The following is a 230686-nucleotide window of genomic DNA, read 5'->3' as shown; positions in this document are numbered from 1 at the left end:
CAGAACTCACCAGAACAACGTGCCGCCGATGCCGGTGTCATTAAAGAGCTGTGGAACATGATGCGCCCATACCGCACTCTGAGTTACGTTGCTATTGCACTTGCCATTGTTTCCGCTGGTCTGCAAATACTACCGGCAGCCGTCGCCGGGCTGATTACCCAATCTATTTATGATGGACAATATGACACGCTATTAAATTACGGTGTCATGTTATTGAGCTTCACTTTTGCCGCTATGTTGACTTTCAGTGGTTCAACGTTTGTTTCTCATTTGATCGCCGCCGACGTTCAAGCCGATGTCCGTCGTAACATCAGCAGTAAGTTGAAGTCCGTTCCTTTAGGCTTCTTCACACGGACCGACAGCACCGAAATAAAGAAGATGATGTTAGATGACGTCGAACAACTTGAGGATGGTATTGCCCATATCATTCCAGAGATGTCAGCAACTTTGTTTGGTCCACTCATCGCACTGAGTGTCATGCTAGCCATTGACTGGCGGTTAGCATTAGCGGCATTTGCGCCAACTTTGGGTGCCTGTTTATTATTCATCTATATTCAGATAAAAGTACAAACCACTACTCAGCGCTTTTATGCAGCCCAAAATCGTATTGCTTCGACAATGGGTGAAGTTATTAACGCAATTCCCGTAGTAAAAACTTATTCAGGTGGTAATGTTGCCCTCCAGCGCGCTGAAGGGGCATTTACCGCTCTAACACGTATTATCGATGTTTGGGTTGAGAAAGTGCAGGTTAAATCCAGCCGGTTTTTCGTGTTATCCAGCGCTAATCTGTTATTTGTCCTCCCTTTAGCAGTTTGGCTATTCAACCGACAAGAAATATCTTTATTTGAATTTACTTTCTTTATTCTGGCGGCGATGGCATTCGGCAATATTGCTTCATCCATGTTCGCTGTGATGACACGTTTGCAACAACAAGAGGCGTTGATCACACGCTATCGCTGGTTAATGAATCAGCCTGAACTGGTGCCGTGTACTCAGAGTCAAACACCTGCCGATCATAGTGTTACTTTGCATAATGTCAGTTTTTCTTATCAAGATGAACAGGATAACGCGTTAAATAACATTTCGTTTTCCATACCTGCCGGAAATTCATTAGCTTTAGTAGGTGCCAGTGGTTCGGGTAAATCCACGGTAGCAAACCTGATTGCTCGTCTTTGGGACCCTCAACAAGGCCAAATTACGGTTGGTGGGGTTGATATCCGCAATATGGATGAACCCACTCTGCGTAATAACATCTCTTTTGTTTTCCAACGGGTATTTCTGTTCAACGATACAATAGCCAATAACATACGGCTTGCCCGTCCTGATGCTTCACAAGCTGAAGTTGAAACAGCGGCTGTCGCAGCACAAGCACATCAATTTATCCAACAATTACCACAAGGCTACAACACTGTGCTTAACCACGGTATCAGCTTGTCTGTAGGAGAAAAACAGCGTATCGCCGTTGCCGCAGCCATCCTGAAAAACGCCCCCATTCTGGTATTGGATGAAGCCACCGCCTATGCCGATCCAGAATGTGAAAAAGAGATGCAACAAGCACTCAATGCCTTATGTCGCAACAAGACAGTGATTGTTATTGCCCATCGCCTGCCGACTATCCGTCATTTTGATCAAATACTGGTCCTGGATAAAGGACAAATCATTGAACAAGGAACTCATGATGAACTAGTCGCACAGCAAGGCGCATACGCCAGCCAGTGGTCTGCCTGGCGGAGAGAAAATACCGGGACAGGAGCAAATTATCATGGGGCTATTTAATCGTCTCCAGCAACATCTGTCACCAAAACTGCAACGGGTTTGGTTCAGTGGATTGTTATATAAGCAGCTTGATACCGTGGCAATTATTGCTCAACTTGCTATTGCTGCTTGGGCTTTCGCTCATCTGGAGGAAAGTGGCAACAACAGGCTGCCGCTTATCATTCTGGCATTATTAGTTATTTTACTGTTGCTCCGGTTCGCTTTTATGACCCGCGCATTGCGTAAACTCACCATTGCCGCTTATGGGTTAGGTATCGAAATCCGTCGTTCTTTATTACAACGCTTGGTCAGTATGTCGGTAGCCACGATTCGGGGATTAAGTGCCGGAAAAATAGCGCTAACGTTATCTGAAGATGTGCAATGGCAGGAAAATCAGTCAGCCTATACCACACCACAAATCGCCTGTCAGGTTATGATGCTGACTCTCATCTATCTGGCTTTATTCTGGTTCGATTGGGTCGTTGCCGGTAGCGCATTACTGGTACTGATGGTTGGAATGCTCATCTTAGGGGCCATCCGCAAAAAACTGAATGAAATATTGCGCCTGCGCGCCGTTATGATGGCTGATGCATCTGAAGCAATTGTAGAGTACGCCCAAGGTATGTCCTTTATTCGTGCTGCGGCAGCGACCACGACGGTAGAACAACGTTTTAACCGCAAAATCGACCAATTACGTGTCGCATTCCGCCACGGGGTATTCAGAAGTATTCCGCTGTTGAGCCTGTTTTACATCATTATTGATACCAGCGTGGTCGTTGGCATTCTGGCGGGCGCCCTACGCTTCAATTCACCAGAAGCATTAACCCTTTCGGAAATGCTTATCACTATTCTGCTGCTGTTTGCCACTATTACCCCTTTACGCGGGATCATTCCTCTGCTCAATATCACTGCATTGACGCAAGTAGGCGAAACACACATTGCAGAGATAGAAGCCGTTACTACACAAGTCTCTGGACCATTAGCAGCGCCAACCAAATATGATGTTGAAGTTAATAACATCTCATTTAGCTACCCAGGTACTTGTCAACCCGCCATCCAAACCGTTTCGTTTTATGCACCACAAGGCAGCATGACCGCCATTGTGGGACCCAGCGGCAGTGGCAAATCCACGCTGGCCTATTTATTGCTCTCTTTCTATCAACTGGATAAAGGTGAAATCCGTTTGGGCGGGAATCATATCCATCATTACCAGACTCAGGCACTGTATGACACCGTCACCATGGTGTTTCAGGAAACCGCACTCTTTCAGGATACCGTCGCTAATAATCTCCGTTTGGGTGATCCCAACGCCACTCAGTTGCAACTGGAACAGGCCGCCCGCCTTGCCAATATTCACGATACAATTATGGCCTTACCGCAAGGGTACAATACACCTTTGGGGGTAGATGGCGGTACGCTGTCTGGTGGTGAACGCCAACGGCTTGCTATTGCTCGCGCTATTCTAAAACAGTCTCCTGTTTTATTTCTGGACGAAGCAACAGCTTCATTGGACCCTGAGAATGAACAGTTGATACAAGAAGCATTTGATTCTCTTACCCAGAATAAAACCGTCTTTGTCATCGCTCATCGGCTAAGCACGATAACTCGCGCTGATCAAATATTAGTGATGGATCATGGAACCCTTTGTGATAGCGGTACCCATGATGAACTACTACAGCGGTGTCCGCTTTACCAATCCCTTTGGAAAAATCACCTTGGCTCAGAAGAGCATTGGCATTTACACCCGCATAAGGTGTAACCCACCTGGTATCCGACTTATTACGTAATCGCCATTTTTATAGGATTTCTTCATGCACACGGACCTTCACTCCCCAGATTCGCTGCGTCAGCTCATATCTGACCTGTTTAATCAAAAAAATATTTTGGTGGACGATAACGATGATTTAATTCGCAATGGACTGGATTCAATGCAAATCATGGCATTGTTAAACCAGTTTAGACGTCAGGGACATCGCGTCACTCTGCGCGAACTTTACCAAAAGCCAACATTGCACGCCTGGAGCCAGCTTCTACAACGTCATGCACCTGTCGCTCACACCGCGCCCAAAGATACAACGCCACAACCACTGATTGTAGATGCGCGCCCATTCCCATTGACGGCAGTACAACATGCTTACTTTGTTGGACGTTCACCAGAACAAACGTTGGGGGGAGTTGGTTGCCATTTGTATCAAGAGTTCGATGGCGTGGGTCTGGAACCTGAACAACTGGAAGCTGCGATTCATGTGCTGATTCAGCGGCATCCGATGTTGCGCGTGCGGTTTTTGTCAGATGGTCGCCAGCAAGGTATGACCCGTGTTGACTTGAAAAAATTAACTGTTCATGACCTGCGCAATCTGACAACTAATGAGCAACAACAAGCGTTGAACAACCTACGTGAACAACTGAGCCACCGAGTATTACAGGTTGAAGAAGGGGAAACTTTCGATATTCAGCTTAGCCTGTTTGGTGATAATCAACACCGGCTGCATGCCAATATTGATCTACTGATCATGGATGCCGCCAGTTTCAGTCTATTTTTCACCGAACTGGCAGCATTAATTGCCAAACGCAACCTGCCCGCTATTTGTTCCGACTATGATTTTTGCAGTTATCTAACACAGTATCAGGCCCAATTTAAACAGGCTCGGCAAGAAGCAGAGGTGTTTTGGCGCAACCGGTTAGACACTTTGCCGCTTGCCCCTCAGCTGCCTTTGGCTCGGGACCCTTCCCTAATAAAAAATGTTCATATTCAGCGCAGATGTTTCCGTTTAGCGCCTGAACATTGGGAACGATTTAAACAACTCGCGCAGCAAAATGGTGTTACGCCAACTATGGCACTCGCGACCGCATTTGCCGCTTTATTATGTCGCTGGAATAATGCAACGCGCTTGTTGTTCAACCTGACGCTATTTGACAGAGCGCCACTACATACCGCGGTTGACAACATGCTAGCCGATTTTACCAACATTCTGCTGTTAGACATTCCTGGTGATAATTTACCGTTCTGCCAACTGGCTCAGGATGCGCAAGCTACCTTTGCCGAAGCTTACGAACATCGTCACTGGTCTGGTGTAGAAGTTTTACGTGAACTCAAGAAACGAGGTAGCCACCCACACGGCGCGCCAATTGTATTTACCAGCAATTTAGGTCGACCTTTATATGGTGAAAATACCCGTGATGTACTGGGAAAACCAAGTTGGGGAATATCACAAACCCCTCAGGTATGGCTGGATTTCGTTTCCTTTGAACATGAAAACTCGCTGAATATTCAGTGGGATAGTAATGATGAACTCTTCCCTGACGGCTTAATGGATACCTTATTCACGGCCTATCAGGGGCTGATTGAGAACCTGACGGAAAACGCCGCGCAGTGGAACGAAAAGCTACCGGATCTGATGCCTGAGTCGCAGTATCATCTGCGACGCCAAATCAATAACACGGTTGAACCCCTACCAAATGCTCTGCTGCATGAGGGCGTGTTCATACAAGCAGAACGTACACCAAATGCTGTGGCTTTGGTGACTCATCATAAAAAAATGAGTTATGGCGAATTAAGTCTGGCCGCCCGCCAGTTAGCTGCCGTACTGCAAAAAATGCCAGTGATGCCGGGAGACCGGGTTGCTATTAGCATGGAAAAAGGTATCGGACAAATTGTCGCCGTATTAGCCATACTTTACGCCGGCGGTGTCTACGTTCCAGTTCCCGTTGATCAACCATTAAACCGACGACGTACTATCTGTGAAAGTGCCGGGATCAATGTCGTTATCATTGATCCTGAACAACAGAATGATGACTGGTCACAAGATATACATTGCATTTCCTGGCATCAGGATGCTCAATTACCTCCTTTAGCAAACATGTCCAAACGCGCGGTTACTGATCCGGCGTATATTATCTATACCTCTGGTTCAACGGGGATGCCAAAAGGTGTGGTTATCAGCCACCAAAGCGCACTCAATACCTGTCTGGACATCAATCGCCGTCATCAGGTTCAAAGTCATGACCGGTTACTGGCACTCTCAGCCCTGCATTTCGACCTCTCTGTTTATGACATTTTTGGCATTCTCAGTGCTGGAGGTGCACTGGTATTAATTAACGAAGCCCAACGCCGCGACCCATCAACTTGGGAAATGCTGATCGCGCAACATAACGTTACATTGTGGAACAGCGTACCGGCGCTGTTTGATATGTTGCTGACCTATTGTGAAGGAATGGAAGTAGATGCGCCGAAAGCGCTTCGTACCGTGATGCTATCTGGGGACTGGATCGGCTTATCACTGCCTGAGCGTTACCGTGCATTCAATCCTGATGGTGTATTAAGTGCTATGGGCGGCGCAACGGAGGCTGCTATCTGGTCAAATGAATATATCGTCAAACAAGTTGACGCACAGTGGCGCTCTATTCCTTATGGTTATCCTTTGGCTAACCAGCGTTACCGTGTCGTTGGTGAAGATGGTCGTGATTGCCCTGACTGGGTTGTCGGTGAACTTTGGATTGGTGGTGCCGGTGTAGCATTAGGCTATTTTAATGATGAAGAGCGCACTTCTGCCCAATTCGTCGTCGATCAAGGAGAACGCTGGTACCGTACTGGTGATCTAGGCTGTTACCATCCCGCAGGCTGGCTTGAGTTTATGGGACGTCGCGATAGCCAGGTAAAAATCGGTGGATACCGAATTGAGTTAGGAGAGATTGATGCTGCCCTGAATCAGGTAACCGGAATCAGTAAAGGGGTTGCCTTAGCCAGTGGCGAAAAAGAGAAATCGCTGGTGGCATTCCTTGAATTGGAAGGCGATACTTTATGCCAACGCGTCAATCGTGCACCACAATTACCCATAAGCTACCGTGATCTGTTTCCCACCGCTCAGGCAATAACCGATAACAGCCATGACCCTCAGGTTGCCATATTTCTGTTAGAACATTTGTCTCGTCACGGTATGACGTTTACTGCACCTCAATCGCTCACCGATTGTCTGAAACACTATCAGCCTCAACCGGAATATCATGACTGGTTTGGCCGTATGCTGGCATACCTTTGTCAATGCAAGCTATTAGCTGAATCTACACATCATGTCTATCAGGCCGTATCGCCAGCCACGACATTCAATAATGAAGCAGGATGCATCCCAGAACGCTGGCACTCTATGCTACGTAGCATTCTTACCGGGCAACAGGCCGCAGTTACATTACTTGATGATCCGCAATTCGCGCCAGAACAGCAGCTCTTCGTACTACCAGAAACCCAGCAATGGTTAGCAGGACTAAAACAGGTAATCATTGCCCTTTCCCAACGGTTACAACGCCCTATTACGTTGATGGAGTTTGACGCCCGTAGCGGCCTCTGTGCTCAGTGGCTAGCAGAACATATCACTGACCAACATCTGTCTTACCTCGGGTTTGAACGTTCCCAAGCCCTGATCAATCAGGCGCAAACACGGTTAAGCGGTTATGCCCACGCATCAGTACATCATTGGCTTGAACAAATTCCAGAGTCGCTACAGCATCAGGCCGATATCATCCTGCTAAACAATGTCTTACACCGCGAGGGAGATCCTGCAAATTGCATCAAAGCGTTAATGCCTCTGGCACAACCCGGTGCGCTGGTGTTGGCAATGGAGTTGCAACAAGCCTCATCTCTCTCCCTGATTACGACTGAGTTGTTATCACCTCACGGTATTCAGCTACGTTCTGCGTCACAGTGGTTGCCTCTTTTACCACTACAGGCGGAAACACCCATTACCATCGGTAATCTTAGTGTGTTGTTGATGCAGGCAAGTGACAACGTCACCCTTCCTGATCGGGAAAAAATTAAATCCGTATTGGCGCAACATTTGCCGGGATATATGATCCCACAGCGTTTACATGTTATTCCGCGTCTGCCTCTGACACCTAACGGCAAAATTGATCGGAAGGTGCTGTCACAAGCCCTGCAATCCACGACAAAAACAGACGTGTCACACCAGAATGAAATGACCTCGTTGAATCCGGTAGAACAAACCGTTGCCAACCTCTGGCAACGCCTGCTAAATACAGAGCAATTAGGCCGTCATAGTGACTTTTTCCAACTTGGCGGTGATAGTCTTCTGGCTACACGTCTGATTGGTGAATTGACACAACAAGGCTTCAAAGGCGAACTTGGACATCTTTTCCGTAACCCGCAATTGGCAGAGTTTGCTGCTACACTGGCGCCTCTGTCTGAAACTGCATCAGAAACCTATTCAATACCAAAAGAGCAAGATGAATATCAGCCTTTCCCATTAACCGAAGTTCAGCAAGCTTATTTGGTTGGACGCCATCCCGGTTTTGCCCTCAGTGGTGTTGGTGCTCATTTCTTTATCGAATACCGGCTAGAACAGTTAGATGTTCAACGACTGAACCGGGTATTAAATCGCCTGATCCAGCGCCATCCTGTGCTTAGAACTATTGTGATTAATGGACAGCAGCAGGTATTGAAAGATGTCCCGATGTTCTCCGTTAAACAACACCAATTCACGGATATTACGCAGGCAGACACACTACGCGAACGTCTGTCACATCAGGTATTAGACGCCAGTCACTGGCCGGTGTTCGATTTCCAACTTGCTCAAGACAACAGCCTTGTCTCCCGATTATTTGTCAGCCTGGATAATTTGCTATTGGACGGGTTGAGCATGCAGATATTGCTGGCTGAATTAGAACAGCTATATCTCAACGAACAGTACGAATTGCCGCCACTGAAAGTCACATTCCGGGATTGTGTGTTACGCCAGCAACAAACGCCGGCACATCAGAACTCACTGCAATATTGGCAGGAGCAAGTGAAAACATTACCACTGGCCCCGCAATTACCATTACGTATTGCACCGGAAGATGTTCAATCTCCGCGTTTTGTGCGCTACAGCGATCGGTTATCTGCACATGAATGGAATCAGTTAAAGCAACATGCTGCCTCCCATCAGATAACCCCTTCGGCGCTCTTAATTGCGGCTTATGCGGCTGTTTTGTCCGCATTCAGCGCCAGACCGGAGTTAACCCTTAATCTTACCCTTTTCGATCGTCCGCATTGGCATGAGGACATTAATCACATTCTGGGTGATTTCACTTCACTGTCATTACTGGCCTGGCATCCAGAGAAAAATTGGTTATTAAGCGCCCGACGACTGCAACAACAATTATGGCAGGATCTGGATCACCGCCATATTTCAGCTATCAGAGTGATGCGTGAACTGGCACAGAGCCGTGGTCCCGATGCAGCTATTATGCCAGTCGTTTTCACCAGTGCATTGGGAACACATGAAGGACGATTCCTTTCACGTTCATCATGGATGAAACCGGTTTGGGGTATCTCACAAACGCCACAAATCTGGTTGGATCATCAGGTTTACGAATCTGACAATGAGCTTTGCCTAAACTGGGATGCTGTCGAAGAGTTATTTGAACCGCATCAGTTACAAAACATGTTCAATAGCTATATGGCACTCTTGCGTACCCTTGCTGCACAACCAGAAAGCTGGCATTCAGCATTGGAACAACTGATGCCACGCCAGCAATGCACCATAGTTGGAGATAACGCCGCTGTTGTTATTGCGTCATCACCACGTTCGGAAGGACTCGATCCACAAATATGCAATGAAATTCAACGCCTGTTTTTATCGGTAACAAATCATCCTATTAATGCACAACAAAACTTTTTTGAGGCAGGAGCCAACTCGCTACAGTTAATTCAACTGCATAGCAAATTACAACATGCGGGTTTCCATCATCTTGCCGTTACTGATTTATTCGCTTATCCAACACCAGAGACGCTCAGCTTGCGCTGCCGAAAGGATGCCCACGACGGAAATCGCCAGTCGATTACCCCTCGTCAGCGCCAACAACAAAAGCGTCTGCAACAACGGGAAAAACGTCATAAAGGAGCTGCACAATGACAGATTTAACGCCTCACTACGATAATTGTGATCCCATCGCAGTGATTGGCCTTGCCTGCCGCTTTCCGCAGGCATCAGATAGCAATGCGTTCTGGCATAACCTGCAACATGGGGTTGAGTGTACTGCCACACTCTCCCGTCAAACATTATTAGATGCAGGTATTCCTCCTGAAGTCATTGATAGTGAAAACTTTGTCAGTCAGGCAGCGATACTGGAGAATGCGGAACAATTTGACGCTACCCTGTTTGGCTATTCACGTCAGGAAGCAGAGATGCTCGATCCTCAACAGCGCCTATTCCTGCAAACCGCCTGGCACGCTCTTGAACATGCGGGTTATGCACCGCGTAATGTACACCTGAAAACAGGCGTTTTCGGTAGTAGCCGGGTTAGCACCTGGCCTTCATGGTCACAATTCACGATGACCGATGTCGGCAAAGTTAAAGGACTTCAGGCGCTAATCAGTAACGACAAAGATTATCTTGCGACGCGTACGGCCTATAAATTAAACCTGAAAGGTCCTGCACTCACGGTACAAACCGCGTGCTCAAGTTCACTGGTTGCCGTGCATATGGCTTGTGAGAACCTACGCGCCGGTGAGTGTGACATGGCACTGGCTGGTGGTGTGGCAGTTTCTTTCCCACAAGAAAGCGGTTATTTGTATCAACCCGGGATGATCTTCTCGCCTGATGGACATTGTCGCCCCTTTGATAGTCAGGCAAATGGCACCTACGGCGGCAATGGTGTTGGTGTTGTCACGCTGAAACGTCTGAGTGATGCTTTACGCGATGGCGATCCCATCATGGCGGTATTGCGTGGCAGTGCAATTAATAACGATGGCAACGAAAAAGTCGGCTTCACTGCACCTTCGGTTAATGGTCAGCTCAGCGTTATTACCGAAGCATTACAACTGGCAGATGTCAGTATTGATGATGTCGGCATGATTGAAGCGCACGGTACAGGAACACCACTTGGCGATCCCATCGAAGTTGACGCGTTACGCAACATATTCGCTGAGCGTAGTGTGGCAGTACCACCCTGCTACCTTGGCTCAGTGAAAAGCAACATAGGCCATCTTGATACTGCCGCAGGTATTGCCAGCTTGATTAAAGCGGTTTTGTCTGTCTGGCATGGTTACATTCCGCCAACTATCAATGTGGAGCAACCTAATCCGGCATTACGGCTGGAACAAAGTCCGTTCAAACTAGCAACACAAGGACAGCGCTGGACGCAAAAATTGCGTACCGCAGGCGTCTCTTCATTCGGTATTGGCGGTACTAACTGTCATATTGTGGTGCAATCATTGCCAGAAGAATTACATCGTCGCCGTGCCCATAATCCACAAGCTTCGCCGTTACTACTCTCTGCTGCTTCTGAATCCTCATTGCGACAATTAGCACAACGTTACGCGACGGCACTCCATGATGCACCAGAGCATCATGCAGATCTGGCCTGGACCGCTTTGCAAGGACGCGACCTTTCACTCCCTTGGCGTTTAGCACTGACCTTGACACCACAAAGTGCCGAGAGCTTATCTGCCTTTGCAAATACCCCCTTTGCAAACAATAGCCCAACACCAAATATTTTCAGCGGGCAAGTTAATAGCGAAAGCAAGCAGCTTTGGCAATTCAGCGGGCAGGGTTGTCAATGGCCTGGTATGGGAGAAGCCATGTATGCCAGCTCTCCGGTTTTCGCCGCTATGTTGGATCGTTGCTGTGCTGCCTGTACATCCGAATTGGCATTGCCATTAAAAGCCGTGATGTTCGGAGAGCATGATGCGGCATTAGCCACCACCGAATACGCACAACCCGCCATTGTGGCACATCAAATTGCATTGGCAGCACATTGGCAAGCACTTGGATTAAAGCCTGATTACGTACTGGGGCACTCCGTCGGAGAATTTGCCGCAGCCGTGGTTGCCGGGATTTTCACGCCTGAACAAGTGATGCCGTTAGTCGCGGTACGGGGCAAACTGATGCAAAAATGCTCCCAGGGGGGAGCGATGCTGGCAATCTTCGCCAACGAAGAAGATATTCTTCCCTTTACCCATTCACTGGCATTGGATCTGGCGGTTTGCAATGGCCCGCAACACTGGGTTTGGGCTGGTACAGAGGCAGAAATTGATATTCTGGCACAACGTCTGGAGCAACAGCAGATTCACTGCCAGCGTCTTAACGTTGCCTGTGCAGCACATTCAGCCATGCTTGATTCAGTTCTGGATACATTTTCCCAGCGCTGTAACGGCTTACAGCCTACATTGGGAGAAATTCCGCTGATTTCTACCCTGACCGCGAATATTGCAACTTCTGAGCAACTAGGCTCACCAGACTACTGGCGTAATCATATGCGTCAAACTGTACGCTATTATCAGGCAGTTGAATTTGCCCGCCAGCAAGGTGTTGCATTATTCGTTGAGTTTGGGGCTGATGCACAGTTAACCGGGATTGGGCGACGTTTCCGTCTGCCACAAGAAACTTGGATTGCTGGTGCACAGCGTCAAAGCTCCCCAGAAACCGCTCAGCAAACGGCCCTCATGCAACTTTACTGTGCCGGTGTACATCTCGATTGGCAGCACCTTTTCCCGATCACCGGAGTAAAATGCCATGCTCCACTCTATCCATTTGATGAGCAGCATTACAGCTTCCCTGCGGCTAAGTCTGTGCCGCACTCAGCCAATGTCAATACCGGGCTTGATGTCAATTTCCTGCTCGACCCTGCCATTGAGCAAAACTCTGATGCCACTATCCTACGAGCGCTGTATACCGATGCATTGGTTTATCAATGTCATGGGCGAGATGCTGAACAAGGTTTTAGTGCCATCGACACTATTCGAGCAGGTCGCCTACAACCTTGCTGGCACCCTCTGCTGGAACAGTTATTGACTTACTGTGTCCAGCAAGGTTATTACCGGGAAGCTTCCGGGCCAACGGCAAGTAAAATGTATCGCCCTGATAGCGCCTTACCCTATGCCAAACGCCGGTCACTGGAAGCCCGTTTACTCGCTGCTTTCCCTGCCTTGATCTATGCTGGCGAACGCTTATTCGCGCTGTTAAGTGATCGTGCCGATCTTCCGCGCCAAACTGTAGCAGCACGATCTATGACAAAACACGCTATGACCAAATCATGGCTTCCGGTGCCACAGCCATGCCCTGAGACTCACTATGTCCTGCATTGGCGTACAATCAATACCGCGGATAAACCAAGATCTTCAACGGCGTATACCCTCCGTTCTTCAACTGCCAATGATGAGATGATTCATCATTGGCGTCAGGCGGGGATTAATTTACAGCCTGAAAGCGGAAATACGTTATTACTGCTTGAAGGCCATGATGTTGTTAAATTATGTGATCAGGTTATTAGCGCATTAAAATGTGACGAAACAGCACCGTTAACCGTTATAACCTGCTGCGCTCAGCCGGAAACCACCTTATCAAAAGAAGATATCAATCCGGCTCAATATGCTGTTTGGGCATTGCTGCGTGTCGCAGTTGAAGAATATCCCCATCGTCATATTCAGGCGATTGATATTGCTGATATCAACGATGCAGACTCTTTGTCATTGGCACTTGGCTATTTGAATAAACACAATCATGAACACCAGCGCTGGCTGAAAGTCCGTGGGAATCAAATCTCTGTACCGGTTTTACAACGTCAACCATTACCATTATCGCAACAGCCGATGTCGATTCCTCGTGAGGGTTGGCACATTGTTACCGGTGGTATGGGCGGTATCGGTCAGATTTCCATCCGTTGGTTACTGGCACAAGGCGCGCGTAAGATTGCCGTGTTTGCCCGCCGCCAAAATGCGGACTGGGCTGCTTTTGTACAAGAGTTGTCACTGAGTACTGAATGTGAAATACGTTGGATTAACGTTGATGTCACTGATACGTCAGCCCTATTAAAAGCAATACAAACGCTGGCACAAGAAGATCGTATTGCTGGTGTGATTCATGCCGCAGGTGTGGCTGATCATACCCGGCTGGCAGAACTTGAGCCCCCACGACTGTCACAGATGTTATCTGTAAAAGCCCAAAGTGCATCAACGTTGCAAACGGCGCTTGTGCAACATAACGCCCAATATCTACTGCTTCACGCTTCTGCTGCATCAATGTTAGGCGCTCAGGGACAAGGTGCTTATGCAATCGCCAATGCTTGTTTGGAATCTTTAGCACTGACAGCACCAAATCAATTGATAGTGAAAACGTTAGTTTGGGGCGTTTGGGGTGGTATTGGTATGGCCCGCGACCGGCGATTAGTAGAAAAACTGGCGCAAGATGGCATGTTACCATTCAGCATAAATGAAGGTATCTGGCATTTTAATCAATCTCTGCGTACTGCATCTCCTTGCTATCTGGCAATGCGATTAGATGAACATCATCCCGATATTTTGCGCCGTTTACAGGCTGGTATTACAACGACAACGCCTACCCTTTCGCACTCTGCCGATAATACGTTGTATCAGGATAAAGAAGAACGGCTCAATTGGTTGCGCCAACGTGTCGCAACATTATTGCGATTAGAACAGCCTGAACATTTAGCACCGCAACAGGATTTATTGCAATTCGGTTTGGATTCCCTGTTGTTCCTGGAGCTGAATGCAGTCATCCACCAGCAATTTGGCTTTAGATTAACCGCTGGATTGGCTTATCAGAACATGACGCTGGCGGGACTCAATGCACTAATTGGCGACGCATTGCCTGAACAGCCAATCGTCTCTGTTCAACCTGAAATCATGATTGACAATTCCCAGCGTCATGCACCATTCCCTCTGACGCCAATTCAACATGCTTACTGGATTGGTCGTACTCAGGCCATTGATTTTGGTGGTGTAGCTTGCCATGTCTTATTTGAATGGGATCTGGCACTGGATAGTTTTGATATCCCGCGTTTCGAGAAGGCATGGAATGCTTTAATTCAGCGTCATGGCATGTTACGCATGGTAGTGGATGAAGATGGACAACAAAGAATTCTGCCTGAAACGCCTTGGTATGCTTTATCACAGGATGACTTGCGAACGCTAGACGATACAGCCTGCGAACAAGCTTTGGCTCAGCGTCGTCATACCCTTTCCTATCACGTACCACCTGCGGAACAGTGGCCACTGTTTGAAGTCTCTATTTCGTTGCTACCAAATGAACGTTGTCGCTTACATATGAACCTGGACCTGTTGCAGTTTGACGTACAGAGTTTCCGGATCATGATGGATGATCTACAACTTGCTTATCGCCAGCAACCACTAGCTCCACAAGCATTTACTTTCCGCGACTATGTGATGGCAGAACAAGCGCAACGTGAAAGTAAAGAGTGGCGGGCGTCATGGGCATACTGGCAGGAACAATTACTTTCACTGCCCCCTGCGCCAAGATTACCGTTGAACCCACAACTGCCTCAGCGTGGTCAGCCACAATTTACGACTTATGAAGGTCGATTGGTTGAATCTGACTGGCAGAGACTTAAACAAAGCTGGAAAAAATGGGGCGTGACGCCTTCTGCTGGCCTGCTGACACTATTTGCTCATACTCTTGAATGGTACAGCCGTCATCCGTTGTTTACCCTCAACCTGACCTTCTTTAACCGACAGCCTTTCCATCCAGAGGTGCAAGATCTGATTGGTGATTTTACCTCAGTCATGTTGATGGATTTCGATTTACGCAAGACAACCTCCCTACGTGTCAGCATGGAAAAAACCCAAGCCTTGCTCTGGCAACGGCTGAGCCACAATCATGTCAATGGTGTTGAAGTATTGCGGGAACTCGGTCGCCAACAAAATGGCGAAGCTCAAAGCAGACAACCACTAACACCAGTGGTTTTCACTAGTATGTTGGGGATGGCACAAGAAGGTGTCGCCATCAAACAATCTATCACGCAATTACTCGGTGACCCGGTGTTTGTTCTGAGCCAAACGCCACAAGTCTGGCTGGATCATCAAGTTATGGAAGTCGATGGTGATCTGCTATTTAACTGGTATTGCATGGATGATGTGTTAGAGCCAGGTGTCATTGAAGCGCTGTTTGCTGCTTACAATGCGCTATTAGTGCAAATTTGCCGCCAGCCTGAACGCATAGAGCATTATGATCTTCGCACACCACCTTCTGGTCACCTGCGTTATGACTTCTGGCCACAACATCCTGAATTGCGTCAGGCTGAACAAAATCTACGTGCTAAGCCTGAAATACGGTTGGCAGAAATTCAGCCACGTCAGGACGAAACACAAGGTTATAATTTATGGCTGGTTGCAGAAGATAATTTGTCATTATCACTGCCAGAACCACGGGTTATCAACACCGATGTGTTACCGTTGCCTGCGTTAACAGAGCAACAAGCGTTTGAACGTTCCTGGCAACACATTGAACAACAAGCATTATTGGGTCTGGGCCAGACTTTACTACGCCATAACCTATTCACTTCTCCACAACAAAGCCACTCTCGTGAAGAGATTGAACAACGTTTACAACTGGCGCCACAGTATCAACGCCTGCTTACCCAATGGCTGACGTTATTAAACAAGCAAGGATTTATTGAAAAAACCGCTGACGGATACCGTTGTTTGCAACCGCTTAGTCATATTCCTGCTCCTACAACAAAACTGGATGATGCAGTATGGTGCCAAACTATCAGTCGTTATGTAGCAACTTGTATCGGACAACATGACACCCTGCTTGCCGGAAAAGGCAATGCATTGGAATTGCTGTTTGCCGATAAACAAACCACAGCCAGCCTCTACAGTGAGAACCCGGCGTTACGTTGCCTGAACCAAACTGCCGCTGAAATTGTCCGCCAATTGAGCCAAACATCCGAACATTTCACAGTACTGGAAGTCGGTGCAGGAACTGGGGCAACCTCAGCGAAAGTACTGGCGCACAATGCACAAGTCATTGAAAATTACCACTTTACTGATGTTTCACCGCTATTTCTGGATGATGCACGCCAGTTACTCAATCACTATGGCGAAACTGTAAAATTTGCCCTGTTCGACATTAACCAACGTATTGATTTTAGTCAGCATCCTGAATCGGGTTATGACCTGATTATGGCGGTTAACGTATTACATGATGCAGTCCACCTGAAAAATACCCTGCAACGTCTGTCTCGGTTACTGAAACCCGGCGGATGGTTGCTGATCATTGAATCAACCAAGCGTGAAAGTGCTATGCAACTCGCCAGTGTTGGATTTATTGAAGGTATTAACGCCTGGACCGACGATCGCGGTGACAGTGCATTGCTGGAACTTGCTGACTGGCGTCAATGTCTGGAGAAGTCTGGTTATCGGGTTTCATTGGAATGGCCGGGACAAGACGGACCTGAACTGCATCAACAACTGATTCTGGCGCGGACTGAACAGCAAGCGCGGCTTAATGTCCGTGAAATAGCAGCACAATTTTCTACCTTGCCTTACTCATTGCATATTCAACAGCAAGAACAATTGCCGCTGCCAGTGACAACGAAAGAGAGCATGGTACAAACGTTAACCACGGAAACTGGGCAACCGGAAACAGAAGATGAACAACTCCATGATATTGAACAGCAAGTGATTGCGCTCTGGAGTTCACTGCTTCCTCAGCCAATAAAACGCCAAAGTGACTTTTTCCAAAGTGGTGGTGATAGCTTAATTGCGACCAGAATGGTGGTGCAACTACGCCGCCAAGGGTACGAACAGGCTAATCTGCAACAGCTATTCGAACATCCTAAATTGAATGAATTTTGCCGTACCCTGCGGGTAGTTGAGACAAATTCAGCTCCGCGTGCTACACCCGATCAGGCTAAAGAACCCGCATCAGAACAGACTCTGCCACTCACCGCATTGCAATACGCTTATTGGTTAGGAGAAAGTCAACTGTTCCAATTTGGTAACGGTATCGCCCACTTCTACGCTGAACTGGCTATCAACGGACTTGATCTACCTCGTTTCACCACCGCCTGGAACCGTGTGATAAACCATCATGGGCAATTACGCGGTTATGTGAAAGATGGGCAATATCATATTCTGCCGGACATTCCCTGCTATACACCGACGGTCATTGATTGCCGTAACATGATGCCAAATGAGCGCGAGACCCAGTTGGATGATGCCCGTGACACACTGCGTACTCAAGGGGTTCCCAGCGACAACTGGCCGCTGTTTGACTTAACGCTCTACCATACTGATGATCGGACACACCTATTGCATTTGACCATCGACCTGCTGGTAGCTGATGGTAAAAGTCTAACGTTAATCTTGCGTGATTTACACCATTGGTATCAGGAGCCTAACTGGCAGCCAGAGCCGCCAGTGGCGACTATCGGTGACTATATTCAAGCACTGGAGAATGAGAAAACCGGAGAAGCCTGGCAACAAAGCCGGCAATACTGGCTTGATCGCTTACCTTCACTTCCTGATGCACCAGTGTTACCACTGAAAGATCATCAGTCACAACAACTCGATCAACAGTGCCTAACAGGATATATCAGTCCACAACAGTGGCAACGTTTGCAACAACGTGCGGCAGAACACCGGGTATCACCTTCACAAGTTATGCTCACATTATTTGCCCATATTCTGTCAGTATGGAGTAACAGCGAACATTTCACTATTAATGTCCTGCATGGCAACCGCCTGTTAATGCCACAGCATTGCGATACATTAGTCGGCAATCTGTCTACCACATCATTATTAGAAGTGGATTTACGCAATATTACAGGCTTCGGTGATGCAGTAAGCCGGATACAAAGACAGTGGTTAGCCGATCTGCAACATGCGCTGTTTGACGGGCAATTGGTACTCAGAGAGAAAAATCAGCATCGCCACAACCTGAATGCTGGAATGCCAATCGTATTCAACGATACCACCGGTACGGCGGGCAAAGGGCCATCAGGGTTAGGAATGCTGAATCTTTTTGGTGCGCAAACACCCCATGTTTATCTTGACTGTATGCTAATTTCCAGCGCAGACGGTGGTGTCACCCTACAATGGGCAATTTTGCCGCAACTGTTCCAACCACAAGTTGCAGAAAACATGTTTGCCCATTATCAAGCCAGTATCGTTGCACTGCTCGAACCAGATTACCCATGGAACGCCCCACTTCCTGACTGGCTCCCGGCCAGTGATCGCACTTTATGTCAGAACAGTAATGCGACGAAAAACGTTTTTCCGCCTCATACACTTTGCTCATTACTTGAACAGGCAGTAAATCGTTATCCACAACACACTGCTGTTGTCGATACCTCTCGTCAGTTAGACTATCGCACTTTGTGGTCACAAAGCCTGACACTGGCGGCTCATCTGCAAGCGCAGGAAAATCAGACTTCATCTCTGATTGGTGTAGTAATGGAAAAAGGCTGGGAACAAGTTGTCGCGGTTATTGCGATTTTATTAGCAGGACGGGCTTATCTGCCTATTGATGCTAGTTATCCGCAACAGCGCATCCATCAGCTATTAGCCTCAGGAGAAGTCGATACCGTACTGACTCAACCTAAATTTGCTCAACAGATGAGCTGGCCTGACAATGTGCAAGTCATCTCTCTGGATGAAACATTACTTAACCGCTTACCTGTCAATCCCGGTGTGCAGAGTTTATCCGCACGCCCTGAGGATTTAGCTTATGTCATCTTCACCTCCGGCTCTACCGGAAAACCAAAAGGCGTGATGATAGATCATCAGGGCGCGGTCAACACCATCCTTGATATTAACCAACGCATTGCACTCAATGAACACGATAGCGTACTGGCAATATCAGAATTAACATTTGACCTCTCAGTTTATGATCTATTCGGTACTTTGAGCTGTGGGGCAAAATTGGTTATTCCTTCTCCTGGTGACAGCCGTCAACCTGACAAATTATTGACATGGTTACAGCAAGAATCGGTCACAGTTTGGAACTCTGTTCCGGCATTTGTACAACTGCTTGAAGAATATGCCCGAAGCTACCCACATTCTCTGGATAGTCTGCGCTGGATATTGATGAGTGGTGACTGGATACCAACCCATTTGCCAGCAAAATTATATGCTCTCCACCCTGAGCTAAATCTTCTCAGTTTGGGAGGTGCTACCGAAGCATCAATATGGTCTATCGCCTATCCTATCGCACACATTGATCCCAACTGGCGTAGCATTCCCTATGGTAAGCCTTTGGCTAATCAGACCTTCTATGTACTTAATTCAGCACTTTCACCTTGTCCGGTCTGGGTAACCGGTGAGCTTTATATTGGCGGACAAGGGCTGGCGCTGGGTTATTGGGCCGATTCAGAAAAAACTGAACACGCATTTATCACTCATCCTCAAACCGGTGAGCGACTTTACCGCACCGGTGACTTAGGACGCTGGCGGCCAGACGGTAATATCGAATTTCTGGGACGCAATGATCACCAGATTAAAATTCGTGGTTATCGAATTGAGCTGGGCGAAATTGAGCACCGTTTATGTGAGCACCCTGAGATACAACAAGCATTAGTGTTTGCACACACCACATCAACCGGCGCATTGCAACTCGTCGCGGGCTTACGTTTAACTGACAACGCCCCCGTATCTACAGAACTTTTACCGGTACTGCCTCACTGGTTGCAGCAAACCTTGCCGGTTTGGATGTGTCCACAGCGATTTATCACGCTTGATACGATACCTGTATCAGACAACGGTAAAATCGACAGACGTACACTGGTTACTCTGATTGAAACAGCGCAAGAAGTTAACTCAACGCCATCGGCGGTGACCCTCAACGCGACAGGACAAGCGGTATTAAGCCTTTGGGAATCGGTATTAGAGCAACAAGGTATCAACGTGCACGAGAGTTTCTTTACTCTTGGCGGAGATTCTCTTGCGGCAGTGAGGCTAATGGTGAAAATCAACCAGACGTTCAATCGTCAATATCCACTCAGCCTGTTACAAACTTACGATACCGTACATTCATTGGCTGAATTTATTGAACATCAACCGGAAAACGCTTGCCAGAGTGTGATACTGAACAAAGGAAATGTTGAGCAACCAGCCTTATTTATCGTACATCCTATTGGTGGACATCTACTGGGGTATCGCCATTTGGCAGCTAATTTCAGCACCCAACGTATGATTGGATTGGCATTTGCGCCAGATAGCTTAAATACCGATAAGCCTTCCGTTGCTGCGCTGGCTGCTGACTATATCAATCAAATCCGTAGCTTCCAGCCTAAAGGACCTTATACACTGGCCGGCTGGTCTTTCGGTGGACTCGTGGCCTATGAAATGGCACATCAGTTACGCGCGGCGGGTGAAAGCGTTTCTCATTGCATCCTGATTGATAGTTTTGCGCCAAACGTGCGCACTGATCTGACTCTGGATGATGCATTCTGTCATCGTCATTTCCTGCTCGATTTACAGGGACAATTCCCCGGTTTGGTGCTGGATAACCGTGTTATCGCGGCTAATACTGAGACATTCCTTCAGGCGCTGCACGAAGCCTTACCACAATCGGCACAGATTGACAGCTCGCTGACTGCACTTTACTCGGTATGGCGCCACAATCTGAGTGCATTGCTTGATTACTGTCCACCGCGGACTTCGCAGCCTTTCTGTCTTATCCGGGCAGTACAAGCATTGCCTGATTTTATGGATTACCTTGATCCAACCACAATCACTTCAAGGGATCTTGGCTGGCAGACTTTCGGGCCAGTTAATGTGACACCACTTGATGGTGATCATTACAGTCTATTCCAACACAAACATGTCGGCTCTCTGGTTAGTTGTCTGAAAGACATCCTGAATTCAGTCCCAACTATTGAGCCTGTTAAGGAGAACATATGATAAAGCCACGGCGGGTTCTGATTGTCGGTTCAAAATTTGGCGAACTGTACCTTAATGCGTTTCTACAACCTCGGCCAGGTCTGGAACTGGCTGGGATTCTGGCGCAAGGAAGTACGCGTTCGCAACAACTTGCTCGTGATTTCAACGTGCCACTATTTCACTCATTGGATGAACTGCCAGACGACATCGATATTGCCTGTGTGGTCATCCGTGCAGAGATTATTGGTGGCAAAGGCGACCAATTAACTCAGGCATTATTGGCGCGGGGTATTTCTGTCATTCAGGAACACCCGCTTGATGCAGAAGCCATCAAAAGACACCAATCAACAGCTAACAAACATGATGCTATGTTTTGGGTAAATAGCTTTTACAGCCAATGCCATGCTGGTAGAAGCTGGTTACATGCGGCACAACAAATCAACCAATTATCACAGCAACGTCCGGTAAGTGGCTACCTGACAACCAGCCGTCAGTTACTATTTTCCGCACTTGACCTGTTATTACAGGCATGTCATTGCCCGGAACACATGGAGATAGTTTATGTCGGTCAACGGAGCAATGCATTTCATTGCTTTGAACTCAGCTTTGCGGATACAACGATAACGTTAAACGTTCAATCTTATCTGGACCCCAGAGATCCAGACATGCATAACCTGGTTATGCATAAAATGACGCTGATTTGGCCTGCCGGTTATCTTACGCAGGAAGCCAGTTATGGGCCGGTTATCTGGACACCGGTTCTTCATGCACCAAATCATCTAAATAATGAGCAAAGCCTTTACCTAAACGCCAGTCAGCCAGATGGGGCTTATTTGCACCAGACAACATCACAAATTCTTTGTCCGGCAACCAAAAACTGGATGACAGCATTTGAATGTGATGGTGCTGAAGGTGTGGCATTTCTACTCAATACCTTAAGTTCTGTATTAACTGGCGCTCTCCGCCCTACTGCTTTTGCCTACGACTACCAACTACGGCTGGCAGACTTATGGCAACAAATTTTACGCATTATGGGAGAGCCTGTTACCCAGGATTTATCGCCTCCAGTCTGGATTGATCCAGCTCAATTGATGCTAACTAAGGAAAAATAGTGATGACGTGGGTACTTCCTACACACCCGATGATTCGCCCATGCCTGACGACTCACGGCAAGCCCAAATACACATTGCTAATCTGCCCCTTTGCTGGGGGCAGTTCCAGTGCATTCCGCCAATGGTCCACATTAGAAAATTCAGATATAGCGGCTTCACTGGTGATTTACCCCGGACATGACAGCCGTATGAATGAACGCGCGACCACCCGGATTGAGCCATTAGCACAATCACTTGCCGATCTGATCGTATCATTCACTCCTGCACAGAGAGAAAACCTGATATTAGTTGGTCATAGCATGGGAGCTCAGGTTGCTTTTGAAACTTGCCAACGCCTTGAACAACATAACTGTTCCCTCAAGGCACTGGTACTTTCGGGGTGTCATGCCCCCCATCTTCAACCTCGCCGCCAACTGAGCGGACTGCCTGATCATGAATTCATTGAGCAATTGATTGATATCGGCGGTTGCAGCCCGATGTTACGAGAAGATCCAGGATTGCTTGCATTGTTCTTACCAATGCTACGTGCTGATTTTTTTGCTACAGAGCACTATCACCATGTTATTCAACCTGATTCAGTAAAACTGCAAACACCAACGCTATTGCTTTATGGCAACGAAGACAAAGAAGCTTCTGCTATGGAAGTTCAGCAATGGCATCATTGGCTTGCAGGTAACACGCAAAACCTTTCTTATTGTTGCCAGGAAGTTACCGGCGACCATTTTTATATTACTCAAGATCCTCAGAGCTTTATTCGTCACGTTACACAATTTATACAATATGTCTATTTACAGGAGTTCGCATAATGGCACCTTTTTCTATCCCAGGGAAAACATTGACTATGACGCCAGACTATCTTTGGAATGGTAAAACGCTGGACCAACAACTTGCTGGTTGGTCTGGTATTTGGGGTAATAAAACAGCGCTGATCTATCAAGAACAACAGCTAACTTACCGTGAATTGCACCAATCCGCAGAAAGATTGGCCAGTGGGTTATTTCACCGGGGAGTACGTCGTGGTGATAACGTCATGGTACAACTGCCTAACCGAATCTCTTTTGTCGTCACCTGTTTTGCTTTATTTAGACTGGGTGCTCACCCAGTGTTATTAATGCCGACTCAACGGGCACATGATATTCACGCGCTTTGCCAGATTGCGCGCCCAGTGGCTTACATTATCCCTGATTGTATTCATGGTTTTGATTACCGGGAAATGGCGCGGGAAGTTGCGGCATCTTGTCCCGATCTGAAACACATTATCGTTGATGGAGAAGCGGAAGAATTTACCGCATTAGCATCCATTGATGATAAACCGCTCAATATTACTGGACCAACCTATGGTGATATTGCCGTTTTGTTACTCTCAGGAGGAACGACGGGAACACCGAAATTAATTCCGCGTACTCACGACGCCTATACCTATGATTTTGTCCTCTCTGCCCGTCTGTGTGCAGTAAATACGGAAAGTGTGTATTTAGCCGTATTGCCTGTTGCCCATAACTTCACCTTAGGCAGCCCCGGTATTCTGGGTACCCTTTCTCAAGGGGGATGTGTACTCCTGAGTGATACCGCCAGCTGTGATGAAGCCATGCCATTGATCGAACAGCACAAGGTGACACATTTAGCATTAGTGCCGGCTCTGGCGCGTCTCTGGGAGCAAGCCCGCGACTGGGAACAAAGCGACCTTTCATCCCTGCGCTGCTTACAAGTCGGTGGTGGCAGACTCACACCGGAACTGGCAGAACTGGTCATGACACGCCTTGGTCCTTTGCAGCAGGTATTTGGTACCGCGGAAGGATTACTCTGCTATACCCGACTAGACGATCCCTACGAGGTCATCATTAATACCCAAGGGCGCCCATTGTCAGAAGAAGATGAGATCAAAATTGTTGATGCCAATTTGCAACCTGTCGCCCTTGGTGAAGTCGGTGAACTGATTACACGCGGCCCCTACACCATCACCGGATATTATCGCGCCGGACAGCATAACGCCGTCGCTTTTACCACAGATGGATTCTACCGTACCGGCGATCTGGTTCGCATGAATTCAGATGGCAACCTGATCGTTGAGGGGAGAATTAAAGAGCAGATTAACCGCAGTGGTGAGAAAATTTCGACCCAAGAAGTAGAAACATTATTGCTGCAACATCCTGATATTGATGATGTGGTTGTCATTGCTGTCCCTGATGAACTATTAGGTGAACGAATCTGCGCCTGCCTGCTTAAAAGTGGCAATCAACCAGAATCCGCACAGATGCAAGCATTTTTGCATCAGAAAGGCGTTCAACGCCATAAAATCCCTGATCAATGGTTGTCTGTGGCGTATTGGCCATTAACCACTGTGGGAAAAATCGACAAACGCCAATTAGTACAGATAGCCCAAACAGAACATGGCAATTCAATGCAACAATATCATGAACGCACGATTGCTATTACCAGTACTCCGTTAGATCTCATCACTCATTTGCTCTCAGATGATAATGATTCACAACCTTGTACACTTTATGAAACAAAAGGTGAATGGTCATTAGGGATGGGCTGTGCAGCGACTATAAGTGCCGATGCATCGGGACAATTAATTGATTCACAAGGTAATCATCATCCATACAATATTAATACATTAAGCCAAAAGCTTGAGCAGGCGCTTAATGCTCTCCCTATCAAAGACTGGCGTGCTTATGGCAGAACACTATTTGAGTTTTCCCATATGACATATGGACTACCATTAGCACAACAAAATGAAGCACTAATCAAAATCACTGTTCCCCAGCATGAATTACGCATAACTCAAGGGCAGGTTCTGATACGGACACTTGAAGAAGATCAGATTGCTACATTGAGCGAAAAAATCAGGCAAGCTGATCAATCAGGCACACCGGCTTTCCCATATACCAAAGAGATAGAAATTATCAACCCGGTAACCGCCGCAAAAAATTATCAAGACAACGTAGCAAATGCGGTTAAAGATATTGCCGCTGGTCACTACCAAAAAGTGATCCTGTCACGCAAAGTTGAGCTTGGGTCCAATATTGATATGACGCATAGTTACTGGCTTGGCCGTCAGGCTAACACACCGGCCCGCTCCTTCTTCCTGCGTGATGAAGATTTCTCAGCTTATGGTTTCAGCCCAGAAACCGTCGTTGAGGCAGATGGTTCAGGTTGGGTCAGCACCCAACCATTGGCAGGTACCAGAGCATTGACCCATGACAAAGAGCAGGATCAACGGCTGCGGGCAGATTTACTTTCTGACCCAAAAGAAATCTCCGAACATGCAGTTTCTGCCAAACTGGCATTAGAAGAGTTGGCGCCGATTTGCCAGATTGAAACACTTTGTGTGTCAGAATTTATGGCTATTCGTGAACGTGGTTCAGTACAACATTTGGCATCACGGGTAAAAGGATTACTCCAAACAGACAAAAATCGTTGGGATGCGTTCATCGCTTTATTCCCGGCAGTCACTGCTTCGGGGATACCGAAGAAACCTTCTTTACAGGCAATTTCACGTTATGAAGGTGAACCACGTCAGCTTTATAGCGGTTGCGTCATGTTATTAGATAGCGCAGGTAAACTGGATGCCGCGCTGGTATTACGCTCTCTCTATCAGCATAAAGGACGCTGTTGGCTCCAGGCTGGCGCTGGGCTGGTCAGAGATTCCAAACCAGAGAGAGAATGGCTGGAAACCTGCGAAAAACTTGACTGTATTATTAAATACGTTCGTCCTTATTCCGACAAACAAGATTAATCATACTACGGAAAAAATCTGAGACAGCGCTGATTTTCCCAGGTTAATCAGTCAGTAGTAAAATAGTCGCTCATCCAATGAAACTTTGCTCCTTTCGAGAAAGTAATACAGATGGGCGTACTATTCCTGTATCTTTTCGGCAAATAAATGCCTCCGCTAATCCTAAAATAAAAATAAACATTTTTTCCTCATTGCAAAATTCATCTTTTTACTATGATTAGTAAGTCACCTCTGATTTTTCCTTTCAGTGACAATGATTAGCTAAGAAAAACAAACGAATATATATCAGCTTACAACCACGCTTACGGGTTCCATTTTGGAGGCAAAAATATGTTCTCACGTCGTGATATCTTGAAAGCATCTGCAATTGGTGCAGCAGCCAGCATAGGTAGTATGATTAAATCCGCTGTTGCTGACGAACAACACAATACTGTTACAACGGGTAATAATAAACCACCTCCGGCAGCTAAAAGTTTGTATAAATATAAATTTACAGACAGCGAAAAACGTATATTTGAATACGGATGGGCACGGGAAGCTACCGTAGAACAATTTCCTATCTCTGAAGGGATTGCTGGTGTTGATATGACACTCGAACCGGGTGGTGTGCGTGAACTCCATTGGCATGCCATTGCCGCTGAATGGGCATATATGCTTGAAGGACATGCACGTATTACCATTATCGATCCAGAGGGCAAAAGTGAAGTCGCCGATTTTGGCCCCGGCGATGTATGGTATTTTCCCAAAGGTCATGGTCATTCTATTCAAGCGCTTGAAGGTGGCGCGCATTTCATTCTAACTTTTGATGATGGGCACTTCTCAGAATTTGGCACATTCAGCATCACTGATTGGATAACGCATACGCCGAAAGAAGTACTAGAGAAAAGTGTTAACATGCCAGCAAAGGTTTTTTCTAAAATCAAACCCGGTGAAGCTTACATCGTCGGTGGTGCCATACCGCCAAAACTTCCCCTACCGGTAGACGACGGAGGATTGAACGATGCCCCACTCACCCACCGTTATCAACTCTTGAAAAACAAACCCTTCTTTGAGAACGACGCAGGGATTATTTATCGGGCATCATCGAAGGAATTTCCCATTTCTACCACTATCACCGGTCTCATCGAAATCGTTAAACCGGGTGCAATACGTGAACTCCATTGGCATCCGAATGCTAACGAATGGCAATATTACATTTCAGGCAAAGGACGTATGACCGTGTTTAGTTCCCACGGACATGCCCAAACCTCGAAATTTGGGCCAACCGACGTTGGTTACGTGCCACAGGGATTTGGTCACTATATCGAAAATATTGGCAAGGATGATCTTAAAGTGCTGGTTGTGCTAGATAACGGCATCTACCAGGATATCTCACTCTCTGATTGGTTCGCTAAAACTCCGTCTTATTTGCTGGCAGATAACTTCAGCAATCAGATCTCCGATTGGGCGGACCGTCCGAAGGATAAACTCGTTATATCACGCCGTAGAACTTGAGATATTACACCGTGGTGTATTGGAAAAACCTGTATATCAAAAATAGCCTCGTTAACACGGGGCTTTATTTATCAGCATTAAAAATGATTAGAGAAACGGACGTTGATTTTAATACCATTATCATACTTGTTGTTATCCGCTCTGGTTTTAAATCTAAAAAACAAATACAGAAAAACGAGAAAACCCGTTTAATGAAAATGGGGAAGTTAAATACGGGTCTGAAAACGGGAAAAACCATTAGATTAAAAAAAATTTCAATGAAAATCATTTGCTATATTAATGTTTAATTAAACAATAAAAAACCCTGCTAAATGATAATCGTTTTACAGGTTAATCATTTTTTAACATAGTTCATGACTGGGGTAAGTGAAAACAGCCAATAAAGCAGCAAATTGAAAGATGAAGGGTATATACCCAATAGATTTCGAGTTGCAGCGCGGCGGCAAGTGAACGCATCCCCAGGAGCATAGATAACTATGTGACTGGGGTGCGTGAAAGCAGCCAACAAAGCAGCAACTTGAAAGATGAAGGGTATAAGTGTTAAAAAAACAAGTCCCCCATTAATACCAGATTTTAAAAAGGTACTGAGTGACTAAAAACGACCTATTCCCTGCCATGTTTAATTCATTTATCAACATTATTATCCTTCGCTTATTTTATATTTATTTAACCTACCATAACCATTTGAAAACGCGAACACAGAAAGATTAAAGTTGTATATAAAAAGTGGATTTAACTCAGTAAATACTCTATTAAAAGGGATACACTCAGGTATTTTTTACCATTATTTTACTAAATAACCCATAAAAACAACGCAATAAAAAAGGGATAAAACGGTTAATATGATAGAATTTAACCCCTGAACAAAAAAATTAACTAGCTGATAAAACATAAAAGGGTATTTTTACATAATAAGATTATTTACTGGCTGAAAACACAATATCCCATGATGATTAAACTCAATAAAAAACAGATGTTAAAAGTGGTAAAAAAAACCGTTTAGACTTTATACCGATTAAAATCAGAAGTTAAAAAAAGTCATGATTCCCAATTAATCTTCCTGACCTTCACAATAGCGTTTCTTAATTTATTTTAAATTAAATACAAGATAATAATAGACTGGAAAATACCACAGCCACAGCGGCATATCCAATTTTCACCGCCTGCACTAACCTGATAACTGAACGTGAAATACCTATTGGTATTTTAGTGATTTTATACTCCTTGATTGTATTAACCCTTATATCCCTATAAGGGGTTTAATTTAAAACGCTTTTTATCGTGAATCGAAAGCACCCGGCCTTTTACGAAAAGTGCTCGTTACCGCATCCCAAAATGCTATTAATTCGTTTTCACTGTACGGCGTCGCGGATATCCGGTCATTTTTCAGATCAATATTCACAAAGGGATTCTTGTAATCTCCAGCGGTTTCATTGGCAATTAAGCTAAATGCATATCCAGGCATCTTAGTTCCCGGCTCCAGGTTTGTTTCCACCGGGGCAGTTGTTAAAACTTCCTCCGTATAAGTGCCATTAATTTCCCGCTTTCCTTTCCTTATCACCTTGGCATGCATGGCCAGTAATATACCTTCCATTCCCTTCAAACGATCTAAAAGATGGTCTTTCTCTTGCAAATCATTCAATATCTCAATACTGAAATTAAAATGGTCATCCTTATTTCGTTGATAGACAAAGGTAATATCCTCTTTTTCATTATCACTACCGGCAATAAAACCATCAGGAATACAGGTACCGGCTACCTTAGGAATTTCCGTTTCCTTTCTGCCACTGATTCTGGATAACAAATCCCTCATTTTCATCATTGTTCTATCTTTTGTATTTAAATCTCTTTCAGAAAAACCTGCTTTGATAAAACCCTCTCTTTGATAGGAATATTTATCATCAATCAGCTCCATAAATTTCATTGTTATGGTAAAAGCAACCCCATTATTATAGAAATGCGCTTCCAATACTCGGGCATAACCAGGCACACTCGTGTCCTGATTCCTGTCGAAAATCACGCCATTCAGATCCCCCTGAAGACGATAAACCTTCTTTAAAAAAGGCATATTTTTAGGATTAACATATTGCATCGTCTTTAATTCCTGCTCTCTTAACCGTATCCGATGTTCAAATTCAGGGGGATACAGACGCTCAGTTTCTATTCTCGCATCACCAATCGATATCCCGTCATGGACAATATTGTCAAACCCGGCAGGGAGATCAATTAAATAACGGCCCACACAACGGGTCTGCATATTCGCTAACATTTCAGTTGTCACTTTCTTTTCCTTTTCAGTTAATACAGGATGATCATAAACCGGGAAATACCACCGCCACAGGGCATAAATCGCCACTATCGCGAATAAAATCAGTAAACACTTTTTTTTATCCAATTTTCACCGCCTGCACCATCTTGACAATTGAGCGTAAGGTAAATAACCGAGCGGGAGTCTCTTTCGTTCCATTATTCTCTTTATAAGCCCCTTCATGGTCGACTTCCGTTGCCAGCAAGCCACGTAAACCGTTATAGGTAATCCGACCAGCTTGTATCGGTACCGTACCATCTCCCTGTTCCCTGGGAGGAGCCAGCTTAAAAGTTTTATCATGAATATCCCGAAACAGCGGCCCAACGGAAAAACGAACTATACGTGTTGAACCGGTTTTCAGATCGATAGGATCATAAACTGGCTGATTAAAGGTCATACCGGAATAATCTTCCGTTTTGTCATAATTACCATTATCTTGCTCTTGCCAAGAGATAACGCCATACGATAAGTGTTTCTCACTGGCACCATAAAAGGCATAAGTATTCGAATGATAGTTACCGGTTAGCTCTTCAATAAATTGCTGAACTTCGTTTTGTATAATTGCTGAATATTTTTCCCAACTTTCATTATCCTTCCATTTATCCTGTTTATCCGGGTTTAAAAACCGGGTTTCACATAATCCCCACCACCGCTCTTTTTCCAGATAGATTTCCTTATAAGGATCTGATTCCGGCAGTTTGTGCATGATTTTACCATCCGCGATATGTAGCCAACGTTTACCATACTTCATTCCCGGCAACAGCTGTAACGGTCCGGGAGACTGGGCCATCACCGCCGTCATCTCCGCACCATTACTGCCGATAACCAATCCAGTTATGCCATCTTCACCGGTTTTCATCCTTTTATAAGTGGTTGGCGCACCGGTATCAGGCATCACGCCATGCACAATACCTAAAATTTTATCTCTACCATTTAGCTGCTCAGAGTAATGACGGGCCACTAACCCGCCCATCGAGTGAGTGACTAAAATCACCTTGTTAGTTGCACAGCGCCTGCCATAGAAAGCTAAAACCTTATCCACATATTTCGCCAGCCTCTTGGCAGAATCCACATTGGATTGCAGCCAGTTATAACCCATCACATGAACCGGGTAGACAAAGTTATAGCTGTGGTCAACCTCGGGCCGTGTCAGCGGCTCTTCACCCCACTCCGCATTCAGGTTCATATCTACCATGCGTTGCCGGAGGGTTTGTTGTCCCTGCCCTGCCAAACAGTACTCAAATGCCAAACGTTCATCATCCAGCACCGACTGAAGCCAGGGCAGGAAAGTGCCATAGCTAATATGGGCTATCTCTCCCCAGCCACGCTGACTGCAAGTCTGGAATTTATTCTTTTCCGTGTGGTCAGGTGTGATAGCCCCGGAATCATCAACCTCTGTTTTATTCGGGTCTAAGGTTTTTTTTCTGTAAGACGCTCCTCTACAGGTCCAGGCTAAAACATCAAAACTCAATATCCTGTTTAGCAGCCAGACTGATTCCCCTTGTTTCGATTTTAAATTACTCCCCATCACCCCCGGCAGAAAAATCACCGGGATCACTTTAGTCGCATATTTCAAACAGGTTGCTATCAGATTCTCTTCCGTTCTGGCATTGGGGACGTTGTAATAAGGGGAGCCTAATTCATCATATTCCGGATGAATATAAATCTCATTTTCCTTCGGTTCGCTCACAATCTACTCCTCATCTTTTATTTTCAATTTACTGATTTCCACACCAATCTGCTTTTGCAGGGCGCTTTTCCCATCCTGTGCAGTTGATAACTCCTGCACGCCACCATCTCCGGTATGGAATTGCATATTCTGACGAGCTAACGGAGAAATGTTATAAGCCTGTGCAACCTTTGGCGTCACAGAATAACTGGTGGTCTGCCATTGCTGGACCAACTGGCTGGTCCGTTGTCCACCAAACTTCTGCCATTCCCCTGCCCGCTGGATAATGTGAGCCGGAGCACCGCATTCCACCTGCCCGTTGCCAATCCGAATATATCCCCCGCCACAGGCCAGCAAAATCTCCTGTTTTGCACTGATGATCACTTTGCCTTCATGACTGCTTACCGTGATGTCTTTCAACGCCTCAAGTCCCATCGCATCACCCTGCGCCTGAATCTCTACCCGACCTCGACTGGCAAACAATTTGATCCCCAGCTTTTCAGCAAACAGGCTGATCATCCCACCGGCAGCCACCGTGAATTTTTTCAGTACGCTGAAATCAGTATTTTTACCACTGGTGGCAATGACATTGTCCCCCGCAGACAATTGCAGACTTTTCGCCGTCGTTTGGGCAATCCCCTCCGGCGCGGAAAGTAACAGCGCCGATTTTTTCAGCTCCGTTAAGGTGTCATTTAATAACGCTTTCTGGTGCTGCAAATCCGCCAGTTCAGCTTGGGCGGTTTCTGCCGCACCGCGTAAGGCTTCCGTTAACGCCTGCGCCTGCTGTAATTGACTAATTGCCACCTGCATCTCCAGCACCGGTCCCCCGGCAGCCGCCTGTTTATCCGCACTGATAAACAACCCCTTACCCGCCCGGATTGCCCCCCAGTCATCGGTACGCAGCTCAAAGCCTTCCCCCCGTTTATTCGGGTGCGGACGCTGACTGTCCACCAGATGCCCCAGATTGAGCTGGCTCTTGCCGCCATATTCGGTACTGAGTTTGATGTGCTCCTTCCCGCGCTCGTCATCCATCCGTAATTTGTTATTCGCCGGCGTGCGCAAGACGTTACGTTTGTAGTTGTACAGCGTGACGGGGTCCGGGTGTTTCGAGTCATGCAGCGCGTGGGCGATATAAGGCCGATCCGGGTCGCCCCCTTCAAATGCTATCGCCACTTCCGTGCCTATCAGCAACGGCCAGTGAAAACCGTAGGTGTCACCCGCATAGGGTCTAGCCAATCGTACCCACAGGCTTTCTCCCCCCTGCGGCCACGTCGCCCGGTCAAAGTCAAACGACACCCGATACAATCCGTCTTTGTCGATATCCCCGTAGGCGTCATTCACGGTGGTACTGCTTACCCGCGCCGGCAGCGTCCCCGCCATCACCGGTTTCGGAATGAATGCCGGGCGGAAGCACACCGTTTCTGAATAGGGGATGGCGGTAAACGCCATGACAAAACTTTCATCCCGGCGGGCGCTGCTGGTTATCTCGGTGATAATCACCCCTCGACGAAACACGTCGGGCGCCTCACCCTGCACTTTCAATTCCTGCCCCGGTACCAGCGTCGGCGAACTGGTTAACCCCCGCAGCCGCGTCTGTTGATTCAGATAGCGCTCATGGTGCAGCCGGGCATAAAACACCCCACTTTCCGCTTCCGGCTCAAGGGCATAACGGTTTCCCAGTGCCTGGTAGTTATTGATGTAGTGATACGCTTCCCCGTAAACCGTCGGGTCCCCCCGCGTCACATCCGCCTCGACATCCATCCCGTATTGCGGCAAAGCATCGCGGTAGTTGTAATCCCGGGTCTGGATTTTCCCCTCCACCACCTGATGCGCAGTTTCCATACCCCACACCGCATCTGTGTCCCGGCCATGCATGCCCGACGGGTCCAGAGCCGGCAGGTACACGTTAAACTGGTAGTGACGCTGTTTGTCGTAAAACTCCACCACGTCAATTTTCAGCCGTTCGTCCGCCGTCAGTTTGTACCAGATACCCACTTCCGCCAGCAGCCGTTGCACAAATCGCAGGTCATCCTCGCCGTACTGCATCACCTGTTCCCGCTTCGGGTAGGTGCGCGCCAGCGTGAACAGAAAATCCTGGCCCCGGAAGCCGTGCCGCTCCCGCAGGATTTTTTCCACGATTTCCGGCACCGACATATTCTGGTAAATCGCCGACTGATGACTGTTCGCCAACAGCGCCAGCCGGGGCACCAGTGTCACTTCATACCGGCTTTCGTCATGCGAGGTAGACAGCAATCTGAAACGGCTAATCACGCCGTAAAGGGTGCGCAGCGGCATGGGCGGGATTATCGGCATGCCCCGGATACCGGGATTCACCCGCGGCGAGTGCAGGGTAAACGCCGCTTTATGCATCAGCATCTGCCCCGGCTCAATCGTTTTCACCGGGCTGGTGAATTCAATGGTGTAACAAAAAGGCTGGCTTAATGCTTCCCGCCCGGTAAAGGCCAGGATATCCAGCGGCGCGGTGTTCTTCCGTACGTCGAGTTTGTAGCGATTGTGCTCAAAGATAAGCGCCGGGGTTGAAACAGTCATGGCGGGCTCTCCGTTATTTCAGTAAAAGATAAAAGCGATATTCGAGAAATACTCTCAGCGGCCATGCCACTTTTCTTTGTCTATTACGGGTATGCCAATCCCATTTATCCCCTTCATCTTTCAAGTTGCTGCTTTGTTGGCTGCTTTCACTTACCCCAGTCACAGAGTTATCTATGCTCCTGGGGATGCGTTCATTTGCCGCCGCGCTGCAAATTGAAATCTATTGGGTATAATATTAAGATGGGATTGGGATATTTCGGCTTGAAAACGTGGTACCACCAACCCCGCCTCAGTCATAAAACAAAACGCAAAATATCCTGGTGATGTCATCACGCATTGCAGCAATGAAAAACCGAATCCCGCTATTTCCAAGCAGACCTTTAGCCGGCAGAAAATAAGAGCAAAGCGATCATGTCCGTCAAAATAAATATTCACACTGACCCAATCAGTTATTTCTTAACCCCGGCGATTTTCTAAACAGATTAGTATAAAATCAAGATAATTTTTGTCAGAAAGCACTTTTTGTTTAAATCAGGTCAGCCGTAAAGACTGAACATCACCATATTAAACACACAATATATCAATCAAACCTAAACGACATACCTTTTGTTGAATAAAAAGATGGCATGTATCTTCGTAAGATAGCAGGGCGGAAAAATTCGATTATTGCCGAACAATGCCATGATAATGAAAATCGCATAATTTATTTCTTTCAATAAATGACATCACACCCGCGAACAAGGTCTATTATTTTTCAGGCCAGCAATAGATACAATAAAATCAGCGTGAGAAAAAGAATGATTATCAATTAATTTATGCGAATGAAAATAAACGATGTCGGTTGAAACTGGGCAACAAAAATAATTTTGTTGCCAGTCTATCCATCCACGAATAAAGCACGATACATTAATCAGAATATTATTATCCTATCGACTCAATTTATCCCTATTTTACCGGTGACCGCCCGCTGTCATTATTTTCACTGCGTCATGGTGATAAATCAGTGCGGTAATGAACAACATACGGATAATTTCCAAACCAGAGCTATCTGCCTTATTCCGCCGCCCAGTCCTCATCAGTCGTCTCGGCTGGCCTCTCTTGACCCGGTGCCACCTCAAAAATCGCCTTCGGCAACTGAAAGCCCCGCAGTTTCAGCAACGCCAGCGGGCCACTCCCCATTTCCGTGCGTAAAATCCACCTCAGCGGCAAACCATCCGGGGCCATAAACGTTAACTGATAACGACTCTCATCCAGCCTCTCCACTTTCGCCTGCGCCAGCCAGCGAATTAGCCCCCAGTTCCCCTGATAATCCCCAAATAAACGGGACCCCGCATTCACACTCGTCCAGCTCAGCATCACCCCCGGTCGGTAAGTCTCCCCCGGCCAGCGAAAACGCTGCCAGCTTTCCATCTGGTTAAAGTAACGCAGCGGCTGGCCGTCTATCGTCAGGTCAGTTTCCGCCACATCCCGCACCGCTCTCGCCCGCAGCTCAAACCGTAACCCCTGACTGCCATCCGCAAACAGCACATCCGATAACTGACTCAGCTGATTCACCGCCTGCAAAAACCGCGGGTTAATCCGCAACCCCTGACTGTTCACCTCATCCACCCTCCAACGGTTGCCCGCTTTATGCAGTATCCCGCCTAGCTGACGGTTCAGAAACTGCTCTATCCGCCCCGAATCCGACCGGATAAACTGCCCCAGCATCGGTAACGACACTTCACTCTCCCCCCCAGCAAACGGATAACGCCCCGCAAACGCCCTGTTCCAGCTGTCCACTATCGCCGTCTGCCACTGCGTATTCAGATTCGCCGCCGCCGGGTTCAGTACCCCCTGCCACGCCTGCGTTAACGGCTGCACGAACAGCGTCTGACCCAACCCCTGCCATTGTTCCCCCAGACTGGCCGCTATCAGACGCCCATAACCCTGCGTCTCTGTCAACGCCGTGCTTTTCCCGGTAAATACCGCCCGGGCCAGCGTATTCGCCATGGCCGGCGGGTCATCACTGGTGTTCATCTGTTGCAGTGTCAGTCGCACCTGTGTGACCCGCGTCAGAAAGGTCTGTAAATTCAGGCTGCTATCCGCCTTCATTCCCCCGTCCGTCTGACTGTCTCCCATCAATGCCCGCAGTGGCCCAAAGGTCGCCTCCATTGGTCCCGGCGTGCCTGCCGCCTGCGGGACAATCCCCGGGGGCGTTTTTTTATTCCACAGCGCTTTCGCCGATTTCACCAGTGAATCCGATAACGTGGCGCCTTGCTGACCCGTCTGCCCCTGATACGCCACCGTGTTCATCAACGCTATCAGCGGGGACTGACGCGCATCCGCCATCAGGGTTAACTGGTCGACCACCGCCGACAGACTCTGGGCTGTATTCCAGCGCAGGCTGTTCAGAAACGTCTGCCACGCCCCGGCAAAATCCGTAAAGTAACGTTCGGTCAGCCGGGCTTTCAGCTCCGCCGGTGACACCGCCGCCGGGACGGTCTGATGGCGGTCACTCAGCACCCAGTCAATCGCTTCACGCCGGGAAGCCACCGCCTTATCAATCGCTGTCTGTATCTGCCCTTCCCATGCCTGACGGGTAAACATCCCCGGCACCACTTTATCCGTGGTAAACAACCGCGCCGCTTCCGTGTCGCCGGTCATCTGCCTCAGCGTCAAGTCCGCATAATCCTTCGCCACCGATTGCAGCATCTGCTGGTAGAGCGTGGCATCCGCATTGTGACGGCTTAACTGGGTCAACAGTTTCTGACGCACCTGCCGGATTAAGTCCGTATCCGGGGTGATTTTCCATGCCGGATGGGCCGCCAGATTGTGCGCGTAAAAATCCCATAAATCCGGCACCGCACTCAGCCAGATACCCGACGCAATCCCGGCCCGGGCCGGTTCATTTTCACTGAGTATCCGGGTTAAAAATGCCCCCTCCGCTTTCTCCGGGCGGGCCATCATCAGGTAGGCTTTCAACAGGTCATGACCGGCTGTCGCCCGATTCGCCCACAGCGGACTGTTCGGCGGTAAATTCACCAGCGCTCTCAGTTTCGCCTGCAACACCGCCGCGGCTTTATCCCGTATCAGCCGGTTATTCACTTCGGTGTAATCCGGCATCACCCTCGCCAGCAGCGTCTCATTCTGATTCAGACCAAAACGCTGATACCAGGGCGCCCCGTGTTCCACCCGGGACTGCAACCGGCCCACTTCATTGCGCAGCGTGTTTAACGCCATCAGTTCAGCCCCGGATGCGGCCGGGTGCGTTTTCAGGTCCGCCACCGCCGCCTGGACGACCATTATCTGGTCGCGGTTGCTGAAAAATGACAGCACCATACCCGCCCCCCACAACAACGCCAACGCCATCAGGCCGTGATAAACCTGCCGTTTCTGAACCCATCCCAGCCGTCTGCCGGGGGCCTGCCGGCAGTCACTGAGTACCCCCTGCCATACCGGGTCCGGCAGCCAGCTCTGGGGCGCGCCATCTTGATTGACTCTGACCGGCAGACTGAACATCAGCCCCCGCAACAACACGACATCCGCATATTCCTGCAATACCGGCGTCAGCACATCACGCCAGTGAGCCATTCCCTGCTTTTCCAAAGTAGACGACAGGCGATACAGAAAATCATGGGCATTTTTTGCCAACAGTTGCTGCATGCCCTGCCGGCGCATCGGGTCAATCAGTCGCTGTAATTGTGCCGCCACCGCTTCCGGTGTCGTGCGTTCCGGGAAAAAGCAGCCCACCGGCTGAGTGACACGGTCTTCCTGCGACCAGACACTGTGACACACCTGCCACAAATAAACCGGTGCCTGCCAGCGTAACTGCTGGGCCTGTTTCTGTAACATCCGCAGCGCCTTGTCCATCAAAACCGGCTGGGCACTCTGGGTTTCGGTCAGCGCCCAAACCACCCCATTCAGTGGCCGGAAACGGCGCAACCGACGCAGGGCCGCCAACTGGGCAGCATCCGGCTCACTCTGCACACTGCCGCCGTACACCAACAGCGTGCGATGGCCCTCCAGCCAGTGTCCGGCAGTCAGCCCCGGCGCAATCGCCTCCACCTGTTCCCCCTCCCCCATCACCAGCAAAATACGCACTTTGAACCACCAGAACCGACCGTAACGGCGGTGCAGGCGGGCACCTAATTCACTCAGTATTAACGCAGACTGACTGGGGATAATCTTGGCCTGTTGAGTCTCTGGCCGGAATTTTTGTTGTGCTTTATTTTGCCATATATGCTCCCAGATCTTGCTGCCCAATAAACCGGTCAGTATGACCAGAGAAACCACAGCACCGGCATACCACGCGAGTTCAAGCAGCCCTTTTTCCGCCAGCAACGTTTGATTAAGATAAATCAGCAAAAAAAATACTCCGGCCAGACTCAGAGTAATAAAAACATATCCCCAAAGGCCATGGTGGTAGTGATTCGCTTTCATAAATGTAATTCCTTCGTCATTAAATAAAGTATCGCGTTACCCTCAGGTAATTGATTGATAATAATATGGTCACTGTTTGTCAGGCCAACGGCCTCCGTCAGCATGGCTGAGGCCAGAAACACCGACAGCGGCCCCGGCGGACCAAAAGTACGGTCAATTAAATGCACAGGATTTTCCGGGGCAAAATGGAATGGGCTATCATGACCCTCCATCATTAGTTCAGTCAGCGCGTCTTGAGAAACTCCTGTGACCCAGAGATGCCGCATATTGCTTTTATCAATGCGGTTATATTCAAATAACATCTTGAAATCTTTCTTTATTTCCTGCGGAACTGAAGGTAATTCCCTTCCCATGCCAGCCAGAATGTTTAACTTTTTCTGGGCGGCAAATGCCGTCGAGGAAAACAACTGCGCAGACAAAAATTCGCTGTACGCTTTTTTACCCCCTGTAACAGGCCAGCACTGGCAGGCGATAACCATTATCAGCCCCTCAAAAGCAGCCTTATCGTATAACGAGGTTATTGCCTCCCGGTGTTCTATTTGCGTGGGCGCCATCCCCCACAGTTGTTGCACACACTCGCTATCATGGAACAAATCCGTCGAAGGAACGTCAGCGAGATAAATGGTGTGCAAAAGCTGGCGATACCCCGGACACTGTTGCTCAAAATCCTGATCCACTTGCGCCAGTAACTGCCGGAAATCCATTGATGGCACAGACAGCGCCCGTCCGGTATCGGGAAAGGCTGGTATATTTTTCTGCTCCCCCAATAGAGGAGCAATGCCCTGCGGTTCTGGCGTCAGAATCACATTGCCAACCACCGCCAGTTGCTTTCTGCTCCATTGCTGCCACTGAAAATGAGTTTCCTCACTGGCCGCTTCCCAGGCTTGCGATGCGGTACAAAATCGTTCATAGCGATTCAATGCCGCACCAAATAACATCAGCCAGCCGAAAAAGGCCGGCAGACTGCCATGCAATACAACCTGCAAGAAATCGGGGGGTTCTATCAGCATCAGTGCTATGCCGGTGCCTATCGTTAGCATCAACAGTAAAATAATCCCCCACACCCCATAACGCACAGGTGCCACAACGCGAAGTGAGGGGATTTCAGGAATCGGCCAGCTCATGATAATAACTCGACATAGTGATAAGACATTGAACTCAATACACAACTCCTCCACTGGCAACAACAATATTGCACTACTACAGAACGGCCTTTACGGTTGAAATATATTGTTGAAGAAGCGGTGATCACTTTGTCATTTCGAACGGTGGCATCACCTAAATAAACAATAGCAGACATGGGGATATCCTCTCTTGGTTATCAAAATAATTGAATGAATCTTCAAGTATCGGGAAATAATATGTTATACCGAGATACCCCGTTATTGACTGTAATCTTAATAGAGCCATATCTTTAGCCATTGAATGAAAAAATAAATAAGCGGCCCACTCAGTAACGCCGCAACCGGAATTAAAAACAGGAGACGTTTGTATTTCTTTTGCTTAATGCCTTGCACAGTCCGATAAATGACATAACCATCAATAATCATGATGATCGGCCATGCATAATAGAAAGCAAGAAAAATACAGATTAATACTGTCTCCCAAAAATCGAATTTAATCACATTGAACCTCTCATTAATTCATTATTAAAAAAACGGCCTCCCACAGAGAGAATAGCCACAATCGTCAATAAATTTAGTCAAATATTCTTTATTCAATCTTCACCATTAAACGAAAAGTGAATAATCAGGCTTTATCATCCTGATTCACCCTCATTCCCGTTATCTAGATATTCCTATCAGGATTTTAATTTGAAGCATATTTTTATCGCTATTTAAAAGCGCCCGGCCTGACTCTGAGAGTCTGGCTAATTGCATCCCAAAATGCCACTATTTCATTCTGGGTATAGGCTGTCGGTATCTTTTCATCATTAACCACCGTCAAATCAAATACCGGTGTTTTTTTTCCACCCGTTTTCTCATTAGCCAATAATGTAAACTGATAACGCGGATCATCACTAATCTGCTGCAACCCCACCGCCAATAATTCCTCGGTATCCAGCCCATTAACTTTTCGCACACCTTTACGGAAAATATGCCCCCGGTACAGGGCCGCTTTAATTACATCAATGCGCTCCAGCATACTGTCTTTCTCCCGGATATAGTTATTCGTCTGAATTCTCACATTCAAATAATTATCCGGGTTCGTTTTATACAATAAGCCTATATCTTCTTTATCACTTTGGTTATCAGCAATAAATGCATTGGAGATACAACTTCCCGCCGTCGTCGGGATTTCCGTTTCTGCACGTCCCTGTATACGGGATAATAAGTCCCTCAGTTCAGCCAGTTTAGTTGGTACATCATTATTATAAATATCAGGATGAATCTGCCGATCTTTATCATAACGTGCAGCGGAAGCATTTGTCGCTTTCATTTCCACTTTAATCGCCACGCCATTGCTATATATATGGGCTTCTAATACTCTGACCGCATCTGGGACACTTTGATTTTGCATACGCTCAAAAATAATCCCTTTCATCCCCTGAGGGACAGAATAAGTATTTTTTAAATAGGGCATATCAATGGGATATGACGTCTCCATCTGCCGTAATGCCTGTTCCCGTAATTGGATACGTTGTTCAAAAGCAGGCAAATAGAGCCGTTGAGTTTCTATCCAATTATCATTCACCCGCGCTGCATTCACGGTATCGCTATAATTTGCGGGCAGATCAACCAAGTACCGACCGATGCAACGGGTTTGTAAGTTTGCTAATAATTTATCCACAGCTAATTGTTCCTTCTGATTTAATACAGTATGTGGGGAATAAGGCTGTAACCGGTGCCACACCCCGTAAAACACCAGCATAAGCAGGCTGGCCATCGCAATAACAAGTACAAATACTTTTTTTCTATTCATTGAAATAAACCAGAAAAGCTTGGTTAACAAATTGCACTATTTGATAATTGCCCGCAGAATAAACCGGAAGGCAATGTTCTTAATGAGCAAATTAAAAAGCGCCCGGCCTGACTCTGAGAGTCTGGCTAATTGCATCCCAAAATGCCACTATTTCATTCTGGGTATAGGCTGTCGGTATCTTTTCATCATTAACCACTGTTAAATCAAATACCGGTGTTTTTTTTCCACCCGTTTTCTCATTAGCCAATAATGTAAACTGATAACGCGGATCATCACTAATCTGCTGCAACCCCACCGCCAATAATTCCTCGGTATCCAGCCCATTAATTTTTCGCACGCCTTTACGGAAAATATGCCCCCGGTACAGGGCTGCTTTAATTACACCAATGCGCTCCAGCATACTGTCTTTCTCCCGGATATAGTTATTCGTCTGAATTCTCACATTCAAATAATTATCCGGGTTCGTTTTATACAATAAGCCTATATCTTCTTTATCACTTTGGTTATCAGCAATAAATGCATTGGAGATACAACTTCCTGCCGTCGTCGGGATTTCCGTTTCTGCACGTCCCTGTATACGGGATAATAAGTCCCTCAATGTAGCTAAATCTTTCTGAGTTGTATTGGCATATACAGCAGGGTAGGATGTCCTGTCTTTATCATAGCGAGCGGCTGAACCATTTGTCGTCTCCATTTCTACTTTAATTGCTACCCCATTACTGTACAAGTAAGCCTCCAGCACTCTGAATGCATCATCAACGCTTACATTTTCTATGCGTTCAAAAATAATCCCTTTCATCCCCTGAGGAACAGAATAAATATTCTTTAAATAGGGCATATTAATATCCTTCGTTGTTCTTGTCTGCCGTAATGCCTGCTCCCGCAATTGGATACGTTGTTCAAAAGCAGGCAAATAGAGCCGTTGAGTTTCTATCCAATTATCATTCACCCGCGCTGCATTCACGGTATCGCTATAATTTGCGGGCAGATCAACCAAGTACCGACCGATGCAACGGGTTTGTAAGTTTGCTAATAATTTATCCACAGCTAATTGTTCCTTCTGATTTAATACAGTATGTGGGGGATAAGGCTGTAACCGGTGCCACACCCCGTAAGACACCAGCACAAGCAGGCTGGTCATCGCAATAACAAGTACAAGTACTTTTTTTCTATTCATTGAAATAAACCAGAAAAGTTTGGTCAACAAATTGCACTATTTGATAATTGCCCGCAGAATAAACCGGAAGGCAATGTTCTTAATGAGCAAATTAAAAAGCGCCCGGCCTGACTCTGAGGGTCTGGCTAATTGCATCCCAAAATGCCACTATTTCATTCTGGGTATAGGCTGTCGGTATCTTTTCATCATTAACCACCGTCAAATCAAATACCGGTGTTTTTTTTCCACCCGTTTTCTCATTAGCCAATAATGTAAACTGATAACGCGGATCATCACTAATCTGCTGCAACCCCACCGCCAATAATTCCTCGGTATCCAGCCCATTAATTTTTCGCACGCCTTTACGGAAAATATGCCCCCGGTACAGGGCTGCTTTAATTACACCAATGCGCTCCAGCATACTGTCTTTCTCCCGGATATAGTTATTGGTATTAATTCTGACATTCAAATAATTATCCGGGTTCGTTTTATACAATAAATCTATATCTTCTTTGTCCCTCTGGTTATCAGCAATAAACGCATTGGAGATACAACTTCCCGCCGTCGTCGGGATTTCCGTTTCTGCACGTCCCTGTATACGGGATAATAAATCTTTAAGTTCTTCCAGTTTCTTTGGTACGGTATTGGTATAGACATTAGGATGCATTTCCCGATCCTTATCATAACGTGCCGCAGAGCCATCCTTCGCTTCCATTTCCACTTTTATTGCCACCCCGTTACTATATAGATGAGCTTCCAATACCCGGACGACATCCGGGACACTTTGATTTTGCATACGCTCAAAAATAATCCCCTGCATCCCCTGAGGTAAACGGTAAGTATTTTTTAAATAGGGCATATCAATGGGATATGACGTCACCATCTGCCGTAATGCCTGCTCCCGCAATTGGATACGTTGTTCAAAAGCAGGCAAATAGAGCCGTTGAGTTTCTATCCAATTATCATTCACCCGCGCTGCATTCACGGTATCGCTATAATTTGCGGGCAGATCAACCAAGTACCGACCGATGCAACGGGTTTGTAAGTTTGCTAATAATTTATCCACAGCTAATTGTTCCTTCTGATTTAATACAGTATGTGGGGGATAAGGCTGTAACCGGTGCCACACCCCGTAAGACACCAGCACAAGCAGGCTGGTCATCGCAATAACAAGTACTTTTTTTCTATTCATCAGGGTAGGCCAGAGAAGTTTGTTTAATAGACTGCGCTATCTTGACAATCGCTCGCAGGGTAAAAAAACGCGTTTTGTCGGTATCATAAGCATTTTCATGCTCAACCTCCGCCCCCAATATTGAACGCAAGCCAATAGTGGTAAACTTCCCGCCCTGAACGGGTACCGTGCCATCACCCGGCTCCTGCGGGTCCGCTATCGCAAAAGTCTGTATCAGAGAATAGTCATTGCCCGGTTTCATCGGATATCTGACACTGCGCGTATCTGAAAACTCCGCACCAGCCGGGTCAAATATCGGGCTATTAAATGCCCGTTCAGGATTACTTGGCCGATTAAAATAATCTTTACGGGCTACCCAGCGGACGGTGCCATAAGAGCGATATTTCGTACTGTTACCATAAAAAGCATAGGTATTGCTGTGGTAACAGCCAGTTAACTTTTCGATAAAAGGCCGAACTTGCGTCAACAATAAATCATGATATTTATCCCAATCTGCCTGCATTACCGCCCGGTTTTTTGTCTTATTTTCCGGGTTAATGAAACGTTCTTCGCATAATCCCCACCACTTATCGCGCTGTAAGTAAATTTCTTCATAAGGATCACGCTCCGGTAAGCTATGGCGTGTATTTCCATCATCAATCTTCAACCACCACTTGCCGTATCCCAGACCGGGCAACAACTGGAGTGGTCCCGGTGACTGCGCCATCACAGCAGTAAACTGTGCACCATCTTTACCTATCACTAATCCCGCTAAGCTAGCTTCACCCGTTTTCATCCGCTTATAGGCTGTCGGCGCACCAAATGTCGGCATCACGCCATGCACAATTCCCAGAATCTTGGTACATCGCCCCAATATTTCTGAATAGTGACGCGCTACCAGCCCCCCCATTGAATGCGTGACCAGTATCACCTTTTCACAAGGCTGACCCCGCCGTTTATAGCCCGTAACTACCTGGTGAATATAGCTCACCAACTGGTTTGCTGACTCCGCATTAGATTGAAGCCAGTTATACCCCATCACATGAACCGGAAACTGATACTGATAACTCAGCTTAATTTCATCCGGTGTCAGTCTGGCTTCCCCTGTCTCAGCCTGTAAATCCATAAACTCCAGTTGCTGACGCAGTGTCTTTTCACCATTATTTTCCAGCCGGTTTTTCAATAAATCATCTTGATCATCCAGCGCCGCCTGAAGCCAGGGCAAAAACTTGCCGTAACTCATATAGGCTACCTGCCCCCAGCCCCGTTCTTCCCGCGAAGGAAATTTAGGACCTTCTTTATCATTGTCATCCACCCTTCCCCGTGAATCGACAAAGGTATTCTCTGGATCAAGTAACTTTTTTCGATCTTCTGCGCCCTTGAAAAGCCAGTCCATCAAGGCACCCACTTTGCTGTTTAAACGCCAAACTGACGTTCCCTTTTGATCCTGCAAATTACTTCCCATTACCCCGGGCAGAAAAATCACCGGGATCACCCGGTTTGGCACCTTATAACAGATGGCTTTCAGATTTTTTTCACTGGCCGCGTTAACCAACGGGTAATACAGCCTGCCATGTTCGTCATAGACCGGGGTAACAATCACTTTTTCTGATGAATCTGTCATCAATCACTCCTTATCTTCTGTTAAATAGAATTTCATTTTTTCCACACCTAATTGCTGCTGTTTAGCGGTTTCACCGTCAGAACCTGTTGTTAATGGTTGCTGACTATTGTCTTGGTTATGCAAAAGTCCGTTTTGGTTATTCACTGGTGAATCATCAAAAGCCCAGAGGACCTGCGGTGTTATAGAAAAATCCGTGGTCTCACGTTGGGAAGCCATCTGATTAAAACTCTGTCCGCCGAACTTCTGCCATTCCCCTGCCCGCTGGATAATGTGAGCCGGAGCACCGCATTCCACCTGCCCGTTGCCAATCCGAATATATCCCCCGCCACAGGCCAGCAAAATCTCCTGTTTTGCACTGATGATCACTTTGCCCTCATGACTGCTTACCGTGATGTCTTTCAACGCCTCGAGTCCCATCGCATCACCCTGCGCCTGAATCTCTACCCGACCTCGACTGGCAAACAGTTTGATCCCCAGCTTTTCAGCAAACAGGCTAATCATCCCACCGGCAGCCACCGTGAATTTTTTCAGTACGCTGAAATCAGTATTTTTACCACTGGTGACAATGACATTGTCCCCCGCAGACAATTGCAGACTTTTCGCCGTCGTTTGGGCAATCCCCTCCGGCGCGGAAAGTAACAGCGCTGATTTTTTCAGTTCCGTTAAGGTGTCACTCAATAACGCTTTCTGATGCTGCAAATCTGCTAATTCAGCTTGAGCGGTTTCTGCCGCACCGCGTAAGGCTTCCGTTAACGCCTGTGCTTGCTGTAATTGACTAATTGCCGCCTGCATCTCCAGCACCGGTCCCCCGGCAGTGGCTTGTTTATCCGCACTGATAAACAACCCCTTACCCGCGCGGATTGCGCCCCAGTCATCGGTACGCAGCTCGAAGCCTTCGCCCCGTTTATTCGGGTGCGGACGCTGGCTGTCCACCAGATGCCCCAGATTGAGCTGGCTCTTGCCACCGTATTCAGTACTGAGTTTGATGTGCTCCTTCCCGCGCTCGTCATCCATCCGCAATTTGTTATTCGCCGGCGTGCGCAGGACGTTACGTTTGTAGTTGTACAGCGTGACGGGGTCGGGGTGTTTCGAGTCATGCAGTGCGTGAGCGATATAAGGCCGGTCCGGGTCGCCCCCTTCAAACGCAATCGCCACTTCCGTGCCAATCAGCAACGGCCAGTGAAAACCGTAGGTGTCACCCGCGTAGGGCCGGGCTAATCGCACCCACAGGCTTTCTCCCCCCTGCGGCCAAGTCGCCCGGTCAAAGTCAAATGACACCCGATACAACCCGTCTTTGTCGATATCCCCGTACCGGTCATTCACGGTGGTACTGCTTACCCGCGCCGGCAGCGTGCCCGCCATCACCGGCTTCGGAATTAATGCCGGACGAAAACACACGGTTTCTGAATAGGGGATGGCAGTAAACGCCATGACAAAACTTGCATCCCGGCGGGCGCTGCTGGTTATCTCGGTGATAATCACCCCTTGACGAAACACTTCAGGGGCCTCACCCTGCACTTTCAACTCCTGCCCCGGTACCAGCGTGGCCGAGGTGGTTAATCCCCGCAGCCGGGTCTGTTGATTCAGGTAGCGCTCATGGTGCAGCCGGGCATAAAACACCCCGCTTTCCGCTTCCGGTTCAATGGCGTAACGGTTTCCCAGCACCCGGTAGTGATTGATGTAATGGTACGCTTCTCCGTAAACCGTCGGGTCTCCCCGCGTCACATCCGCCTCCACATCCATCCCGTATTGCGGCTGTGCATCGCGGTAGTTGTAATCCCGGGTCAAGATTTTCCCTTCCACCACCTGATGCGCGGTTTCCATACCCCACACCGCATCTGTGTCCCGGCCATGCATGCCCGACGGGTCCAGGGCCGGCAGGTAGACGTTAAACTGGTAGTGACGCTGTTTGTCGTAAAACTCCACCACGTCAATTTTCAGCCGTTCGTCCGCCGTCAGTTTGTACCAGATACCCACTTCCGCCAGCAGCCGTTGCACAAATCGCAGGTCATCCTCGCCGTACTGCATCACCTGCTCCCGCTTCGGGTAAGTGCGCGCCAGCGTGAACAGAAAATCCTGGCCCCGGAAGCCGTGCCGCTCCCGCAGGATTTTTTCCACGATTTCTGGCACCGACATATTCTGGTAAATCGCCGACTGATGACTGTTCGCCAACAGCGCCAGCCGGGGCACCAGTGTCACTTCATACCGGCTTTCGTCATGCGAGGTAGACAGCAATCTGAAACGGCTAATCACGCCGTAAAGGGTGCGCAGCGGCATGGGCGGGATTATCGGCATGCCCCGGATACCGGGATTCACCCGCGGCGAGTGCAGGGTAAACGCCGCTTTATGCATCAGCATCTGCCCCGGCTCAATCGTTTTCACCGGGCTGGTGAATTCAATGGTGTAACAAAAAGGCTGGCTTAATGCTTCCCGCCCGGTAAAGGCCAGGATATCCAGCGGCGCGGTGTTCTTCCGTACGTCGAGTTTGTAGCGACTGTGCTCAAAGATAAGCGCCGGGGTTGAAACAGTCATGGCGGGTTCTCCGTTATTTCAGTAAAAGATAAAAACGATATTCGAGAAATACTCTCAGCGGCCATGCCACTTTTCTTTGTCTATTACGGGTATGCCAATCCCATTTAATATTAAGACGGGATTGGGATATTTCGGCTTGAAAACGTGGTACCACCAACCCCGCCTCAGTCATAAAACAAAACGCAAAATATCCTGGTGATGTCATCACGCATTGCAGCAATGAAAAACCGAATCCCGCTATTTCCAAGCAGACCTTTAGCCGGCAGAAAATAAGAGCAAAGCGATCATGTCCGTCAAAATAAATATGCACACTGACCCAATCAGTTATTTCTTAACCCCGGCGATTTTCTAAACAGATTAGTATAAAATCAAGATAATTTTTGTCAGAAAGCACTTTTTGTTTAAATCAGGTCAGCCGTAAAGACTGAACATAACCATATTAAACACATAATATATAAACCTAACTTAAACGACACGATATTTATTTAAACAAAAGGGTTGCATTTGTTTTTGGAAAATGGAAGGGATAGAAAACTCTATTATGTCAGGACAGATCAATGATGATGTAAATATAATTACCTTTATTTTACAATGAGTTACTCTATAACAAAGAATAAGACAACTAACAATATATACCCTTCATCCTTCAAGTTGCTGCTTTGTTGGCTGCACTCACTCACCCCGGTCACAGAGTTATCTATGCTCCCGGGGATGCGTTCACTTGTCGCCGCGTTGCAACTCGAAATCTATTGGGTATATCATAAAACGGGAGTAAGAAAAGAATGATTATCAATTAGGTTAAGAAAATAAGAATAAATTCGGTTATACAAGTCAAAACAGGACATGAATAGTTTTATTATCAGTAGATCATATGTTATTTTAAACAGCCAACATAAATTGCTGGCTGTTTAAACTGACTCATCCAAGTTTATTTAAATGAGTGGTATTAGGACAAAATACTTCCTTTTATAAAGGCAAACTTTTAATTGCAAATATCCCAGTATAGGCCGGTGTCTACAATATCCATTCTATACCCGTCATCTTTCAAGCTGCCTCTTTGTTGGCTGCACTCACTCACCCCGGTCACATAGTTCGCTATGCTCCCGGGGATTCGCTCCCTTGCCGTCGCGATGCATCTTGAAATCCATAGGGTATATACTCTTCATCTTTCAAGCTGCTGCTTTGTTGGCTGCTTTCACTTACCCCAGTCACAGAGTTATCTATGCTTCTGGGGATGCGTTCACTTGCCGCCGCGCTGCAACTCGAAATCTATTGAGTATAGGTACTAAGTTGAGGTTTCGGTAACTTACTGGATATAAGCCATCAATACTGTTGATGTAAATACCGATCGTCTCATCGACATTGTTAAGTCTGACTTTAGAAAAACCACGAACGATTGAACCATTTACTATTCACGTTCTTTCTGCCTTTCAAACTCCAGGTTATCCTTTCTTAACCGCGATAACCTTTTCTCCAAGTTCATGGTACATAGTAAAGTGAAAGCTGATATTCTGCCCCGTCACGATTTGCGTTTCCAGTTCCTCTCGAATTATGTTCAATATTGGGAATGTACTCAGCCAGTCTGCATCACTTTGTACCAGTTCACCTTTCCAAATAGCTTGTAAGTTGAAGTCGTCTTCACACGCCGATACACAGCACATTTTACAGAAACGCCATAAGGGAAAGTTGTTACGATTCAATTTCCAAACCAAAAACATCTTCCCATTATCTATCCCTACGAGTTCTCTTTAATGAATAATTGCTTACCTGGAAAATCGATTAATACTGCGTATTTATTAAAGAAATTATTCCCGATTAGTCCATCAGTATTTAACTGATTAAATCCCCCATCAACCAATACCGAATTCAGCTTGATTCCCTTAGCGCCTATTTCGTCAAGTTGAAACGTCGATGCAACGCACCCTTTATTGTCCATATCTTGAACCACAGCCTGACAAGAAATATTAGTTGAGGGAGATTTCAACCTTTCTTTCCAAAACATCGAAACTGATGCGCCAGTATCTAATACCATGTTATAGTTCTTAAAGTTTTGTGAAACTTTAACAGCAATGCCTTCTTTAGTCAGTCTCAGCGGCAATTTTATCCAGCCATTATCCACATTGACTCCCAATTCTTGTAAATGATCAGAAACCGATAATTTCCGGCTTTTATAATCAATAAGAACAGCCTTCCCCTTGAATAAATCAAGACCAATTACCATTGAGGAAGGAAGATTATTATCTCCAATTAATTTCATCCCCCATGGTGTTAATGAAACCCCTGTAACATTCTTAAACATCATCCCATTTATCGAAAGCTGTGGAATGTTAAATTTGTCATTTAAAAAAATCTTACCCGTAAGATCAGTGGAGCGTGCTTTTTCCGGTTCGATAACTAAGCCGGAAATTTTCGACATAAGATTTTTAGATAAATGGAGACCTATAGTTGAACCCGTATCAATCATAAGATTTTGAGTTTTCCCATCAATTTCAAGATTTGCTATCGGTAGAGCAAATTCATCAAATTGAAAATTTATATGCATGACTTTTTCAGAGGCCATAGAGTCTGTGGCAAACAATGACATCATGGAAGAAAAAGCAACAAATGCAGTCACTTTGATATGTTTACTTAGAGAAAAATACATGGGGATTCTCCACTTCTGCGTTCATACTTAAGTCAAAAACCCTATCCGCCATTGCGATCATTGTCGGACGGTGGGCTACAAATACCCTGGTAATCTTTAATTCTCGTATTGAGTCATTAATTTTTGCTTCGTTATCGATATCCAGATCACTCGTTGCTTCATCAAGAAATAATATCTTTGGACGTTTGTACAATGCCCTGGCAAGAGAAATACGCTGTCGCTGTCCACCTGACAGAGCACTGCCCATGTCTCCAACCATTGTTTCATATTTCATCGGCATCTCTTCTATTTCAATACAAAATGATAAAGCCAATACTTGAACTAAAGCCCGAGATAATCCAGATACGTTTTTAAACATATCCAGCAATCGAATTGTTTTCTTTTCAGTACGTTTCTGAAAGTCTTTATTTGGCCAAAGCTCAAGTGCAATACCCGTAAATTTTTTAGATAACTCATCAACAGAAATTCTTCTCTCACCTTTTGCCGGATCATGAATAATGACTCCACGGCGGGAAAATTTCTTTAATACAACAAAGTGATTAAAAGACCAATGCAAAATACAAGGCGTTTTTACCTGACTTAAAGAATCAAGATCAGCTCGAATTGGACGAGAAGCTAATGAGAGACGATCAGCTAATACTATAATATCGCGCAGGTTCATACCTTTTAAAGACACCTGATAGTATTTGCGGAGTGCTTGCAGATCCATGTTAAGTCCATAATAACCTGCAATCATAGCGACACAAGCGAGCCCACATTCTGTAGCCTCTGTTTGCATCACCACGGGAAGACGGTGCCGGAATGCTTCAAAGTAGCCTTTCATTGTGACATTCATACATCATCTCCAGGTTTACCTTGAGTCGCGACATGAATTCTTTTTAGAGGTAATAAAATCCATTCGTAGATTGGCCTTTTCCTTATAAAAATATCTGTTTCGACCCCCATTCCGGGCCGTAAAGGATGTATATTTCCCGCTAAGAGTACACCGTCGCTTTTGGGGCGGATATGAACTTGAAAATACCGTTTCTGTTGCCGATTATTCTCATCCCTTGTTCCTAAACTCCCTTCAACTAATGTGGTGGAAATTGCAGTAACAATACCATCATGCTGCCCAAACCACTGATATGGGTAGGCATCAAACCGTAATTTTACAGATTGTCCCTCTCGTAACTCGCCAATCACTTCAGAGGTGGAAAAGATTTCTACTTTAGGGCGGCCCGAAGTAGGTACAACACTCGCCAATTCTTGGGACGAGCGAATTCTTTTGCCAACTAATCCAGTAATTCCCGTTAACTTACCGTCAATCGGAGACGTTATATAGAGTTCCCTTCGTTCTTCCGTAGAGACTAAGTCTTGATCTAGCCGCGCAATATCTCGACGTAATGTTTCACGTGAAGTTTCAAGTCCAATGTGAATTGTCGCCAACCTCGCCCTGATATCAATAGATTCACCCTGCAACTTAACCTTTTCTCGTTTGTAAGCCGCCAGTTGAACAGAAGCGGTATAATAATCAGAACGACGTTCTATATGATCCGTTTCAAGTGCTATTCCTTTCCCGACTAATTTATTGAAAAGCTGAGCTTTGTCAAATAGCCATGCGACTTGTTCAGTTGATTTTGTGATCAAGTTGTCTAATTCTAGAATCTCCGCTTCCTTATTCTTAAGAAGCTGGGTAAGAAAATCACTTTCCTTATCAGACGCCTCTGATTTCAGCATGATCTCTCGTTTAATTGCCGTCTTCTGTGACTTTAAGGCAGAAGTAATTTCATGACTTGTACGCCCATATTCGGTTTGAGTTTCCATGTTAACGATAAAAATAACATCTCCAGCGCGAACTTCTTTCCCTTCAACAGCAAAACTACGAACAATGGTTCCATTACCCGCTGCTTCTATTCTCGCAAAACTGGCTGCTCTTGATAGAGTCCGTCACCAGCCACGGGCCAGCCGATGGAAAGCACCATGCCAAGCTTGCCAGGCTGTTTGCCGGTTCAAATATACAACAGAGTAACTGAGCATATTATTAATCGTCTGGGTTTAACAACAAAAGCCTCTATTTCACCGTAGAGGCTTTTCTAATTAATTTAAACTTTAGGTAGTGTCCCGCATTTTTACCTATTCCCCCCTACCTGCGGTTAATTGTTTTTTAACTGATGGTGATTATTTGCATACCAGGAAATATAATCATTACTCGATATCGGCGTTTCAATGCCAATCTTATCCACGCCAAAATTGGTAATATAATCGTTTATTCTGTCTGCATGCTTACGTATATATTCAATGCGTCTCTCATCTATTTTTTGAGATTCCTGTAGATTGATCACTTCACTCTTCAGGAGGTTACTCATGGTACGATAAATCCAGTCGAGAAGATAACCTTCGATAATCATATAAAAATCATCATCATTATTATCGTGGTATGCATCAATAGTTGTCGTCACCACGGATAAAACGGCATAGGTTTGGCTTAGTTCTAGAAAATCTTTACTATGCTTATTAAACATATCGAGATTTATTTTCTTATTGTTACCCACTACTAGTCGGTTTAGTTTTTTATATAAAAAGTTCATATAACCATTCAAAATGGAAAATAAGTCATGCTGGACGGATGTCTTATGTATCTTCGTCATCTTATTGAGAATAATCATCCCGCCAGCTTTTAATGATAATACCAAGTTATCACCTTCCGACGTAATTGCACCAAAATTAGATATCAAATAACTGGATATTTTGTTAATCGTAAATAATCCCTGTGCCCCACAACGTTCACGGCAATTAAGTAATATTTCTTGTGTACGCCATGTACACAGCGACTTAGTCGTCGTGATTTCAATAAGTAGTTCATCTGAAAATTTAAAGTTTTTGACTGATTCTGATAATATAACCGAAACCTTTCTGGTTAACTCTCTTAAGTATAACGTGTGAGTGATCGTGCTCAGAGTATCCCAGGCAATCCCCTCTTTGAAATGAGAATGATTAATTATTGGCATAATACCTGAGTAGCCAAACGTTTGTCGTTTATTTCCATATGCGTTGGTTATATGAAGAGCTGATTTGGCCGCTGTCACTGAACTCATTGCCATGCATAACTTCCCTGAATGTATTCTATTTATAATTAACGAGAATCTTTCTATTAATTTTTTAGTATGCAATGATACGTTTCCATCTCTGGTCAGGGTTATCATATTACCCGCGAGGAGTCCTTCAAAAGGAATTTCGACATGATCAAATGAAGTTATTGCATTATCTAAATAAAATCCCGGCTTATCACCAAGTGGAGTAATGTTAACTCCAGGCGTTAATTTGCCATTTACCGACAGAGGGAGAATGAATGGGAAAATACCATATTTCTTTCCTGATACATATAACTGCGCTAAAACTACAGCTATTTTTGGTAGTTCACAAGGTGTCGTATTAGGCATAAATTTATAGGCATTTTGGCTTGGTGAATTCAACATGAATACACCTTTTTCCGGAAGATAATTAGCCTGTGTTTCGATTGCGATAAGATCATTCCCGTGAGCCAGCTCAGTCGCTAGATATACACCAATAGCACGACCTGAACAAAGTTTTTGGTAAAGAGTTTCGACATAGGGAGTTTGCGATCCTAAGTTAGCGATAGTACCTATGGCTAAATTAAAATGAATTGACAGCATAGAAACTACAGCACAATCATGTGGAGCTACCAGTTCATGAAGGGCAACTAATTCATTAAATGATTTCGTATGAATATTATTATTTCGAATATATTTAAGCAGTTCTATAAACTTTTTTACTGACGATTGATAACTATCACAATTGCTTTTAAGTAATTCTAAAAGACTATCAGATACTTCTGCATTTCCTATACCTAAATAAGACTTTAATTTTGATGCTGAATCACACAATGATCTATTCATATCGATGAAACCTTTACCAGAATAACAATATAAAAGCTACAACCTGAAAGATGAAGGATATATTAGCTATTTAATAGTGTAATAGAAATAACCTGTTAAAAACTTTCTTTCTTATAGTCCAGTAGATAAATCCATATTAAACATGTTCATCAAGTAAATAACTCGTCGTCGTTATTCCCTTCGAATAGGTGATTAATCATTTCATCATCAAAATTATCTTGATATGAATAGTTTCCTATGGGAATATATTTTTATTGTTTTAATATAACCAGTTGGTTAATTGATTATGAATCTTAGTTTTTGATGATTATGGTACCAGATAGAGGTAATCAATTCGTTAAAGAAATAACTAATAAATTAGCTAAAGCAGAGAATAAATCTGCAACAAAACATTTAATTTAATGATGAAAATATTTATTTTTAGTGGAAATTTTTTCATTATTTTAAACAATGTTGACGTTATTTTTATCAATTACTTATTTTTAATGGAAAAACTTCTGGCATTATTTATCAGGACAGTCACCTATTATATTAATATGAAGTTGATGAAAAGATTATTTTCATAATCTACACTGCAAAACGTCAGACCTTCTTTATATTATTAACCAGGAGTAAACTATGAAAAAATTGATATCTATGCTATTCATTTTAATTGGTATGATTAGCGCCCCTGCATTCTCATCGGAAACCAATAGCGGCGTTGTTAAAGTTGTAGAAATTAAAGCAGATTGGGAAAATCCCTCACATTATCTTTATACATTTAGTGGAATTTTGGCTAGTAACTGTGGAAAACCAGGTTATATTTGGTCAGGATCAAGCGCTGAAAACGTCAATGATATATTAAAACAAGCTTATGCACAGGATTTAAATATTAAAGTTGGCATAGATAATGTGAGTTGTAATATAACTACGGTTTATGTTATTAAACAACGGTAATTAATTCTCACATTATTATTAATGGGATAAAAAGATAGATAAGCATTAATCCCCCTAACTCTATAATAAAACCCTCTATTGCAAAGTAGAGGGTTTTAAATTTATTTAAATCACAATAATCATATTATTATTGTTATCTTATTCTCTATACAAAGCTAATTTCCATGAAAATAACACATTGAGTTTAATAAATAAAAATTCAGGTATTATTTATCAGACAAATCACTTTTTATATTAACAAAAAACTAATGAAAATATTATCTTCATCATCTACACTCCAAACTTACCAAAGTACCTTTATTATTAACCAGGAGTAGATTGTGAAAAAATTTATATCTATGTTGTTTATTTTCATTGGCATGATTAGCACCTCAGCATTTTCAGCTCAACCCAACAGTGGGATTGTTCGTGTTTACGAACTTAAAGCTGATTGGAAAACTGAAACAAATAGTACTACACTTTATCTTTATACATTTAAAGGAAATTTAGCCAGTAACTGTGGGAAACCTGGTCATCTGTGGTCAAAATCAAGCGATGAAAACATTAATAATCTATTGCATTCAGCTTATACACAGAGATTAGATATTAAAGTTGGAATAGAAAGCACAAACTGTATTATAACTACTGTTGAGATAGCTTTAAATTAAATAATTATGTTTAGTCAGATATAAGTACCTACGATAAAATCCTCTACTGCACCGTAGAGGATTTTTTAAATCAATTCAAACAACATTTTCTCTTTAAAATTATCTCAGCATAACATTTACTTATTCACAATATATTTCAGTAGCAAAACTTGGTGCATTCTCGATAGTATCATGAACTGGGCAGGTTTTATTAATAAAGTCGACAAAGGCATGAATTTCTTCTTCACTATTATCCGCTTTAATATAAAATTTTGTTACTATTTTAGAGAAACCTAATTTCGCTTGTTTATTTCTACCAGTGAAACCATCAGTATCAAGTTCACCTTCCAGATCAACATGAATATCAATTAAATTAATTTTATGCAGTTTAGCAAAAGCCTTTGCTACGATACATTTACAGGCCCCCAGAGAACAGAGTAGAGCTTCAACTGGATTCATCCCATGATCAGTGCCACCTAAATTACGCGGCTCATCCAAATAAAAGGAGAAATCTCTTGATGTACATTCAACTTTCAATCCAGCTACAGATTTTACTTTGGCAGTAAATAATTCTTTCGCCATGATCTCACTCCTTATAATTAAATATTAGTTTTTCACCGGGTCAAATAGAGACAGTTATTATAACTTTTAATTTTTCTCCATTTTGTTTTTAAAGTGCTTATCTTTCAATTATTCTTTCCCAATTTGCTCCTTTATCGGCTGAATGAGTACTTCCGTGGATTCTCTATTGGGTATATATGACCATCTGTCAGAGAATGCGCTTTAGGTCAAAAATAAATTTATCTTCAAAATCAAGTGGTCATCCTACTTCGGGCAACATTCCACTCACTATCCCAATCTGAATGGCGATTATTGCAATACCACAGGCAAATACCAGCAATAATGCTGGTTTACCGCCAAATACCCGATAGCGGCGTTCATTTTGCTGACGGGATTTATATGCCAAGAGACTAGGCAATAATAACGCCAAGATTGACAACGCCACGGCGGCATATCCCAACGCCATCACAAAGCCTTTTGGGTAAAATAGCGCAAAAATCAATGGCGGAACGAAAGTTAATAAACCGGTCTGCATACGCCCGGTTACATTATCTTTGCGTTTAAATAGATCACCCAAAAAATCAAACAAGCCAAGTGCAACACCGAGGAATGAGGTTGCGAGCGCCAAGTTAGCAAACATTTGTACGGCAAGCTCAGTTTTCGGTGAAGCAACAACTTCACGGATGCTGTGCAATAAACCATTCAACCCTGAGTTTTCAGCTAAGATATTAACGAATGTAGGGGAATTAATACTGCCAAGAGTCGCCAATTGCCAGAAAATATAAGCCAGTAGCGGAATTGCGCTGCCGATGATAAATACCCAACGCAGCCGACGTATATCTCCATTCATATATTTCACCATACTGGGAACACTGCCGTGAAAACCAAACGAGGTGAATATCACAGGAATGGAAGATAATATTAATCCTTGCTCTAATGGCATGGTCAGTAGATTAATACTCTGAACATGCGGCATCATCATCCCCAACATTAATATCAGGAAAATAATTTTTGCACTAAAGATAACCCGGTTAACCATATCTACTGAACTGGTGCCAATGCAAACAACGCCTCCAGCAATTACCGTAAATAGGACAACACCGACTGAAGCAGGAAAGGATGAATTAAACCATTTATTAAGGCTAATCGTCAGTAAATCCCCCGCCCCACTGATATATGCCGCAGTCAGTGCATACATCAGAAACATCATACTGAAACCCGCTAATATTTTACCGCCGTTGCCAAGATAACGCTGAGCAAGTGTCCCCAGCCCCGTATCCGGCGACTCATATTGATAAGCTTCAACCAGCAATAATGCGGTGTAACTCATCACAATCCACAAACCCACCAGCATGATCAAACTGACACCAAATCCCACACCAGCGGTTGCTAATGGCATAGCTAACATGCCAGCACCGATCGTTGTTCCTGCTATGATAAAAGTACTGCCAAAAGTACGGTTTTTCACGTTTTTTTCCCTTCGAATCAACTGCAAATATTTAATAACAGAAAATCAAACCACTTTCTTTTTTTCTTCTTCATCAACAACTTGAGTTAGTTTGTGAATAAAAATTTTCTGAAGCCTTTCCCAATATTCGTCAAAATCGTCAGTACTACGTAAACAATGTGTCATGACTGCCGCCCGTAAAACATACAGACTACGAACTTTATTCCACTCTTCCCGGCGGAAACCACAGCTTGCAACATAATGCCAAGGTGTATCGCCATATTCGCTATAGCCAAGTGAAGTGGAAGAAGTCAGAAAATCATTGGTATAAGTTCGGCCTGTCGCATATGAGCAAAGCTCATACATACGTTTATTAAGACGGTTGTGATGCCCCAAATCGTCATTACCCCGCTCTTTAAAGGTAAAATTGACCATATGGAAATCAGGATGTGGCATGACATGAATTTCAAAACAACGTTTGCCAACAACAAGCGGCTCTGTAGCTAACAGCTTTTTAACCATCCAATTGGCTGTCACAATACCCGCAGCAATCACTTTTCCGTAACTATTGATATTAAGTGGCACCAATCTGTGCGCTGCCCAAATCGCTGCCGCGGTAGCCCCAGCTTTAGAACCCTCCATAATAGAGGAACCAAGTACCACACGCCGATTAACCGGTTGCTCAGGTTGATCATTAACATCTTCAAAAACATAAGCGGCACGGTAGGAAATCAAGTCAACAATACGCTTATCTTTCATGCAGACAGCCCCAGCCGCATACTGAATAAATCCAACTTTATGAGGATCTACGGTAATCGAATCAGCATGACACATTGCCCTGAAACTCTGATAAATTTCAGGTTTAGGCCAGATTACCCCCTCTGGAATAATTTCCAATTCACGATAACGGCGGATAAGTTCATCATATTCCATAAACTCACCCTGTTCATTAAGGAACATTGCGCTGGCATAACCTGCATAAGCAGCATCAATATGCACATAAAATGAAGCGCCATAACGTTCTTCGCACTCTTGACGCAATGCAATGACTTCATCAACTCTATCGACAGCTCCGACTTCCGTAGTTCCAACCACAGTCACCATTGCCAAAATCGGTTCGCCCTGTTCTATCAGGCTGAACGTAATTTCACGCATTTTTGCAACATCAGTGCGATAATATTCATCTACCGGCAATGGAACGATATGTTCTTGACCAATCCCAAAAACGTCCATTGCTTTCATCCAGGAATAATGCTTCGACTGTGGAACTAAAACCTTACCAAACATTCCCTGCTTTATTCCGACACCACGACAAGAAAGTTCTCGAACTTCTTCGAAAATACCACGTCTTTTTAATTCATCAGTCAGATCCAAAATATCTGACGATGACATATTTAACAGTTGTTGTTCCGATTTATCCTCAACTAAATCACAGGATTGTGGGTGTTGCGCAATAGCAAGTGGCATAGTTTTTAAATTACGAGCAACCCATAGCCCTTCATAATTGGCGACGGTTCCGCCTGATGTGATATGTCCCCAAGCCCGTCGGGGGTCATAACCAAACATCCGGCACAGATCCAATCCGGCTTCAATTTCCAGTTCTGTTGTTGTCGGGGATGATTCGTGAGCACAATTGTTCGGGTTGTACATCATCGCCATCACATACGCGAGATTGGAAACCATCAGAGTGTCAGCATTCATATGCCCCATATAACGAGGCGAAAACCAAGGCACAGACGTGTTTTTCAGTTTGGCAGAGAGTTGATTCAGAATCCCCTCAGTTCGATAAAGGGTTTCTCTATAATCAGGTGCATAACGATCAACGGAAGTTACTAAGGCGGGATCTTCAGGATGAAAATCAGAGCGCCAGTGCATATGCTCACTTACGGCATACTCCATCATTTCTCTAAAAAAAACTGCATTTTCTGATTTAGGGCCTAAAAACAACGCATCGATATTTAAGTGCGAAGTAAACTGCTTAGTCATAATCACATACCCTTTTCCAACTGACATAAACTACCGTTAGTAACAGAGAGATTCGTATCTGCTTTATTTATTAATAAAATCACTATCATTCTCCAATAAGCAGACAGAAACTTTTATGCCACCTGACTTACTAAATCTGATAATTACTTGATATAACAAACAGTTATAAAAAACCATCAGGTGAAGCAAATTGATCATTAATATATCTACAACCAATCACTTGTTAATAGATATAGACCACATTTGTTAAAATATTAACAATAATGTTAAATATAAATTCCGATTTTGTGCGCAAGGACAAATAACAGATAAAAAATCACTTAAAAAACTAGCCGAAATAATGACCATTTAGTCATTAAGCTTATTAATTATAAGGATTTTTTTAACACGAACCGGTTAAATCGATGGGATACAGGGCTACATAAGGACAATAGCCCTGATCATAAGAAGTGATTTCAAGACGATACATTTACCAACATAACTTTACCAATAACATCACCCGCTTCCATCATTCGATGTGCATCAGCGGCATCTTTCAGATCAAATACCTTACAAATTAACGGACTCACCTTTCCTGACTTCAATAATGGCCAAACATATTTTTCCAATTCCCTGGCTATTTCTGCTTTCTCCTCCACATTACGCGAGCGCATTGTAGAACCTGTATGAGTCAGACGTTTTAACATTAAAGGCATTAAATTAAGATTTTCAGGATTTCCTTTCATCATACCAATCTGAATAATTCTCCCGAACTTAGCTGCAACTTTATAGTTTTTATCAACATAATCGCCACCGATTAAATCAACAACCATATCAACGCCCTGCTTATCAGTCAGTTGCAATACTCGCTCAACAAAATCTTCTTTCCGATAATTAATCACAAAGTCAGCACCTAAACTGTGTGCAACTTTAGCTTTTTCATCGGAGCCAACGGTGGTAATTACTCTGGCACCAAAGGCTTTCGCTAACATAATAGTGACACTGCCTATTCCAGAAGTGCCACCATGAATTAGCACGCTTTCTCCTTGCGTTAACTTACCCGTCTGGAAAACATTAGCCCAGACGGTAAAAAAGTTTTCGGGTAATGCAGCCGCTTGAACAAAATCCAATCCATATATCGGTAAAGCAATGGTGTCATGTACCAGACAATATTCAGCATAACCCCCACCAGCAACCAACGCACAAACCTTATCGCCAATATTCCAGCGTTCACAATCTTCACCTTTGGCAACAACTTCGCCTGCAATTTCCAATCCAAGTAATGGAGATGCGTCAGGTGGTGGTGGATAAGACCCCATTCTCTGAAATATATCCGGTCGATTAACACCTGCCGCCGCCACTTTAACCAACAGATAACCTTTTTCTGGTCGCGGTAACGGAACCTGAACCAGATGCAATTTCTCTGGACCTCCAGGCTTAATGATACTGATAGCTAGCATATATTGGGGTAATGAATTAATTTTGCTATGCATACATACCTCTTATTTCTTTTGACGATCCTTTTTATGGACTCTGTTTAATATGATAAGTGGGATTTAAAATGCCGTAGAACGAAAAAACCGTTAAACAATGACCATAACAGAAAACTATTACATGACAAATACGTAGGTAGCTCAGATACGCTATTACAAGCATCATTGCTGACTTTCTATTCGTTTTTTCTCACTAACCATTTAATCGATGACTTTAAAGTAGCAGCAAGAAAATCTTGCTGCGTTAGAAGAAGCTGAATCGTATCACTGACCAATACGGCTTTTTAAAAAGAGATTGGTGAAAAAATTTTCCTATCCTACAATTCCATGTAAGCGAATTTTTCGAAATTGCAAAATATCATTGAGGTGCTAATGGAGACAACCACAAAAGAATCCCATAATCCGGTAACAAAACGGACAAGTGGATTCGAGCAGTCTGAACTTATCAAAGCACGCATCACCAATCTTGCTGATTATTTTATTGAGGTACTTAAAAAGAGAGATCCGGATAGCCTTTCCCTATTGCTAACGCTACCCGATGATGAATTTTGGGCAGAAGTTAAAGGACGAGCCAACTATATTGAAATAGTAGAAAGCGTTACACCGGAAAAGAAAAAGCATGAAGAATTTATCGAAAGCAGGAATGCTTTTCTTACTTACCTTGGGGAATATGGCGGCGTCTACAAGTCCAGCAAAGTTGCTGACATATTAGGAGTGACTCGTCCAACAGTAAATAAATATGGTGAAAGTCATAAACTCATCGTATTAAATTGGGGGGTGGAAAATTTATATCCTGTTTTCCAGTTTTCAGTAAGTAAAAAAACCAGTAATAAAGGATACTTAAAAGGCATTCCAGAAATATTGGCTAATCTGGGTCCGGTCAGTGGTGTAAAAAAGTGCAATTTTTTCATCCGTAAGATAAATACATTTGATCTTGATATAAATCTGGATGCATCCACGACAGTACTGGACATCCTTCGAAATGGTGCCTCCAATGATGAAATTGCTCAATTGGTAAAACTCGCGAAGATTTTTGGCACTTCTGATTCCATATAAAGATTCCTTAATACAAACTTAAAAAGTAGCTATTTTACCCTATTCCCTCCAAATACACGCAAATCTCCCTATACTAAATAGTTAACCTATCTAGACCTCCAGCTACCATCAAAAAATGCCGGAGGTCCATTTTTTCACAACGCGTTTATACCCTATGGATTTCAAGATGCATCGCGACGGCAAGGGAGCGAATCCCCGGGAGCATAGATAACTATGTGACCGGGGTGAGTGAGTGCAACCAACAAAGAGGCAACTTGAAAGATGACGGGTATATTCAGGATTTATCGGTTTATTCCGCTAATATCAAATCGCCTGTTTGATAAATAACATAAACTTTCGTCCCCATTCTAACTTCGACGGTACAATGATCCCCTTCTGTTAAAGTCATGTTAGTCGACCAGACTTTATTAGATAAAGACGAATACGCTGGCTTACCCTTATTGACTTCTGATTGATAAGCACCATTCTTAATAGAAACATATTTATTATCCCGGAAATTTTCGTTAGCAAATGTTACTATAAATTTATTTTTTGCCAATTCAACTTGGGCTATGGTTTGTTTTAAGAACATCAATTGTGCATCATCTACTTGTGAAAGATAAATATCCTTCTTTTTATACGATATTCCGCTATCATTTATATCTTTAATCAGTTTAGATAAAGTGCTTTGAGTAACATTATCATTTATTTTAGATTGGGATGCATCCGTATATAAACCCGCAATTCTTTGCTTTATATTTTCTTCTGCAAAAGTTGTTTCGAATATTACATAATCCCCATTAGATAATCGTGCTTGAATAGCTAATTCATTAGCATCATTTAAATTTTTATTTGTTACCCACTTTGATGGCGGAATAAAGCTAGAATAATAAGCTTTTCCTTTATTTATTTCTGATATATATTTGTTATCTTTCGTTGCAACATATTTATAATTTTTAAATAATTCATCCTTGAAATTCACTGTTAGACGATCGGAATCGATATTTATACTTATGACGGTATTTATCAAGAGTATCTCCTGTGCACGATGAAATACAGATGACATTTTTTCACTGTCATTGGCGTGCTTGATAGCCTCAAATATATCATCCAACTCGTTCTGGGTCACATTATCAGCAATCTCTGTATGATCTTGATCTTTGAATAAATTATTCAATCTTTCCCATAATTTAAAATCATAAACTGTCATGTTATAAATAGCATATTTACCTCCATCAAATCTTACTTCAATTTCAATTGAATCATCTAAGGCAAAATCATGTGAGACTTTCACATTCAAACCATTTTCATCTAATTTTGCACTACAATAAAATGGCTTGCCCTCTCTTATTTCTGCAAGATATTGGTTATTCTTTTTAATAACATATTGATATGGAGTATGCCAATCAAGATCGATAGTAAATTCAAACTTATTTTCACTTAATAATGTTTTGTTTATACTTTTCATAAAGTAAGCCAACTCAGGAACATATTTCTGCTGTGGCATCTCTATTGTAATCGAATTTTTATCATCATTTTCCCAGATATTTTTCTCTAATGGCGGTAATGTTTTTAATATTTCTAATGTTTTCTCATTAGGTGTAATTCCCCATTTATCAAAAAAAGCAGCTAAATTAATATTGGTCAATTGAGATGATGATATTATAAGCTGTTGTTTTTTATCATCATTGCTGACAGGCAATGAATCCATTAACCTGTAAGCTTGATGAAGTTGAGGATAAAATCCATTACCGAATGTTAGTCTTAACTGCCATAGCATTCCTAACTTTATATTAATATCTTGAGCGTCAAAATTCTTTTCTTCGGTCACTAAATATTCTTTGATTTTAGGATAGTATTTATCAATGAAGCTTGCTCTATCATGAAAACCTTCTTGTACAGCTAAAGAATACAAGTTTACTGTAACCTCGGTCATTCCTGTTCCACCACTCCAGGTATAAGGAGATTGTTGCCTTTGATGACCACTTTCATGCCAAATTCCCCAGCCATTATTGGTAGTTAATAATCGTTGCAGGGCAGCATCACCATTAAAACCCATATGCCCATTAGTCGCGAACATATATAAACGGTCTGCTTCTACATATAAGAATTTATTTGAATCGACTCTGTAGTCTGCTTTTCCATCTTCTAATATTCCCGATATGTTATCCTGGAAGCGAATAAAATCATCATAATATTTCATTAATGCATTTGGATCAGTCAGGTATTTCTTAGCGCTATTATATCTTACAACAATTATTGCCCGTTCACTGCTAAGTTGAACGACGGGTGCATCAGAGTATGATGCCATCATATTTTCCCAATCTGTATTATTGGTTTCATTCAATTTGAATGATGGGATTTTCTGTAACTCTGATTGAATAATAATTTTCACATAACCATGATTATTATTGTTGGTAAAACTGAGTAAACCTTCATTCTTTGAGGTAAATTTATTTAATCCCGTCGTTAACAGATACTTTTCCGGTTTATTCAGCTCAGGAACCCCAATCACTGCATTTACAGAACCATCAGTTTCCCCTTCGACATTTACCATAATTTCCTGTCCGGAAATAACGTAAAATCCTGTTGGTTGCAGTTCACTGTGAGCAAGAGATCTTCGCTGCATTTTTTTATATTCATTAGCAGAACCATTACCATGTAAGATTATCTCTTTCCTATTCTCAGTCATGTTATTACTACCTTCTAATTTAGGTTGGGAACATTGTAAAAATGCAGATTAATTGCATCACTAACTAATAATTACGTTTGAAATAGTATCACCATAAAAAAATTCCCCAACACCTATAAAAGTAAAGTCATCCATCAAGAAATGATTCAATAACCTCCCCAAATTTCCTATTTCAGATTGTGCCTCACACATTCCATACCGATAGCGGGCACAAATAGGATATTAGGTTGAACAATGATTACTTACCGGCGCATATTCTATAAATTCACTCACACTTTATTCACCTCAACCAGTAATGTTTGATGAGCGTTTCCATGCGCAAGCGGGGTTTTACGAGATGATGTCAACACATTGACACAACCGCCCCGATCAACCCCGTTTTTATCCGGCTGCCACCATGCACCGGTCGGCATCGCCACCACGCCGGGAATAATACGTTGAGTCACCTCAGCAGGGATAATAGAAACACCGCGATCATTAAATATACGCACTAAATCTCCTTGTTTAATTTTGCGTTTCTGCGCATCCAACGGATTAATCCATAATTTCTGGATTTGAACTTCCTGTAACCAAGGATTTGAATATTGCGTTGAGTTGGAGCGATTTTTCCCTTTCCAAGTAATTAATTGCAACGGGTATTTTTCAATTAATTTATCCTCCGGCCCTTCAAATGCAGGAACATAATGTGACAACGCGGGGATCTCAGGATGTTGCATATCATACAAACGCTTAGAAAATATCTCTATTTTTCCTGACGGTGTTGGGAATGGATGATTTTCTGGGTCACGAATATTTTCTTCAAAAGCAATATAGGGTGGTATTTTGAAAAGATGTTTGCGTGTCTGTTTTAATGCTTCAAAAGTTGGCAAATTTTCTTTTGGCAGAGCCTGACGGTTAGATTCCATAATATGAGCTATCCACTCTTGCTCATCACGACCTTCGCTGAATTCCTGTTCAACGCCCAGTTTTGCGGCAACTTCACGTATCCATTCATAATCAGAACGCCGCTCAAATTCAGGTTCGATCAATTTTGATGACAGAATGAAGTAACTACCAGTGCTCCAGGGATAAGCAATATTCCAACGTTCCATAAAACTGGTTTCTGGTAATAAAATATCGGCATATCGGGCACTTGGCGTCAGATAAAGGTCACTAGATACAATGAACTCAATTTTAGATTCATCTGCCAATATTTTTGCTGCTTGGTTAATATCCGGGTTTTGATTTGCAAGATAATTACCCGCCAGCGAGAATAGCACTCGGATATTACTATTCAGCTTATCTGCATTAACTAAACCTTCTGCCGGGGTCACTTTACTGGCATCATCGGCTGCCTGAACCCAATTCATCACAGAAATTTTTTCTTTTACCGGATTATTACCAAGATCAAGCCCATTGAGATATTTATTACCAGCAACCCCACCAAAACCGGCTGCCCAGCCCCCCTTTTTCCCCACATTACCAGTTATTGTGGCTAAAATTGTTGAGCCACGCGCAACACGTTCACCACAGATATGACGTTGCGGCCCCCATCCCTGCATCAGGGCAGCGGGTTTAGTCGTAGCATATTCACGAGCAAGCTGACGAATGACATTCGCCGGCACTTTGGTAATTTTTTCCGCCCATTCTGGCGTCTTGACAATGCCATCTTTAGCGCCTGTCAGATAAGCAACCAGAGATTCATTAGCAGGAACGCCATCCGGCATATTATTTTCATCAAAACCAATCGTATAACGATCAATAAATGCTTTATCGTGTAAATCTTCACTGACAATCACATACATCATTGCATCCATTAATGCGTTATCGGTTGTGGGAAGCAAAGGAATCCATTGATCAGCCAGGGAAGACGCCGTATCGGAATAACGGGGATCGACCACAATAAATTTGGTACCGTTCTTCTTCATTTTTTGGAAATAATGATTAGTGTGTCCAAAAATAGTTTCAGTCGGATTATGACCCCAAAGAATAACTAACGGCGTATCTGCTAGCGTATCCAATGTACTGCCTGAAGTAGCCACACCATAGGTATAAGGTGTCGCTGCTGCTGTATTGCCCATACTAACGGAATGGTAATACTGCAAATGTCCGCCGGTAATATTTAATAAACGACGCAGCATCTTATCGCCTGATGACACGCCCCCAATTACCGCGGTATTAACGCTAACATAGCGGCAGGCCGGGCCATATTTCTCCGTAATACTGGTAAGCTTATTCGCGATAATGGTTGTCGCTTCATCCCAGGAAATTCGTTCAAATTTCCCCTCTCCTCGCGGGCCAATTCGTTTCATTGGATATTTTAAGCGATCAGGATTATAAACAAATTTGCGATAGCCCTTGCCGCGGACGCAAGCTTGCATAATTGGCATTTCTTCATTGAATTCATGATCAGGTCTGGTAGTTATGCGAGTGACAACTCCATCTTTGACATGCGCCCGGATATCACATCTTCCTCCGCAATCAAACGTGCTACAGGTTGGTACGACTTTTGTTTCTCCAGTGTCGATAACGTTAATTGGTATAGGAGTTTGATCTTTTTTTTCGTCTGCGATTGACGCGCGGGCAGCGGCAAAAGGGACAGATATCAGTGCAGCACTAGCCTGAATAAAACGACGACGGCTGACCGTTAAAACATCATTTTGTTCATGGGCGTTATAACTTATTTTTTTATTTTTCATCTTTGCCTCCATATTACATCCCATTAGCATAATAAATGTTAGGTAAGAAAAACGGGATTAATGTTGATAGCGATCAGGAGTCAACAGGATTTAGCTCCCCTTTCCTTGAAAAAATCAGCTAAATTACAATTAATACATTGACAACAAAACAGATATATTAAAACCCGTCGAAATGTAATTCATTTTTAACTTATATACCTGTTATCTTTCAAGTTGCCTCTTTGTTGGCTGCACTCACTCACCCCGGTCACATAGTTATCTATGCTCCCGGGGATTCGCTCCTTTGCCGTCGCGATGCATCTTGAAATCTATTGGGTATAAACCAGAACCTTTAGAACAAAATACATAATTAAAAATAAATCAAACGCATCATTTAAATTCCGTGATATTGATGAGGCTTCGCTATACATTTCCTACTAATACTTCATTCTAGTTATATCTATCACATTTAAAATAGGATATTCAATAGAATAATATAACTTTAATCTAACTTATCAACCAATTGATTTTCCTGAAATAAATACCTAAAAATGAGAGCCTCTTGGAGAACAAACGATGGTGAAAACAATAAAGAATATATACTTACTCACAGGCATTATAGTTAGCAACTTAACATTATCTCACGCAGCGATTATTCCACCGGGTACACAACTGGCTGTTAAGCAGGATATCGTGCGTAATAATGGTTCAGAGCCTGCATCTCTTGACGTCCATAAAGTCGAAAATGATGTTGAGTTTAATATTATTAACGATTTCTTTAGTGGATTAGTCAGTATCGATCGTGATGGCAAGTTAACCCCTGATTTAGCGGCTCGTTGGGAAAACAAAGATAATAAAGTATGGCTATTCCATCTAAGAGAAGGAATAAAGTGGTCTGATGGTTCACCGATCACTGCGCATGATGTGGTATTTAGTTGGCGACGTTTAGCTGACCCGGAAATGGCATCTCCGTATGGTAGCTATATTGGAAATATGCATATAGTCAACGCCAAAGATATTCTCTCTGGCAAGAAAAAACCCCATGAATTAGGGGTAAAAGCACTGAACAATCTGACAGTAGAAGTGACGTTAGAACAACCAGTATCCTATTTTTTACAGATGTTAGCATATCCTATTATGGTACCAATTAGCCAAAAAGCGGTTGAAAAATATGGCGAGAAATGGACTCATCCCGATGTATTTGTCAGTAGTGGCCCATTTAAACTGGCTGAATGGGTGGTCAATGAAAAGGTAGTCGGCGTCAGAAATCAGCAATATTGGGACAATACCCATACCGTCATTAATAAAGTCACCTATCTTCCCATAGCATCAGAAACATCAGATATTAATCGTTATCTGGCAGGAGAAATCGATATAACAAAGAGTATCCCTTCAGTTTTATTTAAATCTTTAAAAGAAAAATTAGGCGATCAGGTTCACATTACACCCGGATTAGGTGTTTACTATTACGATCTTAATAATAAAAAAGCGCCTTTTAATGATGTTAGAGTCAGACAAGCATTAAATCTAGCTTTAGATAAAACCATCATAGCGAATAAAGTTTTAGGGCAAGGTCAAGAACCTGCTTATAACCATACCCCACCTAATACCGGCGGAATGAATTTAGCGCCGCCTGATTATGCATCATGGACACAACAAGCAAGGGTTGAAAAAGCCAGACAATTATTGAATGAAGCCGGGTATAATAGCAACAATCCATTGAAATTTAACCTGCTTTATAATACCTCAGAAGAGCATAAAAGAATTGCCATTGCAGCAACGTCAATGTGGAAGAAAAATCTGGGTATAGATATTGTTTTACAGAATCAAGAACGAAAAACAATGTTAGATGTAATACGTCAAGGTAGTTTCGATATGGTGAGATATGCACGGATTGCTGATTACAACAATCCAGCATCATTTCTCAATAATTTTGTTACTAATAGTTCCAATAATACATTTTTATACAGCAATGAAATTTATGATGATTTGATACAAAAAGCCAAAGCAACAAATGATCAGAAATATTTCCAGCAAGCAGAAAATATTCTGGCAAAAGACGTCCCTGCTATTCCTGTTTTTTATTATGTTGGTGCCCGACTGGTGAAACCTTATATTGGCGGGTATTATCTGAGTCCACTCGGCTTTATGTCATCGAAAGATCTTTATGTTATTAAGCACTAGTGTGATATTGCCGTAGTATTTTAATAATCATTAGCAATAAAAGGGAAGTCAGTGATCGACTTCCCTTTTAAATAACGATTTATTAATCAAATACAAATTCAAACTCTGCAATAGTATTATCAAAAGAACACATATCTTCTTTAATTACTTTATTTAGTTGATCGACATTTCCACCATTAAAAGGGATTATAATTTCTTGCCCTCTATAATCAACCTGACTCCAATCTACACCCCAATTTACTCCAGATTTCTTTCCCCACTTCTCCATCCATGCCCGAATCATTATCGGACTTGAAGCATATCTTATCGGAATTTTCACACGCGGCATAATCTTACCCTATAGTATTCATGTGGAATACAGTTGTTTATACCCGTCATCTTTCAAGTTGCCTCTTTGTTGGCTGCACTCACTCACCCCAGTCACATAGTTATCTATGCTCCCGGGGATTCGCTCCCTTGTCGCCGCGATGCATCTTGAAATCCATAGGGTATATTACTCATTATTATTAATTTTTTGATGACATAACAAATTAATGACATAGAAAAATACATTAATTTGCAGTTGGTTGATGTAATCTCTATATTTGCAGAAAACAAACCTATCCTGCTAATTAAACAATAGTATAATTATGTAATAAATCAATCATCGATATAAATCTTGATAACTGTTTTATTATTCCATTTTATTATTAATAATGTCTCCGCCATAGATTAAATAGGGAGGCATCTAAGTGTGGATATTATTTTACAGAATCAAGAAAAAGATAACATTAATTACAATATATCGAGGTCATTTTGATATCGATTGAGATTATATATACCAATCTTATTTTACATCGTCGAAAAATCTACTGATGTTATTAAACACAATCACTATACCCTTCATCCTTCAAGTTGCTGCTTTGTTGGCTGCTTTCACTCACCCCAGTCACATAGTTATCTATGCTCCTGGGGATTCGTTCACTTGCCGCCGCGCTGCAACTTGAAATCTATTGGGTATATATCTTTTCCCCCTTTCACGCAGGGTTGTAGTCAATGTAAATTCAGGTTGTCATTACACCACCTAAGGCGGGTTAAGTCTCATATTTCACTTTATTGATCAAAACATGTACCTCTCCCTCTTGTGCGATTTTTTGTCTGTAATACACTCTGGTAGTAACCAGGCCGAAGGCAGCTGATAGCTGAAACAGGTAGGAATAAAGGAGTGTTCAATGGTAACAAAATCTGGTGAACAGCCCGATTCGGTAATAAAGAAGATCAATACACTCACCATCGATAAAATCACGCAAAGCATCATCATCATTTCAGCCGGCACGGTTTTTTACCGACTGCAAGAGGGTGAACATGGAGGCAGTGGCGTGTTCTTTAATCACAATGGAGAACACTCCCGATACGGGTTAACAAACGGTTCCAATGGCAGCTTGTATTTAGCCAACTCACCGAGAACATCGATGAAGGAGGTATTTCAAAACCTGCCGGCTATTACAGACCGAGAACTAGACGAATATCATATGGCTACACTGGTGACAGAAAAGGACTTGCGCGTTGTGGACATTACCCGGCTTGCGCCAAAAATGCACGTAACCGCCCATCAACTAACCGGAGTAGACTACCGGGATACCCAGAAGCTTGCCGCACAGCTGTTACCACATGCAAACGGGCTATCTTACATGTCTAATGTCACTCTCGAACCTTGCATAGTACTTTGGCATAACGATCCGTCAGGTAAAGGCGTGATACGCACCGCAGAGTTAAAAGTGCTTAGAGATTTTGAATACGAAGGGGAAATAGCCGAAGACATTCTAGTGAACGACCTAGATATTCCAGTAATATGACAGATAGGGTAGCTATAAGTTGCTACTTTGTCAGTTGCTTTCACGCATCCCAGTCACATCGTTATCTATGCTTCTGGGGATGCGTTTACTTGCCGCCGCGCTGCAATTTGAATCTATTGGGTATAAACAACAAATTACCCTTCCTTTTATTATGCTGCGTCTTGAGTACCAAATAGCTTAGCTAAGCGAATAATTGCCTGAAGTTTATCATCCGCAATACCTTCTCGCAGTATGTCGATAATAGTAAATTCTTGATCCGCTGGCAGGCGATAATCCAACACGTTACGTTTCTGCGCGAAAAAGCCGTACTGCATCACGCCGCTGAAACGGCTAAGGTGAGGCAGAATCTCCGCCATTCCTTTCAGCACACCTTTTTCACTCTTACTTTCATCATCTGAGAACTGAAAAGCGGGATAGATGAACTCACCATCATGTTCAAGGGCCAATAATTTACCGGTGTCCTTTTTCTTTTTAACCGTTACCTTGCTGACACCCAACAGCTTTGCTACTTCAGCAGAACTTAACACTCCACCATTATCACGTACATTGTCAAAAAAGCGCGCGCGACTACGTACACGGTTGAGTAGCCTTCTCTTTTCTGGCGTCAGCTCAGACAGCGCCCACGCCGGCATAGCCTGAAACAACATGCTAACGAGAAACTGGTTATCCGGCAGCGCTAACTGACGCTTGATACCAGCATTACCCTTACTACGGATATTATTTGCCAATTCTTTAACGATATTCTCAAGGCGATCAGCCGCTGCATCAGCATCATCATACTCGTGATGAGAAACCGCCGCGTTATTATCAAGCCTAGTTCTCCTGTGTAAAACTTGCATAATGCACCTCATGTTAACGACTGACGATACAAAAAATATACATACAATCGTTAACCAATGCAAATCTTATCTACCTGTAACTTTGAGGTCACCACTTCGAAACGTGCCGCACGCCAAGCACGATAAATCACATCTGGTACACCATGTGGTGAAATCAAGGCACTGAACAAAATATTAGTATCAAGAACAACTTTCATCAGCGTCTACGCGCCCAGTCTAAAGCCTCATCGACCATTGAAGTTAGATACATTTCGCTTATATCAGCGTTAGAAACTTTAACCTGTTCTGCGGTCAGTTCCAATATGTGTGACCGCACCGCCTCTTCTATAAAACGGGATAAATCCCCCTTTTTACCTCCCCCTTGGCTAGCCAAAAACATACGAAGTAATTGATCAGTATCGGCAGAGACAGCAACATTCCAACGAACGCTATTCATAATATCTTCCTTTTTCTTATCTATGTGTTTATACGCCAGTAATAGATGAAACGCAAAATCTTACCTATTAACTAATCGATAGCACTCACTTATAAATTCCCCTTTACACGAGTAAATATTCTTTAATACTTAACAACAGCAGGAAAATAACATCTGAAATAAAAATAAATATTGCAGATTGCGATAGCAAAAAAGACAAAATCCTTAATTATCAAACAATTAACTTATCACTTAAAAATACAAAAAATCGTTCTTAAACATTTATCTATAATTATTCCTGTTCACTTACCTAGACAGAGTCATTTACAGAAAAGCGAATATCAGGTATTGCTCAATTTGCAATATCAATTCTAAAAAATGTGAGCTTATTGGAGAAATCATGATGAAAAAGGCGATAAGAAATATATCTTTATTCACCGGAATAATAATTGGGAGTTTGACATTATCTCATGCAGCAATTATTCCACCAGGTACACAACTGGCAATTAATCAAGAAATTGTCCGTAATAATGGTTCAGAACCCGCTTCTCTTGATGTCCATAAAGTCGAAAGTGATGTTGAGTTTGATATCATTAATGATTTTTTTAGTGGATTAATTAGTATAGATCGTGATGGAAAATTAAGTCCTAATTTAGCCGCCAGTTGGGAAACTAAAGATAATAAAATATGGTTATTTCATCTCAAAGAAGGAATAAAGTGGTCTGATGGTTCACCGATTACTGCGCATGATGTGGTTTTTAGTTGGCGGAGATTAATTGATCCACAAATGACATCTCCATATGGCAGTTATATTGAAAATATGCATATAGTCAATGCTAAAGATATTCTTGCAGGAAAGAGAAAAACCGAAGAATTAGGTGTAAAAGCATTGGATAACTTAACTGTAGAAGTGACCTTAGAACAACCGTTATCCTATTTCTTACAGATGTTGTCCCATCCGGTTATGGTGCCAATTAACCAAAAAGCTGTTGAAAAATATGGTGAGAAATGGACTCAACCAAACGTATTTGTCGGCAGCGGACCATTTAAATTATCGGAATGGATTGTCAATGAAAAAATAGTTGGCATCAGGAATCAACAATATTGGGATAATGAACATACCGTTATTAATAAAGTCACTTATCTTGCAATAACATCAACAACAGCAGCCGTAAGTCGCTATTTATCTGGGGAAGTAGATATAACAAAAAGCATTCCATCAGTTTTATTTGAATCCTTAAAAACCAAATTAGGTAATCAGGTTCATATTTCACCTACATTAGGTGTTTACTATTATGGGTTTAATACCCAGAAAGCGCCTTTTAATGATATTAGAGTCAGACAAGCATTAAATTTAGCTTTAGATAAAGATATCATAGCAAATAAGGTATTAGGGCAAGGTCAAAAAGCGGCTTATAATCATACCCCGCCAAATACAAGTGGGATAAATTTAAAACAACCTGATTACGCATCATGGACACTACCGAAAAAAATTAAACAAGCCCGGCAGCTATTGAACGAAGCCGGTTATAATAGAAATAACCCATTGAAATTTAATCTTCTTTATAATACATCCGAAGATCATAAGAGAATTGCTATTGCAGTGTCTTCAATGTGGAAAAAAAATCTAGGGGTGGATGCCATTTTACTAAATCAAGAATGGAAAACCATGTTAGATACAATGCATCAAGGTAATTTTGATGTGGTAAGACATGCATGGATGGCTGATTATGATCATCCAGCATCGTTTCTAAATAATTTTGTTACCAATAGCTCTAATAATACCTCATTATATAGTAATGATATTTACGATGACCTGATTCAGAAAGCCAAGGCAACCAATGATCCAACATATATTCAGCAAGCAGAAGACATTTTGGCAAGAGATGTTCCCGCAATTCCTATTTACCACTATGTTAGTGCCAGACTGGTAAAACCTTATATTGGTGGATATTATATCAGCCCACTTGGTTTTGTATCATCGAAAGATCTTTATGTTATTAAACACTAATCGAGCAATACTGAAACTGCTATAGCATTTAAATAAACATTACGGTTTGGAAAAATTTAACTAGTTTCAAACCGTAATAAATTATCCGATAGTTTAAATTAAAAACCACTCTGATAATTCATTCAGAATATTAATTATAGTGATAAGTTATTTTATGAAATGAAAACGATAAAGAATATCAGATTAAATATAAATTTCTCATCTACACTTAATATTGTTAGTCCAAAACAGCATCCTAATAAGTCAAATCTTAATAAAATCAGATTGAAATAGTGAGGGGTTGTAATATGGGCATTATTCACGTTACCAACAATATGAAAGATGACACAATTGAAGTTTCAATTAACTACTGGAGTACTGATAACGCGCGATTCACAGTGTCTGACGATTATTTTAATATCACGCCTGAACATTTTAGAGCTTCTTGGTTTGTTGACGATTGGCGCGGTTATATTATGTCAGTCAAAAGGCTAGGAATTACATTTTCATATTTCATTTTACCTGACACCAAAATTATTGTTGGAGAAAATCGAGTTACAGAAAATGGGTATGTGATAAGTCCTTTACTTGTAAGCTAATTCATTTCTATTTAATGTTATTAGTCCGAGACGGCATCTTAACAAATCAAATCTTAATGAAGGGAGTTGTAATATGGGCATGATTCACGTTACCAACAATACGAAATGTGACACGATCGAAGTTGCAATTAACTACTGGAGTACTGATTACGCACGGCTCCCCGTGTCCGATGATTATTTTACTATTGTTTCAGGAGGTTATAAAGATTCTTGGGTTCTCGAAGATTCGCGGGGTTATATCATGTCAGTCAGAAGGATAAAAATCATATATTCATATTTCATTTTACCTGACACTCAGATTATTGTCGGAGAAAATCGAGTGACAGAAAATGGGTTTGTGATAAAACCTTTACTTGTAAGATAGTTCATCTCCTTGATTGAGTATAGTAAGATTATAAATGATCCCATGTGTCTATTATCGGTGACCATCTAAACGGTCACCGAATTTAATAATAAAACCACTCATGCATATCTATCAAACTAAACTTTCCGCAAGCCTGAATCCCATGATATACAAAGGAGAATGATATCTTCCATGTCGTCTTCTTGTTCTACATAGATCACGAAATCGGGTAAAACTGCCTCCTCGGGCAACTTTATAGTGCCTACCTTCAGTAAGCATCAAATCATCACATACGGCAGTACCTGACTGATAAGGTAGATAACTATCAGAAGTATACTCTTCAACATTTCCAGCTAAATCTAAATGACCGAAAGGCCCCATTCCTGAAGGAAATATACCTACTGGAGTGGCATCAACAATACCACTTTCAATACTATTACAATGGTCTGGCAGAAACTCATTTCCCCACGGAAACTCTCGGCCATCTCCTCCTGTAGCTGCATATTCCCATTGAGCTTCACTAGGAATATGAAAATTCCTACCTGTCTTTTTACTTAGCCAAAGTGCATAAGACATCGCAGCTTCATAAGATACAGAATAAACTGGATAATTAGAACGTTGATGAGGATACATGCCCCATGCCCAACTATCAGGAATCTCTTGATAGCCAGTTTCACATAAAAATAGATAATATTCATAGTTGGTTACGCAATATCTGGCCAAACCAAAAGAACTAAGAGTAATTTCATAAGAAGGTATTTCCTTTAAAATCCATTCTTTTAATACTCCATATTGAGAATACATTGAAACAGTTTTGTCCACATTATCAGGAGATAAACCCAGACATACTTTTCCGCCAGGAATAACGATGATATCAGGTTCAAATGTAGAAATTCTAGAATCTCCTCTAATAGCAAGTAAATTACCAGCCACATATCTATGAGAAAAAAATTCATTAAAATCTCTAACGATGGATTGTAAAGTACAACTATCTAGTTTTGAATACTCATCATATACTTTAAATAACTCCCCCATTAAAGTTTGGTTTGTTTTATCAGGCAAACCCATCGCTTCTTTCATGGTTAAAGAATTAATATCTTTACCCTCAATATTTATATGTTGAGTTTTAATACCAGTTAGGCTTAATTCCTTTTTAATCATATTTTAACCCATCATTAAAAACAAATTCACTCATTCCATCATATGTTGAGTAAATAAAATTTCCCTTTATGTGTTTTATACTTGATATACCAGAAAATGAACGTTTTTCCCACAGAATCCATTTTTTTTCATTTAAATCATATACACCAATCCATCCAGTATAATTCCCTATAGATATATGATTATTTTTAGCATCAAACGCTACACATTTTATTGAATGAGAACTTGGTGTTTTTATTATTTCATAATTTTCATTTCTCCAAATTCTGAGGGTTAAATCTCGACTAACACTTACAAACAACCCTTCTTTACTGCCATCACATCCATTGACAATCTTTTCATGAGCTTTAGGAATATATGCGTAACATGAAAAATCCTCAATGTTATGTAATGCAGCTGCTGCATTGGCACATACAGAAAAAACAAATTTCTCAGATATAAAAACTCCTTTTATTGCATTTTTATGTAATGAAATTATATTATCAACAACAATATCACCCGCTATTTTTCTTAAAACAATACCTTCTCCAGTGTATGTACCAATAAGACAAAACTGATTATCTTCCCATGAAACAGCAGCACAATTTAGAGGGGAATGGTGTTCATATATAATATCACCAGTACGAGCATTAAATATTTTTCCCATTTGCCCACCGGTAATAAGTACGTTTTCAAATTCAATAATAAAGTTACACAGACTTCCCATTTCGGCAAATGGCCTATTATTACAGAAAACTATACCAGCATCACCAACACTCCAAATATCTCTACCTGAAACGTATACAGCATTGAAACCATATGTCGGTCTAACATGATCTTGATGCCATAATTGAGTAGAAATAGTATATTGAACATAACTATCACCAAATGACGCAAAAACTAAATTATCACTATCAAGAAATGCACAAGATCTTGGCCAAACAATTGGAGGAAGTTCGGCTATATGATAACTTTCAAGATTATTATCTTTTTCTTTCCAAAGTTTCATTTTTCTATCATAACTCAAGCTTACCATAATTTTTTGAGAGGAGTCATAAACCAGACGCTTAATACCTGCTTCATGTGCAGGTGTTATTTTTAATTTACCATTAATTATAGTTATGATTTCTCCATTGTCATTTCCAGCATAAATAACCCCATCAGGGGTGATAGAAATAGTATCAGTTTCTATATTATCAAGATCTATACATTCTATTTCTTTCTGATAATCTACATCCCAAATCCGGATTGTACCATCATCGCTGGAGCTTATTAAGTTTCCAGATGAATTCCATTCCACAGAGATTATGTCCTCTACATGCCCTTTTAAATGAGCTATGATATTCCCTTTATAATCAGAAACAATAATCGTTTTATCTCTAGAACATGTTGCAACAATATCTTTATTTGGATGAAATGATACTGATTCCACATCATCAGTATGCGAATTGATAATTCCATATAATGTCATATCTGGTAATAGCCAAATACGACAAGTATAATCACTACTTACGGTTGCCATATAATTACCACATGGGCTGCAAGTGCACTGATTTACTAAATGGTCATGATATACTCGTCTAATTGGTTTCTTATTATAAGCATCCCATAAAATGACTTTATTATCATACCCTGCACTTAAAACAAATTTATTACCATAAGTGGTAACACCACTAATAGGAGAGGCATGTTTATACATAGAATATATCCTTTATAGTTCAAGAGCATGAGAGGTTTTTATTTTTTTAGCGGTCAAATAGTTTTTATTTTTTTCATTTAAGAATGTCTTAGTATTAATAACTTCATATATTTCAATTCCATTCTGAGTAAGTTGATGTATTTTATCTGGATTATTCGTTATCAAACGAATTTTTGAAATATTCATGGCTAGTAACATTTTAGCCGCGAGAGAAAAATCACGATAGTCATCTAAAAAACCAAGGGCTTGATTAGCTTGGTATGTATCTAATCCATTGTGCTGTAACTTATATGCATCTATCTTATTATATAATCCAATTCCGCGCCCTTCCTGACGTAAATAAATTAAAATTCCTCCATGAATATCAATTTCTTTTAGAGATTCATTTAACTGCTCACCACAGTCACATAAAAGAGAATGAAATATATCCCCTGTCATACACTCAGAATGAATCCTAACCAAAGGTATGTGTTTCTCTGACCATTTTCCTATACGTATAGCTAAATGCTCTTTATCCAGGATAAATCCATTAAACGATATAAATTCAGATTCATTGTTAATAAACTTCAACGGTATAAAAGTACTATTTCTAACTGATATATTATTCATATTAAAATATTTATATTGACATTACAGAAAGTACATATAAATCTATTAGGACATGCCATATTTAAAACAACGTAAATTTATAGGATATTTATCTCTAAACTCTTTTAGATAATAAGCATATCCATGCAATACCTTTATACAATATTCCATTCTGTTTGATAATTGTGAAGGTATATTTATATCGTCTTCTTTTTCTATATTACGCAACACCAAATGTTCAGGTATAAAACAGATTTTATTATTTTTATACCCAGATGATCTTAATTCAGAAATACAAAAAGCACCTCCATTTCCAGATGATATTGACACTAGCAATGCTGGCTTATGCGCTAATTCATCATTACTGCATAATAAAAGTAAATTTTTTAGTTTTGGTGGAACCATCCCTCCCCATTCAGGAACTACAATAATAAACGCATCAGCATTCATCAAAGACTGTGATATTAAACTCCATTCATGCCATTTAGGATCTTTTACTTCATTCCAAATCGACTCATCCCATATTGGTATATCTAAATTTCCCAGATGGAAATGCTCAGTATGTTTAAATGTTTTTTTAGTTATTTCAAGTGAATCTAATAAATCACCAACTTTCCCTGAATTAGAATACGCTCTATGGCTTCCTGAAATAATTCCCAATTTCATTATGTTTCCTCACGTTATATATTTTGAATACCTTTTAACACCAATATCAAAAACCAATTTCGCTATAAAAATTAAAATCAGTGTGACCAGAGTTTGAATAAAAAACCATTTCACACTCATTATTCCACTCGCTACTGAAGCTGGAACACCAGTTATAAACAAACACGGAAGTATGAACATTAAAATGAAACGAATTACACCATGAAAAGATTGTTCAGGTCTCACCAATACTTTAAAACAAGGATTTGAGTTCTTAATACTCACTAATGAAGCTGTCCAAAATATTGTTGTTCTTATGATCCATGTAATTGAAGTAAGTATTAAGACTCCTTCTAATGCCATTATAAAATGTAAAAAAACCAACAAAATATTAGTACCAAAGTAAATATGTACAGCAAAAAATAATACTAAAGATAAGAATGACAACAAACAATGCTCAAATGCAATATTTGTAGTCACATATAAAAATTGAGTATTTATAGGTAACGTTAAATGAGGCTCTAACTTTAATGACTTGACTTTTTTAACCAGCAAGAAGCTTCCTCTGCCAAATAAAAAAAGATAAAAATTATCGACCAAACATACCGTAGTAAAAAATATAATAATGAAATTATCAGATAAAATATAACCTGAAGATTGTGAATTTAAAATAGCATACCAAAAAAAGGCTTGTGCTATATAGTAACTAAAATTAACAAGAGCGGATAACCAAAAATTTAATGGGCTTTTTTTTGCTTCTGACAATCCATTCTTAAAACCAATAAATATAATTCTAAACATTACTATTATACCCTTGATTGTATTTTAACATATAATTCCAAGTAAAGTTAAAAATCATCATTAAACACACCATGACTAAGAATCCATTAAATATAAAATAAATAGATATTGAATTTGTTGCAATTTTAACTGGAACATAGGTAATATATTGAAATGGAATATAATTAAATATTGATTTTAAAGAATCACCAAACACATCTAATGGTATTAACGCACCTGAAAGGACCCATGACAAAGTATCCTTAATAATTATAAAAGAGTACGAACCTCTAAATTTGAATGCCATACATGACAATGTCATTGTTAAGTACAAGTTGATAAACAATCCTATACATAACTAAATAAATAGATATATAAAATTAGGAATATCCTTTTGGTATATAATTATAAATAGAATTAATGGAGACATTATAAACAATCTAGCTAACATTTGCCCAAAAGCATATTCTGAATAATATAATAGTATTGATTTTGGCATTATAATTAGTTTATCTATACTTCCATCTTCAATATGGAATGATAAATTTTCTGGAAATCCAGTAATACTTGTTAATTGAAATATAATAACAGACCACAATATATAAACTATTATCTCATCATGCGTATAGTTAACAAAACCATTTGATTTTGTCATGGTATCCCAAAAAGACAGCTCAACCGCATATAATGTTACAATTATAAATAAGTAACCAAATATTATATTCTTCGCCCTAATGGTTTCAATAAAAGAAAATTTAACTATCACAGAAAAGCCCCTCTAGATATAGTGCATTCTTTTCTTTCGAATTATTTTTATTTAGATTTATTTTTGATATTTCACTATCCTTCAAGAAAATAATATCTTTGCAAATATCCGCAATATCTATCATATTATGTGAGGTAATTAGTATTTTACTTTCATTATTTTCTGCATAATCTTTTAAGATATTGCGTAATAGAATTTGCGATTCTATATCTAATCCAATTGTTGGTTCATCCAATATCAGTAATTTTGGTCTATTAAGAAAGTGTATTAATAGGTTAGATTTTACAGATTGACCTAAAGAACATGTTTTTGCAGGTTTTTTTGCTACACTTCTAAGGTTCAACATTTCTATCATATTCTCAATGCTATTCTTATCATAATTACGTTTATATATCTTAGAAAAAAGCTCAATATTTTCATAGAGAGATAACTCCTCCCAGAGCATTGATTTATTACCAAAAACGATACCAAGATTAGATAAAAAATTAAGAGATCTTCCATTCGAATCAATACCAAAAACAGTAATATTTCCAGAATTTGGAGTTAAAATACCCGAAATTAGTTTTATTAAAGTTGTTTTTCCAGCGCCATTCTTCCCCAGTAATCCGATAATCTTGCTATCGTCAAATATTTCAATATTTGTATTTTCAAATAAAACCACTTCGATTTCATTTAATGAAAATATATTTTTGAAAATATTTTTTTTTATTTCTCTACTTTTATAACTAAAACATAAATCAGTGATTTTTATCATTTTAATTCACTATTTTTGTAAGTAATATGTCATTATCATGCATGATATATTCTTTTATTTTACTATTCCTACCATAAACAATAAAATTTTCTTTATCTATATTCATTATTCCTTTCGCATAATCTTGATCCCAAAATAACTTACCTAATATTTCACCCGTTTCTAAGTGCCAACTTAAAATATAGCGACTGTAACTTATTCCTATAATAATGCTATCATTATAAGTAATGAAATCTTCAATGGTATTTAAACCACCTTTATAAAACTCGGATACATGCTCCCATGACTTATCTTTTGCATCATATGTAATTAAGTCTATATTACTGGAGTTAACTACTGCTAATTTATTTTTATCAATCCACTTCATTCTTTTAGGGATTCTACTGTCTGTATATGCTACTGCATGATATCCATTTAAACTATCAAGTATTTTTACACTTCCAATTCTCTCTCCAATGGCTAACATACATAAATCAAAATTAAATGATATAGACCATACTGGCTCAGACTTGCTTTTATATACAACCCTAACATTATCTCCTTCTATTTTGTATACACATCCTGATTCCGAAGCAACATATATACTATTAAAACCAAAACATAAATCACGAACAGGAGATTCAATATTAATTATTTTAAAATCATCATCATGATTTTTAATCATGACCTTACCATTAGTTCCACCTAACACTAATAAATTTTCGTCCGAAATAGCTCGTTTTATATAATATCCCTCGTATTCCTTTTTTACCCTATAGTCAAATAGCTCTTTTTTGTTATCAGATGTAAATGAATAACCACCATCCTCCCCAAAGAATAGATCCTTACCCAAATAATTTACATATGTCCAAAAAGCGGATGGCGTTTCTTTCCTTAATTTTTCAACCTTTTTTGTTGATAAATTGAATTTAACTATACTTCCATCTCTAATCTGCAATATCAAATATGGAATATTATCTTTATATATTATATCTGACCACCTTATTTTAAATCTAGCCTCGTAAACTACTTCAATTTTCTCTAGACTTTCAACATCAATTCTATATACTTTCCTATCAAACGATGTCCCATAAGCAACTTTATTTATATAATCATATGTTACATGTTCAAAATCATCATTGGCAAACTTCGGCCCAATTTTATAATCTAAATTATGCTCATCTAATCGCACAACACATCTAGCATCTGTTGCTACAATATATTCGGAATCATTCACTTTTTCAAACCAGTGTACAGATTCGTTGATATTATCTAATTTAATAGTTCTTGTAGAACCATCTTTAATATTTATTTTCCCAACAATCCCATTACCAAAACCAACCAGAATATTATCATTCTCTGTCCAACATAACGTAACAATATCATATAATACGTCAAATCTGAAATTTGATATTATGTTTTTTTTGTCTGATAAATCAGCTATCATACATGTTGAATTAGGAGATCTGAAAGCAACCTTTGTTCCATCAGAATTAAGGGATATCCCTTGGCTTTCACCTCTAGAAACCTCATATCCATCTTCAACTATATTATTCAGACCATTGAATACACCATTTATTTTTATCTTTTCAGATAAAACTTCACCTATAATTACATCATAATTTTGTGATAAAGCCGCAAAAACTCCATTCTTTATATCTATTGCCACAATAGTTCCATTAGATACTTTTTTTTCATCTAAACAATCTAAATCGCTAAAATTAAAAAGTACTATTTCTCCAGTTTTTGTTCCTGCGAGTATTTTGTCACAAAATACCTTTGTTGCATGATAATGTTTCATTTTTCATATCCATATCATTTTTATTATTTTAATGCGAAGGCTATAACAGCCTTCACATTTCTAAATATTACTTATCGCTGTGCGATTTTAAAGGACGAGGAACAGTATTACGTACTTGCTTTTGCATTTTCATATTTCATCTCCAATTTAGATAAGTTTATTTATAAAGCACGGGATAACATAACATTATTATCCGTTACATAATTTATATTAAAAATAATATTTGTTGTCAATTTGTTTTTTAATACTCAATACATGCCACACAATATAGAAAAAATCAGACACCACCATCTAAATTAATCTTAATATCAAACTAACCAATTGATTTATATTAAAAATAATTGCAAAGCAAAGAATTATTCGATGATAATATTTACATAGGAAACTAAATTTTATATCTAAAATCAACAATAAAAATAATATTTATATTGTTAATTTTATAATTAAAGAATTTTATCCCTAAAATACAACTAAATTGTGCAAAGTTGATAACTAAAATTAGTTATAAAATATGTTTGTTAAATGAAGAAAAACAAAAAATTTGAACTGCATCACAGATAAGGGCATCTTAATAAAATGTCGTTGAAGTAAATAAAGTATCGGTGACTACCAAAATAGTCACCGAATTCGATAATAAAACAACTATCACCCGTCAATTACCATTACTTATTCTTTTAAAACGAACCTGTCATTGAATTAGCCAGTAATTTCCGTAAATTCCGCATTTCTCTTCCTTGATTAATGGCAACAGCACCGACTAATATTTCATTTTCGGTACCAATCAAAATGGCTTTATCTGACTGCAAATCCCCTTTGATATGCCACTTTTCAGCCTGCATATTACCAATCATCTGGATGTTAATGCCCCACTGATCGGTCCAGAACCACGGAGCGCCTGGTTGTGGGGGTTCCAGTTCCATCATGGCATGCGCGGCAATCGTCGCCTGGCGGTTAGCATTTTCCCAGGTTTCGCGACGCTGAAGCTCACCTGTCAGTGGTTCTCGCTGAAGGCAAACATCTCCGGCGGCAAAAATATCCGGCTCAGAGGTCCGGCAATGCTCATCAATGACGATACCACCATGGGTAGCCAAACCAGCATCAACCGCGAGTTTATCCCTGAATTCAGCGCCAATACCATAAATAATGATATCCCCAATCACCGTTTCTCCCGTGCTCAACTTCAGAACCAATTCATCACCCCGCTTTTGTGCAGAAACAATTTTGGTATCCAGGAAGAATTGAACCCCTTTTTCTTGATGACGATTCAAAAGGTAATTCTGCAATAACGGAGGGGCACAACGTCCCATGACGTTATCAGCCTGCTCGATAACGGTCACGCTGGCACCCAGTTCACAGGAAGTCGCCGCCAGTTCCAAACCAATAACACCACCACCAACAATCAAAACCCGTTTACCTTCTTTCACCGCCTGGCGTAAACGTTGCGCATCATCCAGTGTTCTCAGGGTATAAACATTCTTACCGAGCTGATCAAGTAACGGAAACCGTCTGGCCCTCGCACCCATGGTAAGCAGGAGTTTGTCATATCTGAGTTTGTCGCCATTTTCCATAACCACACAATATTCCGATGGAATAATACGACTGACCGGCTGACCCATACGCAAATCTATCCGGTTATTTAGATAAAATTCTTCAGAGAACAGATACTTAGGTTCCGTTTCCGATTGCGTCAAATACTCTTTTGATAAGGTAGGCCGTTCATAAGGTGCATGATATTCTTTACCAATTAAAATAATATCGCCATCAAACTGTTGCTGTCGCAAGGTTGCGGCAGCCATCGCCCCCGCTTGCCCTGCCCCGACAATAATAAAAGTCTGACTTCGCATATTACGCTCCTATTTAAGCCACAGGTTGAGCGCTGACCATTGCCATTCCTGCCAACCACTCCCGAATAGGTTGGTAATAATGCCGTTGTGCTCGATATTCGCCATAAACAGAAAGTGCGGCAAAAGCCGCAATCCAACAACGAATCTCCTGTCCTCCTTTACCGCCCTGAATGGCAATTGCTTCATCCGTTAATGAAGCAAGACGCTGTATATCTCCACGACAAAAAATATTTAGCAATTCGTCATCCCATTGAGGATTCAATGGAACAGCAACATTTTCGCCACGAACCAACGCTTCTCCAACGGCAATCACTCGATTTTGCCGTTTCTGACGCGCCTCTTTTGTTGGATTTCTGCCTGCTATCAAGAATTCCTCAATTTGCGGTGAGGCAGCCTGTCCAATTTGTTGTATCGGTGGATCATGTGATAAACCACCAGAACCCAACAACAATACCCGCTGATCTGTAGTAGATAAAAATTGACCAACTGCACGGCCTAATGCAACCGCACGATGACACCCAGGTAATGGCTTGGCTGCACAGTTAATAAATATTGGGATGGTTGGATAACGCTGTAAATCCTGACAAAGCAGCATCAATGGCTGGGTAAAACCGTGATCCACCTGCATCCGCCAGGATTGAGCAACATCAATTCCTGCGTTATATAAAGCAGAAATTAATTCTTTCGCGGTGTTCTCAGGAACGTTTAGCGGTCCTTTACCAATATCCCAATCTCCCACCGCGTTCGCCCTCACCCCAACACAAAATGCCGGCATAAGATCATAGAAGAAGCCATTAAAATGGTCAGGCGCAAAAATCACAATCAACTGTGGATCATATTCTTTCACCTGTTCAGCCAGTTGCTGGAAAACCTGCCGAACATGCTTTTCTGTCTTTTCAGCAGGAGAACAAAAATCCATCAAAGGTGTGTGTGAGGCACAAATTAATTTAACAGTCATCTGAATTCCTCTTCTTATTTGGTGGCATCACTCCCGCTGTGACCTGGCGAATCCCACGGATACTTAACCCTGCATCAGCGGTTATCATGACACCGGTTAAGGTGCGATTGTTTGCACGAGAAGCAAGCATGACATATGGGCCGGTGAAATCTTCCGGCTGAGGTGTGAATTGCAAAGGTAAAATCGTACCGATGATTTCCGGTGGCAAGCTGTCTATAACAGATTGATCTTGTTGGGATAATGCTGCAGGGCCTCGGAGATCACTTGGCATACCACAAGGCGCAACACCATTAACTCTGATAACCGGTGCCAGTTCGTAAGCTAGCTGGCGGATCATCCCGACTGCACCATGCTTGCTGGCGGTATACAGCACTCCACCTCCACCAGAAAACCATGATGAACCTGACAGCGTAAAAATCATGCTGCCTTCTGATGCGGTCAGGGCCGGCAATGCAGCTTTAGCACCTAAAATGTACCCTTTCAAATTAACAGCCATCAGCTCATCAAACCCTTTATCAATCTGTTCTGCTGATGCATCAAGCAAGTTAATTTTGTGATCCCAAATACCAGCATTACCAACAAAGCAATCTAGCTTGCCAAAACATCGGACAGTTTCAGTTACTGCCCGCTCGTTATCTGCAAAAGAGACGACATTACCTTGAATAACGCAAACATCTTTACCAAAGCAATGAACCAAGGCAGCCGCTTTCTCCACAGATAATTCCAGTATGCCAACTTTGGCACCTTCAGCGATAAAACGCTCCACCAAAGCCAATCCCAAACCGGAACCGCCGCCAGTTAGTAAAATGACCTGATCTTCAAGCCAACTCATTATTACCCCTCCGGTACTGTGATATAGATTTTTCCATCCTCAACAACAACAGGATACGTTTTCAATGGTTCTGTAGCGGGAAGGCAAAGCGCCTTCCCAGTTTTGAGACAAAAGCTGGCCGTATGCAGTGGACACTCAACTGTCGCATTGTCTTCCAAATATCCTTCGGATATAGAGGCATTACCATGACTGCACCGATCATCAACAGCATAGAACTCACCGTCACAGTGAAAAAGTGCAATATCGGGTGTGTATTCAACCTTACGCGCTTCTCTATTAGGCAGTTCTTCAATAGTACATACAAATAACTGGCTCATCAGAATAAGACACTCAAGTTATGGAAAGTTAAAACCGCCTGGTCCAAGGTAATTTCACGCTGGCAAATCAACCAGTTACCGGTTTCCAAATTACGGCGAACACAATCCAGCCGCTTACCGACATAAAAAGCTTCGTCTCTCTCTTTTTGCGAACGGTACAGCAGATAATTGGACTGAACATGAAATTGGTCAGGCGAATCAGTTTCAGTAATCACCAGATTTGTTATTAAATGGCGAGTGCGGGACGGCGGTTCTTCGGCCCATGCCATACCGGTTTCCAACCGGGCAATTCGACGTTCAAGCTGAAATTTATTGTCGTTAAATAACCAAGTCGTTGGTGGTTGGATGCTTTTGCGGCGATCACGGGTTTGTGCATTAACAATAGTGCGCATGGTATAGCTGAGATCTTCCGATAACAGCTCAAGCCAGTCACGAAATTGCCATTCATCCAGTAAAGCTGCTTCGTAATACAGAAACTGGCTTATTTCATAATGCAGCTCTGACGTTACCCGCTTTTCTTTATTGATGATAAGTTCTTTCATTTAACCAACTCCCGCCGATAAACTTGACTCTTTTGTTCTATCTCATCCCAGGTTTCACTGGTGAGTAAGTCAGCCCAACGTTGATACATGCCGCGGGCTACAGTTTCAGAAAAAACATCGTTGGTCACACCTGGAATTCCATCACCCCGTACTCTTTCTCGTCCCAGTCCCATTTCCAGACACAACGAGCTGTTACGCGCTTTGTAGCCTCTGAGTACCTTCTGGATTTCCACCCAATTTTCTGAATCATCTTGTTCCAGAAAACCTGACGGACCAAATGCACGAGTCGTACTGTTTTCAAACGCCTGTTTTACCTCCGGAGAAGCTGCTTTATCTGCAATGCAAAATGCCCAGACCTCCACTTGGTCTGGCCCACGTGGATGCCAAACCCGCATAGTCGCAGTACCGTTTAGCCAGGAAAGTGTCGGGAAAATATTGTTATGACCCGCAAGACGCAATGCCCGGACTTTCCCCAAACGTTGCTCTACTTCGGTATAGGTTTCACGGTAATAATGGGCAACAGCACCATCAACCCAAACGTTGGCATCCGGTTTTTCTGTCAAGAAAAATCCACAACCGTGTCCATTTTGAGCAAATTGCACCGCATCTTTTGCCGTTTCCCAAACTGGCCGGGCAGTCTGACCCGCACCCAATGCTTTTTCATCGTCACTATCTTTTACCCCTAAAACCTGTACAGCAGAGGCATGACTATATAAAGCATGGTACTGATCACCTGCAAACTGCTCAGCCGGGAATTTCCAGTTACAGTTGATGAGCCATTTTTGTACACCGCCAATAACTTCTGTTCCTCCCTCTCGGCGATCCAGTACACCATCAAGATACCAAGCCATATCACCGAGATAATCAATCAAGGACGGTGCAGTGGTATCCCAATTACCGAAAATTAACCCTTTATAACTTTCCACACATGGCACTTCCTGAAGGCTCCATTTCTCTTTACAAAGCCCATGAGGATAAGCACGTGTTTCCAACGGAACATCAACTAATCGCCCATCAACACCGTAAGCCCAGCCATGATAAGGACAAGTAAACGCGCGAGTATTACCACTATCTGCGTAACAAACCCGCATAGAACGGTGACGACATTGATTTAGAAAAGCTTTAACAGAACCATCTTTCTGGCGGACAACGACAACACTGTCCTCTCCCATATAAGTATTAAAAAAGTCGCCCGGACGCGGGATTTGACTCTGGTGAGCCAAAAATAGCCAACAACGACCAAATATTCTTTCAAGTTCTAATTGATAGAGTTCAGGATCGATATAAATCTGAGGAGTTACACGACCAGCTCGGGCATCAATCAGGCGGTAGATATCTGAATTTTTGCTCAATGTCATATTATTTTATCCTCATGTAAAAGAAAGGTTGACTTTTTGCCAACTTGCAAAATGAATGCTATTAATAGATTAATAATTTGTGAAATACATTGTTTGTTTAATTTAAGACTTTTTTTCGATATATGAGGAAACGGCAATGGAATTAAGGCACTTACGCTACTTTATTGCAGTGGCAGAAGAATTAAACTTTACTAAAGCTGCGAAAAAATTACATACTGCTCAGCCTTCGTTAAGTCAGCAAATAAAAGATTTAGAAGATTATATTGGATCTACCTTATTAGAAAGGAACAAACGCCGAGTTTCTTTAACCAAATCTGGAGAAGTTTTCCTACAACAAGCCAGAATCATTCTTGATAACGCAGAGAAAGCTAAAAAAATGGCACGCAAAGCCGCCGAAGAACAAATTGTGCTAACTATTGGATTTGTACCATCAGCCGAAGTTAAAGTATTACCTGAAGTTATTCCAACATTTCGTTTTTCTCATCCTGGATCAAAAGTAGAGCTCATTAGTTTATTTCATCCAGGGCAAGAAGAAAAATTATTACAAGGTGATATTGATGTCGCTTTTATGCGTCCACCAATAGAGAGTGATTATATTGATTTTAAAGTTATTCTTAATGAACCCCTGGTTGTTCTGATGCCAGCTAATCATAGACTCAGATACTGTGAAAAAATTTCAGTCAATGACTTACATGGTGAAAACTTTATTGCCACTGATCCGATACATTCCGGTATATTACAACAGATTATAGAAAGTTATTTCGCTGAACATAATGTTGTCCCTAATACTATTCAAACAGCTAATAATCTATTACTCATTTTAAATATGGTCAGTATGAATTTAGGATGTGCAATAGTACCATTCTATATCACGAGTATTATGACGGATGCTGTTGTCTGTCGGCCATTATCAGGATCTTCACCCACAATAGAGCTAATAATGGCATGGCGAAAAGACAACAAGTCAGAATTATTAGCACATTTAATAAATGTTGTTGAGAGTAAATATTTATAAATATAAGAGTTATCGTTTTCACATTTCATGCCAGACATATTAAGTATTAGTGAATATCCCTATCCACCGTTATATTAATAATGAATTAACCCAAAGAAAGTAAAGGAGATATCACGTGTCAATATCGACTAATCTTCAACATAAACCAGTACAACCTGAGTTTCGTTCTCTTTGGTCTGCAATTGCTAGCGGTGAAGTTCATCTGCACTATATTGATGTAAAAGGGATAAGAACTCGTGTTCTTGAAGCTGGCAATGGTCCTACTCTGATTTTCCTGCATGGTATTGCCGGCCATCTTGAAGCCTATATGCGCAATATCTTGCCCCATGCCACCCACTTCCGTGTACTGGCAATTGATATGTTGGGGCATGGTTTCACGGATAAACCCGCCCGTGCCTATGAAATTGACGATTATATAGAACACTTGCGGGATCTTATCGAAACATTAAATCTGAAGAAAATTCATCTTTCTGGTGAGTCTCTAGGGGGATGGATTGCAGCCCGATTCGCGGCAAAATATCCGCAATATATTCACCGTCTGGTGTTGAACACCGCGGGCGGTATGATTGCTGATCCAAATGTGATGGAGCGCTTGCGTACTCTGAGCTTGAATGCAGTTAAAAACCCAGATCGGGAAGCTACCCGCAAGCGCCTTGAGTTCCTGATGGAAGATCCTGATATCGTGACAGAGGACCTGGTTGAATCCCGTTTTGCTATTTATCGTCAGCCAGATATGTTGTCCGCAATGGAAAGCATCATGTGCCTGCAAGATATGGATACTCGTTTACGTAATCTCCTGACCGAAAATGAGCTGATGCAGATTCAAGCTGAAACGCTGGTATTATGGACAACCCATGATCCAACAGCATCAGTTTCTGTAGGGCAACGGCTTGCCAGACTGATCAAAAACAGCCGTTTTGTTGTCATGGAGCAGTGCGGTCATTGGCCCCAATATGAAGATCCAGACACATTCAACCAAATTCATATTAATTTTCTGCTAAACGGCAATAAATAACGTCCCTTGCAAACGAGTGATATTCCAAGCGGAATGTCACTTCTATTGCCTGACCTGGAGCAACAACCAATGAATAATGTGATAAACCACCTCAGCGCAAAACTGTTTCAATCATGGCGGAATAATCAAGCTATCGCTCCCATTTCTGATAATTATCCAGAATTGACATTACACGATGCTTATCTTATCCAGCAAAAATTTATTGCCCATCGTCTGGAAACAACAGGTGAGCGAATTATTGGTAAAAAAATCGGTATCACTAGTCAGGCGGTTATGGATTTATTGGGAGTAGACCAGCCAGATTTTGGTATTCTCACCTCAGATATGTATTGCGAAAATAATTCCACTGTATCCGTGCAACAACTAATTGCCCCCAAAGCTGAAGGTGAAATTGGTTTTATCCTGAAACGTAATTTGCGTGGCCCGGGTATCACGGTTGCAGATGTGCTGCAAGCGACAGATTATGTCGTACCTTGCATCGAAATTGTCGATTCCCGAATCCGTGACTGGAAAATAAAAATCACAGACACCGTTGCTGATAATGCTTCATCAGGCTTATTTATCATTGGCGATGGAACCCGTCTGCCATCAGAAATTGATTTAGCTACCATTACAATGACGCTGGAAAAAAACGGTAAATTGATTGACACCGGTATTGGTGCTTCTGCACTGGGGCATCCAGCCAACGCCGTTGCCTGGCTAGCGAATATGCTAGGAACGTTGGATATGACCTTGCTCCGTGGAGAAATCATTCTCTCTGGTTCTCTCGCTACGATGGTGCCAATTAATGCTGGTGATCAGTTGAAAATCAATTTATCAGGCTTGGGATCTGCTAGAGTCAATTTCGTCTGACAAGGCGAGTCACCCAACACCCACTGAAAATATGTTTGTTCCTGACAAACATTTATCGGGATAAACCGTTTATCCCCCCAAGTTCAGTGCCTTAACCGCCAACTGTGGACTATTAAAAACTCAAATTACCTACCCCAAAAAGAGGCGGTAGGTTCAGTGACTGCGATATTTTAAGACCGACATCCATTTTCATAACAGGTGTGGGCTACCGCCAACTTTCCAGCAACTTCCGCGATATTAATTAATACCGCCATATTTGCTTTCGCAGAGACCCCATCGGTTTCTCGGTCAATCATTCTCATCAGATACTTTGTCAACGAATTACCAACAATATTATTCCTTTTAGCCTCTAATACCGCTTCTCGTATAATCATATCAATCTTTTGACTATCTATCGCATCCTCAGGCTTAGTTGGCGTCGTAATTAATATCCCTTTTCCTCCCGGCAACATCCAATTTATTTCAATAGCTTTGGCAATTACAGCGAGTTCATCAAGACGTTGTGGACTTTTGAATCCGCTGGAACGACAGTAAAATGCAGGAAAATCATCCGATTGATAGGAGATAATTGGCACATTCCACGTTTCCAAAAACTCCAATGTTAATCCAATATCGAGGATATTTTTTGCGCCAGCACATACTACAGCAACACGGGAACGCGTTAACTGAGTCAAATCTGCTGATATATCCATACTCGTCTCCGCGCCCCGATGTACGCCACCAATACCCGCAGAACAGAAGAACTTAATACCCGCTATTTCTGCTGCAAGCATCGACGATGCCACCGTTGTAGCCCCCATGCCACCACTCGCTAACACAACCGGAAGATCTCGACTCGTGACTTTTGGAACGTAAGATGCTGTCGCAAATTTCTCAATTTGCTCAGCTGACATCCCAATTAAAAATTCACCATTATCTATTCCTATCGTTGCGGGTATTGCCCCACTTTTACGCACAGCCTGTTCAACACGCTTAGCTGTTGTAACATTATCAGGATAATCCAGGCCATGTGTAATTACATTGGATTCCAGAGCAACAACCGGTTTTCCTGATTCAAGTGCTTCTTTTACCTCAAGGCTGAATTTAAGTGGAACGCTATAACTGATACTCATGCTATATACCTTTTAATTTTCTTGATATTATCCCCGTTTATGTTTCAAGTTGCCTCTTTGTTGGCTGTACTCACCCCGGTCACAGAGTTATCTATGCTCCCGGGGATTCGTTCCCTTGCCGTCGCGCTGCAACTCGAAATCTATTGGGTATATATTTATTATTTAATCTTACGGATTGTATTTTTATATTACCGGCAATTTAAAAGTTAGATTATTTTCCCAATCTCAGCAACACCTTCATTTTCCAACAGTTGATAGTGATCCGATATTAATTCAATTATTTTAGGAGATATTAATGAAACCACGTCCGACTTTTCAATAAATGAATCATTATCTTTATTCGCCTTGAAAATAGTGATAGGCGCCTTTAGATGTCGGCAATCAAGCTCATCAACACTGTATTTGAAATCATAAGTTAAAGTCACAATCCTAACGATACGCTTTATTAATGATGGAGCCAAGTTTTTAAAACGACTACATATAAAGTTAATGAATGTCGTTTCACTATTCACCTGTTCCAAACAAGTTTTAACCATTGGACTATTAATCGAACGGGCAAACACAGAAAAAAGTATTTGAACAAAAACCGGATTAGTAAATTCAGCGCCTTTATCATGATATTCCTCTCGCGTCATATGAAGATGAGGAGATCCCGGTGCTAACAGGTTCAACACTTTAACTTCTTCTCCAGCTTGTTCAAGCTGGTACGCAGCCTCAAATGCTACCCTGGCACCAAATGAATATCCCCATAATGTATATGGCCCTTCTGGCTGTATTTTCTTTATCTCTTTAATATCCTCTTGTGCCATTTTCTGGATAGATGAAAATGGTATTTCACTCTCATTTATCCCATATGCCTGTATTCCATAAAATGCCCTGCCACGGGCAACTTTATTGGCAAGCAACCTCAAACTCATAGGATATCCACCCAAACCTGGCCAGCAGTAAATGGGGTCCTCACTTGCTTGATTCAATAAAATTAATCTTGATATTGTTTTAGAATCTGCTTGTTCAATCCATTTAGCCAATGCTGCTATATTAGGAGATTGAAAAAGTATCTGTAGCGGAAAACAAATATTAAAGGCCACATTGATCTTATTAACCATAGCAACCGCCATCAAAGAATTACCACCACTTTCGAAAAAATCATCGTGGGCAGACACTGAATCCCATTTCATCACTTCCATCCAAATTTTTCCAAGCCTCAATTCAATATCTGTACGTAATGGCACTAATGGTCTCTGTGTTGAAATATCCTCTATAACTTTAGATTCCGACAAAGACTGGTAATCTACTTTTCCATTAGCCGTCAAAGGTAATTTATCGAAAACTAATACCTTATTTGGAATCATATATTGAGGAAGTTGTTGATGCAGATCATCTTTAATCATCTCAACGGGCCCTTTCATATGAACAATATCCTCTTTCATGCCTTCACTCGTATATTGCTCTTGGCTAATCCCTCCACCTATGCAGAAATAAAATGCCGCCATGGGTCTATCAAGTGCATTGAGAATAGATCGCATCCTTTTCGCCGAAGGTAAATCATTATTACTCTTAGAGCTGTAACCTGATGACATTAATCCAATACACAATTGATTACTTTGTAACGCATGTAGTCGACGACCCAGTGTAATATAATAATGCCATTCAGGGACACAACGTGGAATAATTGACACACCAAAACTGGAACGATCATAAACTTGCTGGTTAATCGCGATAACATCCTTTTTCCGAACAATATCATTACTTATTCGTACAAATTCTCCATTAGAAAAGTGATATAAACCACACGGCATCTCAGATATTTTATTATCATGTGTTTGTAAATAAATATCAGTATCAAATGGTCGCAATCTATTTTCATAGCTACATATTTCAAATGCACCGAGGTAATTATCCTGAATATCACCATCATACCAATCAGGGCATTCAGTTTGATACTCACCTTCACCAATACCTAAGCCGATTTCCGGCAATACATCGTCAAAGAGACCAATCATATGACCCGCTTCCATTTCCAGAACTTCTTGTATATTGTTCTTATAAACGGGTTCAATGGCTTCATGCTTTCCAATAAAATGTACTTTTATCGTTGGTTTTTGCCGACAATTCAATGTCGAAATTTTTATTAACTTATGTGTCACTGGATGATAATAGTAAATTCCCGCATCCAAACCGAGAACATTATGCAATTCAAAATACATTTGCGTTGCATAGAGAGCACCTGGTGAAGCATAGGCATATTTGGGCAATAAACGTTGATTACTGGTAAATTGACCAAAATAACGCAACACATAGCCGAAATCTTTGAGGGTTAAATCACTCAGTGGCAAAGAGAAAATTTCATTCGATTTAGTGGCTGTCAGCCATGTTTTTAATTTCTCCACCGTTATTTCTGTTCCTTCAAAATAACGATATGTCTTGCGACCAAATGCAGATTCTCTTTGTTTTTTCTCCCCTTCTTTAAAAGGAAGTAAGATTTCAGTACGATTTTTACATAATTCCTCACTGCGACAACCCGAATTAGAAAGTTGGGCTTTCACCTGTAGTTTATTGGCTTTTGATTTGTGATGAGAACTACTATTACCTTGATCCATCAGCGCAGCCTCTTTCTCATCCAATTCCACACAGGCGATGAGATTTTGGAAACCCGTTCTGGCATCTTTCTTAATTAACATTGCCGCCGTTTTTATCCAGCTATGCTCTTCAATCGCATGACGTATTTCGTCAAGCTCAATACGGTAACCTCGTAACTTGACCTGGCTATCAACCCGACCAGCAAAATATGTATTACCATCAGCCCCTCTGGTCACCAGATCTCCCGTTCTATATAACTGCTGATGTTTAATTCCGGATACAAGGTGATTAAAAATAAACTTATCTTTTGTCATTTCTGGTTTGTGCAAATAGCCACGTGCTAACTGAGCACCTGAAATATAAAGCTCACCAACTTCTCCAACAGCCACAGGCAATCTGTCCTCATCAAGAACATAGTATTCTGTATTATCTACAGGTGTACCAATTGAAATAGACGTTTGATAATGTGGCAAAGTCTCATTTGTCACCCGGAAATACGATGAATTAATCGTACATTCTGTTGGACCATATAAATTAATTAATTCACAATGAGTAAAACTATTCAGAAATTGGGCGGCTAATTTGGTTGTCAGCGCTTCTCCCCCACTGAATACTTGAGTTAATGATAAGCAATCCAAAAAATTAGGATTATCGAGTAATGCTTGCAGTAAAGTAGGAACACATTGCAAAGTCGTCACTTGATGCTGAAGAATGGTTTTAATAATTGCATCCGGATCACGATAGCATCCTAAAGGACCAATAATCACTTGGCAACCGATTGCAGGTGCTAAAATTTCCCATTGCGCAGCATCAAAACTCATTGGCGTTTTCTGCAAAATCCGCGAGTGAGCTCCTAGCCTAAACGTTTTTGCAAGAAACCTCATTTGATTCACAATACTGTGATGTTCAATCATGACGCCCTTTGGTTTACCCGTACTACCAGAGGTATAAATAATATAAGCCAGACTGGTAGATTCGGGAACTTGAGTCGTGTTTAGAATATTATCTATTGTTCGTGTTTTCATCGTCATGGCGACATCTTCCGGTGTCACAATTAATACTGATTTTGGTGCAATGTCTTGTAGCTGCTCTTTTAAATGCGATTGCGCAAAAATCACATCAATGCCAGAATCTTCTATCATATATTTAAGGCGTTCAGCTGGATAATCAGGCGATAATGGCAAATAAGCTTTATCCGCTGATAAAATACCCCACGCACCACAAATTAAATCTATAGAAGGGTCACAAAAAAGCCCAACACCCACCGAATTCTTTGAGCTAACTTCTGACAAACAATACCCTATTTCTTTCACTTTCAAATAGAAGTCAACATAGCTGAGCGATTCTTCTTTATCAATAACAACATACTCATCTGCCTGGCGCTTAAGTTGATTCTCAAGCATATCCATCAACGTTATTTCTTTTTCTTTAAGATCAACATCAGTAGTTAAATCACATTGTTTAATATTATTTTCTAACATTTTCAGTAACTTTATATAATAATAAAATAAATGTCTCCGTAGTTAAAAATGACATTTTATCTACGAAATTATAATTGTCTTTTTACTCATGATTTATGACTTATATTTCATTAAAATCATTTAATCAAATGACGTCAAATAAAGACATATTCTTTGAGTTAAAGATTATCTAAAAAAATTAATTTATTAGATGATGAGATTAATAAATTTAAATTTTGATTATTCAATACTCTCCGTAAATAAAACGGTTATGACTTTCCTTGGTGATATATTAAAATATTTATTCGTAATTTCGTGATCAGATTTATTTATCTGAATGCATCTGATCACAATATGAAGTTATTAATCAATTAATTTATTATTCTTTAAATATTTCAATATTAGTTGAGATACTGTAGAACACTTTTCCCTATCGTCATAGTTCATCCATGCTATTTTCTCAATCTCTGATGATGCTCGTATTTCTCCTTTAAATTCAGATTGATAACAAATCACTTTCACAATAATACCTTCGGAAGCTTTATCTGCTTGCGCATCAAATGTTTTTACATAGCTAATTGTGTCAGCGAGGATTGAAATAGAAAGTTCTTCTTTTATTTCTCTCACCAAAGCATCTTTATCTTCTTCACCAATTTCTCTCTTACCACCTGGGATATAATATAATTCTTTTCCTCTAGATTTTGTCATTAGTAATTTTCTGTCTTTAATACAAATCCAAGCCAACTTATCTATTATACAATTCATTATTATCTCCATTAAATAAAGGCTTAAGGGCCAATCTATTATTCAATCGGTAATTCTTCGAAAGAGGGAGGAAGCAAAGGCGTACTTGTAAATTGATTTGCTGCTGCCCGATAAATAGTTAAACCGTATTCTTTCCACAATTGATGCATAACATAAACAAGTTTCGGATTATGTTCTTCTTCTTCCTCTAATGCCCTGGCAATAATATGCGCCCACTCCTGCTCCCAGAGAGAATAAGTCATTTCGTCTTTCTTGAAAGAATAAACCTGATTAAGCGCAAAAAATTTAGCCGACTTCGATAAGTCAGTTGTTGAGAACAGAATACATAACAGACCAACCCAATAACATTTAATAATATTTTTACTTTCATTAGCTGGCAAACGTGAAGCGATCTTTTTCATTGCAAACAGCGAAGTAACTAAATGAAGAAGCAAAAAATCACCGGGTTTAGCGAGATAAATCAATGTCACGACATAGCACAATTGAGCCCAACTTTCTTCTACATTTTGTGTCTCTATCCAAACCGGCAAACGGTATATTTCTGGATGACCTTGCATCAAGAGACGAGCAATACGATATTGAAGGCCGGATCTTTTTAATTCAGGATGGATTAAATCAGTATCGGCTAAATCTTCATTATCAATCAATGAATTCACCCAATCAGTTAATTCTACTTTTCTCTTTTCCCACAATGTTGAAATTCTCAATATAGAATCAAAAACATTCTTATCGTTTAGAGAGCTATCAGTAAAAGCGTTCTCCAAATGGCAAGGAACATACGAGAATGCCATATAAGCAAGCCCTTCAATAATCATCCAAGGATGATCGATATCCAATGCCCAACCTAAATGGATTGTACCGTGGGTTAATGCACCAGCCCATCCAGGTAAAAGAGTCGGCATATGTTCTTGTAATACCTGTTCAAGCCCTTTGTTTTTAATTTCTTCTTCAAAATAATCACAGTAAGAAGAATAACTTGTTCTTTTACCCAAGAAATGTTGCCAGTTCGTACTATCTATCACATGTTTTGATGTTTTAGGTAATTCAAGCCCCATACCATAGGGCGTCAATTTAGTATAATTATCATAATAGTCTTTAATTCTGCCAGCATTGATCCCTAAACCATGCAGCGCTATAACAGCATGTTTAATGTGATTAGTAAGATGGCCGTTAAATTCAATATGATATGAACGATCATTAAGTAATTTATCAATCATTTTTTTACCCTACGTTAATGATTATATTCTTATTTTGACTCAGTCGTTTTTCTAGTGAGATAAATCCCGACTAATACAAACAGTACTCCAACAATCCTCACTAACCCGGGAGTAATACCCTGATATAGCCAATCAAGCAGTACCGCTGATAACATTTGCCCTGCAATAACAAGCACAGCGGCATTCATCGCACCTAATTTAGGGAAAATATAGCTACTTACTGCCACAAACAGAGCACCAAACACTCCACCCATATAAGCCGCTATTGGGATAGCATTAAAATCCCATTCATTCCACTGCCAGCTCGATAAAAGCGTCAACATCACTGTTAGTAGAAAAAAACCACCTATATGATTCCAAAGCGAAGCACCAAAAGCACCAATCGAGACACTCAACTGTCCATTAATCGTTCTTGTCGCCGCAATAAATATGCCATTTAATAAGGCAATAAAAATCAAACTCAACATTAGTTGCTTCCCCCGAATAGAATTAACATACTGCCAAATAGAACGAAGCAAATAACATATAAATCTTGTATCACTATCTTTCTTTTTCTTGTTCCTAAAAGTCCAAAATGATCAGCAACCAGACCAAAAAATATTTGCCCAACTAATCCTAATGAAATTGTACTAGACAACGGTAGTCCACCATTAATAACAACCGCCGCTAACACAACAGTAAATGCACCAGGAATACCACCGAGATAAAACCATATAGGAATATTCGATTTCGTTTGTTTCTTTTCGTTCGTTTCTGTTTTAGAAAAGAGCGTAGATACAATAATATACAATATCAATGCAACAATCGCGCCAATACCATGAGCGACCCATGATGCAAAAAAGGGTGTCGTACTTTCCGACAAAATGCTATTGGTGTAAATCATCAACGTCAGTAGACTTCCACCAATAATTGCCAGTAAAATATTTCTTATCGTATTAATCACTTAAGCATATTCTCCTCAATAATACGGAGTACATCATCAAAACAATTAGCCATCCAAGTTGGCTTAGCTTCTTCCAACGTACAGACATTATGTATACCATATGTCACCGCGATTGATCGCATACCAACTGAATTCGCCATATAAATATCGTGAGTTGTATCACCTACCATGACCGCCATCTCTGGCATAGCATCATAGTATTCCAAGATTTTCCTACCTGATTCTGGATCAGGTTTAGGTTTTGAAACATGATCAGCACCAATTACCCTATCAAACACAGCGTCTATACCCGCAGCCTGAAGTAATGCTGTTGCACTTGCTGTAAATTTGCTGGTCGCTACTGATAGCTTTATTCCCCATTTATTTAAAGTCATTAATCCATCTGCAACACCAGGAAATAACAATTCCTTTGCTTTCGGCAGAATACATAAACGATACTGCAATTGATATTGTTCAACAGCTTTAGAGATTAACGCCTCTTCAGGAGATATATTTAAAAGAGTTGCAAATGCTTTCTCTAAAGGTAGCCCAATCGTAGTGCGAATGTTTTCATCTCCCGATAATGGAATATTTAACACGTTAAAAACAACATTGAACGTTTCCACTATTGCTCGAGAGGTATCAAACAATGTACCGTCCAAATCGAAGATAAGTATTTTTCTCATTAAAACACCTTTAAAAGATCATCAATTATAAAAATGAAAAAATACTCACTTAGTAATTTGGAGATTTAATCAAAAAATTTTTTTTAAACTTAATTTCAGGGGAATAAACCTTTTCATTCCATTTGTCTTTTTCGATTGGCTCTAATGAAATGGAAATAACATCCTCTTTGCAATTAAACATTTTTTTTACCACCTTAATCAATTCTAAAGATAAGGTATCTTTATCTTCTTGTGAAAGATAGACAGGAAAATGTTTTATACTAATATGTGGCATAGGTAATCCTCAAAGATATATACCCTTCATCCTTCAAGTTGCTGCTTTATTGGCTGCGTTCATTCACCCCAGTCACATAGTTATCTATGCTCCTGGGGATTCGTTCACTTGCCGCCGCGCTGCAACTTGAAATCTATTGGGTATAATTAATCTACTTCTGTTATATCGTATTCACGATGGTTGATAGGTTCCAAAATAGCGATCACCAAAATCACCGATACCTGGATTCATAAAAGCATCTTTATTAAGCCCATTCTCAATTGAAGAAGTAACAAGTTGAATTTTAGGGTATGATGCCATGATCCTTTGAAGACCAACAGGAGAAGCAAGAAAATTAACAATAATAATATTATTTTCAGACACCCCTTTTTCCTTTAATAAATCTATAGCCTTAGCTAATGATCCTCCCGTAGCCAGCATAGGCTCAAAAAGTAAAATAGTTCTCTGCGCAATATCATCAGGTAAGTTGGAATAATAATAGTGAGGAAGTTTTGTTAATTTATCTCTTTGAATAAGAATTTTCCCCGTTGGAAAATCAGGATACATTCTTCGGTATTCACCTTCTATACTTTCTCCCGCACGTATTATCGAAACACCACAAATTTTAGTGTTTAAAATAGTTCCGTTATAAATATCCCCAATTGGGGTTTGAATATTATGAGAGGTATAGGGTAGCAATTCAGATGCCGCCTCTAATAATAAACGAATGATACGATCAGAATAAAACACAAACTCCGATTGTTCGGCTTTACGATTACGCGCTTTTGTATGCAACGAAGTCAAATACTGACTTTTCGGCAAAACATGTACGTTCTTATAATTATCCATGATAACTCCAAATTAATGTTTATACCCTTTATCCTTCAAGTTGCTACTTTGTTGGCTGCGTTCACTCACCCCAGTCACATCGTTATCTATGCTCCCGGGGTGTTTTCTGTAGTTACAGGCGCAATCAGGTAACATAAGACAGATATTTTGGTATATTTTGACGTTTCAACAGTGTACTTTAAAAACCGAACCTATTTCTGGGTGAATATCTAGTGTCGATTTTATAGAGAGAGTGTTTAGCAGAATTTATTCATTGTGCTTTTACCTCATTCTACCACTACACATTTAGAACATCATATATCGATTGAAAGATAAACTCTCATATCTATTTTTTTAATGCAATAGCCAGAATCTACGGTATTCGTGTTATATATTGCTATTCTATTATTTAAATAGTTGTATTTAACAATAAAATCAAAAATAATGTGTTTAAATTTAAACCCTATTTTCTGATTTGTCTTATTTCTCTATAATCCTTTATAGGATTCATCATCTGATTTATCAGAAAAATAAAAAAATAGATAGACGCTAAAAGATAACTGCTATCCGCTTTTTCCTCACTGACTGAGAGATAGGCTGGATATTGTCGATAATATTACAAACATTAATGAACGAATTGCAACATTTTAATCAATACCACAACGCCTTGCTTTCCTTCAGCGTCGAGAAGTTTGTCCTACCCTACTTAACCCCTTACCAAATTCAAGCCGCTGATATTGAATACCGTTTTGTTATGACAACGACCAAACATCAACTCTACGCCACGTAATAATTTAATGTGATAATTTCTTATCGCTAAGATAAAGGGTAATACATTTTCTCAAATAAATTGCAGAAAACTATTATAGCTCTTACCAGAATCATAAAGAGATGCTAAAGTTGAGCCATATCAATATTTCTAACGAGCATGCCATATGATCCAGGAAAAACGTGTTATTCGACGAATCCAGTCCGGTGGTTGTGCGATCCACTGCCAGGATTGCAGCATTAACCAGCTGTGCATCCCTTTCACCCTGAATGAGCACGAGCTTGATCAGCTCGATAATATCATTGAGCGTAAAAAACCCATCCAGAAAGGACAAACCCTGTTTAAAGCAGGCGACGAGTTGAAATCTCTTTATGCTATCCGTTCTGGAACAATTAAAAGCTACACCATCACTGAAGAAGGTGATGAACAAATTACCGGCTTCCATCTCGCTGGGGATTTAGTGGGTTTTGATGCCATCCTGAATACTCAGCATCCAAGTTTTGCACAAGCCCTGGAAACATCAATGGTTTGTGAAATCCCATTCGAAACATTGGATGATCTGTCGGGTAAAATGCCTAATCTCCGCCAACAAATGATGCGCCTGATGAGTGGGGAAATTAAAGGCGATCAAGAAATGATACTGTTGTTGTCCAAGAAAAATGCTGAAGAACGATTGGCGGCATTTATCTATAACCTTTCCCGCCGTTTCGCTCAGCGCGGTTTTTCACCTAGAGAATTCCGTTTAACCATGACCCGCAGTGATATTGGTAATTATCTCGGTTTAACCGTTGAAACAATCAGTCGTCTGCTTGGACGTTTCCAAAAAAATGGTACTCTTGGCGTAAAAGGTAAATACATCACTATTGAAAATATGGATGCATTATCTGATTTAGCTGGAAAAAAATCTGTCTCAATTTCCTGATCTTTAAGCCAGATCATCTTATTTTGTTGATCTGGTTCACCACTGACCTGTCCGGTTTGCTTATCTTGGTTTATCTTTAGTATTGAAGATTGAAGAATATTTTGTCTAGCCTCTGTGAGGAACCATTATGGCAAACTATCAAAACCTCTTAGTTGCAATTGACCCAAGGCAGGACGATCAACCGGCATTAAGACGTGCAGTTTATATCGTGCAACGTAACGGTGGCCGGATTAAAGCCTTCTTGCCTGTTTATGATCTATCCTATGAAATGACCACTTTGCTTTCCCCTGAAGAAGCTAGTGCTATGCGTCAAGGTGTGACCAACCAGCACATAGCCTGGCTTAAACAGCAAGCTCACTACTATCTGGAAGCCGGCATTGATATTGAAATAAAAGTGGTATGGCACAATCGGCCCTACGAAGCGATCATTCAGGAAGTCATTGCTGATAAACATGATTTGCTTCTGAAGATGACACTCAAACATGACAAGCTGGGATCTTTGATTTTCACCCCACTTGACTGGCAGTTATTACGCAAATGCCCATGTCCGGTATGGATGGTAAAGGACCAGGTATGGCCAGATCAAGGCTCTGTTCTGGTCGCGGTTAACCTATCTGATGAAGAGTCATACCATCATGAATTGAACTTGAAACTCGTCAGGGAAACCCAGGACCTGGCAAATCAGATAGTGAAAAACCCAGAAATTCATTTAGTCAGCGCTTATCCTGTAGCACCGCTGAATATTAGTGTTGAACTGCCGGATTTCGATCCAAGCGTTTATAACAATGCACTACGTGGTCAGCACCTTATCGCCATGAAAGAACTTCGCCAGAAATTCTGCATTGATGAAAAATATACTCACGTTCATGAAGGGCTACCGGAACGGGTTATTCCTGGAATGTGTGATGAAATGAGTGCTGGTATCGTTGTTCTCGGTATTCTTGGCAGAACAGGACTGTCAGCGGCTTTTCTGGGAAATACCGCAGAACATGTGATCGACCATCTAAAATGTGACCTTCTGGCCATCAAACCAGATGGTTTTGAATGTCCAATTAAAGCAGCCAAAGAATAAATAGTACTAAAATGATAGCAATCTAAACGCGTAAGGTGCTTATCTGTCTGTTCTGGTTACTGCCAATTCCTCGACCAGACAGACGCACCGCAAACGTCATCCTAATCAACAATTGGGGGAGGATAATTCGAGCATACCTTACAGGAGAACATCAGACTGGAAGAGGAAAGTTCTATCTTAGGTCAACAATTCGTAAAGTTAGATCGGCGTTAGCTTCAGGTGAAGTAAGTAAGGCTTTAGCCGTTGAAAAAACTAGGGGATTTTTATAACCAATTGATAAATAAAAATTTTAATGGGGGAAATTAAATTAATGAATAATTTAGAAGATACAGAAAGATATTATGATAATTTAGCAAATAATTATGATTATTTTTACAATGACAACATAAGCTTGGCGGAAGATGAAATTATTAAAGATATTATTTCTAAATTAGTCATTCCATTTAGCAGTGTACTAGACTGTGGTTGTGGTACTGGATTGGCAAGATATCTTATGAAAGATATTCCTTGTCAATATACAGGCATCGATATTTCAAAAAACATGTTAGAAATAGCAAAGAATAAATATCCAGAATGCCATTTTATTCATGGTGATTGCTCAAAAATGCCCTATATAAAGGACAATTCCGTTGATAACATCATTTCGCTAAACGGTGTCTTTTCTCACATTATTAATTACAATGATGCCATACAGGAAATGTGGAGAACACTCAAACCCGGTGGTAATCTATTTATTATGGTATACAGTCGCTTTGCTATAAAAAGGTTACTTTCCGGCAAATCTTTCAATATATACCCAATAGATTTCAAGTTGCAGCGCGGCGGCAAGTGAACGAATCCCCAGGAGCATAGATAACTATGTGACTGGGGTGAGTGAAAGCAGCCAACAAAGCAGCAACTTGAAGGATGAAGGGTATAAAAAGCGGGTATGATATACGGAACAATATAAAAAAAAGAAAGTCTTGCTCACCTGCCGTTTTTTGGTCTTTAAAATCGTTAAAGAAAGAATTTAATTGCTTTAATGAAATTGAGATTTTTGGGTTAAATATACTCGCTAGCATTTTAAAAAAACAAAACTCAATTGAGGATATAATTTCTTTTTTGAGGAAAGAAAGGCATCTTCCTCTGTTTGTACAGCAGTTTTCCCATGCATTAATTTTAAAGGCTAAAAAATGAAAGAAATCATAATGTTTTTGAATTTTTTTTAATATGTGCCATATTTTATACCCAATAGATTTCGAGTTGCAGCGCGGCGGCAAGTGAATGAATCCCCAGGAGCATAGATAACTATGTGACTGGGGTGAGTGAACGCAGCCAACAAAGAGGCAACTTGAAAGATAACAGGTATAGTGTCATTTTTCTCTTCTAATCTTATTATCATGGGACTAATAATATTTCAAAAAATAAGATTTTTAGAGAAAAGAGGAAACAATAAAATTTTCTAAATTTCCCCTCATTAAACAAAAAATTTTTATGGCCTTGTTATTTAGCGATGAAACCCAAAACCAGATTTTTGTCCTGGATTTCATCGCCAAATAAATGGCTCAGGCAGTGTAACACCAAGGATCTCCTCCCGTGCTATACGCCAGAAAAGACGGATACTGGCTTTAACTTGATGAGTTTCTTTCCCCAGCGCCTTAAAAATCAGGCCACATTGATTAGGTAAGCGGCTAACACCGCTGGCTATACCCATTTCAGCATCATACTGCGGTGTGATGCGCATCAGAATACGATCGTGATGAATTTGAGGTGTCAACAGGATTACGTTACCAAACACATGAAATGGCCCCATCACCCCTACGTTGTTCAGCGGTTGTTTTTTGGGTTGCAGTACATAACGCTCTGCAAATAATATCTTGTCATCGGAATCAGTTGCCGTAATACGTGATGAGTAAACATCAAATTTAAATCCCTGATCCGCTAGGTGATATTTACGGCCTGACATAATTATCTCAGAATAAATCAGCGTTGCCGTTGGATGGATAACTATCTGAGTATCAGTGATAAACCGAGAACCGCTGTGAGGTATCACCGGATCAGGCACCATTTCCAGATAGCCTCCCCGCTCTATCTGAATGGTTTGTGCCTGCGCCGCGTAGTTATTTACCATCGAATGGATTTTGGTCGCCGATTGGGTGGTGACATGACCAAATGCATCCTGAGCAACATGAATATCCAGCGCCAACCGATCTCCTTGCAATATACATCCCGATGTGGAGATCATAAATACACATGGCATTTGTGGTAGTGCTTCATCCCAATATAACGCCCGCTGTACCAGATAAGGAACCTGACGTTCCATCTGAGCCAAAATACTACGTTCCCCACGCTGGGCAAACCCCAATCGTAAATAACCACTTTTACCCACATCACCACTTGCCATCTGCGGAGGTTCATCCTGAAACAATGCAAATTCCGGGGCATTGACACCAAGATCATGAACGCGTTGACGTGCTTCACTGGCATTTTGCTGCAAGCCGGTAGACGTCATTGTGTCGCCTGTAGTGCATGAGTAAACAGAAAATCACGCATAATCATATTTACCAACGCTTCAACACCTTCACCGGTTTTGCAATTCGTGAGGATATAGGGACGCTGACCGCGTACTACCTGAGTGTCACTCTCCATTACCGCCAGGCTAGCACCGACATAAGGTGCCAAATCGATTTTATTGATCACCAAAATATCGGCCTGAACCAAACCAGGGCCATTCTTACGTGGGATTTTCTCCCCTTCAGCCACATCAATCACATAAATATAAAAGTCGGCCAATGCAGGACTAAAAGTCAGGGTTAGATTATCACCACCACTTTCAATCAACACGACATCGCTGTCAGGAAAACGCGCTTCCATTTCCTCCACCGCAGCAATATTCATACTGGGATCTTCGCGTACTGCGGTGTGAGGACAAGCACCGGTTTCTACACCCAGTATTTTCTCCTCATCCAAAATGCCTTTCAGTGTCCGCTTGACCTGTTTGGCATCCTCAGTCGTGACAATATCGTTGGTAATAATCAGCGGTTTTATTCCGTGCTGGATCAAAATAGGTGTGATAACTTCAATAATGGCAGTCTTACCTGAACCGACAGGACCACCAATACCAATACGGGTAATTTTTTTCACAGGAATTTCCTCACACGATTAAGACGTAGTTTAAAACGATATCGGGATCAGGTTAGTTACTGAATAACCGGGTAAAAGCGCTAACATGTAATGCTGCCAGTACATCAGTCACAGGCGCATAAGATGTCATCTGCTCAATTCCCCCTTTTTCCGCCTCGTCACAAAACTGCTCAATATCCTGATTCAATAAGAACAAAATACGTTGAATCTCAATATGGGTAACACGCATTAGACGTATGGCCGCACTGAGTATTGTCATTGCAACACCATATTGATGCATCACGATCACTTCACGCGGAGTAGCACCCAATGCACTCATGACTACCGCCAAGGTAATCGGATAGGTACCGGCAGTAATATCGCTCTTTATTTGTGCCAGCCACCATGCAATCAACGACTCACCCGTTACCTCAACAGCCATTTCTGCTAACTTTTTCCCCATCCGCGTTACCATAGTGCGACTTTCTTCATTCAATTTGCGGTTAAGCACTGCCCAATCATGAGAGATAACGGCATCATGCTGTCCACTATTCAATGCCTGACAAGCAGCAGCAACCGCACGACCATCACAGCTAATGGCCTGTAACAGCGCTGTCCGGGTAAATTCGCTGAGCGTCGCCACGTCATATACGATTTTACTTTGAATAGCGGATTCCAAACCGTTTGAGAAAGAAAACGCACCAACAGGCAACACTGAATCCGCAAATTGCATGATTCTGATTAAGCGGAGAGCATTCATTTCAGTTTAATCACATGCTGGTTGAGAAATGTGTTATCGACATGAACGTGTGTTGCGGAATCCTCAGCACCACCAAATAATAAGCGAGCTTCGGAGTTGTTAAGAGAAGGCAAGATTTCTTCGCCTTTGACAAAAGAATAAGGTAATGCATGAAAACCATGAGTTTTCATGACTGAATCCATTACCTTAGTTGATACGGTCAGCGGAATATAAATCTGGTTATTTTTAATCACTGATTTCCAATGTTGGTTACCTAAGGCGTGACCCAGTTCAAAACTGGTTTTCATTATCGTTTCTGAATCCACTGACAATAATGACTTCAGATGAATAACCATCACATCACGTAAACTCATCTGCACAATAACCGCTAATCCTTTGGCTTCATCCCACAACAAAATATCGCCATCAGACAATACCTGATTACGATCAAGGGAAATACCCAAATCCAATCCATTAAGCGTGGATTTACGGCAACGGCTCTTTTGCGCTTCCCATTGCGAAAGTACTAAGATATCCGGTGAAATCCCTTGCAAGCGATCTCGCCAGAAAACATCTTTTTTGGCATTACCAAGAATATGCTCAATAATAATCATCAGATAATCCTCTGAACATGTATGCCCTTCATCTTTCAAGCAAAAAATATATTAACTAAAGAAATAGCGCTGATTTAGCGCAACTGTCCTGACCGGTTTCACGGTGGCATATTCACCATTCACCTTGACGGCAAAGGTTTCAGCATCCACTTCAATGGTTGGCGTTTCGGCATTACGTACCATATCTTGCTTAGAGATAGCCCGACAATTGCGCACTGCCATAACCTGGCGCTCTAAACCAAGCTGCTCTTTTACCCCTTGTTCCATTGCCGCCTGGGATACAAAAGTGACACAAGTTTCCTGAAGCGTTTTGCCTAATGCGCCAAACATCGGGCGATAAAATGTCGGCTGGGGTGTCGGCAATGAAGCATTCGGGTCACCCATTACTGCCCAGTTAATCATACCGCCTTTGATAACCAACTTAGGTTTTGCGCCGAAGAAACGCGGTTCCCACAACACAAGATCAGCCATCTTTCCTACTTCGACTGAACCAAGTACGTGGCTTATCCCCTGCGCGATCGCCGGATTAATCGTAATTTTGGCAACGTAACGTAATACGCGGAAATTATCGTTACCCGCAGCATCTTCCGGCAGCTTACCACGTGCGGCTTTCATGGCATGGGCAGTTTGCATCACTCGCAGCCAATTCTCTCCTACTCGCCCCATTGCCTGAGAGTCACTGGAGAACATCGACAATACCCCCATGTCATGTAAGACATTTTCCGCGGCAATAGTTTCCGAACGCACTCGGCTCTCAGAAAAGGCAACATCCGCCGGCACATTGGGATTAAGATTATGGCAAACCATAATCATATCAAACAGTTCTGCTTGACTATTGATACCGTAAGGCAACGTGGGATTGGTGGAACTGGGTAACACATTCATCTGGCTGGCAACTTTAATAATATCTGGTGCATGCCCGCCGCCAGCGCCTTCCGTGTGAAAAGTATGAATGGTGCGTCCTTCAAAAGCATCAATCGTGTCCTCAACATAACCACCTTCATTCAAACTGTCGGTATGTACTGCCACCTGAATATCCATTTCATCCGCCACTCGCAAGGCATGACGCAATGCAGAATTGGTTGCTCCCCAATCTTCATGCACTTTTAGCCCGGCAACGCCGGCCTTAATCTGCTCCACCAATGGCATAGCCACCGCAGCATGGCCTTTTCCCAAAATGCCTACGTTAACCGGCAAACTTTCAAAAGCACGTAACATACGGTGAATATGCCACGGACCCGCTGTGATAGTCGTTCCGTTAGTCCCATCAGTGGGGCCAACGCCACCACCAAAGAAAGTTGTCACACCATTGGACAAAGCATGTTCAGCTTGTTGGGGAGAAATAAAATGAATATGGGTATCAATGCCTGCTGCCGTGAGGATCAGATGCTCGCCGGATATTGCATCAGTACTGACCCCCACCACCATACCGGGTGTCACCCCATTCATCATACTGGGATTACCACTTTTACCTATCCCGACAATGCGGCCATCTTTTATACCGACATCGGCTTTAATGACACCTTGGCGCGCATCCAAAATAGTGACGTTGGTAATCACCAAATCCAGTACATTCGCACTAGTCATACGGTTATCTGCACCCATGCCATCACGCAGCGATTTACCCCCGCCGTAGACCGACTCATCACCATAACCACGCAGATCTTTTTCAATTTCAACAAACAGATTGGTATCACCCAAGCGAATCTTGTCGCCGATAGTCGGACCAAAAAGACCCACATATTCCTGCCGGGAAATGGTTGGCATAGTTTTATTCCTTTGTTCGAAAAATTTTCGACCTATCTTGAAGTTATTCAATAATTTTATAACTTCGTTCTATTCTATTACCCGGCATGTAGCCATGTTTCCTCTATATGCTCATCAGTAGCAACAAGGCGTTTACCTGCCCAACCATCGACTAAGTTATTAAATCCATAAACATTTTGTTTCCCACCAATCGGGATCAGAGACACTTCGATTTCATCGCCGGGTTCAAAACGAATTGCCGTTGTGGCGGTGATATTGAGTCGTTTACCAAACGCCGCTGCGCGATTGAATTGCAGGGCTTTGTTCACCTCAAAAAAATGAAAATGAGATCCTACCTGAATAGGACGATCACCTGAATTACGAACTCTTAATTGAATAGCCGAGCAATCCTCATTAAAGGAGATTGGGTCTTTAGCAAGAATATATCCCCCTAATGGAATAATATCTTCTTTATTATTTTTCATCGGAAAATCTCTACGTTATAGACGTGAGTCAAGACCATAAATTAATATTCTGTCTGGATAACTTTTCCTGCTATTCCAAAAATCATTGAATAGGATCATGTACCGTCACCAGGCGGCTACCATCAGTAAATATTGCTTCAACCTGCACATGTGGAATGAGATCAGCCACACCATCCATAACATCTTCTTTAGTTAGGACGTGCCTTGAATCATTCATGACTTCTTCTAACGTTTTTCCCTCTCTAGCCCCTTCCAAGGCAGCCGCGGTAATAATAGCGACAGCTTCAGGGTAATTGAGTTTTAAGCCACGAGACTTACGCTTTAATGCAACATCAGCCAATGTATATACCATGAGTTTCTCAATTTCTCTTGGCGTTAATTGCATAAAACCCCCTAATAATTGGTTATTCCATACAGTTACAATATTATGTCAAAACAATTCTGAATACTGGCTCATATATCCTTTAGAAAAAAAGTTTTGACATAAGAATCATATTATGTCAATTAAGATATTCTCCTTAAAACAAGTTAGTCCTCTTACCTCTTATTTAAGTTTATCCAAGGTAATATTACAAGTTGACTATTATTATGGTTTAGCAGAAGACCGTACATTATTGCGTACAGAGGATACTGGCTGTTTTTGTCTCTTAGAAATCACCCGCAAGCGGGTTTAATATTGATAGGTCTCTTATATGCATAAAAAACGCGCGCTTTCTCTTCTTGTTGTTCTGGTTGCTGCCAACATACTTGCTTGGATTTGGGCATTTATTGCTTTCCGTCATCATGCCGTAATGATGGGAGCCGCTCTGTTGGCTTACGGTTATGGTCTACGCCATGCAGTGGATGCCGATCATATTGCAGCGATTGATAACGTCACCCGCAAACTGATGCAGCAAGGCAAATCATCTATTGCGGTCGGCGCTTTCTTTTCCCTGGGACACTCTACCATTGTCATTTTGGCCTGCCTTGCCATCGTCCTGACCTCAATGGCTTTTAAAGATCAGATAGGTTGGGTCCATGACTACGGCGGTATTATTGGTACCGCAGTTTCTGCCTGTTTTCTGCTGGTAATTGCGCTGATTAATTTACTGATACTAAAAAGCGTCTATCAGAAGTTTCAGGAGATCAAACGCGGAAGAGATCTGGCTAAAAGTGATTTAACCGGATTAGAAGCAACACCAGGAGGAATAATGACCCGCCTATTCCATTCAGTATTCCGACTGGTAAACAAAAGCTGGCATATGTATTTGGTTGGTTTTCTGTTTGGATTGGGTTTCGACACCGCTACCGAAGTTGGGCTGTTAAGTATATCCGCTGCTGGCTCTCTCAGTGGACTTCCGCTGTGGTCAATAATGGTCTTTCCTGCCCTATTTGCCAGCGGGATGGCGCTCATCGACTCACTGGATAATTTCATCATGGTGGGGGCTTATGGCTGGGCTTTTTCCCAGCCAACGCGCAAGATCTACTACAACATGACGATTACTGCTGCTTCCGTCGCCGTAGCCTTGTTCATCGGCGGACTGGAAGCGCTCGGACTGATCGCCGAACAGTGGGATTTACATGGCATTTTCTGGGACACCATTGGCGCATTAAATGACAATATGGGTAACGTTGGTTTTTGGGTCGTTGGAATTTTCATTTTGTTCTGGACATTATCAGTGATGAATTATCACTGGAAGGGATACGACACGCTGGAGATTAAGTAACCAATACAAAATTCTTTACATGTGTGTGGTGTATACCCGTCATCTTTCAAGTTGCCTCTTTGTTGGCTGCACTCACTCACCCCGGTCACAGAGTTATCTATGCTCCCGGGGATCCGCTCCTTGGCCGTCGCGATGCATCTTGAAATCCATTGGGTATATACCCTTCATCTTTCAAATTGCTGCTTTGTTAGCTGCTTTCACTCACCAGTCACATAGTTATCTATGCGCCTGGGGATGCGTTCACTTGCCGCCGCGCTGCAACTCGAAATCTATTGGGTGTATTACCACCCAGAAATATTGTTATACTCGCGACATAATGATAGCATTTGTATTACTGATGATATCATTGTGAGAAAGGCTATAATAAAAAAATGAAACAGACAATAACCTTTCGCTTAGATGAAGGACTCAAAGCACGTATTAAAGCATTGGCTGACACACAAGGCATTTCTGCCCATTCACTCATGGTACGTTCAATCGAAAATGAAGTTGATATACTGGAAGCCAGACAACAATTTTTACGTTATGCCGAAAGCGCCTGGTTAGAATATGAAGCTACCGGCTTGCATTTGACTGGCGATGAGCTTTCTGACTGGTTGGATGCTATCACACGTGGCGAGGATAATAAGGAATTACCTGAATGCCATCTGTAATAATCACTCTAGCAGCTGTAAGGGATATAAATCGTCTTGGCTTAACTGAAGTCGTTGCAATATGCATTGAGCATCTAATCCCTCAAAATGCTCAAACACCGGTTTTATTTCTCCCCCCAAACGTAACTCTCCATTACAATAAATTTTATTTTCGAAACTACCAGACAAATTAAGCTCCTTAATAGAACGAGTAATAAAATATACATTAGAACTTTCATACTCAGAAAAATAATGTGATAGTGAAATTGCACCTTCTAGCGGACTGGGCGAGTTATGAAAACAATTACGCAGGATAGAGACTTCTTTCAGCCCTAAAGAATGCTGATGATTAAAAGCTTCGTTTCTAAGCGAACCAGCCGCAGCCTTACTCGGATCAAAAAAACCAATCAATTCGTCTGCTAAAACAGAAAACCGGGTATTAGTTGAACAGGATAACGCTAACATTACAGAACCACTTTGATACAAATGTTCTAATTGGAACGGATGGAACGCATTGATAATTTCAAATTTAACTCCCTCATAAATCATTGACGTTTGATATATGCCATTACTTAATTTTTTCGTACCTTGTTGATGGGCAATGACTTCTAATCTCTTTGCATCAAAGTCTGGAAATAGATGTAGAAATTCAAAAGCGCCAATAGTTCGATTTATCTCTTCTAAGCTGAGCTTGCTTAACACACTTTTTGGTAACTGAGATAGCCCATTATGAGCAGCACTGTTTAGCACATGGTATTGTTTTTCTACTATCTTATGCTTTTGGGCATATATTGAATTGAACACATTAATGCCGTGCAATTCCACCTTAAATAATGCTAGCTTGCTTGCAATTAGTGAAAAAATAGCCTGTAAATTGCTGCCTTCCTCGACCGCTTCAGGCTTTATCAATATCAAAAAATCATTTTTTCCTCTTTTGATTTCCCCTGAGGAATATACAACTTCAGAAAATGCAGCACTATTCGTCCTCGCAGCCATCACTAAATCCATTACCATGCTATTTTTGATTAAATTCATTTATCCCCTAACCTCAATATACCCTTCATCCTTCAAGTTGCTGCTTTGTTGGCTGCACTCACTCACCCCGGTCACATAGTTATCTATGCTCCCAGGGATTCGCTCCCTTGCCGTCGCGATGCAACTTGAAATCCATAGGGTATATACCCTTAATCACAAATTTAGTTTTTGGAAATGTTTGATAAATTCTCTCAATCTGCTTAACCATACTTCTATGCCCGAAAAGGGTATACCATAACATGCCATTATATTTGAATAATGTTCTAAAAGACTCGACGTTGCCATTCCAAAGTGATTTTTTCTTTACAATACGCATTAGAGATCTAAAGAGGACTCGATAAAATGTCTTATAAAGTGGTGTCTTTATCCATATTAATAGATCAGAATCGTTTATTAGCGACTCTTCTAATTCATAATAATTTCCATCGCAAACCCAATTCTCGTTTTTGGATGTGAGTATATTATATAAGTGCAAAATTTCATCGGGCGAGCGGCGACGCCATCCACTACCCCAAACCAATCCATCGAGTTCAATGTGCATAAAATTATTACTAAAACAAATTTCTCCTGCAAAAGATGATTTCCCGGAACCTGGTGTTCCTACAACCCAAATTTTCATAAGACTACCATTTTCTTAACTATTCAATGACTAATGTGCAGTATACCCACCATCAACGAATATCTCTGTCCCAGTGACAAATGATGACAAATCGGAAAGAAGAAATGCGAATATCTCTGCAACTTCATTTGGATCACCACAACGATTTAACAAATGCCTACCTCCAATGTCTGGGTGTTTATCAGCACCACGCCTATCCAATCCTAAATCTCGCTTAATAAAAAAGGCATTGTTTTCAGTCCAGATAGTACCTGGGCATACTGCATTTACTCTAATATTTTTCCCAGCTAGTTCTTTTGCCATGCACCGAGTTAAGGCGCTAATCGCCGCTTTAGATGCAGAGTAGGTACCAAAATTCTGTTGAGCAATATGTGCTGAAATAGATGACATATTAACAATAGAACCACCAGTATGATTAAACATCGACAAAAAATAATTAGAAAGTACAGAATAAGCGGCAACTGACTCTTTCATTATTTTTAGCCAACCATCGAATTTTTCGGAAAGAGTTTCAAAAGCAACACCTGCACCAATATTAGCAATACCATCAATATGAGAGAATTTCTGCTTGGCAAACGCTAAGAGTCGATTAATATCCCTTAACTCACTTATATCAGCGACGAAAAATTGTATATTTTGTTCAGAATTGGCCAGTTCTTTATGGGTACGTATAACCGACGCTAAATCTTTATCAACACAAAGCAAATTTGCTCCATAGCTTTGGAGTAAAATAGTAAGTGCCTTTCCTATTCCATTTCCAGCACCAACAACAACAATATTTTTACCTGCTAATCCACGCATGCTAATATTACCTCAAAAAATTCAGGTTAGTTAAATAATCTAGTCAACTTCAATAGGGAAATTCTGATTGTCACCATAGATAATTTTTTGTATTTCTTGACCAATATTAGGAGGACGAAAATCCTCACTTGAATTTAACAGTGCTTGCAAACTCCACCAATTCATATCCTTTAAAGTGCGTATCTCCTTTTCGGTCATACAATTATTTTCTTTATCACAGTGGTCCTCATATACCAAAAAATATCGTTCATGACTGAGAAACTTTTCACCTTTCCATTCTAAAACTACATTTCTAACCCAAACCCATTCAGGTGTAGACCTTAGGATAAGGCCAACCTCCTCACGTAACTCTCTATTTAATGCTTGCTCAAAAGACTCACCCTCTTTCAGACCTCCACCAGGAGTAACCCAGAATTCAATCAAATCCGCATTAATGCTGTCTTTAATTTCTTCAAAACTGAATTTAAAGAGCAGGACTTCTTGTTTACTATTAATCAATAATGCCCTGGCGGAATTTCTTATTTTCATTTAATTTCTCCGTTTAAAATACGATCTAACACTGTATTCAAATCCAACATACGATCAAAGTCCTGAACTACTTCATACCCTTCAACAGAAGAAACTAATTTATCGATAACCTGTCTACTCCAGTTATCATCATGATGAATCTGATCCGAAAGAAAATCGCTATATTTATTGAATTCTGACTCAAAATTATATGTAAGATTTTCAAAAAACTGCGCCTTGGTTAATCGTTTAGTTTTGACTTCATTAACATTATTCACAAAACTAGGAAAAATAACTACGTTAACTTTATAAATCGGCTCTAATTCTGAACTAAAAGCATCAGAAATTTCCTTGGGATAAAAAAAAGTGTAAAACGGATTGCTCATTACTGAATTAGCAGGATGACTTAATTCTTGCTGTTTATGAGCTAAGTACTGATAAATATGTGGTAAATTCAACGTATCCTTACGAACAGAAACAGCTCTTGGCCAGCCATAACCTAAAACTCCATCTTTACTAATCCTAATTCCCAAATCGTCGTTGGTAACAAATTCAGACTGCGAATTACCCAATGTAGTCAAAATAGAAGTCGTTTTTCCACTCCTTTTTCCCCCCATAAAGACAATACCATGAGAACCATATTTCACAAATCCACCATGAAAGAAACGCATTCCCTCATTATAAAAGTGTATCCTTGATAAGACTCGTATCAATCTATATGCATGTTGTACCTGCCAAATATCCTCGATAGGCGATTCGATTAGGATAATCTTATTATTTTTAGAGATTATATAACGCCGTTCAGGCTCTCCTTGTGGCTTTGCTACATCAACGATTAATGAGTCCTCCATTACATCAGACTTTGCCTGTTGCCCGATATATATGGTCCAACCCGAGAGATCAACATGCTGAAAACTGGACTCATAGTAAGGCACCAAATTCTTACTAATGATATCCAGTAGTGTTTTATTCAGCGATATTAAAGTGACCTTAAATGTTGCTTTAGAAATAACCAGCTTATTCATTTTGATAATTATTAATAATTTGGTGGAGTTGACATTTCAATTGATACGCCGCTTTAATGCCCCAAGGTAAATACCAATTCAATCCACTTGGATTAAGCCTATAAAATTTATCAAACAAATATGGTGAAGGTACGAAGTAAAGAAAACTAAGCGAGGGCAATAAATTTAGCTCTTTTTGATTCAAATTAAAGCTTCGTATAACTGAAACAACTAGTGATCTATTTAATTTGAATCCCCCTCTCTCAATTCTACAGAAATAAGCAACCGTTGTTAAAACATCAACAATCCTAGATCGTAAATGAAGATTATCCCAATCTACTGGATTCCAACTTCCTCGATATTCAAGTATATTCTGGATTTGATATTCACCATGCGAAATGAATAAATCAAGACTGTTATATGCTGCCAAAGTTCCTGCAAAATCGATATTTTTTAAGGCGGAAATAAACTCACACTTGTAAACAGAAGACCGAATAAAATATTCATCATCCAATGAACTATAGAAATGAATTAGGTTTTGCCCATTTTGTAACACAGTGCGCAGATCATTTCTTCCTATTTCAAGCGATAAATAATCAGAATAGTTGCTGATATTAATAGCTTGCATATTCTTCAAATAGGTAGTGGCCTTCTGAACAGTTTCAGCACAATTTAAACTTGGTGAGGTCGCATTCTCTAAATATTTTGACAAAGTCCAATAAACTCCGTCACCTCCGATAAAATATCCTAATTCACTACATTCAAGTAAATTTTCCAATCCATAACGCTTAAGTTCTGGGATAAGTTTATTTACAAGCGCTAACCAATCGTCCGTATAATCGTTATTACATTGTTTTAATAACCAACAGCCTTCTACATGGCTTATTTTCCAACATCTGTTTATGCTCGACAATTCAATCTCACCAACGGTCAGATCCTGAAAAGAATAATCAGTTAAGAAATGTCGAATATACTTATATAAATTCATTTTTTACATGAATCCTCCAAATAAAGATCGAATATTCATACTAAACCAATCTCTATATTTAGGGTCGTTGGTATATAAAGCGGGAAACCTAATAGAATTATTGACATATTCCTCACTATTAGGAAAAGAAAAATCAGAATTTCTTGAAAACCGTTCATTAAAACCATGTTCTTGCACAAACGCCAAGCTTTCATTAGAAAAGATCGCAGCACGGTGTAATGGAATCGTAGTCGTCTTTTCAATCGGCAGACCGTACCGTTTTCCCACTTTAACCAACTCGTTAATGTCACATCTACTACTATCGATCAAATATTTTATGCTGTATTGGGACTTAACTATATTCTTTCCTGACTCTATAGGATAAACAAAGTTAAAAGGCTGCAACAGCTCATCCAACCATTTTTCAAATTTTCTTCTGTTCTCTAAGTGCTTCTTAAAAGAATCAAATTGTACACACGCCATAGCAGCAGCAAATGGATGCATCCTAAAATTAAAACCTAACCCGGTGTAACAGAATTTTGAAAGTTCAGGCGAAGCCACATCTTCAAATGATCTTTTCTGAAGATAGCCAAGTAAAATAACTTTCTCATAAATAGTATCATCATCGGTAAGTAAAATACCGCCCTCACCACCTACGACGATCTTCTTATCTGTAATAGAAAATATTGAAATATCTCCCATGGTACCCACCAAAGATCCATCTCTAGAAGCACCTAATGCCTGCGCGCAATCTTCAATTATTATCAGATTATATTTCTCCGCAAAAGCCTTTATCTCATCCATTTGCGCGGGTATACCGTCCATATGAGTAATCACAATCGCTTTAGTTTTCAAACTTAGTCTTTCCTGAAATTCAGCTACAGTAGGATATGATTTACCTGGCGCATTATCGACTAATAACGGTGTACAATTGATATGAAGTAACGGCATAACAGTCGCAGGGAATGTATAACTTTGAACCAGTATTTCATCTTCTCTTGAAAGTCCACAACACAAAAAGGCCAGATATAATGCAGAAGTCCCTGAATTCAAAGCCACTGCGTATTTACGGCCTAGAAAATGTTTAAATTTATTTTCTAATTCATGAATCTTTTTTCCAGATGCATAATAAGAAATCTCACCTGAAGTCAAGCATCTCAATATCTCCTCTTTTTCAGGTTCAGATATAATAGGCCATGGGTTCATATTTGAAAAATCGTCTCTAATAGTTCGCAATGATTTAAAGATATTACTTACCATAATTGAACCTTTTCCGAAATCAAATCGGAGATAACGGTATTGATTTTCCCCAATTTTTCTCGAACAATTTTCTCAACTTCTATCATCTCATCTCCATTCAGATAATCACTCGATATTAAAACTTTATCAGGATCAACCAAATAGGACTCTTTCAGGGTATAAATATGTATTTCAAAGTATTTGTTATACTTTTCATATAAATATTGCGCTAGTTGATTGGCAAATAAGCCATAAATTTTACCGGTATGATCCATAGGGTTCTTACCCGCAGGGGCTTCAATACTCATCGGTCTCATCGGTGTAATAAGTCCGTTTAACCGATTACCTCGGCCAACCACACCCACATCACCCGTATCCGCAGCACTCCCAATAGCCGTAATATAGGGTTTTCCTCGACGATCTTGTGGATTTAATTCCAGACAGAGATCGATGCTTCCAAAAATATCTGCTATGAACGATTCAACTGACAATCTTGCCAATTCAATCTTGACCTTATAGTCAGCAACCGAGCTACAAAACTTACCTAAAATAGGCATATTAACAATGATCGAGTACTGCTCATTTTCTCTGGTGCCAAATACCTTAATATCCCAACCGGTATAAGGATGAATAGATTTAAAATCAACTGAATTGATAAACCTCTCAATTTTCAGCACCATATTTTCTAATGTAGTCAATGGGGCATAGCCTGAAACTAAATTACAGTCATTAGAGGTAAATTTATAATAATCTTCCAAAGATGGCAATTGATCTACACTGTCAGGCCGGTATCTTGATTCTGAACGGCCAGCGCCTTGATAATCAACTAACTTATTTTCAATAACAACATGTCGCTCAATATCGAAACCCGTCAAGCAATTATCCAGCACATCTTTGACGGCGCTTTTTAAAATACTGTCAACTGGTATCTGGTGTTTGCCGACACAATAACTCACCTTACCAGCAAATATTAATATATAAGGTTTAATGACCTCACCGACACCAAAACAAATATTAGACTCCCCACCAATTAACATTGTTTTATCAAACCAGTGGTGAGCCACCTTGCCAAATTTATTAAGACAATAATTTGCATACATTGCTGATGCTTTTTCCGCAATAGCATCACACATTGTATCTGGATGACCTGCTCCTTTTCGTTCTACATGTTCGAATTGTAGATTAGAATTTTTTTGTTCAAAAAAAATTTCCATTAATCAATCCTCTAATTTCGATTTCCATTGATTGAAAAGTCTCAAATATTCTGTATGCGCACTTGTGGCTATGTATTTTCTCCTTGATCGTTCGGCAAACATCCCAAATTGGATAAATCTGTCAACACCTTCAACAGTATTCAAATTAAAATGTCTTCTCAAAAATGGCATTCGGCAAAGCAACGAGATCATTTCTCTAGAAGCACCTGCATCATAGAAGCGCTGAGCAATCTTATGGCTATTTGCTGCCCCCAATATCTCACAATGCTCTCTAGCTAACGGACGGCTCTCAGTATAATGTCGATTGAGATCGAGTTTAATGCGTGTGCCATCCATATATAGCACGTTAATACCTTTTCTGAGCGCAAAGTTAATAGCTTGCTCAACGGTTTCAATTATCGGCTCTCCTTTATCATTAAGGGACGTATTTCCAACCATTGGGATTCCTGTTGCTTGCTTAAACATATGCAATACTTGATAAAGCAGATGGTTCTGTTGTTCACTAATTGTTTGCACTCTAGCAGTATCATTCAAATGCTTGATCACCGGGATTAAATCACGCTTTTCTTCTTTAACCTTAAATGCGTGCAACATATATGGAGATGGATATGCATCATCAAACCAATCACAAATATCTTCCTGCAAAACGATCGGCGCAACAGGTCTCCACCATTCTCGTTGCTTAATATCATTTAAAATATATTTTCCATGCATAAAACGAGGGTCTACCAAAATACTTCGATGACCAAGTGCTCTAGGTCCAATTTCAGATCTACCTTGTAGCCAAACAATAGGCCCAGATTTAATATCACTGACTACTTGTGAAAAATCTAAATTTGATTCATCCACAACAAAACTTTTAAATAATTCACTATTCCTTGCCTGAGTTACATTCAAAATAGGACCATGATAAGAACTATTTAGAGAAAAACGGATCTTTTTCCTACGGCTATAAAATTCCATTAGTGCCGCACCAAAACTAATACCAGAATCATTAACACAGGGAGGAGAACAAAATTCCTTGAAGTTATATTTCTTCATTAAGTAACTATTTGTTGGACAATTTAGTGCAAAACCACCCGTGATTGAGAGAATCGATTTACGTGGATCAATAGCAGCAGTTTGTAATAATTTTCTGATAATTGAATTCATCATCATGGTACAAACCTCGTCAAGAAGTTTGATACACATACTGATCTTCACTTCTTGCTCACTGAAATCCTTAAAGAGATCACCATTTATTCGTGCAACTGTAATGTTATCTGATGCAAATATTTTGTCCCAAGATTCGTTTAAAAAAGATATAGCCGATTCATAAACATCATGAGAGCCTTCAAATAATATTTCTGGTACTTTGATAGTCGACCTAACATCCATCGCAGTCTGCAAGGCCATTAATGATCCCTCTCTTAGACCAAACTTTTCCCGGGCATTGAACCAAAGTCGTCCCGGAGAAAATCTTAACGGCATTACACCTTTAACTTCCCCTTTTTCAAAATAACAAGCTAAATATTCATACTCAAATGGAATTTCATTATCTACCACACGATCAGGACCGCCATCTAAAACCAAAGCAACTATATTTTCATTATTAAACTTATCTGAATCTAAAAATAACCCAGAAAATAGATGACATAAAGTATGGTAAGGAATATTTTTAATGAAATTATTTTCATAAGTCCAATTACCAAGCCCCGGACAACCGATTACTTCAATTATATCATCGAGACAAAGATTATAAGTTGCTAATAGCTTCGAAATAAATTCTTTGGCAGCGTTTACGGAAGCGAAGGATTGATAGTGCTGTTTCTGGCCTGTAAGCCGTTCTAACTCCCAATATTCAACAAGTTTGACACTTTCACCTTCCAATTCCCATAGAGAAATGTTTTGGTCATGCCTATGCCACCATCTTATCTCATTGGATAAACTATCAATATGAATATATGCAGATAAATAAAAACCATCCGGTAACATATAGATCTATAACCTCAATATATTTCTATACCCGTTATCTTTCAAGTAGCATGGCTATGACTATAAAATTACAATTTATTTAACCAGTCTTTGAATTCTCTATAATCATAACTACTTATTGAAAAATTATTTAAATTATGAATTAATCCAATCATAGTAAAGAAATCAAGTCGTTCGAATTCTTTATTAAAATTATATTTTACTATACCTTTATCAACACTTTTTATATTAGGCACGTTAAAAAGATTATAAGATTTATCTATTACTTCATTTTCAATGAGAAGTTTATCACTCAAGACAGAATTAAAATTTACATTTAATACAGCATTCTTATTGTCAAATTTATCAGATAGTATTTTTTCTAAAATCAAAGTTGCACTATCTAATATTCTTCGGTTAAGCTTTGAATTCGTTTCATTTGCAGAAAAAGATACCGCAAGAATTCCTTGCCGTGATGATTCGCGTGCTGCGGCATAGGTACCGCTGTAAATAACGCAGGGTCCGTAGTTCATTCCCCTGTTGATTCCACTCACAAGTAAATCAGGTTTACCCCAAAAATAATTAGCTAGTCCAATCCCAATTAGGGCACAATCAACAGATGTACCATCAACTTTATACATTTGTGATTCATATTCTGTAAACTGTACATAATTTCGTATATTAATAGCTGAAGCAAACCCAGACATATTTTTACTAGGTGTAACCGAGATCACATCAAAAGCAAGTTTTTTTAAATGGTCGACAAAATCATGATGAAATGGTTCTTCGTATCCGTCGTCATTAACAATAACTATTTTCATATCCAATCTTAATTACGTAAATCAATAAAGTTAATGATATTTTCAGAGGCAATCTATTTATTATAGCTGTAACAAATTATTCGGTGTCTCTAAAATATAAGCAAACTCCAATCCGATTTTACTAAATAACTTGGACTCTAGTTAATCCCTCACTAATTTAATTAGCCTCATGAATGAGTTCTGAACGTAACCATTTTTCCATTGTATTTAAAATTTCATTTTCATGATATTTCTTCGGAGGATACTTAAATAAGAATGCAGACGGCTCCAAAACTGCACCATAAATTTTTTTGTCCCGCGCAAATCCCGCAGCTCGAATTGCGTCAATCGCCACTCCAGCAGAATTTGGGCTATCCTCAACATCCAATCTTGTTTCGACAGAGAAGTTCATTCCTAAACAAGAGGTACCTTCAATTCTTATATATGCAACTTTTCGATCATTTAACATGGAGATGTGATCTGATGGACCAACATTGATTTCCACGTTATCACCTAGCACATCTCTAATTGCATCCGTTTTTGTGAACTTTTTAGTTTTTGATCTGGTACGATCTACCATGTTTTCAAAATCAGTATTACCACCAACATTTAGCTGATATGTTTTAGTAATTACAGCTCCCCGATCAACTAATGTTTGACATATTGAACGATGTAACATTGTTGCACCAAGTTGACTCTTAATATCGTCGCCCAATAACGGTACTCCTGCTTCCTCGAATTGTTTAGCCCATTCTTCCCTCGTAGCCACTAATTCAGGGTTGCAATTTACAAATGCACATTTAGCATCTAACGCGGCTTTTACATATGCTTCTGTGTCTTTGGCAGAGCCCACAGGCAAATAATTAATAAGAACTTCTGTTTTAGATTCGACCAGAACTTTAGAAATGTCCTCGTATGTACGTGTCTTACAATCTGGTTCAATCTCAATCTTCCCAAGTAAGTTTTCTCCTATTCCATCACGGAAAACACCTTGAGAAACCTTAACATTCATCTGAGGAACTTCCTGATAAACTGTTGTCATATTCGGGTATGTTACAATAGCCTCAGCTAAGTCCTTACCAATTTTCAATTTATTCACGTCAAATGCCGCCACAAATTCTATATCTTCGACAGCATAACCACCAATTAGTTTGTTCATTACCCCATTGACTTTATCACGCTTTCCATAGCTCTGAATGACTAATTGAACTAAACTTGAAGCACAATTTCCTACTCCAGCAATAGCTACCCGTATCTTCTTTTGGCTTTTCACACTAACCTCTTTGCTTCACTCATTGTTTTGCTAGATAGATATACCCGTCATCTTTCAAGTTGCCTCTTTGTTGGCTGCACTCACTCACCACGGTCACATAGTTCGCTATGCTCCCGGGGATTCGCTCCCTTGCCGTCGCGATGCATCTTGAAATCCATAGGGTATATTGGGTATATATGACATTGGGGAATTATATAAAAAAGTACGCTACCGCCATTAGGTTATCGGCAACCTAAAACCAAAATAAACAAACCAAATTAATACCAATATTATTAAAAATCCGAATTTAATATATAAGCCATAAATAAGCCTAAATGCGCTCTGACTGAATATATTGGTTAATTCCTTTATACCTGTTATCTTTCAAGTTGCCTCTTTGTTGGCTACACTCACTCACCCCGGTCACAGAGTTATCTATGCTCCCGGGGATTCGCTCCCCTGCCGTCGCGATGCATCTTGAAATCTATTGGGTATAACTTATTATCATCCAAGTACTTCTATTGCCATTCATTAAATTATGATGAAATAAAAATATTTTCCACATGCTGTCATCATTTATGTGACATATATTTTACTTTCTTATGAAATATTGGGTAATAACTATGGTGTTTTCGACCATGCATGTGGAAATTTATTATTTTGCTAAATTAAAACCCCACAAAATATTTACGTGGGGTTTATAAGCTATTAATGATAAGAAATCACAATGCACGCAAGATTGCTTCTACACTTGCCTTCGCATCACCGAACAACATCTGGCTATTGTCTTTAAAGAACAATGGGTTTTGCACACCGGCGTAACCTGTGTTCATAGAGCGTTTGAACACAACAACATTTTGTGCTTTCCAGACTTCCAGAACGGGCATACCAGCAATTGGGCTGTTCGGATCTTCTTGTGCCGCTGGGTTAACGGTGTCGTTGGCTCCAATGACCAGTACGATATCGGTATCAGAGAAATCATCATTGATTTCATCCATTTCCAGAACAACGTCGTAAGGAACTTTTGCTTCAGCCAACAGCACATTCATATGTCCCGGCAGACGTCCCGCAACGGGATGGATACCAAAACGGACCTTAATCCCCTTTTCACGTAGTTTGGCGGTAATGTCATGTACCGGGTACTGTGCCTGCGCAACAGCCATACCATACCCCGGTGTGATAATGACAGAAGTTGAATTTTTCAGTAGCTCAGCAACTTCTTCAGCCGTGGTTTCGCGGTATTCTCCCATCTCCTGATCATCACCGGTTGAAGAACCATCAGTACCAAACCCACCGGCGATAACACTGACAAAAGAGCGATTCATTGCCTTACACATGATGTAAGACAGAATCGCCCCCGAAGAACCTACCAACGCACCGGTGACAATCAGTAAATCATTGCTCAGCATGAAACCGGCTGCTGCCGCTGCCCAACCTGAATAAGAGTTCAACATTGAAACTACCACCGGCATATCTGCACCACCGATAGAAGCCACCAAATGCCAACCAAATGCCAGGGCAATTGCCGTCATGATCAACAGTGTGAACACTTGTAAACCGGTACTTTCCGTTTTCACAAAGGTAATTAGCAATACAAAAGAGATAACTAACGCCGCAAGGTTCAATTTATGACGATTTGGCAACATCAACGGCTTAGAAGAAATTTTTCCACACAACTTACCAAATGCGACAACAGAACCGGTGAAGGTGACTGCACCGATGAAAACCCCCAGGAATACTTCTGTCAAATGGATATTTTCCATCACCGGTTCAACAAAACTATCGTGAGCAATAAAGCTATTAAAACCGACTAATACGGCGGCTAAACCAACAAAGCTGTGCAAGATTGCGACTAACTCTGGCATTTCAGTCATTTCAACTTTATTTGCCAAGCGAATACCAATAACCGCACCGACCACCATCGCTAGAATAACCCAAACAACACTTCCGGTATCTGGCCCGAAGATAGTCGCAATCAATGCAATTGCCATCCCGGTAATACCAAAAATATTCCCACGCTTGGAGCTTTCATGACGAGACAAGCCTGCAAGACTAAAAATAAATAAGATAGCGGCAACAATATATGCCGCTGTAACTACTCCACTCGACATAAATTACCCCTTAGTCCTTACGAAACATTTTCAGCATGCGTTGAGTAACAGTGAAACCACCGAAGATATTAATGCTGGCAATTAAAATAGCGATAAATGAAAAGAAACTGACCCATCCTCCATCACCAATTTGTAATAGCGCTCCAACGACAATAATCCCCGAAATCGCATTAGTTACCGACATTAGCGGTGTATGCAAAGCATGGCTGACATTCCAGACCACGTAATAGCCCACCACACAGGCCAGCGCAAATACAGTAAAGTGAGACAAAAACTCTTTTGGCGCAACATTCGCTAACCAACCAAACAAAATAATAGCCAGTGCCAGCAAACCATATTTTAACCAAGGTGAAGTAGGTTGAGGTTTTGGTTTTTCTGCTTTAACAGGAGCCGGTTTTTCCTTCGACTGGGCAGAAACCTGAATTGGTGGCGCAGGCCAGGTAATTACCCCTTCTTTTACTACCGTCACACCGCGAATAACAACATCGTCAAAATCAATATTGATTTCGCCATTTTTCTCTTTACACAGTAACTTGAGCAGATTAACCAGATTTGTACCGTATAGCTGTGAGGATTGCGTCGGCAAACGGCTTGGTAAATCTGTATAACCGATGATTTTCACTCCATTTGCTGTAACAACCAATTTGTCTGCTTGTGTTAATTCACAGTTACCGCCCGTTTGAGCTGCCAGGTCAACAATCACGCTACCCGGCTTCATAGATTCAACCATCTCTTTAGTGATAAGACGTGGGGCCGGTTTTCCTGGGATAAGAGCTGTGGTTACAAGAATATCAACTTCTTTTGCCTGTGCAGCAAAAAGCGTCATTTCAGCTTTAATAAAAGCGTCGGACATAACTTTTGCGTATCCATCACCACTACCAGCTTCTTCTTCAAAATCCAGTTCTAGAAACTCTGCACCCATGCTCTGAACTTGTTCTTTTACCTCGGGGCGGGTATCAAACGCACGAACAATAGCCCCCAAACTACCCGCTGCACCAATAGCCGCTAAACCAGCAACACCAGCACCAATAATCATCACCTTGGCTGGCGGGACTTTTCCTGCGGCAGTGATCTGCCCGGTAAAGAAACGACCAAATTCATGAGCAGCTTCTACTATTGCCCGGTAACCTGCAATATTCGCCATAGAACTTAGCGCGTCCAGTGACTGCGCTCTGGAAATCCGCGGCACTGAATCCATAGCCAAAACCGTGACTTTGCGATCAGACAATTTTTGTATTAACTCAGGGTTTTGTGCCGGCCAAACAAAGCTGACCAACACACTCCCTTCTTTCATCAATGCAATTTCGTCATCTTCAGGAGCATTAACCTTCAGAATGATATCTGAGTGCCAAATATCATGGCGATCAGTAACTTCAGCACCTACTTGCTGGTAAGCACTATCCTCAAAGCTGGCTAAATGCCCGGCTCCACTCTCAACAACGACATTGAATCCCAATTTCAGCAGTTGTTCCACAGTACCTGGCGTGGCTGCAACACGTGCTTCATTAGTCAGTCGCTCTTTCGGTACACCAATACGCATAATGTCCCCTTTTTAAGGCTTAAGATTAATGACGATTATTGCTTGTTGAGGTCAATTTATCGACTAAATTAACTTTATTACTGCCATTAGCAAAATCTATCAACGAATATTTTAATAACCAACTGAAAATACTATCGATGACTTATCACTAATGAGTAAGAAAAATAGCTAAATAGTATTACTAAAATAAATCGAAATTTTAACCAGGTCATTCGCTATGTTGATGAAAACTTATGGCTCCATATTCTATAAGTTTGTATTTATTCATACTGATAGCATAAATTCGTGGGACATTGGCTATTATTACATGTAATAATTGTGAACTATGCGATACACAACTATGTTCAGCAAGTTATAAATATTTAATGCGCAAGGCGAAAGGATTTTTTTATGAAGCTGAAAACAACGATCATCGCAGTCGCGGTGCTCTCATTAACTAGTATTACCACTGCTCAAGCAGCTCAGGAATTATCCCCGGAGAAAGCAGCAGAACTGAAACCGTTTAAACGTATTACAGTGACAGGTCCCTTTAATGCTATTTATGAAGCTGCCGATGCCGTTTCCCGTCGAGCAGATAAAATGGGAGCAGATGGGTTCTATATCCAGAGCCTTGACGATCTGAATAATAGCGGCAACCTACGCGTTGTAGCCGACTTGTATCACAAAGATGCAGAGAAATCTGACAACTTAACTAAATATCGCCTATTCCGTGGTATTAAAGAATTACCCAAAACAGAAGCCGTTACACTGGAACCATTCGATACTGTGACCGTCAGTGGCTTTTATTCCAGTGAACCAGATTTGAATGAAGCTATTGCAAAAGCAGCAAAGAAAAAAAGTGCTGATTCTTTCTTTATTGTGCGTCAGTTTTCAACCAATGACGGTGGCAATCAAACAGTGACAGCTTATGTTTACAAAGCAGATGCCCCCAAACGCCAAATTCAGGCTGATGAAGCAGTTATCCCGGCTGATTCAGACTCAGGACGTGCTGCACTGGCTGCTGGCGGCGACGTGGCTAAAAAGGTGGAAATTCCAGGTTTAGCCTCTTCAACATCAACCAGTAATTCTGTTGGTCGTTTCTTTGAAACTCAATATTCTAAAGGTGAGCGTTACACCGTCACTCTTCCCGATGGTACGAAAATCCAGGAATTAAATAAAATCAGTGCTGCTCAGATGGTACCTTTCGATTCCATCACTTTTTCAGGTTACTACAACAGCATGACTGATGTTTCCTATGAAGTTGCCAAACGTGCGGCAGCTAAAGGCGCTAAGTATTATCACATCACTCGTGAATGGCAATCTAGTGGTGGAACTTCTACTATTAGTGCAGATCTATTCAAATAACCCATTCAACCTGAGAAAAAGGCACACATGGTAATTATATGTGCCTTTTTTACTGAAGGATAATCAAATTCTTAGCTAGCAGATTCTAGCTTCATACGAATACAATCAATGGCGTTTTGTATCGTCACCATTTCTTCCGCTTCTGAATCATCAATAGTTATCCCGAAACGCTCTTCCAGAGCCATGATCAGCTCAACATTGTCTAACGAATCGGCTCCCAATTCCTCAAATGTCTGTGTGGTAAGAATCTGGGCTTCGGGTATTCCAAGTTGTTCTGCAACAACGCTTTTAACATGATTCTCTAAATTTTCCACGCTATATTTTCCTAATGTACTAATACACGGGGAAACTTATTGTTTCCCCATTTATACCCGTTATCTTTCAAGTTGCCTCTTTGTTGGCTGCACTTACTCACCCCAGTCACATAGTCATCTATGCTCCTGGGGATTCGCTCCCTTGCCGTCGCGATGCATCTTGAAATCCATGGGGTATATACCCGTTATCTTTCAAGTTGCCTCTTTGTTGGCTGCACTCACTCACCCCGGTTACAGAGTTATTTATGCTCCCGGGGATTCGCTCCCTTGCCGTCGCGATGCACCTTGAAATCCATTTAGTATGTCATTGATAATATTATATATTTACACAACAGTTAGGTGCATGAACGCCCCGGAGAATCGGGCACTTTCAGGGATATAACATAAAAGACGCTGATCTTTTTTCAGTTTACCCGAATTAATAAGTTCATCCAGCATGATATAAATAGAAACCGATCCAGTATTCCCTTTAGTCGTTAAGTTAGTAAACCAACGGTCCTGATCAATACTGAAATTAATATCATCAAGACCTGCTGACATTTTCATGCGGAAATATTCAGATGATATATGAGGTAAGAACCAATCAATGGAATCTGCTGATAAATTACGCTTCTCTACACTTCTTCTCAAAGGTTCACTAAGCGTATATTTAACAACCCGCTCATTTAAGTGTCTAACATCTTGTTTGATACAGAAAACAGAATAGGCAAGCCAATCAGCCGGATTCATTTGTGCCCAACCTTTTAAACTGCCATCCGCTAATTTTTCTGCACCAGCATACATACATGTATCTAGCTCATTTGCAAAAGAGTACGTGTCTATCCAATCAATTCGTAACGAAATACCATCAGCCCGTGGTTTATTTTCAAGCAAAACAGCACCAGCGCCATCAGAAAGCATCCAACGCAGAAAATCTTTCTCAAAAGCAATTTCAGGACGCAGTTCCAATTCTGCAACCCGAGTTTCACTTTCATTTTGGAAGTTACGCGCATGCAGTACAGATGAACTTATTTCCGATGCTGCGGCCACCGCATTACTTGTCGTTCCCGAGAGAACAGACAAATAAGCATATTTCATCGCTGTCATGCCCACAAGACAAGAGCCTGAAGTTGAAACAATTTCACAAGGTTCATTCTTCAGTTCACCATGAACCATAACGGCATGACCCGGTATGATCTGATCTGGGATAGCAGAACCTGCTGCCAGACTTTGCATATCATCTAAAGAAAAGTGTTCATCAACCAAACCTTTTACTGCTTCAGCCGCTAATTGGGCACTTGAGTAGGTTGCCTCACCCGTTTCCGGGTCCAGTGCATAATGGCGATACTTGATACCATTATTACGCAGTACTATATGACGAGATCTTGATGGTTTGTTATTAACAAAACCAAGGACAGATTCCATTGTATCATTATCTATTGGGTTTCCCGGCATAAAAGCGGAAACTTTAGTGATATAAACGTTATTACTCATTTACTTATCTATCTCCTTTATTATCATAGCGGGCAGAACCAGATGGTTGTTCATAGTATTTTTGTAATTCATTAAGACGTTTTTTAAGCAATACTGTAAGTAAACGGCGAATAACCATTGAAATGGGCAAAACAACCAACACCATTAATACCAAATAGATCACAAACAAAGTCAATAAAGAACGCCTTACCCATTTTCCCCTCTTGCCTACACGGTAAATAAACCCGGACCAAAATCCAAATCCCCGATGTATAGCATGTTCACCGAAAATCAAAGATTGGTCGACAGACACCGCCCCTAAGCCTTTCAACATTGGGGCATCAACTTTCTCTTTATCCTCTTTAAGTGCTATTAGCAACGCATCCCCAAAACGTTTAGCTCCTTGAATATCTTCCTTTGACACTCCTGCTGGCGGCAAACTAGAAATCGGTTGTTTTTTTCCTGTCATTAACCACATAGGGGTTGTGAACAATGTGATAAAAAAATTCACTTTATCAATAAAGGCCACGTTGTCGCGTAAATACGCGCCATTTTCATGCAAGAGTTTTTTGACCGTTTCTTGAGCCATCAACCACAGGTTTCGGCAAGCAACAACCGTTACTACCGGTTTGCCATTAAGTAGCCGTTTTCCCTCTTTACTCTTAAGGAACGCGACTATTGGAGGAGATGGAGATGAAAACCAAACCTGATAGCCTAATATCACTAAGTCAAAAGGTTCTTCGTCTTCCAGATGTAAAGGAGCTATTTCAGGTGAATGCAACTGCACTGTTTCTGGAAAAGCATCAACAAATTCAGAAAACGACCAGGGAAATGGGAATTCTGGAATCGGTTTCACAATAACTTCACGAATGTATATTTCATCCGATTCATGCAGAGGTGCAATTAAGTTTTTTATCACCTCGTTCAATTGACCACTTTGAGAATATGACACCACCAGAACACGTTTCATATGTTCTAACCTTTATGGGTATTTAATACTGAGCCACTTATCGGCACCTAAAAGACAATCATTTTAATAGCAAATATCCCCTAACTACCCGGAATTTTTTTTTGGCATATGTACATATAATCATTCCTGAAAATTAAAAACATATACAAGAAAATGGGATAATAAATGACAGATTAATATTTTCACAAACAATATAAATCAAAGTGGTCGTTGTCAACATGATTTTTTTATTTTTATATAATAATAGTTTTATGTCACATTGACGAAAATTAATTTGTCACCTCTAAAAATAGTTGATAAAAATATATTAACTTCAGTCTAAAATTAACAAAATCAATTAAAATCAAAAAAAACTCACCAATAAAATCAACAAGATAATAAATAAAATTGTTTTTTATTTAATCAAAATTAAAATATTATTACCTGGCAATGTTCAATGAATTAATTTGACAAATTGATATATAAACTTGAAATTATTATTTCTCAATAGAAATATTACATAACAAAATAAAAATCAAAGAGGAAAACTATGTCCGCCTCAATCATTTTCATTAAACTTTGATATCGATTGAAAAATTAAAATAAAAAATACTTTATTAGTAATAATAATCAATATTCTTTACACTTATCATTTATTTCTCTTGACACAATAATCAACATTACAAAAATTATTCATATAAGTTTATATCCCCTTCATCCTTCAAGTTTGAGGATGCGTTCACTTGCCGCCGCACTGCAACTCAAAATCTATTGGGTATAAGAGTAAATTATCTAGATAGCATTGCTCTTTAACCATCATCAATCAGTGCATAAATTTTATGGTAATTTGCATAGAAAACCATTGCATCTAACCCACACCCTCCGTAGAATCGCCCTCTATTCTAGGTTTAACCAGTCTGTTTTTCCGTTCTGTACAGCTTGGACGCGATGAAAACCCAATACCCAATTCATCTGTTTGATCAGGGTAATGAACTGGCTAACAATGCAGTTTGTGTCATTTTAGGAACATATCTTTGGAAAAAAAACTAGGTCTCACAGCGCTTACTGCCCTGGTACTCAGCTCTATGGTCGGTGCTGGTGTTTTCAGCCTACCGCAGAATATGGCCGAAGTTGCCAGCCCAGCAGCGTTAATAATCGGTTGGGGAATAACAGGTGTCGGTATCCTATTTCTGGCTACCACATTGTTACTTCTCTCCCGCCTTCGCCCAGATCTTGATGGCGGAATTTTCACTTATGCCAAAGAAGGCTTTGGTGAATTAATAGGTTTCTGTTCTGCCTGGGGATATTGGCTATGTGCCGTAGTTGCCAATGTTTCCTATCTGGTCATCGTTTTTGCCGCACTGAGCTTTTTTACTGATAAAGAGGGGGTAGTCGTTTTTGGTGACGGTAATACCTGGCAGTCCCTGTTAGGAGAATCTATTCTACTCTGGTTTGTACACTGGCTGGTACTTCGTGGTGTTCAAACCGCAGCAGGAATCAATAAACTAGCAACAATGGCAAAATTACTCCCTTTAGGTGCTTTCATCATTCTTGCTGCGATAGCATTTAAGATGGATGTCTTTAATCTTGACTTTAAAGGTATTGATCTGGGTGTTCCTGTCTGGCAACAAGTAAAAGACACTATGTTAATCACCCTTTGGGTGTTTATTGGGATCGAAGGTGCAGTTGTAGTTTCAGCCAGAGCGAAAAAACGCGCCGATGTTGGTATTGCCACCATGCTAGCCGTCATCACTGCATTGGGAATATACATATTAGTTACCCTACTCTCTCTTGGGTTAATGCCACGGCCTGAGCTGGCAGAAATACGTAATCCATCAATGGCGAATCTGATGGTAGGACTTGTTGGTCCTTTAGGCGAAATAATTATTGCTGCTGGATTAATTATTTCCGTTTGCGGCGCTTATTTGAGTTGGACAATCATGGCGGCTGAAGTTCCATTTATCGCTTCCCAACATGGCTCTTTTCCAAAAGTTTTTGGTCAGCAAAACAGCAATAACGCACCATCATCTTCCCTGTGGTTGACGAATGGTGCAGTACAACTCTCCCTCATTTTTATCTGGTTAAACGGAAGCAACTACAATTCATTACTGGCAATTGCATCAGAGATGATTTTAGTGCCCTATTTCCTAGTTGGTGCATTTTTATTAAAGATCGCTTTTCGTCGTGGTAATAAAGGATTATTACTGGTTGCCGTTGGTGCCTGTATTTATGGCATATGGCTGCTCTATGCATCTGGTTTAATGAATTTACTATTATCCGTCGTTCTCTATGCCCCAGGTTTTATTGTTTTCTTGTATGCACGCAGTCAAAATTCGCAGAAAAACAACCTTTATCTGGTTGAAAAGCTCGCTATTGTCACATTGCTGATAACATCAATCCCTGCAATCTGGCTGTTAATTAAGTAATCCCATCAAATTCAGGCCATTACTTTCCTGTAATGGCTTGCTATGTTTTCATATAGCAATTTGTTTCGTTTTTGAGCTGTTCTGACATATTTTTTGGTAGTGTATTTAAATGTATGTTGTAACTAATATTGTTAGAGTCACCGGGTCGAATGGTTCTTAACCTCAGTTCTGCTTAAGAACAGAGATTTCAGAAGCACGTAGATTCAGACTCGGTCTTATCGCTTGGAATGTAAATGTGCCGCTTCTATGCGTTTCGTGCATTGACTCAATCATCGGCCTTCTTGCAATCCTTCCTAACGTCCCTCCTGGCATCCTTTCTGCTCCAATTTCTGCGCTATTATCATCAGTACCTCCTCATACTTCGGGGGCTGTTCTGCCCGTCGCCGTAAGATCCTCTTTTAACACGAATCGTTGAATGCTGATTAAGAACTCTCAATACAAGTTAGTGGCGTATTTGCTCAAGTTCTTTCTGGCTCAACCCAGTAGTTTTCATTATTGTTTCACGATCGATACCCATGTCGATCATCGCCCACGCGACTTTCATAATCCCCCGTTTTTCGCCTTCCTGCAATCCTTCCTGACGTCCTTTCTGCTCCAATTTCTGCGCTATAGTCATCAATACCTCCTCATACTTCGGGGACTGTTCTGCCAGCCGCCGGATAAAACCCTCTGGATCGGCGGTATCTCCCGCCTGTAATAAGTAGTTTAGCACGCTTTTTAGCTGTTCATCCGTATAGTAATCATACGCCAGCAGTATAACCAGCTCTTGTAGTAATTCCGCCATATCACGCTGTCGGATATGTTTTTGCACTATTTCCAGTAGCGCGACCCGTTTGTGCGTCAAGATTTCATCATCCGGGATTATCGTCACATCTACCAGCGGGAATGCGCCGGAATAGATTTCCTTCGCCAGGGCCGAAGCATCGAAACAGTCGAGCCAATTGGTACTCCAGGGATACGGCTGTATTTTCCCGTGATAGAACAACACCGGAATGACCAACGGCAATTTTTCATGTCCCTGCTCCAGATGCCGTTGCATTGCTGAAATACTGTAGCGCATTAATCGGAATGCTATCATTTTGTCCGGGGAACTTTGGTGCTCGATCACGCAATACACATAACCTTCACCCTGCGCTGTTTTCAATGAATACAAAATGTCGGAATAATGCGCACGCAGATTGTCTTCAATAAACGACCCTGATTCCAACCGTAATGTATCCAGATCACAAACTGCCCGTAATGTCGCAGGCAAATGAATCTCCAGGAAGTCTCTGGCAGTATCAATATGACTTAAAAACTGTTTAAAAACAGCGTCATGTGGCGTTGGTGTATTTTTTCTCTTCATCGGTGAATGGTAGCATACTTTCTTTTATATTGAAGGAATATTAAGCAAGAAACCAAGCGGACTGAGATGTCTTGAATTTTCTTTGACAAAAACTTTGATCGTATTTCAGATACTTTAATTTCCTTCTTAAGAGAAGTTCAGGTTTCTTAAGTCTTCTACTCGAATCCGATGTAGGAGAAACAAGGCTGCCAGCTCTTAAGGCTGGTAATTAGCGCCGTCCCTGCCAAGAAAATTCGCACCAAAGCAAGCTCGGTTCGAATGCCCTGACAGAGACTGGATTACACTTAGTTATTTGTTCAGTTTGTCGGCCCAATCTGCAATTGCATCTGCTGTCTCGATCGGCTTCTCGGCAGGCAACGCATGGCTAGCCCCTTTGATCACTACAACAGTAACGCGGTTGCCAAACTCGTCCTTTGCCTCCATACGCGACTTTTCAGGTCGAAACGGGTCAGACCCCGCCTGAAGATCGAAGATAGGCGCCGTTCCACCCGCCCACCAATCCTGACTATCGGTCAGCTTATGCGCCGCGGACTGGCTTTTTATGACATCGGCATGCCAACCCTCAAGCCAAGGCGTCGGATCATGGCCTTCTGCGAAAAAGGCAAGCCGAAGCCCCGCTAATCGCGCTTCACGGGTAGATTTCGGATCGCTAATCACAGTAATCGCATCCGAGAGTTCTGCGGGCCAAGATTTCGCGGCTCCTGCCAGAAGCACTATGCCACGCGTCATTTCGGGATAATCCGAAGCGATTGTCTTGGCGATCCAGTGACCATAAGCGTGACCCACCACAATTGCCTTGCCACCTTCCGCCGTAACCACCGCCGCAAAATCGTCGGCAAAATCGTGGAAGGTCACGTTCTCCATCGGACCGGTCGACCCTAGGATTCCGCGCGGCTCGGGCAGAGCAACTCGATAACCGCGCGCCGCTAGTCGATCCGCAAGCGGCGCGAATTCCGCCGTTCCCCGCCCGGTTGAAGCGATCATCATAATCAGAGGTCCCTTACCGCGCACTGAATATTCGATTGATGCCGCGCCATTAGTGACGGTTTTCTGCTCTGCTTCCATGGCCGAAACGGGCTGTGCAACCGCAAACGCACTGGCCAATAAGCCCAATGCAAAGACGAACTGTTTCATTTTTCCTCCCTTACTGCGTTGACGTATACGTTAAAGATTATCCGGACACGCGCTATAGATCCGCCCAAGCCCGATGTTCGCGGCTAAGCCTTATCCTCCCCATTCATGAGGTAGTTTTTCAGCTAATTCGATAATTCTTGAATCCGGTTCTGACATAATTCTCTTAGCAGGAGAATACAACCATAGGACTCCAATATTATACATACTGCTGGAAAGATAATGCTGAAAATCCTGCTTGTATTGAATAGAACACGTTCGAAAGATATTGCAGTTCAAAGCTTATATCTGCAAAAAATTATTAGTCTAGTGAGAAGTAAACAGAAGATCAGATGAGAAATATAAACTTGATTAAGCTATATTTAATACAATCTAAAGAACTTACTTTATCATGTATACACATTCCCAAAAGAAAAAATAACCACATGAAACAATAAGGCCAAGCTAATAAAACAGACAAAAAAAGAATAAACTTTTCAGACCAATACATTAATTGTGATGAAAATCACAATTGATTTTATAACTAATTATTAATTAATAAATATTCTGATTAGCTAGCACAATAGTTTATTCCATATGATAAATTACAATAAACCATGAAAAAAATCCTGTTTAGTCTTTAATTATAGATAAAAATCTCAAATACAGAATATTATCGAGTCATTCTTTGGATTCTTACGAATAAATCGCTATTATCAGCCAAATCTTATCCTAAATAAGAAACTCCAAAGCAAACACTGTCTGGGATATGATTCTTATTATCGGATAAGAACTTTAGATCTTTATATACTGTATTGACATTTATACCCAATAGATTTCAAGTTGCAGCGCGGCGACAAGTAAACGCATCCCCAGAAACATAGATAACTCTGTAACTGGGGTAAGTGAAATCAGCCAACAAAGCAGCAACTTGAAGGATAAAGGGGATATACAGTTTCGATTAAATCAACATTTCTATTTTCCTGACGTAATACTCGTCAGGGTTGGGATCTATTTAAAATGAAAGCTAAACTGATTATTTCATCCTTACTTGCATCTTCTGTATTTATTTCCGTAGCAAATGCAGCTGATGGAAAAATCAACTTTACAGGTAATATCATCGCTAATGCTTGTAAAATCGATACCAATTCTGCAAACCAAAACGTGAATATGGGCACAATTAGCTCAAGTGCATTTAATGGTGTAGACAGCACCGCTGCCGCAACACCTTTCAGCATTAAACTGAGTGATTGCCCACCAGAATACAGTAATGCACAAGTTAAATTTGATGGACAAACAGATGGTAAAAATAGCAATCTTCTAGCCCTATCCAACGATAAAGGTCAAGCCGTCGCTGATGGTGTTGCTATTGGCATTTATGAAGAAGATAGCTCAACATTGATTCCTTTAATCAAGGCATCCAAATTCCAAGCGTTTACTGATCAAAAAACGGCAGAATTGAAGTTTATTGCCAAGTATATTGCAACAGCTCAAACAATTAGTCCTGGCTCTGGTGACGCAGTTGCCAACTTTACTATTGTTTATAATTAAGACAACCAAACTGAGTAACTAAGAAATATGGGCACGGATGCCCACTCATCCCACAAAATAACGTATAAAAATACGATAAAACGGAGAACTTACCGTGCAATACCAACGCTTATTGGCAATGATATTTCTATATATGATCAGCATAAATTTTGCTATCGCAGGCGTCGTCATTGGCGGAACCCGCGTTATCTATGTCAGTGATAAAAAAGAAGCCTCCATTTCTATACATAACCCAGAAAAAGATGCACCTTATCTGATCCAGTCCTGGATTCAGGATGAAAACGATAATACCAAAACGCCCTTTATTGTTACCCCACCGATTTTTAAGCTCACAGCCGGTAATGAAAATATCGTACGCATTGTGAAAACAGGAACTAACCTGCCTGACGATCGGGAGTCACTTTTTTGGCTCAATGTGAAGTCTATTCCCGCCTCGGTAAAATCAGATCAAAATCAATTACAAATTACAGTTAAATCAAAGTTTAAATTATTTTACCGGCCTGTAAATTTAGCAGAAAAATCCAGTGTCGCCTATAAGCAGCTCAAATTCCGAGCAGAAAATAATGTATTAGTTGCTGAAAATCCCACCCCTTACTTTATTTCACTTTCATATTTAAAGGCTGATCAACATGAAATAAAACCAGCAGGAATGATTAAACCTTTTAGTCAACTGAGTTGGTCCCTACCGGTAAAAAACATAAAACAAGTTAGTTGGAAAGCGATTAATGATTTTGGTGGTGTGACTGCCGAAGAAAAAACAATTATTTAACAAAAAAGTTACATTAATGTGTTCTATGTTAGAAAATTAATTATGGAAAAGTACTCACGGCATAAAATTAATAAAAATCCATATCATATTGAATACCCGTGGCGCTTATTACCGCTATTTATAACAATCGGAGTACTCTTTTGTTCTACTCTCGCTTATTCTGAAGATTATTTCAACATTCATGCCTTAGAAACAGGTACTGATTCACCCGAAGATATTGATCTCTCTATTTTCACACAAGATGACTACCCCCCTGGTGTTTACTGGGTAGATATTTATCTTAACAAAGATAAGGTCAATACTAGAAACGTAACCTTTGTTATGATAAACAATAAATTACTCCCTAAACTGACAATTCAACAATTACAGGACATGGGAGTAAAAATTGATACATTTCCAGAATTAGTCAGTTTACCACCAGAAACAGAACTGTCTGATTTAGGCCAATATATCCCATCAGCAAATACAACCTTTAATTTTAGTCAGCAAAGGCTGGATATCAGCATTCCACAAGCGGCATTAAACAACCAGGCAAGAGGTTATGTTTCACCTGAACTATGGCAGCAAGGATTAACTTCATTGTTAATTAATTACAGTTATAGTGGATCAAACAGTTGGCAAGACAATAAATCTGGCTCTAAACAAACCAATTATCTGAATCTGCGAACAGGTGCTAATTGGCAAGCATGGCGCTTGCGTAATTATTCCACCTATACCAGCCGTAATAAGAGTTGGAAAAGTATTAACACCTATTTACAACGGGATATTCATTCATTGAAAGGACAATTAACCTTAGGTGATAGCTTTACATCCTCTCATATTTTCGATGGTAATCAATTTCGTGGCCTACAGTTAACTTCTGACGATAATATGTTACCAGACAGCTTAAAAGGGTTTGCTCCTACTATCCGCGGAATTGCTCAAAGTCATGCGCAAGTTACGATCAGGCAAAATGGCTATATCATTTATCAGACTTATGTCGCACCTGGTCCATTTGTCATTAATGACCTTTTTTCAACCACATCAAGCGGAAATCTGGAAGTTATTATTAAAGAGGCAGATGGTCAGGAGCGCCAATCTATTCAATCATTTTCGACTGTTCCCATCATGCTACGGGAAGGTCGGATTCAATATTCGATGGCACTGGGTCAATATCAATCATCAAATAATCGAGGAAGAGAACCTAATTTTGTCCAAAGTACATTAATCTATGGCCTTTCTAATAATATCACCATCTATGGCGGTACTATTTTATCAAAAGATTATCAATCAATGGCTTTAGGATCAGGCTATAATTTAGGTACATTAGGCTCTCTCTCCTTTGATATAACCCACGCAAATACTGATTTACAATCAAATACAAGTGCCGAAGGGCAATCTTACCGTTTTCAATATGCAAAAGATCTTTCATTAACAGGGACTAATTTTACTCTGGCAGGTTATCGTTATTCAACACGTGGCTTTTATGACTTTAAAGAAGCCAATGATATAGATAATTCTAATAATAGTGACTGGCGTTATCGCACCAATAAGAGAAGTAAGCTACAATTGCATATTAATCAGTCTCTGGGAAATTGGGGCAGTTTATATCTATCTGCTTTTCAGCAAAACTATTGGCAACAAAATGGCTATGAGCGCAGTATCAATGCCGGTTATAGCACCAGTTATAACAACATTAATTACAATCTTAATTACACTTATAACCAACTCCCCAATACGAATAAAAACGAGCAACTTTTTTCATTTAGCATACAAGTTCCATTAGATCGCTGGTTGAAAAATAACTGGGCCTACTATAACCTGAACACAAATAAAAATAAGGATATTTCTCACCAAACAGGTTTAAGTGGTACGGCACTTGAAGACAATAATTTAACTTATAGCTTGCAACAGAGTTACGCAAATCACGGTACTGGCGTTGGCGGTTATGCTCATGCAGAATATAAAGGATCTTATAGTCAGATTAGTGCTGGTTATAGTTATGACCGCCATTCTCGCCAACTGAATTACGGACTTCAAGGCGGAATTGTTGCCCACCCATATGGCATCACTCTTTCACAACATTTAGGTGATACCTTGGCATTAGTCCGGACCGATGGTGCTAAAGGAATAAAGATCCATAATAATGTCGGTATTGCTACCGATTGGAACGGCCTCGCGATTATTCCTTATGTTAGCAGCTACCGAAAAAACCGCATTGCACTGGATACCCATTCATTAGCCGATAATGTTGATATTGATGTTAATGCCCAGACGGTTATTCCGACTCAAGGTGCTTTAGTTTTAGCTAATTTCCAAACCAGAATAGGTCATAGGGTTCTGATAAACCTATATTATCAAGGTAATCCTATTCCTTTTGGGGCAATTGTCACGTTAGAAAAATACCATGAAATTGATGAAACAAACAGTGCGATTGTCAGTCATGAAGGACAAGTTTACCTCACGGGTTTACCCGATAGTGGACGATTATTGGTTAAGTGGGGTTATCAGGATATTCAGGAATGTAATGTCGATTACAAGTTATCAGAAGAAAAACCTTTATCTGGCATCTATATAATAGAAGCTCACTGCAAATAACTATTTTCAGGAAAATACGATGCTCAATATTTACAATAGAATTAAGCAGTTACTCATTATCGCTCATTTATTTACTGGTTTAGCAATCAGTCCCTATAGTTTTGCCGCTAACTGCCAGTTTGACAAAGCATTTAAACCGGAAATTACTCACCTGTCTTTTGGCACTTTATATGTGCCAAGAGATCACGCTATTGGCACAACCATTTATGAATATCGTGCTGATGAATTAGCCAATAAAGGCAATATCTTTTATTGCGATAAAAACGTTAAAACATCATGGGGATATACATCCTATAAAAGTGCAGACTACAACAAAGACGCTATTTATGAATCTGGTGTTCCCGGTGTTGGTATAAGAATAAATACCTGGGGTCCCGGCTATGGTTTAGACTGGTTACCTCGTATTGCTCATGACCCTGTAAGCTGTGACAATTCAAGTCGTTGGTATTGTGGAAATACATGGGGATATCTGACAATTCAACTGATAAAAATAGCACCAACGACAGGTTCTGGTTTTGTTAGAAACGATCAGTTAATTCAAGCTCGAATAAATGATAACGTCGTTCATACCTACCACTTGGGAAATACCCGGATTATTACAAAGAGCTGTTCGCTGAAAGATACCAATATTGTTGTTCCTATGGGTGATATCAAGAAAAGCGATTTTTCTGGTGTTAATAGTACCGCAGGCGGAAAAGATTTTGAGGTTATTTTAGCTTGTGATGATGATGTTAATATTCAATTAATGCTTGATGGAAAGAAAGCAAAGAATAATTTATATCATGTTTGGGCACTCGATCAGGATAATAATCACATAACAGCTTCTGGTGTCGGTATGCAAATCCTTTACAACAATCAACCCATAATTATCCATTCACAAATCAATATCGGCAACAGCTATTCAGGCAGGAAGTTCTCTATTCCTTTACATGCCCGCTATTTCCAAACCGATCGCAATATTACCCCCGGGCAGGCAAATGTGACCGCGACAATGACATTAACTTATCAGTAATAAATTTATCTGCATCAGTTATAGAAAATTTATTTTTTGGCTGATGCCTTTCAGGAGAAATTAAGACTTATGGATATCTAAACTGTCAATCAGCTTTTAACATTTTCCACATTGTAATAATCTCTATGTAATGATTATTGAGATATAAAGAAAAAACCAGCACAATTAAAGCACTGGTTTAGCAATAAAGTATTTTAAATAAAATCATCAAGAATAATGAATAGAATTACTGGATTATTCCTGTTATACGATTTTTATCGAGTCTAATTTTTACAATCTTACTTTGAGCAAAGGCGTCATAAGCGATTTTATCATGTCTCGCAACTGTTTTCTCAATCCCTACACATCCCGCATCATCCGAGTTTAAGCTTGTAAACCAATACCAATTATATCCCCAGCTATCTACAGAAAAAGAATAAACAAATTTTCCTATATACTCACCGTCGGCAGGGAAATATCTTGAACAAGTAAAATCACCCGGAAAAACTCCCTGCCCTATTTTATCAGCCGATGTTTTTTCAGCTGCTATCCCTGTTCCAGCAATCAAAGATAAAAACAATCCTGCAAGAACACTCACTTTTCTATTTATCATAGCAATTCCCTTATTTATATTAAATTAACCTTGCCTAACATCGCTTAGATATTACCCGTACAATATCTGAATACGCTATGTCAAAATAATGACAATTACTGATAATTTAACTCAGCTTAAAGGAGTCTATAAAAACCAACGTGACGTGGTTATCACTATTATTCGAATCTGCCTTTCATAAATTAATTTACAAAAAATTTCTTTTTTTTACAAAATTATGCTTTTAAAAATGTTTATTAAGTTTAAAGTTAAATTTCTTAATATTTACTAATGGAAACAAGTATGACGTGGAAATATTCACAAAGCACTGGCGAGCTAACACATAACGGCTCTTTTATTGCAAAAGGTTATAGTGGTCATGGAGCTGGGATAAATAACCCATCTATGCAGGACGTATATTTAACAGGCCCTATTCCGCAAGGCCATTATAGAATTAACGGATACAATAATCATAAAGGCCCATATACCGTAAAACTCGTTCCAATTTTAGGTACAAACACTTATGGACGGGATGCTTTTAGAATCCACGGAGATAGAAATGACGGTTCATATCATCAAGCTTCTGAGGGTTGTATCGTTATAAACGGGGCAGCATTGAGGAAAAATATTGCTTCATCCAGTGATGATATATTAGTTGTAGTACCATGAAAAAATTACTTCCAACAATAGCTTTAAGCCTTTTAGCTTTTAATGCCTATGCAGCAGGATCATTTAGAACAAATAATCCCTACCCTAACCTGACACCAAAACAAGTTACTGAAAAAGTAAATTCAATGGGAGCAAGAAAATTCGTAATATCAACCTTGCCTAATACTGATGACAGCACATGGGATTACATTTTATCTCATATATCAAGTGGTAATTCTGAATGGTTGAAAATTGTTCCGATATTATCAACTGGAGTCGATGCAGGTTCAGCAGAAGATCTAACAATAGCTGTTGCAACAGCTATACCAAAGAATGCCGCAGTTGTTTTGTCGGTCCTTAATGATGCTAACGTTTCAATTAGCACCGGCTCTGTATGTTCACTGCCATTTTATTCAGGTACCGAAGCAGAATTAAATCAATATATCATCGAAAGTATCAGAGCACTGTATAAATCAAAAAAAGGCGCAAATTGTTTAAAAACGCTTGTTAATACTGTCGGTAAATCAAAAACATTTCAGGAGCACTAATCATGGTATTTAGACATTCCCTTTTCAAGATACAATTCTGGTGGTCAAATGAAAAAACTGATTTTGCTTTTAATGCTGGCATCATTCTATTCACTAGCCGTAGATCGCCATATTATAGCTAAAAATCCATATCCGAATTTAACACCAGAGCAATTGACATTGAAAATAAAACAGCAAGGTGCAAGAGCAGTAATTGCAAATATGCCAGAAGGAGACAACGGAGAATGGGATTATATAACAGATCATATTGCAAGTGGAGATATAGTGTGGCTCAAAGTAGCTCCTCTACTTGTAAAAGGCAGCGACGCCCATTCATCAGAAACGTTATCAACAGCGTTAGCTACTGCATTACCGAAAAACGTAAACGGAGTATTATCTATTCTTGATGACTCTAGTATTTCAATTAGCACTGACTCTGTATGTTCACTACCCTTTTATCAAGGAACAGAAGCAGAATTAAATCAATATGTCGTTGACAGTATTCGTGCACTGTATAAAAACAAAGGCGGTGAAAAATGCTTACAAAAACTTATTTCTACTACTGGTAATTCAAAATCATTTTCTGAAGGAGATTAACGATGGCTATTCCTCTCTATATGTACATAAAAGACGATGGCGGATCAGATATTAAAGGTTCTGTTGATGTCTATGGTAGAGAAGGCAGTATTGAGGTTTTGGGTCTTCATCATAGTGTCAGTATCGCCAATGATGATAATACGGGAAAATTGACTGGAACGAGGAAACATCTCCCATTTATGATTGAAAAAGAAATTGACTCGTCATCACCCTATCTTTATAAGGCACTAACCACAGGGCAAACATTAAAATCAGCAGAGTTAAAATGGTATAAAATAAATGAACATGGACAAGAAAAAGAGTATTTCAATACTTTCATGGAAAATGTAAAAGTGGTTAATATTGTTCCTGTTATGTTCGATATAAAGTATGCATCAAAAGAAAAATTCAATCATATGGAAATCGTTGAACTTCGCTACGAAAAAATCATCTGGAAGTATAATACTGGAAATATAATTCATTCTGATAGCTGGAATGAGAGAGTTTAAATCACATAGAAAAGAAGGCCAAGAAAATGGCCTTTCATTATTATTAGGAAATAACCTTTTACATATCAATAAATCAACAATAATAATTTATTAATTACATTGAAAAATTCGAGATTTATTATATATACTTGGGTGGCTATAGTTATTTTTACATAATTTTCATCGCATCAGGATTATTACCAAGCCCATTCATCTCGTATAACTCTGGAACTATCTCCCATACTCGTGCTGTCAATTCATCATAGGTTTTGGCTTCGGTTACTAACCCTAATTCATCACATTCAGCAATCCAGACGTCATCATGAGTGACTTTTACAACAAAACTAGTTTGCCGATCACCGAAATGCGCTTTATAAACTGTGTTCATAACTCCCCCTTATCACTTACTACCATTTGGTAATAATAGCCCACACAATAATGTAAGAAAAGGTATTATTTGAGCCACCCTTAACTTAAGGTTAAAATAGACTACTAATTGGTGGTTGCTATAATAGTTCAGATAATTCTATACCCAATAGATTTCAAATTGCAGCGCGGCGGCAAGGGAGCGAATCCCCGGGAGCATAGATAACTCTGTGACCGGGGTGAGTGAATGCAGCCAACAAAGCTGCAACTTGAAAGATAAAGGGTATATATCATATCAGGTATGTCATTGATATAATTAAATTATCAAGAAATAACTTTTTACATATCACGAAATCAACAACAATAACTTATTGATTATATTTCGTCATCATCACTATTAATATGATAATGACTATTTCTTCTATCATCCCCTCATTGTAGTGAATTCAAGTCAATATAATAGGTAGAGATATCTGACTCAAAAAATTGCTATTAAAGACTCTAATAAATTCAGGCATTATAATGATACAGTTACATAAAATTTGGAGCCGGTTCCCATATTACATGTTAGACAAATGAAAAAATCGTGGGCCATGAGTATAATAAAAAACCGTTAAATTACATTGAAGAATCTGAGACTCATTATCTGTATTTTAGTAGTTATATACCCAATAGATTTCAAATTGCAGCGCGGCGGCAAGGGAGCGAATCCCCGGGAGCATAGATAACTCTGTGACCGGGGTGAGTGAATGCAGCCAACAAAGCTGCAACTTGAAAGATAAAGGGTATAAGCAGTCTCTGGCTTTTCTTTTCCTCAGGAAGCAATTTGCTCCATTGTTTGCAAAATTCGTTTATCTGATACCGGATAGGGTGTACCCAGTTGCTGAGCAAACAAACTAATTCGCAACTCTTCTATCATCCAACGAATTTCTTGTACCTCAGTCTGCTGTTTCTGTTGCAGCGATAATTTCACCAACCATTGCTGCCATTGTTGCTGAACATTCTCAACACGCCCCATTTGCGCCCGGTCCCGATGTGGGTCAATCGCCAATTTTTCCAAACGACGCTCAATACCATGCAAATAACGCAAAATATCTGGCAAACGCTTCCAGCCATTAGCGGTGACAAATCCTCTGAAAACCAAACCAGAAATCTGTGCTTTAATATCAGATAACGCCAGCGCCAGTGAGATATCGACTCGGCCTTTAAGACGTTTGTTAATCGCAAAAACGGTAGTGAGTACCTGTTCTACCTGCTTAGCAATTTCCACAACCGTATCGTTCAACTCAGCCCGAACCTTATCCTGTAACTGAATAAAAGCCTGCTCATTCCAAACTAGCCCACCATGCCCTGCCATCAATTTATCCACACCACAAGAGATACAATCGTCGATGAGATCCAGCACTTTGCCATAAGGATTAAAATAGAGACCCAATTTGGATTTATTCGGCAATTTCTCATGTAAGTATTTAATTGGTGAAGGAATATTTAGTAACAGCAAACGGCGAGTACCTTCCCACATGGCAATCTGTTGTTCCAGTTCAGTTTCAAACAATTTGATACCAATACTCTCCTTCTCATCCACTAATGCCGGAAAGGCTTTGACGGAATAGCCCCCACGCTTTTGCTCATACCGTTCCGGTAATTCACCAAAGCTCCAGATATGTAACCCACTCTGTTCAATACCATCATCAGCTACAGCTGAAAGTGTCTGCTGAACTTTGTCTTTCAAGCGGAATTTCAGTGCAGATAAATCTTTGCCTTCAGCAATAGTTCGGTTTTTCTCGCCTACAATTCGGAACGTCATTTTAAGGTGGTCCGGTACTTGTCCTAACTGCCAATCATCACGCGACACCGTCACACCCGTCATGCGCCTTAATTCTTTCTCAAGACTATCCAGTAAACTAGATTGTGGCTGAGATACTCGCTCCATAAATGCCTGAGCATAGTTTGGCGCAGGCACAAAATTACGACGAACCGGTTTCGGCAACGATTTAATGAGAGCAACGACGAGATCGTAACGAATACCTGGGATCTGCCAGTCAAATCCATCATCTTTAATCTGATTCAGCACTGGCAACGGAATATGAACCGTCACACCATCGGCTTCGGTACCCGGTTCAAATTGGTAGCTTAACCGCAATTTCAGTGAATTCTGGTACCAGTAATTAGGATAATCTAATGCGCTGATTTTATCTGCATCACCTCTGATCAACATATTTTTTTCAAAGTTGAGCAGCTCCGGCTGTTCTTTCCCTGACTTCTGCCACCAGCGATCAAAATGGCGAGCAGAAACTACACTCTGAGGTATACGTTGATCATAAAAACTGAACAGGGTTTCATCATCCACCAGAATGTCACGACGGCGGGATTTATGTTCCAGCGCTTCAACCTCTTCACGTAATTTTAAATTCGCGCGGAAAAATGCATGCCGGGTTTGCCAATCTCCTTCCACTAACGCATGACGAATGAATAATTCACGGCAAAGCATTGGGTCTATTTTGCTGTAATTAACCTGACGGCTAGCCACAATTGGCAGACCATATAAAGTGACTTTTTCCTTAGCCATTACAGCACCCTGCGATTTCTGCCAGTGCGGCTCGCTGTAATGATATTTCACCAAATGTACCGCTAACGGCTCAACCCACTCAGGCTCTACTCTGGCAGCAATACGCCCCCACAAACGACTAGTTTCAACCAGTTCCGCTACCATTGCCCATTTAGGCGGTTTTTTAAATAAACCGGAGCCAGGAAAAATAGAAAAACGCGCATTACGGGCACCTGTATATTCCTGCTTATCTGTATCTTTCTGGCCAATATGCGATAACAATCCTGAAAGTAACGAAACATGAATACTGCGGTAATCTGCATCCTGGCTATTTACCGGTAAACCAATTTCTTTCACCACTTGCCGGAGCTGGGTATATATATCCTGCCATTCTCTGACTCTCAGATAGTTAAGATAATCCTGACGACACAATTTACGGAATTGCGTAGAAGATAGCGCCTTTTGTTGCTCTTTCAAAAAATCCCATAATTTCAAGAATGCAATAAAATCTGAGTCTTTATCAGCAAATCGGCGATGCTTCTCGTCGGAAGCCTGCTGTTTCTCCAGCGGCCTTTCTCTTGGGTCTTGAATAGACAGCGCAGCAGTAATAACCATCACTTCACGCACACAACCATGATTGCGCGCTTCCAATACCATACGCGCCAACCGAGGATCAACGGGAAGCAGAGCAAGCTGGCGTCCTATTGAGGTAAGACGGTAATTACCCTGAACAGTGGTTTTCTGGTCAATAGCACCAAGTTCCTCAAGAAGTCGTACACCATCCTGAATGTTACGTTTATCAGGGGGTTGTACAAACGGGAACGCACTGACGTCCCCAAGACCAATTGATGTCATTTGCAAAATAACCGATGCCAGATTAGTACGCAGGATTTCTGGATCAGTAAATTCTGGCCGTGAAAGGAAATCATCTTCTGAATACAGGCGGATACAAATTCCATCAGATACGCGTCCGCAGCGCCCTTTTCGCTGATTTGCCGATGCCTGAGATATTGGTTCAATCGGCAATCTCTGTACTTTCGTCCGATAACTGTAACGACTGATACGTGCATAGCCGGTATCAATCACATACTTAATTCCCGGTACCGTCAAAGATGTCTCTGCCACGTTAGTTGCCAATACAATCCTCCGGCCAGAGTGTGACTGGAAAATCCGGTTCTGATCACTGTTAGAAAGACGCGCAAACAGCGGCAATACTTCGGTATGACGCAGATTCAGTTTATTCAAAGCATCCGAGGTATCGCGAATCTCCCGCTCACCACTCATAAATATCAGGATATCCCCAGGTCCTTCATGCCCTAACTCATCAACAGCATCAATAATTGCTTCAAGTTGATCCCGTTCTCCATCATTATCATCCCCCATCACAGGCCGATAACGCACTTCTACCGGATAGGTTCGACCGGAAACTTCAATAATCGGCGCATGATTAAAATGGCGAGAAAAACGCTCAGGATCGATAGTCGCTGAAGTGATGATGACTTTCAAATCAGGACGCTTTGGCAGTAACTGACGCAAATAACCCAGAATAAAATCAATATTCAAACTACGTTCATGTGCTTCATCAATAATCAGAGTGTCATACTGTTTAAGCAGTTTGTCATTTTGCAGTTCCGCCAACAAAATACCATCGGTCATCAGCTTAACCAATGTATTATCGCCTACATGGTCACTGAAACGAACTTTATAACCTACAGCTGAACCTACTGAAGTTTCTAATTCCTCCGCCAAACGATTAGCAACTGCACGAGCTGCCAGTCGCCGGGGTTGAGTATGACCAATTAATCCTTTTATTCCCCTTCCCAGTTCAAGACAGATTTTCGGAATCTGCGTTGTTTTACCTGAACCAGTTTCGCCGGCGATAATCACAACCTGATGGTCACGGATAGCTTTATAAATATCATCTTTCTTCTGGCTGACAGGCAGGTTTTCTGGATATTTAATTGTTGGACAGACAGCCTGACGATTAATGATTTTCTGAAATTCTTTCACCTTACATTAGTCCTTTTATTTCTTATTTTGCTGATTAGCCTGTGTTTATTGATGGCTCAGTTTTTATTGGCAACATAGTAGCACATCCTATTTATTGGAGATAATTTCAGCCGGCACTCATTGAATGGATATTGGTACGGGTAAAGTCATTCAATAAATTTGAATTCTAATCTCTAAATATTGATCTGTTACCAGAATGTAATAACTCATAGAATGACGACGTCGTGATTAACAAGTGAACTTCAAAAGTTAATTTAAGGAATAAAAATGAGTAAAGTTCTGGTTCTGAAATCCAGCATTATGGCGCAGCATTCACACACTAACCAAATGGCAGATTTCTTTATCGAAAAATGGCAAGCTAACCATGCTGATGACCATATTACAGTACGCAATTTGGCTGCACAGCCTATCCCTGTTCTGGATAACGAACTGGTTCATGCATTACGTCCAACGGGTAATGAAATGACTGCTCGTCAGCAAGAGGCTTTAGCGTTATCTGACGAATTGATTGCTGAGTTGCAGGATCATGATGTCATTGTGATGACAGCTCCGATGTACAACTTTAACATTCCAACCCAACTGAAAAACTATTTTGACCTGATAGCCCGCGCGGGTGTGACTTTCCGTTATACCGAGAATGGCCCTGAAGGTCTGATAAAAGGCAAACGTGCAATTGTTCTGACCAGCCGTGGGGGTATCCATAAAGACGGCCCTAGTGATCTATTAGTACCTTATCTACGCCTGTTTCTGGGTTTCCTCGGTCTTACTGATGTGGAATTTGTGTTTGTTGAAGGCGTAGGATTAAGCCCTGATACTGCAAATCAAGCGCAACAGGCTGCCCGTGAAACTCTGGAAAAAATCACTACCAGATAATCATTTTTATTCATAATTCACACATTACTTCATCTATATCAATAGATTTCGAGTTGCAGCGCGGCGGCAAGTGAACGAATCCCCAGGAGCATAGATAACTATGTGACTGGGGTGAGTGAAAGCAGCCAACAAAGCAGCAACTTGAAGGATGAAGGGTATATTAATATTGGCTGTATTTTGCGCGCTACCTGGCGCGCTTTTATTTTTTCAACCATTGGCCATTAATACCCTGTACATACTCTCCAGGTTCTGCTCTATTTACCAGTTTTTCACCCGCCAGTTTAGCGACTTGTTCTGTAGAAATGTTATTACTGGTAGCAACCTCTGCGTATTTTTTCTCACGCGCCTGATTTATTTTTATCACCAAAGCCTGTGCCTGAATATCTGTTTTCACTACAGCCAGATAACCACTGAAAGTTTCACCTACCAGCCCTTGCTGTTTTGCCTCATTCAGAGTCATTCCTACAGAGAACGGGCTGAACAATACACCAGCCAACAGTAATATGCCCGCACATTTCTTTTTCATATTCATATGCTAAGCTCCTAGAATAAACCTGTATTACTCTTGAGCATCTCTTCAATCTGTTTGTCTATCTTTACATGAATTTCATGCTCAATTTTGACATTCATATTAATATTGATCGGCTTCTCAGGCGTTGCTACTTCAAGGCGCACACAACCTGACAGTATCAGAGAACTCATCGATAGTAGTAGCAACCCTACTCCGGTTTGTTTTGTCATTTATCACTCCCGTTTAATATCGATATATTCTGCTGTAGCCAATCCTCAAGATTATTACCAAACCGCAAACTACGCCATAAATGGAAGATATTTTCTTCATGATTGTAATTCAGCTTCACTTGCCGTTTTTTATCTATCAATGAATTCACACCATGAATCTCAGCGCTAAGTGTCAATATACCTAAATTATTAAGACTGGCTCGCGCCCATAAGCGATTGATTTCCAAATAACGTAACCAATCCATTGCTGCACCAGCGGAAATGTTATCTTTATTAATGGAATCTATCGTGTCTTTATCCAGACGTAAGGTCATATAATCAGTGTTGGTAATCCGGCCTTGCTCAACTATCCAACGTTCATTATTAAGAAACAATGGCAATTTTCCACTAATCTTGCCGGACATAGCAAACTGTTTAACTTTCAACACAGTAAAAAGGCGGCTCAATTCCAGCCGATCAAGTGTCAGAATAGCCGCATTATGCTGAGGAATCCTCAATTTATTCAGACTGATACGGCCATCCAATATATCCACACTGACATTGTTCAGTTCCAGCGGTTTTTGTTCCGTTGGAGGATAAAATCCCTGTAAATCAGCGGTCAGGTTATGCATTTCAAACAGATTATTGAATGTTTTCACTCTTAGCTGAACCGGCGATTTCACGCCAAGTTGCCAGATACTGTCTCTTAACCGCCACGGTAAAACAAAATCAAGGCCACTGATCTCACCATCTTTAAGCCACATACTCCCATTTTTTACAACCCAGTGACCGCCAGCAACAAAACCTTGTCCCCGTGCGGCAGAAAAAGCCGCCTGAGCATAAAGATCGCCTTGCCGCAGGTTTATCCCTAAATTCTCAGGTATCAATGACTGAAATGCTAATAAGGATTGGGTTGGCCAACGCGCTTCACCGCGCAATCTTGTTCCATCCCAGCGACCATAAAAAGGAATCGGTCCAATATTTTTTGATGAAAGCTCGCCATTAAGCCTAAAGTTGTTAGGGCTTTCCCCTGTTAATTTTATTGCCAGTTTAGAAGGCGGTAAAAAACCACCAGACCGAAACGCAGTTTCTTTCGCTGTCAATTGCAAATTACCCTCAAAAACAGGAGATTTTTTTGAGCGTTGCCATTGTAGTGGTTTTGTTAATTGCAGGCGCGGTGTATCCATTCGGAGCATGCCATATTTAACAATATCAAAACCACTTGTCAGCTCATTGACACTAATCAGTGTATCACTCCAGTGCCCTTTTCCGGCGATATCCCATTTAGCCTGTAGTGGTGGCAAATCGCCATTCCCCCAGTAGCGCCAGTGCCAATGGCCTTTATCTGGCATAAAATTCTCTGCATGACCGTCAAGATGCAGACGAAATTTTCCCCAGTAACCGTGCTGTGCATTAACAATTGCCTGTAATCGCCCAGTAAAACCTTCGCGTGTCAGATAAGAACCTGCTAGTGGTGATCGGATATCTTTAACTATAAATTCATCAGACAAACGTCCCCAAGCCCGGAGCAATGAGCCTGACTGGAAATTAATTTTCGGATTAACCAACGAACCATTAATTACCGCAGGCAGTGACATTGCCATACTCATATCCTGCACATTGATCTGACCTGTTAATTGAAAAGGAAGTTCCATATTTAATGGACTTATCCGACTCGGTCTTACCGTCAACACCATATTAGCTTTACCATGTTTGCCCCGAGTAACCAGATTCATTCGGCCACTAATCCGCAGGTTATCTAACCCTTGTTGCCAACGATCAATCTTAATATTAATTCCACCAGCAAGAGGCTGTTCCGCATTCAGCCACTGCCATTTGCCATCAATGATAGAAAACTGTTGCTTGCTAAATTGCCAAGGTAATTCAGCCAAAGGCACTACTGTCCCTTTTTCTCTAATAGTCAGTTTGCCAGATTGACTTTGCCAACCTAACGTCATATTTAACGGACGTGGATATTGATTGGTAATAATTTCACCGTCAACCTTGCCTTGAGCCGGTAATTTGTCTAAATCAAGGGGTAAACTCATTTCACCGTTAAGGCTGATTTCCTGTTCTGGTAACTTAATTGTCAACTGATCAACTATCAGCATTTCCTGATCATCAATATGAGCTAACAATTTAACATTCTTCCCCTGATAACTCAGTTTTTGTTCCTGAGAAGAAGAATCGAATATGAGTTTTCCAGCAAAATCCGACCATGGATTAAAAGAAAAATTATCCACAGACAAACTCATCCGTGGAATAGCAGACAAAACATCAGCGATGGAAAGTGAAGAAACACTTTCCGCAGATTTAGGTAACTGATTCAGGCAATTGATATCCCCGCTAATGGCTGAAGCATTTAATTTCCAGTTATGACCTTGGTCTATGGCTGAATATGGGTAACTGGCGGACAATTGTGATATGCGAATAAGCTTACAATCGTTCACTTGAAATGAAATATCGTCTAGTTGCAAAGCCCCATTTTTCCATTCTGGCTGTTGCAATGAAACTGTCATTCCCTGAGGTAACCAATAACCCGCAACCTTAGGAAACCAATAAGGGACGGAAAACCATACAGTTAATGCCAGTAATATCAACAATATCAGTACGATAATGCATATTTTTAACCCTTTAATTATCAAATCACTGCCTCTTCTTATTAAGCCTTAGATCGGTTACTTCTATTATTATTCCATAATTTAGTAGACACGCCTTAAACTAAGACATTGATTACTAAGAGAATTATGTTGAACATATAGGGAAGCAGCAAGCAATACACCCATAGAGTTACTTAATTTATTGGTTTATTTAACCCTTTACGTCAGCAATAATTTAAGCTCTAAACAATTTATTAGCTACTTAAATTATAGCGGAGATAATTCCATGAAATTAGTCGTTTACAGTACCAAACAGTATGACTATAAGCATCTGGAGCTGGTTAATCAAAAGCTCGGGTTTGATTATGATTTTGAGTTTTTTGATTTTCCTCTCAGTTCACAAACTGCCAAAAACGCTATTGGTGCAGATGCTGTTTGTATTTTCGTTAACGACAATGCTGACCGCGAAGTGCTCAAAGAATTGGCTGAAATGAATGTCAAAATCCTCGCGTTGCGTTGTGCCGGTTTTAATAATGTCGATCTAGATGCGGCTGAAGAATTTGGTATTCAGGTTGTACGAGTTCCAGCCTACTCTCCTGAAGCGGTTGCTGAACATACCATTGGATTAATACTGTGCTTAAATCGCCGTATTCACCGAGCTTATCAACGCACTCGTGATGCCAATTTCTCTCTCGAAGGATTGATTGGCTTCAATATGCACAACCGCACAGCAGGAATTATCGGAACCGGTAAAATTGGTGTCGCAACTTTACGTATTCTTAAAGGGTTTGGTATGCGCTTGTTGGCTTATGATCCATACCCCAATCAAACTGTTTTAAATCTCGGTGCTGAATATGTCGATCTGGATACTCTATATGCACAAGCCGATATCATATCTCTTCATTGTCCGCTGACATCAGAAAACTATCATCTGTTGAATGAAGTTGCTTTCAACAAAATGAAAAACGGCGTAATGATTATCAATACCAGCCGAGGAGCCTTGATTGATTCCGCTGCGGCTATTACTGCATTAAAGCAACAAAAGATTGGCGCTTTAGGTATGGACGTTTACGAAAATGAACGCGATCTCTTCTTTGAAGACAAATCTAATGACGTGATTCAGGATGATATTTTTCGTCGTTTGTCTTCATGTCATAACGTGCTGTTTACCGGTCATCAGGCATTCCTGACAGAAGAAGCCCTGACCAGTATCAGTGAAACTACGCTGAGAAATATCCAGCAATTAATCAACGGGAAAAATTGCCCGAATATTGTTAGTAAGTACCCTTAAAATAATATATTAGGAGATAAATATGAAAAAAATACTACCTTTGGCAACAGCAACTTTATTGTTAGCCACATTCCAAGCCTCAGCGGTAGAAAACGTGTCAGTCGAGGATTTACAACATCACAGATTTGTCCTGGTAAGTGTTAATGGTGAAAATGCGAAAAATCAAGATGGCCGCGTACCAACTATTGAATTCGGTGAAAAAATGCATATCTCTGGCTCCATGTGCAATCTATTTATGGGGCAAGGCAAACTGAAAAATGGTGTATTAACCGTTAAGAATCTGGCTAGTACTCAGATGCTTTGCGCTGATGATAAATTAAATAAATGGGATTACCTGATTGGTCAAGTATTAGCCGACGGTGTTAAAGTCACATTGAAAAATCAAAAACTGACGCTATCCCACGACAATAATACGCTGGTTTATAAGTTAAAGGATTATGTTCAGTAATCAAAAAGCTCAGTTATAAGTGTTAGCATTAAACATTTGCAGAGTGAAATTCTCTTTATTTAAGTGTTTTATGTTGCAGGTGCCGGAAAACATTTTCTGGCACCTCAAAATCAATATCTAAGTTACATCATATTCATTTATGGATATATCGAACCAAAATCGATTAAAATAGATATAGATAATGCGTCTTATTTTTAACTTATTTCCACCAACTCTAATAAAGAGTTCTACACTTTTTATATTTAAAATAATTTATTAATAAATACAAGGAGATAATACATGTCAAATATTGCACTTACTGATATCCAATTTATCGACCTAATGAACGAAATGCGTCAACACGCAAAACGTATGTTAAATGATGCTAAAATTGAACCATTTGTGCCATCGACATCTGAACTCCAGGCATATGCAAATATGCTTGCGGAACAATATGAAAATGTAAATATTACCGAAAATGAGAAAATAGACGGTATTATTAATGAATTAAAAGATTCAGTGAAATCTGGTGCTAATTCAATATCACAAGTTTCTAAGACAAGTGTAATTGACAGCACTCAGAAATATCAAAATGCGATTATCTCTGATCCAGACAATGCAGACCAAGACTGGATCGATAACATGAATAAATCTCGTCAAAGAACCAAAGATGAGAACAACAGACAAATTGATACAAGCTACGATAAAGCTATTCAATACGGGTTACAATTTCCTAACGCCAGAGCAGCAATACAAAGCTTCATGGAGAAAACTGGAACTTTTTTTTCTAACTTATTTGGTAGACTTTCCAGCTTCATACTTGATGCAGCCAGACAACTTACTGAGTGGCTAAATAGAGCATGGGAGACAATTAAATCCTTCTTTGAGAGAATTAATTCTTGGATTTCCAATGCTTTCTAATTAATTGATAATGGTTCGAGTTAGTTCGAACCATTATATTAACCTCAGATATAACCTGATACAATTAATTACTTATTAGGCAATGTGATCTTGGAAATAATCGCTAATCTATCCATATAATATTCTGCATCACCCCATAACCAACTCTGCTCTTTACCAACATCATCCTCAGCTAAGATATTTCTTAATTCACAAGTCATAACATCATAACCGTAAACATAAAGCCCAAACTGTAATGCTTCATACATTCGCGCTTGCCAAAAAGAGATATCGTCTATTATTTGGTTGACGTTTGAAGCAACTACATCATATGTTTTAATTAGGTAGTGGAAAAAAATTTTAGCTGCTAAATCACTTAACGCCGCTTTATGTTTTGGTTTTTTCGTTCGCCACACAAGCGTTTGCGATACAGGGCTGCAATTAAGCACCAAATCATTCATCACAATGACTTTGTTGTAGTAAACAACTTCTTTTGCATCGTCACTCAGTAACGCCAATTCAAAGTGAGGTTCATCTATATCCAAATCTAACCTGCTATCAACCCTGACCAATCGGTAGCCCGGTGGAAGAATGAGCTCATTCACATCATGCACAATATCAGTACCAGAGGAATCAAGGATACTATAAAGAGCGCGGTTGAGCTCTGGCTCATTCAAACAACTGAAATCATTGGTAATTTTTTCTATGTTTTCCGAATATCTTGGCATATTTTATGCTTCCTCTAATAAACCACAGGTTTAATTACCTAATGGTAATAGTATAGATGCAATTATATACAATCAACCTTTAGTTAATTTCGATAGATACACCCATTGGATAACTTAGCTCCAGAGCAAAATCACAACTATCCCAACGAGGGAAACATAGAAAAATAATTTATTAAATTACAGTTAATTAAACCATTATTTCGGCTTATTCAAAATGTGGTCTTCCCATTCCACAACATCAATTTCCCGTACTGCAATATGCCTGACCGAGATTCTTTCACTATGCATTGCGGATTTAGACCCTTTAATCAGTGGATGCCAGGGTAACAATGTCTTCCCTTCTGCAAGCAAACGATACGCACAAGTCAGTGGCAACCACTCAAAAGTCGGCAAATTATAACGGGTCAGTTTGATACAATCTGGCTCATATCTAAAACGGTCTTCATAATTTTTACACTGACAAGTTTTTATATTGAGCTGATTACAGGCAACATTAGTGAAATAAATTTCATCGGTATCATCATCCATCAACTTATGCAGACAGCACTGCCCACATCCATCACATAATGATTCCCATTCTTCATCCGTCATCTGATCCAGAGTTTTTACCTGCCAGAAAGGCTGAGACATAACTTCTACTATTCCTTAATATTATTCAAATCACTCTTGTGGTGAGTGAATTATCATTCAGAGTAACCTTTAACATATCTCCGGACTCCAATGATCCAACACCTTCCGGTGTACCGGTGAGAATCACATCTCCTGGCCGCAAAGTGAAAAAACGCGATATATAGCTGATCAGGGGAATGATGGGTGTCAGCATATCGTTGGTATTACCATTCTGCCGCAGTTCGTCATTAACAGTCAGTGAAAGCCGAGCATTCTGCGGATCACCAAAACTACTCATCCGAATAAACCCGGATATCGGGCAAGAACCATCAAACGCTTTACTTTTTTCCCACGGCTGACCTGCTTTCTTGAATTTAGACTGCAAATCACGCAAGGTAAGATCTAATGCGACAGCAAAACCGGCAATTGCTATACCAACACGCTCCTCATTTGCTTGTTTCAATTGTGTGCCTATCAACACAGCCAGTTCAACTTCGTGATGAACAACACCAAAATCTTTTGGAATTGCAATTGGCTGATGTATATCACACAATGCAGTTTCCGGTTTAATGAAAATGACCGGCTCCTCCGCCGGCTGAAAACCCATCTCTTTAATATGTTTAGCGTAATTACTGCCAACACAAACAACTTTGTTAACTGGAAGATCCAGTAATGCGCCCTGCCAGTCTCTGTGCTGATACATACTCATTTCTCACTCTGTCTGGTCTATCAGGTACCTCTGATTATAGCATTTGCTGCACTACATCATTAGGAATAACGCACTCGCGGCATTCAGAGGAAATCTATCCTCCGGATTACTCGATGGCCAGACAGGTACAATTCTACGCTGTTTTCCCTTGAAAACACTGCACCCAGTTAATATTTTAGTGGTCAATAAAACCGCAATGAAAGTTAATTTTACTCATCAAATTCTCAGATTTTCTTATTTTTTCATCTGATCCAGATGTTGATTCATTAAATTTTCGACCGGAGGGGGGATTTGTAGGTAAAAACCCTGTTCAACTAACGATATTTTTACTTTTTCTATATCAGCGCCTGCCAGTTTTTTTCTAGCTGCCAAGGAGATAGTCATTGCATATTGGGGCCGACCAAAGCTTTTTAGTAACTCTTCAGGAACACGAGAGAAATCATCTCTTTTTTCAATATAAAGGTATGTTTGCTCTCGGTTCGGACTTCTGTAAATCACACAAATCATTATAATAAACTCTTTTAAATTAAGGCCGCGACTTGCTTGAGTAATTCAGTAATTATAACATGTTTATTGTATTTCAAAATATCGCATCCCAGATGTTGTTTCTGGGGATCTCAAATTTGCTGAATCTGAGTCAGGATAGATGTCACAGTCGCCAATTGAGCTAAAAGGCAGTAATTTTACACTTTCAGTCGTTCATTTATACAATGACCAACCTGAAATTATCCTACAGGCCCTACAGGAAAAGGTGGAACAAGCACCGGATTTCCTGAAAAATGCGCCTGTTGTCATTAATATCTCCGCTCTGCCGGCAGAAGCTGATTTAAAAGCTTTGCATCATGCTATTGGTTCAGCAGGGCTCCGTGTTGTCGGAATTAGCGGTTGCCGTGATGAGAAGCAACGCCGGGCGGTAATACAAGCATCCTTACCGCTGTTGAATGAGGGCAAAAAACAAAGAGTTCTGGCACAGGAAAATAAACCGACAGAACCTTCTGCCAAAAAGACCCGCATAATTAATTTACCAGTTCGTTCAGGCCAAAGAATTTATGCTCAAGGAAGTGATCTTATTGTCACGAGTAATGTGAGCACCGGTGCAGAATTGATTGCAGACGGCAACATTCATATTTATGGCATGATGCGTGGCCGAGCATTAGCTGGTGCATCTGGTGATCAGGAATGTCAAGTTTTTTGTACCCATTTAAACGCTGAGCTAGTCTCTATAGCAGGACAATATTGGCTCGGCGATAATATTCCAACTGAATTAGCAGGAAAAGCCGCAAAACTTAGCCTGGTAAATAATGAATTAACTATCGAACCTTTAATCTAGCCCTTTTAATAAGGAATTACTTCATGGCACGCATTATTGTTGTTACATCAGGTAAAGGTGGCGTTGGCAAAACCACTTCAAGCGCGGCCATTGCTACTGGCCTTGCCCAAAGAGGAAAAAAAACCGTTGTTATCGATTTTGATATCGGTCTGCGCAATCTCGATCTGATTATGGGGTGTGAACGACGCGTAGTTTACGACTTCGTAAATGTTATTCAAGGCGATGTGTCCCTTAATCAAGCATTAATCAAGGATAAACGTACTGAAAATCTTTATATCTTGCCCGCATCACAAACTCGCGATAAAGACGCTCTCACTACTGAAGGCGTTGAGCAAGTTCTACTCGATCTAGATAAACAAGGTTTTGATTTTATTATCTGTGATTCTCCAGCCGGAATTGAAAGTGGAGCATTAATCGCGCTCTATTTTGCCGATGAAGCCATCATCACAACTAACCCTGAAGTCTCTTCAGTACGCGATTCAGACCGCATTCTGGGTATTTTGGCCTCTAAATCACGACGCGCTGAACGCGGTGAAGATCCAATTAAAGAGCATCTACTACTGACCCGTTATAATCCCGGACGTGTAAGCCGTGGTGATATGCTCAGTATGGAAGATGTTCTGGAAATTTTATGTATTCCTTTAATTGGTGTTATTCCTGAAGATCAATCTGTGCTGCGTTCATCCAACCAAGGAGAGCCGGTTATTTTAGATACGGAATCCGATGCAGGAAAAGCGTATGCAGATACTGTTGAACGTTTATTGGGCGAAGAGCGGCCTTTCCGTTTCATTGAAGAAGAGAAAAAGGGCTTCTTAAAGCGCCTGTTTGGGGGGTAAAACATGGCTTTACTAGATTTCTTTCTGTCGAGGAAAAAGACGACAGCGAATATTGCTAAGGAGCGGCTGCAAATTATCGTAGCAGAACGTCGCCGTGGTGATTCTGAACCAGCCTATCTGCCTGATATGAAACGGGATATCCTAGCCGTAATCTGTAAATATATACAAGTAGACCCTGAAATGCTCTCTGTGCAATTTGAACAGAAAGGTGATGACATCTCCGTACTGGAGCTTAATATAACATTACCTGAGGCAGAAGAAGTTCAGAAATAACGTGGGTGAATAAGGTTGTTTTATCATCAACTGTTATACCCTTCATCTTTCAAGTTGTTGCTTTGTTGGCTGCGTTCACTTGCCGCCGCGCTGCAAATTGAAATCTATTGGGTATATCAAAATCACCAAGTCGATTATGTAACAGCTTGAGATGGGGTAACTCTAAATGAGAACCCCACCCGCACGCTTTAGCCTGATATCGCGCAGGCTAAAGCAATTACTCTCATCTGATGCATTAATTAGGATAATTCGCCAGAATCTCTGCGACTGGTTCAGCCAGCAATCCTCCTCGCCATCCACTGAGCAATTCAGGTTTGCCATTTAATTGCTTCAACTTCCAGTGAGCACTGAGTAACTGATTAATCTGACGACGAGACGCCAGTAACTCTGAATTAAATTTATGCTGTTCACTTACCTGACTGATCAGTGCCTTAATATCCTTAAACGCTTTGCGATAACCAGGTTGATCAATCAAGTTTGTCACTGGTGGAGGACATTCGCTTTCTGGAATATTTTCACTTTCAGCCACCATTGCCAACAAACGACGCCCATGACAACGAATCTCCTGTCCACTCAATCCCAACGCATCCAATTCTGCTAAAGAGGTTGGCATATAACGTGCTACCTGCCATAAGTTTTCTTCACGAATAACAAAGTTCACCGCCAAATTACGCTCTCTGGCCTGATTCAAACGCCATGCCGCCAGCATTTTCAAACACGCCAGCTGTTGGGGTCGTAATTGACAGATATTACCTATCTGTTTATAAGCACATTCCGGGGCTAATATCTCCCTGCGGCGTTGACTAATAAGCTCACACTCCCCTATCGCCGCTTCCATATATCCGGCCTGGGTTGTCGCAGTTATCAAGATATCAGCCAAGGGCAGCAGATAATAAACATCCGCTGCCGCATATTCGCACTGCTTTTCACTTAATGGACGAGCAAGCCAATCAGTACGAGATTCGCTTTTATCCAATTCGACATGGATATATTCAGCCACTAATGCGGCAAAACCACATGAAAGAGGATGCCCGATAAAAGCAGCAAGGACTTGAGTATCAATCATCGGTTCCGGCAGACATTGAAAAGCATTCAAAAAGACTTCTAAATCTTCACTACCAGCATGCAGAAACTTCAATATCTGAGGATTGGTAATTAATTCACGAAAAGGTTGCCAGTTAGTGATATTAAGCGGATCTATCAGAGAAAGTTGTTCGCCATCATACAGTTGTATCAAACCTAATTGGGGGTAATACGTCCGTGTGCGTACAAATTCAGTATCCAATGCTATTTTTGCGTATTCTTTCGCTCTTTCGCAGACTTGTTGCAACTGAGCATCTGTGGTGATCAACTGATAATTCAAAACATAGTTCTCTTAGCCATTCATGGAATAAGCACGACAACGCCGGATGAAACCGGCGTTGTCGTGCTTATAAGTATTATGAAAAGGGTCAGGCTACAACTGCATTCCTTACTTTTTCCTCTTCACCTCGCAGTTCCCTTCGAAGAATTTTACCTACATTAGATTTAGGTAATTCATCCCGGAACTCAATGATTTTAGGTACCTTATAACCTGTCAGATAACGACGACAATGCGTTTTAAGTTCATCCTCGGTCAAACTGGAATCTATCCGAACCACAAATACTTTAACGGTTTCACCGGAGCTTTCACTTGGTACACCTATTGCTGCTGACTCTAGCACTTTCGGGTGAGCTGATACAACATCTTCAACTTCATTAGGATACACATTGAAACCAGAAACCAAAATCATATCTTTCTTACGATCTACGATATGAATAAAACCTTGTTCATTGATATTCGCAATATCACCCGTTGCTACCCAGCCATCTTTCAATACTTCGTCTGTCGCATCAGGGCGATTCCAATAACCCACCATAACCTGTGGGCCGCGGACCCACAGTTCTCCCTGCTGGCCTATTGGTACCTCATTACCATCATCATCGGTAAGTTTGATGTCCGTTGAAGACACTGGAAAGCCTATACTACCAGTGTAATTTTTCACGTTATAAGGATTACAGGAAACCAATGGTGAGCACTCTGTCAAACCATATCCCTCAAGAAGAGTCCTTCCCGTCACTTTAGCCCACTTCTCAGCAACTGTTTTCTGAACTGGCATACCACCACCAACAACAAGACGCAATGCGGAAAAATCAAGCTTCTTAAATTCTTCATTATTTAACCAAGCGTTAAACAACGTATTCACACCAGTCACTGAAGTGAACTGATAACGACTCAATTCCTTAGCTGTCCCTGTAATATCACGCGGATTAGTGATCAGAAGATTACATCCACCCACGTAAATAAGTAGCAAACAGTTCACCATTAACGCAAATATATGATAAAGCGGTAGCGCAGTAACTATTAGTTCCTGACCCACCCGCAGTAATGGCGAATAAACCGCTTTTGCCTGCTCAAGATTTGCTAGCATATTACGATGACTCAGCATCGCCCCTTTAGCGACGCCGGTAGTGCCACCAGTATATTGCAGGAAGGCCAAATCATCACCGTTAATATCCGGTTTCACATATTGCATGCGATAACCTTTATGTATCGCACAACGAAATGAAATAGCATCAGGCAGGTGATATTTCGGTACCAACCGTTTGATATATTTCACAGCAAAATCAACCAATGTACCTTTAGGACGAGATAACTGATCACCCATACGCGTCAAAATAACATGCTTAACTCTGGTATTAAAAACGATCTTCTCCAGCGTATGAGCAAAGTTAGAAACGATCACAATGGCTGAAGCGCCGCTGTCATTAAGCTGATGTTCAAGTTCGCGTGGCGTATACAAAGGATTTACGTTTACGACAACCAAACCTGCGCGCAAAGAACCAAACAAAGCAACAGGGTATTGCAACAAGTTTGGCATCATCAATGCAATACGATCCCCTTTGCTTAATCCCAAACCATTTTGCAAATAAGCAGCAAACGCCCGGCTACGCTCCTCCAACTTACGGAAGGTCATAACCTCACCCATATTTATATACGCAGGTTGATCTGCATAGTGCGCTACGGCATTTTCAAACATTTCAACCAATGATGCATAACGATCCGGGTCAATTTCCACAGGGATATCTGCCGGATAATGTTTTAGCCAGACTTTCTCCAAGGTAATACTCCTGAAATTTTAATTGCTATGTTATCACTCGCCCAATAAATAACGCACGCCTTGTTTTAACAAATTATTAACTCAGCATACCAGTTTAAAAAAGAAACATTGCTCAGGTTGAGATGCACATCACTAATTTCATGTTAATCCTTATACACAAAAACAAAGGAATTGTGTCGTCTATAAATTATTTTTAATTATCAGTATATTATTGCCATAGTTAATATTTAACTTGGTAGCTATTGATTACACATTGACCGATACATTTTCGCTTAAGATAGCATTTTTAGAATAGCATTTATTGCTTTCATCTATTCCAATACATTATTAAAAAACCAAAACTAATAAAATATGATTATGAACAACGTTACGATAAGAACGGCGAGCTACGAAGATAGTGCTGCCATCAGCGATATAGAACTACAAGCTGCTTCTCTTTTTCCAGATGAACTACTGCCGAAAGCACTCTGTAGTCAAACCCTACCTGTATGTGAAATTAAATCAAGTATTCAAGAAAAACGACTTTGGGTCGCAGAGAGTGATCAAAAACTGGTCGGATTCGCGCTAATCCGTTCTTTAAATCAATTAACTCTGTTAGCTGAGATTGATGTACTACCGGAATATAATGGTAAAGGCATTGCCAGTGCCCTTCTTAATTTAATCATCGAAAAGTTAAAACAGCACAACAAAACAGCACTTTATCTCACAACTTTCCGCGATTTTATACCAAGCCGGAGATTATATGACAAGTTTGGTTTTGTCGTACTAGCATCAGATGATATTCCTGATGAATTACAGAGAATTTTGGCTAAGGAGGCAATCATTGGCTTAGGTACAAGGATTGCAATGAAGTTAACGATAAAACCATAGAAACAGTAATATGATTCCGCCACATAAATGCGGCGGTTCCAACTAAATTTAGATTAGAATGCCTAAGCAGTTCCAGTTATTGAAATTAGCTTACCTGGTCAAAATAGTCTCAACAGGTGCTGGGTCAGGATAATACCAATTCCATCCCCAACCTGAATAATATGGATAACCATAATAATTCCAGGACCCCGGCCCATAAGGCATCAATACCCGCTGAACGGCCCTCCAACGCTGATAGCCCGTTGCATTAATCACAACATAAGAGTAATCCGCATGACCAATTTTATCCTTTTCCAGACCCATTATCGGACCAACCACAGTGACGTAATTTCCTTTAAAATCGTTAGGCTCAAGAAAACTATTAACATAAGCATAGACACGACCAAGAGAAGGTTCATTCAGTTCTGGACTAGCATCTGATGCTAATGGTAATGACGATATCTCCAGACGGGTACGCTGATTTTCATTCACTACATCAAGTACCTTACCGCCAAATCGCCCTTCCTGACCAATAAATAACTCAGGTGCATTCTTAACAGAAAGCAGATCTTGCACTGGCGATGGTGACGTTCCCTTTACTGAATCAGGAACGGAGATACAACCTGTGAGCATGACAACAACTAATACGATTAGTGCTTGAATACTCGTCCGGCAGTTTATTACTTTCAACATAACTACCTTCTCCTGAAAATTGACCCAATAATATGTTTAAAATAACTCTATACCCAATAAATTTCGAGTTGCAGCGCGGCGGCAAGTGAACGAATCCCCAGGAGCATAGATAACTATGTGACTGGGGTGAGTGAAAGCAGCCAACAAAGCAGCAATTTGAAAGATGAAAGGTATATCTATTTGATGCTTTGTTTTACTACAAGTTTCATCAATCAATGCTTAACGGCCCGGTAATTTTTTCCAAGTAACTTCATTACGTAAGTACACCGGCTCCGCATGTTCTACAGAGGTGACTTCACCGTTTTGCCACATCTGTACAGCCAGAGGTAACATATCTTCAGCATGAGGTAATGTAATATCACTATCATTCAGCGTTAAATGACTTGTCCTCAATTGGGGATAAGCCTGCCAGCCAGTACCAGCAACCATCCAATCGCCATTCAATGAAGCCATGATCTCTTGTATCCGCTCTGGTTTCAGTACTGCTTCTGTTTCACTTCCCTGCCATTCACCCTTCTGATTACGAATATATTGTCCCCAATAAATCTCTCCCATCCGGGCATCAATAGCGGTTAATACCTGAGTTGATCCTGTCAGGCGAAAAACCCCTTGCGCCATCGTATTGAGCGTTGAAACACCAATGACTGGCAATTCAGCTCCCAGAGCCAACCCCTGAGCAATACCAACACCAATACGTACACCAGTAAAACTACCCGGCCCACGGCCAAAAGCCAGAGCATCGAGTTGCTGTAAACTGATACCCGCTTCTGTCAGAACAGATTGAACCATAGGTAAAATACGTTGTGTGTGTTCACGTGGAGAAATTTCAAACTGTGCCAAAACGGCACCATCATTCCAAAGAGCAACTGAACAGGCTTCCGTTGCAGTATCAATAGCCAGAATTCGTGTGGACATGCCTTAACCTCGGCAAGCAATATGATTCGAAATAAGGCGCTATGTTATCATAGCCTTGTCTATTTTATCCAAATCGCTGCCGGAGATTATCACAGACAGATAATAAACCGGATTTCCGTTCTGTAATATCTTAGCCCACCTAATAAACAATACCTTTGACTGCTATTTTTTTTCTCCCTCATTTAACATTCTTAACCAACCATATATTCGCTGATTTTTCACTCTCCATATTCCCTCAGTTTGTTGCAGTTCGAAACGTTCACGTGATGAGCTAAATGGCCCTGGATTTTGCTGAATAATTTCAATTGACGTTGGCTCAACAGCAGAAACAATCGCAACATGACCATAGCGATTAAACAATGTTGGGGAAAAAACAATAATATCGCCAGTTTCTGGTGCAGAAATACTGCCATTGGTGAATTGTAACAATGCCCGTTTTTTATTTATTCCACCATCAGCAACAGAATGATCAAAGAAATCTTTTGCATGCCCATAGGTATCTGGCATTTTATGGTGATAGAACTGAAAATAAAAACGTTTTATGAATTCAACACACTGATATTTTATTCCCAAATTATAGCCATCTTCCGACAAATTGCGCCCCAATGACGTATCAACCCCACCATTATAATAGACTGCAACATTCTGATAGTTATCAATGACATCCCCTACTTTATGTGCTGGATTTAAATTAGTTTTTGTTGTCACCGAAAAAGCTAAACAACATAATAAACCGATAATAACTAACCCTGTAATTAACTTCTTTTTCATGTATAGACCTTTATTACTGCGGTTAAAATCCTTTAATTTTTTAAGTCTGAAATCCGGTTATAAAGCGCAGCAGGATAATACAGCAAAAAATATTAAGTGTCTTGAGTGATATGATATATGAGTTTGTTTTTTATACTATTCCGCTTGGATATAAATTCTGGCTAAAAAGCCAGAATTATCTTCATTAGCTGATTATAAGACAGGTACTTTATTAAATTTATATTTTGATACTATATGATGCTATATAATTCCATAACTATTTATACCCGTTATCTTTCAAGTTGCCTCTTTGTTGGCTGCACTCACTCACCCCAGTCACATAGTTCGCTATGCTCCCGGGGATTCGCTCACTTGCCGCCACGCTGCGGCTCGAAATCTATTAGGTATATATAACCAATAAATCATATTTTCCTATCCTTGGTCTGTTTTATCGAGAATCTTTAAAGATTGCCGAGCTTCAAGGAAAGCGACAGCTTTTGCTAAATCACGAGTTCGTGGCGAAGGGGGTAAACTGTTAAGAAACACTTCACCATATGGACGCGTTACCAAGCGGTTATCACAAATCACGACCACACCATAATCATCAACATCACGAATAAGCCGCCCGACACCTTGTTTCAGGCTGATAACCGCATCTGGCAGCTGAACTTCATTAAATGCATCACCACCTTTTAGCTGACAATCTTCAATACGCGCTTTTAATAATGGATCATCCGGCGCCGTAAATGGCAACTTATCGATAATGACACAAGAAAGCGCATCACCCCGCACATCTACACCTTCCCAAAAACTGCTGGTTGCCACTAATAACGCATTGCCGGCAGAAATAAACTGCGAAAGTAGCTGACTTTTACTCGTTTCGCCCTGAACTAAAACCGGCAATGTCATGCTGGCACGAAACTCTTCAGCCAAACTGCGCATCATCTGATGTGAAGTGCATAAAAAGAAACAACGGCCTTTATTAGCTTCAATCAGCGGTTTAAGCATCTTCGCCAACCATTTTGCACCACCCGCCTGATTCGGTGACGGCAAATAACGAGGAACACAAAGCAGTGTCTGACTCTGATAATCAAATGGACTCGGTAATAATAAAGTTTTTGCTTGTTTTAGCCCAAGCCGTTCGGTGAAATGTGAAAGCTGTTCGTTAACAGATAATGTGGCTGAGGTAAAAACCCAACAGCCGGATTGTTCATTAATCATTTCACTGAACTTGTCGGAAACCGACAGGGGAGTCAACGCCAGAAGAAAATGACGACCATAACTTTCAAACCAATAACTGTAATCGGGGATAGTCACATCTTTCAAACGCTTAAGACGATTACGATAAACAGTCGCTCTTTCAAATGCCGCATCCAGCATAACTGAACGCCCTAAAGATAGCTTCATCACGTCATAGCAAAGCTCAAGTGCATCATCAAGTAATAGGAGTGCCCGTTGTACCTGCGAATTTTGCAACAACTCTCGCAAATTACCACGATAACCCTGCTCCCCTAATGCCAGCCGAAAATCCTGTGTACTCTGGCTCAGGCGATCCGCGCTCTTCTGTAACTGAGCTTGATCCCGCACTTCCGTGCGATACGCCATAATAATGTCTCTGGATAGATCTATCAGTTGGCGGCTACTTAATTGCTGACCAAAATATTGACTAGCGATATCGGGGATTTGATGTGCCTCATCAAATATCTTAATTTCTGCTTGCGGAATTAACTCACCGAATCCAGTTTCTTTCACCACCATATCCGCCATAAACAGATGATGATTGATAACGATAACATCCGCATCCATTGCCCGACGACGAGCTTTCAGAACAAAACATTCCTGATAACGCGGACAATCACTGCCAAGACAATTATCGTTAGTACTGGTTACTAACGGCCAAACGTGACTGTCTTCCGCTATCTGATGGCAAGTGCTGATATCCCCCTCTTCAGTTTGTGAAGACCAGCTTCTCAGTCGAACAATATCTGCCAGAACTTCCGCTTCCAGCTGACCACCACCAAAAGAGTGTTGTTCCAGCCGTTCCAAGCAAAGATAATTCGAGCGGCCTTTTAACAACGCCAGTTTACCGGTGAAATTAATCGCTTCAGCCACAGTCGGCAAATCACGATTATAAAGCTGATCCTGTAGAGCCTTAGAACCAGTGGAAATAATCACTTTCTGCCCAGAACGCAATGCAGGAGCCAAATAAGCAAATGTCTTACCTGTTCCTGTGCCCGCCTCTACCACCAGTTGCTGATGGTTTTTAATCGCACACTCAATAACAGCAGCCATCTCTCTTTGAGCATCACGGGGTTTAAAACCTTTTATTGCTTTAGCAAGCGCGCCGTTTTTCGCAAAATCGTCTGACACAAACTGTCTCTTTTAATAAAATGGATGGAGATTATGCCAATACTATGTTCTGATCACCACCCAAAATCAGGCAGATAGCAGTTAACTAAAGAGGTATCCATGACAATTGAACGTATTGATCCACAAGATCGCTGGTCGGAAGCTGTGATCCACAATAAAACCATCTACTACACCAGCGTGCCAGAAGAAAAGCTGGATGGTGATATTACTGAGCAAATGGCTGATACACTGGCTGCTATTGATATCACGTTACAGCGCCTTGGATCTGATAAAAGTAAAATTATCGATGCCACTATTTTTCTGGCTGACAAAGAAGACTTTGCTGGTATGAACGCCGTCTGGGATGCATGGGTTGTCGCAGGAAGTGCACCTGTGCGTTGCACTATTGAAGCCAAGTTAATGAACCCCAAATATAAAGTCGAGATAAAAATTATCGCGGGAATTTAATATTAATTTCGGGATATTCTTACTATCCGTATTTATATTTTAATTACTTGGAAGTTATTAAGAATATCCCCAAAAAATCTTATAATATCTATACCCTTCATCTTTCAAGTTGCTGCTTTGTTGGCTACGTTCACGCACCCCAGTCACATAGTTATCTATGCTCCCGGGGATTCGCTCCCTTGCCGTCGCGATGCATCTTGAAATCCATAGGGTATATACCAAATGGATTTTCTATATTTACACTTCCAATATTGAATTATACTTATGAGTCATCCATACTTTCTACTAGGCGCACAAGTGCCTGGCCATTGTTTAATGAATATCAACGTGGTCTAACCTTTAATAACTCTTATCACTTGGTGTGGAGCATTCTATGGATGTTTGTTCAAGTTGTAATTGTTCCTTTCATGATTCAATTGTTGCGCAAGTAGAAGGTAAGATCTACAAAAGTTGCCCATCTTGCTCGGCCTCAATTGGTCAACATGTTTTCTATCGCTATGAAGACTTTGGCATAAGGGATATGGGTGATGGTTTCCATATCCTTCAGTCTTGTTGTCCTGGTTGTTGTTCGAAAGATGGTCATACGCCAGATGTATGTTTTACCTGCTAAAAGTTACCTTATCTATATCTGCTGGCTATTATGCAAAATAATAATTGCAGGCCAGCAGATATATAAAAATAAATATACTCTTCATCTTTCAAGCTGCTGCTTTGTTGGCTGCTTTCACTTGCCGCCGAGCTGCAAATTGAAATCTATTGAGTATAATAACCCCCATCATTTATTTAAAAACCAGAATATCAATAATATATTTTTTCTTTAATTTTAAAAATCAAAGTGGGAGGCGATATTACAGTATTTAATTAAAATATCTCAGCAGATAAGAAATAATTATAAGCTGCATAAAGAACTACAAAATTAAAATAACTTCTGTAAACCACACTCCCCCGGATTAGATTACACTGGCTTAAGCCATCTTGATCATCACCATCCCCAACAGCAATAAGACAATGCCACCCCAGCCTTTACAATTCAATCGCTGATTAAACATAATCCAGCCAGCCGCAACCGTTGCGATAATACCGAAAGCGCCCCACAAAGCATAAGCAATGGAAAGCTCAATTCCCTTCACTGCCTGAGCAAGCGCACTAAACGCCCCAAGGACGGCAACAAGTGAGAAAATACCCATCCAAGGGCGTCTGAATCCATCAGAAAATTTCAGTAAAATATTCGCTACAATTTCTAACACTACAGCAAGAAACAGAAACGCAGCATGCCACCATTCAAATTGTTGCAACATGTTATGCCTCCTTTATTTTACTGTTTTTAGTGGTTGCAGCACTGACCGCCTTACTTGCCATCTGTTTCACTGCTTCAGCTGATTTTTTGACCGCGGCTTTTTTAGTACCGGATTTAATCAGCATAATCCCTGTCACCAACAGAGCCAAACCGCCTACTTTCATCAATGACAGTGATTCATCAAACCACATCACACTAAAAACAGTAATAAAGAGAATGCCAACACCTTCCCACAAAGCATACGCAACGCCCAGTGCAACTTTTTTCACTGCCATTGCCAGCAAGATATAGGATGTGGCGATCATGATATACATAACTGCCATGCCAGCTGAACCGCCGGAAACGCTGGCATGTTTCATCGATAAGGTACCGATAACTTCGGTAACAATTGCCATTGCAAGGAATAACCAATAAATCATTTTCTTTCTCCTGAACATGCAAATACGCACGTCAAGACGCAAGCCATAAATGAGCCAAATCACCTACGTATGAGATGAGAAAAATAAGCTAACGTTTTGACGAAATAGAAACGCCGGTTAAAAACCGGTTAACAGGAGTCAGACGCTACAACGCACCGCACCAGTAATGTTCACTGGATAAAATGGTAGAAAGGAAAAGCACATGGGTGGAACTTTGAAACTTGACGCTTTTGGCGCTGTTCATGATATCTCATTCTTTCATCGCACCGATATTCCGAGCGATATACTAAGAATCCTCATAGTTATGGTATTGATTGTCTTGATACTTCTATCATATTGAATAATAGAAAGCAACTGCTTAATTTTATTCTTTTCTTGTCTGACATCACAAATGAATAAAAAAAGCGGAGCAAATATCAACATGAGCCGATAAGCCAAGCCGCCCATCGTACGGCTTGAGCCTCAATGGAGGGATGTATACCCTTCATCCTTCAAGTTGCTGCTTTGTTGGCTGCTTTCACTCACCCCAGTCACATAGTTATCTATGCTCCTGGGGATTCGTTCACTTGCCGCCGCGCTGCAACTCGAAATTTATTGGGTATATACCCGTTATCTTTCAAGTTGCCTCTTTGTTGGCTGCACTCACTCACCCCGGTCACAGAGTTATCTATGCTCCCGGGGATTCGCTCCCTGGCCGTCGCGATGCATCTTGAAATCCATAAGGTATATATCTCCCTCATTTATCGTCAGTTATTCGAATTCATTCCACGAACGGCCATCACGGGTGATCATAGCAACAGAAGCAACGGGTCCCCACGTTCCCGCCTGATAAGGCTTAGGCGCTTCATTATCCGCCGCCCATGCATTCATAATAGAATCGACCCACTTCCAGGCTTCTTCCACTTCATCACGACGAACGAATAGCGCCTGAATACCACGCATCGCTTCCAGTAATAACCTCTCATAAGCATCCGCTAGCGGAATATGATTAAAAGTTTCAGAGAAACTCAAATCCAACTTAGTTGTTTGCAAACGGTGTTTATGCTCAAGCCCCGGTGCTTTGTTCAGCACTTCAATATCAATACCTTCATCCGGTTGCAGACGAATAGTCAGTTTGTTCTGCGGTAACTGTTGATAAGATTCAGAGAACAAATTCAGTGCCGGTTTCTTGAAATAAACCACCACCTCAGAACATTTAGTTGGCAGGCGCTTACCGGTTCTCAAATAAAAAGGAACCCCAGCCCAACGCCAGTCATCAATATCGACACGGATAGAGACAAAAGTTTCTGTTCTACTAGACTGGTTAGCTCCCTCTTCTTCCAGATAACCCGGTACCTTACTGCCCTGAACAAAACCAGCGGTGTACTGACCGCGCACCGTTTTCTCCCGTACATTTGTGTGATCAATACGGCGCAGAGAACGCAATACTTTCACTTTTTCATCACGGATATGGTCTGTTGTTAAATCTGCCGGAGGAGACATCGCAATCATAGTCAATATTTGTAACAAGTGATTCTGAATCATATCGCGCATCTGCCCGGCCTGATCAAAATAACCCCAACGGCCTTCAATACCGACTTCTTCCGCTACCGTAATTTGTACATGATCAATTGTCCGGTGATCCCAGTTATTCACGAACAAAGAATTGGCAAACCGCAACGCCAACAAATTCAATACCGTTTCTTTACCCAGATAATGATCGATACGATAAACCTGACACTCATTGAAATATTTTGCCACTTCATCATTAATGGCTTTAGATGATTCAAGATCGATCCCTAAAGGCTTTTCCATCACAACCCGGTTTGGCTCTTTATTTAGTCCTGCAAGGCCCAATCCATGACAAACTGAGCCAAAAGTACTTGGTGGCATCGCAAAATAGTGAATTGCAGGCCGATTCTCCCGCTTAAGAATTGCTTTCAGTTTGGCAAAGTCTTCCTTTTGATTAACATCCAGATTGCAAAACGCCAAACGTTCACTCAGTGTTTTCCATAACTCTGGATCTAATTCTTCCGATAAGAAGGTATTTAAAGCTTCTTCAACCACTTTGGTATAAGCCTTTTTATCCCAATCAGCCCGACCGACACCAATAATTCGGGTTTCAGGATGGATATAACCCGCTTTCTCAAGCTGATAAAGGGAAGGTAATAATTTCCGGCGAGCCAAATCCCCTTTAGCACCAAAAATTACTAAATCACAAGCCTGAGCCGTGGAAGTAACCGCCATATTGCATCTCCTTGTTGCGGGATATTGTAATTTTGTTACAGCTTTAGCCGATAATGTACCCTTTTGGCTATAGCACGTAAACAGCTATAGCGAATAACGCTAATCTTCTATTAGCAATAGGTGCTACTGCCACTGAATAATTATATTATTAGGTAATTTTACAACTTATATGAAAGAGAATTACCGATGTGAAAGTTAGACACTTGTCATACTTTTATGAAAAATATTAGATTATTGTGACTTCCTGCTGCCAGCTTCAATTTACTAGTAGTATATTTTCATAAAACTTACATAGATTTCCTTTTTGAATGAAATCGTTAAAACCATAGGTAATTACGTTTTATGAACACACTGGAACGGGTGCAAAACAGTATTGAGTTTTTAAGTAAATCAGAAAAAAAAGTGGCGCAGATAATCCTGGCTTCACCGCAAACGGCAATTCATTCCAGTATCGCAACACTAGCAAAAATGGCGCAAGTCAGTGAGCCAACCGTTAACCGTTTTTGCCGTCGTCTCGAAACCAAAGGTTTCCCCGATTTCAAACTCCATCTGGCCCAAAGCCTTGCCAATGGCACACCCTATGTAAATCGTAATGTTGAAGAAAGCGACACCGTTAGCGCCTATACCAATAAGATATTTGAATCAGTCATGGCGACGCTGGACACAGTAAAAAGTAATTTGGATATTACTGCCATTAACCGAGCAGTCGATTTATTGACTCAAGCGCGGAAAATCTCATTTTTTGGCTTAGGGGCTTCTGCCGCAGTTGCTCATGATGCCATGAATAAATTCTTCCGGTTCAATATTCCAGTTATCTATTTTGATGACATTGTGATGCAACGGATGAGCTGTATTAACAGTACCGAAGGTGACGTAGTCGTGTTGATATCCCATACTGGCAGAACAAAAAGCCTGGTTGAAGCAGCACAACTTGCACGTCAGAATGATGCGACAGTCATCGCAATTACCTCCCGCAACTCCCCTCTTGCCTGCGAAGCAACGCTCTCCATTCTTCTGGATGTCCCAGAAGATACCGATATCTATATGCCAATGGTATCAAGAATCGCTCAATTAACCGTCATTGATGTTCTGGCTACCGGATTTACCCTGCGCCGAGGTACGGCATTCAGAGATAACTTAAAAAAAGTCAAAGAAGCACTACGAAATTCACGCTTTGATAAGATTGGCTTTCCCCCAGCCTGAAGCCTTGTTGTTAGGCTGACTCGCAACGATTGCGCAGTCAGCGATTGTTTATTACTCATTAAGTGCCTGTAAATAATCTGCACTGGTCAGTTTACCAATGTCATCTCCACTTTCTAAACGATATCGTAACCAATCAGTAATCCGTTCCTGTAACTTTCCTTTTGGCGTATCCAGTTTTTCAGCCAATTCACCGTGGTTCTCCCATAGATCACTACTCAGCGCAAATACCAATCCTTGCAGGGCATAAGTAGAACGATGCCAGGCTTGAATCAAATGATGCCCCAGAACAAAAGGCTTATCACTCCTGCTTTGATCACAATTTTCAGGGCGGTAATAAATGTGTGGTTCAGGTGTATCTATCATTAACTCACTTACCGGGGTCAGTAATTCTGACCAATCGCTATCGGTCATTGCCGGTAATAACGGACTGAAAATGCGCGCATCCATTAAGCGAAAAACCACCTGTTTTTCCTGTAAGATCACCAACTGGCGTGAACGCCAGTGATTAAGCTGTTGCGACCATGAGTTATCACTACGATAAGCCCAACCCCAGCTGATATCACTCAATGCTTGACGATCAAGCTGATGAGCAATCATTGACAAGCAGCCTGACTTTGGCTGAACTAGCCAAGGGCTTTGCGCCAAAAGGTGATTCATCTGAGTATCACTATATAAAGGAAACGCCTGTTCAACCCAATCCTGAGTGTAAAAGAGATCAACCGGATCAGGCTGGGCCAGCGAATTCAGCATAAAGAAAACGGGCGATTTATTGGGGGCAGTCAACCACTGTTGCCAGCTCATAGCTATATTCATATATCCTCCTGTTGATTGATAACCCAGTTAGCTTCCCGTTGAGCCAGCAAAGCACAAGACGGTTTGGCCGGGAATTTAATATCCAGCAGCGGCTCTACACCGTCCGGCAGTTGCAGAGACAGCCCACGCCCCGTACCGGCAGAACCCTGCCCGACAGATAAATTCGCGGAAGTCAGAATACCGCCGGGAGTTAGCCGTATAAAACTACCACCTACTTTTAACGTGATTTCTGACCCAGCTTCTAGCACAATTTTGCCCCCGCTTTTTAAATGTATCTCCTGACCACTTTCAGCGACTAGTGCATCCCCAGCTTGTAAATACTGACTACCGGTAATACGGTGTGACACGTTACCATCAGTGCTGTGCTTAATTGAACCGGTGATTTTCTGGTGATCATCGGCACCGATTTCACTGTAACGACTGTTATCGATCCGCTGCTTATGATCGTGTTTGATATGCCAGTAAGCATCGTGTTCAATATGCGCGGTCAGGTCTTTTTGCCCGTGTAGATAAATCTCTTCCCGATCTTTTTCATCCTCAAACCGTAGTTCATTAAAACCCTCCCCTTTGTGAGTCTGGGTTTTAAAAGTGGTTCGGGTTTTTTCGGCAGGTAAATCCAGCGGTGGACGATTCAGACCATTGTAGGTACAGCCGGTGACAATTGGGCGATCAATATCGCCATTTAGATAGGAAACAATGACTTCCTGACCAATACGGGGGATCGCCATAAAACCGTAGCCGCTGCCATTCCAGCCCTGTGTGAACCGTACCCAGCAGGATGCGCTGTCATCGGCCTCATCGTAGCGATTCCAGTGGAAATGGATACGGATACAGCCATCCTCATTGACATAAATCTCTTCCTCTGCCGGACCAACCACGGTCGCCACTTCCTTACCATCGGCCAGCGGTTTGTAATAATATGGCGGTCGCCAGTCATCATAGCCGGAAATAAAACTGAACTCGTTTGAAAAGAAGGTTCCTTGTTCCCCATAGGCTTCCTGTAACACCTGTGGACACCGGCCATAATGACGAATGGTAATGATTTGCCAGCGATCATTCATCGCATCAACCGGATGTTCGCTCATCTCAAAGATTTTACCGGGCATCAATTGAAAACAGTTACTTTGCCCGCTGCCGGTCTGACGTTGATTTTGGTATTCCTGTTGACGGTGGCGGACAAAGGGTTTTGCTTCAGCATCTTTCTGAAAACGGCCATAGCTTTCAAAGATTGTGAACAACGTTTCCTGTCCGTAAATATCGGGATTGATATCAGCCCGGTGCATCAGGCGGTAATCGGGATTGCGGGGATTACGGTCTTTATAAATCACCCGTTGCGGCGTCATGGAAACCCCCAGATGGATCTGATTAATGACATTCATTTCGGTAGCCTGCCGTATCTGAGGGTTATAGACCAGCGGTGGTGTGGCCATCATCCCCAAATGGCTGTCACTAAAAAATAATTTGTCATCTTCAAACCAGAAACTCAGCCCTTCTTCTGCTGCTAACCGGGTAAAAAATTCATAATCGGACTCGCGTTTCTGCGTCACATACTCACGCGTGAGATGTGACGAATCCAGTTGAGAATCAGACAAAACACGGTGTTTTTGCAACAGGCTGTTAAGGATTTGCGGGATACTTTGCTGATGGTAAATCCGGCTGTCCTGATTAAGCGTTAGCCGCCAGAGTGCAGGCCGGACGATAAGAAAGTAAGTTGTTTGATGGGCATCGGTATTACCCCGTTCGGCCCGTGCAATCACACCGCTGACCTGACGCTGCTCAACATCATTAAAAACAACCCGGAATTTCACCGACTGGAGTAACAATGATTCCAAATCAATATCTGCCCGTTTACTGACTAAGGTTAAACTCAGAATAAACAGTTGGGACAATTCTTCCTGCAAAGAAAACTCGGCTACAGCAAATGTTTTCTCTGGCAAATCGGTAACATGACAGAGAAAATGTAATCCATCGTTCATATGGACTCCTTATTTATAAAGTTGATATTTATATTTAAACAAATCAGTGATAAGACCTTTTCAGCATTATTTTATTTTCCAATAGTCAATAGAATCTCTGTTAATATCCATCCGGCCATCTTTCAATACCGGCAAGTATTTTTTTGTATTTATCATGGTAGATTGTCCTCAATATCTACAGCGTTATCTATATGAGTGTCAAGGTCATCTTTCCCCATTTATTTTACTGGCGGTTTTGGTGCCGTTATTTTCCAGTAATCTATTGATTGCCGATTCAGATCAATTCGCCCATTGGGATATTCAACCCATTCCTTCCCTTTAGTAATAGTGATTTTCGGCATTTTGGTTTCATCCAGCTTAGGCTTATAAATAATTTTCCATTCCGCTCCTGGAGTTAACTTCAGCCGAAAAGGACGCATACCCAATTCACCTTGTAAAAATATACTTTTAGGAAAATTCACAGATAATTCTAAAACAGGGTAAATAACCGGGCTATAATCTATGGTATTCAATGCCGCTGTTTCACTAAGATTTGTTTGGATCGCATCGTTGATAAATGCGGTTAAACCTGTTCCTCCTCCTCCGTCATATAGAGCCGCATCTTTCACCAAGTGGCTAACATCGGTATAACTCACTGACACAAAAGCCCGGTCAATTTTCCATTTGCACCTGCCCCCACCATTAAAGGGTAACTTCGCTTGAAAGTAACCGGTTTGCGGATCAGCCTTCACATCCAGACGCAATCCGTGATGGGTCGGCACCTTATAAGACGACATATCCGCATGCCACTGAGATTTAAGGCAGTCTTTTGATGTATATACAGCGGACACATAGGGTTTTGTATATTTCGGCGCAACTCCTTCCACTGTTATCCACTGATTATCCTTCGGGGGCGAAAGTGGTTCATTCGGATCAGCACAACCCGATATGAATATGGCTAACAATACCGGCAAGTATTTTTTTGTATTTATCATGGTAGATTGTCCTCAATATCTACAGCGTTATCTATATGAGTGTCAAAGTGTCAAGGTCATCCTTCCCCATTTATTTTACTGGCGGTTTTGGTGCCGTTATTTTCCAGTAATCTATTGATTGCCGATTCAGATCAATTCGCCCATTGGGATATTCAACCCACTCGCCCTTACCGTCAGTCACGGTAATTTTCGGCATTTTGGTTTCATCCAGTTTAGGTTTAAAGGTAATTTTCCATTCGGCTCCCGGAATCAACGTTAATCGAAAGGGACGCACTCTTAATTCCCCCTGCAAGAATATTCTTTTCGGGAATTTTTCAACCATCTTCAATACAGGGTAAATAGTGGGACTATAATCAATGGTATTCAATGCCGCTGTTTCGCTAAGATTCGTTTGAACTGCATCGTTGATAAACGCGGTTAACCCTGTTCCTCCCCCTCCTTCATATATCACAACATCTTTCATCAAATGGCTAACATCGGTATAACCCACGTTCACAAAGGCCCGATCAATTTTCCATTTGCACCTGCCCCCACCATTAAAGGGTAACTTCGCTTGAAAGTAACCGGTTTGCGGATCAGCCTTCACATCCAGACGCAATCCGTGATGGGTCGGCACCTTATAAGACGACATATCCGCATGCCACTGAGATTTAAGGCAGTCTTTTGATGTATATACAGCGGACACATAGGGTTTTGTATATTTCGGCGCAACTCCTTCCACTGTTATCCACTGATTATCCTTCGGGGGCGAAAGTGGTTCATTCGGATCTGCACAGCCCGATATGAATATGGCTAATAATATCAGTAAGTATTTTTTTATATTTATCATGGTAGATTGTCCTCAATCCCAACAGCATTTTCTGCATAGCGCGTTAAAGCCAATAAGCCCTGTTTATCCTGTTGAGTACAAATCAGTGCCTGCTTTAACTGATGGTCCATCTGTAAAAATAAGGTATCGCGTTGTCGAATATCCGATACAATATCGCTCCTTTCATTCAGCACTTTTTCAAATAATTGTTCCTGATCCCGGAAAAAATGATATTTCTCTGGTATAACCAGTTCTGCCAGTCTTGCACCAATATAGCGAGCATATTTCAACGAACTGTGATCAGGAAAACCCAGTGCATCTTTTAAAGTCGGGTTTTCATTCAGCGGAAACCATTTAGCCTTATCTGCCTCACTGATTTGTTGAAAAAATCTTTTCTGAATATTCCCAGCCTCTTTCAGATTATTTTCTGTTTCAGGGTTGAGTGATGGAATTAAATATAATTTTGTTTTAGTGGGTAAGGTAGTTCTGAGCCGTACATGATTACTTGGGTTGCGCTCTTCCAGCCATTCAATGACCAGCGTGATTTTACAAAAATGGACTATTTTTCCATGATGCAGATAAACTTCTCCGCGGTCAGTAAAATCCAGCAATTCAATGGGGCTAAACAGATAGCCTAACGGTCCCCAACAATTATAAAGCCAGTTATCCAAACTTTTTTCTGGCGGTACGGCAGGGACCGGATCATCTTCATTCACATGACGGTAATGGGTAATAGCAACCAGTTCCTGTACTGCACTGCGCGTTAAGGTTCGCGGCATCCCATAGCTGTAAAGGCAGGGATTATGTTCTTTCAGCTGTGCGCTATGCAGCAATGCCAATGCTCCCCCCAAGCTATGCCCGCAAATAAATAACCGTTTGTTTGTAACCAAATTCATGATGTCGTGGGATACTGACGTAATTCCCGTTTTATCACTAAGGATTGCTATTTTTTCAACCAAACTAAATGCTTCCCAAAACCCTTTATGCACTTTGCCGCTGTGAATAAATCCGCTGCACAGGGCTTTTTCATCGCAATCTAACCCCAAAGGCTGGTACGTCGCATCTGTAATGGCATCCGTCATGCTGGCCGTACCCTTCCAACTTACAACTACATCATACGGGCTGGCTACATAAAACAGCTGAGTATTCCCCCCTACACCATCAACATTTGATGAATCAATAAACTCCACCCGGGTATAACGTTCACTAAACGGCACATCGTAAACAATCGGGGTTGCCGACAATGTCTCTACCTTATTAGGCAGTTTCGAAACATCCACCATCTGCCGGTTAAAAAAGTGAGGCACTGAACCTTCTACGTTGATATCCCCGCCCGCATAAGCCAATACGCTCATCAAACATTGGTTATAGGCATTCACAATGGAATACTCTTTTTGATGGTGCAATTGCAAAACCCAGGCCCGGAAGGGGCACACTTCCAGTACATACCGCCGATTTAATGGATGAACTTCAAAGCCCTTTGGCTCTGGATCTGGGAAATGATAGGGCGGTGGAATTTTTTTAGGATCATTCCAGTCATCAAGCACCGGCAAACCATCGCTAATTTGCCCAATTGTCACATAACGGTATTGGTGACCTTCCGCTTCGGCTTTTGGTTTCACCACCGAGGCCTCTTCACCGCGTTTTTCCCGTAACGGATGTCTCTCCATCTCATTCGCCAGCTCCTGAGCACCGATATACAACGTCACCGGATGGGGTGGAAAGGTTTCTTCCCTGATCATACCAAAACCATCCGTTACCCCCCGACGTTCATCTTGCGGATTTCCCCGACTTCTCAACCGGTAAGGCATATTCACGATCGGCTCGCCTTGCTCATCCACCAATTGGAACTCTACCCAGTGTTTCAGAATATTCTGACAGTCTATACAATCCAATGGACCTAATTTGCTCATCAATATCACTCCCGTTTCTTCTTTGCCACTACATACAGAAATGCAACCCATGCATGAGATCTTGAAAATCCCACAGGACTTCTTTCGTATGGTCATCAATCACTGTCATCACCAGAAACGTTTCCATGCTGATAAAAAACGTCATCAAACGGGTCATCAACACACTGAATTGATACATCTCTCCCTCATTGGTATAACAATCGGGGTTAAGTGTCAGGATCAATTTAGAACCCCGGACAGGAATGCCTCTATCCAAGCGATCTATCGGGATGTGTTCCAATCGGACAATGCCATTAATGTGCTCTCGCAGACGCTTACTCATCAACCGGTCCGCTGAGAAATCAAATACCCTCAAAAAGTCCTGTACGGAGTGAGTCTTGAACATCATCCAAGGCGAACAGGAAAAACCGGAAAATAACGGCCAGGCCGATCTGTCTTCGGTCATTGACGGATAGCAGGCAGAAACAGGCGTGATATTGCGAACAGTCAGTGCGGTGGTGTTTTCCCCCGGCCGGTTAATATCCCCGATATCCAGATTAGCAGCTTGCTGACGGTAGCCGGTGAACTGACAAAAAATGGACTGCGACGGCAGATGATTTGCCCGCTCACCATGACAGTCATAGAAATTCAGCTCATGCCGTGTGCGCTGCAAAATGTCACATTCCGTACTCAGCTGATAATAATAAAGAAACTCAGCATCCGGTAGAAAATGGCTGATTGGACTAAATTGTTCAATCGGTAAATATCGGCAGGGTTGCCCGCGCGCCTGATGCTTTGGCTCCGTCGACATATAAACGTGATTCAACTTAAACAGTCGTTCGTCCGCACGCAGTGGAATTTCATAGTGGCTGGATTCACTGTTTATCGGAATAGCGACACTGGTCATCTGTTCCAGCTGTCTTACCGGAGCACAGCCCAGCAAAAAAGCTTGAGAAATATCGCTCAGTGTCAGGTTGCCTTCAAATCGCAAAATCAACTGGAATGTCTGATCCTTATTCAATGTCACTGACCGACAGCCATTTTGGATATTAATCGTCACAAAATCATGCACATGAGGCAGATAATAATACTCCATTATCAGTTGCAGAACAGAAAATCGATCAATTTTTGGGGACGGCAGAATGGGAACTTGTCGCTCTGTTCCCCACAACGCGGATACCGGGTAACTATCGCGAAGCGTGATAGTCTTATCTTGTGTTCGCAACTGGACATCACATAAATAATAGTCAATCCACAAGGCTAACTGTGCAGCCTGTTGGCGATCACTACCCAAAAAGAAATCCAGTGGCTGGCTTTGCCAAGCAGCTGTATTACCTGAATAATGCAATGTTAAGGTTATCTCACTGTAATCCTCGGTCGTGCTCAGTTGCCGGTCAATCACCGTCAGCGGCTCGATATGCACAGGGCAGCAGGTTTCAAATTGTATTTCCTGCTGTTCTCTGGCCGCAAAAACCGGCGTACCTGCCGGCAGAGTCATGGCCCCCAGATAGTTTTTATTTTTCCCTGTTGGCAAAAATTGCACCACACTAGTAGGCGGTAACGGGCACATAGCCATTGGCCAAACACGCGCCAGCATCCCCAGCGTAATTTCTGGAAAGTCATCGTCGATAACATAACGAAGACGAGAGGTTAACAGCGCAAAGCCCTGTATCAGTCGTTCAGCATCCGGATCACCGGCCCCCTCAGAGATAAAATTCGCCAGATGGGGAGATTCTTTGACTATTTCCCGCGCCAATTGCCTCATATATACCCAATAGATTTCAAGTTGCAGCGCGGCGGCAAATGAACGCATCCCCAGGAGCATAGATAACTATGTGACTGGGGTAAGTGAAAGCAGCCAACAAAGCAGCAACTTGAAAGATGAAGGGTATAATTCAGTTCCTGTAAGTAAAGCGATAATTTTCTGTTCATCATTCCTCAACCTTTATATGTCTCACCGAAGTACGTAGCGTATAAAAATAGAGGCTACCCCGTTCTCATCCCCGTAAGAACGGGGAACAGTGGCTAAAATAAATCGAATTACCACTTCATCTAAGGTTCATCTCCGTAGATACAGAGAACATATGACTGAATACTATGTAGGATAGAAATAATTAAAGTTTACCCGGTGACATAATAGAGCAAAATATCATCCATCGTTCATTATGAATAATTAACTACTGTAGGCAGATATTCATTGTCAAGTTATTTTATTTCTCCTGATACTTTATATACCGATATTCGGCTCCTAGGGTTAATTTCAATCGAAAAGGATTATGTATCTACCTAGCGCCTCCCCTGCCACTGTAATCCACTGATTATCCTTCGGGGCGAAAGTGGTTCATTCGGATCTGCACAGCCCGATATGAATATGACTAACAATACCGGGAAGTATTTTTTTGTATTTATCATGATTAGCGCTCTTTAATCCTCATAACGTCATCAATATAACGATTACCCTGTTTATTCTGTTTGATGTGAATAAACAGGACGCTATTCTGGTGACATTACTTTATGTAACGGGTATCTACCATTTGAGTCTTGGTTTCAATATGCCCATTGGGATACTCAACCCATTCCTTCTCTTTAGTCACAGTGATCTTCGGCATTTTGGTTTCATCCAGCTTAGGCTTAAAGGTAATTTTCCATTCCGCTCCCGGAATTAACGTTAATCGAAAGGGACGCACTCTTAATTCCCCCTGCAAGAATATTCTTTTCGGGAGATTTTCAACCATCTTCAATACAGGGTAAATAGTGGGACTATAATCAATGGTATTCAATGCCGCCGTTTCGCTAAGATTCGTTTGAACTGCATCGTTGATAAACGCGGTTAACCCCGTTCCTCCCCCTCCTTCATATATCACAACATCTTTCATCAAATGACTAACATCGGTATAACCCACGTTCACAAAGGCCCGATCAATTTTCCATTTGCACCGGCCCCCGCCATTAAAGGGTAACTTCGCCTGAAAGTAACCCGTTTGCGGATCTGCCTTCACATCCAGACGCAATCCGTGATGGGTCGGCACCTTATAAGACGACATATCCGCATGCCACTGAGATTTAAGGCAGTCTTTTGATGTATATACAGCGGACACATAGGGTTTTGTATATTTCGGTGCCACTCCTTCCACCGTTATCCACTGATTATCTTTCGGGGGCGAAAGCGGTTCATTCGGATCTGCACAGCTCGATATGAATATGACTAACAATACCGGGAAGTATTTTTTTATATTTATCATGGTAGATTGTCCTCAATCCCAACAGCATTTTCTGCATACCGCGTTAAAGCCAATAAGCCTTGTTTATCCTGTTGAGTGCAAATTAACGCTTGTTTCAACTGGTGATCCATCTGTAAAAACAAGGTATCGCGTTGTCGAATATCCGCAACAATATCGGTCCTTTCATTCAGCACTTTTTCAAATAATTGTTCCTGATCGCGGAAAAAATGGTATTTCTCCGGTGCAACCAGTTCTGCTAATCGTGCACCAACGTAACGGGCATATTTCAGCGAACTGTGATCAGGAAAACCCAGCGCATCCTTTAAAGTCGGGTTTTCATTTAGTGGAAACCATTTTGCTTTATCCGCCTCACTTATTTGTTGGAAAAGTTTCTTCTGAATATTCCCAGCATCCTGCAAGTTCTTTTCCGTTTCATGGTTTAGTGACGGGATTAAATACAATTTTGTTTTGGTCGGTAAGGTAGTTCTGAGTCGCACATGATTGCTTGGGTTGCGCTCTTCCAACCATTCAATGACCAGAGTGATTTTACAAAAATGGACTATTTTTCCATGATGCAGATAAACTTCCCCGCTGTCAGTAAAATCCAGCAACTCAACGGGAGTGAACAAATAGCCTAACGGTCCCCAACAATTATAAAGCCAGTTATCCAAGCTTTTTTCTGGCGGTACGGCAGGGACCGGATCATCTTCATTCACATGGCGGTAGTGGGTAATAGCTGCCAGTTCCTGTACTGCACTGCGCGTTAAGGTTCGCGGCATCCCATAGCTGTAAAGACAAGGATTATATTCTTTCAATTGTGCGCTATGTAGTAATGCCAGTGCGCCACCTAAACTGTGGCCGCAAATAAATAACCTTTTGCTTGCGGCCAAATCCAGAATATCCTTGAAAACGGCTGTAATACCATCACTAGGGATTGTCAGCTTCCCAACCAAACTAAATGCTTCCCAAAACCCTTTATGCACTTTGCCGCTGTGAATAAATCCGCTGCACAGGGCTTTTTCATCGCAATCTAACCCCAAAGGCTGGTACGTCGCATCTGTAATGGCATCCGTCATGCTGGCCGTACCCTTCCAACTCACAACTGCATCATACGGGCTGGCTACATAAAACAGCTGAGTATTCCCCCCTACACCATCAACATTTGATGAATCAATAAACTCCACCCGGGTATAACGTTCACTAAACGGCACATCGTAAACAATCGGGGTTGCCGACAATGTCTCTACCTTATTGGGCAACTTCGAAACATCCACCATCTGCCGGTTAAAAAAGTGAGGCACTGAACCTTCTACGTTGATATCCCCGCCCGCATAAGCCAATACGCTCATCAAACACTGGTTATAAGCATTCACAATGGAATACTCTTTTTGATGGTGCAATTATAAAACCCAGGCCCGGAAGGGACACACTTCCAGTACATACCGCCGATTTAATGGATGAACTTCAAAGCCTTTTGGCTCCGGGTCCGGAAAATGATAAAGAGGTGGGAGATTGTTGGGATCATGCCAATCCTTAATCATCGGCAAACCATCACTAATTTGCCCTATCGTCACATAACGGTATTGATGACCTTCCGCTTCGGCTTTTGGTTTCACCACCGATGCCTCTTCACCGCGTTTTTCCCGCAACGGATGCCTCTCCATCTCATTCGCCAGCTCCTGAGCACCGATATACAACGTCACCGGATGGGGTGGAAAGGTTTCTTCCCTGATCATACCAAAACCATCCGTTATCCCCCGACGTTCATCTTGCGGATTTCCCCGACTTCTCAACCGGTAAGGCATATTCACAATCGGCTCGCCTTGCTCATCCACTAGCTGGAACTCTATCCAGTGTTTCAGTATGTTCGCACAGTCAATACAATCCAATGGACCTAATTTACTCATCAATATCACACCTCTTTCTTTGAATTGCGATTACACCCAAAAATACAAGCGGTTCTCATTCCCATAAACACAGGTAAATAACCATGACAGTCAATCGAATGACCACGCTGTTATTCTTGGTTCATCTCCGTAGATACGAAGAACAGGTAATTAGGATTATTAGGATTATTAGGATAGAAAACGTTAGGATTTACCCGGTGACATAACAGGGCGATAATCCATTGTTCATTCTTTCTCCTTACTGTGTTTAATAGAGCTGGTAGATAACCTTTGTCAAGTTATTTTATTTTCCAGTCATCAATAGAACTGTTATTGGTTTTCATTTGACCCTCAATATATTCAACTATACCCTTCATCTTAATAGCAAGCATTTAAGCATTTAAGCATTTAAGCATTTAAGCATTTAAGCATTTAAGCATTTAAGCATTTAAGCATTTAAGCATTTAAGCATTTAAGCATTTAAGCATTTAAGCATTTAAGCATTTAAGCATTTAAGCATTTAAGCATTTAAGCATTTAAGCATTTAAGCATTTAAGCATTTAAGCATTTAAGCATTTAAGCATTTAAGTATTTAAGTATTTAAGTATTTAAGTATTTAAGTATTTAAGTATTTAAGTATTTAAGTATTTAAGTATTTAAGTATTTAAGTATTTAAGTATTTAAGTATTTAAGTATTTAAGTATTTAAGTATTTAAGTATTTAAGTATTTAAGTATTTAAGTATTTAAGTATTTAAGTATTTAAGTATTTAAGTATTTAAGTATTTAAGTATTTAAGTATTTAAGTATTTAAGTATTATAAAATACAACACTTAAAAAAACATTACAAAATAACTGCCGGCCATTTAATTATGGAAAATAAAGCAGTCGATTACCAAAACTTTGCAGAAGCCAGCTGAGCAATAACCCAAAATATCATGGGTTATTACAGCCAGCTCCGACTCATCTATACTCTTCATCTTTCAAGCTGCTGCTTTGTTGGCTGCGTTCACTTACCCCAGTCACATAGTTATCTATGCTCCTGGGGATGCGTTCACTTGCCGCCGCGCTGCAACTTGAAATCTATTGAGTATAAAAAGATTTAATAAGTGTAAAAACCCCTGCCGGATTTACGCCCCAAGTGACCCGCGTCAACCATTGTCCGCATCAGTGGACAAACCCGGTATTTTGAATCCTGAAACATTTGGTAGAGCACATCGAGGGAATTTACTACCGTGTCGATACCAATCAGGTCCGCCGTTTCGAGCAGGCCCATTTTATGGCCGAAGCATTCTTTAAATATGGCATCCACGTCCGCAGGTTGAGCTATGCCGTCCTGTATGGTGAAAGCGGCTTCATTCATGAATAAATGGGAAATCCGGTTAGAGACGAAACCGGGGCCATCCTTCACTACGACAGCCTTTTTACCCAACATCCCCAAGCTTTCCAAACACCGATCTTTGGTCTGTTCGGAAGTGTTCAGCCCGACAATAACTTCTACGGTATGCTTCAGATAAACCGGATTCATAAAATGTACGCCAATCACCTGAGAAGGGGTTTTATGGAACGAACCCAGTTTAGTGATAGGAATGCAGGAGGTATTCGCTGCTAACACAGCATCAGGCGCGACAAACTCAGACATACGCGCATATAACGATTGTTTAAGCTCTATGTTTTCCGTGATGTTTTCCACCACAAATGCACAATCGGACACGGCTTGCAAATCCTGCGACCAGACGATGTTGAGCAGCATCTCCTCGGGGGTTTTTCCTTTAGCTAGCGGGCTGAACAAAGGAGCATAGCCGGCGGTTTCTGTGATACGTTCCCTACTCTGCTCGCAAGAGAGCGCGTCTTTTTCGATAACAACCACATCATGCCCCCACAGAGCGCAATCAAAAGCAAGACTGGAACCAATATTTCCGCCGCCAATCACGGCTATTTTAAGTTTTGACATAGTGACTACTTTCTTATTGAGTTTTAACAGGTTTTTATTTCAGGTTCACTTATTAGATTGCAGCCATTGCTCAGTCAGTGGAATCAGGAGAGATCACTTCCCACTTGCCAAACAGCGTTAAACCCGCCGCTTTAGCCAGCAATGTAGATACCTGGTTATCGAGCTGGCATCGATACTGGGGTTCGTATCCCTGATCATAGGCGTATTTGCTGATCGAACGCACCACTTTGCAAGCGTGACCTTTCCCTCTAAAAGGCATTAGAGTCAGCACGCCGAGATCGGCAATTGGCGCATTTTCCCAGGGATACATGCTGGCGGCGCTGATCAGGCGATTTTGCTCAAAAGAGCCGAACACTGCCCAGTGATCCAACTCCACGTAAGCATCGTCCAAGTCTTGTTCTGAGGCGGAGGATTGGAACTCGGAGAAAACCGCATCATCTTGTTCTGTTAACCGACGCAAAACACCTACCTGATTTTCTTGCAGCAATACGCTCTTATCAGCTTCTGAAAAATAAAAAAGATAATCTGCACCATGTAGGCTAACTCCCGCCTCATTCAATTTTCGCCGAAAGATCACCTCAGACAGGGCTTGTCGTTGATCAAGACCTAACTTATCGGCCAACTCAGGCGTCAGAACCGCCATAACCCGGCCCTCAGAGGTTTCCAGCACCATAACCCGACGGTCTTCGCTCAGGTCAGGATTGATGGTGACAGTAAAGGCTTCATCGCTATAGATGACGTCCCCGTTCAAAAATGGTGTCCGCCAGAAGTCAATTATCGTTTGTGAAAATAAAGACATATTTCTTACTCGACTTGGTTGGAATCATTGAGTGCACAACGACACTCAGTTAAATAACCGTGGGAAAGGCGAACAGAGGTTTGTTCTGCTAACTCTCTGGCTCGCTCTTCGATCCATGGGATTACTTCATCACTGGTAAACAGATAAAAATGTCCTCCTGTGAAAATTTTTTGCGTCACCGGCACAGTAAACGCCCGACGCCATTCCGCTAACTGAGAGACAGGAACGCGCTTGTCCTGATTACCTCCCACCAAATGGGTCTGAACATTTAATACTGGCTTGGGCAATCTGGACAAAGATGCCAGCAAACTCAGATCATTTCGCATTACACCAATCACATATTTTCGCCACTCAGGATCAGCCAGGACTTCTGAGGGTGTTCCTTCATACTGTTCAAGAAGGCGCAATATATCGGCATCCGACAACACCTCATTCCGCTCACTCCCCAAGGTGCCGGGCTCGATGAAGCCACGAGCGGAGATCATGAGGCTGAACTGCTTTTCTGGCGCTTCGCGCTCAAGTCGGTACGCAACCTGATAGGCAAGCTCCGCGCCCAGACTGTGTCCGCACAACAGCAAAGGTTTATTATCTCCCAATCCCAAATGCTTTATCGAAGTACAGATATCGGACAGCACAGTTTCAACATCCGCCTGAAAAGGCTCTGAAAACCGTGCACCCCTGCCCGCCAGTTCCAGACAATAGACTTCAATAAATCCAGACAGCTTGTGGGCTAACTGTAGATAGGGATAACTGGAGCCCCCCGCATGGTGTAAAAACACTAGCTGAATTTCGGCTTCCGGTCTTTCAATCGCAGGAAATAAAACTGGATTAGGCAAGGTTAAGTCCTTTAGTTACGTTGACAGGGAATGAGTTGCGCTGATGAATAAGAGCGAACTCCGGAACAGCGGCAATCGGTGCGCCGGCTATCCAGCCGTGACCGCGCTCACGTTTAAAATTGAAGTAATCCCGATATTCCGGGTTGGTAACAAAGTTATAAGTCAAAGAAATACTGGGCGATAAGGTATGTACCTCATGAGCAAGCCCTCTGGGTATCAACATAATCTCACCCGGTAACAAATCGAATCGCCATATTCGATCATCGCTGTGGAGTTGGCTTTTCTGACTTTCCCGGCCGGCGGATTGTGATGAAGCAGCACGGCCCTCAGCAACATTTCTGACCGTCTCTTCAAGCGAGGCGGAAAAGATCCATCCTGCTTTTTTGCCCTCTATTTGGCACAACACCGCATTGGTCCGCATACCATCGACGTGTAAACGAGTGCAAGCTCCCGGAGCAGAAAAAGCCTCTTCCTTCCTCATACCATCCAAGGTCACCGGTCAGGTATATCCGCTGCTGGAGTTCCGGGTGGAAGATAAATGCTTTATCGGTCAAGTCCTCCCGGTTGTAGTAGCCCTCAGCCAGACATATCCCACCAATAGCTATCTCACCTTCTTCCGAGTCTGCTTTTAACGCCAGACTATCCTGATCCAATACATACAACTGACACCCGGTGAGAGCCTGCCCAATAGGGATGACGCCCGGCAAAGTTTCCACACAATCATAAAAACTGACGTCAATAGCCACTTCCGTCGGGCCGTATAAATTAGTCAGCCAACAGCGTGAAGCGAACACTTTTTGAAATTGCTCAACCAGTATACCGTAAACAAAATTAAATGTTTCCTTTAAATAAACGTGTCAGATAAATGGTTTCTGAAGGATAATGCTGTGTTTTTGTTCACTATTTATTAAATTGTCAGACTGATAGCATATGCTGACGGTAATTTTAACAAGCCTGCGGAATTCCCCACCTAAATTCTCATTGAGAGCGGAGCGAACTTTTTCGGATTAAGGTGATGATGGATAACCAACAGCCTGAAGCTGTCTGTAATACCAAAGGGTATCTTGGCTTGTAGACGCGGTGATAATGTGATTTGATACATTAACACTAATGTGATTATTATTTTTTAAGAATAACGGAATAACTCATGCCAGCAGTCAGATACAGATTATATCCGAATTCTAAACAAAAAGGGCTTTTCAAACAGCACCTTATTAATATTTGCCATCAAGGATTAGCTGATACGCCAAGACTTGGCGGTCATGTAAAGGGTTCCCTTGTTTGTCAGCGCAGGGACTACAACGAAAGCTATTAGCAAGGGCTAATAGGGGGTCATAAGAAGTCCCCACTGAATCACTTGTGACTGAGTAATGGAAACAAGTCATAAGTGTAATCTGTAAACAACCTTGATAGTTGGATTGCCGAAGAGGTTTTTTTACTCGTTTTATAGGATAATTAATAGATTATTGATTATTTTTATATATACCCTATGGATTTCGAGATGCATCGCGACGGCAAAGGAGCGAATCCCCGGGAACATAGTGACCGGGGTGAGTGAGTGCAGCCAACAAAGAGGCAACTTGAAAGATAACGGGTATAGCCAATACTCACAGGTCAACGGAGTAATACATGTCCAGACGGCTCAGAAGAACTAAGATTGTTACTACCCTTGGTCCGGCTACCGACCGCGATAATAACCTTGAAAAGATTATTACAGCAGGTGCAAACGTAGTCCGCCTCAACTTTTCCCACGGTACAGCAGAAGATCACATCCAGCGTGCCAATAAAGTGCGCGAAATAGCTGCCCGCCTTGGCCGCCATGTTGCTATTCTTGGCGATCTTCAAGGACCTAAAATTCGCGTATCAACTTTTAAAGAGGGCAAAATTTTCCTGAATGTCGGCGATAAATTTCTACTTGATGCCAACCTTGGTAAAGGCGAAGGCAATAAAGAAAAAGTCGGCATCGATTACAAAGGATTACCCGCTGATGTCGTACCGGGTGATATTCTGCTGCTAGATGATGGACGTGTTCAACTGAAAGTATTAGAAGTGCAGGCCATGAAAGTATTCACGGAAGTTACTGTTGGTGGCCCGCTGTCTAACAATAAAGGCATCAACAAGCTCGGTGGTGGTTTATCCGCTGAAGCGCTGACCGAAAAGGATAAAGAAGACATTATTACCGCCGCCAGAATTGGTGTTGATTACCTCGCAATCTCTTTTCCTCGTACTGGTGAAGATCTCAATTATGCCCGTCGTTTGGCACGGGATGCTGGTTGTGAAACGCAAATCGTGGCAAAAGTTGAGCGTGCAGAAGCCGTCAGCAGTGATGAAATCATTGATGAAATTATTCTGGCTTCCGATGTTGTGATGGTTGCCCGTGGTGATCTCGGCGTGGAAATCGGTGATCCTGAACTGGTTGGCGTTCAGAAAAAACTCATTCGCCGTGCACGCCAGTTGAATCGTGTGGTCATTACCGCTACCCAAATGATGGAATCCATGATCACCAATCCAATGCCTACCCGCGCAGAAGTTATGGACGTAGCGAACGCAGTACTTGACGGTACCGACGCAGTGATGCTTTCTGCTGAAACAGCCTCAGGTCAATACCCTGCCGAAACGGTTGCCGCTATGGCTCAGGTCTGTCTGGGTGCCGAAAAAATGCCAGGACTCAATGTATCCAAACATCGGTTAGACACCATTTTCGAAAGTACCGAAGAAGCCATTGCTATGTCCACCATGTACGCCGCAAACCATCTAAAAGGTGTGAAAGCGATTATCGCACTGACCGAATCAGGTCGCACCACACGGATGATGTCGCGCATCAGTTCCGGCCTGCACATTTTCTCTATGTCCCGTCATGAAAAGACGCTGAATCAAACAGCGCTTTACCGCGGCGTTACACCGGTTTATTGCAGTAGTCATACTGACGGTATAACAGCCGCTAATGAAGCCATCAACCGTCTGCGTGATAAAGGTTATCTGATTTCCGGCGACCTTGTTCTGGTTACTCAAGGCGACCAGATGGGCACAATTGGCAGCACTAACACCTGCCGTATTCTTGAAGTAGAATAAAACATTGCTCCAAATATTAAGGGTCGCACTGAACTGCGGCCCTTGATTTCATATTGATATCAACCAAAAACTTAATCCGCTATTTTGCAGTTATAACTCAACAAGTATTTCATATAATTCAGACTGTTTTAATTATGAATCTTTTACCTCGAAAGGATAATTTTAATGTTTTACTATATATACCCAATAAATTTCTAGTTGCAGCGCGGCGGTAAGTGAACGCATCCCCAGGAGCATATACCCAATAGATTTCAAGTTGCAGTGCGGCGGCAAGTGAACGCATCCCCAGGAGCATATACCCAATAGATTTCAAGTTGCAGTGCGGCGGCAAGTGAACGCATCCCCAGGAGCATAGATAACTATGTGACTGGGGTAAGTGAACGCAGCCAACAAAGCAGCAGCTTGAAAGATGAAGGGTATAGATAACTCTGTGACTGGGGTAAGTGAACGCAGCCAACAAAGCAGCAGCTTGAAGGATGAAGGATATAAATATTTCAATTGTATATTATAAAAATATAATATTAAATCCATGTTACACACACTTACCTTAAATAATAGTAATAATAATGAATTAAATGCATCCTCATTACTGACAAAGTTAAATCCTTCAAAACAATAATCACTTGATATATTCAACTATCCAGACTTATTCTTCCTAAAAAGACCACAAAACATATTGACAATTCTTTAACATGGTACTATTAATTAAATGCTGATATCAGCATTTTTCATATGGGTATATGACCAAGAGATATCCTGATAATACATTTGTATTTACAGGAAATAATGACTTCAGTCGTCATCTGAAAATGTGAGCGGAGAATATCATGCAAAATATTCCTATTGAGACCTGCAAAGATCAAGAGTTACTAAATTCCCTTGTCGCATCATTCAAAGGGACGGAATTATCAATTACGGAAAAGGCATTGGATGAATTATCCAATAATACCGAGATCCCTGAAATTAATGCTTGGAACTGGACAAAAAGATTCCCTATCTGAATAACATAGGGATGTTATTAATCTTTAATCGTAAGGTAATAATCTGACATGTCTAAAAGAATTAACTTTTATCTTCTAGATTGAGTCATAAAAAACAGAAAAACACATTGACAATTATTCAACATAGTATTACTAATTGGGCGTTGATATCAGCATTTTTCACATGGAAATAAAATATTTCCCAATATACCCAATAGATTTCTAGTTGCCGCTCGGCGGCAAATGAACGAATCCCCAGGAGCATAGATAACAATGTGACTGGGGTGAGTGAAAGCAGCCAACCAAGCAGCAACTTGAAGGATGAAAGGTATAATCTTTTCATTTGAAGGAAATAGTAAGTTAGTTAACCACTTGTAAAATAAAATGGAGATTATCATGCAAAATATTTCAGTTAATACTCAAGAAGCATTAAATTCCCTTGCCGCATCATTCAAAGAAACCGAACTCTCAATTACTGAGAAATCACTGAATGAATTAAGCAGTAAGCCAAAGATCCCAGAAATCACTGCCTGGAATTGGTCGAAAAGCTTTCAGGAAATTTAATTCTTTCAATTAAATAAGAAATTTATTGAACTCTAACCATAGGATAATCCTATGCATTTACTAGGGTTATCCTAAATAATTTTATAATGTTAATATAATAATTTTAACAATATATACCCTATGGATTTCAAGATGTATCGCGACAGCAAGGGAGCGAATCCCCAGGAGCATAGATAACTATGTGACCGGTGTGAGCGAGTGCCACCAACAAAAAAGAGGCAACTTGAAAGATAACGGGTATAACTCGTTCTTTAAACTTAAAGTCTCACTATTGAACATCATTAACCTTTATCACTAATATTATTAAATCTTTCCATTTTCACATGAAAATATAATAGATCAAGGTAACTAAAACGAGTAAGAACACGGAAAAAAACCAATATTGACAGAAAAAAACATTTTAATTGGATCTTCATGTACGTTATATGAAATACTCTAAAACTAAGATAGCGATATCCAAACACGATACCCAGAAGTTAATCTCAAAAATTTAATCTGCTAGTTAAGGAACGGTAGCCACAAATGAACGCTATTAACACCTCAAAACCCATGAAGCGTTTCAATATATCAGTATCGATACTCTCGGTATCAATAGCGATATTAGCCCTTTATTTACTTTCTACCGCCTTCTATTCAGATACTCAAATCGATAACTATTATCAGGATAATGGTAACTTTTACCGGGTAGAAACCACATTTAATTTGCCTAACGGAGAAAAAGTAAGATCAGCAAAATCTCCATTGCCACTCATTGATGAACTGAAAAAAGATGAAAGAATAGATCGTGTAGACTACATTTTCAAACTTAATACCACGATTGAACTACAAGGTAGAAAGATCACTAAAGTTCCTGTGTTTGCAGTGAGTCATGAATTCCTGAATACCCTATCTCCCTTTAAAAAAGCAGATAACACCCTGGGAGCAAATGAGATTTATATCACAAAAGATTTCAATAACCAATATCTCGGCCTGGAAGACCCCAAAGGTAAATCTATTATTCTGGATAATGAAACATATATCATCAAAGATATCTTAGAAAGACGTCATGATTCGAGTCTTAATATGGATGCTATTATTTCATTTAAACCAAACCTTATAAAAGATTACAACAGAGAAATATTCAATTGGTATGACACACACGCTTATGTTTTTATAAAATTTACTGATAAAAACACCACATTTGATAAAAATACACTGCTCAAGAATATCATTGCAACAAAAGCTTCCAACCTTCCAGGTGCCCCATTTACTGCCAGTGAATTTATTCATTTGTCATTAAAAAAATTAAAAGATATTCATTATCAAGATAAATTGCCTGATGAAATTGCTATTGGTTTATCAAAGGAAGTTATCTATAGCTCATACATAGCATTCGCCTTTATTTTATTTTCTGCGTTAACAAACTATTATAATTTAACTTCCGCTGATTCATCAGAAAAAAGGGATATTTATCAATTAAAAAAAGCGTTAGGGGCATCAACCTTCAATATTATTTATGACTCACTGCCAACAATGCTGGTAAGAATGGTATTTTCCACCCTTATTTTCTTACTGCTTATTATAACTATATTCAATACATCTCTATACATTAAAAACTTATTCTACACTTTAGAAACAAACACTTTAATATATTTAGGGATATTTTCTATTCTTATTGCGTTTATTCTTATTTCATTAATACATTGTTCATTCTCATTACGTTTCTATATTTATCAGAAAAACCGAAAAATGGATATGAGATATGAATCAACATTTTCCGCCTGGTTTAGAAAATCATCATTAGCTATTCAATTACTTGTTTCTGGCATCTCTATTTATTTAGTCACTGGATTAGCCAATCAATATATTCATCTTGTTGATGTATATACTCCATATGATAATACCAAAACAATATCGGTCACTATTAACAACGACAATAACAAAAAATTAATTATCAATGAACTAAGCTATGATTTTATTAGTAAATATAATACTTCAAAAATAACACTAAGTAACTGGCAACCATTTGATATGTCGCGAGACAATATAACTATTTATTATTCTGGCCAACAAGACATAAACAATTATATCTCTTCAAATGTCATTACTGCGGACGAAAACTTTACCGATGTCTGGAAAATGAAGATATTGGCTGGTAATGATAAACGAGTATACCAAAGCGATAATGCTAATATTGTTAATGCATTGGTTACAAAAGAATTTTTAAAACAGAACGGAATTATCAAGTACGATGATATTTTTAACAACTATTATTGGTATACAATGGAAGGTAAAAAAATTCAGATCAGATTTATTCAAATTATAGAAGATTTCAATTTAGGTGCTGTAGATGAACCATTCAAACCAATCGTTATTTTTATAAAAAATGATCATAGTAAATATGCTTCGATAAATTTAAATAATATAAATAATCTTTCACCGGTACTTAATGAACTATTAACCCATGGCTTTGATAAAAATGAGATTAATTTAACCAGCCATTTATTTGATTCTTATTATGATAATTATTTGAAAGTGATAAAACTATCATCTGCTGTCGCTATTTTCTCAATATTATTACTAATTATAGCCTGTTTTACCACCAGCATGACTGACTTTAACTATATGAAAAGAGAACTAAGCATCATGGAGTCTATTGGTGGTTCGATTTATACAAATCTTATCCATTTTTTATCGAAAAGTATCATTCCTATAATTGCATCAATTTTCGTCGCATATCTATTAGGAAGAACCATTTTAGTTTACTTACTCAACGAATATAGTGTGATTTACACTGATTCTTTTGTATATAGCGCTCTAGCTTTAGCTGCTACCATGATATTCACCGTTATTATAATGATCACGACCTATTTGGTGAATTATAGAAAATTATCTGCGACTAAATTTTTGTGAGATTAACCATGGATATAGAAATTAGAAAGAAAAGCATACATAACAAAGAGAAATTATTAATTCTTATTTTCTTTATTGCTTTTATTTTATTTATCGTATTTATTGCTTATTATGCTATTTCATCTAAAGAAGCTTCTGTGAATGAAAATGAGGTTAGACAATTTCGTGTCAGCAGTAAAATAGATAGCGATATGCTAAAAACAAGAGCCGTTGTTGTTCCCAATAAAAGTGTGTCGATTTCAACAGAGATCGGCGGAATTGTTACTGATATCATGAAAAAACCATCCCAAAATGTCTTAAAGGAAGAAGAAATAGTCAAATTATCTAATTTTAATTTCACATTGAGTAATTCTGCAATGTTAGCCGATGTTACTGATAAATTAAATAATTTAATAAACATCAGAATAAACTTGCAATCTGATTATAGAGATATCAACAACAGATTCTTAGAAGCATCAAAAGAATTAAAAGAAACAGAAGATAAGTTAAAGAGATATAATAACCTGGTAAATAAAGATTATGTTTCTAAAGAAACCACTTCTGATTTAAAGATTAAAAGAGACTATTGGCATGATGTTTATTTATTTTATAAAAAACTAAAAAATGATAAAGATCGTGATATATCAAAACAGTTAAAAGAGATAGACGAATTTGTCGAAAAACAAAGAAAACTCGCTGAAATCATTGAAAATGGCTTTGAACAACTTTCAATAAAATCACCGATAGCAGGTAATATAAGTTCATTAGATTTAATTTTAGGTCAACGGTTAAAACCCGGCGATAAAATAGCTATCGTTGATGATTTATCAAGTTTTTATTTTGAATCAGAGATCAACGAATACTATTTAAACAAAATAACATACAACTCATCTGCTAACTTAGTTTATAACAATGGAAAAATACCTTTATTTGTGAAATTGATTTCATCTGAGGTGAATAATGGAACTTTCAAAGTCAGATTTGAGCTGGAAGATAAAAAAGCACTTGACTTCAAGCGAGGCCAATCAATTGATGTCATCATTAAACTTGATGAAGATAGGAAAATATTCTCTGTACCTTCATCTATGGTGTTTTCTATTGATAATAAGAACTATGTGTTTGTTTACCATCCAGAAAAAAAAGTTGCCCAACGTGTTCAAGTCTCTATTGGTCAGGATAATGGCTCTGATATTGAGATAAAAAATGGTGTTACTGAAGGGCAAATAATAGTTAGTTTTGGTAAGAATAGATTGGTTAATAATGATACTGTAAGGATTGAATAAAATGATTAGCATGATGAATGTCTGTAAATCATATAAAACGAAGTTCATTCAGACAAATGTTTTGAATGAAATAAATCTCAATATAGATAAAGGTGAATTTATTTCTATAATGGGAGCGTCTGGATCAGGTAAATCAACATTATTGAATGTTATTGGCATGTTCGAGACGATCGATAGTGGTCAATTAACACTGAATAATAATAATATTTTAAAGATGAAATATTCCGATAAAATATCATTTAGACGAGAATTTATTGGATATATTTTTCAATCATTCAATCTGTTACCCAATCTAACTGTATTCGAAAATATAGAATTACCTTTGAAATATAGAGGTTTTTCTAAAAAACAGAGAAAAAATAAAGTACTTGATGCAATAAATAATTTTGGATTAGAAAATCGGGGAAATCATAAACCGATACAATTATCTGGCGGACAACAGCAACGTGTCGCTATCGCCAGAGCAATGATCTCAAACCCCGCGATTTTATTAGCTGATGAACCAACGGGGAATCTGGATAGCACAAATGGCCAGAATATTTTGTCTTCACTTAAAGATCTGAATGAAAACGGCACGACTATTGTGATGGTAACCCATTCCGTAGAAGCCGCTGCATTTTCTGACAGAATATTAACGATGAAGGATGGCCATTTGCTTGTTTGAGCATAAATAACATAAAGGAGTTCATTATGGACACAATAATCCCAATAAAATATTTAAATTCAGACGGATCATCGATTCTCAAGAAAGCACCTAAAGTTAATTACAGGCAATTAGCTTGTAGAATTATTGGTGAGATTCCTGCCGAAAAAATATTAGATGATGATGAACTGGCCCTATATAATGAGGAAATCGGTATACAATTTAGCCCTGAGATTATCAATGCCAATAAGTTAGTTGTTGTCGTTAAAGCTACAAGACTTTGCAATTTGAGATGTACTTATTGCCATTCCTGGGCAGAAGGAAAAGGAAATACCTTAACATTCTTTAATTTGATGCGTTCTATCCACCGTTTCTTATCCATACCCAACGTCAAACGATTTGAATTTGTCTGGCATGGTGGTGAAGTCACTTTATTGAATGTTAATTATTTTAAGAAATTAATCTGGTTGCAAGAAAGATTTAAAAAACCAGATCAAGTTATCACTAATTCGGTACAAACCAATGCCGTCAACATTCCTGAAGATTGGCTGGTATTCCTTAAAGGTATCGGAATGGGAGTCGGTATAAGCGTTGATGGTATTCCAGAAATACACGATAGCAGGAGATTAGATTATAGAGGAAGACCAACATCTCATAAGGTTGCCGCTGGTATGAAGAAATTAAGAAGTTATGGCATACCTTACGGTGCACTGGTTGTCGTCGATAGAGATGTTTATGAATCAAATATCGAAAAAATGCTCTCTTATTTTTACGAAATTGGTTTAACGGATATTGAGTTCCTGAATATTGTTCCAGACAACCGGTGTCAGCCAGGTGATGATCCTGGAGGAAGTTATATAACTTACCACAATTATATCAATTTCCTTTCTAATGTTTTCCGGGTCTGGTGGGATGGTTATAAAGATAAAATAAATATTCGTCTGTTTGATGGATTTATTGACAGTATCAAATCATCTCAAAAGAAAATATCCGATTGTTATTGGGCCGGTAACTGCTCTCAGGAAATCATCACATTGGAACCTAATGGTACTGTATCAGCATGTGATAAATATGTTGGTGCTGAAGGAAATAATTATGGTTCAATTATCGATAATAATCTCGCGAGTTTATTAGCTAAATCAGACACAAATAAAAATCATCTTATCGAGGAGAAGGAATCATATGAAAAAATGCATCAGTGCAAATGGTTTCATTTATGTAATGGTGGATGTCCTCATGATCGAGTGACTAACAGGAAACATAATCCAAACTATGATGGTTCATGCTGTGGAACCGGCGGTTTGTTAGAGACAATAAGACAGACCATAGCTGCCTGATATTTTAAGTACAAGTAAAATGCTACGTTATATACCCAATAAATTTCGAGTTGCAACGCGGCGGCAAGTGAACGAATCCCCAGGAGCATAGATAACTATGTGACCGGAGTGAGTGAAAGCAGCCAACAAAGAGGCAACTTGAAGGATGAAGGATGAAGGATATAAAACCCCCTAATCACTGGATATCGTGTCCAATGTTAGGGGTACAAATTTAAATTTTCAAACCGTGATTATTACTTTACATCCTATTATCTAGAATCACAGATCTTCTCTGTTATACGGCTCAATATCACCCTCTTTCCGGGTCTTAAGTAATTTCAGTATCCAGGTGTACTGCTCAGGATTTGGTCGCACTAATTGTTCTAATTCTTCATTCATTCGGCGAGCAATAAAAGCATCGTCTTTGCCATCAATATCATCCATGGGAGGACGAATATAAATATCAAGCTGGTGAGTACGGTAATTATAAACCGGAAATAAGGGAACAATAGCCGCACGACAAACTTTCATCAATCGCCCAATTGCCGGTAATGTTGCTTTATAAGTTGCGAAGAAATCGACAAACTCACTGTGTTCTTCACCATGATCCTGATCAGGAAGATAATATCCCCAGAAACCCTGGCGAACAGTGGCAATAAAAGGTTTAATTCCAGCATCACGGGAATGTAAACGACCACCAAAGTGATAGCGAGCTTTATTCCATAAATAATCTGATACTGGATTGCTTTGATGATGAAACATCGCTGATACTTTCTGTCCATCCGCTGCCAGCAACATCGCAGGAATATCCACAGCCCAGCCATGAGGAACCATGAAAATAACGTTTTTCCCCTGCTCTTTCAGTTGAAGAATAATCTCTTTACCATGCCAATGAGTCCGGCTTAATGTTGATTTTGTGCCACGTAAACAAAGCTCAGCTAACATAACAAAAGGTTGAGGCGCGGTAGAAAACATCTCATCAATCAATACTTCGCGCTGTTGTTCAGTCAGCTCCGGCATACAGTAACACAGGTTGATTCTCGCTCTGCGACGCGCCCCTTTTGCAAACTTACCCGCCAACCAGCCTATTTTCGCCAACAAAGGATCACGCAGTTTAACCGGAAGGTACGCCAGCCCAACCAACACCCCCACTCCCACCCATATTCCCCAGTAACGAGGATGCAGGTAAGATCTATGGAATGTCGGCACATAACCCACTTTACTGTCTGTATCTGTCTCTTTATGCATGAGCTAACTCTTTAAAACAAAACGATAATTTGCCATTTTAGTACCGAGATTTATATCAACAAATGTCAACATATCTTGTTCTGCAATACAAAACGACAGCGGATGATATCAATCATCCGCTTTAAAGTCTGTTATTTATGATCAGTTAAACTCAATCTAGCAAAAGCTGAGGTGTCACCTCTTTCACCGTTGCCAAGAATTCTGTGCGTTCTTTACCACTTAAACCACCAGAACGCGGCAATTTCGCGGTTAATGGATTGACCGCCTGCTGATTGATCCAGAATTCATAGTGCAAATGAGGGCCTGTAGAACGACCGGTACTGCCAGATAATCCGATACGATCGCCACGTTTTACTTTCTGTCCAGGTTTCACCAACAGTTTTCTCAGGTGCATATAGCGAGTGGTATATTGGCGGCCATGACGGATAGCAATAAAGTTACCTGCCGCCCCATTATATTTAGAGACAATAACCTCACCATCACCTACCGCTAAAACAGGTGTTCCCACTGGCATAGCAAAATCCACACCTTTATGCGGCGCAACTCGACCCGTCACCGGATTCACACGCCGAGGATTAAATTGGGAAGAAACACGGAATTGTTTGGTTGTTGGAAAACGCAAAAAGCCGCGTTCAAGACCAGATGCTTCTCGATCATAGAAACGACCGTCTTCCGCACGGATTGCATAATAATCTTTACCACCGCTATTTAGACGAACACCAAGTAATTGACTTTGTTCACTGCGACCATCCAATATTTCACGGGAAAGTAGTACAGAGAAACGATCGCCTTTGCGTAATTTACGCAAATCTATTTGCCATTGCAGTGCCTTGGTAACTTCACGTGCTTCACTACTGGTTAAACCCGCATCTAAGGCACTGCTGGTAAAGTTATTATCAACAACACCGATAATAGCGCTGTTTTTCCATTCACCTTTCTGAAACTCTTTCGTTTCTTTAAATACATCACCTTCGCGGGTATAAATACGAGTTTCCCGACGGGAAACATCCCAGGTCAGACTTTGCAAGTCACCCGCTTCGTTTACTGTCCATGACAATGGCTGTCCGATATTAAGCCCCCGTAACACACGGTGCTGATTAGCCAATAACGCCACATCAGAAGAGTCGATACCAAATTGAGTCAGAATACTGCTGAGAGTATCGCCGTCAGAGACAATATATTCATGCGGAGTTTGAGCAGTCGCTTCCGAATTGGTTTCCTCATCAGGAATACCTTCATCCGGCAATTGTTCACTACTATCCGCAATAATCTCATCGGTATTTGCTGCGGAAGTATTGATAGCAATGCTACCCGTTGTGGTTTCTTCTTGTTGTTCATGATGATAAGCAATTGGTTGCCACATCGTGACAACCAATGTTGCTACAGTCAACGAACCCAGCATAATCTTATGCGGTCGTGGTAACTCCCTATACACCAGAACGATAGTTTTAACTATCTGTTGCACTAATAGAATTCCTTATTACTCTAATTCAGGCAACCTGCGTATTGTTCCGACAACTGAGTTATAAATTTCATATAGCTGTCCTTATCCAATACAATGCGGCTTCCTAACGGGTCTAAAGTGCCCATACGCACCCCCGTATCCTTCGCGACAACATTTATAACGGTCGGCCTGAATTGTGGCTCAGCAAAAATGCAGGTTGCTTTTTGCTCAACCAATTGCGTTCGTATGTGATGTAACTTTTGTGCGCCAGGTTGTATTTCAGGGTTAATCGTAAAATGCCCTAGTGGACTCAGACCATAATGCTGTTCGAAATAGCCATAAGCATCGTGAAAAACAAAATACCCCTTACCGCGCACCAGTTTAAGAATATTAGCAATATTTTTGTCAGTTTGCGCAAGTTGAGCGTTGAATTTACGTAGGTTTACGTCCAGCGCAGCTTTTTTATGCGGATAGTGCATTAGTAATTGGTCATGGATCGCCTGAGCAGCTTGTTTCACTATTTTTGGCGACAACCAGATGTGCATATTATATTCGCCATGAGAATGATGTTCATGATCATCTTCATGTTTATGCTGATCAGGTTCGTGTAAATCTTCACCATTTTTCAGCAATAATGGTTTAATCGCCGGCAATTGTGCTAAAGCCAGCTGTTTATCTTGCGGAACTTTGGCTAACGGTTTAGACAAAAAAACTTCCATCTCAGGGCCAACCCACACAACTAAATCTGCCTGATTAATTTTCTTAAGATCGGACGGTTTTAATGCATAGTCATGCGGTGATGCGCCATCAGGTAACAGCACCTGTGTATCAGTGACTCCATCTGTTATTGCCGCAGCGATAAAACCTAACGGGCGAATTGATGTTACGACATCAGCACTAGCTGATTGTATTGTTCCCGACATTAAAACAGCGGCAATCGCCGCTTTACAGAAAAATTTATGCGTCAGTTTATATGATTTGTGTAACATAATGTAAATATCTCGTGGACAGAAGCAAGAATTGTTATATTATAACATCTCAATGTTCACGCAAGATATATTTAGCATGTCTACACTTATCGCCTTAAAGAATGTTGCCGTTACCTTTGGCAATCGTCAGGTACTCAACAATATCTCCCTGAGTTTACGACAAGGGAATATCCTGACTTTGTTAGGACCTAATGGTGCCGGTAAATCAACATTAGTCCGTGTTGTTCTGGGGCTTATTGAGCCGTCATCCGGTACCATTGAACATACCGATGGGTTGAGAATCGGCTATGTTCCACAGAAATTGCATCTTGACCCTACCCTGCCACTAACAGTCAAACGCTTTATGATGTTGAAACCCGGCGTAAAATCTGCCGATCTCTTGCCAGCACTTGAGCGCGTCAAAGCGGCTCATCTTTTGCAGCAACCCATGCAAAAATTATCCGGCGGAGAAAGCCAACGGGTTTTATTAGCCAGAGCGCTCTTAAATAAACCCCAGCTATTAGTCCTTGATGAACCAACACAAGGAGTCGATGTTAATGGTCAATTAGCGCTCTATGATTTAATCAATCAAATCAGAACTGAATTGAATTGTGCTGTCCTTATGGTATCCCACGATTTGCATCTGGTGATGGCAAAAACAGACGAAGTTTTATGTCTTAATCAACATATTTGCTGTTCCGGTACACCTGAAGTCGTTTCTATTCACCCTGAATTTATCGCTATGTTTGGTCACCATGGCGCTAAGCAATTAGCCGTATACCGACATCAGCATAATCATCATCATGATCTGAAAGGGGAAATCATTTTGAAAAATAATAGGGAATGTGCCACTGATGCTTGAATTATTACTTCCCGGTTGGCTGGCAGGAATATTATTAGCTATTGCGGCTGGGCCATTAGGTTCATTTGTTGTCTGGCGCAAGATGTCTTACTTTGGCGATACTCTGGCACATGCTTCATTACTAGGTGTTGCTTTCGGATTATTGCTAAATATTAGTCCTTTTTACACGGTTATCGCTGTCACTTTGATATTGGCAATCATTCTGGTCTGGCTGGAAAAGCGTCCTCAGCTGGCAATCGATACTTTATTGGGGATCATGGCCCACAGCGCATTATCATTAGGATTGGTAGTTGTCAGTTTAATGTCTAATGTGCGAGTTGATTTGATGGCTTATCTGTTTGGTGACTTACTGTCAGTCACTTATGAGGATATTTGGTTGATTGCGATCGGTGTCACTATTGTCGTCACACTGCTGTTTTGGCAATGGAACTCCCTGCTTTCTATGACCATCAGCCAAGAAATGGCTTTCGTCGATGGTATTAAAATACAGCGGCTGAGAGTGCTGTTAATGCTGGTCACTGCGCTGACCATTGGCCTAGCAATGAAGTTTGTCGGCGCTCTGATTATTACCTCCCTGTTAATTATTCCAGCTGCTACTGCCCGCCGTTTTGCCCGTACACCTGAGCAAATGGCCGGTATCGCTATTGCAACCGGTATAGTCGCCATCACTGGCGGATTAGCTTTCTCTGCCTTTTACGACACTCCAGCTGGACCTTCTGTTGTTCTGTGCGCTGCGATGCTATTTATTATCAGCCTGGTTAGTAAAGCAAAAAACTAATCTACCGCACTTATACCCTTTATCCTTCAAGTTGCTGCTTTGTTGGTTACGTTCACTTACCCCAGTTACATAGTTATCTATGCTCCTGGGGATGCGCTCGCTTGCCGTCGCGATGCATCTTGAAATCCATAGGGTATATATTCCCACTCTCCAATTGCTGATTTTTTAAAAGGAAAAGATGGGATGCCCTGAAAGGCGTCCCTATTCCCATTATTCCTGATTTTTAACTATGCCAAAATGACGATAAGCATGATTGGTGGCAATTCGTCCGCGAGAAGTACGCTGAATAAAACCTTGCTGGATCAAGAATGGTTCCAGCACATCCTCAATGGTTTCTCGCTCTTCGCCAATGGCAGCGGCAAGGTTATCCACCCCAACCGGCCCGCCCATAAATTTATCAATGATGGCAATCAGTAATTTACGATCCAGATAATCAAAACCCGCAGAGTCTACACTCAGCATGTCCAGCGCCCTGGTAGCAATATCACCATCAATAGCCCCATCCCCTTTTACCTGAGCAAAATCCCGCACTCGACGTAATAAACGGTTTGTAATACGTGGCGTTCCACGAGAACGCATAGCAACCTGCCGCGCGCCATCGTCAGTAATATCAACCCCCATAAAACGGGCGCTACGGGAGACAATACTTTGCAAATCATCCACGTTATAAAATTCAAGACGTTGCACAATCCCAAAACGATCACGCAGTGGTGAGGTCAAGGAGCCTGCGCGGGTGGTAGCTCCAATTAAGGTAAAAGGAGGCAAGTCAATTTTTATCGAACGAGCTGCCGGCCCTTCACCAATCATAATATCCAGTTGATAGTCTTCCATCGCCGGATAGAGAATCTCTTCCACCACCGGAGATAAACGGTGAATTTCATCAATAAACAACACATCGTGAGGTTCAAGGTTCGTCAACATCGCCGCCAAATCACCGGCCTTTTCTAAAACAGGACCAGACGTTGTGCGGAGATTCACCCCCATCTCATTAGCTACAATATTCGCCAGGGTGGTTTTCCCTAATCCCGGCGGGCCAAAAATCAGCAAATGGTCAAGAGCATCACCTCGCTGTCTGGCTGCCTGAATAAAAATCTCCATCTGCTCACAGACTTGCGGTTGCCCAACATATTCAGACAACAATTTGGGTCTGATGGCCCGGTCAATGGCTTCATCGTCTGGCAAAATTTCCGCAGAAACCAGACGGTCTGCTTCAATCATGGCATCCTCCTACCAACTAAAGAACTGCGCGGAGTGCTTCGCGGATAAGTGTTTCACAATCCGCCCCCGGTTTAACAACCTTACTGACCATTCGGCTCGCTTCCTGTGGTTTGTAGCCCAGAGAGACTAACGCCGCAGCGGCTTCTGCTTCTATATCAGCATCAGAAGTTGTCTGCTTAGCTGTTGCTGGCAGATTAATGTCACTGTTTTGATTGAACAAATCGCCATTAAGCCCTTTAAAACGATCTTTCATTTCAACCACCAGCCGTTCAGCGGTTTTCTTACCCACACCGGGCAGTTTAACCAGAGAAGCAATCGCCTCTTGCTCAATCGCAGAAACAAATTGCTGCGCAGACATGCCGGAAAGAATCGCCAGTGCCAATTTAGGCCCTACGCCATTGACTTTAATTAACTCACGGAACAGCGCCCGCTCTTGCTTATCATTAAAACCATAAAGTAATTGCGCATCTTCACGCACCACAAAGTGGGTAAACAGGACCGTTTCCTGTCCGATATCAGGCAATTCATAAAAACAGGTCATCGGCATATGCACTTCATAACCTACGCCATTCGTTTCTAATAAAACTAACGGCGGTTGTTTCTCCAGCACAATTCCTCTGAGACGCCCTATCACTTGTTTACCCCCTGAAAATAAAACTGATTATTCTGCTAATGCTTATAACATAAAAAAGGCTGGATGCATATCCAGCCGTTATTTTAAACGTCCACGTGCCAGAATTAATCTGGGGTCCCCAACACGCAAAAGATTCTGATTAAAATGACAATGGGTTATCGCAATCGCCAATGCATCTGCCGCATCTGATTGCGGATTAGCAGACAATTTCAGCATAGAACGTACCATGTGTTGAATCTGACTTTTTTCAGCGGCTCCGGTTCCAACAACGGTTTGTTTCACCTGTCGGGCGGCATATTCAAAAACCGGTACAGATTGATTCACCGCTGCAAGAATGGCAACCCCACGTGCCTGTCCTAACTTCAAAGCTGAATCAGGGTTTTTCGCCATAAATACCTGCTCAATAGCGAAAGCGTCCGGTTGGAATTGCGTAATAATTTCAGTAATACCGGCATAAATGCGCTGTAATCGGCTCGGTAGATCATCAACTTTAGTACGGATACAACCACTGCCAAGATAAATCAGATGACGCCCTTGCTGACGGATCACACCATAACCCGTGACACGAGAACCTGGGTCGATACCTAAGACGATCGCCATATCTGCTTATTCGCCTTTACTCCATTAATAAAGGGGATAAAAACGTTAGAGAAAGTGCCCTGAACAACAGCACACTTTCTCTACGCTGTACAACCCGATTTAAAATTACAGCAAAGCCGCAACTTCATCAGAGATTTCACCGTTATGGTAAACCTCTTGCACATCGTCTGAATCTTCCAACATGTCGATCAGACGCAGTAACTTAGGTGCGGTTTCCGCATCCAGTTCCGCTTTAGTCGAAGGAATCATTGAAACTTCTGCTGATTCAGCAACAAAACCTGCTGCATCCAACGCATCTTTCACATCACCAAAAGTTTCTGGTGTTGTGTAAACATCAATAGCGCCATCATCATAAGTTTCTACATCATCCGCACCCACTTCCAATGCCGCTTCCATAACCGCATCTTCATCCAGCCCCGGTGCATAAGAAATCACCCCTTTCTTGGTGAACAGATATGCAACAGAACCATCGGTTCCCAGATTACCACCAGTTTTGGTAAAAGCATGACGAACGTCGGAAACAGTACGGTTACGGTTATCACTCAAACATTCAACCATCACCGCGGTACCACCTGGACCATAACCTTCATAAATGATGGTTTCCATGTTATCCGCTTCATCGTTGCCAACACCACGAGCGATAGCACGGTTCAAAGTATCGCGGGTCATGTTGTTGGACAGCGCTTTATCCACTGCCGCACGCAGGCGCGGGTTAGATGCAGGATCGCCACCGCCCAAACGAGCAGCCGTGACCAACTCACGGATAATTTTGGTGAAAATCTTACCGCGTTTCGCATCCTGTGCAGCTTTACGGTGTTTGGTGTTGGCCCATTTACTATGACCTGCCATAAGGTTCTCCGATAAAATATCTACTCAATTAGATTAGGGATATACCCGTCATCCTTCAAGTTGCTGCTTTGTTGGCTGCTTTCACTCACCCCAGTCACATCGTTATCTATGCTCCTGGGGATTCGTTCACTTGCCGCCGCGCTGCAACTCGAAATTTATTGGGTATAAACTTAAAACCTATTTTCAATAGGTGATTAATCAATAACAAATTCTTCAATTGCCTGCCGATTGCTCCATGACTTAGTGAGCTTTGCTGCTTTATCTGCTGCCAGCCACTGATAAGCCTGATGTTCAGTCAACAGGAATTCACGTTCTTCAGGCAATGCCAGACAGAACCAGTACTCTTTATTACGAGTGACACCCGGAGCATAGCGATGGCGCAAGTGGGTAAAAATCTCAAAATAAATAGAACGTCGGCAATCTATCAATTCGAGATTTTCACCTATGATATCAATACCAACTTCCTCTTGCACTTCACGCAATGCCGTCTCACGCGGCGTTTCATTTCCGTCAAGGCTGCCAGTCACAGACTGCCAGAAGTCAGGATCATCACGCCGCTGTAACATTAGCACCCGTCTGCTGGAAAATGCATAAATAACCACCAGCACAGATTCAGGGCGCTTATAAATCATTATTCACTCTCTTTCTTAGCAACCACTGAGATTGACAACTCTTCAAGTGCCGCGGTATTGGCATAGCTTGGTGCTTCAGTCATCAGACAAGCCGCAGCTGTTGTTTTAGGGAACGCGATAACATCACGGATGTTATCAGTACCTGTCAGCAACATCACCAGACGGTCAAGGCCGAACGCCAAACCTGCGTGTGGTGGCGTACCAAATTTCAGTGCATCCAACAGGAAGCCAAATTTCTCCTGCTGCTCCTGCTCATTAATGCCCAGAATGTTGAACACCGCTTGTTGCATTTCATTACGGTGAATACGCACTGAACCACCGCCAACTTCATAGCCATTGATCACCATATCGTAAGCATTGGCAATCGCTGAAACCGGCTCTTGCACCAATTCTTCTGCCGACATATTACGCGGTGAAGTAAATGGATGATGCATTGCACTCAGACCACCTTCTTCGTTATCTTCGAACATTGGAAAATCGATAACCCACAACGGCTGCCAACTATCCAATTTCGTTAGATTTAGGTCACGACCCAACTTCAGACGCAACGCCCCCAACGCATCAGTGACCACTTTTGTACTGCCAGCACCAAAGAACAAGATGTCACCATCCTGTGCACCAGTACGAGAAAGCAGACCATCAATCACTTCTGCATTAAGGAATTTAGCTATCGGACTTTGTACCCCTTCCAGACCCGCAGCTCGCTCATTAACTTTTATCCACGCCAGCCCTTTAGCGCCATAAATCCCAACGAATTTGCCATATTCATCAATTTGCTTACGGCTCAGTTCAGTGCCACTCGGTACCCGAATCACGGCGACACGGCCTTTACTGTCATTTGCTGGTTCAGCAAAGACGCTGAATTCCACATTCTTAACCAGATCAGCAACATCTACCAATTCTAATGGGTTACGCAGATCAGGTTTATCAGAACCGAAACGGCGCATCGCTTCAGCAAAAGTCATGACCGGGAAATGCCCAAGATCAACGCCTTTAATTTCAAGCCACAGTTCACGGATCATTTTTTCCATGATTTCCCTTACCTGCTCAGCAGTCATAAAGGAAGTTTCCACGTCGATCTGAGTGAATTCTGGCTGACGGTCAGCGCGCAAATCTTCATCTCGGAAGCACTTCACAATCTGATAATAACGATCAAAACCGGACATCATCAGCAATTGCTTAAATAACTGTGGTGACTGAGGCAATGCATAAAATTTGCCTTTATGAACACGGCTTGGTACCAAATAGTCACGCGCACCTTCCGGGGTCGCTTTAGTCAGCATTGGGGTTTCAATATCCAGGAAATCCTGACTGTCCATGAAACGGCGAACAAAACTGGTAATTTTAGCGCGGGTTTTTAAGCGGTTTGCCATTTCAGGACGGCGCAGATCAATATAGCGATATTTCAGACGCTGCTCTTCACTGTTAGTCTGATTGCTATCCAATGGCAAAGGTTCGGAGCGGTTAATGATATTCAGGCTTTCCGCAAAAACCTCGATCTCACCGGTAGCCATATCTTTATTGATTTGACTGTCGGGACGAGCGCGTACAGTACCGGTGATTTGAATACAGAATTCATTGCGCAGTTCAGAAGCCAGAGAAAATGCTGCTTGCTGATCCGGGTCAAAAAATACCTGCACGATACCTTCACGATCACGCATATCAATAAAAATCAGTCCACCCAGATCACGGCGGCGGTTTACCCAACCACAAAGAGTCACCTTCTGGCCTTCATGGGTCAGATTCAACTGCCCACAATAATCAGTACGCATACAATATCCTTTTACTCGGCTGTTGTGCTGTTGCTGCGGAAATTTTGGCATCGTTCTTAAACTTGAAAAATTCAGAACTGTCAAAAGGCCATTATTATAATAGAAATTCTGCTCTGAGATAAGGGCAGGCAATATCCTTGATTATACAATTGCCTTGATGTCTGATAATCAGACAATTTATTTTCAATTACTGTTTTTTTATAGCGACAGTTTTATTTTTGCGGTTTATCATTACCTAATTGGCCAATTTCGGTTAGGCAATGGAGTTAAAAATGGTTAGCTCGCTTTATGTTGTGTTGGGCGCACTATTATTGATTAAGCTGTCTTTTGATGTGGTTAAATTAAGGACACAATATCGTGTTTCATATGGAGATGGCGGTTTCTACGAATTACAAACAGCTATCCGTATCCATGGCAATGCCGTGGAATATATTCCTATTTCCATGTTATTGCTGGTCATCATGGAGATGAATGGTTCAAATGTGTGGATGATACATGTTTGTGGTTTGATCTTGCTCACCGGCAGATTGCTACATTATTATGGCCTGCACCACCGTGAGTTCCGCTGGCGACGTTCAGGCATGGCAGCAACCTATCTTTCAATGGTATTAATGATCATTGCTAATATTTACTACTTGCCTTGGGAACAGATATTTTCCCTTTATACCTGATATTTCTGGCACTATTTGACAGGCAGCAAGTTCTGCTGCCTATTACTCTAACCGTGTAGCTATTCCATATGAGGAAGACTTTCCAGCGTTGATATGCAAGCGAGTGAGCATTATGTTTTTTTACCGCTCATTGGCGAGGGTATATCCCTATGGATTTCAAAATGCATCGCGACGGCAAGGGAACGAATCCCCGGGAGCATAGATAACTATGTGACCGGGGAGAGTGAGTGCAGCCAACAAAGAGGCAACTTGAAAGATAACAGGTATAGACCCCAACTCACCAATGAAGTCAAAGGCTCATAACACCATGACATGATTTTTGCGCAATACTCAAATTCCTCAAATATTTCCATTATTCCCCACTTTTTAAGAAAGAGAAAATTGGTTCAAGGCCAAGCTTTACATCTGTTAGAATGCCACCCTCTATTTTTTCTGATAATCAATGCTGTTATGTCAAATCAAGATCCTCACAATCAAAGGGATAGCCTGTTTGCAGCGCCTATTGCTAATTTAGGTGACTGGAGTTTCGATGAACGGGTTGCTGAAGTTTTCCCTGATATGATCCAACGTTCTGTGCCAGGTTATTCAAATATCGTTTCCATGATTGGTATGCTGGCCAGTCGTTTCGTGACATCAAACAGTCAAATTTACGACCTGGGTTGCTCTCTTGGTGCATCAACCTTGGCAATGCGCCGCAATATTACAGCAGAAAACTGTCAAATCATCGCGATTGATAATTCCCCAGCCATGGTAGAACGCTGTCGTCGCCATCTTGATGCTTTCCGCGCACAAACACCTGTTGAAGTCATTGAAGCTGACATTCTTGATATCGACATCCAGAATGCTTCTATGGTCGTGCTGAATTTCACCTTACAATTCCTCAACCCGCAAGATCGGCAAGGTTTGCTGAACCGGATTTATCGGGGATTACGTCCTGGGGGAGTTCTGGTTTTATCAGAGAAATTCAGCTTTGAAGATCAAAAAATTGGCAAATTACTGTTTAATATGCATCACGATTTTAAGCGTGCTAATGGATACAGCGAACTGGAGATCAGCCAGAAACGCAGTATGCTTGAAAATGTGATGTTGACTGATTCTGTCGAAACACATAAATCCCGCCTCTATCAATCTGGTTTTGAACATGTTGAAGTTTGGTTTCAATGTTTCAACTTTGGCTCATTGCTGGCAATAAAAAGGAGTCAGTAAATGATCGATTTCAGTAATTTTTATCAACTTATTGCGAAGAATGATCTTAAGCACTGGCTTAATTACCTGCCGGCTCAATTGGATGAATGGCAAAAAGCCGCTCTGCATGGCAGTTTTAAATCGTGGGTAAAAACCCTGGAAAACCTGCCAGAAATTTCACCGACCAAATTAGACCTAAAAAATGGTGTGATCGCAGAACGCGATCCCGCTCTATCTGAAGGTGAAGAAATTTGTATTACAAATATATTGCGAGTATTCATGCCGTGGCGCAAAGGGCCATTTTCTCTTTACGGTGTGAATATTGATACCGAATGGCGCTCAGACTGGAAATGGGAGCGGGTGCTGCCCCATATTTCCCCATTAACGGGTCGAACCATTCTTGATGTTGGCTGTGGCAGTGGTTATCACCTGTGGCGTATGGTCGGAGAAGGCGCTGAACTTGCCGTAGGTATTGATCCAACACAGCTTTTTCTCTGTCAGTTTGAAGCCGTCAGAAAGTTACTGGGCAGCGATCAACGTGCTCATCTTTTACCTTTAGGCATTGAACAATTACCCGCTTTGGCCGCTTTCGATACGGTCTTTTCGATGGGTGTCCTCTATCACCGCCGTTCTCCACTCGATCATCTCTGGCAATTGAAAAATCAGCTGGTATCCGATGGTGAATTAGTACTGGAAAGCCTGGTGGTTGAAGGTGATGAAAATACCTGCTTAATCCCTGGCGAACGTTACGCCCAAATGCGCAATGTCTATTTCATTCCATCGGCAAAGATGCTGAAAGCCTGGTTGGAAAAGTGTGGTTTTGTCGATGTAAGAATTGTTGATCAAGCTGTTACCACCACGGAAGAACAACGCCGTACCGCATGGATGAAAACGGAATCATTATCTGATTTTCTTGATCCTGCCAACAGCAGTAAAACTATTGAAGGTTATCCAGCACCTCTGCGTGCGGTATTGATTGCCCGCAAACCCTGATAATCTGAGAACTGACTCAACAGGGTCAGTTCTCAAATTTACTTAATGACAGGATTTATTCAAATAAAGTTAAACTCAGCATCCCCTTCATCACCTCTACTACCCCACCATCAACACAATAATGTGAGAACTCATCTGCTTCATTGTCAGTACTCATCGTCACCCCTGCTTTGCGGTAGGTCATGGTAGAAGGCATAATCCGGCCTGCTGAACTGTGAACTTCCGTTAACCCTATATCGGTAAATTTATGGATATTACTCAGGCGAACACCGGCACCCGCCATAATAATTGGCCCTTGACTGGCTTGATGAAGCTCTTTTAATAATGGTAATCCCAATTCAGCATTTTGTTGCTGACCGGAAGTCAATATTCGCTTAACACCAAGCTGCGTTAGCTGGTCCAACGCTACATAAGGATTAAAGCACATATCAAATGCACGATGAAAAGTGACGGCCATATCGCCAGACAGAGCCATCAATTGCTGCATACGCGGCAAATCAATATGCCCTTCTTCATCCAATATGCCAAAAACAACACCCACAAATCCCATATCACGGATCTGAGCGATATCATTTTTCATCACCTCAAAATCTGAGTGGCCGTAACAAAAGTCTCCCCCTCTTGGCCGTACAATGGGATGTACCGGAATACTTAATTGCTCAATTGCCTGCTTTAATGTACCAAGACTCGGTGTTAATCCTCCTTCTGCCGGACTGGCACACAGCTCTATCCGGTCAGCCCCAGCCTGTTGCGCGATCAAAGCACAACCTACGCTAAAACAACAAATTTCTAACTTTGTCATCAGAAGTTCCTTAAACACCACGTCATTAGCAAGCAATCCGTGAATCTAAACGATTTAATAAGTCAATTCACTAACTATGACATTTAACTATTCCCAATGATTTGTAGGAAATCACAAGGTCAGAATTTTTCTCTGAATCGTAGGGATGAAAAAGTTAATTTTGCTGACTAGGGCTCACTTTTAACCATCTCACGCAATGTAAACGGGTGAAATTTGACAGTGATTTCGCCATCAGTGACAGCTAAGGTCGGATTAGGCAGCCGCTCTCGCTCTCCTTTGGGCTGACTCTGTTTAACAGAGAAGCCTGTCGGTAAAGGTTGCGGTAATAATGCATTTGCTGCTGCTAATAACATTTCGGGAGCCACAGGCAGCACCAGTTCTACATGTTCCCAGCCCTGATGCGGGTAAATTTTCTTACCCGGATAGGGCAATTCAACACAATCAATTTGCCAATTCAGCACCGCTATTGGCTGTGCTAAATCAAACAGGCAAATCGGACGCCCATTAATCATGTTTTCTGACATCAAGCTGCCACATTGCAAAAAACCTTTACGCCAGCGTTCCGCCACAGATATGTCATGACAACGTAAGGAAATATGATCGGCTTGATATTGCTCAACATGCAAATTAAGCCGCTGTTTAAACCGCGCTAATTTTTGCGCAAATATGGCCAGATCAGCCACTAAATCCTGTAATTCAACGATAGAAGAAAAATGAACCATATTATCCCAGTTAAAATGGTACCCTTCCCTTGACCTCTAACCGCCCAAGAGTTCCAAAGACTTACCGCTATTCAAGCCTCGAATAATACTCTCAATTTATAGCAAATTGAAATTTAGCACGCTCTCAATAAGTTCTATGAAGTTGTGCAGATAAGTTCCTGACTCTCTGCTGGCTTCTTGCAGTGCCTGCGGACATTTACCTTGATAATGAATAGACACGATTTATCAGCGGGTATTTATGGCTTCAACCGGGTGTTCTCTGAGGTCAAAGATTTTACCGGGCATCAGTTTAAAACAATGACTTTTCCCACCGCCGGCCAGACGTTGGTTCTAAACTGCCTGCTGACGGCGCTGGACAAACGGTTTCGCCTCCGCATCTTTCTGAAAAAGCCAGTTAAAAAAGGTATCGCCTAACGCCCAGTAAATAAAATAGAGAAATAATAAGAGCAACGTTATTTTCAATATTTTCATACTAACGATTCCTTTTGATCACAGTGTTCTCGTGTTGGCATTTAAGCAAACTGGTGATATGACTTTAGTGACATTACTTTATTCTCCAATATTCTATTTGATCATTATGCAAATCAATGCTTCCATCCGGGTATTCAACCCTCGCAAGCCCTTTACCTGGCGGGATAATCACTTTCGGCATTTTGGTTTCATCTAATTTAGGTTTATAGATAATTTTCCATTCCGCTCCTGGAGTTAACATCAATCTAAATGGCCGCATTGGTTTCTCACCTAGCAAATATAATCTTTTGGGAAATTTGTCAACCATTTCCAAAACAGGGTAAATAACCGGGTGGTAATCTATAATATTCAATGTTGCAGTTTCGTTAAGATATGTCCGGGCCGCATCGTTAATAAATGCAGTTAAACCGGTCCCTTCAGCGCCTTTATCCTGAACAGCATCTTTTACCAAGCGGGTGACATCGGTATAACCGACTGTCACAGAGGCTTGATTGATTTTCCATTTACACCAGCCCCCGCCACTAAAAGGTAATTTCGCCTGAAAATAACCGGTTTGTGGGTCTGCCTTTACATCCAGACGCAATCCGTTATAAGTTGGCACTTTAAAAGGTGACATACCTGCATCCAACTGATATTCAAGGCAGTCTTTTGAGATATACAAAGCAGATATATACGGTTTGGTGTATTTCGGCGCGACACCCTCCACGGTAATTGATGGCCCCTTCCCAGCAGATGAAAAGGGAAAAAGCCAGTTAAAAAAGGTATCACCCAACGCCCAGTAAATAAAATAGAGAAATAATAAGAGCAACGTTATTTTCAATATCTTCAATATTTTCATACTGACAGTTCCTTCTTATCGCAATAATGTTGTAAGGCCAGTGTGCCTTGTTCTTCCTGTTGGCTGACGGTCAGTGATGTTATTAACTGTTTATCCATATCCAGAAAATAGAGATTACGATAGTAAATGTTGTCCGGAATAAGCCTCTTATCATTATCCATTTTCGCCTTAAATTGACGCTGACTGTCCTGATAGACCGTAATCTTATCCGGTTCGCATAACTCTCTGAGGCGCTTATCAATATAACCCGCATATTTATACGAGCTATGATTAGAAAAGCCAAATCCCCCTTTTAAATCAACACCTCTGTTTTCAACAAACAGTTTATCTTTTTCTGGTTGACTGAGCTGATTAAACAACGCATTTTGCTGCTCACCCGCCAGAGAAAAATCCTTTTCTGTTTCCGGGTTTAATTCAGGAATTAAATAGAGCTTGGTGGTGTTATTCAATATTTCTTCAGTCACACCCGTTATAAAGGGGACATTCCTGGCGGAAATCAGCCATTCTGGGCAACTGTTGGCTTGAAAAAAATGCACAACCTTACCATGATGCAGATAAATTTCTTTACTGGCTGTCGCTTGTTTAATGGCTTTAACAATCGGTGACGGTGACACCTGTTTCATGATTTCCCATTCATAGCCTGCCAACGCCCAGTAATTAAAAAATCTATTATCCATATCCTGCTCAAAGGGCACCGAAGGTATTGGATCATCTTCATTAACATGACGATAGTGGATAATGGAAGATAATTCCTCTACCGCACTGCGGGTTAATGTTCTCGGCATTCCGTAACTGTAGAGGCAAGGGTTATGTTTTTGCAGTTGTGCGCTGTGCAGTAATGCCAGTGCACCACCCAAGCTATGACCACAGACAAACAATCTTCGTCCCTGAGCTAGTGTAATGATATCGCCGAATACTAGTTTACTTTTATCACTGGGAACACTTAACTCCCTAACCAAATTAAACGCTTCCCAAAATCCTTTGTGCACTTTACCTCTATGGATAAACCCACTGCATAGCGCTTTGTCATCATCGCAGCTTAAAGCCAATGGCTGGAAGGTGGCATCAGTCAGGTAATTCTCCAGAGTCGCCGTACCTCGCCAACTGATAATCACATCTTGCTTACTGGCAACATAAAACAGTTTGGTATCACTCTGTTTATGATCCCCAGCCCGTGAATCAATAAACTCCACCTGAGTATAACGTTCACTAAACGGCACATTATAAACCACCGGTGTTGCCGATGCTTTTTCCACCTGATAAGGCAACTTCGAAACATCCACCATTTGCCGGTTAAAAAAATGTTTAACCGAACCTTCAACATCAACATCCCCATCGGCGTAAGCTAACACGCTCATCAAACACTGATTATAGGCATTCACAAGGGAATACTCTTTTTGGTGATGTAACAGCAAAACCCAGGCCCGGAATGGACAGACTTCCAGTACATACCGACGACTTAACGGATGGACCTGATAACCTTTGGGTTCCGGATTAGGAAAATGATAGGGTGGTGGAATATCTTTGGGGTCCCATCCTTCAAGCGACGGCAACCCATCACTGATCTGCCCGATAGTCACATAGTGATATTGGTGGCCTTCGGCTTCCGCTTTTGGCTTCACTACCGACGCCTCTTCTCCTCGTATTTCCCGCAACGGGCGCTGTTCCATCTCATCGGCCAACGATTGGGCATCAATATACAATTTCACTGGATAAGCTGACAGGTCTTCTTCCCTCAGCACCCCGAAACCATCTGTCTTTCCCCGGCGCACATGATCCGGGAGTCCCCTACTTACCATGCTATAAGGCATATTGACTAAAGGTTTCCCTTGTTCATCTACTAACTGAAATTCAACCCAGTGTTTCAGTATCCTACAATCAAAACATTCTCGCGGATCTAATGTACTCATCGGTGTTGTTTCCTTTGCTTACTATTACATATAGGCGCGCAACCCAAACATCATCTGTTGAAAGTCCCACAAGACTTCCCCCGTCCAGCTATCATCAAAAAAGTCTCTGCACTGATGAAATCAACATATATCTGTTATCTTTCAAGTTGCCTCTTTGTTGGCTGCACTCACTTACCCCAGTCACATAGTTATCTATGCTCCCGGGGATTCGCTCCCTTGCCGTCTCGATGCATCTTGAAATCTATTGGGTATAGATATCCCGCCAGAAATGGAAATGACTGATTGCGCCACCAAAGAAATAAGATAATAAAAATCTTATTGCCACAGACAAAAAGCACCGCTTATGCCATGAGCCATCATGCGCTATCCAGCGGTCGTATATTGTTCATTGAGCATCTGCAAATAATCTGCACTGTTCAGGTTGCTAATATCATCTCCATTTTCTAAACGCATTTTTAGCCAATTAATAATCCCTTCCACTAACCGTCCCTCTGGTTCATCCAGTTTTTCAGCTAATTCTCCGTGGTTTTCCCATATATCATTACTGATCACAAATGCCTTCCCTTTCAAAGCGTAATCAGAATGATGCCAGGCGTGCAGCAAATGACTCCCCAAAACAAAAGGCTGCTCACTTCCTCCTTGACCACAGTTTTCAGGGCGGGAATACCTCCGGGGTTCTGGTCCATCGATCATTAACTCACTCACCGGTGTTAGAAATGCTGACCAATCGCTAATGATCATTGCCGGTAATAACTGACTGAGAACTCGGGGGTCCATACTGCGCAAAATCACCTTCCTCTGCCGCAATATCACCTGCTGACGTGAACGCCAGTGATTAAGCTGTTGGGTCCACAAATCCTCACTACGATAAGCCCACCCCCAACTGTTATCGCTCATAGTTTGACTATCAAGCAGATGACCAATTATTGACAAGCAGCCTGGCTTGGGCTGAACCAACCAAGGACTTTGTGCCAACAAGTGATCCATCGGTGTACCGCTATATAGTGGAAAAGCCTGCTCCAGCCAATCGTTAGTGTAAAAAAGAGTGACAGGGTTAGGATTTGCCAGTGAATTCAGCATAAAGAAAACCGGCTGCTTATTAGGCGTAGTCAACCACTGTTGCCAACTTATGGAAATATTCATTCATCCTCCTGGCTATTAATCGTCAAATCAACTTCCCTATGGGCTTGCAAAGCACAAATCGATTTCGCTGGAGACTTCTCACCAAGCAACGGTTCTACTCCCTCTGGCAGTTGCAGGGACAAACCACGCCCGGCACCGGCGGAGCCTTGGCCGACTGACAAATTCGGAGAAGTCAGAATACCGCTGGGAGTTAACCGGATAAAATGACCGCCGACTTTTAACGTAATTTCTGATGCTGCTTCCAGCACTATTTTTCCGTCGCTTTTCAGATGCATTTCCTGACCACTTTCAGCGACTAACGCCTCCCCGGTCTGTAAATGCTGACTGCCGGTGATACGGTGTGACACATCCCCATCAGTACTGTATTTACCGGAGCCAGTGATTTTCCGGTGGTCATCCGCGTGGATTTCACAGTAGCGGTTATTATCGATCCGCTGTTTATGGTCATGTTTAACATGCCAGTAAGCATCGTTCTGGATATGGGCGGTCAAATCTTTCTGCCCGTGCAGGTAAATCTCTTGCTGGTCTTTAGCATCTTCAAACCGCAATTCATTAAAGCCTTTCCCTTTGTGGGTCCGAGTTTTAAACGTGGTGCGAGTTTTTTCCGCGGGTAAATCCAGCGGCGGGCGATTCAGGCCGTTATAAGTGCAGCCGGTCACAATCGGGCGATCAATATCGCCATTCAGATAGGAAACAATCACCTCCTGACCGATACGGGGAATTGCCATAAAACCGTAACCGCTGCCATTCCAGCCCTGAGAAAACCGTACCCAACAGGAGGCGTTTTCATCGGCCTTATCATAACGATCCCAGTGAAAATGGACGCGAATACAGCCATCTTCATTGACATAAATCTCCTCCCCTGCCGGGCCAACCACGGTAGCGACTTCATCACCATCCGCTAGCGGTTTGTAACGATATAGCGGTCGCCAGTCCTTATAGCCAGAAATAAAACTGAATTCGTTATACAAATAAGTTCCTGATGCTCCGCTGGCTTCTTGCAATACTTGCGGACATTTGCCGTGATGATGAATAGCTACGATTTGCCAGCGGGTATTGATGGCTTCAACTGGGTGTTCGCTGATATCAAAGATTTTACCGGGCATCAGTTTAAAACAATTACTTTGCCCGCCGCCGGCCTGACGTTGATTCTGGATTGCCTGCTGACGGCGCTGGACAAACGGTTTCGCCTCCGCATCTTTCTGAAAACGACCGTAGCTTTCAAAGATCGAAAACAGGGTTTTCTGCCCCACAGCATGCGGATCGGTATCGGCCCAATGTGTCAGGAAGTAAGCGGGATTTTGCGGATTTCTATCCTTATAAATAACCCGCTGCGGGGTCATAGAAACCCCCAGATGTACCTGATTAATCACATTCATTTCTGTGGCAGTTTGTATCTGGGGGTTGTAGACCAGTGGTAAATTAGCGGTCATTCCTAAATGGCTGTCGCTGAAAAACAGCTTATTATCTTCAAACCAAAAATTCAGCCCTTCTTCGGCGACTAACCGGGCAAAAAAATCATAATCAGATTCCCGTTTCTGCGTCACATACTCATGTGTGTAATGAAACTCATCCAGCTGGGAATCAACCCGCACGTGGTGTTTTTTCAGCAAACTATTGAGAATAGCTGGCACACTTTGCCGATGATAAATCCGGCTGTCCTGATTCAGGGTCATCCGCCAAAGAGCGGGCCGAACAGTGAAGTAATAAAGAGTACGATGAGCATGAGTCTCACCCAATACAGCCTGTGCAACAATGCCACTAACCTGACGTTGTTCAACCCCATTAAAAACCACCCGGAATTTCACCGACTGTAATAGCAGTGATTCTAAATCAATATCGGCCCGTTGACTGACCAGAGTTAAAGACAGAGTAAAAAGTTCGGACAATTCCTCCTGTAAAGAAAATTCAGCGACTGCAAAAGTTTTCTCCGGCAAATCGGTAATATGACAGAGAAAGTGTAATCCATCATTCATATGGACTCCTTATTTCTGGTATTGGTGTTTAGGTAGATGAGTAATTATGGTATTTGCGACGTAACTTTATTTTTCAGACTCCCCTGATTGCGTTACTTCATATTCATATACATATTCCGAAAATCGACTATTTGAGTACCTTTATCAATCTTTCCGCCAGGATATTCAACCCATTCGCCTTTCCCGTTAGTCACAGTCACCTTCGCCATTTTGGTTTCATCCAGTTTGGGCTTAAAGATGATTTTCCACTCGGCTCCTGGCGTTAATTTCAATCGAAAGGAACGCGTATTTAATACTTCACCCTGTAAGGATACGCTTTTAGGCAATCCTTCAACCATTTCCAAAACAGGGTAAATGATGGGGCTAAAATCAATAGTATTTAATGCAGCAGTTTCACTAATATTCGTTTGGACCGCATCATTGATAAATGCAGTTAAACCGCTCCCTTCTGCACCTTCTGATATAACAGCTTCTTTCACCAAATGGTGGACATCGGTATACCCCACCGATACAGAGGCTTGATTGATTTTCCATTTACACCAGCCCCCGCCACTAAAAGGTAATTTCGCCTGAAAATAACCGGTTTGTGGATCTGCTTTTACATCCAGGCGCAATCCGTTATAAGTTGGCACTTTAAAAGGTGACATACCTGCATCCAACTGATATTCAAGGCAGTCTTTTGAGATATACTGCGCATATACATAGGGTTTGGTATATTTCGGCGCGACACCCTCCACGGTAATTGATGGCCCCTTCCCAGCAGATGAAAAGGGAAAAAGCCAGTTAAAAAAGGTATCGCCTAACGCCCAGTAAATAAAATAGAGAAATAATAAGAGCAACGTTATTTTCAATATCTTCAATATTTTCATAACGGATTCCTTTTGATCACAGTATTCTCGTGTTGGCATTTAAGCAAACTGGTGATATGACTTTAGAAACATGGCTTTATTTTCCAGACTCCTCTGATAGCGTTACTTCATATTCATATACATATTCCGAAAATCGACTATTCGAGTACCGTTACGAATTTTTCCGCCAGGATATTCAACCCATTCACTTCCGTTAGTCACAGTCACCTTCGCCATTTTGGTTTCATCCAGTTTGGGCTTAAAGATAATTTTCCACTCGGCTCCTGGCGTTAATTTCAGCCGAAAGGAATGCGTATTTGAGACTTCACCCTGTAAGGATACGCTTTTCGGAAATCCTTCAACCATCTCTAAAACAGGGTAAATGGTGGGGCTAAAATCAATAGTATTTAATGCCGGGGTTTCACTAATATTCGTCTGAGCAGCATCATTGATAAATGCAGTGAAACCTGTTCCCCCATAGGGCTCCGCATCTTTCACCAAATGGCGGACATCGGCATACCCCACTGCCACAGAGGCTTGATTGATTTTCCATTTACACCAGCCCCCGCCACTAAAAGGTAATTTCGCCTGAAAATAACCGGTTTGTGGATCTGCTTTTACATCCAGGCGCAATCCGTTATAAGTTGGCACTTTAAAAGGTGACATACCTGCATCCAACTGATATTCAAGGCAGTCTTTTGAGATATACTGCGCATATACATAGGGTTTGGTGTATTTCGGCGCGACACCCTCCACGGTAATTGATGGCCCCTTCCCTGCAGATGAAAAGGGAAAAAGCCAGTTAAAAAAGGTATCGCCTAACGCCCAGTAAATAAAATAGAGAAATAATAAGAGCAACGTTATTTTCAATATCTTCAATATTTTCATAACGGATTCCTTTTGATCACAATGTTCTCGTGTTGGCATTTAAGCAAACTGGTGATATAACTTTAGAAACATGACTTTATTTTCCAGACTCCTCTGATTGCGTTACTTCATATTCATATACATATACCGAAAATCGACTATTCGAGTACCTTTATCAATCTTTCCGTCAGGATATTCAACCCATTCACTTCCGTTAGTCACAGTCACCTTCGCCATTTTGGTTTCATCCAGTTTGGGCTTAAAGATAATTTTCCACTCGGCTCCTGGCGTTAATTTCAGCCGAAAGGAATGCGTCTTTGAGACTTCACCCTGTAAGGATACTCTTTTCGGCAATTTTTCAACCATCTCTAAAACAGGGTAAATGGTGGGGCTAAAATCAATAGTATTTAATGCCGGGGTTTCACTAATATTCGTCTGAGCAGCATCATTGATAAATGCGGTGAAACCTGTTCCTCCATAGGGCTCCGCATCTTTCACCAAATGGCGGACATCGGCATACCCCACTGCCACAGAGGCTTGATTGATTTTCCATTTACACCAGCCCCCGCCACTAAAAGGTAATTTCGCCTGAAAATAACCGGTTTGTGGATCTGCTTTTACATCCAGGCGCAATCCGTTATAAGTTGGCACTTTAAAAGGTGACATACCTGCATCCAACTGATATTCAAGGCAGTCTTTTGAGATATACTGCGCATATACATAGGGTTTGGTATATTTCGGCGCAACACCCTCCACGGTAATTAATGGCCCCTTTCCAGCAGATGAAAAGGGAAAAAGCCAGTTAAAAAAGGTATCGCCTAACGCCCAGTAAATAAAATAGAGAAATAATAAGAGCAACGTTATTTTCAATATCTTCAATATTTTCATACTGACAGTTCCTTCTTATCGCAGTAATGTTGTAAGGCCAGTGTGCCTTGTTCTTCCTGTTGGCTGACGGTCAGTGATGTTATTAACTGTTTATCCATATCCAGAAAATAGAGATTACGATAGTAAATGTTGTCCGGAATAAGCCTCTTATCATTATCCATTTTCGCCTTAAATTGACGCTGACTGTCCTGATAGACCGTAATCTTATCCGGTTCGCATAACTCTCTGAGGCGCTTATCAATATAACCCGCATATTTATACGAGCTATGATTAGAAAAGCCAAATCCCCCTTTTAAATCGGCACCTCTGTTTTCAACAAACAGTTTATCTTTTTCTGGTTGACTGAGCTGATTAAACAACGCATTTTGCTGCTCACCCGCCAGAGAAAAATCCTTTTCTGTTTCCGGGTTTAATTCAGGAATTAAATAGAGCTTGGTGGTGTTATTCAATATTTCTTCAGTCACACCCGTTATAAAGGGGACATTCCTGGCGGAAATCAGCCATTCTGGGCAACTGTTGGCTTGAAAAAAATGCACAACCTTACCATGATGCAAATAGATTTCTTTACTGGCTGTCGCTTGTTTAATGGCTTTAACAATCGGTGACGGTGACAATAATTTCACGATTTCCCAGTCATACCCCGCCAACGTCCAGTAGTTGAAAAAACCATTATCCATATCTTGCTCAAAGGGCACAGAAGGAATTACATCATCTTCATTTACATGACGATAGTGGATAATGGCAGACAACTCCTCTACCGCACTGCGGGTTAATGCTCTTGGCATCCCATAACTGTAGAGGCAAGGATTATATTCTTTCAATTGTGCACTGTGCAATAATGCCAACGCGCCTCCCAAACTATGGCCACAAATAAATAATCGCTTGTTTGTAACCAAACTGACGATATCTTGGAATACTGTCTGAGCTTTAGTGTCATCACCAGGGACTATTAACTCTCCAACCAAACTAAACGCTTCCCAAAATCCTTTGTGCACTTTGCCATGATGAATAAACTCACTGCATAATGCTTTGTCATCATCGCAACTTAAAGCCAATGGCTGGAAGGTGGCATCAGTCAGGTAATTTTCCAGAGTTGCCGTGCCTCGCCAACTGATAATCACATCTTGCTTACTGGCAACATAAAACAGTTTGGTATCACCCTGTTTATGATCCCCAGCCCGTGAATCAATAAACTCCACCCGGGTATAACGTTCACTAAACGGCACATTATAAACCACCGGTGTTGCCGATGCTTTTTCCACCTGATAAGGCAACTTCGAAACATCCACCATTTGCCGGTTAAAAAAATGTTTAACCGAACCTTCAACATCAACATCCCCATCGGCGTAAGCTAACACGCTCATCAAACACTGATTATAGGCATTCACAAGGGAATACTCTTTTTGGTGATGTAACAGCAAAACCCAGGCCCGGAATGGACAGACTTCCAGTACATACCGACGACTTAACGGATGGACCTGATAACCTTTGGGTTCCGGATTAGGAAAATGATAGGGTGGCGGAATATCTTTGGGGTCCCATCCTTTAAGCGACGGCAACCCATCACTGATCTGTCCGATAGTCACATAGCGATATTGGTGGCCTTCGGCTTCCGCTTTTGGCTTCACCACCGACGCCTCTTCACCGCGGATTTCTCGCAACGGGCGCTGTTCCATCTCATCGGCCAACGATTGGGCATGAATATACAATTTCACTGGATAAGCTGACAGGTCCTCTTCCCTCAGCACCCCGAAACCATCTGTCTTTCCCCGGCGCACATGATCCGGGAGTCCCCTACTTACCATGCTATAAGGCATATTGACTAAAGGTTTCCCTTGTTCATCCACCAACTGAAACTCAACCCAGTGTTTCAGTATCCTACAATCAAAACATTCTCGCGGATCTAATGTACTCATCAGTGTTGTTTCCTTTGCTGGCTATTACATATATACCCTTCATCCTTCAAGTTGCTGCTTTGTTGGCTGCTTTCTCTCACCCCAGTCACATAGTTATCTATGCTCCTGGGGATTCGTTCACTTGCCGCCGCGCTGCAACTCGAAATTTATTGGGTATAGGTACGAGGTCCAAACATCATGGGTTAAAACTTTCCCCGTCCGGCTATCAATCACCTTCATCTTCAAAAAGCACTTGCGCTGATGAAATCAACAGCAATACCCTGCCAGAAATGGAGGTGATTGATTTCATCACCAAAGAAATAAGGTAATAAAAATCCTATGCCACAGACAAAAAGCCGTGACAATAGTGAGTTGAACGATAGGAATACAGCAATGTATCCCTGTCGATTAATCCCTTTAGACAAAGGGAACGGAGTTTGAAATTTCCGTCATACTGACCATCTGACCATATGATGGAACTTAAGTTATGATTATTAAACTATCACCAAATAGCAAGAAAATTTTTCATTTTTTTAATTCATGGAAAGTAAACTGGTAAGAAAGTATGACAAATTCAATAAGGATTGCGTTATCACCAAACTCACGAAGGATGA

At 41.4% G+C, this 230686-nt stretch carries 188 protein-coding genes and 2 pseudogenes (1 of these 190 cut by a window edge); 60 read left to right on the top strand and 130 right to left on the bottom strand.

The genetic code is table 11. The features are described 5' to 3' along the window. The 9 genes from BDD30_RS19580 to BDD30_RS23780 form a co-directional block, all read left to right on the top strand. Positions 1–1776, top strand: partial view of an ABC transporter ATP-binding protein gene (locus BDD30_RS19580; protein ID WP_015834436.1) — the 3' portion only. It extends 24 nt beyond the left edge of the window; 1776 of the gene's 1800 nt are visible here — the last part of the coding sequence; its start codon lies off the left edge, out of view; its stop codon occupies positions 1774–1776. Beyond that, on the top strand, positions 1763–3514 hold the full coding sequence (locus tag BDD30_RS19575; RefSeq protein ID WP_015834437.1) for an ABC transporter ATP-binding protein: 1752 nt from the start codon (positions 1763–1765) through the stop codon (positions 3512–3514). Before BDD30_RS19580 ends, BDD30_RS19575 begins: the two co-directional genes overlap by 14 nt. A gap of 52 nt (positions 3515–3566) precedes the next feature. Then, complete coding sequence (locus tag BDD30_RS19570) at positions 3567–9662, top strand: non-ribosomal peptide synthetase (RefSeq protein WP_015834438.1); 6096 nt, start codon at positions 3567–3569, stop codon at positions 9660–9662. Beyond that, on the top strand, positions 9659–21412 hold the full coding sequence (locus BDD30_RS19565; protein ID WP_015834439.1) for a hybrid non-ribosomal peptide synthetase/type I polyketide synthase: 11754 nt from the start codon (positions 9659–9661) through the stop codon (positions 21410–21412). The genes BDD30_RS19570 and BDD30_RS19565 overlap by 4 nt, the downstream gene beginning before the upstream one ends. After that, positions 21409–22503 (top strand): Gfo/Idh/MocA family oxidoreductase, encoded by a 1095-nt coding sequence (locus BDD30_RS19560; RefSeq protein WP_015834440.1) that lies wholly within the window; start codon positions 21409–21411, stop codon positions 22501–22503. The genes BDD30_RS19565 and BDD30_RS19560 overlap by 4 nt, the downstream gene beginning before the upstream one ends. A 2-nt stretch (positions 22504–22505) precedes the next feature. After that, the gene (locus BDD30_RS19555; RefSeq protein WP_231849132.1) at positions 22506–23309 is read left to right on the top strand and encodes a thioesterase II family protein; all 804 of its coding nucleotides are present in this window, start codon (positions 22506–22508) and stop codon (positions 23307–23309) included. A gap of 35 nt (positions 23310–23344) precedes the next feature. Further along, positions 23345–26245, top strand: coding sequence for a salicylate synthase (locus BDD30_RS25115; RefSeq protein ID WP_121302786.1), 2901 nt, complete (start codon positions 23345–23347; stop codon positions 26243–26245). A gap of 330 nt (positions 26246–26575) precedes the next feature. Then, on the top strand, positions 26576–27739 hold the full coding sequence (locus BDD30_RS19545) for a cupin domain-containing protein (protein ID WP_015834443.1): 1164 nt from the start codon (positions 26576–26578) through the stop codon (positions 27737–27739). An 83-nt stretch (positions 27740–27822) separates the two neighbouring features. After that, a complete protein-coding gene (locus tag BDD30_RS23780; protein WP_148236995.1) occupies positions 27823–28026 on the top strand; it encodes a hypothetical protein in 204 nt (67 codons plus the stop codon). A 989-nt stretch (positions 28027–29015) separates the two neighbouring features. On the opposite strand, the gene BDD30_RS19535 is transcribed toward BDD30_RS23780, so the two are convergent. The 17 genes from BDD30_RS19535 to BDD30_RS19460 all read right to left on the bottom strand — a co-directional run bounded on the left by BDD30_RS19535 (position 29016) and on the right by BDD30_RS19460 (position 52450). Continuing rightward, the gene (locus BDD30_RS19535; protein WP_015834445.1) at positions 29016–30134 is read right to left on the bottom strand and encodes a T6SS immunity protein Tli4 family protein; all 1119 of its coding nucleotides are present in this window, start codon (positions 30132–30134) and stop codon (positions 29016–29018) included. Further along, entirely contained in the window at positions 30127–31737 is a 1611-nt protein-coding gene (locus BDD30_RS19530; RefSeq protein WP_015834446.1) for an esterase/lipase family protein, read from the bottom strand. The genes BDD30_RS19535 and BDD30_RS19530 overlap by 8 nt, the downstream gene beginning before the upstream one ends. A gap of 3 nt (positions 31738–31740) precedes the next feature. Next, positions 31741–34266 (bottom strand): type VI secretion system Vgr family protein, encoded by a 2526-nt coding sequence (locus BDD30_RS19525; protein ID WP_015834447.1) that lies wholly within the window; start codon positions 34264–34266, stop codon positions 31741–31743. Positions 34267–34279: 13 nt separating this feature from the next. After that, a complete protein-coding gene (locus BDD30_RS23775) occupies positions 34280–34429 on the bottom strand; it encodes a hypothetical protein (protein ID WP_158307065.1) in 150 nt (49 codons plus the stop codon). A gap of 890 nt (positions 34430–35319) precedes the next feature. Beyond that, positions 35320–38685, bottom strand: a complete 3366-nt coding sequence (locus BDD30_RS19520; RefSeq protein ID WP_015834448.1) for an ImcF-related family protein — start codon at positions 38683–38685, stop codon at positions 35320–35322. Then, on the bottom strand, positions 38682–39809 hold the full coding sequence (locus BDD30_RS19515) for a hypothetical protein (RefSeq protein WP_015834449.1): 1128 nt from the start codon (positions 39807–39809) through the stop codon (positions 38682–38684). The genes BDD30_RS19520 and BDD30_RS19515 overlap by 4 nt, the downstream gene beginning before the upstream one ends. A gap of 273 nt (positions 39810–40082) precedes the next feature. Continuing rightward, positions 40083–40310 (bottom strand): hypothetical protein, encoded by a 228-nt coding sequence (locus BDD30_RS19510; protein WP_015834451.1) that lies wholly within the window; start codon positions 40308–40310, stop codon positions 40083–40085. A 208-nt stretch (positions 40311–40518) separates the two neighbouring features. Then, positions 40519–41607, bottom strand: a complete 1089-nt coding sequence (locus tag BDD30_RS19505; RefSeq protein WP_015834452.1) for a T6SS immunity protein Tli4 family protein — start codon at positions 41605–41607, stop codon at positions 40519–40521. Positions 41608–41698: 91 nt separating this feature from the next. After that, a complete protein-coding gene (locus BDD30_RS19500; RefSeq protein WP_015834453.1) occupies positions 41699–42784 on the bottom strand; it encodes a T6SS immunity protein Tli4 family protein in 1086 nt (361 codons plus the stop codon). Positions 42785–42875: 91 nt separating this feature from the next. Then, positions 42876–43955, bottom strand: coding sequence for a T6SS immunity protein Tli4 family protein (locus tag BDD30_RS19495; protein WP_015834454.1), 1080 nt, complete (start codon positions 43953–43955; stop codon positions 42876–42878). Further along, positions 43948–45558, bottom strand: a complete 1611-nt coding sequence (locus BDD30_RS19490) for an esterase/lipase family protein (protein WP_015834455.1) — start codon at positions 45556–45558, stop codon at positions 43948–43950. Before BDD30_RS19490 ends, BDD30_RS19495 begins: the two co-directional genes overlap by 8 nt. A 3-nt stretch (positions 45559–45561) precedes the next feature. Then, positions 45562–48090 (bottom strand): type VI secretion system Vgr family protein, encoded by a 2529-nt coding sequence (locus BDD30_RS19485; protein ID WP_015834456.1) that lies wholly within the window; start codon positions 48088–48090, stop codon positions 45562–45564. Positions 48091–48103: 13 nt separating this feature from the next. Further along, a complete protein-coding gene (locus tag BDD30_RS19480) occupies positions 48104–48400 on the bottom strand; it encodes a hypothetical protein (RefSeq protein ID WP_015834457.1) in 297 nt (98 codons plus the stop codon). 1132 nt (positions 48401–49532) lie between these two features. Beyond that, positions 49533–49751, bottom strand: coding sequence for a hypothetical protein (locus tag BDD30_RS19475; RefSeq protein WP_041381887.1), 219 nt, complete (start codon positions 49749–49751; stop codon positions 49533–49535). 74 nt (positions 49752–49825) lie between these two features. Continuing rightward, the gene (locus tag BDD30_RS19470) at positions 49826–50734 is read right to left on the bottom strand and encodes an aspartyl protease family protein (RefSeq protein WP_041381888.1); all 909 of its coding nucleotides are present in this window, start codon (positions 50732–50734) and stop codon (positions 49826–49828) included. Continuing rightward, positions 50715–51569 carry a cysteine peptidase family C39 domain-containing protein gene (locus BDD30_RS19465; RefSeq protein WP_015834460.1) on the bottom strand — a complete coding sequence of 285 codons (855 nt, stop codon included), beginning with the start codon at positions 51567–51569 and terminating at the stop codon, positions 50715–50717. Before BDD30_RS19465 ends, BDD30_RS19470 begins: the two co-directional genes overlap by 20 nt. Beyond that, on the bottom strand, positions 51566–52450 hold the full coding sequence (locus BDD30_RS19460) for a beta-barrel domain-containing protein (protein WP_249039945.1): 885 nt from the start codon (positions 52448–52450) through the stop codon (positions 51566–51568). The genes BDD30_RS19465 and BDD30_RS19460 overlap by 4 nt, the downstream gene beginning before the upstream one ends. Before the next feature lie 197 nt (positions 52451–52647). Between BDD30_RS19460 and BDD30_RS25110 the strand changes: the two genes are divergently transcribed. After that, complete coding sequence (locus BDD30_RS25110) at positions 52648–52746, top strand: hypothetical protein (protein WP_231849134.1); 99 nt, start codon at positions 52648–52650, stop codon at positions 52744–52746. 120 nt (positions 52747–52866) lie between these two features. Here BDD30_RS25110 and BDD30_RS19450 read toward each other — a convergent pair whose 3' ends face one another. Continuing rightward, positions 52867–54630 (bottom strand): acyl-CoA dehydrogenase family protein, encoded by a 1764-nt coding sequence (locus BDD30_RS19450; RefSeq protein WP_015834462.1) that lies wholly within the window; start codon positions 54628–54630, stop codon positions 52867–52869. Positions 54631–55248: 618 nt separating this feature from the next. Here BDD30_RS19450 and BDD30_RS19445 point away from each other — a divergent pair. Both BDD30_RS19445 and BDD30_RS19440 read left to right on the top strand, forming a co-directional pair. Then, entirely contained in the window at positions 55249–55566 is a 318-nt protein-coding gene (locus tag BDD30_RS19445; RefSeq protein WP_015834463.1) for a hypothetical protein, read from the top strand. A gap of 320 nt (positions 55567–55886) precedes the next feature. Beyond that, on the top strand, positions 55887–56213 hold the full coding sequence (locus tag BDD30_RS19440; protein ID WP_015834464.1) for a hypothetical protein: 327 nt from the start codon (positions 55887–55889) through the stop codon (positions 56211–56213). A gap of 120 nt (positions 56214–56333) precedes the next feature. On the opposite strand, the gene BDD30_RS19435 is transcribed toward BDD30_RS19440, so the two are convergent. The 4 genes from BDD30_RS19435 to BDD30_RS19420 form a co-directional block, all read right to left on the bottom strand. Beyond that, positions 56334–56774: an OsmC family protein gene (locus tag BDD30_RS19435; protein ID WP_015834465.1), complete on the bottom strand. Its 441-nt coding sequence runs from the start codon at positions 56772–56774 to the stop codon at positions 56334–56336. A 238-nt stretch (positions 56775–57012) separates the two neighbouring features. Next, on the bottom strand, positions 57013–58221 hold the full coding sequence (gene tyrP / locus BDD30_RS19430; RefSeq protein WP_015834466.1) for a tyrosine transporter TyrP: 1209 nt from the start codon (positions 58219–58221) through the stop codon (positions 57013–57015). A gap of 45 nt (positions 58222–58266) precedes the next feature. Continuing rightward, positions 58267–60186: a pyridoxal phosphate-dependent decarboxylase family protein gene (locus BDD30_RS19425; protein WP_041381891.1), complete on the bottom strand. Its 1920-nt coding sequence runs from the start codon at positions 60184–60186 to the stop codon at positions 58267–58269. A 455-nt stretch (positions 60187–60641) separates the two neighbouring features. Further along, positions 60642–61658: an NAD(P)H-quinone oxidoreductase gene (locus BDD30_RS19420; RefSeq protein ID WP_015834468.1), complete on the bottom strand. Its 1017-nt coding sequence runs from the start codon at positions 61656–61658 to the stop codon at positions 60642–60644. Positions 61659–62030: 372 nt separating this feature from the next. On the opposite strand from BDD30_RS19420, the gene BDD30_RS19415 reads away from it, so the two are divergent. Beyond that, a complete protein-coding gene (locus BDD30_RS19415; RefSeq protein WP_015834469.1) occupies positions 62031–62714 on the top strand; it encodes a hypothetical protein in 684 nt (227 codons plus the stop codon). A gap of 289 nt (positions 62715–63003) precedes the next feature. Here BDD30_RS19415 and BDD30_RS19410 read toward each other — a convergent pair whose 3' ends face one another. Further along, positions 63004–65385 (bottom strand): M60 family metallopeptidase, encoded by a 2382-nt coding sequence (locus BDD30_RS19410; protein WP_015834470.1) that lies wholly within the window; start codon positions 65383–65385, stop codon positions 63004–63006. A gap of 269 nt (positions 65386–65654) precedes the next feature. Next, positions 65655–68063, bottom strand: coding sequence for a DMSO/selenate family reductase complex A subunit (locus BDD30_RS19405; protein WP_041381892.1), 2409 nt, complete (start codon positions 68061–68063; stop codon positions 65655–65657). 555 nt (positions 68064–68618) lie between these two features. On the opposite strand from BDD30_RS19405, the gene BDD30_RS19400 reads away from it, so the two are divergent. Further along, on the top strand, positions 68619–70226 hold the full coding sequence (locus BDD30_RS19400; protein ID WP_015834473.1) for an ABC transporter substrate-binding protein: 1608 nt from the start codon (positions 68619–68621) through the stop codon (positions 70224–70226). An 82-nt stretch (positions 70227–70308) separates the two neighbouring features. Here BDD30_RS19400 and BDD30_RS19395 read toward each other — a convergent pair whose 3' ends face one another. Then, entirely contained in the window at positions 70309–70554 is a 246-nt protein-coding gene (locus BDD30_RS19395; RefSeq protein WP_041381894.1) for a hypothetical protein, read from the bottom strand. An 883-nt stretch (positions 70555–71437) separates the two neighbouring features. Between BDD30_RS19395 and BDD30_RS19390 the strand changes: the two genes are divergently transcribed. Further along, positions 71438–72061, top strand: a complete 624-nt coding sequence (locus BDD30_RS19390) for an RES family NAD+ phosphorylase (protein ID WP_015834474.1) — start codon at positions 71438–71440, stop codon at positions 72059–72061. 149 nt (positions 72062–72210) lie between these two features. Here the strand turns inward: BDD30_RS19390 and BDD30_RS19385 are convergent, their stop codons facing one another. The 3 genes from BDD30_RS19385 to BDD30_RS19375 are packed head-to-tail and all read right to left on the bottom strand — an operon-like array spanning position 72211 to position 73336. Beyond that, positions 72211–72900, bottom strand: a complete 690-nt coding sequence (locus tag BDD30_RS19385; protein WP_041381896.1) for a hypothetical protein — start codon at positions 72898–72900, stop codon at positions 72211–72213. Between the two features lie 50 nt (positions 72901–72950). Then, positions 72951–73097, bottom strand: coding sequence for a PIN domain-containing protein (locus tag BDD30_RS19380; RefSeq protein WP_015834476.1), 147 nt, complete (start codon positions 73095–73097; stop codon positions 72951–72953). Continuing rightward, complete coding sequence (locus BDD30_RS19375) at positions 73097–73336, bottom strand: ribbon-helix-helix domain-containing protein (RefSeq protein WP_015834477.1); 240 nt, start codon at positions 73334–73336, stop codon at positions 73097–73099. The genes BDD30_RS19380 and BDD30_RS19375 overlap by 1 nt, the downstream gene beginning before the upstream one ends. A gap of 379 nt (positions 73337–73715) precedes the next feature. Between BDD30_RS19375 and BDD30_RS19370 the strand changes: the two genes are divergently transcribed. Together BDD30_RS19370 and BDD30_RS19365 are read left to right on the top strand one after the other, a co-directional pair. Then, positions 73716–75326: an ABC transporter substrate-binding protein gene (locus tag BDD30_RS19370; protein ID WP_015834478.1), complete on the top strand. Its 1611-nt coding sequence runs from the start codon at positions 73716–73718 to the stop codon at positions 75324–75326. A 287-nt stretch (positions 75327–75613) separates the two neighbouring features. Then, positions 75614–75904 (top strand): hypothetical protein, encoded by a 291-nt coding sequence (locus BDD30_RS19365; RefSeq protein WP_041381897.1) that lies wholly within the window; start codon positions 75614–75616, stop codon positions 75902–75904. Positions 75905–76379: 475 nt separating this feature from the next. Here BDD30_RS19365 and BDD30_RS19355 read toward each other — a convergent pair whose 3' ends face one another. The 15 genes from BDD30_RS19355 to hcaE all read right to left on the bottom strand — a co-directional run bounded on the left by BDD30_RS19355 (position 76380) and on the right by hcaE (position 90250). Further along, the gene (locus BDD30_RS19355) at positions 76380–77408 is read right to left on the bottom strand and encodes a formylglycine-generating enzyme family protein (protein ID WP_015834480.1); all 1029 of its coding nucleotides are present in this window, start codon (positions 77406–77408) and stop codon (positions 76380–76382) included. Next, entirely contained in the window at positions 77401–79086 is a 1686-nt protein-coding gene (locus tag BDD30_RS19350; protein WP_015834481.1) for a WD40 repeat domain-containing protein, read from the bottom strand. Before BDD30_RS19350 ends, BDD30_RS19355 begins: the two co-directional genes overlap by 8 nt. Positions 79087–79098: 12 nt before the next feature. Beyond that, entirely contained in the window at positions 79099–79695 is a 597-nt protein-coding gene (ribA, locus tag BDD30_RS19345) for a GTP cyclohydrolase II (RefSeq protein ID WP_015834482.1), read from the bottom strand. Positions 79696–79740: 45 nt separating this feature from the next. Beyond that, positions 79741–80340 carry an NAD(P)H-dependent oxidoreductase gene (locus BDD30_RS19340; protein ID WP_015834483.1) on the bottom strand — a complete coding sequence of 200 codons (600 nt, stop codon included), beginning with the start codon at positions 80338–80340 and terminating at the stop codon, positions 79741–79743. 9 nt (positions 80341–80349) lie between these two features. After that, positions 80350–81120: an ABC-2 family transporter protein gene (locus tag BDD30_RS19335; RefSeq protein WP_015834484.1), complete on the bottom strand. Its 771-nt coding sequence runs from the start codon at positions 81118–81120 to the stop codon at positions 80350–80352. Beyond that, positions 81113–81445 carry an ABC-2 family transporter protein gene (locus BDD30_RS24375; protein ID WP_282958056.1) on the bottom strand — a complete coding sequence of 111 codons (333 nt, stop codon included), beginning with the start codon at positions 81443–81445 and terminating at the stop codon, positions 81113–81115. Before BDD30_RS24375 ends, BDD30_RS19335 begins: the two co-directional genes overlap by 8 nt. A gap of 12 nt (positions 81446–81457) precedes the next feature. After that, positions 81458–81865: a hypothetical protein gene (locus tag BDD30_RS24370; protein WP_249039943.1), complete on the bottom strand. Its 408-nt coding sequence runs from the start codon at positions 81863–81865 to the stop codon at positions 81458–81460. Continuing rightward, positions 81855–82619, bottom strand: a complete 765-nt coding sequence (locus tag BDD30_RS19325) for an ATP-binding cassette domain-containing protein (protein ID WP_015834486.1) — start codon at positions 82617–82619, stop codon at positions 81855–81857. The genes BDD30_RS24370 and BDD30_RS19325 overlap by 11 nt, the downstream gene beginning before the upstream one ends. 1 nt (position 82620) lies before the next feature. Continuing rightward, entirely contained in the window at positions 82621–84399 is a 1779-nt protein-coding gene (locus BDD30_RS19320) for a hypothetical protein (RefSeq protein ID WP_015834487.1), read from the bottom strand. Positions 84400–85073: 674 nt separating this feature from the next. Continuing rightward, positions 85074–86243 carry a phenylpropionate dioxygenase ferredoxin reductase subunit gene (gene hcaD, locus BDD30_RS19315; RefSeq protein ID WP_015834488.1) on the bottom strand — a complete coding sequence of 390 codons (1170 nt, stop codon included), beginning with the start codon at positions 86241–86243 and terminating at the stop codon, positions 85074–85076. 13 nt (positions 86244–86256) lie between these two features. Further along, positions 86257–87201: a 3-carboxyethylcatechol 2,3-dioxygenase gene (locus BDD30_RS19310; RefSeq protein WP_015834489.1), complete on the bottom strand. Its 945-nt coding sequence runs from the start codon at positions 87199–87201 to the stop codon at positions 86257–86259. After that, positions 87191–88033, bottom strand: a complete 843-nt coding sequence (gene hcaB, locus BDD30_RS19305; RefSeq protein WP_015834490.1) for a 3-phenylpropionate-dihydrodiol/cinnamic acid-dihydrodiol dehydrogenase — start codon at positions 88031–88033, stop codon at positions 87191–87193. Before hcaB ends, BDD30_RS19310 begins: the two co-directional genes overlap by 11 nt. Positions 88034–88035: 2 nt before the next feature. Further along, the gene (hcaC, locus tag BDD30_RS19300) at positions 88036–88350 is read right to left on the bottom strand and encodes a 3-phenylpropionate/cinnamic acid dioxygenase ferredoxin subunit (protein ID WP_015834491.1); all 315 of its coding nucleotides are present in this window, start codon (positions 88348–88350) and stop codon (positions 88036–88038) included. After that, the gene (gene hcaF, locus BDD30_RS19295; protein ID WP_015834492.1) at positions 88350–88892 is read right to left on the bottom strand and encodes a 3-phenylpropionate/cinnamic acid dioxygenase subunit beta; all 543 of its coding nucleotides are present in this window, start codon (positions 88890–88892) and stop codon (positions 88350–88352) included. The genes hcaC and hcaF overlap by 1 nt, the downstream gene beginning before the upstream one ends. Further along, a complete protein-coding gene (gene hcaE, locus BDD30_RS19290) occupies positions 88889–90250 on the bottom strand; it encodes a 3-phenylpropionate/cinnamic acid dioxygenase subunit alpha (RefSeq protein ID WP_015834493.1) in 1362 nt (453 codons plus the stop codon). Before hcaE ends, hcaF begins: the two co-directional genes overlap by 4 nt. A 136-nt stretch (positions 90251–90386) precedes the next feature. Here hcaE and hcaR point away from each other — a divergent pair, with 136 nt between their 5' ends. From hcaR to BDD30_RS19275, 3 genes are all read left to right on the top strand, one after another. Beyond that, positions 90387–91265 (top strand): DNA-binding transcriptional regulator HcaR, encoded by an 879-nt coding sequence (gene hcaR, locus BDD30_RS19285; protein ID WP_015834494.1) that lies wholly within the window; start codon positions 90387–90389, stop codon positions 91263–91265. 115 nt (positions 91266–91380) lie between these two features. Beyond that, positions 91381–92280, top strand: a complete 900-nt coding sequence (locus BDD30_RS19280; RefSeq protein ID WP_015834495.1) for an alpha/beta fold hydrolase — start codon at positions 91381–91383, stop codon at positions 92278–92280. Between the two features lie 69 nt (positions 92281–92349). Then, positions 92350–93132: a fumarylacetoacetate hydrolase family protein gene (locus tag BDD30_RS19275; RefSeq protein ID WP_015834496.1), complete on the top strand. Its 783-nt coding sequence runs from the start codon at positions 92350–92352 to the stop codon at positions 93130–93132. Positions 93133–93302: 170 nt separating this feature from the next. On the opposite strand, the gene BDD30_RS19270 is transcribed toward BDD30_RS19275, so the two are convergent. The 9 genes from BDD30_RS19270 to upp all read right to left on the bottom strand — a co-directional run bounded on the left by BDD30_RS19270 (position 93303) and on the right by upp (position 102976). Further along, positions 93303–94244 (bottom strand): pseudouridine-5'-phosphate glycosidase, encoded by a 942-nt coding sequence (locus BDD30_RS19270; protein WP_015834497.1) that lies wholly within the window; start codon positions 94242–94244, stop codon positions 93303–93305. Between the two features lie 206 nt (positions 94245–94450). Then, positions 94451–98305 carry an amino acid adenylation domain-containing protein gene (locus BDD30_RS19265; protein ID WP_015834498.1) on the bottom strand — a complete coding sequence of 1285 codons (3855 nt, stop codon included), beginning with the start codon at positions 98303–98305 and terminating at the stop codon, positions 94451–94453. Between the two features lie 342 nt (positions 98306–98647). After that, positions 98648–99049 (bottom strand): NUDIX hydrolase, encoded by a 402-nt coding sequence (locus BDD30_RS19260; protein ID WP_015834499.1) that lies wholly within the window; start codon positions 99047–99049, stop codon positions 98648–98650. 38 nt (positions 99050–99087) lie between these two features. Next, a complete protein-coding gene (locus BDD30_RS19255; RefSeq protein WP_015834500.1) occupies positions 99088–100266 on the bottom strand; it encodes a questin oxidase family protein in 1179 nt (392 codons plus the stop codon). A 29-nt stretch (positions 100267–100295) separates the two neighbouring features. Beyond that, on the bottom strand, positions 100296–100733 hold the full coding sequence (locus BDD30_RS19250; RefSeq protein ID WP_015834501.1) for a DMT family transporter: 438 nt from the start codon (positions 100731–100733) through the stop codon (positions 100296–100298). Continuing rightward, complete coding sequence (locus BDD30_RS19245) at positions 100733–101209, bottom strand: DMT family transporter (protein WP_015834502.1); 477 nt, start codon at positions 101207–101209, stop codon at positions 100733–100735. The genes BDD30_RS19250 and BDD30_RS19245 overlap by 1 nt, the downstream gene beginning before the upstream one ends. Next, a complete protein-coding gene (locus tag BDD30_RS19240; protein ID WP_015834503.1) occupies positions 101206–101874 on the bottom strand; it encodes an HAD family hydrolase in 669 nt (222 codons plus the stop codon). The genes BDD30_RS19245 and BDD30_RS19240 overlap by 4 nt, the downstream gene beginning before the upstream one ends. A gap of 49 nt (positions 101875–101923) precedes the next feature. After that, on the bottom strand, positions 101924–102148 hold the full coding sequence (gene pptA / locus BDD30_RS19235) for a tautomerase PptA (RefSeq protein WP_015834504.1): 225 nt from the start codon (positions 102146–102148) through the stop codon (positions 101924–101926). Positions 102149–102319: 171 nt separating this feature from the next. Further along, positions 102320–102976 (bottom strand): uracil phosphoribosyltransferase, encoded by a 657-nt coding sequence (gene upp / locus BDD30_RS19230; RefSeq protein ID WP_015834505.1) that lies wholly within the window; start codon positions 102974–102976, stop codon positions 102320–102322. 914 nt (positions 102977–103890) lie between these two features. On the opposite strand from upp, the gene fnr reads away from it, so the two are divergent. The 4 genes from fnr to BDD30_RS23265 all read left to right on the top strand — a co-directional run bounded on the left by fnr (position 103891) and on the right by BDD30_RS23265 (position 106894). Beyond that, positions 103891–104646, top strand: a complete 756-nt coding sequence (gene fnr / locus BDD30_RS19225; RefSeq protein ID WP_015834507.1) for a fumarate/nitrate reduction transcriptional regulator Fnr — start codon at positions 103891–103893, stop codon at positions 104644–104646. A gap of 127 nt (positions 104647–104773) precedes the next feature. After that, positions 104774–105718, top strand: coding sequence for a universal stress protein UspE (gene uspE / locus BDD30_RS19220; protein WP_015834508.1), 945 nt, complete (start codon positions 104774–104776; stop codon positions 105716–105718). 310 nt (positions 105719–106028) lie between these two features. Beyond that, positions 106029–106550, top strand: coding sequence for a class I SAM-dependent methyltransferase (locus BDD30_RS19215; protein WP_158307067.1), 522 nt, complete (start codon positions 106029–106031; stop codon positions 106548–106550). Between the two features lie 74 nt (positions 106551–106624). Then, the gene (locus BDD30_RS23265; protein WP_041381900.1) at positions 106625–106894 is read left to right on the top strand and encodes a hypothetical protein; all 270 of its coding nucleotides are present in this window, start codon (positions 106625–106627) and stop codon (positions 106892–106894) included. A 349-nt stretch (positions 106895–107243) separates the two neighbouring features. On the opposite strand, the gene BDD30_RS19205 is transcribed toward BDD30_RS23265, so the two are convergent. From BDD30_RS19205 to BDD30_RS19175, 7 genes are all read right to left on the bottom strand, one after another. After that, positions 107244–108209 (bottom strand): urease accessory protein UreD, encoded by a 966-nt coding sequence (locus BDD30_RS19205; protein WP_015834511.1) that lies wholly within the window; start codon positions 108207–108209, stop codon positions 107244–107246. Further along, positions 108206–108841 carry an urease accessory protein UreG gene (gene ureG, locus BDD30_RS19200; protein WP_015834512.1) on the bottom strand — a complete coding sequence of 212 codons (636 nt, stop codon included), beginning with the start codon at positions 108839–108841 and terminating at the stop codon, positions 108206–108208. The genes BDD30_RS19205 and ureG overlap by 4 nt, the downstream gene beginning before the upstream one ends. 52 nt (positions 108842–108893) lie before the next feature. Next, complete coding sequence (locus BDD30_RS19195) at positions 108894–109580, bottom strand: urease accessory protein UreF (RefSeq protein WP_015834513.1); 687 nt, start codon at positions 109578–109580, stop codon at positions 108894–108896. After that, a complete protein-coding gene (locus tag BDD30_RS19190; RefSeq protein WP_015834514.1) occupies positions 109577–110173 on the bottom strand; it encodes an urease accessory protein UreE in 597 nt (198 codons plus the stop codon). The genes BDD30_RS19195 and BDD30_RS19190 overlap by 4 nt, the downstream gene beginning before the upstream one ends. A gap of 51 nt (positions 110174–110224) precedes the next feature. Beyond that, a complete protein-coding gene (locus BDD30_RS19185) occupies positions 110225–111940 on the bottom strand; it encodes an urease subunit alpha (RefSeq protein ID WP_041381901.1) in 1716 nt (571 codons plus the stop codon). 77 nt (positions 111941–112017) lie between these two features. Next, a complete protein-coding gene (locus BDD30_RS19180) occupies positions 112018–112404 on the bottom strand; it encodes an urease subunit beta (RefSeq protein WP_015834516.1) in 387 nt (128 codons plus the stop codon). Positions 112405–112486: 82 nt separating this feature from the next. Further along, positions 112487–112789, bottom strand: a complete 303-nt coding sequence (locus tag BDD30_RS19175; protein ID WP_015834517.1) for an urease subunit gamma — start codon at positions 112787–112789, stop codon at positions 112487–112489. 307 nt (positions 112790–113096) lie between these two features. Here BDD30_RS19175 and BDD30_RS19170 point away from each other — a divergent pair, with 307 nt between their 5' ends. Then, positions 113097–114110: a HoxN/HupN/NixA family nickel/cobalt transporter gene (locus BDD30_RS19170; RefSeq protein WP_015834518.1), complete on the top strand. Its 1014-nt coding sequence runs from the start codon at positions 113097–113099 to the stop codon at positions 114108–114110. On the opposite strand, the gene BDD30_RS24815 is transcribed toward BDD30_RS19170, so the two are convergent. Continuing rightward, positions 114074–114199, bottom strand: a complete 126-nt coding sequence (locus BDD30_RS24815; protein WP_282958055.1) for a hypothetical protein — start codon at positions 114197–114199, stop codon at positions 114074–114076. The genes BDD30_RS19170 and BDD30_RS24815 overlap by 37 nt on opposite strands. A gap of 282 nt (positions 114200–114481) precedes the next feature. On the opposite strand from BDD30_RS24815, the gene BDD30_RS19165 reads away from it, so the two are divergent. After that, a complete protein-coding gene (locus BDD30_RS19165; protein WP_015834521.1) occupies positions 114482–114763 on the top strand; it encodes a CopG family ribbon-helix-helix protein in 282 nt (93 codons plus the stop codon). A 3-nt stretch (positions 114764–114766) separates the two neighbouring features. On the opposite strand, the gene BDD30_RS19160 is transcribed toward BDD30_RS19165, so the two are convergent. From BDD30_RS19160 to pntA, 13 genes are all read right to left on the bottom strand, one after another. Beyond that, positions 114767–115777: a nucleoside-diphosphate kinase gene (locus BDD30_RS19160; RefSeq protein WP_015834522.1), complete on the bottom strand. Its 1011-nt coding sequence runs from the start codon at positions 115775–115777 to the stop codon at positions 114767–114769. Positions 115778–115856: 79 nt separating this feature from the next. Further along, positions 115857–116396 (bottom strand): P-loop NTPase family protein, encoded by a 540-nt coding sequence (locus BDD30_RS23260; RefSeq protein ID WP_015834523.1) that lies wholly within the window; start codon positions 116394–116396, stop codon positions 115857–115859. A 30-nt stretch (positions 116397–116426) separates the two neighbouring features. Next, complete coding sequence (locus tag BDD30_RS19155; protein ID WP_015834524.1) at positions 116427–117197, bottom strand: SDR family NAD(P)-dependent oxidoreductase; 771 nt, start codon at positions 117195–117197, stop codon at positions 116427–116429. A 39-nt stretch (positions 117198–117236) separates the two neighbouring features. After that, positions 117237–117725 (bottom strand): NUDIX hydrolase, encoded by a 489-nt coding sequence (locus BDD30_RS19150; RefSeq protein ID WP_015834525.1) that lies wholly within the window; start codon positions 117723–117725, stop codon positions 117237–117239. Then, positions 117722–118729, bottom strand: a complete 1008-nt coding sequence (locus tag BDD30_RS19145; RefSeq protein ID WP_015834526.1) for a hypothetical protein — start codon at positions 118727–118729, stop codon at positions 117722–117724. Before BDD30_RS19145 ends, BDD30_RS19150 begins: the two co-directional genes overlap by 4 nt. Next, positions 118722–119696: a hypothetical protein gene (locus BDD30_RS19140; protein ID WP_015834527.1), complete on the bottom strand. Its 975-nt coding sequence runs from the start codon at positions 119694–119696 to the stop codon at positions 118722–118724. The genes BDD30_RS19145 and BDD30_RS19140 overlap by 8 nt, the downstream gene beginning before the upstream one ends. Before the next feature lie 3 nt (positions 119697–119699). Beyond that, positions 119700–120935 (bottom strand): DegT/DnrJ/EryC1/StrS family aminotransferase, encoded by a 1236-nt coding sequence (locus BDD30_RS19135; protein WP_015834528.1) that lies wholly within the window; start codon positions 120933–120935, stop codon positions 119700–119702. Further along, complete coding sequence (locus BDD30_RS19130; RefSeq protein WP_015834529.1) at positions 120929–122128, bottom strand: methionine adenosyltransferase; 1200 nt, start codon at positions 122126–122128, stop codon at positions 120929–120931. The genes BDD30_RS19135 and BDD30_RS19130 overlap by 7 nt, the downstream gene beginning before the upstream one ends. Before the next feature lie 3 nt (positions 122129–122131). Then, positions 122132–124102 carry a carbamoyltransferase C-terminal domain-containing protein gene (locus tag BDD30_RS19125; protein ID WP_015834530.1) on the bottom strand — a complete coding sequence of 657 codons (1971 nt, stop codon included), beginning with the start codon at positions 124100–124102 and terminating at the stop codon, positions 122132–122134. A 68-nt stretch (positions 124103–124170) separates the two neighbouring features. Further along, complete coding sequence (locus tag BDD30_RS19120; protein ID WP_015834531.1) at positions 124171–124902, bottom strand: 5'/3'-nucleotidase SurE; 732 nt, start codon at positions 124900–124902, stop codon at positions 124171–124173. Positions 124903–125059: 157 nt separating this feature from the next. Further along, positions 125060–126154, bottom strand: a complete 1095-nt coding sequence (locus tag BDD30_RS19115; RefSeq protein WP_015834532.1) for an inositol-3-phosphate synthase — start codon at positions 126152–126154, stop codon at positions 125060–125062. A 701-nt stretch (positions 126155–126855) separates the two neighbouring features. Then, entirely contained in the window at positions 126856–128244 is a 1389-nt protein-coding gene (gene pntB / locus BDD30_RS19110) for a Re/Si-specific NAD(P)(+) transhydrogenase subunit beta (RefSeq protein WP_015834533.1), read from the bottom strand. 10 nt (positions 128245–128254) lie between these two features. After that, entirely contained in the window at positions 128255–129784 is a 1530-nt protein-coding gene (pntA, locus tag BDD30_RS19105) for a Re/Si-specific NAD(P)(+) transhydrogenase subunit alpha (RefSeq protein WP_015834534.1), read from the bottom strand. Between the two features lie 390 nt (positions 129785–130174). Here pntA and ydgH point away from each other — a divergent pair, with 390 nt between their 5' ends. Next, positions 130175–131128 (top strand): DUF1471 family protein YdgH, encoded by a 954-nt coding sequence (gene ydgH / locus BDD30_RS19100; RefSeq protein WP_015834535.1) that lies wholly within the window; start codon positions 130175–130177, stop codon positions 131126–131128. 71 nt (positions 131129–131199) lie between these two features. Here the strand turns inward: ydgH and stlE are convergent, their stop codons facing one another. The 3 genes from stlE to stlC all read right to left on the bottom strand — a co-directional run bounded on the left by stlE (position 131200) and on the right by stlC (position 133864). Then, on the bottom strand, positions 131200–131442 hold the full coding sequence (gene stlE / locus BDD30_RS19095; protein ID WP_015834536.1) for a stilbene biosynthesis acyl carrier protein StlE: 243 nt from the start codon (positions 131440–131442) through the stop codon (positions 131200–131202). Between the two features lie 324 nt (positions 131443–131766). Beyond that, on the bottom strand, positions 131767–132915 hold the full coding sequence (gene stlD, locus BDD30_RS19090) for a beta-ketosynthase StlD (RefSeq protein ID WP_015834537.1): 1149 nt from the start codon (positions 132913–132915) through the stop codon (positions 131767–131769). 4 nt (positions 132916–132919) lie between these two features. Then, the gene (gene stlC / locus BDD30_RS19085; RefSeq protein WP_015834538.1) at positions 132920–133864 is read right to left on the bottom strand and encodes a stilbene biosynthesis aromatase StlC; all 945 of its coding nucleotides are present in this window, start codon (positions 133862–133864) and stop codon (positions 132920–132922) included. A 1013-nt stretch (positions 133865–134877) separates the two neighbouring features. Here stlC and BDD30_RS19080 point away from each other — a divergent pair. After that, positions 134878–136269 (top strand): amino acid permease, encoded by a 1392-nt coding sequence (locus tag BDD30_RS19080; RefSeq protein WP_015834539.1) that lies wholly within the window; start codon positions 134878–134880, stop codon positions 136267–136269. 442 nt (positions 136270–136711) lie between these two features. Here BDD30_RS19080 and BDD30_RS19070 read toward each other — a convergent pair whose 3' ends face one another. Together BDD30_RS19070 and BDD30_RS19065 are read right to left on the bottom strand one after the other, a co-directional pair. Continuing rightward, positions 136712–137614 (bottom strand): Rpn family recombination-promoting nuclease/putative transposase, encoded by a 903-nt coding sequence (locus BDD30_RS19070; protein ID WP_015834540.1) that lies wholly within the window; start codon positions 137612–137614, stop codon positions 136712–136714. A 288-nt stretch (positions 137615–137902) separates the two neighbouring features. Beyond that, complete coding sequence (locus BDD30_RS19065) at positions 137903–138748, bottom strand: alpha/beta fold hydrolase (RefSeq protein WP_015834541.1); 846 nt, start codon at positions 138746–138748, stop codon at positions 137903–137905. A gap of 996 nt (positions 138749–139744) precedes the next feature. Between BDD30_RS19065 and BDD30_RS19060 the strand changes: the two genes are divergently transcribed. The 4 genes from BDD30_RS19060 to BDD30_RS19045 all read left to right on the top strand — a co-directional run bounded on the left by BDD30_RS19060 (position 139745) and on the right by BDD30_RS19045 (position 144633). Next, complete coding sequence (locus BDD30_RS19060) at positions 139745–140275, top strand: fimbrial protein (protein WP_015834542.1); 531 nt, start codon at positions 139745–139747, stop codon at positions 140273–140275. Between the two features lie 94 nt (positions 140276–140369). After that, positions 140370–141044: a fimbrial biogenesis chaperone gene (locus BDD30_RS19055; RefSeq protein ID WP_015834543.1), complete on the top strand. Its 675-nt coding sequence runs from the start codon at positions 140370–140372 to the stop codon at positions 141042–141044. A 42-nt stretch (positions 141045–141086) separates the two neighbouring features. Further along, positions 141087–143621, top strand: a complete 2535-nt coding sequence (locus tag BDD30_RS19050; RefSeq protein WP_015834544.1) for a fimbria/pilus outer membrane usher protein — start codon at positions 141087–141089, stop codon at positions 143619–143621. A gap of 19 nt (positions 143622–143640) precedes the next feature. Next, positions 143641–144633, top strand: coding sequence for a fimbrial protein (locus BDD30_RS19045; RefSeq protein ID WP_015834545.1), 993 nt, complete (start codon positions 143641–143643; stop codon positions 144631–144633). Between the two features lie 226 nt (positions 144634–144859). Here BDD30_RS19045 and BDD30_RS19040 read toward each other — a convergent pair whose 3' ends face one another. Next, the gene (locus BDD30_RS19040; protein ID WP_015834546.1) at positions 144860–145225 is read right to left on the bottom strand and encodes a hypothetical protein; all 366 of its coding nucleotides are present in this window, start codon (positions 145223–145225) and stop codon (positions 144860–144862) included. 282 nt (positions 145226–145507) lie between these two features. On the opposite strand from BDD30_RS19040, the gene BDD30_RS19035 reads away from it, so the two are divergent. From BDD30_RS19035 to tssD, 4 genes are read left to right on the top strand one after another with little or no spacing between them, the layout of a single operon-like run. Next, a complete protein-coding gene (locus BDD30_RS19035; protein ID WP_015834547.1) occupies positions 145508–145873 on the top strand; it encodes a tlde1 domain-containing protein in 366 nt (121 codons plus the stop codon). Then, positions 145870–146400 (top strand): hypothetical protein, encoded by a 531-nt coding sequence (locus tag BDD30_RS19030; protein WP_015834548.1) that lies wholly within the window; start codon positions 145870–145872, stop codon positions 146398–146400. Before BDD30_RS19035 ends, BDD30_RS19030 begins: the two co-directional genes overlap by 4 nt. A gap of 48 nt (positions 146401–146448) precedes the next feature. Continuing rightward, positions 146449–146976 carry a hypothetical protein gene (locus BDD30_RS19025; RefSeq protein WP_015834549.1) on the top strand — a complete coding sequence of 176 codons (528 nt, stop codon included), beginning with the start codon at positions 146449–146451 and terminating at the stop codon, positions 146974–146976. 2 nt (positions 146977–146978) lie between these two features. Then, on the top strand, positions 146979–147464 hold the full coding sequence (gene tssD / locus BDD30_RS19020) for a type VI secretion system tube protein TssD (RefSeq protein ID WP_015834550.1): 486 nt from the start codon (positions 146979–146981) through the stop codon (positions 147462–147464). A gap of 148 nt (positions 147465–147612) precedes the next feature. Here the strand turns inward: tssD and BDD30_RS19015 are convergent, their stop codons facing one another. Together BDD30_RS19015 and hrpA are read right to left on the bottom strand one after the other, a co-directional pair. Further along, positions 147613–147831, bottom strand: a complete 219-nt coding sequence (locus tag BDD30_RS19015) for a DUF1902 domain-containing protein (RefSeq protein WP_015834551.1) — start codon at positions 147829–147831, stop codon at positions 147613–147615. A 792-nt stretch (positions 147832–148623) separates the two neighbouring features. Then, positions 148624–152355 (bottom strand): annotated as a pseudogene (gene hrpA, locus BDD30_RS19010) (ATP-dependent RNA helicase HrpA); the annotation flags it as partial. A gap of 279 nt (positions 152356–152634) precedes the next feature. On the opposite strand from hrpA, the gene BDD30_RS19005 reads away from it, so the two are divergent. Then, positions 152635–153240: an FMN-dependent NADH-azoreductase gene (locus BDD30_RS19005; protein ID WP_015834553.1), complete on the top strand. Its 606-nt coding sequence runs from the start codon at positions 152635–152637 to the stop codon at positions 153238–153240. 102 nt (positions 153241–153342) lie between these two features. Continuing rightward, positions 153343–153465 (top strand): hypothetical protein, encoded by a 123-nt coding sequence (locus tag BDD30_RS24810; protein ID WP_282958054.1) that lies wholly within the window; start codon positions 153343–153345, stop codon positions 153463–153465. Here the strand turns inward: BDD30_RS24810 and BDD30_RS19000 are convergent. From BDD30_RS19000 to BDD30_RS18990, 3 genes are read right to left on the bottom strand one after another with little or no spacing between them, the layout of a single operon-like run. Then, positions 153440–153766 (bottom strand): YdbL family probable chaperone protein, encoded by a 327-nt coding sequence (locus BDD30_RS19000; protein WP_041382840.1) that lies wholly within the window; start codon positions 153764–153766, stop codon positions 153440–153442. The two genes, BDD30_RS24810 and BDD30_RS19000, sit on opposite strands and share 26 nt — an antisense overlap. 17 nt (positions 153767–153783) lie before the next feature. Then, positions 153784–153981 carry a YnbE family lipoprotein gene (locus BDD30_RS18995; protein ID WP_015834555.1) on the bottom strand — a complete coding sequence of 66 codons (198 nt, stop codon included), beginning with the start codon at positions 153979–153981 and terminating at the stop codon, positions 153784–153786. After that, positions 153978–156605 (bottom strand): YdbH family protein, encoded by a 2628-nt coding sequence (locus tag BDD30_RS18990; RefSeq protein WP_015834556.1) that lies wholly within the window; start codon positions 156603–156605, stop codon positions 153978–153980. Before BDD30_RS18990 ends, BDD30_RS18995 begins: the two co-directional genes overlap by 4 nt. Positions 156606–156846: 241 nt before the next feature. On the opposite strand from BDD30_RS18990, the gene BDD30_RS18985 reads away from it, so the two are divergent. From BDD30_RS18985 to BDD30_RS18975, 3 genes are all read left to right on the top strand, one after another. After that, positions 156847–157851 (top strand): 2-hydroxyacid dehydrogenase, encoded by a 1005-nt coding sequence (locus tag BDD30_RS18985; protein WP_041381906.1) that lies wholly within the window; start codon positions 156847–156849, stop codon positions 157849–157851. 22 nt (positions 157852–157873) lie between these two features. Continuing rightward, entirely contained in the window at positions 157874–158299 is a 426-nt protein-coding gene (hslJ, locus tag BDD30_RS18980) for a heat shock protein HslJ (protein ID WP_015834558.1), read from the top strand. Positions 158300–158578: 279 nt separating this feature from the next. Next, positions 158579–159199, top strand: coding sequence for a hypothetical protein (locus tag BDD30_RS18975; RefSeq protein WP_015834560.1), 621 nt, complete (start codon positions 158579–158581; stop codon positions 159197–159199). 68 nt (positions 159200–159267) lie between these two features. On the opposite strand, the gene BDD30_RS18970 is transcribed toward BDD30_RS18975, so the two are convergent. From BDD30_RS18970 to BDD30_RS18955, 4 genes are all read right to left on the bottom strand, one after another. Beyond that, the gene (locus BDD30_RS18970) at positions 159268–159906 is read right to left on the bottom strand and encodes a hypothetical protein (protein WP_015834561.1); all 639 of its coding nucleotides are present in this window, start codon (positions 159904–159906) and stop codon (positions 159268–159270) included. Between the two features lie 195 nt (positions 159907–160101). After that, the gene (locus tag BDD30_RS18965) at positions 160102–160536 is read right to left on the bottom strand and encodes a YcgN family cysteine cluster protein (protein ID WP_015834562.1); all 435 of its coding nucleotides are present in this window, start codon (positions 160534–160536) and stop codon (positions 160102–160104) included. Between the two features lie 25 nt (positions 160537–160561). After that, positions 160562–161218, bottom strand: coding sequence for a fumarylacetoacetate hydrolase family protein (locus BDD30_RS18960; protein WP_015834563.1), 657 nt, complete (start codon positions 161216–161218; stop codon positions 160562–160564). 240 nt (positions 161219–161458) lie between these two features. Next, positions 161459–161731, bottom strand: coding sequence for a YcgL domain-containing protein (locus BDD30_RS18955; RefSeq protein WP_015834564.1), 273 nt, complete (start codon positions 161729–161731; stop codon positions 161459–161461). A gap of 139 nt (positions 161732–161870) precedes the next feature. On the opposite strand from BDD30_RS18955, the gene minC reads away from it, so the two are divergent. Genes minC through minE form a run of 3 tightly spaced genes read left to right on the top strand, consistent with a single transcriptional unit; the run spans position 161871 to position 163663 of the window. After that, positions 161871–162554: a septum site-determining protein MinC gene (minC, locus tag BDD30_RS18950; protein WP_015834565.1), complete on the top strand. Its 684-nt coding sequence runs from the start codon at positions 161871–161873 to the stop codon at positions 162552–162554. A 23-nt stretch (positions 162555–162577) separates the two neighbouring features. Further along, entirely contained in the window at positions 162578–163390 is an 813-nt protein-coding gene (minD, locus tag BDD30_RS18945; protein WP_015834566.1) for a septum site-determining protein MinD, read from the top strand. A 3-nt stretch (positions 163391–163393) separates the two neighbouring features. Then, complete coding sequence (minE, locus tag BDD30_RS18940; RefSeq protein WP_015834567.1) at positions 163394–163663, top strand: cell division topological specificity factor MinE; 270 nt, start codon at positions 163394–163396, stop codon at positions 163661–163663. A gap of 235 nt (positions 163664–163898) precedes the next feature. Here minE and rnd read toward each other — a convergent pair whose 3' ends face one another. Both rnd and fadD read right to left on the bottom strand, forming a co-directional pair. Beyond that, entirely contained in the window at positions 163899–165026 is a 1128-nt protein-coding gene (gene rnd / locus BDD30_RS18935; protein WP_015834568.1) for a ribonuclease D, read from the bottom strand. Between the two features lie 88 nt (positions 165027–165114). Then, entirely contained in the window at positions 165115–166803 is a 1689-nt protein-coding gene (gene fadD / locus BDD30_RS18930) for a long-chain-fatty-acid--CoA ligase FadD (RefSeq protein WP_015834569.1), read from the bottom strand. Positions 166804–167160: 357 nt separating this feature from the next. Here fadD and BDD30_RS18925 point away from each other — a divergent pair, with 357 nt between their 5' ends. Next, entirely contained in the window at positions 167161–167673 is a 513-nt protein-coding gene (locus BDD30_RS18925) for a GNAT family N-acetyltransferase (RefSeq protein ID WP_041381909.1), read from the top strand. 90 nt (positions 167674–167763) lie between these two features. Here BDD30_RS18925 and BDD30_RS18920 read toward each other — a convergent pair whose 3' ends face one another. The 4 genes from BDD30_RS18920 to yoaA form a co-directional block, all read right to left on the bottom strand. Further along, positions 167764–168345 (bottom strand): Slp family lipoprotein, encoded by a 582-nt coding sequence (locus tag BDD30_RS18920; protein WP_015834571.1) that lies wholly within the window; start codon positions 168343–168345, stop codon positions 167764–167766. A gap of 219 nt (positions 168346–168564) precedes the next feature. Continuing rightward, entirely contained in the window at positions 168565–169260 is a 696-nt protein-coding gene (tsaB, locus tag BDD30_RS18910) for a tRNA (adenosine(37)-N6)-threonylcarbamoyltransferase complex dimerization subunit type 1 TsaB (protein ID WP_015834572.1), read from the bottom strand. A gap of 162 nt (positions 169261–169422) precedes the next feature. Continuing rightward, positions 169423–170031, bottom strand: coding sequence for a CHAP domain-containing protein (locus BDD30_RS18905; protein WP_015834573.1), 609 nt, complete (start codon positions 170029–170031; stop codon positions 169423–169425). A gap of 411 nt (positions 170032–170442) precedes the next feature. After that, complete coding sequence (yoaA, locus tag BDD30_RS18900) at positions 170443–172380, bottom strand: DNA repair helicase YoaA (protein ID WP_015834574.1); 1938 nt, start codon at positions 172378–172380, stop codon at positions 170443–170445. A 99-nt stretch (positions 172381–172479) separates the two neighbouring features. On the opposite strand from yoaA, the gene BDD30_RS18895 reads away from it, so the two are divergent. After that, positions 172480–172827, top strand: coding sequence for a RidA family protein (locus BDD30_RS18895; RefSeq protein ID WP_015834575.1), 348 nt, complete (start codon positions 172480–172482; stop codon positions 172825–172827). A gap of 965 nt (positions 172828–173792) precedes the next feature. On the opposite strand, the gene mdtI is transcribed toward BDD30_RS18895, so the two are convergent. The 3 genes from mdtI to zwf form a co-directional block, all read right to left on the bottom strand. Beyond that, positions 173793–174125 carry a multidrug/spermidine efflux SMR transporter subunit MdtI gene (gene mdtI, locus BDD30_RS18885; RefSeq protein ID WP_015834577.1) on the bottom strand — a complete coding sequence of 111 codons (333 nt, stop codon included), beginning with the start codon at positions 174123–174125 and terminating at the stop codon, positions 173793–173795. A gap of 1 nt (position 174126) precedes the next feature. Continuing rightward, the gene (mdtJ, locus tag BDD30_RS18880) at positions 174127–174543 is read right to left on the bottom strand and encodes a multidrug/spermidine efflux SMR transporter subunit MdtJ (RefSeq protein WP_015834578.1); all 417 of its coding nucleotides are present in this window, start codon (positions 174541–174543) and stop codon (positions 174127–174129) included. A gap of 750 nt (positions 174544–175293) precedes the next feature. Further along, entirely contained in the window at positions 175294–176769 is a 1476-nt protein-coding gene (gene zwf / locus BDD30_RS18875; RefSeq protein ID WP_015834579.1) for a glucose-6-phosphate dehydrogenase, read from the bottom strand. Positions 176770–177111: 342 nt separating this feature from the next. Between zwf and BDD30_RS18870 the strand changes: the two genes are divergently transcribed. Next, positions 177112–177972 carry a MurR/RpiR family transcriptional regulator gene (locus tag BDD30_RS18870; protein WP_015834580.1) on the top strand — a complete coding sequence of 287 codons (861 nt, stop codon included), beginning with the start codon at positions 177112–177114 and terminating at the stop codon, positions 177970–177972. A gap of 51 nt (positions 177973–178023) precedes the next feature. Here the strand turns inward: BDD30_RS18870 and BDD30_RS18865 are convergent, their stop codons facing one another. The 6 genes from BDD30_RS18865 to BDD30_RS18840 form a co-directional block, all read right to left on the bottom strand. Continuing rightward, positions 178024–178785 (bottom strand): DUF4123 domain-containing protein, encoded by a 762-nt coding sequence (locus BDD30_RS18865; protein WP_015834581.1) that lies wholly within the window; start codon positions 178783–178785, stop codon positions 178024–178026. Continuing rightward, positions 178782–180761, bottom strand: a complete 1980-nt coding sequence (locus tag BDD30_RS18860) for a type VI secretion system Vgr family protein (protein WP_015834582.1) — start codon at positions 180759–180761, stop codon at positions 178782–178784. The genes BDD30_RS18865 and BDD30_RS18860 overlap by 4 nt, the downstream gene beginning before the upstream one ends. Positions 180762–180979: 218 nt before the next feature. Beyond that, positions 180980–181735, bottom strand: coding sequence for a hypothetical protein (locus tag BDD30_RS18855; RefSeq protein ID WP_015834583.1), 756 nt, complete (start codon positions 181733–181735; stop codon positions 180980–180982). Positions 181736–181805: 70 nt separating this feature from the next. Continuing rightward, the gene (locus BDD30_RS18850) at positions 181806–182564 is read right to left on the bottom strand and encodes a hypothetical protein (protein ID WP_015834584.1); all 759 of its coding nucleotides are present in this window, start codon (positions 182562–182564) and stop codon (positions 181806–181808) included. Continuing rightward, positions 182561–184456, bottom strand: a complete 1896-nt coding sequence (locus BDD30_RS18845) for a lipase family protein (RefSeq protein ID WP_015834585.1) — start codon at positions 184454–184456, stop codon at positions 182561–182563. The genes BDD30_RS18850 and BDD30_RS18845 overlap by 4 nt, the downstream gene beginning before the upstream one ends. A gap of 28 nt (positions 184457–184484) precedes the next feature. Beyond that, positions 184485–186248: a type VI secretion system baseplate subunit TssF gene (locus tag BDD30_RS18840; RefSeq protein WP_041381912.1), complete on the bottom strand. Its 1764-nt coding sequence runs from the start codon at positions 186246–186248 to the stop codon at positions 184485–184487. A gap of 22 nt (positions 186249–186270) precedes the next feature. Between BDD30_RS18840 and BDD30_RS24805 the strand changes: the two genes are divergently transcribed. Then, positions 186271–186405: a hypothetical protein gene (locus tag BDD30_RS24805; protein WP_282958053.1), complete on the top strand. Its 135-nt coding sequence runs from the start codon at positions 186271–186273 to the stop codon at positions 186403–186405. Between the two features lie 537 nt (positions 186406–186942). Here BDD30_RS24805 and BDD30_RS18835 read toward each other — a convergent pair. The 7 genes and pseudogenes from BDD30_RS18835 to BDD30_RS18805 all read right to left on the bottom strand — a co-directional run bounded on the left by BDD30_RS18835 (position 186943) and on the right by BDD30_RS18805 (position 193944). Then, entirely contained in the window at positions 186943–187677 is a 735-nt protein-coding gene (locus tag BDD30_RS18835) for a hypothetical protein (RefSeq protein WP_015834587.1), read from the bottom strand. Further along, positions 187674–189563, bottom strand: a pseudogene (locus BDD30_RS18830) (lipase family protein). The gene BDD30_RS18835 and the pseudogene BDD30_RS18830 overlap by 4 nt, the downstream one beginning before the upstream one ends. Positions 189564–190642: 1079 nt before the next feature. Then, positions 190643–191494, bottom strand: a complete 852-nt coding sequence (locus tag BDD30_RS18825) for a 3-hydroxyacyl-CoA dehydrogenase family protein (protein WP_015834590.1) — start codon at positions 191492–191494, stop codon at positions 190643–190645. Between the two features lie 70 nt (positions 191495–191564). Beyond that, the gene (locus tag BDD30_RS18820) at positions 191565–192245 is read right to left on the bottom strand and encodes a GNAT family N-acetyltransferase (protein WP_249039941.1); all 681 of its coding nucleotides are present in this window, start codon (positions 192243–192245) and stop codon (positions 191565–191567) included. A 53-nt stretch (positions 192246–192298) separates the two neighbouring features. Next, positions 192299–193129: a thioesterase II family protein gene (locus tag BDD30_RS18815; RefSeq protein ID WP_015834592.1), complete on the bottom strand. Its 831-nt coding sequence runs from the start codon at positions 193127–193129 to the stop codon at positions 192299–192301. Continuing rightward, the gene (locus BDD30_RS18810) at positions 193122–193550 is read right to left on the bottom strand and encodes a cupin-like domain-containing protein (protein WP_249039946.1); all 429 of its coding nucleotides are present in this window, start codon (positions 193548–193550) and stop codon (positions 193122–193124) included. The genes BDD30_RS18815 and BDD30_RS18810 overlap by 8 nt, the downstream gene beginning before the upstream one ends. Further along, positions 193480–193944 carry an AMP-binding protein gene (locus BDD30_RS18805; protein WP_387795482.1) on the bottom strand — a complete coding sequence of 155 codons (465 nt, stop codon included), beginning with the start codon at positions 193942–193944 and terminating at the stop codon, positions 193480–193482. The genes BDD30_RS18810 and BDD30_RS18805 overlap by 71 nt, the downstream gene beginning before the upstream one ends. Before the next feature lie 814 nt (positions 193945–194758). On the opposite strand from BDD30_RS18805, the gene pyk reads away from it, so the two are divergent. The 7 genes from pyk to darE all read left to right on the top strand — a co-directional run bounded on the left by pyk (position 194759) and on the right by darE (position 203879). Then, positions 194759–196201, top strand: a complete 1443-nt coding sequence (gene pyk / locus BDD30_RS18800; RefSeq protein ID WP_015834594.1) for a pyruvate kinase — start codon at positions 194759–194761, stop codon at positions 196199–196201. Positions 196202–197028: 827 nt separating this feature from the next. Beyond that, positions 197029–197202 carry a peptide antibiotic darobactin B gene (gene darA-b / locus BDD30_RS23770; RefSeq protein WP_154640495.1) on the top strand — a complete coding sequence of 58 codons (174 nt, stop codon included), beginning with the start codon at positions 197029–197031 and terminating at the stop codon, positions 197200–197202. 375 nt (positions 197203–197577) lie between these two features. Beyond that, a complete protein-coding gene (darA, locus tag BDD30_RS23765; RefSeq protein ID WP_158307068.1) occupies positions 197578–197745 on the top strand; it encodes a darobactin family peptide antibiotic in 168 nt (55 codons plus the stop codon). A gap of 522 nt (positions 197746–198267) precedes the next feature. Beyond that, positions 198268–200637 carry a darobactin export ABC transporter permease subunit gene (gene darB, locus BDD30_RS18785; protein WP_015834595.1) on the top strand — a complete coding sequence of 790 codons (2370 nt, stop codon included), beginning with the start codon at positions 198268–198270 and terminating at the stop codon, positions 200635–200637. An 8-nt stretch (positions 200638–200645) separates the two neighbouring features. Next, complete coding sequence (gene darC / locus BDD30_RS18780) at positions 200646–201899, top strand: darobactin export ABC transporter periplasmic adaptor subunit (RefSeq protein WP_015834596.1); 1254 nt, start codon at positions 200646–200648, stop codon at positions 201897–201899. 1 nt (position 201900) lies between these two features. Next, the gene (darD, locus tag BDD30_RS18775) at positions 201901–202563 is read left to right on the top strand and encodes a darobactin export ABC transporter ATP-binding protein (RefSeq protein WP_015834597.1); all 663 of its coding nucleotides are present in this window, start codon (positions 201901–201903) and stop codon (positions 202561–202563) included. Between the two features lie 26 nt (positions 202564–202589). Further along, complete coding sequence (gene darE, locus BDD30_RS18770) at positions 202590–203879, top strand: darobactin maturation radical SAM/SPASM protein DarE (protein WP_015834598.1); 1290 nt, start codon at positions 202590–202592, stop codon at positions 203877–203879. Positions 203880–204137: 258 nt separating this feature from the next. Here darE and lpxM read toward each other — a convergent pair whose 3' ends face one another. The 3 genes from lpxM to znuA all read right to left on the bottom strand — a co-directional run bounded on the left by lpxM (position 204138) and on the right by znuA (position 207539). Further along, positions 204138–205106 carry a lauroyl-Kdo(2)-lipid IV(A) myristoyltransferase gene (gene lpxM / locus BDD30_RS18765; RefSeq protein ID WP_015834599.1) on the bottom strand — a complete coding sequence of 323 codons (969 nt, stop codon included), beginning with the start codon at positions 205104–205106 and terminating at the stop codon, positions 204138–204140. A 151-nt stretch (positions 205107–205257) separates the two neighbouring features. Further along, positions 205258–206571 (bottom strand): murein DD-endopeptidase MepM, encoded by a 1314-nt coding sequence (gene mepM, locus BDD30_RS18760; protein ID WP_015834600.1) that lies wholly within the window; start codon positions 206569–206571, stop codon positions 205258–205260. Positions 206572–206591: 20 nt separating this feature from the next. Further along, positions 206592–207539: a zinc ABC transporter substrate-binding protein ZnuA gene (gene znuA / locus BDD30_RS18755; RefSeq protein ID WP_015834601.1), complete on the bottom strand. Its 948-nt coding sequence runs from the start codon at positions 207537–207539 to the stop codon at positions 206592–206594. A 76-nt stretch (positions 207540–207615) separates the two neighbouring features. Between znuA and znuC the strand changes: the two genes are divergently transcribed. Next, on the top strand, positions 207616–208380 hold the full coding sequence (gene znuC / locus BDD30_RS18750) for a zinc ABC transporter ATP-binding protein ZnuC (protein ID WP_041381917.1): 765 nt from the start codon (positions 207616–207618) through the stop codon (positions 208378–208380). Beyond that, entirely contained in the window at positions 208373–209158 is a 786-nt protein-coding gene (gene znuB / locus BDD30_RS18745; protein ID WP_041381919.1) for a zinc ABC transporter permease subunit ZnuB, read from the top strand. The genes znuC and znuB overlap by 8 nt, the downstream gene beginning before the upstream one ends. Positions 209159–209368: 210 nt before the next feature. On the opposite strand, the gene ruvB is transcribed toward znuB, so the two are convergent. The 6 genes from ruvB to aspS form a co-directional block, all read right to left on the bottom strand. Continuing rightward, positions 209369–210376, bottom strand: a complete 1008-nt coding sequence (gene ruvB / locus BDD30_RS18740; RefSeq protein WP_015834604.1) for a Holliday junction branch migration DNA helicase RuvB — start codon at positions 210374–210376, stop codon at positions 209369–209371. Between the two features lie 16 nt (positions 210377–210392). Further along, complete coding sequence (gene ruvA, locus BDD30_RS18735; protein ID WP_015834605.1) at positions 210393–211010, bottom strand: Holliday junction branch migration protein RuvA; 618 nt, start codon at positions 211008–211010, stop codon at positions 210393–210395. A gap of 78 nt (positions 211011–211088) precedes the next feature. Beyond that, positions 211089–211610, bottom strand: coding sequence for a crossover junction endodeoxyribonuclease RuvC (gene ruvC, locus BDD30_RS18730; protein ID WP_015834606.1), 522 nt, complete (start codon positions 211608–211610; stop codon positions 211089–211091). 105 nt (positions 211611–211715) lie between these two features. Then, complete coding sequence (locus tag BDD30_RS18725) at positions 211716–212459, bottom strand: YebC/PmpR family DNA-binding transcriptional regulator (protein WP_015834607.1); 744 nt, start codon at positions 212457–212459, stop codon at positions 211716–211718. 194 nt (positions 212460–212653) lie between these two features. Further along, entirely contained in the window at positions 212654–213091 is a 438-nt protein-coding gene (nudB, locus tag BDD30_RS18720) for a dihydroneopterin triphosphate diphosphatase (protein WP_015834608.1), read from the bottom strand. After that, on the bottom strand, positions 213091–214863 hold the full coding sequence (gene aspS / locus BDD30_RS18715; RefSeq protein ID WP_015834609.1) for an aspartate--tRNA ligase: 1773 nt from the start codon (positions 214861–214863) through the stop codon (positions 213091–213093). The genes nudB and aspS overlap by 1 nt, the downstream gene beginning before the upstream one ends. 272 nt (positions 214864–215135) lie before the next feature. On the opposite strand from aspS, the gene BDD30_RS18710 reads away from it, so the two are divergent. The 3 genes from BDD30_RS18710 (at position 215136) to cmoB (ending at position 217712) form a co-directional block, all read left to right on the top strand. After that, on the top strand, positions 215136–215534 hold the full coding sequence (locus tag BDD30_RS18710) for an MAPEG family protein (RefSeq protein WP_015834610.1): 399 nt from the start codon (positions 215136–215138) through the stop codon (positions 215532–215534). A gap of 450 nt (positions 215535–215984) precedes the next feature. Beyond that, entirely contained in the window at positions 215985–216740 is a 756-nt protein-coding gene (gene cmoA, locus BDD30_RS18705) for a carboxy-S-adenosyl-L-methionine synthase CmoA (RefSeq protein WP_041382843.1), read from the top strand. Beyond that, the gene (cmoB, locus tag BDD30_RS18700) at positions 216741–217712 is read left to right on the top strand and encodes a tRNA 5-methoxyuridine(34)/uridine 5-oxyacetic acid(34) synthase CmoB (protein ID WP_015834612.1); all 972 of its coding nucleotides are present in this window, start codon (positions 216741–216743) and stop codon (positions 217710–217712) included. Positions 217713–217767: 55 nt separating this feature from the next. On the opposite strand, the gene cutC is transcribed toward cmoB, so the two are convergent. From cutC to BDD30_RS18645, 11 genes are all read right to left on the bottom strand, one after another. After that, complete coding sequence (gene cutC, locus BDD30_RS18695; protein WP_041381925.1) at positions 217768–218514, bottom strand: copper homeostasis protein CutC; 747 nt, start codon at positions 218512–218514, stop codon at positions 217768–217770. Positions 218515–218681: 167 nt separating this feature from the next. Next, positions 218682–219236: a VOC family protein gene (locus BDD30_RS18690; RefSeq protein WP_015834614.1), complete on the bottom strand. Its 555-nt coding sequence runs from the start codon at positions 219234–219236 to the stop codon at positions 218682–218684. Positions 219237–219566: 330 nt separating this feature from the next. After that, positions 219567–219707 (bottom strand): hypothetical protein, encoded by a 141-nt coding sequence (locus BDD30_RS23945; protein ID WP_015834616.1) that lies wholly within the window; start codon positions 219705–219707, stop codon positions 219567–219569. Positions 219708–219780: 73 nt separating this feature from the next. Beyond that, positions 219781–220545 (bottom strand): hypothetical protein, encoded by a 765-nt coding sequence (locus tag BDD30_RS18680; RefSeq protein ID WP_015834617.1) that lies wholly within the window; start codon positions 220543–220545, stop codon positions 219781–219783. Continuing rightward, positions 220542–222455, bottom strand: coding sequence for a lipase family protein (locus BDD30_RS18675; RefSeq protein WP_015834618.1), 1914 nt, complete (start codon positions 222453–222455; stop codon positions 220542–220544). Before BDD30_RS18675 ends, BDD30_RS18680 begins: the two co-directional genes overlap by 4 nt. A gap of 363 nt (positions 222456–222818) precedes the next feature. Beyond that, the gene (locus BDD30_RS18670; RefSeq protein WP_015834619.1) at positions 222819–223598 is read right to left on the bottom strand and encodes a DUF4123 domain-containing protein; all 780 of its coding nucleotides are present in this window, start codon (positions 223596–223598) and stop codon (positions 222819–222821) included. Then, entirely contained in the window at positions 223595–225574 is a 1980-nt protein-coding gene (locus BDD30_RS18665) for a type VI secretion system Vgr family protein (RefSeq protein ID WP_015834620.1), read from the bottom strand. The genes BDD30_RS18670 and BDD30_RS18665 overlap by 4 nt, the downstream gene beginning before the upstream one ends. Positions 225575–225666: 92 nt before the next feature. Beyond that, the gene (locus tag BDD30_RS18660; RefSeq protein ID WP_015834621.1) at positions 225667–226443 is read right to left on the bottom strand and encodes a hypothetical protein; all 777 of its coding nucleotides are present in this window, start codon (positions 226441–226443) and stop codon (positions 225667–225669) included. Between the two features lie 102 nt (positions 226444–226545). Beyond that, positions 226546–227310: a hypothetical protein gene (locus BDD30_RS18655; protein WP_015834622.1), complete on the bottom strand. Its 765-nt coding sequence runs from the start codon at positions 227308–227310 to the stop codon at positions 226546–226548. A 102-nt stretch (positions 227311–227412) separates the two neighbouring features. Then, a complete protein-coding gene (locus tag BDD30_RS18650) occupies positions 227413–228177 on the bottom strand; it encodes a hypothetical protein (RefSeq protein ID WP_015834623.1) in 765 nt (254 codons plus the stop codon). Further along, positions 228174–230093, bottom strand: a complete 1920-nt coding sequence (locus BDD30_RS18645; RefSeq protein ID WP_015834624.1) for a lipase family protein — start codon at positions 230091–230093, stop codon at positions 228174–228176. The genes BDD30_RS18650 and BDD30_RS18645 overlap by 4 nt, the downstream gene beginning before the upstream one ends. Between the last annotated feature and the right edge of the window lie 593 nt (positions 230094–230686).

Origin of the sequence: Photorhabdus asymbiotica (assembly GCF_003634575.1) — a bacterium.
Classification (GTDB): Bacteria; Pseudomonadota; Gammaproteobacteria; order Enterobacterales; family Enterobacteriaceae; genus Photorhabdus; species Photorhabdus asymbiotica.
Note: the sequence above shows the minus strand (reverse complement) of the source record. Positions and strands in the feature narration are given on the sequence as shown.

What these genes read in the sequence shown, in the direction of transcription:
- BDD30_RS19160 (WP_015834522.1), bottom strand. Translation starts at nt 115,777, where the DNA reads ATGAATTTAATCAAAAATAGCATGGTAATGGATTTAGTGATGGCTGCG.
- BDD30_RS19570 (WP_015834438.1), top strand. Translation starts at nt 3,567, where the DNA reads ATGCACACGGACCTTCACTCCCCAGATTCGCTGCGTCAGCTCATATCT.
- znuB (WP_041381919.1), top strand. Translation starts at nt 208,373, where the DNA reads ATGCTTGAATTATTACTTCCCGGTTGGCTGGCAGGAATATTATTAGCT.
- minE (WP_015834567.1), top strand. Translation starts at nt 163,394, where the DNA reads ATGGCTTTACTAGATTTCTTTCTGTCGAGGAAAAAGACGACAGCGAAT.
- BDD30_RS18965 (WP_015834562.1), bottom strand. Translation starts at nt 160,536, where the DNA reads ATGTCTCAGCCTTTCTGGCAGGTAAAAACTCTGGATCAGATGACGGAT.
- minC (WP_015834565.1), top strand. Translation starts at nt 161,871, where the DNA reads ATGTCACAGTCGCCAATTGAGCTAAAAGGCAGTAATTTTACACTTTCA.
- BDD30_RS19505 (WP_015834452.1), bottom strand. Translation starts at nt 41,607, where the DNA reads ATGAATAGAAAAAAAGTATTTGTACTTGTTATTGCGATGGCCAGCCTG.
- BDD30_RS19155 (WP_015834524.1), bottom strand. Translation starts at nt 117,197, where the DNA reads ATGCGTGGATTAGCAGGTAAAAATATTGTTGTTGTTGGTGCTGGAAAT.
- BDD30_RS19395 (WP_041381894.1), bottom strand. Translation starts at nt 70,554, where the DNA reads ATGCCGCGTGTGAAAATTCCGATAAGATATGCTTCAAGTCCGATAATG.
- BDD30_RS19175 (WP_015834517.1), bottom strand. Translation starts at nt 112,789, where the DNA reads ATGCAATTAACGCCAAGAGAAATTGAGAAACTCATGGTATATACATTG.
- BDD30_RS19205 (WP_015834511.1), bottom strand. Translation starts at nt 108,209, where the DNA reads ATGACGTCTACCGGCTTGCAGCAAAATGCCAGTGAAGCACGTCAACGC.
- BDD30_RS18975 (WP_015834560.1), top strand. Translation starts at nt 158,579, where the DNA reads ATGTCAAATATTGCACTTACTGATATCCAATTTATCGACCTAATGAAC.
- cutC (WP_041381925.1), bottom strand. Translation starts at nt 218,514, where the DNA reads ATGACAAAGTTAGAAATTTGTTGTTTTAGCGTAGGTTGTGCTTTGATC.
- BDD30_RS19560 (WP_015834440.1), top strand. Translation starts at nt 21,409, where the DNA reads ATGATAAAGCCACGGCGGGTTCTGATTGTCGGTTCAAAATTTGGCGAA.
- pntA (WP_015834534.1), bottom strand. Translation starts at nt 129,784, where the DNA reads ATGCGTATTGGTGTACCGAAAGAGCGACTGACTAATGAAGCACGTGTT.
- BDD30_RS19040 (WP_015834546.1), bottom strand. Translation starts at nt 145,225, where the DNA reads ATGATAAATAGAAAAGTGAGTGTTCTTGCAGGATTGTTTTTATCTTTG.
- BDD30_RS19370 (WP_015834478.1), top strand. Translation starts at nt 73,716, where the DNA reads ATGATGAAAAAGGCGATAAGAAATATATCTTTATTCACCGGAATAATA.
- hcaC (WP_015834491.1), bottom strand. Translation starts at nt 88,350, where the DNA reads ATGAGCCAGTTATTTGTATGTACTATTGAAGAACTGCCTAATAGAGAA.
- uspE (WP_015834508.1), top strand. Translation starts at nt 104,774, where the DNA reads ATGGCAAACTATCAAAACCTCTTAGTTGCAATTGACCCAAGGCAGGAC.
- darC (WP_015834596.1), top strand. Translation starts at nt 200,646, where the DNA reads ATGGATATAGAAATTAGAAAGAAAAGCATACATAACAAAGAGAAATTA.
- BDD30_RS19180 (WP_015834516.1), bottom strand. Translation starts at nt 112,404, where the DNA reads ATGAAAAATAATAAAGAAGATATTATTCCATTAGGGGGATATATTCTT.
- BDD30_RS23260 (WP_015834523.1), bottom strand. Translation starts at nt 116,396, where the DNA reads ATGAAAATTTGGGTTGTAGGAACACCAGGTTCCGGGAAATCATCTTTT.
- BDD30_RS19445 (WP_015834463.1), top strand. Translation starts at nt 55,249, where the DNA reads ATGAAAAAATTGATATCTATGCTATTCATTTTAATTGGTATGATTAGC.
- tssD (WP_015834550.1), top strand. Translation starts at nt 146,979, where the DNA reads ATGGCTATTCCTCTCTATATGTACATAAAAGACGATGGCGGATCAGAT.
- BDD30_RS19045 (WP_015834545.1), top strand. Translation starts at nt 143,641, where the DNA reads ATGCTCAATATTTACAATAGAATTAAGCAGTTACTCATTATCGCTCAT.
- cmoB (WP_015834612.1), top strand. Translation starts at nt 216,741, where the DNA reads ATGATCGATTTCAGTAATTTTTATCAACTTATTGCGAAGAATGATCTT.
- BDD30_RS18850 (WP_015834584.1), bottom strand. Translation starts at nt 182,564, where the DNA reads ATGATAAATATAAAAAAATACTTACTGATATTATTAGCCATATTCATA.
- BDD30_RS19185 (WP_041381901.1), bottom strand. Translation starts at nt 111,940, where the DNA reads ATGCCAACCATTTCCCGGCAGGAATATGTGGGTCTTTTTGGTCCGACT.
- BDD30_RS19385 (WP_041381896.1), bottom strand. Translation starts at nt 72,900, where the DNA reads ATGCAAGTTTTACACAGGAGAACTAGGCTTGATAATAACGCGGCGGTT.
- BDD30_RS19380 (WP_015834476.1), bottom strand. Translation starts at nt 73,097, where the DNA reads ATGAAAGTTGTTCTTGATACTAATATTTTGTTCAGTGCCTTGATTTCA.
- zwf (WP_015834579.1), bottom strand. Translation starts at nt 176,769, where the DNA reads ATGGCGGTTACTTCCACGGCTCAGGCTTGTGATTTAGTAATTTTTGGT.
- minD (WP_015834566.1), top strand. Translation starts at nt 162,578, where the DNA reads ATGGCACGCATTATTGTTGTTACATCAGGTAAAGGTGGCGTTGGCAAA.
- ribA (WP_015834482.1), bottom strand. Translation starts at nt 79,695, where the DNA reads ATGAATAATATATCAGTTAGAAATAGTACTTTTATACCGTTGAAGTTT.
- BDD30_RS19335 (WP_015834484.1), bottom strand. Translation starts at nt 81,120, where the DNA reads ATGTTTAGAATTATATTTATTGGTTTTAAGAATGGATTGTCAGAAGCA.
- hcaE (WP_015834493.1), bottom strand. Translation starts at nt 90,250, where the DNA reads ATGACATTGAGCAAAAATTCAGATATCTACCGCCTGATTGATGCCCGA.
- BDD30_RS18985 (WP_041381906.1), top strand. Translation starts at nt 156,847, where the DNA reads ATGAAATTAGTCGTTTACAGTACCAAACAGTATGACTATAAGCATCTG.
- BDD30_RS19350 (WP_015834481.1), bottom strand. Translation starts at nt 79,086, where the DNA reads ATGTATAAACATGCCTCTCCTATTAGTGGTGTTACCACTTATGGTAAT.
- BDD30_RS19190 (WP_015834514.1), bottom strand. Translation starts at nt 110,173, where the DNA reads ATGATTATTATTGAGCATATTCTTGGTAATGCCAAAAAAGATGTTTTC.
- BDD30_RS18860 (WP_015834582.1), bottom strand. Translation starts at nt 180,761, where the DNA reads ATGAACGATGGATTACATTTTCTCTGTCATGTTACCGATTTGCCAGAG.
- BDD30_RS18690 (WP_015834614.1), bottom strand. Translation starts at nt 219,236, where the DNA reads ATGGTTCATTTTTCTTCTATCGTTGAATTACAGGATTTAGTGGCTGAT.
- BDD30_RS18865 (WP_015834581.1), bottom strand. Translation starts at nt 178,785, where the DNA reads ATGAATATAGCTATGAGCTGGCAACAGTGGTTGACTGCCCCCAATAAA.
- tsaB (WP_015834572.1), bottom strand. Translation starts at nt 169,260, where the DNA reads ATGTCCACACGAATTCTGGCTATTGATACTGCAACGGAAGCCTGTTCA.
- BDD30_RS18840 (WP_041381912.1), bottom strand. Translation starts at nt 186,248, where the DNA reads ATGCGTTCATTTGCCGCCGCGCTGCAACTTGAAATCTATTGGGTATAT.
- BDD30_RS19130 (WP_015834529.1), bottom strand. Translation starts at nt 122,128, where the DNA reads ATGGAAATTTTTTTTGAACAAAAAAATTCTAATCTACAATTCGAACAT.
- aspS (WP_015834609.1), bottom strand. Translation starts at nt 214,863, where the DNA reads ATGCGTACTGATTATTGTGGGCAGTTGAATCTGACCCATGAAGGCCAG.
- BDD30_RS19500 (WP_015834453.1), bottom strand. Translation starts at nt 42,784, where the DNA reads ATGAATAGAAAAAAAGTACTTGTACTTGTTATTGCGATGACCAGCCTG.
- BDD30_RS18660 (WP_015834621.1), bottom strand. Translation starts at nt 226,443, where the DNA reads ATGAAAATATTGAAGATATTGAAAATAACGTTGCTCTTATTATTTCTC.
- BDD30_RS19170 (WP_015834518.1), top strand. Translation starts at nt 113,097, where the DNA reads ATGCATAAAAAACGCGCGCTTTCTCTTCTTGTTGTTCTGGTTGCTGCC.
- BDD30_RS18960 (WP_015834563.1), bottom strand. Translation starts at nt 161,218, where the DNA reads ATGTATCAGCACAGAGACTGGCAGGGCGCATTACTGGATCTTCCAGTT.
- BDD30_RS18670 (WP_015834619.1), bottom strand. Translation starts at nt 223,598, where the DNA reads ATGAATATTTCCATAAGTTGGCAACAGTGGTTGACTACGCCTAATAAG.
- darA-b (WP_154640495.1), top strand. Translation starts at nt 197,029, where the DNA reads ATGCAAAATATTCCTATTGAGACCTGCAAAGATCAAGAGTTACTAAAT.
- BDD30_RS19310 (WP_015834489.1), bottom strand. Translation starts at nt 87,201, where the DNA reads ATGACTGTTAAATTAATTTGTGCCTCACACACACCTTTGATGGATTTT.
- darD (WP_015834597.1), top strand. Translation starts at nt 201,901, where the DNA reads ATGATTAGCATGATGAATGTCTGTAAATCATATAAAACGAAGTTCATT.
- BDD30_RS19140 (WP_015834527.1), bottom strand. Translation starts at nt 119,696, where the DNA reads ATGAATTTATATAAGTATATTCGACATTTCTTAACTGATTATTCTTTT.
- BDD30_RS18905 (WP_015834573.1), bottom strand. Translation starts at nt 170,031, where the DNA reads ATGAAAAAGAAGTTAATTACAGGGTTAGTTATTATCGGTTTATTATGT.
- BDD30_RS19120 (WP_015834531.1), bottom strand. Translation starts at nt 124,902, where the DNA reads ATGAAAATAGTTATTGTTAATGACGACGGATACGAAGAACCATTTCAT.
- BDD30_RS19165 (WP_015834521.1), top strand. Translation starts at nt 114,482, where the DNA reads ATGAAACAGACAATAACCTTTCGCTTAGATGAAGGACTCAAAGCACGT.
- BDD30_RS18970 (WP_015834561.1), bottom strand. Translation starts at nt 159,906, where the DNA reads ATGCCAAGATATTCGGAAAACATAGAAAAAATTACCAATGATTTCAGT.
- BDD30_RS19125 (WP_015834530.1), bottom strand. Translation starts at nt 124,102, where the DNA reads ATGTTACCGGATGGTTTTTATTTATCTGCATATATTCATATTGATAGT.
- BDD30_RS23945 (WP_015834616.1), bottom strand. Translation starts at nt 219,707, where the DNA reads ATGAAAATATTGAAAATAACGTTGCTCTTATTATTTCTCTATTTTATT.
- nudB (WP_015834608.1), bottom strand. Translation starts at nt 213,091, where the DNA reads ATGATTTATAAGCGCCCTGAATCTGTGCTGGTGGTTATTTATGCATTT.
- BDD30_RS19255 (WP_015834500.1), bottom strand. Translation starts at nt 100,266, where the DNA reads ATGATTGATAAATTACTTAATGATCGTTCATATCATATTGAATTTAAC.
- BDD30_RS19410 (WP_015834470.1), bottom strand. Translation starts at nt 65,385, where the DNA reads ATGACTGAGAATAGGAAAGAGATAATCTTACATGGTAATGGTTCTGCT.
- BDD30_RS25115 (WP_121302786.1), top strand. Translation starts at nt 23,345, where the DNA reads ATGACGCCAGACTATCTTTGGAATGGTAAAACGCTGGACCAACAACTT.
- BDD30_RS19545 (WP_015834443.1), top strand. Translation starts at nt 26,576, where the DNA reads ATGTTCTCACGTCGTGATATCTTGAAAGCATCTGCAATTGGTGCAGCA.
- ruvC (WP_015834606.1), bottom strand. Translation starts at nt 211,610, where the DNA reads ATGGCGATCGTCTTAGGTATCGACCCAGGTTCTCGTGTCACGGGTTAT.
- ruvB (WP_015834604.1), bottom strand. Translation starts at nt 210,376, where the DNA reads ATGATTGAAGCAGACCGTCTGGTTTCTGCGGAAATTTTGCCAGACGAT.
- BDD30_RS19240 (WP_015834503.1), bottom strand. Translation starts at nt 101,874, where the DNA reads ATGAGAAAAATACTTATCTTCGATTTGGACGGTACATTGTTTGATACC.
- BDD30_RS19390 (WP_015834474.1), top strand. Translation starts at nt 71,438, where the DNA reads ATGGTAACAAAATCTGGTGAACAGCCCGATTCGGTAATAAAGAAGATC.
- BDD30_RS18645 (WP_015834624.1), bottom strand. Translation starts at nt 230,093, where the DNA reads ATGAGTACATTAGATCCGCGAGAATGTTTTGATTGTAGGATACTGAAA.
- BDD30_RS19525 (WP_015834447.1), bottom strand. Translation starts at nt 34,266, where the DNA reads ATGACTGTTTCAACCCCGGCGCTTATCTTTGAGCACAATCGCTACAAA.
- BDD30_RS19005 (WP_015834553.1), top strand. Translation starts at nt 152,635, where the DNA reads ATGAGTAAAGTTCTGGTTCTGAAATCCAGCATTATGGCGCAGCATTCA.
- BDD30_RS18810 (WP_249039946.1), bottom strand. Translation starts at nt 193,550, where the DNA reads ATGCGGACCAATGCGGTGTTGTGCCAAATAGAGGGCAAAAAAGCAGGA.
- BDD30_RS18665 (WP_015834620.1), bottom strand. Translation starts at nt 225,574, where the DNA reads ATGAATGATGGATTACACTTTCTCTGTCATATTACCGATTTGCCGGAG.
- hcaR (WP_015834494.1), top strand. Translation starts at nt 90,387, where the DNA reads ATGGAATTAAGGCACTTACGCTACTTTATTGCAGTGGCAGAAGAATTA.
- BDD30_RS18650 (WP_015834623.1), bottom strand. Translation starts at nt 228,177, where the DNA reads ATGAAAATATTGAAGATATTGAAAATAACGTTGCTCTTATTATTTCTC.
- pptA (WP_015834504.1), bottom strand. Translation starts at nt 102,148, where the DNA reads ATGCCACATATTAGTATAAAACATTTTCCTGTCTATCTTTCACAAGAA.
- BDD30_RS19515 (WP_015834449.1), bottom strand. Translation starts at nt 39,809, where the DNA reads ATGAGCTGGCCGATTCCTGAAATCCCCTCACTTCGCGTTGTGGCACCT.
- hcaB (WP_015834490.1), bottom strand. Translation starts at nt 88,033, where the DNA reads ATGAGTTGGCTTGAAGATCAGGTCATTTTACTAACTGGCGGCGGTTCC.
- pyk (WP_015834594.1), top strand. Translation starts at nt 194,759, where the DNA reads ATGTCCAGACGGCTCAGAAGAACTAAGATTGTTACTACCCTTGGTCCG.
- BDD30_RS19490 (WP_015834455.1), bottom strand. Translation starts at nt 45,558, where the DNA reads ATGACAGATTCATCAGAAAAAGTGATTGTTACCCCGGTCTATGACGAA.
- BDD30_RS19355 (WP_015834480.1), bottom strand. Translation starts at nt 77,408, where the DNA reads ATGATTAAAAAGGAATTAAGCCTAACTGGTATTAAAACTCAACATATA.
- mdtJ (WP_015834578.1), bottom strand. Translation starts at nt 174,543, where the DNA reads ATGATTTATTGGTTATTCCTTGCAATGGCAATTGTTACCGAAGTTATC.
- BDD30_RS19400 (WP_015834473.1), top strand. Translation starts at nt 68,619, where the DNA reads ATGGTGAAAACAATAAAGAATATATACTTACTCACAGGCATTATAGTT.
- BDD30_RS19460 (WP_249039945.1), bottom strand. Translation starts at nt 52,450, where the DNA reads ATGCTGAAATCAGAGGCGTCTGATAAGGAAAGTGATTTTCTTACCCAG.
- BDD30_RS19060 (WP_015834542.1), top strand. Translation starts at nt 139,745, where the DNA reads ATGAAAGCTAAACTGATTATTTCATCCTTACTTGCATCTTCTGTATTT.
- BDD30_RS18655 (WP_015834622.1), bottom strand. Translation starts at nt 227,310, where the DNA reads ATGAAAATATTGAAGATATTGAAAATAACGTTGCTCTTATTATTTCTC.
- BDD30_RS19435 (WP_015834465.1), bottom strand. Translation starts at nt 56,774, where the DNA reads ATGGCGAAAGAATTATTTACTGCCAAAGTAAAATCTGTAGCTGGATTG.
- BDD30_RS19265 (WP_015834498.1), bottom strand. Translation starts at nt 98,305, where the DNA reads ATGTTAGAAAATAATATTAAACAATGTGATTTAACTACTGATGTTGAT.
- BDD30_RS18995 (WP_015834555.1), bottom strand. Translation starts at nt 153,981, where the DNA reads ATGACAAAACAAACCGGAGTAGGGTTGCTACTACTATCGATGAGTTCT.
- hcaF (WP_015834492.1), bottom strand. Translation starts at nt 88,892, where the DNA reads ATGAAAGAACTTATCATCAATAAAGAAAAGCGGGTAACGTCAGAGCTG.
- BDD30_RS18920 (WP_015834571.1), bottom strand. Translation starts at nt 168,345, where the DNA reads ATGTTGAAAGTAATAAACTGCCGGACGAGTATTCAAGCACTAATCGTA.
- BDD30_RS23265 (WP_041381900.1), top strand. Translation starts at nt 106,625, where the DNA reads ATGAAGGGTATAAAAAGCGGGTATGATATACGGAACAATATAAAAAAA.
- BDD30_RS19015 (WP_015834551.1), bottom strand. Translation starts at nt 147,831, where the DNA reads ATGAACACAGTTTATAAAGCGCATTTCGGTGATCGGCAAACTAGTTTT.
- mdtI (WP_015834577.1), bottom strand. Translation starts at nt 174,125, where the DNA reads ATGTTGCAACAATTTGAATGGTGGCATGCTGCGTTTCTGTTTCTTGCT.
- BDD30_RS19365 (WP_041381897.1), top strand. Translation starts at nt 75,614, where the DNA reads ATGGGCATTATTCACGTTACCAACAATATGAAAGATGACACAATTGAA.
- BDD30_RS19195 (WP_015834513.1), bottom strand. Translation starts at nt 109,580, where the DNA reads ATGAATGCTCTCCGCTTAATCAGAATCATGCAATTTGCGGATTCAGTG.
- BDD30_RS19495 (WP_015834454.1), bottom strand. Translation starts at nt 43,955, where the DNA reads ATGAATAGAAAAAAAGTACTTGTTATTGCGATGACCAGCCTGCTTGTG.
- znuA (WP_015834601.1), bottom strand. Translation starts at nt 207,539, where the DNA reads ATGTTACACAAATCATATAAACTGACGCATAAATTTTTCTGTAAAGCG.
- BDD30_RS19575 (WP_015834437.1), top strand. Translation starts at nt 1,763, where the DNA reads ATGGGGCTATTTAATCGTCTCCAGCAACATCTGTCACCAAAACTGCAA.
- BDD30_RS19565 (WP_015834439.1), top strand. Translation starts at nt 9,659, where the DNA reads ATGACAGATTTAACGCCTCACTACGATAATTGTGATCCCATCGCAGTG.
- BDD30_RS19050 (WP_015834544.1), top strand. Translation starts at nt 141,087, where the DNA reads ATGGAAAAGTACTCACGGCATAAAATTAATAAAAATCCATATCATATT.
- fnr (WP_015834507.1), top strand. Translation starts at nt 103,891, where the DNA reads ATGATCCAGGAAAAACGTGTTATTCGACGAATCCAGTCCGGTGGTTGT.
- BDD30_RS19485 (WP_015834456.1), bottom strand. Translation starts at nt 48,090, where the DNA reads ATGACTGTTTCAACCCCGGCGCTTATCTTTGAGCACAGTCGCTACAAA.
- BDD30_RS18870 (WP_015834580.1), top strand. Translation starts at nt 177,112, where the DNA reads ATGAACACACTGGAACGGGTGCAAAACAGTATTGAGTTTTTAAGTAAA.
- BDD30_RS19325 (WP_015834486.1), bottom strand. Translation starts at nt 82,619, where the DNA reads ATGATAAAAATCACTGATTTATGTTTTAGTTATAAAAGTAGAGAAATA.
- stlD (WP_015834537.1), bottom strand. Translation starts at nt 132,915, where the DNA reads ATGAGTAATAACGTTTATATCACTAAAGTTTCCGCTTTTATGCCGGGA.
- BDD30_RS19145 (WP_015834526.1), bottom strand. Translation starts at nt 118,729, where the DNA reads ATGAATAAGCTGGTTATTTCTAAAGCAACATTTAAGGTCACTTTAATA.
- lpxM (WP_015834599.1), bottom strand. Translation starts at nt 205,106, where the DNA reads ATGCATAAAGAGACAGATACAGACAGTAAAGTGGGTTATGTGCCGACA.
- BDD30_RS18855 (WP_015834583.1), bottom strand. Translation starts at nt 181,735, where the DNA reads ATGATAAATACAAAAAAATACTTGCCGGTATTGTTAGCCATATTCATA.
- BDD30_RS18895 (WP_015834575.1), top strand. Translation starts at nt 172,480, where the DNA reads ATGACAATTGAACGTATTGATCCACAAGATCGCTGGTCGGAAGCTGTG.
- BDD30_RS18710 (WP_015834610.1), top strand. Translation starts at nt 215,136, where the DNA reads ATGGTTAGCTCGCTTTATGTTGTGTTGGGCGCACTATTATTGATTAAG.
- BDD30_RS18825 (WP_015834590.1), bottom strand. Translation starts at nt 191,494, where the DNA reads ATGTCAAAACTTAAAATAGCCGTGATTGGCGGCGGAAATATTGGTTCC.
- darB (WP_015834595.1), top strand. Translation starts at nt 198,268, where the DNA reads ATGAACGCTATTAACACCTCAAAACCCATGAAGCGTTTCAATATATCA.
- hslJ (WP_015834558.1), top strand. Translation starts at nt 157,874, where the DNA reads ATGAAAAAAATACTACCTTTGGCAACAGCAACTTTATTGTTAGCCACA.
- BDD30_RS19320 (WP_015834487.1), bottom strand. Translation starts at nt 84,399, where the DNA reads ATGAAACATTATCATGCAACAAAGGTATTTTGTGACAAAATACTCGCA.
- BDD30_RS19420 (WP_015834468.1), bottom strand. Translation starts at nt 61,658, where the DNA reads ATGCATAGCAAAATTAATTCATTACCCCAATATATGCTAGCTATCAGT.
- BDD30_RS19215 (WP_158307067.1), top strand. Translation starts at nt 106,029, where the DNA reads ATGAATAATTTAGAAGATACAGAAAGATATTATGATAATTTAGCAAAT.
- BDD30_RS19150 (WP_015834525.1), bottom strand. Translation starts at nt 117,725, where the DNA reads ATGAAAATAAGAAATTCCGCCAGGGCATTATTGATTAATAGTAAACAA.
- BDD30_RS19260 (WP_015834499.1), bottom strand. Translation starts at nt 99,049, where the DNA reads ATGAATTGTATAATAGATAAGTTGGCTTGGATTTGTATTAAAGACAGA.
- pntB (WP_015834533.1), bottom strand. Translation starts at nt 128,244, where the DNA reads ATGTCGAGTGGAGTAGTTACAGCGGCATATATTGTTGCCGCTATCTTA.
- BDD30_RS19425 (WP_041381891.1), bottom strand. Translation starts at nt 60,186, where the DNA reads ATGACTAAGCAGTTTACTTCGCACTTAAATATCGATGCGTTGTTTTTA.
- BDD30_RS19450 (WP_015834462.1), bottom strand. Translation starts at nt 54,630, where the DNA reads ATGAATAGATCATTGTGTGATTCAGCATCAAAATTAAAGTCTTATTTA.
- BDD30_RS18835 (WP_015834587.1), bottom strand. Translation starts at nt 187,677, where the DNA reads ATGATAAATATAAAAAAATACTTCCCGGTATTGTTAGTCATATTCATA.
- BDD30_RS19415 (WP_015834469.1), top strand. Translation starts at nt 62,031, where the DNA reads ATGGAGACAACCACAAAAGAATCCCATAATCCGGTAACAAAACGGACA.
- BDD30_RS18845 (WP_015834585.1), bottom strand. Translation starts at nt 184,456, where the DNA reads ATGAGCAAATTAGGTCCATTGGATTGTATAGACTGTCAGAATATTCTG.
- BDD30_RS19465 (WP_015834460.1), bottom strand. Translation starts at nt 51,569, where the DNA reads ATGAATGTCACAATGAAAGGCTACTTTGAAGCATTCCGGCACCGTCTT.
- BDD30_RS19520 (WP_015834448.1), bottom strand. Translation starts at nt 38,685, where the DNA reads ATGAAAGCGAATCACTACCACCATGGCCTTTGGGGATATGTTTTTATT.
- BDD30_RS19275 (WP_015834496.1), top strand. Translation starts at nt 92,350, where the DNA reads ATGAATAATGTGATAAACCACCTCAGCGCAAAACTGTTTCAATCATGG.
- BDD30_RS19475 (WP_041381887.1), bottom strand. Translation starts at nt 49,751, where the DNA reads ATGTGCTGTGTATCGGCGTGTGAAGACGACTTCAACTTACAAGCTATT.
- BDD30_RS23780 (WP_148236995.1), top strand. Translation starts at nt 27,823, where the DNA reads ATGATTAGAGAAACGGACGTTGATTTTAATACCATTATCATACTTGTT.
- hcaD (WP_015834488.1), bottom strand. Translation starts at nt 86,243, where the DNA reads ATGCGAAGTCAGACTTTTATTATTGTCGGGGCAGGGCAAGCGGGGGCG.
- BDD30_RS19030 (WP_015834548.1), top strand. Translation starts at nt 145,870, where the DNA reads ATGAAAAAATTACTTCCAACAATAGCTTTAAGCCTTTTAGCTTTTAAT.
- BDD30_RS19405 (WP_041381892.1), bottom strand. Translation starts at nt 68,063, where the DNA reads ATGAAAAATAAAAAAATAAGTTATAACGCCCATGAACAAAATGATGTT.
- BDD30_RS19025 (WP_015834549.1), top strand. Translation starts at nt 146,449, where the DNA reads ATGAAAAAACTGATTTTGCTTTTAATGCTGGCATCATTCTATTCACTA.
- stlC (WP_015834538.1), bottom strand. Translation starts at nt 133,864, where the DNA reads ATGAAACGTGTTCTGGTGGTGTCATATTCTCAAAGTGGTCAATTGAAC.
- BDD30_RS19340 (WP_015834483.1), bottom strand. Translation starts at nt 80,340, where the DNA reads ATGAAATTGGGAATTATTTCAGGAAGCCATAGAGCGTATTCTAATTCA.
- BDD30_RS18725 (WP_015834607.1), bottom strand. Translation starts at nt 212,459, where the DNA reads ATGGCAGGTCATAGTAAATGGGCCAACACCAAACACCGTAAAGCTGCA.
- ydgH (WP_015834535.1), top strand. Translation starts at nt 130,175, where the DNA reads ATGAAGCTGAAAACAACGATCATCGCAGTCGCGGTGCTCTCATTAACT.
- znuC (WP_041381917.1), top strand. Translation starts at nt 207,616, where the DNA reads ATGTCTACACTTATCGCCTTAAAGAATGTTGCCGTTACCTTTGGCAAT.
- BDD30_RS18925 (WP_041381909.1), top strand. Translation starts at nt 167,161, where the DNA reads ATGAACAACGTTACGATAAGAACGGCGAGCTACGAAGATAGTGCTGCC.
- BDD30_RS19250 (WP_015834501.1), bottom strand. Translation starts at nt 100,733, where the DNA reads ATGTTGAGTTTGATTTTTATTGCCTTATTAAATGGCATATTTATTGCG.
- cmoA (WP_041382843.1), top strand. Translation starts at nt 215,985, where the DNA reads ATGTCAAATCAAGATCCTCACAATCAAAGGGATAGCCTGTTTGCAGCG.
- BDD30_RS18680 (WP_015834617.1), bottom strand. Translation starts at nt 220,545, where the DNA reads ATGAAAATATTGAAGATATTGAAAATAACGTTGCTCTTATTATTTCTC.
- BDD30_RS19070 (WP_015834540.1), bottom strand. Translation starts at nt 137,614, where the DNA reads ATGAAGAGAAAAAATACACCAACGCCACATGACGCTGTTTTTAAACAG.
- BDD30_RS18675 (WP_015834618.1), bottom strand. Translation starts at nt 222,455, where the DNA reads ATGAGTACATTAGATCCGCGAGAATGTTTTGATTGTAGGATACTGAAA.
- BDD30_RS19065 (WP_015834541.1), bottom strand. Translation starts at nt 138,748, where the DNA reads ATGAAACAGTTCGTCTTTGCATTGGGCTTATTGGCCAGTGCGTTTGCG.
- BDD30_RS19555 (WP_231849132.1), top strand. Translation starts at nt 22,506, where the DNA reads ATGACGTGGGTACTTCCTACACACCCGATGATTCGCCCATGCCTGACG.
- darE (WP_015834598.1), top strand. Translation starts at nt 202,590, where the DNA reads ATGGACACAATAATCCCAATAAAATATTTAAATTCAGACGGATCATCG.
- BDD30_RS19135 (WP_015834528.1), bottom strand. Translation starts at nt 120,935, where the DNA reads ATGGTAAGTAATATCTTTAAATCATTGCGAACTATTAGAGACGATTTT.
- BDD30_RS19035 (WP_015834547.1), top strand. Translation starts at nt 145,508, where the DNA reads ATGACGTGGAAATATTCACAAAGCACTGGCGAGCTAACACATAACGGC.
- BDD30_RS18955 (WP_015834564.1), bottom strand. Translation starts at nt 161,731, where the DNA reads ATGATTTGTGTGATTTACAGAAGTCCGAACCGAGAGCAAACATACCTT.
- BDD30_RS19270 (WP_015834497.1), bottom strand. Translation starts at nt 94,244, where the DNA reads ATGAGTATCAGTTATAGCGTTCCACTTAAATTCAGCCTTGAGGTAAAA.
- BDD30_RS19375 (WP_015834477.1), bottom strand. Translation starts at nt 73,336, where the DNA reads ATGAATAGCGTTCGTTGGAATGTTGCTGTCTCTGCCGATACTGATCAA.
- darA (WP_158307068.1), top strand. Translation starts at nt 197,578, where the DNA reads ATGCAAAATATTTCAGTTAATACTCAAGAAGCATTAAATTCCCTTGCC.
- BDD30_RS19000 (WP_041382840.1), bottom strand. Translation starts at nt 153,766, where the DNA reads ATGAAAAAGAAATGTGCGGGCATATTACTGTTGGCTGGTGTATTGTTC.
- upp (WP_015834505.1), bottom strand. Translation starts at nt 102,976, where the DNA reads ATGGATAATTATAAGAACGTACATGTTTTGCCGAAAAGTCAGTATTTG.
- BDD30_RS19470 (WP_041381888.1), bottom strand. Translation starts at nt 50,734, where the DNA reads ATGTATTTTTCTCTAAGTAAACATATCAAAGTGACTGCATTTGTTGCT.